We start from the raw sequence: 230,686 nt of genomic DNA, 5'->3' as shown, positions 1-230,686 counted from the left end.
GCGCGTCACCTGCGCGGCGAACGCCCGCAACCCTGAGGCCGCGCCGCCGGCCGTGGCGCGCCGCCGGCAAGGCGGGCGCCCGAGATTTATTGTCAAGTTAAAAACATCATTAATTTGACATATCGCAAATAAATTCACCCCTCCCACTGAAATTAATCAATACGCATGCTTTGCGCTGTCTGCGAAATATATTGACTAATATTTTCAGGTAAATTATATTTAATACAAATATTTCTATTTGATAATCTCGGCGTGAAGCTGAAAAGCGTCGATGTCCATCTTCTTGTTTTTGTAATGCAATACTAATTGCCTTAATGAAGTTCTTGTATCAAGGTATTTGAATTTTATTTTTCATATTGCTTTAATGAATGCATGGGGCGGGCTTGATTCGCTTTATGCGCTTATTCAATCTTTGAGAGGTAGAAGAATGCATAAGTACAATAGAATAGGAATCATCTCCATTTTTCTGGCGACGGGATTGGCCGGCGTGGCCCCGCAAGCCAGCGCGCTGGGAGTCGTCAGCCGCTCTTGCCTGGCGGCGGGTGCGCAGGAAAGCATCTCGGTGGACTGGGGATATAATAAATTTAATTTGTGGACGGCATCGCTGCATTATAAGGATGGCGCCTTATTGCATGTTACTAATACCGTCAAGCCCGGAGGCAATGGCTGGGACTACACCTGGCGCTCTTACGCGGGGCACTTCGCGTCGGAGTTCTGGTATGGCTCAGTTGTCGGCAACCATTATAGAAACGATCAGGGATTCATCACTTTCCTGGGCAATAGCACGGCGACGGACTGCAATTTATCAAACTGGGGTGGTTCCTGATTTTTCACTATTCGAGAGGCTTCCGATGTTGAAAAAAATGATGGTTTTAAGCTGTATTGCATCCGCCATGTCCTTCGCCCAGGCGCAAAGCCGGGAGCCGGCGGGCGTCGATATGGCCCCGATTTCCGGCATTGTCGTTGGGAAGGTTAAGTATATTCCTCTGGCGGAACTGTCTGGCGGGGCGAAAAAGATGGTCGAGGCGGACCTGGCCACGAATGCCCTGGGCAAGAACAAGGCGTATGCCCAGATACCGGAAGAGGCGGTAGTCTACCGAAAAAATTACCTCGGCAACGTGCGCGACGTGCATGAAGTAAAGCGCAATCTGACGTTCACGCTGGCCGATTTGTCGGGCAGCGCTTTCGATGCATTCAAGTTTGAAGGCGTGGTGCCCGAGGGGCCGACCAGGACGGGGCCGTGGAGCAGCGTCAGCCGCTATTTCAAGACGCCGGATGGCTTGCTGCTGATCCTGCATGAGTGGGATTTCGTCGGCGACGGCGGCGGGGTGGTGATCGTGAAGGATTTGATGAACACGCGCGTGGCGGACACGCCGGCGCGCTTCGTCGTCAAAAAATCGCCGTCCGGGGCCGTCGTGTCGGAATTGATCTGGGTGACCGAGAGCAAATACTACACGTTCACGGTGATGGGCGAGGTCGCCAGCGGCGAGGATGGAAAATACAACCTCGCCTGGATGAATGCGCTGGCGGCAACGCTTAAATAGGGCAGGCGCTGGGCTGCGCCGCGTAGGCTTCGAAGGCTTCCAGCGGCAGCGGCCGGCTGAAATAATAGCCCTGGTAGGCGTGGCAGCCGAAGCCGGCCAGGAAGTCGCGCTGGGTGCGGGTTTCGACGCCTTCGGCGATGACGCCCAGCCCCAGGCTTTGCGCCAGCGCGACAATGGTGCGGGCGATGGCCGCGTCGTTCGGGTCGACCAGCACGTCGCGCACGAAGGATTGGTCGATCTTCAGTTGGTCCAGCGGCAGCCGCTTCAGGTAGGAGAGCGAGGAATAGCCGGTGCCGAAGTCGTCCAGCGCGAAGCCGACACCCTTGGCTTTGAGGGCCTGCATTTTCTCGATGATGTCCTGCACATTGTCCACCAGCAGGCTCTCGGTCAGCTCCAGCTTCAGGCGGTGCGGGTTGGCCCCCGTCTCGGCCAGCACGGCCAGCACCGTCGCCACGAAGTCCGGTTCGCGGAATTGTTTGGCGCTGACGTTGACGGCGATCGACAGAGGCGCCATCTGCGGCCGTGCGGCCCAGGCGGCCAGCTGGGCGCAGGCGCCGCGCAGCACCCAGTTCCCCAGCGGCAGGATCAAGCCGGTTTCCTCGGCCAGCGGGATGAAGTCGCCCGGCGCCACCATGCCGCGCTGCGGATGGCGCCAGCGCAGCAGCGCCTCGGCGCCCGTGATGCGGCCTGCGCCGGCCACCTGCGCCTGGTAGTGCAGCACGAACTGGCCTTCGCGGATGGCCTCGCGCAAGCCCGCTTCCAGCGCCGCGCGCTCCATGACGGCGCGCTGCATGCCCGGATCGAAGAAGCGCAGCGCGTTGCGCCCCGTTTCCTTGGATTTGTACATCGCCAGGTCGGCCTGTTTGAGCAATTCGTCGATGCTCGTGTCGTGGCCGTGGAACAGTGTCGCGCCTATGCTGGCGGTGCTGCGGTACTCCAGGCCGCCCAGCTGGTAGGGCTTGTTCAGTGTCGCCAGTATCTTCTCGCCCAGCATTTCGGTTTGCCTGGCCGCCTCGCAGGGGGCGTGGCCCAGGCCCGCCAGCACGACGACGAATTCGTCGCCGCCCAGGCGCGCCACGGTGTCGCCGGCGCGCAGGCCGGCGCCCAGCCGCCGCGCCACCTGTTGCAGCAGCAGGTCGCCCTGGTCGTGGCCGAGCGTGTCGTTGAGCGTCTTGAAGTGGTCGAGGTCGATGAACAGCACGGCGCCGTAGCTGCGCTCGCGGCTGCCGGCTGTCATGGCCTGCTTGAGCCGGTCGATCAGCAGCGTGCGGTTGGGCAGGCCGGTCAGCGCGTCGAAGAAGGCCAGTTCCTCGATCTTCTTTTCCGCCTTCTTGCGCTCGGTGATGTCCTGGTGGGTGCTGATGTAGTTGGTCACGCGCCCGTCGGCGCCCTTGACGGCCGAGATGGTCAGCCATTTCGGATACAGTTCGCCGCTCTTGCGGCGGGCCAGGATTTCGCCCTGCCAGCCGCCTATGTTCTCGATCGTCAGCCACATGTCGCGGTAGAAGGCGGCGTCGTGCTGGGCCGACTGCAGCATGCGCGGCGTGCGGCCCACCATGTCGGCCGCCGTGTAGCCGGTGGTTTCCGTGAAGGCCGAGTTGACGCGCAGGACCACGCGCTCGGCGTCGGTGATCATCATGCCTTCGCGCGAGTCGAACGCGGCGGCGGCAATGCGCAGTTCCGAGGTCATCGCCGCGGCCAGGCGCACGGCGCGGCTGCGCCCCGTCGCCAGCAACCACGCCAGCAGGGCCAGCAGCAGGCTCAGGCCGGCGCCGGCGCCGGCGATCAGGGGCTCGGCGTTGCGGCCGAAGCGGGCCTGGTAGTCGTCCAGCGCGCTCAGCGACAGCGTCCAGGTGTGGCCGCCTATGACCAGGTATTCATTGGCCGACAGGATGGCGGCCGGCGCCGCCGCCGGCTCGGCGGCCGGGTACAGGCGCGTCTCGCCGGCCTGCTCGATGCCGTCGTGGATGGTCAGCGCCAGGCCGGGCGGCTGCTCGCCGTACAGGGTGGCCATCAGCTGGTTCATGCGGAAGGAGGCGTAGACCCAGCCGACCAGGTTGGCGCGGCGCGCCGCCACGCTGTCGACCGGCCGGCCGCGCGCGTACAGCGGCAGGTACATGATGAAACCGGGCCGGGCGGCCGGGCCGGCGTCGATGGCCAGTTGCACCTTGCCGGACAGGGCCGCCTTGCCGGAGTCGCGCGCCCGCTCCATCGCCTGGCGCCGCACCGGCTCGGACCAGACGTCGTAGCCGAGCGGGCGCGGCAGCACGCCGCTGCCCAGTTCGCGCTGCACCACCGGCGCGAACTGGGCGCGCCGGCCGGGCGGCGCGATGGCGTAGTCGGGCTGGCCGTGGCGGCGCATCGCCGCCACATGGCTGCCGATGCCGGCGGCCGGCACCCATTCGGCCACGCCGATGACCTGGACCCCGCTGAAGTTGGCGTCCAGGCCCAGCGAGGCGACGTAGTCGTGCAGGCCGCCGCGCCCCGGCGTGGCGCTGGCGTCGAACAGGGCACGCACGCCCAGCAGCATCTTTTCGTAGGCGGCCATGCGCTGCTCGATGCGGCTGACGGTTTCGCGCAGCGAGAAGTCGAAATGGGCGCGCAATTCCTTGCGCGAGACTTGCCGCTCGTGCTCCCAGACGGTCCAGGTCAGGCCGAGGCCGGCCGCCAGCACCAGCAGGGGCAGGGCGGACAGCAGCGAGAAGCGGTGCGGGCGGGACGGGCGACGCACGGTCACGGGCGGGCCTGGAAGTCGACCATGGCGGCGGCCAGGCGGGCGTCGAAGTATTTTTCGAAGATGCGCCGCACGGCGCCGTCGGCGCGCATGTCGTTGAGCAGCGCGCGCCACTTTTCCCGCTGCTCCGGCGTGAGCGCCTGGTTCGACATGATCAGGCCGTGCGGCACGGCCGGGTCCTTGAATTCGATGACGGCGCTGATGTCGCGGATGCTGCGCTCGCCGGTGACCGGGTAGTCGAAGGGCTCCATGATCATGCCCTGGATGCGGTTCAGGCGCAGCGCCTGGTACAGCGGTTCGAGGCCGCCGGCCTGGCTGACGCGGTTGGTGGCCGCCAGCTGGTCGACCAGGCGGTTGGCCGCCTCGCTGTAGCGGAAGCCGCGGATCACGCCGAGCCGGAAACGGGCGTTGCCGGCGGCGTCGGCGAGGTCGCGCACGGCGGCGTCGCGGCGCACCAGCAGATAGTATTTGTTGCTGAAATACCAGGCGAAGGAGGCGTAGCGGCGCCTTTCCTCGCTGGCTATGCCCGACAGGCTGAAGTCGAGCGCGCCGCTTTCGATCAATTGCCAGATGCGGGCGCGCGGCAGCAGGCTGAGGCTGACCTTGCAGCCGCTGCGGCGTATCAGCTCGTCGGCGATGTCCTTGTCGATGCCGCTGTCGGTGGCGGCCGAGTACAGCAGGCCATGCTCGTGCAGGGCCAGCGTGAACGGGCGGGCGCAGTCCGGGCCGGCCGCGCCGGCATGGGCGGCGGCGCTCAAGGCCAGGAGCACGGCGCCCAGGCGCCGCCGCATCATCGCGGCACCATCGCGGCGCGGCGGCGGCAGGTTATCGGGAGGGGATGGGCGGCTTCTTGCGATTTTGACATGTGAGTTATTTCGTCGGCACGACTTATCTTACTCGACACGTACTCAACAGGCAACCGCCGCCGGCCAAATGGCGCAGCCGGCGCCACAGGGCGGCGCGGCGCCGCGTCAGAAGAAGCGCAGCAGCTCGCCGTCGCGGTCGAAGGCCAGGTAATCCTTGATTTGGCCCTGCTGAATGGCGCCTATCATCTTGCGCAGCGGCGCCTCGGCGTCGGCGGCGGCCGGCGGCTGGCCATCCTTGCCGCCCAGGCTGGCGACGAAGACGACGTCCCAGTGCGCCTGCATCTGCCGCGATTCCGCCTCCAGCTCGGCAAAACCGCCCAGTTCCCCGGGCAGCTTGTCGACGCACATCACCGGCGTCAGCGTGCGCCCCTGGGCGCTGGCCGCCTCGGCCTGGGCGAAGGTGAACAGCAGGCGCTGCGGCTGCGCCTGGGCGCGGGCCGCCTCCAGCAGGCTGGCGTAGCTATTGATTTCCATATAAGACCTTTCGTGGGGTTGCTGCGGGCGCGCCATCCGCGCCGCGTCCATGCCGTAGGTATACCGCAAAGCCGCCGGCCGGCACATAGCTACAAGGGACTAGTGCGCCTAGTCATTCTCGGTCCGCGCAACCGACTTCTTGCCAATATCCAGCAGCGCCGCCCCTGCGTAGACTCCAAGCTATCGACGTTTCAATGCATTCGCTGCGCGGCTGTCTTGCAAACGTTTTTATTACCAAGCATCGTTTGCGGTGCGTGCGTGGAGGTAGCATGAGTCACTTTCTGGATCGTCTGAAATTTTTTAGCAAGCCCAAGGAAACCTTTTCCAACGGCCACGGCGCCGTCGTCGAGGAGGACCGCACCTGGGAGAACGCCTATCGCCAGCGTTGGCAACATGACAAAATCGTGCGCTCCACGCACGGCGTCAACTGTACCGGCTCGTGCAGCTGGAAGGTGTATGTCAAGAATGGCCTGATCACTTGGGAAACCCAGCAGACCGATTACCCCCGCACCCGTCCCGACCTGCCCAATCACGAGCCGCGCGGCTGCCCGCGCGGCGCCAGCTATTCCTGGTATGTGTATTCGGCGCAGCGCGTCAAGTACCCGATGGTGCGCGGCCGCCTGATGGAAATGTGGCGCGAGGCGCGCAAGACCATGGCGCCGGTGGCGGCCTGGGATTACATCAGCCAGAACCCGGAGCGGGCCAAGCGCTACAAGGAAGTGCGCGGCCTGGGCGGCTTCGTGCGCGCCAACTGGGACGAGGCCAATGAGATCATCGCCGCCGCGAACGCGCTGACGATCAAGAAATACGGCCCGGACCGCGTCGTCGGCTTCTCGCCGATCCCGGCGATGTCGATGATCAGCTACGCGGCCGGCACGCGCTACCTGAGCCTGATCGGCGGCGTGGCGCTGAGCTTCTACGACTGGTACTGCGATTTGCCGCCGGCCAGCCCGCAGGTGTGGGGCGAGCAGACCGACGTGCCGGAGTCGGCCGACTGGTATAACTCGACCTATCTGATGGTCTGGGGTTCCAACGTGCCGATGACGCGCACGCCGGACGCCCATTTCTACACCGAGGTGCGCTACAAAGGCACGAAAACCGTCGCCGTCTCGTCCGACTTCGGCGAGATGTGCAAATTCGGCGACATCTGGCTGGCGCCCAAACAGGGCACCGACGCCGCGCTGGCGCTGGCGATGGGCCATGTGATCCTCAAGGAATTCCACGCCAACGGCAAGTCCGAGTACTTCCGCAACTACGCCAAGCAGTACACCGACTTCCCGATGCTGGTGCGCCTCAAGGAAACCAACGGCACGCTGGTGCCCGAATACTTCCTGCGCGCCTCGCACCTGGCCAACAACCTCGACGAAAGCAACAATCCGGAATGGAAAACCCTGCTGGTCGACGACCTGACGGGCGACATCAGCGCGCCGGCCGGTTCGATCGGCTTCCGCTGGGGTGAAAAGGGCAAGTGGAACCTGGAGCAGAAGGCCGGCACCAGCGGCAAGCCGATCGACGCGCGCCTGTCGCTGATCGACTGCGCCGACGAAGTCGTGCCGGTGGGCTTCGCCTACTTCGGCGGCAAGGATGCCGACGACATGCTGATGCGTCACGTGCCGGTCAAGAAGATCATGCAGGCCGACGGCACGACGGCGCTGGTCGCCACCGTCTACGACCTGACGCTGGCCAACTACGGCATCGACCGCGGCCTGGGCGGCGGCAACGTCGCCGCCAACTACGCCGACGACGTGCCTTACACGCCGGCCTGGCAAGAGAAGCACACGGGCGTCAAGGCGGCCGACGTCATCACCGTGGCGCGCGAGTTCGCCGAGAACGCCGACAAGACCCACGGCAAGAGCATGGTCATCGTCGGCGCCGGCCTGAACCACTGGTATCACATGGACATGACCTACCGCTCCATCATCAATATGCTGATGATGTGCGGCTGCGTCGGCCAGTCCGGCGGCGGCTGGTCGCATTACGTGGGCCAGGAAAAGCTGCGCCCGCAAACGGGCTGGACCCCGCTGGCCTTCGCGCAGGACTGGAACCGCCCGATGCGCCAGATGAACGGCACCTCCTTCTTCTACGCCCACACCAGCCAGTGGCGCCACGAAAAGCTGCACACGGCGGAAATCACCTCGCCGTCGGCGAACGGCGCGGTGGCGCAGATGTCGCTGCTGGACTACAACGCCAAGGCCGAGCGCATGGGCTGGCTGCCGTCGGCGCCGCAGCTCGAAACGAACCCGCTGGAAGTGACGCGCGCCGCCGCGGCCGCCGGCATGGACGCGGCGCAGTACGCCGTCGCGCAGATCAAGTCCGGCCAGTTGAACCTGTCCTGCGACGACCCGGACAATCCGGCCAACTTCCCGCGCAATATGTTTGTCTGGCGCTCGAACATCCTGGGCAGCTCCGGCAAGGGCCATGAGTACTTCCTGAAGTACCTGCTGGGCACGCAGAACGGCCTGATGAGCAACGAGGACGATTGCATCAAGCCCATCGAGGTCAAGGTGCGCCCGGCCGTCGAGGGCAAGCTGGACCTGCTGGTGGTGCTGGACTTCCGCATGTCGACGACCTGCCTGTACGGCGACGTCGTGCTGCCGACGGCCACCTGGTATGAAAAGGACGACCTGAACACCTCCGACATGCACCCCTTCATCCATCCGCTGTCGGAAGCCGTGCAGCCGCTGTGGCAGTCGAAGACGGACTGGGAAATCTACAAGGGCATCGCCGCGAAATTCTCGGAAATCGGCGGCGAGCTGCTGGGCACGCAGAAGGATTTGATCCTCACGCCGCTGATGCACGACACCCCGGGCGAGCTGGGCCAGCCCTTCGATCCGAAAGACTGGCGCGCCGGCGAGTGCGAGCCCATCCCCGGCAAGACCATGCCGAGCATGACCGTGGTGGAGCGCGACTACACCCAGGTGTACAAGAAGTTCACCTCGATCGGCCCGCTGATGGAAAGCATCGGCAACGGCGGCAAGGGCATCAGCTGGAAGACCGGCCACGAGATCGACGTGCTGCGCGGCATCAACCGCACGGTGCTGGAAGAGGGCATCTCGAAGGGCCAGCCGCGCCTGGACACGGGCATCGACGCGGCGGAAATGATCCTGTCGCTGGCGCCGGAAACCAACGGCCACGTCGCCGTCAAGGCCTGGGCCGCGCTGTCGGAAATGACGGGGCGCGACCACACCCACCTGGCCAAGCCGCGCGAGCACGACAGCATCCGCTTCCGCGACGTGCAGGTGCAGCCGCGCAAGATCATCTCGTCGCCGACCTGGTCCGGCCTGGAAAGCGAAGAAGTCAGCTACAACGCCTGCTATACCAACGTGCATGAACTGATCCCATGGCGCACGCTGACGGGCCGCCAGCAGTTCTACCAGGATCACCTGTGGATGCGCGACTTCGGCGAGGGCCTGTGCGTCTACAAGCCGGCCATCGACACGAAGACCACGGCGGCGCTGCTGGGCGCCAAACCGAACGGCAACAAGGAGCTGGCGCTGAACTTCCTGACGCCGCACCAGAAATGGGGCATCCATTCGACCTATTCGGACAATCTGCGCATGCTGACGCTGTCGCGCGGCGGCCCGCACGTCTGGCTGTCGGAGATCGACGCGAAGGCGGCCGGCATCGTCGACAACGACTGGATCGAGGTCTTCAACGTCAACGGCACGCTGACGGCGCGGGCGGTGGTCAGCCAGCGCATTCCGGAAGGGATGACGATGATGTACCACGCCCAGGAGAAGATCATCAACGTGCCGGGCGCGGAGACGACGGAGAAGCGCGGCGGCATCCACAACTCGGTGACGCGCGCCGTGCCGAAGCCGACCCACATGATAGGCGGCTACGCGCAACTGGCGTATGGCTTCAATTACTACGGCACCGTCGGTTCGAACCGCGATGAGTTTGTGTTGGTGCGCAAGATGAACAAGGTCGAGTGGCTGGAAGGCCCGTTGCAAGAGCAAGGAGTACAAGCATGAAAATCAGAGCGCAAATCGGCATGGTGCTGAACCTGGACAAGTGTATCGGTTGCCACACCTGCTCGGTCACCTGCAAGAACGTGTGGACCAGCCGCGACGGCGTCGAATACGCGTGGTTCAACAACGTTGAAACCAAGCCCGGCATCGGCTATCCGAAGCAGTGGGAAAACCAGGACAAGTGGAATGGCGGCTGGAAGCGCACGGACGCGGGCAAGATCGAGCCGCGCCAGGGCAGCCGCCTGAAGATCCTGGCGAACATCTTCGCCAATCCGAACCTGCCGGCCATCGACGAGTACTACGAGCCCTTCACCTACGACTACGAGCGCCTGCAGAACGCGCCGCTGTCGGAGACGCCGCCGACGGCCCGTCCCATCTCCGTGCTGACCGGCAAGAAGATGGACAAGATCGAATGGGGTCCGAACTGGGAGGACGACCTGGGCGGCGAGTTTGCCGCCCGCAGCAAGGACAAGCTGTTCGACAATATGCAGAAGGAGATGTACGGCACCTTCGAGAACACCTTCATGATGTACCTGCCGCGCCTGTGCGAGCATTGCCTGAACCCGACCTGCGTGGCGTCCTGCCCGTCCGGCTCGGTGTACAAGCGCGAGGACGACGGCATCGTGCTGATCGACCAGGACAAGTGCCGCGGCTGGCGCATGTGCATCTCCGGCTGCCCGTACAAGAAGATTTACTACAACTGGTCCTCCGGCAAGGCCGAGAAGTGCACCTTCTGCTTCCCGCGCATCGAGGCGGGCCAGCCGACGGTGTGCTCGGAAACCTGCGTCGGCCGCATCCGCTACCTGGGCGTGCTGCTGTACGACGCCGACCAGATCGAGGCGGCGGCGTCCGTGCCGCACGAGGCCGACCTGTACGAGGCGCAGCTGGGCCTGTTCCTGAACCCGCACGACCCGGCCATCATCGCCGAGGCGCGCCGCCAGGGCATTCCCGACCTGTGGCTGGAGGCGGCCGCCAAGTCGCCCGTCTACAAGATGGCCGTCGAATGGAAGGTGGCGTTCCCGCTGCATCCCGAGTACCGCACGCTGCCGATGGTCTGGTACGTGCCGCCGCTGTCGCCTATCCAGGCGGCCGCCGAGTCGGGCAAGATGGGCTTGAACGGCATCCTGCCGGACACCAAGAGCCTGCGCATCCCCGTCAAGTACCTGGCCAATCTGCTCACGGCCGGCTACGAGGCGCCTATCGTCACGGCGCTGGACCGCATGCTGGCGATGCGCGCCTACATGCGCAGCAAGACGGTCGACAAGGTCGCCAACCTGACGGTGCTCAAGCAGGTCGGCCTGACCCAGGCCGAGGTCGAGGACATGTACCACATCATGGCCATCGCCAACTACGAGGACCGCTTCGTCATCCCGAGCAGCCACAAGGAGATGGCCGAGGACAGCTTCAACGAGAAGGGTTCCTGCGGCTTCAGCTTCGGCAACGGCTGCTCCGACGGCAGCAGCGACGCCTCGCTGTTCGGCAAGAAAAAGCACGGTTCGGCGATTTTCATGTCGATGCCGAAGTCGCGCAAAAACAAGGTGGAGCAGGGCGCCTGAGCCTTGAGGAGAAAGATATGAAACATTACAAGGCTTTATCCGCCCTGCTGCTGTACCCGGAGGCGGAGTTGCTCGACCATCTGCCCGGGCTGGAGTCGGTGCTGGCCGCCACGCCCGAGCGGCACGAGGTGCTGCGGCCGCTGCTCGACTACCTGGCCGGCAACGCCTTGATCGACCTGCAGCAGAACTATGTGACGACCTTCGACCGCAACCCCTCGCACTCGCTGCATTTGTTCGAGCACATCCACGGCGAATCGCGCGACCGCGGCCAGGCCATGGTCGACTTGATGGAGGAATACAAGAAGCACGGCCTGGAAATGACGGGCGACGACTTGCCCGACTTCGTGCCGCTGTTCCTGGAATTCCTGTCGCAGCAGGACGAGGCCGAGGCCGCGCGCCTGCTGGGCGACGCCGTGCACGTGCTGGCCCACATCGGCCGCAAGCTCGACGCCAACGGCAGCCCGTATGCCGTGGTGTTCGACGTGCTCGAACGTCTCAGCCCGGTCGCGGCCGAGGCCTTGACCGAGCCGCCGGTGCGCGACATGGACGAGGCGCTGGAAACCTTCGGCCCCAGCGCCGACGGCGTCGAGCCCTTGCTGAAAACGCTGGGCGCCGGCGTGCAACCCATCAATTTCCACCCGACGGCGAGGCGCGCCGCCCAGAAGACGGCTTAACAGGAGCACATCATGGACTATTTGCATCAATTCCTCTACGGGATCTACCCCTACATCGCGCTGGCGATCTTCCTGCTCGGCAGCCTGATCCGCTTCGACCGCGAGCAATACACGTGGAAGTCGGACTCCAGCCAGGTGCTGCACCGCGGCAGCCTGCGCGCCGGCAACATCCTGTTCCACGTCGGCATCATCGGCCTGCTGTTCGGCCACGCGGCCGGCCTGCTGACCCCGGTGTGGGTGTGGGACACGCTGGGCGTCTCCCACGGCCTGAAGCAACTGGTGGCGATGGTCGCCGGCGGCGTCATGGGCACGATGTGCCTGGCCGGCGTGCTGCTGTTGCTGGTGCGCCGCTTCACCAACGAGCGCCTGCGCGCCGTCACCACCTTCAAGGACAAGGTCGTGATGCTGTGGATCTTGCTGACCCTGCTGCTGGGCCTGTCCTCGATCGCCGTCTCGGCCTCGCACATGGACGGCCACATGATGGTCCTGTTGATGAACTGGGCGCAGCACATCGTCACCTTCCGCGGCGACGCGGCGCAATTCATCATCGAAGCGCCGCTGGTCTTCAAGCTGCACCTGTTCATGGGCATGTCGCTGTTCGTCATCTTCCCGTTCACCCGCCTGGTGCACGTGTGGAGCGGCTTTGGCGCCCTCAGCTACCTGGGCCGCGTTTACCAACTGGTGCGCAGCCGCTGATCGAGGAGAGACATCATGGGAATTTCCGTCAACGGCGTCGACATCAGCGACAGCGAAATCGAACGCGAACTGCCGCACCACCAGGCGGCCGGCAACCCGCTCAAGCAGAGCGTGCACGAACTGGTGCTGCGCACCGTGCTGCTGCAGGAGGCCGAGCGCCTGGGCATCGCCGGCGACGGCGACGATGCCCGCATCGAAGCGCTGTTCGCGCAAGAGGTGCGGGTGCCGGAGGCCGACGCGGCCGCCTGCGAAATCTACTACCGCAACCAGCCGCAGCGCTTCACCAACGGCGCCATGGTCGAGGCGCGCCACATCCTGTTCCAGGTGACGCCGAGCGTGCCGCTGGAACTGCTGCGCGAAACGGGCGAGGCGGTGCTGGCGGAACTGCGCGTCAAGCCGGAGCGCTTCGCCGAACTGGCGCGCGAATACTCGAACTGCCCGTCGGGCGCCGTCGGCGGCAGCCTGGGCCAGCTGTCGCTGGGCCAGACCGTGCCGGAGTTTGAAAAGCTGCTGTTCCGGCTGGAGCCGGGCGCCGTGGCCGAACACCTGCTGGAAACGCGTTTCGGCCTGCACATCGTCGAAGTGCTGCGGCGCATCGACGGCGTGCTGCTGCCGTTCGAGGCCGTGCAGGCGCAGATCGCCGACCGCCTGAAGCGGGCCGCGTGGCAGCGCGCGCTGCACCAATACCTGCAAATCCTCGTGGGCCGCGCCGACATCGAAGGCGTCACCCTGGAAGGCGCCGACAGCGCGCTGGTGCAGTAAAGCCAAGGCAGTAACGCCACCCCTGGCCTGCGGCGCAGGGGTCTGACCCCGGCCGCCAGGGGGCAGACCCCAGCTTTCAGGCGCAGTTGGCAGGCGCCGAAGCGGCCCAGGCAGCGCCTAGTTCAAACTAACTAGCTCCCCTAGCCCCTCTTGCCCACAGTAAAACGCCGCACGAGCCGCTACAATCCCCCCATCTGTTGTGAAGGAGTCTGCGATGTTACGCGACCGATTTGGTCGATCCATCGAGTATCTGCGGCTATCGGTCACCGACCGCTGCGATTTGCGTTGCAGCTATTGCATTCCAAAGGGTTTCCGCGGCTTCGAGGAACCCGAGCACTGGCTGACCTTCGATGAGATCGAACGCCTGCTGGCCGCCTTTGTGCGGCTGGGCACCACGCGCATCCGCATGACGGGCGGCGAACCGCTGCTGCGGCGCGACCTGCCGCTGCTGGCCGGGCGCCTGTCGGCGCTGCCGGGCCTGCGCGACCTGTCGCTGTCGACCAACGCCACGCAACTGGCGCGCCATGCGGTGGCGCTGAAAGCGGCCGGGGTCGGCCGCATCAACGTCAGCCTCGACTCGCTCGACCGCGCCTGCATGGAAAAGATCACGGGCCGCGACAGCCTGGCGCCCATCCTCGACGGCCTGCGGGCCGGCAAGGCGGCCGGTTTCGCGCCCATCAAGATCAATATGGTGGCGATGCGCGGCGTGAACGAAGACCAGATCGACGACATGGTCGCCTTCTGCATCGAGCAGCAATTCATCCTGCGCCTGATCGAGGCGATGCCGATGGGTTCGACCGGACGCGACACCGGCTTCCTCGACCTGGCGCCGATCCAGGCGCGGCTGCAGCGCAAGTTCGGCCTGGTGCCGCAGGCGCTGGAGCTGGGCGGCGGGCCGGCGCGCTACATGGCCACGCCGGACGGGCGCAGCAGCATCGGCTTCATCACGCCGATGTCGCAGCACTTCTGCGCCAGCTGCAACCGGGTGCGGCTGGCCGTCGACGGCACGCTGTACCTGTGCCTGGGCCAGGAAGAAAAGTATGAGTTCCGGCCGCTGCTGCGCGGCGGCGCCAGCGACGCCGAACTGGAGGCGGCGATCCGCGCCGCCATCGAACTCAAGCCGCAGCAGCACGATTTCCGCGAACAACCGGGAAAAATCATCCGTTTCATGGCGCAGACCGGCGGCTGAAGCCGGGCCGGCACGGCTGGCGTTCCCCTCAGACAACGATTCGCGCCTATACTATTGGAAATACATGGAGGCAGCGATGAAACAGCGGGATGCAGGCAGTGGACGGAGGGCGCATGGTGCGTGAAGTGATGCGTTCGTCCTGGGAAAAACTGTCGACCAAGATCGTCGGCGCGCTGCTGTGCTTCCTGACGCTGGCGCTGCTGGCGATCGGCATGACGCTGTTCCTGTCCTGGCAACTGGAGGGCAGTTCCGCCGCCATCAACGAGACGGGCAGCCTGCGCATGCAAAGCTACCGATTGACGATGCTGGTGACGCGCCTGGACGCCGAGCCGTTCGAGGCCAGCCTGCGCCCGGCCAGCGAGCGCCAGGTGCAACTGATCGACGCCACACTGCTGCGCCTGACCCGGGGCGACCCGCAGCGCCCCCTGTTCCTGCCGCCCGGCAGCGAAATCCAACACGAATTCGGCCGCATCCGCCAGGTCTGGCAGCGCACGCTGCGCCCCGGCGTCGTCAGCCTGCTGGAAGTGCCGGAGCGGCAACCGGCGCGCCTGCTGGCGCTGCAGCGCAACGCCGAGGACTTCGTCGCCCAGGTCGACGGCCTGGTGCGCCTGATCGAGCGCGACAGCGAGCAGCGCACCTTCTGGCTGCGCGGCTCGCAACTGGTGTTGCTGGGCATGGCGATCTGCGGCACGGTCAGCATGATCTACCTGATGTTCATGCTGATTATCGAACCGGTCACCCGCCTGCGCGAGGGCATGGAGCGGATGACCGACAAGGACTTCAGCGTGCGCCTGCCCGTCGAGAGCGAGGACGAATTCGGCCAGTTGGCCGACGGCTTCAACCAGATGGCCGACCATTTGCAGGCCCTGTACGGCAGCCTGGAAGACCGCGTCAGCATCAAGACGGCGGAGCTGGAAGACCAGAACCGCGAACTGGCGCTGTTGTACGGCATCGCCGCCTTCCTGCAGCGGCCCCTGCCGCTGGAGGCGCTGTGCGAGGGCTTCCTGCAGCGCATACGCGAATACTTCGTCGCCGACGGCGGCTCCGTGCGCGTGCTCGACGCCGTCCGCGGCAACCTGCACATGGTAGTGCACCACGGCCTGTCGGTGGAGCTGGTCGAGGCCGAGCACTGCCTGAAGGTGGGCGACTGCCTGTGTGGCGAGGCTGTCGAGAAGAAGATCACGATGGTGCACGACATGCGCACGGTGGACCGCGACTACAAGCTGCAATGCCACCGCGAGGGCTTCGCGACCGTGTCGGTGTTCCACATCCACGCCCACGAGCAGCACATGGGCTTCTTCAACCTGCATTTCCGCGAACCGAAGGTGTTCAGCAAGCGCGAGGAATCGCTGCTGGAGACGCTGGGCCAGGTGCTCGGCATTGCGCTGGAAAACCTGCGCCTGGCCGCGCGCGAGCGCGAGATGGCCATTTCCGAGGAGCGCAACCTGGTCGCCCAGGGTCTGCACGACAGCATCGCCCAGAGCCTGAACTACCTCAACTTGCAGGTGCAAATGCTGGACGACTCGGTCAAGCACGCGCGCTTCGAAGAAGTGGCCGGCATCGTGCCGGCGCTGCGCCTGGGCGTGCAGGAAAGCTACGAGGACGTGCGCGAACTGCTGCTGAACTTCCGCAGCCGCCTGATGGAGGACGACCTGATCGGCTCGCTGCAGATCACCATCGACAAATTCCGCCGCCAAACCGGTATCGCCGCCGAACTGGTGGCCGACGTCGACGGCGCGCCGTTCCCGCGCGAGCAGCAACTGCAACTGCTGTTCATCGTGCAGGAGGCGCTGTCGAACATCCGCAAGCACGCGCTGGCCAGCCGGGTCGAGGTGCGCTTGCAGGACAGCCAGGACTTCAAGCTGACGATACACGACAATGGCATCGGCTTCGACGCCGACACCCTGCTGCAGAAGGGCGAAAGCCACGTCGGCATCCACATCATGCGCGAGCGCGCCCAGCGCATCGACGCCAGTTTCGCGGTCAGCTCGGTGCCGGGACGCGGCACCACGGTCGAACTGCACCTGCGGCACGAACAGCGCCGCGCCGCCTGATTCAATTGAAAGAGAATGGAGTAAAGATGGAGACACCAGATAAACCGATCAGCGTCCTGCTGGTCGACGACCACGCGCTGTTCCGCAGCGGCATACGCTCGCTGCTGCAGCGCCACACCGAGTTCGTGGTGGTGGGCGAGGCCGGCGACGGCGTCGACGGCATCAAGCGCGCCCAGCAACTACAGCCCGACGTGGTGCTGCTCGACCTGAACATGCCCGGCATGTCCGGGGTCGAAACGCTGCAACTGATGCAGCAGGATTGCCCGGACGCGGCGATATTGATACTGACCGTGTCGGAGGACGCCGACGACCTGGCGGCGGCGCTGCGGGCCGGCGCCTGCGGCTACCTGATCAAGAACATCGACGCCGATTATCTGGTGCGGGCGCTGCGCCGCGCCGCCGGCGGCGAAACCGTGGTGGCGGAGGCGATGACGGGCAAGCTGGTGGCGCAACTGCAGGCCGGCACGCAGCGCGAAGAGCCGGTGTCGGAGCTGGACAAACTGACGCCGCGCGAAAAGGACATCATCGACTGCCTCGCGCGCGGCGAGAGCAACAAGGGCATCGCCCGTTCGCTCGACCTGGCGGAAAGCACCGTCAAGATCCACGTGCAGAACGTGCTGAAGAAGCTGAAGCTGACCAGCCGCGTGCAAGCGGCCGTCTACGCCGTCGAACACCGGCAGGGGAAGTAAGCGGGCCGGAAACGGCCAGTTCAGGGCAGGGGAGTCAAGCGGGGCCAAGCCCTTGCGGGGGCTGCCCCGGCTTTATGCCGCCGGAAACGGCAGGAACTCAAGAACCGCAGCAACCGCCGCAGCAGCCGCCGGTTTCCGGCAATTCCAGGCGGTAGCCGGCCCGATCCAGGGCCTGCTGCAATTGCGCCGGCGTCGCCAGCGTCTCATCCAGTTGCACGGTGGCGCGTTGGCCGGCCAGCGAGACGCTGACGGAGCCGACGCCGTCCAATGCCTCCAGCGCGCGCGTGACCGTGTCGGCGCAGCCTTCGTTGTTCATTCCCTGGATTTTCAAAATTTTAGTTTGCATGACAGCCTCATTGCGAAATCGGTTAATGGTGTGAAACGGCGCGCTACGGCGGCGAACCAGATCAGCGTATGCGAGGCGCCGGCGGCAGTCCAGAGGTGTGCCGGGATTATTTGAAATCCTTGATCCAAGTTAATTTTCACCGTCTCCACCTAGACCATCTGCCGCCGCGGCCTAGTTCTTTTTGCGGTTGTGTAAACCCGCCATTAAAAGTAGCATGTAACATGTATCTTTTAAAAAGCGAGTGCGTGATGAGCCTGATATCTATCGAAGAACCCGAAGCCGAGTCCGCCGCGCTGTGGCAGGGCAACCACGCCATCTGGCGTCTCGGCTTCCGCCCGTTTTACCTGCTGGCGGCGATTTTTGCGGCGCTCGCCGTGCCGCTGTGGCTGACCCAATACATGGGCTGGCTGCGCGGCTGGCCGCACGTCGGCCTCGGCTGGCACATGCATGAAATGGTGTTCGGCATGGCCATCGCCGTCATCGTCGGCTTCCTCTTCACGGCGGCGCGCAACTGGACCGGCTTGTGGACGCCACACGGCGGCCACCTGGCGGCGCTGGCCGGACTGTGGCTGGCCGGCCGCGTGGCGATGCTGGCCGCGCCGGCGCCGCTGGCGGCGGCCATCGACTTTGCCTTCCTGCCGCTGGCCGCCTGGCCGCTGTACCAGGTGCTGGCGAAGTCCGGCAACAAACGCAACCTGTTCCTGGCCGGCTTGCTCGGGCTGCTGACGATAGCCAACGGCCTCTACCACGCCGCCGCGCTGGGGCTGCTGGCACTGTCGCCGACCACGCCCATCCAGGCGGCTATCCTGCTGATCGTCGTCATCGAGGCCGTCATCGGCGGGCGCGTCATTCCCATGTTCACGCGCAACGGTGCACCCGGCACCGATGCCGTGCAGAATCCCAAACTGGACCGCGTTGCGATGGCCTTGATGGTGTTGGCCGCGCTGGCCTGGGTGTGCGGCGCACCGGCGCTGTTGAGCGCGCCGCTGGCCCTGGCCGCCGCCGTTGCGTCGGCCTTGCGGCTGGCCGGTTGGAAGCCGCACCGCACCCTGCAAGTGCCGCTGCTGTGGATCTTGCACCTGTCGTATGCGTGGATACCATTCGGTTTTGTGCTGCTGGCGGCGGCCGCGCTGCACTGGGTGTCGGCCAGCGCCGCATTCCACGCCCTGACGGTCGGCTCCATGGCCGGGCTGATCATCGGCATGATGACGCGCACCACGCTCGGCCATACCGGCCGTCCGCTGAAGGCGGGCCGGGCCGAGTCGGCGATGTTCTGGCTGATCCAGGGCGGCGCGCTGGCCCGCCTGCTGGCCGGCGTTGGGCCGCAGACCCTGCACGGCGCCTGGCTGGTCGGGGCAGGCGTGCTGTGGGCGCTGGCCTTCGCGCTGTACGCCGTCACCTACGCTCCCTACCTGTGGCGGCCGCGCATAGACGGGCGCGAAGGTTAAACGCCAGCCGCTCGGACTTGCGCGCGCGCCTTGCCTCAGTTGTCGAGTTGCGTTTGATCGTAGACGCGTTTAACGAATAGCTCCGTCTTGTCGCCGTCAAAAAAGACGGCGACACGGCTGGCGGCCGCGCAAGCCGGCGCCGCGTCAAACACGATTTACTTACTTCGCGGCCGATTCGCCAGCGTGCTTCTTAGTCCGGGAGAATTGCGCTATGCCCCGTTATGGCGTTTGGCCACGCACTATGCGCAATAAATAATCCCGTGCAGCAGCCCGGTCCATTCCTTTCTCCTGCAAGTGCGGCAGTAATTTATCAAACAGTTCGCGGTGGCGCTGGCGGGCCTCGGAAGTGCCGCGCCGATCCGAAAAGAAATCCATCAGCGTGGACCCGCACAGGCAATTCCGATAAGCCTCAACGATGGCGATGTTGTTTTCATCGAAACCCTGTTTCAGTCCGGTGACGTTCTTGCGTACCGATTGCGTTTGCTGCATGAACTCTTCCGCCGTGGCGAACACCCGCCCGCAGCAGTTGCAATGTTTGGGAAATGCGGCTGCGGCCAGGGCGCGCAAACCTTCAAAGAAAATCTGGGCTTGCATCATGGGGCCCCCTTTCTCCTGTTTCAGCGGGCTAGGCTGTACCGGCGGCAAGCGCGGCGTATGGTGCCTCGGCGGGCCAGGCTTTTGGCCTTTGTATCCCCACTTCAAAACGGCGGAACGACTCCTGTATATGCTCCTTCAGCAAGCCCTCATCCCAGGGCTTGGTGATGAATTTGTAGACGGCGCCTTCGTTGATGGCCGCAGTGACCGAATTCAGTTCAGTGTAGCCAGACAGCATGATGCGCACGACCTCCGGATACAATCCCTTGACGCGGCGTAACAGTTCGGTGCCGGGCATGTCCGGCATGCGCGCATCCGAAATGATCACGCCCACCGGATGGATGGCCAGCAGTTCCAGCGCTTCCTGCGGCTTGGTGGTGCTGAGTATCCGGTAGCCTTCCTTGCGCAGCGTGCGCTGCAATGCGGACAGAACATGTTCCTCGTCATCCACCAACAGCAGTACGCGTTGCCGCGATTCGGCATGACAGTTGTCGGGCGGCAGACGGGCACCGGCATGCAGCAGCGTGTCCATTTCTCCGCTGGGTAGAGGGCGGCTGAAATAATAGCCTTGTATGGCGTCGCAGAGGTTGGTATTGAGAAAGCCCAACTGCCCCTCCGTTTCCACGCCTTCGGCCACCGTGGTCATATGCAGCGACTTGGCCATGGCGATGATGGATTTGGTCAGCGAAGCCCCATCGACGTTGTCGGTAACGTCGCGGATGAAGGATTGATCGATCTTGACCACATCGATGGGGAATTGCTTGAGATAGGACAGGCTGGAATAGCCGGTGCCGAAGTCGTCCAGCGACAGTGTGACGCCGATCTCCTTCAGTTGCTCCAGCGACTGCACCACCAGGTCCCGGTTTTGCATCAACAGGCTCTCGGTCAGTTCCAGTTCCAGGCATTCGGCCGGTACGCCGCTGTCGGCCAGTACCTCGCGCACCAGATCCGGCATGTTGATCTGGAGGAACTGGCGTGCCGACACATTCACCGCCATCGTCAAGTGCGGGAAGCCGTTGGCGTGCCAGGCGCCCAGTTGCGCGCAGGCGGTGCGCAGCACCCATTCGCCGATAGGAATGATCAGACCCGTGTCCTCGGCCAGCGGGATGAAGCGGTCCGGCGGCACCAGGCCGATTTCCGGACGACGCCAGCGCAGCAGCGCTTCCATGCCATAGATCTTTCCACTGCCGAGGTCGACTTTGGGCTGGTAATGCAATTCCAGCTCGTGGTGCGCCAGCGCCTGGTGCAAGGCATGTTCGATTTCCGCCCTTTCCTCCACCAGCACGCCCATCTTGTGGTTATAGAACTGGTAGCCGTTGCGCCCCTTGTCCTTGGCGCTATAGAGCGCGGCATCGGCCGTCTTGAGCAGCAACTCGCCGCTGTCTCCGTCGGCGGGGAAGACGCTGACACCGATGCTGGTGCTGATGTGCAGCGTGTGTTCGCCCAGCAGGCAGGGATCGATGAACATCGACAGCACTTTCTTCACGATCTCCTCGGCCGTCTGGGCATCGGGCAGGTCGGTCAGCAAAATGACAAATTCGTCGCCGCCCTGGCGGGCCACGGTGTCACCTTCACGCACGGCCATCTTGAGGCGCCCGGCGACAGCCTGCAACAGTGCATCGCCTACCGGATGGCCGTAACTGTCGTTGACGAACTTGAAGCGGTCCAGGTCCAGCACTAGCGTGGCCAGGTGCAAGCCGGTGTGTCGCGCATGGGCGATGACCTGGTTGATGCGGTCGTTCAGCAGTTTGCGGTTGGGCAGATCGGTCAGCGCATCGTGGTTGGCCAGGTATTCGATGCGCAGCTCTTGCTGCTTGCGCTCGGTGATGTCTTGCACGGTGCCGCGTAACAGCAGCACCCGGCCGCCTTCCTGCGTCGCCTCGGCCTGGTGGAAGACGATGCGTTCGCTGCCGTCCGGCTGCAGAATCCGATGTTCCATGCAGTAGCTGGTGCCGCTGGCATACAGTCCCATGAAGGCTTCCAGCAGTTGCGGGCGTTGCTCCACTGGTAAGCACAGCAACAATCGATCGAAACTGGTCGGCCCGGTATCGCTTGCCAATCCCAGGATGCGCAACATCTCCGGCGACCAATAGCCGCTGCTGTTGCCGACGCGGTATTCCCAGTTGCCGAGCCGTGCCAGCGCCTGCGCGTGGCTGAGGCTCTCTTGGATGCGGCTCAGTTCTGTCAACGCGCTACTGGCCTGCAGCAAATAGCGTATGCGGTGCGCCAGCAAGCGCCACTGCATGGGCTTGGCGATGAAATCGCTGGCCCCTGCCTCCAGCGCTTGCTTGATGGAGTCGTCGTCGTCGTTGCCGGTCAGGACCACGATGGGCACGTGCGCGCCGCCCGGCAGCCGGCGCAGTTGTTCGCAGCACTCGAAGCCGCTCATGCCGGGCATGGTGACATCCAGCAATATAAGGTCGGGCGCGCCGCGCTGGAAGGCGCCGATCGCTTCCAGGCCGCTGGCCGTTTCCTCGATCCGGAAACCTTCCGGTTCCAGTGCTTCGATCACGAGGAAGCGGGTCATGGCATCGTCATCGACCACCAGGATCAGCGGTTGCGGGGAGGGTTCCGGATTCATATGGCTTCCTTCTCAATTGCCAGGGCGGCGAGGACACGGCTCAGCTCTTCCTGGATGCCGCAAATGTGGGGCAGCGCGCTGCCAACGTCATTGCCGCGCGCGTACTGTTCGATTTCGCGGCAGGTGCTCGACAGGTTCAGCGCCCCCACGTTGGCGCAGCTCGATTTCAGCGTGTGCGCCGCCAGCCGCAAGGCTTCGGTGTCGCTGGCTGCGGCGGCCACCCGCAGCTCGCCCAGAAGGCGCGGGGCGTCGCTGTAAAACAAGTCGATGATGCGGGCCAGCACATCGGGGCGGCCGGGGCGCCGCATCGCCCGCAAGTTTTGCAGCGCGGCGGGGTCGAGGATGGCGGCAGCTTCCGGTTTCGCCGCTTCGACCGCGAGGGCGGCGTCGAGCGGCGCCGCCGTATCGGCCTCAAGTAATGCCGCTTGCCTCGGCTCGGCCACTGCGGGGGACGCCAGACGCCAGCGCGCCAGCACTGCTAGCAGCCCGGCGCGGGTGTAGGGCTTGGCAATGTAATCGTCCATGCCCGCATCCAGGCAAAGTTCGCGGTCGCCGAGAATCGCGTTGGCGGTGAGGGCGATGATGGGCGTGCGGCGCCGGCCAAGCTCCAGTTCCATGCGGCGCAAACGGCTGGTGGCCTCGAAGCCATCCATTTCCGGCATCTGGCAATCCATCAGGATCACGTCGAACTCTTGCCGCTGCCAGAGCGCCAGCGCGCGCCGCCCGTCGTCGGCCGGGGTGATCTGGTAGGCGCCATCTTCCAACATGGCCAGGGCGATCTCCAGGTTGATCGCATTGTCTTCGACCAGCAGCACGCGCGTGGCGGCCAGATTGGCGCCGTCCGGCGGCGCAGCGGCCGTGCCGGGGGCGGCCGGCGCCAGCGGTGGGGGCGGCACGCCGAAGCCGCTGACAGCCTCTATGCAGTGGCGCAATTCCGCCGCCCGCACCGGCTTGGTCAGGCAGTATTCCACGCCCAGCCCCAGTACCTGGTGCAGCTCGGCCGAGGCGTCGAGCGAACTGAGCATAATGATGCTCAGGGCCGCCAGCCCGGCATCCGTCTTGATCGCCCGCACCAGGTCGATGCCGTCCATCACCGGCATCCGCATGTCGACGATGGCCAGGTCGAACGGCCGCCCCTTGCGCTGCGCGCTTTGCAGCAGGGCCAGGGCCTCGGCCCCATCTGCGGCATAGGCGGCGGCCATCTGCCACTCGATGGCATGCTGCAGCAGGATGTTACGGTTGGTGGCGTTGTCGTCCACGATCATCACGCTCAAGCCGCCGAGCGATACGCGCGCCGCCGGCGCCGGCGGCGCCTCGGCCTGGGTTAAGGTTTCCAGGACGACGGTCACCGCAAAGCAGGAACCCCGGCCCGGTTCCGACTTGAGCGTAATGGTGCCGCCCATCATTTCCGCCAGTTGCTTGATGATCGCCAGGCCCAGGCCTGTGCCGCCGTATTTGCGCGAAGTGGCGCTGTCCGCCTGGCGGAACGGCTGGAACACCACCGCCGCCGCTTCCGGCGCCATGCCGATGCCGGTGTCGGATACCGTCAGGCGGATCTGGTCCTGGCCGGCGCAACTGATATCCACGGCGATTTCGCCGCGTTCGGTGAATTTGGTGGCGTTGTTGAGCAGGTTGGTCAGGATTTGGCGCAGGCGCACCGGGTCGCCGCGCACATGCTGCGGGACATCGCCAGCGATGCGGCAGGTGAATTCGATCGCCTTGCGCTGTATGCCATTGGCAAACAAGGCCACGACATCGTCGATCACCTGGCGCAGGTCGAAGGGGATATGTTCCAGCACCAGCTTGCCGGCCTCGATTTTCGAGAAGTCCAGAATGTCGTCGATGATGCTCAACAGGCTCTCGCCCGAGCGGTGCACGGTGCTGACGAAGCGCCGCTGCTTGGGACTGAGTTCGGTGCCCTGCAACAGTTCCGTCATGCCCAGCACGCCATTCATCGGGGTGCGGATCTCGTGGCTCATCTTGGCCAGGAACTCGGACTTGGCGCGGTTGGCCGCATCGGCCTCGGCCTTGGCTTGCTTGAGGGCGAGGTCGCGCTGCTCGACGTGTTCCAGCATGCCATTGAAGCCGTCGATGAGCATCCCCAGTTCGTCGCCCCCATGCTGGTGCACCCGTACCGACAGATCCTTGCCGCGACGGATATGGGCAATGGCTTCCGACAGGCGCGCCAGCGGCCTGGCAATCGATGCACTGATCAGCCCGGTGACCGCCACGCAGGCCAGCAACAGTACCAGCACGATCCCCAAGATCAGCACAAACGAGCGCTGCACGCCATCGCGCACCATGGCCACGGCGTCCTGCTGCTGCCGGTCGATGTGCGCCACCTGCTGTTCGGAGTAGGCCACTTGCTGTCGCTCAAAGGCGCGCACGTGATTGATGGCGTCGTCCAGCGCGGTGTGGCTCGCCAGCACGCTGCTCTTGGCCGTCACCAGGCGCTCTCCCAAACGCTGCACCGCGCCCAGGAAGATATTGATCGCCGCCGTTTCTGCCATCAGACCATGCTGGCCTATGCTCTGCAACAATGCCTGCATGGTCGCCACGTCGCGATGCAGAGAGGCGGTTAGCCGCGTCATGTCGCGGCCCAGGTCCGCGACCTCATCGACGGAGTCGCTGAGCATGATTCCGCCAATGTCGAGGCTGATGGCATCGACTGCAAGGCTGATTTCACCGCTGGCGTCTTCGATGCGGGCCGAGGTATGCATGTAGCGGTTGGTTTCCGCCAGCTTGCCGCGTCCCATCGCCAGCTGCAATTCGATGGGATCCAGTTCCTCGGCCAGGCGCAAATGGGCCGCGGCCAGGGTGCCGACGATCTGCGCCTTGAGGCTCAGGTACGCCGCCTCCTCGCTGGCATCGGCCAGCAGTCTGGCCCGCAAGGTCATCAGGCCGGCGGCGGGGTCCAGCAGCAGGTGGGCGGTATCGAGCAGTTTCCCCCGCAAGGCTTGCTGGGCGGCACTGGCATTGCGCTCGCCGCTCTCGGACAGGCGCGCGACCACCGCCGCCAGACGCTCGCGCAAGGGGGCGATCCGATAGCGGCCTTTGACGGCGTCCGTTTCGGCCATGGATATCTGCATCTCCTGGATGCCCTTGCGCATATCGGTCAGGTGGCGTGCATTCTGGTTCAAGCGCTGGCTGTCCTGCTGCACCTCGGCGGCGGCGACCTGGGCCTGGCTATCGACCTCGCGTATCCTGCTCCGCGTCGATTTTGCCGCACCCTTGATCTGCTCCAGCACGCGGCGAATTTCCGTTGCCTGGGCCTTGTAATAGGCCACGTTCACCAGCCGTTCCCGGACCGCCTGCCGCATGCTGCGGTACTCCCGCTCGAAGGCGGTGTGATAGCGGGGTATATTGCGCTCGCCATGCTGCCGCAAACCATTGCTGACGTCCTCGGCAACTTTGATATTGGCAACGATTTTTCCTGAAACCTGCTCCATCTGTTCAACGTTTTCGGCCTTGCCGAGCTCGAAGAAATCCGACGCCATATCCTGCACGGTATAGCGCAGGCGCAACACGTCAACATACAGGGGGACGGTCTGGTCGGTCAGTCCGTGCACGTGAGTCTCGATTCCTTTCACCACTAGCAGGCTGGCTGCCGCCATCGCCGCCACACACAGCAGCAGGACGGCGGTACTGCTGACCAGCTTGGTCTTGATCTTCACGCTAAGCTCCAACGGAAAACAGCGTGCGCCAGGCCAATACGGCTACGGCGCGCGGGAATTACTGGCCGCCAGGCGGCGCCGCGACGGGGACGATCTTGCCGTCCACGATGCGGGTCAGGAAGACGGCCGTTGACGCCTGGTGGTCGCCAGGTCGCAGCGTCAGGTGCAGGCCGCCGATGTCAAGCCGGTCGAACGTTTCGAAGCTCTGGATTAAACGCTCGCGCGTCAGATTGATGCCAGCTTGACGCATTGCCGCCACCATCGCCTTGGCCGAGATGCAACCCTCGAAATTAACGAAGGACAGCTGGGCTCCCGGCACATGCCTGGCCAGCAAGGCGGCGCACTCAGCGGCGACGGGAAGCGTACGGTCATCCGGCAGCGGCACCACCTGCGAGATCAGAATGCCGTTGCCCTCGGTGCCCAGCAATTGCAACAGGCTGTCGGTGCCGACAAAGGAAACCGTCGCCAGGTTGGCTTTCAGCCCGGCCTTGGCCGCCTCCCGCACGAACGCCGCCACCGGCGTGTACGGCCCGACCATGATGACCGCCTCCAGGTCCTGTCCTATTAGCGCCGCCAGTCCGGCCTTGACTGCCGTGGTGCCGCGCTGAAAAGATCCCCTGGCGATCAGCTCCAGGCCGCGCCGTTTCAGGGCGCGCACGGTGCCGCCCAATACGGCATAGCCGAAACCGTCGTCCTGGTACATGATGCCAAAGCGTTTGATGCCACGGTGGATGAAAGACTGGACCAGAGCGTCCGATTCATCGTCATAGCTGGAGCGGAAATTAATGATTTCACGCACCACGGGCTGGCGCAGGGTCATGGCCCCCGTAAATGCGCCGACCAGCGGCACGTTCATTTCCTGCACGATGGGAATGACGGCATTGGTGGTGGGCGTGCCCACATAGCCGAACAAGGCAAAGACTTGTTTTTCCTCGATCAGTTTCAGGGTTTCGTTGATGGCCCGGTCGGGATCGTAGCCATCGTCCGCAACCAGCAGTTCGATATTCCGGCCGTGAATGCCGCCACGGCTATTCACGTCCTGGAAGACGGCCATGGCGCCGTCGAGCATGGCACGCCCCAGGCCGGAGGCCGCGCCGGTCTGCGCATTCACCATGCCTAGCCGAATCTGGGTGTTGCTGATGCCAGGTTCGCCCGCACGGCTGGCGCCAATCCCAAAGATAATGATCAGCAAGCAATATTTCAAAATTGATCGCATGAGCTGTCTTTGTTGTGATTGACACAAACATAATAAGAACTAAAACGAGTATGGCGGAAAATTGCCTGCTCAAAACTCTCGAATGATCACGCAGTGGAACTAAATCCCGGGTCAGATAACAAGGTGGTGGTTCGAATGGATTAGTCCAGGAAAAACCTGCCTAGGAATGCGAGTTTACGCGTGACTGCGGGGAAAATTCGGACGCATAACCCGGAGCGATAATGCGTCCTGGTGAAAAATATTGGGGAAGTATATTATGGCCTTATTGGCAATGAAATGCGCGGTAATGCATCCTGGAATACGCGACCGTGCATTTTCATAATTAATAAAGTAAGGTTAACAGCTGGCTGTATATCCGCCGACGGCGCGGTTTGGGCCGCATACCCGCGCGCTGCATCAAGCATCTGGCAAGCGCCGCCACATGTGGGCGCGGGAGCGTGCTGGTCCGGCGACGGACAACCCGCAATAGAGGCAGGCATCATGATAGCTATCCGCATGCTATTGGCCGTATGCCGTCCTTGTCGCGGACCCAGGCTTACGTTTCGCGATGGCCGCTATTTTTTTGTATCACTATCAATCAGGTTCTTCATTTTTTGGGAAATCGCCTCCATCTTATCGACTCGGTCATTTATCTCTGCGCAGTTTTTTTGTAACGCTCTCTCAGAGGACTTTGCCGGATAGACGGCCAGCAAATTAGAGCAATCGCAGCGAAGACTGGCCTTCAGTCGCTTGGACTGACGCTCGCGTAGTTCTGCAATCCAGCATCCGTCCGCACAACCGCAAGAGCGATAAGTAAGCTGCTCTTTTTTTTCCGCCCAAGGCAGGGTATAGGTTCCGGGGTAGCTGCTTGAATAAGCGTTCTTTCCAAGCAATGTAAAAAGCATGAAGGCAAGGACTCGTAGTGGCATATTAACCGTCATATTCATCATTCAATCCCCAATACTACCCGGCAAGGCCAGCTTTTGGCCTAGTTTACTTATTTCTTGAAGAGCCAGGGACGGACCATGATTGCCGGGAAATGGTTGCTTGACCGCCCCAGACTTGACCGGCATGCCGTTCTTGGACCCTTGCAGTCTTTCGCAAATCTTTTTTTTGCGGCCCGCGCATGGGCGCTTTGTAGTAGCAATTGCGCGCCTTCGCGCCGTGCCTCCCTCCTTGTCTCAAATCAAACCGTGCCTCCCCCGCGCCGCCGATAATCGCTCAGTCGGCGCAGGGCGTGGCCGCACGGAACATGCAGACCGACTCACCCTGAGTCGCAAGTCGATAGTTGTCTCTTTTGCGAAATTTTTAAAAACGCAAACTTGACATTGTTTACTCGTCTGCTAGCCTTTCTGTTGAGTTCGCTAGGCAACTCGCATCGTGAAAGCAGATACCCAGTACAGGAGCAGCATGCCGAATTTCGACTGAAGCAAACTTTTGAAGGAGGGCGACATGCCTTCGACTCTGAGTTACCCAGGCGTTTATATTGAAGAAATTCCCAGCGGCGTGCGCACCATCACCAGCGTCGCCACCTCGGTATGTGCCTTTCCCGGCCGGGCCTTGCGCGGCCCGACCGACGAGGCGGTCGTCATCAACAGCTATGGCGATTTCGAGCGCATCTTCGGTGGCTTGTGGGTGGAAAGCAGCCTCGGTTTCGCGGTGCGCGACTTTTATCTGAACGGCGGCAGCCAGGCCATTATCGTGCGCCTGTTCCACGCCAACCCGGCCGACGCCGCCGCCGTGCCGCCGGTGCCGAACAAGACCCCTCTGAGCGTCGGCAACTTCACTTTCGAGGCGGCCTATGAGGGCAGTTGGGGTGGTAATCTGCGCTTCACGCTCGACGCTGTCGTGTCCGACCAGGTGGCGCTGCAGATGGGCGTGCCCAAGAACGCCTTGTTCAATCTGACCGTGCGCGAGGTGGACGCCAACGGCATGCCGGTGCAGATCGAGCAGTTCCGCAATCTGACCATCGTGCCCAGCTCGCGCCAGGTGCACAAGGTGCTCAGCATCGAGTCGCGGCTGCTGCGCTGGAAGGGCGTGTGGCCGCCCGGTTCGGCGCCCGACGTGGCCGCCATCCATACTGCCGAGCTGGAATTGGCCGATGCGCTGAAGGTGCTGGCCGCCGCGAAGAGCGCGCAGCCGCCCTCCCAGCCCGCCATCGACGCCGCGCAGGCGGTGGTGAACACGAAGACGAAGGCGCTGGCGGATGCCAGCACCGACAATATTACCCGCGCCGAGCAGAAGCTGGCGGCGGCGTTGAAAGCGAATCCTCCGGTGCCGAACGACATCACCGTCGCCCGCGATGAACTGGCCGCCGCCAAGAAGACCTCGAACGGCTCCGCCCTGGTGCTGGACGACTTCACCGGCCCCGGCAAGCAGAACGCGAAGAAGGGCCTGTATGCCTTGCGCAAGGCCGATTTGTTCAACATCCTGTGCCTGCCGCCGTATCTGGCCGACGGCAATGTCGACGTCGCCCTGGTCAGCGAGGCGGCCAGCTACTGCGAGCAGAGGCGCGCGATGCTGCTGGTCGACCCGCCCGCCGCGTGGAACGACAAGGACGCGGCCAAGGCCGGCGTGTCCGGCGTCGGCACCAACAGCAAGAACGCGGCACTGTTCTTCCCGCGCCTGAAGCAGCCCAATCCGCTGCACGACAACCAGCCCGAGGATTTCGTGCCCTGCGGCGCCGTCGCCGGCGTGTTCGCCCGCACCGACACCACGCGCGGCGTGTGGAAGGCGCCGGCCGGCCTCGACGCGACGCTGGTCGGCGTGCCGCAACTGAGCGTGCCGCTGACCGACGCCGAGAATGGCGAGCTCAATCCGCTGGGCATCAACTGCCTTCGCGCGATGCCGGCCGCCGGCCGCATCGTCTGGGGCGCGCGCACCCTGCAGGGCGACGACCGCCTGGCGTCGGAGTGGAAATATATCCCCGTGCGGCGCACCGCGCTGTTCATCGAGGAGAGCCTATATCGCGGCACGCAATGGGTGGTGTTCGAGCCGAACGACGAGCCGCTGTGGGCGCAGATCCGCCTGAACCTGGGCGCCTTCATGCAAAACCTGTTCCGCCAGGGCGCCTTCCAGGGCAAGACGCCGCAGGAGGCGTACTTCGTCAAGTGCGACAAGGAAACCACGACCCAGACCGACATCAATTCCGGCATCGTCAACATCGTCGTCGGTTTTGCGCCCTTGAAGCCGGCCGAGTTCGTGGTGATCAAACTCCAGCAGATCGCTGGGCAAATCCAGACCTAAGGAGGAAGTCATGGCCCAGTTCAGCGTGAATGTGCAGCGATTCGATCCTTATAAAAACTTCAAGTTCCGCGTCAAATGGGACGGTCGCTACGTCGCCGGCGTCAGCAAGGTCGGCGGCCTGAAGCGCACCACCGAGGTGGTCAAGCACCGCGAGGGCGGCGACCCCTCGTCGAGCCGCAAGTCGCCGGGCCGCACCGAGTTCGAGGCCATTTCCATCGAGCGCGGCGTGACCCACGACAGCGAGTTCGAGCAATGGGCCAGCAAGGTGTGGAACTACGGTTCGGGCCTGGGTGCGGAAACGTCGCTGAAGGATTTCCGCAAGGAGATCATCATCGAGGTCTACAACGAGGCCGGGCAATTGGCGCTGGCGTACAAGGTGTTCCGCTGCTGGGTGTCGGAGTACCAGGCGCTGCCCGACCTGGACGCGAACGCCAACGCGGTGGCGATCCAGCACATCAAACTGGAAAACGAGGGCTGGGAGCGCGACCGCGAGGTGGTCGAGCCGGCTGAGCCGACCCTGAACGACGTGGGTTAAGCGTCATGCAGATGCCGACGGCCAAGGACTTGTTGCTGGCGTGGGAGGGCGGTCTGGAGCAGTCGCCGACCCGGCGCGCGGTGGCCATGCTGGCGGCGGCGATGCCGCGCGCGGCCGCCGGCCATCTGGCGGCGCTGCCCGTCGGCGCGCGCGACGCCCGGCTGTTCCGCCTGCGCCGGGCGCTGTTCGGCGAGACGATGGCGGCGCTGGCGCAATGCCCGGTTTGCGGCGAGCGGCTCGACGTCACGTTCAGCATCGACGATGTGTGCGGCCCAGCCGGCATGCACGACGATGACGACGATGAACGGGACGCCACCGTGCACCAGTTGCACAGCGGCGGATATGACATCCATTTCCGCGTGCCGAACAGCGCCGACCTGCTCAGTTTGTCGTTCGCGGACGACGGCGCCGTGCCGCAGCTGGCTTTGCTGCGGCGTTGCGTCAGCGCCGTGCTGCGCGGCGGCGCCGCCGTGCCCTTGGAGGCGCTGCCGGCGCCCGCGCTGGCGGCCATCGCCGAGGCGATGGCCGTGGCCGATCCGCAGGCGCGCATCGAACTGGCGCTGGATTGTCCCGCCTGCGGCCACGCCTGGCGCAATCTGCTCGATATCGCGGAATTCCTGTGGCGCGAACTGGACGCCTGGGCCCAGCGCATGCTGCACGATGTGCACACGCTGGCGCGCGCCTACGGCTGGAGCGAGGCGGATATCCTGGCCTTGCCGGCGCGGCGCCGCGATATGTATCTGGATATGGTTCGCTTATGAGCGACTTCCTGGCAGCGCTGGTGGCCCGGGAGATGGGCGCGGCGCAGGCCGTCGTGCCGCGTCTGCCGTCGCGTTACGAGCCGGTGGGGCGCGCCGGCGCCAACGGCGTGGTGGAGGATGTCGAAACGGCCGCTCCGCCGCGCTTCGACGCCGCCGCCCGCCACATGCAGGCGCCGCGTCCGCCAGAGCCGGCGCCGGCCGATCCGGCGCCGCTCGTAACGCGGCCGCAAGCTGCACCGCCGGCGCCGCAAACTGCGCCGTCCCAGCCCGTCATGCTTGCACCGCCGCCCGCGGAAACGCGCCGCCGTCGCCGCGCCGCCATGCCCTCGCCCGAGGCGGACGAGGGCGCCCAGCTTGCGCCGCCACCGCCGCGGCAGCCCGGCAAGCGCGCCGCCCGCACCCTGCGCGATGCCGCGCCGGCCGCGCCGGAGCCGCCGCCGCTGTCGGCCGACCGTAAGCCCGCCGTGCCGGACACGGTCAGGATGCGCCGCCTTGCCGCACCCGTCGAACCGGCGCCCGGTTTGCCGGAGCGGGCGCCGCAGCGGCGCCAGCCGGCCACGCAGGTCGCGCCGCCTTTGCGCGCGCGCGCCGCCGACATGCCCGCGCGCCGCGTCGACATGGCGGCGCCGCATCCCGTCGCGCCGTTGCCGGAACCTGCGCGCCGGGCGGCGGCGCCGGAGCCTGCGGCCCCGTTCAGCAAAGGCCGGGAGGTGCCTGTGCCCGTCCAGCCCGCCATGGCGCGCGACCGGGCGCCGGCTGCGGCGCGCGACGCCGGCCCGCCGCCACGGCCGCAGCAGAGCGCGCGGGCGCTGGAGCCGGCGCCGCGCGCCATCGCCGTGACCGTCGCGGCGGCGGCCAATCCACCGCGCGAAGCGGCTGTCCCGGCCATGCCGACGATCCGCGTCACCATCGGCCGCATCGAGGTGCGCGCCGTCGCCGCGCCGGCGCCGGCAACCCGGCAGGCGGCGCGGCCCGCCTCGCTGAGCCTGGAGCAATTTCTTGCCCAGCAAGGGCAGCGGGGCGGGCGATGAGCGACGCCCGCGCGCTTTCCGCCGTCACGGCCACGCTGCGCCACCTGCTGACGGCGCCCGTGCAGGCGCTCATCAGCGGACTGAACGACCTGTCCGTGACGACCCAGCCGCTCGATCTGGCGCGCAAGGGCGAGTTGAAACCGGCGCAGATCAATATTTTCCTGTACCAGACCGTCATCAGCGCCGCGTGGCGCAGTATGGACATGCCGCGCCAGGTCAGGCCCGGCGAGTCGGCGCAGCCGCCGCTGGCGCTGAACCTGCATTATCTGGTCACCGCTTACGGCCGCAGCGACAACGACAACGAAGACTCGGCGGCCGGCCACCTGATCATCGGCGGCGCCATGAGCGTGCTGCACGACCATCCCTTGCTGGGCCGCCAGGAAATCCGCGACGCGCTCGGCGGCAGCAACCTGGCCGACCAGTTCGAGCGCATCCGCATCACCCCCCTTCCGCTGTCGCTCGACGAGTTGTCCAAGCTGTGGTCCTCGTTCCAGACGCCTTACCGCTTTTCGGCGGCGTATGAGTGCGCGGTCGTGCTCATCGACAGCAACCGCGGCGGCAGCGCGGCGTTGCCGGTGCTGCGGCGCGGCGAGCAGGACCGCGGCGTCAGCGCCGTCACGGGCGCCGGCCCGTCGCTGCGCGAAGTCGTGCCGCCGTTGCACCAGCCCGCCGCGCGGCTGGGCGAGCAGTTGCTGCTGCTCGGCGAAGGCTTGCAGGCGCAGGACACGATGCTGCGCTTCAGCAGCTTGATTCCGCCGCTGCCCGAGCCGCCGCCGCCTTTACCCAAACCGCTGCCGCCGCCGCTGGTGGAGCTGGCGCCATTGCCGCCCGAGGCTGGCGCCCAGGACCAGGTGCGGCTGCTCTTGCCGGACCTGGCGGACGACGCCGACGCCCTGGAGCGCTGGGCGCCGGGCTCCTACACGGTCACGGCGATCTCGCGTCCGCTCGGCTCGCCCGCGCTGCAAAGCAAGACGGCGGTGGCGTTCGCGCTGGCGCCGACGGTGACGCTGTCGCCCAACAGCACCACGGTCGCCACCGTCAATCCCGGCGACGTGCTGACGCTGACCTGCCGCCCGCGCGTGCGCGCCAACCAGCGCGTGCTGGTCATCTTCGGCGACCGGCAACTGGAATATGCCAGCCTGGTCAACCCCGATCCGCTGTCGCCGACCTACCAGCAAACCCCGACCACCATCACCGTCAAGGTGCCGGTCGTGAAAAAGGGTTTGTATCTGGTGCGCCTGCGCGTTGACGGCATCGACAGCGTGCCGGCGATCCTCGCCGGCACGCCGGCGCTGCCGGTGTTCGACCCCGAGCAGCAGGTGGCCGTATGACGCGCGAATTCGACCTGTGGCTGGCCGCCAACGACAACTATCTGGCCGCCGCCCTGGATTGGTTGCGCGCGCGGCTGGTGCAACTGGCCGAGGACGAGGAGGCCGCCGCCGCTGCGGCCGCGAAGCAGTCCAGGAACGGCGCGCTCGTGAGCGCCGATGCGGGCGACTCCCCGGTGCGGGTGGCGGGCTTGCGCGCGCGGCCGATGCTGGGCCGGCTGTTCCACACCGAGTCCGGCGCGCCGCCGGCCGCGCCCGCCGCGCCGGAGCCGGCCGCACCGCCGCCGCAGCGCGCCCGCATCGCCGTACCGGCGGCGATGGCCGAGGCCGAGGCGTCCGAGACGCCGCCGCCGTTGCTCGTGCTGGCGAAACGCATGGGCCTGTCCGCGTTCGAGCGCCAGACCCTGCTGTTGTGCCTGGCGATGGAGCTGGACCCGCACATCGCCGGCCTGTACGCTCGCGCCCAGCAGGACGCCGCGCGGCCGTTTCCCACCTTCGCGCTGGCGCTGCGGCTGTTCGACGAGCCGGCCTGGGAGGTGATGTCGCCCGAGCGCCCGCTGCGCTACTGGCGCCTGCTGGAAATCAACCAGCCGGGCGCGCAGGCGCTGATCGGCAGCGCCCTGAAAGCCGACGAGCGCATCGTCAACTACCTGAAGGGCCTGAATTATCTGGACGACCGCCTGACGCCCTTGCTGGCCGCCGTGGAATTGGCGGCCGCGCCCTTGCCGCCGTCGCAGCAGAGCGTGGCCGACAGCGTGGTCCGGCACGTCGAGCAGGCCGGCGCGAACGCGCGCGTGCCGGTGTTCCAGTTGCTGGGCGCCGACAGCCAGAGCAAATTGCTGATCGCCCATGCCGGCGCCGAGCGGCTCGGCCTGAGCTTGTACCGCCTGCCGGCCGAACAATTGCCGGGCCAGACGGGCGACCTGGAAACCTTTGTCCGGCTGTGGCGGCGCGAAAGCGCCTTGCTGCCGATTGCGCTGTACGTCGAGGCGGCCGATCTGGAGCGCGGCGGCGGGGCGCACATGATGCCGCTGCGCCGCCTGATCGAGCGCGACGCCGGCCTGCTGTTCCTCGACGTGCGCGAGCCGTGGCAGGAGCTCGGGCGCGACGCCGTGTCCTTCGACGCGGCCCGGCCGGCGCCGGCGGAGCAACTGGCGGCCTGGGCCGAGGCGCTGGGCGAGGCCGGCGCCGGCCAGCCGGAGCGGCTGTCGGCCCATTTCAATTTCAATGTGCCGACCATCCGCCAGATCGCGGCGACGGCGGCGGCCGACAGCGCGGCCGGCGGCGGCAGCCTGGAACAGAGCTTGTGGCGCGACAGCCTGCGGCGCGCCCGCCCGGCGCTGGAGCAACTGGCGCAGATCGTCCAGGCCAAGGCCGGCTGGCAAGACCTGGAATTGCCGGAAACGGAGAAAAGCCTGCTGCGCCAGATCGTCGACCAGGTCAAGGGCCGCAGCGCCGTCTACGACGCCTGGGGCTTTCGCGAGCGGATGAACCGGGGGCTGGGCATCAGCGTGCTGTTCGCCGGCGAAAGCGGCACCGGCAAGACGATGGCGGCCGAAGTCATCGCCAACGAGCTGGGCTTGCTGATCTTCCGCATCGATCTGTCGGCCGTCGTCAGCAAATACATAGGCGAGACGGAAAAAAACCTGCGCAAGCTGTTCGACGCGGCCGAGGACGGCGGCGCCATCCTGTTCTTCGATGAAGCCGACGCGCTGTTCGGCAAGCGCAGCGAGGTCAAGGACAGCCACGACCGCTACGCCAACATCGAGGTCAACTACCTGCTGCAACGCATCGAAGCCTTCCGCGGCCTGGCCATCCTCGCCTCGAACATGAAGGCGGCGCTCGACGGCGCTTTCCTGCGGCGCCTGCGCTTCATCGTCAACTTCCCGTTTCCCGGGCCGGCCGAGCGGGCGGCGATCTGGCAGAACATCTTCCCGGCCAGGTTGCCGACCGGCGCGCTCGACTACCCGCGGCTGGCGCGCCTGAACCTGACCGGCGGCAGCATCCACAATATCGCGCTGAACGCCGCCTTCCTGGCGGCGGAAAAGGGCACGCCGGTGACGATGCCCTTGCTGCTGGACGCGGCGCGCACGGAATTCCGCAAGCTGGAAAAGCCCGTCAGCGAGGCCGATTTGCGCTGGCTGGAGGCCACGGCCACGGGCGGGGGCGCGCCATGAACATCGAGCTGCGCATGGAGCGCTTGATCCTCGACGGCATCGACGTGCCGGCCGGCCAGCGCCACCTGCTGCAGGCGGCCGTCGAGGCGGAGCTGTCGCGCCTGCTGACCGAGCGCGGCGTCGCGCCCGGCCTGACGCAGGGGGCGTTGGTGGCGGAACTGGCCGCCGAGCCCATCGCGCTGGCGGGCGGCGGCGACCCATTGCGGCTGGGCCAACAGATCGCCCAGTCGGTTTTCGGCAGCATCGCGCCATGAGCGGCCTGGCGCGCCAGAGGCAGGTGGCGCCGGCCGGCGCGGCGACGGCCTCGGCCTTGGCCCCGGCCTCGGCGCTGTTGCAGCGCAAATGCGCCTGCGGCGGCCAGACCATAGGCGGCGCCAGCTGCGACGCCTGCGCCGCGCGCAAGCGCCAGTTGCAGCGCCATGCCACGGGCGGCGCGGCCGGACCGGCCGCGATTCCGCCGATAGTCGACGAGGTGCTGCGCGCGCCGGGCCGGCCGCTCGACCGGGCCACGCTGGCCTATATGGAGCCGCGCCTGGGCAGCGCGTTTTCCCATGTGCGCGTGCATACCGACGCCGGTGCGGCCCGCTCGGCCCAGGCCATCGACGCGCACGCCTACACGGTGGGGCGCGACGTGGTGTTTGGCGCCGGAAAATATGCGCCGGAGACGGCCGACGGCAAGCGCTTGCTGGCGCATGAGCTGACGCACGTGGTGCAGCAGGGCCGGGGCACCGGCATGCCGGCCGGGATGAATGGCGGCGCCCGGGCCGACAGCTTCGAGCGCGAGGCCGATGCGGCCGGCGCCGGCATCGCCGACGCCCGCCCGCTGGCCGGCGCGGCGCCGCGCGCGCCGGGTGGCTCGATCTATTCGCGGCACATACAGCGGGCGGCCATCCACGACGGCAACATCCTGTTTGAAGGCAGTTGCGCGTTTCTCGCCTGCCTGGGCGGCTCCTGCCCCGACGAGGAAAACGGCGTCGCCTGCGCCGGCCAAAAGACCCGCAAGGCCGGCGACGGCAAGAAGTACCGGCCCCTGTTCACCTGCGACAAGGAGTGCGACAAGGGCAAGACTTGCGACGACAACGACGACTGGATGGCGATACCGAACGGCCGCTTCGCCTACCGCAAGTGCGCGCAGAGCCTGGTGGTCTGCGCCAATGGCGGGCACACCTCCGGCACGGTGCGCGACAAATCGGAAATCGAGGCCTGGGAGGTCAGCCCCGGCATCCAGAGCAAGCTTGGCGTGTCGGGCAAGTTCAAGGGCGTCATCTATCCCAGCACCGACGACAAGCAATTCAAGAAAGACAGCCGCTGCCATCCGAAGAAAAGCGCGCTGGACAGCGAGATGGCGCCGGCTGAAGGGCCGGAAATGGCGACGGAGGACGAGACGGCGAGCGGTGAAGAGCTTGTCTAGTCGCAGCCTGGCAATCAGGGAGGTTGACGTGAAAAACATGGGATACGCGGATTTACATCCGAACAGCGGGGCGGCGAACCCCGCCGCCGGCGCGATGCTGCGCCGTTCGATGCCGGCCGAGGAAAGGGCGGCGGCCGGCGTGCGCGACATGCTGCAATCGGCCGGCAGGCCGCTCGACGGCGCCACCCGCGGCGCGATGCAGGGGCATTTCAAGCGCGACCTGAGCCGGGTGCGCGTGCACACTGACGCCGCGGCGGCCGATTCGGCGGCGGCGCTGCACGCCTCGGCCTATACCGTCGGCCCGCATATCGCCTTCGGCCGCGGTCGTTTTGCGCCGGACACGCCGCAAGGCAAGCACCTGATCGCCCACGAACTGGCCCACACCGTCCAGCAGGGCTTTGCCGCGCCGCCGGCCGCCATCGTCGCGTCCCGGCGTGCGGGCGCGGCCCATGAGGGCGAGGCGAACCGCGCGGCCAGCCGCATCGTGGCCGGCCGCGACGCCGGCGCCATCGCCGAGACGACGGGCGGCAACGCCGTCGTGCAAAAGCAGGACCTGGACGAGGCGCCGCAAACGATGCAGGTGCCGGCCGGCCCGGGGTCGGGTTCCGGGGCGACGCCGACGGCGGCGCCGGCGCTGCCGCGCCCGTTCACCTTCACGGTGGCCACCGGCACGGCCAGGTTTCCGAACGTGTTCCGCATCCCCAGCAGCGGCGGCTTCTCGATCAGCGCCAGTGCCGTGATGTCGGCGCGGCCGGCGACGCGGCTGGCGTACTGGATACAGCCGATCACCAGCGGCTGGCACTTCAACGGCGACACCGAGGAATACGAAACCGGCGCCGGCAGCCAGACCAAGACCTGGAGCGGCCTGGCCGGCGATGTCGACTGTTCGCTGGAGATCACTACGAATAACACCAATCCGGGCAACGCGCTGACCGGCAGCGGCACCATCAGCCCCTGAAGCGCGCCGCAACCCAGACAAGGAAGCAAGGCCATGAGTAGTTTCCCCGGTTCCCCCCGCCTGATCAAGGGCGCCATCATCGGACTCGATCCGGTCAACCCGCTGGCCAGCGTGGTCGTGTTCCAGTACAACCCGGACACGATGACGCGGCGGCTGGAGGCGCGTTCGAGCGGCGGGGGCGACGGCGGCGACCGCGCCGAGGCTTTCCGCCTGACGGGGCCGCCGAAGGAAACCATCACCCTCAACGTCGAGGTCGACGCCGCCGACCAGCTTGAACAGGGCAATCCGCTGGCGATGGCCGTCGGCGTGTCGCCGATGCTGGCCGCGCTGGAAATGCTGCTCTACCCGAAAAGCCTGAGCGTCATCGCCAACCTGGCGCTGGCCCAGGCCGGCAATATCGAAATCATCCCGCCGGAAGCGCCGCTGACGCTGTTCGTCTGGGGGCCGACGCGGGTCTTGCCGGTGCGCGTGACCGGCTTCGGCATCACCGAGGAAGCCTACGACACGCTGTTGAACCCGATCCGCGCCAAGGTCGACCTGACGCTGCACGTGCTCAGTTATGTCGACCTGAAGCTGAGCAACCCCGGCCACACGCTATTCATGGCCTACCAGATTGCCAAGGAAGTCATGGCGACCACGAACGTCGTCAACAGCGCGCTGAACGTGGGCGCTTCGTTCAAACTCTAGCGAGGTAAAGCATGTTTGCAGTGACCAGCCGTTACTACGGCATCGAGACGGCCCGCCATGTCACGCCCGACGGCCGTGAGATCGCCTTTCTGCGCCGGCGCTTCGTGCCGCCGCCGGGCGAGGGCGCGCTGATCGCCGAGCATGCGGTGGTGCAGGGCGACCGCCTCGACAACATCACCGCGCGCTACATGGGCGACCCGGAACAATTCTGGCGCGTCTGCGACGGCAACAACGCGATGCAGCCGCAGGAACTGAGCGACACGATAGGCCGCCTGCTGCGCATCCAGTTCCCCCAGAGCGGAGCGATCTGACGATGCCCAGCCTGGGAGTGCGTTTACAACTGCTGATCGGCCCGACGCTGCCGCTGCCGGCGCCGTATCCGCTGATGGATGCGCTGGTGAGCCTGGAAGTGACCAACCGCGACCAGGATTTCGACGGTTTCAAGATCAGCTTCAGCCTCGGCAAGGATGCGCTGCTCGACTACGGCCTGCTGCTCAGCGGCCTGCTCGATCCGCCCAGCCGCGTCATCATCATGGTCTTCATCGGCGTGATGCCGCAGATTCTCATCGACGGCATCATCACCAACCACCAGGTCGCGCCCAGCAACCGGCCCGGCGAATCGACGCTGCACGTGTTTGGCAAGGACATCAGCGTCAAGCTCAGCCTGGAGGAAAAGAATGAAACCTATCCGAACCAGCCCGACTCCATCATCGTCACCCGGCTGATCGCCGGCTATGCGACGCTGGGCCTGGTGCCGCAGGTGACGCCGACCACCGACGTGCCGATACAGATCGACCGCATACCCTCGCAGCAGGGCAGCGACCTGGACTACATCAAGGAACTGGCGCGGCGCAACGGCTTCGTCTTCTATATCGAGCCGACCCCCATCCCCGGCGTTAACACGGCCTACTGGGGCATCGACAACCGCATCGGCATGCCGCAGCCGGCGCTGACGATGAATATGGGCGCCGACAGCAACGTCGACAATCCGATCAACTTCAGCTACGACGCGCTGGGACCGGCCCAGCCGCGCGTGACCATCGTCGAGCCCTTCAGCAAAATGGCCATCGCCATTCCGCTGCCGTCCAGCCTGCATCCGCCGCTGGCGCTGCGGCCGGCCGGCTCGCTGCGCACCACTTTGCCGCGCGACAGCGCCAACCTGAACCCGGTGCAGGCCGGCCTGCGCGCGATGGCCAGCGCGACGCAGTCGGGCGACGCCGTCACCGGCAGCGGCGAGGTCGACGCCGTGCGCTACGGCCAGGCGTTGCGGGCGCGCCGCCTGGTCGGCGTACGCGGCGTCGGCTTCAGCTACGACGGCAATTACTACGTGCGCGAGGTGACGCACCGCATCAAGCGCGGCGAATACAAGCAGGCGTTCTCGCTGACGCGCGAGGGCCGTGGCGCCATGCTGCCGCTGGTGCTGCCATGAGCGCGCCGGCCGGCCCCCTGTTCGGCAAGTTCCGCGGCGTCGTCAGCGACAATCGCGACCCGCTGATGCTGGGGCGGGTGCGCGCCAAGGTGCAGGACGTCTTTGGCGACAATGAGAGCGGCTGGGCGCTGCCGGCGCTGCCCTACGCCGGCAAAAGCGTCGGCCTGTTCCTGGTGCCGCCGACCGACGCCTGGGTGTGGATCGAGTTCGAGCACGGCGACCCCGACTATCCGATCTGGACCGGCTGCTTCTGGGCCCAGGGCGAAGTGCCGGCCTCGCCCGGCGTGGCCGAGATGAAGGTGCTGAAGACGGACGCCGTCACCGTGACCTTGAACGACATGCCGGGAGCCGGCGGCGTGAAGATAGAGACGACGCTGGGCATGAAGGTGGTGATCAGCGCCACCGGCATCGAGATCGACAACGGCATGGGCGCCAGCATTAAGCTGAGCGGCCCGCAAGTGTCGATCAACGGCAGCGCGCTGGAGGTGATGTGATGGCCGGATTCCTGTTGCATGTGGGCGCCACGGTCCTGTGCGCGCATGGCGGCCAGGCGCAGGCGACGGCGCCGAACCCGCGCGTGCGCGTCGGCGGCCAGCCTATCGTCACGCAGGCGGCGCCGCACGTGGTGGCCGGCTGCGCGCTGCCGCCGCCGACGGCCGGCAACGGGCCTTGCGTCAGCGCCCAGTGGCTCAGCGCGGCGACGCGGGTGCGCGCCGGCGGCGTGCCGGTGCTGCTGCAGGACAGCCAGGCCACCTGCGTGCCGACGGGCACGCCGCTGAATATCGTCGTGACACAGCTCAGGGTCAAGGGGACGTGATGAATATCGATTTCCCGTTTCATTTCGACAGCCGGGGCCGCACCGCGGGCACCGACGACGCCGACCATATCCGCGACATGATCGAGCAGTTCTTGTTCACCAACGCCGGCGAGCGCGTCAACCGGCCCGATTTCGGCAGCGGCCTGCTGGCCAAGGTGTTCGAGCCGAACAGCCCGGAGCTGGCGACGGCACTGCAATTCACCATACAGGCCGGCTTGCAGCGCTGGCTGGGCGATTTGATCGAGGTGCGCCAGCTGGAGGTGCTCAGCCGCGACGGCACGCTGAGCATCGACGTCGTCTACGCGCTGCGCCGTGGCGGCGAAACGCGCCGCGCCAGTTTTGTGAGGGAGGTGGGCAATGCGATCTAGCGACCTGGCCTGCCGCCAGTCATGGCGCCGCCGCCACCTGTTCCAGCATCCGCGCTGGAATGGCGTCGACTTTCTCGAAGTGTCGGACGAGCAGCGCTACCTGTGCGTGCACTTCTTCGGTAGCATCCCCGAGGGTATCGGCGTCGCCAACGTGCGCATCGAAGGCGGCCGGCGCATCCGCGACCTCCGCGTGCTGAGGGTGGAGATCGACCGTTCCGGCGACCCGGACCAGGACGACTGCCTGCGCATCACGCTGGACAGGATCGGCGACTACTCGACTTACCGGCTGTGCTTCGTCGAGCGGGTGACGGCGCAGGAAGGGGCGGCTTACCGGCCGTTTCCCGGCCTCGACCCGCGTTACGCCTGCCTCGACTTCCGTTTCCGCCTCGACTGCGCCGCCGACCAGGATTGCCGCGTGCAGCCGGACTGCCCGCCGGCGTTCGCGCCGGCGCCCGAAATCGACTACCTTGCCAAGGACTACGCCAGCCTGCGCCAGATGATGTTGGACCGCATGGCGCTGACGATGCCGGGTTGGCAGGAGCGCCACGTCCCCGACCTTGGCGTGACGCTGGTGGAACTGCTGGCCTACACGGCCGACTACCTCAGCTATTATCAGGACGCCGTCGCCACCGAAGCCTATCTGGACACGGCGCGCCAGCGCATCTCGGTGCGCCGCCACGTGCGCCTGATCGACTACCGCATGCACGAGGGTTGCAACGCGCGCGCCTTCGTGACGCTGGACACGGACAGCGATATCGGCCCCTTGCTGCTGGTGGATTGCTACTTCATCACCGGCTTCGCCGCGCTGGAAGCCGAGCAGGGAAGGGTGCTGCCGCACGAACTGCTGGCGAAATACCCGCCGCAGGCTTACGACGTCTTCGAGCCCGTCGCCGCCGGCGGGGCGGAAGGCATACGCGCCCGCGCCGCCCACAGCACGATGCACTTCTATACCTGGGGTGACACCGAATGCTGTCTGTCCAGGGGGGCCACCCGCGCCAGCCTGATCGACGGGCCGCAGTGGAGCGACGACGAGGCGGCGCCGGACGCCGGGCGGGTGCTGGACTTGCACGCCGGCGACGTGCTGATCTTCGAGGAAGTCAAGGGCGCGACGACGGGCGCCCCGGCCGACGCCGATCCGGCGCGCCGCCACGCCGTGCTGCTGACCAGCGTGACGCCGGCGCTGGACCAGTTGTTCCGCCAGCCGGTGCTGGAAATCGAGTGGGCGGCCGGCGACGCCTTGCCGTTCTCGCTGTGCCTGTCGGCGCGGCTTCCGGCGCAGTACGACTGCGCGCGGATCGCCGACATCACGGTCGCGCGCGGCAATGTCGTGCTGGTCGACCACGGCCGCCGCGCGCCGCCCGATCCGCTCGGGCCGGTGCTGGTGCGCACGGAGCTGGGCGAGTGCGCCTGCGAGGGCAGCGTCATCGAAACCAGCAGCGTGCCGCAGCCCTTCCGTCCGCGCCTGAAACACCGTGCACTCACTTACCGCGTGCCGTTCCAGCCGTCGGCCTCGGCACAGGCCATGCTGGCGCAAGACCCGCGCCAGGCGCTGCCGGATCTGGCACTGGCGCAGCGGCAGGCCGGCGCCGCCGATGCGGGCTGGCAGGCGCGCTACGATTTGCTCGCCAGCGGCGTCGGCGAGCGCCACTTCGTCGTCGAAATGGACGACGAGCGCAATGCCCACCTGCGCTTTGGCGACGGTGAGCTGGGGCGCCAGCCGGCCGCCGGCGCCGTCTTCGACACGCGCTACCGGGTCGGCGGCGGCGCCGCCGGCAATGTCGGGCGCGACGCCATCACTTATATGGTGTACCGGCCCGGCCTGATCGACGGCGCCGCGCTGATGGTGCGCAACCCGCTGCCGGCGCAGGGCGGCGTCGAGCCCGAGCCGCTGGCCGAAGTCAAGCTGTTCGCACCGGGCGCCTTCCGCAAGCAGCGCCTGCGCGCCGTCACGGCCGCCGACTACGCCGAGCTGGCCCAGCAGAACGCCAGCATCCAGCGCGCCGCCGCCGACCTGAGCTGGACCGGCAGCTGGTACGAGGCCAGGGTGGCGGTCGATCCGCTGGGCGTCGAAACGCTGGTCCAGCCGCTGCGCGAGGAGATCGAGGCGGCCTTGCAGCCTTACCGGCGCATCGGCCACGACCTCGCCGTGGTGCAGGCGCGCTATGTGCCGATTTCCCTGACGCTGCACATTTGTGTGCTGGCCCATTACACGCGCGGCGAGGTGCGCGCCAGATTGCAGCAGGTGCTGGGCAACCGCCAGTTGCCGAACGGCGAACGGGGCCTGTTCCACCCGGACCGCCTGAGCTTCGGCGACGGCCTGCACCTGTCGCGCATCGTCGCCGCCGCAGCCGGCGTCGAAGGCGTCGAGCGCGTCAAGGTGCTGCGCCTGCAGCGCCTGGACGTGCCGGACGATCCGCTGGCGGCCACGCCGCAGCTGGACCCGGCCATCGCCGAGGGCACGCTGGCGCTGGGGCCGACGGAAATCGCGCAACTCGACAACGACCCGGATTTCCCGGAAAACGGCGCCCTGACCTTGATACTCGGAGGTGGACGATGAGCGATGTACCCTGCGATTGCTGCCTGGGGCCGCAAGTGCTGACGCCGCTGGACCGTAGCAACCGCGCCGGCCTGGGCGCGCTGCGCTATCGCGTCGGCACCTATGCCACCTTCTTCGACAGCATGCGCGCGCAATTGTCCAGTGCGGCCTTTTTCCAGGAGGCCGGCCGGCAAATGGGCCATGAAGGCCGGCTCGACCTGGCCGGCCTGAAAACCCGCGAGCCGTCCGACTTCTCGATCGCGCTGCTCGACGCCTGGGCCGTCGGCGCCGACGTGCTGAGCTTTTACCAGGAGCGCATCGCCAACGAGGGCTATCTGCGCTGCGCCACGGAACGCCGCTCCGTGCTGGAGCTGGCGCGGCTGGTCGGCTACGCGCTGCGGCCCGGCGTCGCCGCCAGCGTCTACCTCGCCTACGCGCTGGAAAAGGACGCGGTGCCCGTCGAGATACCGAAGGGCGCGCGCGTCAACAGCGTGCCGGCGCCTGGCGAGCAGATGCAGGCTTTCGAGACGGCCGAGCCGCTGAGCGCGCGCGTCGAATGGAACGAGCTGGGGCCGCGCATGCAGCGGCCGCTGCGGCTGCTGGCGTCGAACGCCAGCTATCTGGAGCAGATGCGTTTCAAGGGGGCCGCCATCGGCCTGGCCAGGAACGATGTGCTGCTGCTGACCTTCGGCCGGCAGCCGGGCCAGCAAGTCATGCGCAAGGTCGCCGCGGTGGCGCCCGACAGCGCCGCCAACGAAACGCTGGTGAGCTTGCAACTGCCGACCAAGCTGAAACCTATATTGACGGCCTGGAGCGACATCAGCGCCGCCTACGCCGACGTCGAGTGGCGCTGCCTGCCGAAGAATGACCCGCTGCAGATTGCCGTCGTCGACAGCCTGTTCGATTTGCACCTGGCGCTGGAAACGTTGCTGCCGGAGCTGGACGATTACATCGAGTCCAGCGACGAACTCGAAGGGCAGCAGGCCGACGACTACAAGAGCGTGCTAGTGAAATACATGGCCTTCAAGCTGGCCGGCACCGCGTTGCTGAAGCTGGGCGACAAGGAGGTGCGGGCCTGGCTGAGCGCCTACTTCCTGGAAGCGTTCCGCTATCTGGGCATCGGCCTGCTCAATGAAAACGCGTTACTGGATTTGTTCGAGAAGGAGTTCGGCTTGAGCGCCGGCGCCAATATGGCGGTGTTGAGCCAGGCCGCCGTGGGGCCGCTGATTCCCGCGCTGCTGCGGCCGCGCTCGCTGCAGCCCGCCAACAGCAAACGCCTGGCGCGGCAGGTCGGCGCCACCTACGCGCCCCGTTCGGACATCAAGACGCGCCTGCTGGCGAGCCTGCGGCCGGCGCTCTCGCGCAGCCTGTACCAGGCGTGGCGCCACGCCCCGGCCGGCAAGCCGGAGCCGGTCGAGGTGTTCGCCATGCGCATCCAGGCGCCGCTGTTCGGCCACAACGCGCAAAAGCGCACGCGTGTGTCGCAAAGTGGCGAGGTGACGGTCATCGGCGACTGGCCCGTCGTCGAGGAGGTGTTGGGCGGCACCACCGTGCCGACCAGCACCCTGATCTACCATGAGGAACGCAGTGCGGTGTACCTGGACGCCGCCTATGAGAAGATTTTGCCGAACAGTTGGCTGATCGTCAGCACGCCGTATGTGAGCATGCTGACGACCCAGCAAACCCAATTTTTCTGGGCCGGCAAGCCGGACACCACGCGCACGCGGGCCGAGTACGGCATGACCGGCAAGACCACCCGCGTCCCGCTGCTGCAGGCCAGCAACATGTCCGACGGCGTCTGGATCGAGCAGCCGAACCGCAAGTCGCCCGACAAGGGCGACGACTTCAGCGCGATCCGCGCCACCGTCGTGTATGCGCACAGCGACAAGCTGGAACTGGCCGAGATGCCGATCGGCGACGACGTGTGCGGCGACCACGTCGAGCTGGCCGGCCTGTACGAGGGGCTGGAGGCGGGGCGCTGGGTGATCGTGTCGGGCGAACGCAGCGACGTCAAGGACGACCGCGGGCGCGCCGTCGCCGGGGTCATGGCCAGCGAGCTGCTGATGCTGAGCGGCGTCACCCAGGACGTCGTGCGGGTGGCGGCGGCCGCGCCGCCCAATCCCAACCCCGGCCTGGCGGCCGCCGGCGCCGGCCCGGGGGGCTTGCTGACGGAGATCGTCGCGGCGGCGGGCGCGGCGGCGCCGCCCGTGGCGCTGGTCCAGGGCGACAATCTGATCGCGCTGCCGGGCGAGAGCGTGCACACCTATCTGGAGTTCGCCAACGCGCTGGCGTACAAATTCAAGCGCGCGACGGTGAAAATCCGCGCCAACGTCGTCAAGGCGACGCACGGCGAGACGCGCCAGGAGATACTCGGCAGCGGCGATGCCGCCAAGGCGCTGCAGAGTTTCACGCTGAAGCAGGCGCCGCTGACGTATGTGTCGGCGCCCACGGCGGCCGGGGTCGCGTCCAGCCTGACGCTGCGCGTCAACGACATCGAGTGGCACGAGGCCGACACGCTGGCCGGACTGGGACCGCGGGAGCGCAAATTCGTCACGCGCACCGGCGACGACGGCAAGACGGCCGTCGTCTTCGGCAACGGCCGGGCCGGCGCGCGCCTGCCCGGCGGCCAGGAAAACGTCCGCGCCGTCTACCGCAATGGCATCGGCAAGCCGGGCAACGTCAAGGCCGAGCAAATCAGCCTGCTGGCCACCCGTCCGCTGGGGGCCAAGAGCGTCATCAATCCGCTGCGCGCGTCCGGCGGCGCCGACCCGGAAAGCCGCGACCAGGCGCGCGCCAACGCGCCGCTGGCCGTGATGGCGCTGGACCGGCTGGTGTCGGTGCAGGACCACGCCGATTTCGCCCGCACCTTCGGCGGCGTCGGCAAGGCCAGCGCCACGGCCCGCTCGGACGGGCGGCGCGAGGTGGTACACCTGAGCATAGCCGGCGCCGACGATATTCCCATCGACGCCAGCTCGGACTTGCTGCGCAACCTGCGCGCCGCGCTGCACCGCCTCGGCGACCCGAGCCTGCCGATCCGCCTGCAGGTGCGCGAACGGCTGGCGCTGGTGGTGGCGGCGCGCGTGCGGCTGGAGCCGGACTACCTGTGGGAGGCCGTCGAAGCGCAGTTACGCCGGGCGATGCTGGCCGCATTCGGCTTCGACGCGCTGGAACTGGGGCGCGACCTGTTCGCCTCGGCCGCCATCGCCGTGCTGCAGGGCGTGCGCGGCGTCGCCTGGGTCGACCTGGACGTCTTCGACGCCATTTCGGAAGCGGCGCTGCTGGAGGGCTTCAAGTCGGTCCAGGCGGCCCAGCTGGAGCTGCGCCAGCGCATCGCTATCTCGCTGGGCGGCGTCGAGGACGGCGCCTTGCAGCCGGCGCAGATCGCCTACCTGGCGCCGGACGTGGCCGACACGCTGATTTTGCAGGAGATCGCAGCATGAACCGCAATCCCGACCGCCTGTACGAACTGCTGCCGCTGGTGCAGCGCATGCGCGACGCCGAGCAGGGGTATCCGCTGAAGGCGCTGCTGGCCGTCATCGCCGGCCAGGCCACGGTGCTGGAGAGCGATATCGCGCGGCTCTACGACAACTGGTTCATCGAAACCTGCGACGACTGGGTGGCGCCGTATATCGGCGACCTGATCGGCTACCGCACCGTCAACGCGGCGCGCGCCAGCGGCCCGGCCGGCGGCGCCCAGGCGCGCGGCTTGAACAAGGCTGTGTTTCCGCGCCGGGAAATCGCCAACACGCTGGCGGCGCGGCGCCGCAAGGGCACGCTGGCGCTGCTGGAACTGCTGGCCGGCGACGGCGCCGGCTGGCCGGCCCGCGCCGTCGAGTTCTTCAGCCTGCTGGGCTGGACCCAGCACCTGAACCACCGGCGCCTGGAGCGGGGCGGCACCGTCAATCTGCGCCGCGGCGCGGCGCTGGACCTGATCGGCGGCCCCTTCGACGTCCAGGCCCACAACGTCGACGTGCGCCGCATCGCCTCGACGCGCACGCCGGGGCGCCACAACATCCCCAGCGTCGGCCTGTTCGTCTGGCGCCTGAAAACCTATCCGCTGACGCAGGCGCGGGCGAACTGCCTGGAGGACGTTGGCGCGCATTGCTTCACCTTCAATGTGCTGGGCCACGACACGCCGCTCTACAACCGCCCCCTGCCGGAAGCGTCGGCCAGCCAGATTGCAGGCGAATTGAATCTGCCGGTGCCGCTGCGCCGCCGCGCGCTGGAATTCCGTCCGCCGTCGTCCGGCTTGCCGCCGCAGGCGTCGCCCGACATCTACGGAGCGCAGCGCAGCCTGCTGATTATGGTCGCCTGGCAGAAAAAGGCCGAGATGGTGGCCGTGCCCGCCGAACAGGTCGTCGCGGCCGATTTGTCGAGCTGGCGCTACAAGGTCGCCGCCGGACAGGTGGCGCTCGACCCGCAACTGGGGCGCATCATGTTCCCGCAGCGGCGGGTGCCGAAACGCGTCTGGGTCAGCTACCGCTACGCCTTCAGCGCCGACATGGGCGGCGGCGAGTACCCGCGGCCGCTGTCGCAGCCGAAGGGCGCGGCGCTGTTCCGCGTCGGCCACGGCGAAAAGCTCGACAGCATCAACGCCGCGCTGCAAGCCTGGCACGACTTGCGCGAGGCGGACCCGCTGGCGCGCGCGGCCGTCATCGAAATCGTCGACAGCGGCGTCTACAGCGAGCAACTGGCCGTCACGCTGGGCGCCGGCGAAAGCCTGCAAATCCGCGCCGGCCAGCGCCCGCTGCGGCCGGACGGCGACACCACCGGCTGGACCCGGCCGGTGCTGCGCCTGCTCGACTACCTGCCGGACCAGGCCGACGCCTTCAGCGTGCGCGGCAAGGCCGGCAGCCGGCTGGTGCTGGACGGCCTGCTCATCAGCGGACGCGGCATCCAGGTTTATGGCGGCCGCGACTACGGCGCCGAGGGCGCCGCCGAAGCCGACCCGGCCGAAGCGGCCGACGACCTGTGCGACGTGACGATACGCCACTGCACGCTGGTGCCGGGCTGGGGCCTGGAATGCGACTGCGAGCCGCAGCGCCCCAATGAGCCCAGCCTGGAAATCATCGACAGCCGCGCCGCGTTCAAGATCGAACACAGCATCGTCGGCACGATACGCGTCAGCGCCAGCGAGGTGCTGGGCGACCCGGCGCGCATCGCCATCAGCGACAGCATCGTCGACGCCACCGGCCTGGCGCTGGCCGCCATCGAGGGCGACGAGGGCGGCATCGCCTTCGCCAGCCTGTCGCTGAGCCGCAGCACGGTGCTGGGCAGCGTCGCCGCGCACGCGCTGGAACTGGCCGAAAACAGCATCTTCATGGGGCCGCTGCAATTGGCGCGGCGCCAAACCGGCTGCCTGCGCTTCTGCTACGTCAGCCCGGCTTCGCGCACGCCGCGCCGCTTCCACTGCGAACCGGACTTGCGCGCCGCCGCCGTCGACGAGGCGATGCCGGGCGCCCCCGCCGCCGAGCGCGACGCCGAAAAGCGCCGCGAGGCGGCGCGGGTGCGCCCGCTCTTCACCAGCATGCGCTACGGCACGCCGGCGTATTGCCAGTTGGCGCGGGACTGCGCCGCCGAGATACGCCAGGGCGCCGACGACGAGTCGGAAATGGGCGCCTTCCACGACCTGTTCCAGCCGCAGCGCGAGGCGAATCTGCGCGCCCGCCTGGACGAATACACGCCCGCGAGCATGGATGTCGGCATCATTTTTGCAAATTAGCGCCGGCCGGCGCGCACGACATAGAGGCATATACCGAGGAGATAGGCATGAAAGGCGATTTCACCCGCAACACCTTCGACCCTCTCCAGCATTTCAGCCGCGTGCTGATGCAGCAGGGCAGGGTGCAACTGGACGCCGACTGGAACGAGCAGGCCGACATTGCGCTGCATTACCTGAGATCGCTCGCCGCCGACCTGATCGGGCCGCACGGCGGCCTGGACCCGGCGTTTCTGGTGCAGCAGCACAAGAATCCCGATGGCCAGGGCGTGCCTTTCGACTTCCTCGTCGGCGCCGGCAACTACTACGTCAACGGCATCCTGTGCGAAAGCGAGGGCGTCGCCTATGCCGCGCAGTCCGGGCACGGCGTCAACCCGACGCTGCCGGCGATCGAGCAGGGCGCCTACCTGATCTATCTCGACGTCTGGGAGCGCCACATCAGTTGCAACGAGGCGCCGGGCATACGCGAAACGGCGCTGCTCGGGCCGGACACGGCCACGCGCGCGCGCGTCGAATGGCAGGCGAAACTGGCGCCGCTGTCCAGCGAGCGGGGCGACGACATACAATTCAAAAACGATTACAGCGTTTTCCGCAGTTTTTTAGAGAATCAGGGCCTGTACCAGGCCAACAAGGGCAGGCTGATGGCGGCCGTGCCGCGGAGCAAGGACGTTTCCGACGCCTGCGTCGTGCCGGCCGACAACCGCTACCGTGGTATTGAAAACCAGTTGTACCGCGTGGAAATCCACCGCGGCGGCGTCGCCTGGGACGCCAACGGCGAGAACGGCCGGAACCAGGCGGCGACTTTCAAATGGTCGCGCGAAAACGGCTCCGTCACCTTCGCCGTCAGCGACGTCCACGTCAACGGCGCCAGCAATGTGACCACCGTGACGCTGGACGATTTCGGCCGCGACAGAAAGCTGGGGCTGGCCAAGGACGACTGGGTGGAACTGGTCGACGACGATTATGTGCTGCGCAACGACGCCCAGCCGCTGCTGCGCGTGCTGGAAACGGACAGCGAAACGCTGACCGTGACGCTGGAAGGGCAGGCCGGCGCCGGCGTCGGCAACAACCGCGCCCGCCATCCGCTGCTGCGGCGCTGGGACCAGCGCCTCGACGCCGCCGCCGCCAAACTGGCCGAGGGCGGCGCGCCGCTGGTGCAGGTCGACGCCACACCGGCCGGCCTGTGGCTGAAGCTGGAAGACGGCATCCAGGTCAGGTTCCAGGCGGGCGAGCAATATCATACCGGCGACTATTGGCTGATCCCGGCGCGCAGCGGCAGCGGCGACATCGAATGGCCGCGCCAGCCCGATCCGGCCCATCCCGACACCACGCTGCCGGCCTGGGTCGGGGCGCGCGGCGTCGCGCACGGCTACGCGCCGCTGGCCGCGCTGGTGTTCGACAAGGACGGCGGGCTCGTGCCGGGCACCTTCGTGGACTTGCGCCGCAAGCTTATTGCGTTGTGGACGTGAGCGTCAGAACGAATACACCAAGGTCACCGAGGTCTGCGTGTCGGTGTTCTTCTTGTCTTCCGGCACAACGGTGTCGTTGCGGGCGATAAAGGCGGCCTTCATCTGCATGGTGCCGTTGATCTTGGTGCTGATCGCCGCTTCCGCGCTCGAATGGATGTTCGAGGTGCCGCGCTCGACGCTCAAGGTCTGCGAAAACACGGCCGAGGGGCTGATTTTCCACTTCAGCGCGGCCGCGCCGCGCACCGTAAAGCCGCGCTCGGTTTCGCCATCGGGACGTATGCCGGTGAAATAACCGGGACCGATCTCGACGTCGACGCTCTTGTTGTCCGAGGCGTACCAGCGCGAGCCGTGACCGATGCCCAGCGTCGTGTAGCGCGTATAGGCGCCGAACTTGTCGTTGACGTGCGAGGCCAGCACGAACAGCTTCTCGCGGTCCTCCAGCAGCTTGAAGGCGGCCTTGGCCGACAGCGAAAAGCGCTGGGCCGAGCGTTCCTTGACCTTGCTGCCGTCGTCCTGGGTATTTTCATCTTCCTTGAAATAGCCGGAGAAAACGTAGTCGTTGCTCCAGTTGTTCAATTCCTGTCTGGCGTCGATTTTGCCGGTGACGGAAGTGCCGACCGTGTTGCCCGAGGTGGTGATGGCGCCCAGTTCGGCCGAGGTGCTCCAGCCCAGTTCGGCGGTTTCCTTGGCGACGGCGCTGGCGCCTGCGTGCGCGCTGACAAGGGCCAGCGCGAGAATCGAGAATAATTTCATGTACATGCGTGCGGCCGTCTCCCGCCCGCGTAGACATCTGATGCAAGCTTTTGCCGGGCCGCTTTATTGGTCAAAATTGATTGACGCATTGTAACCTAGGCAGCATTTCCCCATCAGTTCGCTTGACGCGGCGCAGCAAAATCGCCCATCTACAGGTTCAAACGCGGCAGATAGCCGCCGGGAATGATGCCGAACACCGACAGGATCACCAGGATCAGCAGAATAATGAACAGCACCCGGACGATCTGGGCCACCGGCGCGGGCAGCGGCAGCATGCTGACCAGCCACCAAATGAGCCCCAGCACGACGAGGTAGATGATCAGGCTGATAATGACGTGCATTTTCCCCTCCCTGGGTCCGCGTGATGGCGCCGACAAGAAGCCCACGATAGCGCGAAAAGGATGAGTTCACCGTGCGCCAGGGCACATAGCGCCGCCGGCTCGCGGCCCTGAAAATATTCCCAGAAAATCGTGGTCTGTCCCCGGCTGTTGGGATTTGTCGGAATCATTACGGAAGTCAATTGCTTTTACGTAAAATAAGTAGTAAATTTACATAGTCGCTGTTGGGGCAGCGCTCGCGCTTGTCGTTGTTGCTGCCAATGAGTTGTTAAACCGGGCTCCGGCTTCGCTCCGGTCCCTTCTGAGTGGTAGACATGCAATCTATAGATGAAGTGAAAGACAAGCTGCTCAGCGGCGATATCCGGCAACTGGGCCGCCTGCTCGGCGATGCGATCCGCAGCCATCTCGGCGATGTTGCCTTCGAACGCATCGAGAATGTGCGCCAGTTGGCGATCCGTTTCCGCCGCGACCATGACGAGCAGGCGCGCCGCCAGCTGGCCGATTCGCTGCAGGCGCTGTCGCAGGAAGAAACCACGCAGCTGATACGCGCCTTCAGTTATTTTTCGCTGCTGGCCAATATCGCCGAAGACCAGCACCATATCCGCCGCACCCGCGCCCATTTGATCGCCGGCTCGAAGCCGCGCCAGGGCAGCCTGGCGAACGCCGTCAGCAATGTGTTCGCCGCCGACCAGGCCGACGCGCTGCACGGCTTTTTCGACGAGGCCTATGTCGGCGCCGTCTTCACGGCCCATCCGACCGAGGTGCAGCGCAAGAGCATCCTGAATTGCCAGATGGCCATCGCGCGCCTGCTGAACGAACGCGACCGTTACCAGATGACGCCGGAGGAGGCCGAGCACAACGAGGAGGCCCTGAGCCGCGGCATCATGACCTTGTGGCAAACGCGGCTGCTGCGCACGACCAAGCTGTCGGTGATGGACGAGGTGGAAAACGGCCTGTCCTTCTTCGACCATACGATTCTGACGGAATTGCCGCAGATGTATTCGTCGCTGGAAACCTTGCTGGCGCAGCAGGACGAACGCTGGGCCGACGCCGAGTTGCCGACGTTTATGAAGGTCGGCAGCTGGATAGGCGGCGACCGCGACGGCAATCCCTTCGTCACCGCGACGGTGCTGCGCAGCACCTTGCGGCGCCAGGCCGACAAGGCGCTCGACTTCTACCTGGGCGAATTGCACAAGCTGGCCTCGCAATTGTCGCTGGCGCAAACGCTGAGCGCCTGCACGGAGACGCTGCGCCAGTTGGCCGAGCGCTCGGCCGACCAGTCGCCGCACCGCCTCGACGAACCTTACCGCCGCGCCATCTACGGCATCCACGCCCGCCTGGAGGCGACTCGCGCCGGCATGGCGGCCGGCGCCGACGCGCCGCGCCAGCCGGGCGCGCCCGGCGAGGCGGCGTATGCCTCGGCCGCCGACCTGCTCGACGAGCTCGACATCGTGCACCATTCGCTGGTGCAAAATGGCTTGCGCACGCTGGCGCGCGGCCGCCTGCGCCAGTTGCGCCGCGCCGTCAAGGTGTTCGGCTTCAGCCTGGCGCCGCTGGACCTGCGGCAGAATTCGGACGTGCACGAGCGCGTCGTCGGCGAATTGTTCGCCAGCGTGCGCCCGGGCCTGGTCTATGCCGGCTTGTCGGAAGACCAGCGCGTCGACTTGTTGCTGGCCGAGTTGAACTCGCCGCGGCTGCTGGCCTCGCCCTATCTGAAATATTCCGAGGAAACCGTGTCCGAGCTGGACATTTTCAGCGCGATCAAGGAGGCGCACGCCAAGTACGGCCCGGAATCCGTGCCGAACTGCATCATTTCCAAGGCCGCCAGCGTGTCCGATTTGCTGGAGGTGGCGCTACTGCTGAAGGAAGTGGGCTTGCTGAACCAGCAACATGGCACGCTGGCCGTCAACATCATCCCCTTGTTTGAAACCATCGACGACTTGCGCGCCGGCCCGGCGATCATGGCCCGCGCCTTCAGCCTGCCTTTGTACCGGCGCCTCTTGGAGTCGCGCGGCAAGCAGCAGGAAGTGATGCTCGGTTATTCGGATAGCAACAAGGATGGCGGTTTCCTGACTTCCGGCTGGGAACTCTACAAGGCGGAAATCGATCTGGTGACGGCGTTCAAGCAGCACGGCATCAAGCTGCGCCTGTTCCACGGCCGCGGCGGCTCGGTCGGCCGTGGCGGCGGCCCCAGCTACGAGGCGATCCTGGCGCAGCCGGCCGGCGCCGTGCAGGGGCAGATCCGTCTGACGGAGCAGGGCGAGGTCATCACCGCCAAGTACGCCAATCCGGAAGTGGGCAGGCGCAACCTCGAAGTGCTGGCCGCCGCGACCATCGAATCGAGCCTGCTGCAACGGCAGCGGGCCGAGCCGAGCGGCGCCTATCTGGCGGCGATGGAGGAATTGTCGGCCGAGGCCCTGCGCTCCTACCGTTCGCTGGTGTATGAAACGGAGGGTTTCGAGCGTTATTTCTGGGAATCGACGGTGATTGCGGAAATCGCCGCCTTGAATATCGGCAGCCGCCCCGCCTCGCGCAAGAAATCGACGTCGATCGAGGATTTGCGCGCCATTCCGTGGGTCTTGAGCTGGGCGCAGTGCCGCCTGATGTTGCCGGGCTGGTACGGTTTCGGCTCGGCCGTGCAGCAATTCCTGGCGGCCCATCCGGCCGACGGCCCGGCCCTGCTGCGCGAAATGTATTGCGACTGGCCATTCTTTACGTCCTTGCTGTCGAATATGGACATGGTGCTGGCCAAGAGCGACATCGCCATCGCCGGCAAGTACGCGGCGCTGGTCAAGGACGTGGCCTTGCGCGAAACCATCTTCGGGCGCATCCGCGCCGAGTATCAGCGCACGCTGGACGCGCTCAAGCTGATTACCGGCCAGGAGGAATTACAGCAGGCCAATCCGCTGCTGCAACGCTCGATCCGCCACCGCTTCCCGTATATCGACCCGCTGAACCATTTGCAGGTCGAGCTGCTGCAGCGTTTCCGCGAAGGGAAGCAGGACGACAAGACCCGCACCGGCATCCATCTGTCGATCAACGGCATCGCGGCCGGTTTGCGCAACAGCGGTTAAGAGAGTGATAAAACGTATCTGCACCTTAGCGTACAACAACCCCAAGGAGACAGTATGACGATTAAAGTTGCAATCAACGGTTATGGCCGCATCGGCCGCAATGTCTTGCGCGCTTTCTACGAAGGCGGCAAGCAGCAGGACATCCAGATCGTCGCCATCAACGACCTGGGCGACGCCAAGTCGAACGCCCACCTGACGCGCTACGACACGGTGCACGGCAAGTTCCCCGGCACCGTCACGGTCGACGGCGAGAATATGATCGTCAACGGCGACCTGATCCGCGTGTTCGCGCAGCGCAATCCGGCGGAACTCCCTTGGGGCGAGCTGGGCGTGGACGTCGTGCTGGAATGCACGGGCTTCTTCACGACCAAGGAAAAAGCCTCGGCCCACTTAAAGGGCGGCGCCAAGAAAGTCATCATCTCCGCGCCGGGCGGCAAGGACGTCGACGCCACCGTCGTGTTCGGCGTCAACCACGGCGTGCTGAAGGCCAGCGACACGGTCATCTCGAACGCCTCGTGCACGACCAACTGCCTGGCGCCGCTGGTCAAACCGCTCAACGACGCCATCGGCATCGAAACCGGCCTGATGACCACGGTGCACGCCTACACCAACGACCAGGTGCTGTCGGACGTCATGCATGAAGACCTGCGCCGCGCCCGTTCGGCGACGATGAGCATGATCCCGACCAAGACCGGCGCCGCCGCCGCGGTCGGCCTGGTGCTGCCGGAGTTGAACGGCAAGCTGGACGGTTTCGCCATCCGCGTGCCGACCATCAACGTCTCGCTGGTCGACCTGTCCTTCATCGCCAAGCGCGACACGACGGTCGAGGAAGTCAACGCGCTGATGAAGGCGGCCTCGCAAGGCGCGCTGGACGGCATCCTGACGTACCAGACCGAACCGCTGGTGTCGATCGACTTCAACCACAACCCGGCCTCGTCGAACTTCGACGCGACGCTGACGAAGGTGTCCGGCCGCCTGGTCAAAGTGTCTTCGTGGTACGACAACGAGTGGGGTTTCTCGAACCGCATGCTCGACACCACCGTGGCCTTGATGGCCGCGCAATAAACCCGCCATTTCACCCAATATAGAAAGGACGGCACGCCCGCCCGGGTCCGTGCCGCTACACCCCATGCTCAGAGCGACAAAGATTGTAGCCACCGTTGGCCCCGCATCCAGCGACCTGGACACCCTCATCAAGATGATACGGGCCGGCGTGAACGTGGTGCGCCTGAATTTCTCGCACGGCAAGGCGCAGGACCACATCGACCGCGCCGCGCTGGTGCGCGAGGCGGCGGCGCGCTGCGGCCGCGAAGTGGCCATCATGGCCGATTTGCAGGGACCGAAAATCCGCGTCGGCAAATTTGAAAACGGCAAGATCCAGCTGGAAAACGGCGACAAGTTCATCCTCGACGCCGCCTGCGAGCTGGGCAACCAGGAACGCGTCGGCCTCGACTACAAGGAATTGCCGCGCGACTTGAAACCGGCCGACGTGCTCTTGCTCAACGACGGCCTGATCGTCCTGGTCGTCGACAAGATTGTCGGCAGCGCCATCCACACCACCGTGCGCATAGGCGGCGAGTTGTCCAACAACAAGGGCATCAACCGCCAGGGCGGCGGCTTGACGGCGCCGGCGCTGACGGCCAAGGACATGGAGGACGTCAAGACGGCGATGAGTTTCCAGGCCGACTATGTCGCCGTGTCCTTCCCGAAGAACGCCACCGACATGGAAATGGCGCGGCAACTGGCCAATATCGCCGGCGAGCAATACCACCACAAGGCGCTGATGATCGCCAAGATCGAGCGCGCCGAGGCCATTCCCGTGCTGCAGGAAATCCTCGACGCCTCGGACGGCATCATGGTCGCCCGCGGCGACCTGGCCGTCGAAGTGGGCAACGCCGCCGTGCCGGCCCTGCAAAAGCGCATGATCAAGATGGCGCGCGCCTCCAACAAGCTGGCCATCACGGCCACGCAGATGATGGAATCGATGATCGTCAACGCCGTGCCGACCCGGGCCGAAGTGTCCGACGTGGCCAACGCCGTGCTCGACGGCACCGACGCCGTGATGACCTCGGCCGAGACGGCCTCGGGCAAGTATCCGGTCGAGACGGTGGAGGCGATGGCCGCCATCTGCCTCGACGCCGAGAAATGGGATAGCTGCAAGCTCGACGCCGACTTCCTCAACATGACTTTCACCCGCATCGACCAGTCGATCGCCTACGGCGCCCTGTTCACGGCCCACCATTTGCGCGTGAAGGCCATCGCCACGCTGACCGAATCGGGCTCGACGGCGCTGTGGATGAGCCGCCACCACATCGACGTGCCCATCGTCGCATTGACCCCGAGCATCTCGACACAGCGTAAACTGGCGCTTTACCGCAACGTCAGCACGCTGGAATTGCCGCATTCGCAAGACCGCGACGCCGTGCTGCAGGCGGCGGAAGACTTGCTGCTGGAACACCGCGTGGTCGGGCGCGGCGACACCGTCGTGCTGACCTGGGGCGAGCCGATGGGCGAGGTGGGCGGCACCAACTCGCTGAAAATCATGAAGATCGGCCAGCGCTGAGCGGCGCCTCTTTCTTACAAACCAACTGGAGTATGGAACAATGAGCGTTATTGTAGAACTGATCGGCCGTGAAATCATCGACTCGCGCGGCAATCCGACCGTCGAATGCGACGTCCTGCTGGAATCGGGCGCCACCGGCCGCGCGGCCGTGCCGTCGGGCGCGTCGACGGGCTCGCGCGAAGCCATCGAGCTGCGCGACGGCGACCCGAAACGCTATTTCGGCAAAGGCGTGCTGAAGGCGGTGGAAAACATCAACACCGTCATCGCCGACGTCGTCACCGGGCTGGAGGCGCACGAGCAGGCTTTCCTGGACCGCATGCTGATCGAACTGGACGGCACCGACAACAAGAGCAACCTGGGCGCCAACGCCATGCTGGCCGTCTCGATGGCCGTCGCCAAGGCCGCCGCGCAGGAAGCCAACTTGCCGCTGTACCGTTATTTCGGCGGCTCGGCGGCGATGCGGATGCCGGTGCCGATGATGAACGTCATCAACGGCGGCGCCCACGCCGACAACAACCTCGATATTCAGGAATTCATGATTATCCCGGTCGGCGCGCCCAGCTTCAAGGAAGCCGTCCGCTACGGCGCGGAAGTGTTCCACACGCTGAAAAAGATCCTGCACAAGAAGGGCTTGACGACGGCCGTCGGCGACGAGGGCGGTTTCGCCCCGTCGGTGACGAACCACGAAGAGGCGATCAAGCTGATCATCCAGGCCATCGAAGAGGCCGGTTACGAGCCGGGCACGCAAATCGCGCTGGGCCTGGACTGCGCCGCCAGCGAGTTCTACAAGAACGGCAAGTACGAGCTGGAAGGCGAGGGCCTGAGCCTGACGGCGACCGACTTCAGCAATCTGCTGGCGACCTGGTGCGACAAGTATCCGATCATCTCGATCGAAGACGCGATGGCCGAGGGTGACTGGGAAGGCTGGGCGATCCTGACGGACATGCTGGGCAAGAAGGTGCAACTGGTCGGCGACGACCTGTACGTGACCAACACGAAGATCCTGAAGGAAGGCATCCAGAAGGGCATCGCCAACTCGATCCTGATCAAGATCAACCAGATCGGCACGCTGACGGAAACCTTCGCCGCCATCGAAATGGCCAAGCGCGCCGGCTACACGGCCGTCATTTCGCACCGCTCCGGCGAGACGGAAGACTCGACCATCGCCGACATCGCTGTCGGCACCAATGCGCTGCAGATCAAGACGGGCTCGATGTCGCGTTCGGACCGCATGGCCAAGTACAACCAGCTGCTGCGCATCGAGGAAGAGCTTGGCGTTGCGACTTCTTACGCAGGGCGGGACGCCTTCAACATCAAGTAAGATCAGCTTTTTCCTTTGAAATGCACGGAAACCTGCAATTCTGGGGACAGACTAAGTGACAACCGGCCCCTTTTTTGGGGCCGTTTTTTATGCTTACATTGCGTGATATTTGTCATGCGGCGAGTAATCTTGCGCTGTATAAATGGAGCGTCGGGATGCATTGAGCATACGTGAAACGCAAGGGTGCCTGGTTTGTAGACTTCTCATGCTCGACTGCCAGCACACCAGCGGGAGCTGCCGGGAACGGGGCGGCAGGCGCAGCAAATAGTGTTTTTGGAGACTATGCAAGCAAGCCGCGTACAGGCATAGCCGGAGGCGGGAAAACTGGATCGCGAACATCTATTTATAGCCAGGTAGTTAGTGAGGCGTATCAGAGCGGTGCAATTAACGTCGGCATGAAGCGAGTGCTCCGGGATGCGGGTAGGTTAATATCTGGAAAATTGCCATATGCGTCGGCGGCCTTAGCTGTATATGAGATTTATGATGCCTTCAATTGCGACTGATATGACAACAACTAAGCCGGTTGGCGAGCTGACCTTGATGTACTTGAAAAGGTGCGGCTATTCCCTCTCTGAGATTGAGTCCTGGTCAAGTGAGACAAGGCTTTTGCACGATATTGGCTTGTGTGGGGATGATATACTAGACGAGTTCAAAATTCTGCAAGATGAGTTTGGTGTGGACTTGTCTGGATTCGAGTTTGCAAAATACTTTCCGAACGAGCTTTCCCGAGATGCTTATTTGATCAGCGTGCGCCGTATATTGAGCTCGATTGGGTTGCCCACGGTTGCAAATTACATCTACAAGAGAGGAGTAGAGCGTACTTGCAGTAAATATCAGGAGGTATCTCTTGGGATGATCGAATCAACGATCAAGCAGCGGAAATGGATTGTTTAAAGGCCCACGATCCAGATTTCGCCGACCAGGTCGCTACATTGCCTTCACCGTCTGGCGATTTGCAATCATCGGAATATCGACAGTGTTTTCGTAGATGTTCAGGAAGTCTAAAATGATTGAAAAAGAATGCGCCATCGAAATTCAACGCCATGCACTCCAGGCGATAACGGAACTAACGAAGCTGTTAAATCAGAGCCAAGGACGGTGTTCGGCCGCAAGGTTTGAAGAGCTCAAAGAGGGGCTCGGGCGTTCAATTGGGGCAATACAGATGGGAATATTGGAGATCGTTAATGCTGAGTTTCCAGAATTGGACGACCTCCAATAGAAACAGGAGCGGGGCGGGGGCGGGTCCGGCGCTGGCGACGGCAATGGAGGTCGTCTACATGTTTAGGTAGAAGACTTAGGAGAAATTCGCAGAGGTCGATAGATGAATAATCAAGAACCGAAAAACATGTTTGCTTCCAGTTGCGGTAATTTTATACCTGTTGCTTGTATTTCATTTGTGGGTATTGTCCTTGCGTTGATTCTCAATGTGGCAGTTGATGATAAATACATGGCTCGGAGAATTTCCATGTATTACCCCATATACTCCGGAATATTTTACTTTACATTGTTCATCGCATTTGTTATTCATGAACGTTTGTCAATTGAATTTATTGGCAAAGTTTGGAAGTGTGTTGGCTATGGTTTGGTTTATGGTTTTTTTGCCGGATATATCGCCTATTTCTTTGGTATTGCTTTGGACGTGTATGGTGTTAAGCCAAAAATTGGCCAACCTTCTTTAAATTTTACTCATAGACTGTTCGAGCACTTCATTCTTAGCGTAAGCTATCCAGTTTTTTTCTTGAGAAGCTGGTTAAATGGTGCGCTGGTAGGTCTAATTATATTTTTCTTGTTAAAATTTATACGCATCGCATAGGTGTTTAGATTTAGGGGAGCGCTGATTTATTCTGATGGTTGGGATTGGTCAGCGAAAAAGGTGGCCTGCAAGGCGCGAAATCACAGCAATAGCGAGCTATTGCAAGATTTTGCAACGCCGCAGGACGCCTATTTTCGCGGTCAAGTCCGCCCTCATGAATAAATCAGCGCTTCCCTAGCAAGAAAGGATGCGTTGCTCAATATGAGCGCGCCGCAACAGCATGCGAAGTTGCTTCCATTGGATATGGGAAATCTAGATTTTCTGTTTGTATGGCGCGAGCCGGCGATTATCTTGCACAATGTATGAAATCTTGTGATAGGAAATAGCGAAATGATAATCCCACGTTTAGAAATTTACTTGAATGAACAGCAAAATCTGTGCATCGCAAAAAATGAGCGCGAAGGTGAAGAATCGCGGCTTATTTGGGACATTGAACTCGACAAGCTAAAGTCTTCAAAATTGGATGTGGCGTCTGCCAAATTTGGCGGGACTATTTTTAACCTTCTAAATATGTGGCACAAAGGTGCATTTGAGGACTGGGGCATTCCTTCCACTGAAGAGATATCGGAAAGCGATGACTATGAAATGGCGCAACGGTTGATTGGAAAGTCCGTGTCGGGCAAGACAGCGATTCATATTCCATCGATCAATCTATTGCTAAGTCAAGAGGCTAGTAAGAACGACGATGCCAAGCAATTTTTTGTAGACACGTGGCCAATTATCCGTGAGCGTCTAGAAAGCTATAGCGCTTAAAGACCGCGGTTTCAAATTTCAAGCGCAACATTGGTTTGATTAACAGTATTCGTCGGACGTTGTAGCTGAACGAGAATGAAGTTGTAGGGCATGTCCTGCTGTCATAGCAGGCGCGGTGGGGGGGGGCAAGTCCAGCAACCTGACATCCCCCCGGCCACTTCAAATGGCAGCGTCAATACAAGGCAGGCACATTACTGGAACGCCACCTCGGCGAAGCTGCGCAGCTTGCGGCTGTGTAGCTGGTCTATCCCTTGCTGGCGCAGCAAGGACAGCGCGCGGATGCCGATGCGCAGGTGCTGGTCCACCCGTTCGCGATAGAAATGGTTGGCCATGCCCGGCAGCTTGATTTCGCCATGCAGCGGCTTGTCGCTGACGCATAGCAGCGTGCCGTAGGGAACGCGGAAGCGGAAGCCGTTGGCCGCGATGGTCGCGCTTTCCATGTCCAGCGCTATCGCCCGGCTCTGGCTGAAGCGCCGCTCCGGCGTGCGCTGCGGCAGCAATTCCCAGTTGCGGTTGTCGGTGCTGGCCACGGTGCCGGTGCGCATGACGCGTTTCAAGTCGTAGCCGGTCAGCTGCGTCACCTCGGCCACCGCCGCCTCCAGTGCCTGCTGCACCTCGGCCAGCGGCGGAATCGGCACCCACAGCGGCAAATCCTCGTCGAGCACGTGGTCTTCGCGCACGTAGGCGTGCGCCAGCACGTAGTCGCCCAGGTTCTGCGTGTTGCGCAGGCCGGCGCAGTGGCCCAGCATCAGCCAGGCGTGCGGGCGCAGTACGGCGATGTGGTCGGTGATGGTCTTGGCGTTGGCCGGGCCGACGCCGATGTTGACCATGGTGATGCCGCTGCCGTCGGCGCGCACCAGGTGGTAGGCCGGCATTTGCGGCAGCCGCGGCGGCGGTGCGCCCAGCGCGTCTTCCGCCGTGGCGCTGTGGCCGGCGCGGCGCATGACGACGTTGCCCGGCTCGATGAAGGCGATGTAGCCGTCGTCCTCGCTGGGCGCGTGCGGGTCGACGGCGCGGGCCATCATGGCGTGCCCGAGGCGCACGAATTCGTCGATGTAGAACTGGTAATTGGTAAACAGGATGTAGTTCTGGAAGTGCTGCGCCGCCGTGCCGCTGTAGTGGCGCAGCCGTTGCAGCGAGTAGTCGACGCGCGGCGCCGTGAACAGCGACAGCGGCTGCGCCTCGCCCGGCGCCACTTCCATGGTGCCGTTGGCGATGCCGTCGTCCATCGCGGCCAGGTCGGGCAGGTCGAACATGTCGCGCATCGCCAGGCGGCGCTCCGGCGTCATATTGCCTTCGATGTGGTCGTGCTCGGCAAACGAGAAGTGCACGGGGATCGCTTGTGCGCTGACGCCCACTTCCAGCTGGACGTTCTGGTCGCGGCTGTGGTTCTTCAGCAGCAGGGTGAATTGCTGCAAATAGTAGTCGGCGAACAGGTCGGGGCGGGTCACCGTGGTTTCAAACACGCCGGGGCCGGCAACGAAGCCGTAGGCCAGGCGGGAGTCGGCGCGGGCGACGGTGTCGGTCTGGATGCGCACGAAGGGGTAGCAGGCGCGCGTGCGGCCGTTCAGGTCTTCGCCCGAAACGAAGCGCTGCAGCGCGTCGCGCAGGTGTTCGATGCTGCTGTGGTAGATGGCTTGTACCCGTTCCAGCGCGAGGTGCGGGTCGTTGAAGCGGGCAGATGCAATGAAGGCTGGGGTATGCAATGGGGGAACTCCTGTCGGTTACGGCGATCTGTTCTCCCTATTGTAAGGCAGCCGGCGAGGCGGCGTGTGGCGTGGCGGCCTCAGCCATTTTCTGCGGCCGCCCACGACGCGCTCATGCCGGCGCAGCCGGCCGCATTCAGCTGATTGCCGGCACCGGCTGGCCGGCCGCTTCCAGCGCGGCGGCCAGCGCCAGGTCCATCGTCGCCTGGTGGATCAGGAACCATTGCGGCAGCAGCGCCATCGCCTTGCGCCCCAGGGCGACGTCGCCCTGGCGTACATACGGGTCGGCATGGTGCAGGCCGCTCAGCACGCGGGTGTGCTGCTCGCGGTGGGCGCGCAGGCCGGGAAAGCCGATGCGCTCCATGACTTCTTCCTCGTCGGCGAAATCGCGCTCGATGGCGCTGGTGGCCCGCGTGAACGCCTCGCCGAACTGGGCGTCGGGCGTGTCGGCCAGCATGGCCAGCGCGTCGAACAGCGCTTTGTGCGATTCGTCCATCCCCAGGATGCCCAATTCCATTTCAGATGACCATTTGATTTTTTGCATGACCTTTCCCCTGTATTGACATTGTGCAGCCGGTCCAGTGTGGTCGCCTGCGCTGGAAATTTCCTTGACGCGGATCAAGGGGCGCAACAACGCGCATCAAACTTGGATGCGATGCCGGCGCCGCGGCCTGACGCGCAGGCGCGGCTCTTCCCGTTGCATTTGATGTAAATCAAGGAAATTTACCCCTGCGTCGCCGACACTGAACGATGTCGATATGGAGGGTTCTATGCATGCAATCAGATGGTCGGAGGACATGGCTTTGGGCGTGCCCACGATGGACCAGGCCCATCAGGCTTTGCTGGCGCAGCTGGAACGCTTGATCGCCGCGCCCGACGAGCACTTCGCGGCCGCCTATTGCGAGCTGATAGCGACGCTGGAAGCGGATTTCCGCGAAGAAGAGCAGTTAATGGAGAAAATCAACTTTCCGGCGCGGCGCCGCCACAGCGAGCAGCACGCGCGCGTGCTGAACGGCTTGCGCCACGCCGACGCCGACGTGCGGCAAGGCGATATGGCGGCCGGCCGCGACGTCGTGCGCATGCTGCCGCGCTGGTTCCTCGGCCATCTGTCGAGCATGGACCTGGAACTGGCCGTGGCGCTGGAACTGGCCGGCGAGCACCACCAGCGGCCGCCGGACGTGTTGCTGCGTGCGCAGTTGTCGCGCATGCTCAAGCAAAACATGATGGAATCGACGCGCGACTAGCACGGCGCAGAAAGTCGTTGCTGCGGCGCAGCATTCTGCTAGAATCGTGTAAATTCATCATCTTCCTGGAATGCCATGAAACGTGTGATTTTCAATCAAAAGGGCGGGGTCGGGAAATCGACCATCGCAGTGAACCTTGCGGCCATCGCCGCGCACCAGGGGAAAAGGACGCTTTTGATCGATATTGATCCGCAGTGCAATTCCAGCCGCTATCTGCTGGGCGCGGCGGCCACGGAAACGGCGCCGACCATGGCGGCGTATTTCGAGCAGATGCTGGCGTTCACGATGTTTCCGAAACCGGCCGCCAGCTTCGTCCACCCGACGCCGTTCGAGAATCTGTCCATCATGGTGGGGCATCCGGAAATCGGCGAGTTGCAGTCGAAACTGGAGTCGCGCCACAAGATCTACAAGCTGCGCGACACGCTAGACGAGCTGGCCAGGGATTACGATGAGATTTACGTCGACACGCCGCCGGCCTACAATTTCTTCACGCAGTCGGCGCTGATCGCGGCGGACCGCTGCCTGATTCCCTTCGACTGCGACGATTTTTCGCGCCAGGCGCTCTACACGCTGGTCAATAATGTGGCCGAGATCAAGGCCGACCACAATCCGGGGCTGGCAATCGAGGGCATCGTCGTCAACCAGTTCCAGGCCCGCGCGCGCCTGCCGCAGCGCCTCGTCGACGAGTTGCTGGCCGAGGGTTTGCCGGTGTTTGGCAGCAAGCTGTCGAGTTCGGTGCGCATCCGCGAGTCGCACGACCGCAACCTGCCCATGATCCACCTCGACGCCCGCCACAAGATGAGCCAGGAATTCCTGGCGCTGTACGACGAGTTGCAGGCGGCTTGAGCGCCGTTCGCTTCAAGCCGCCTGGGCGCGCCGCGCCTGCCGGCGCAGCCGCGGCGGCGCGGACTTGCGGCGGCGCTCATTGTGGGCCGCGTCATAGGATAGAAACATGGTGCCGATGGTGAACCATTGCTCGCTGGAGACGACGCGCTGCGCCAGCGGCAGCAATTCCTGCTCTTCCTTGGCCAGCCGTTCCAGCAAATTCTGGCAATAGCGGTCCAGCGTAAAACACAGCATTTTGATGTGCGTCGCGCCTTCGTCGAAGGCCATGCGCAGGCGCCGGCGCGCGGCACCCAGCACGTGGCGGCCGATGCGGTTCAGGGTTTCCAGGTCGGCCAGCAGGGCGCCGGCGTCGGCCGTGGCCGCGCGCACGGCCGGCATCAGGCAGCCTTCGACTTTGCGCTGGTGGCGCGTCTCGGCGAAGCGGGTCAATTCATCGAGCTGCAGGGCCAGCCGGTCCGGGTCGATGCCTTGCGGCGCGCCGGCGTGGGTGTGCAGGTATTGGCGAAAGCGTGCGATGGCGTTGCGTTCCTTCTTTTGCTCCTCGGACAAGGTCATCAGCGCATACGTGGCAGTCAACATAGTTGCTCCTTGCAAGCATTGCCCCGGACAAGTGTTCAGTCTGAGTATGCGCATCGCGGCGAGGCGTCCAGCGTGCGCAGCTTGGTGCTAAGGCATACAACGCGTCTTACCTTACGCCTGCTGCCGCCCGGCATCCGCCGTCGTTACAATTGCTTACATGTGTCAAAAACATAACTTTTCCAGTAGTAACTTTACATGGTACGCGAGGCGCTACGCGAGGCGCATATTCCACGCCTTCGGTGCTACATTGCTATACTGAAGCTGCTTCCTCAATCGTCCACCTAGCCGGCAATTATTTGAGGTAATACTCCGACCGCCATGAGCCCTCTGGACCTGCCCCCCTTGCAACGCATCGCCAGTCGTATTGCCCGTCTGGGGGGATGGACGCTGGAATTGCCGGAGCGCCGGCTGTTGTGGTCGGACGATATCTACGCCTTGTTCGAATGGCCGCCTGGGCCGGCGCCCAGCGTCGAGCAGGCCATCGAACTGTTCGCGCCCGAGTGGCGGGCGCAGATCCGCGCCGATTTCGACGCCTGTGTGCGCGACGGCACACCCTACGATGCGGAGATGGAGGTCATCACCGTCTCCGGCGCGCGCATCTGGGTGCGCAACATCGGCCAGGCGGTGCGCGGCGCGGACGGCGCGATCAGTGCGATACAGGGCGCTTTGCTCGACATCAGCGGACAAAAACGGGCGGAAGAGCGGGCCGGCCGCCTGGCCGACCGCCTCGTGACCACGCTGGAGAGCATCACCGACGGTTTCTTCACGCTGGACCGCGACTGGCGTTTCACCTATCTGAACCGGCAGACCGAGCAGTTGTTGCAGCGCGCGCGCGCCGAGCTGCTGGGCAAGAACGTCTGGGAAGAGTTCAAGGAGGCCGTCGGCGGGGTGTCTTATTGTGCTTACCAGCGCGCCGTGCGCGACAACTGCGCCGTCGAGTTCGTCGAATACTATCCGCCACTGCAGCGCTGGCTGGAAGGCCGCGCCTATCCATCCGACGAAGGGCTGGCCGTATACTTCCGCGACATCACGGCGCGCAAGCAGGCGGAGCTGGCCCTGGTGCGCTCGAACCGCGCGCTGCAATTGCTGAGCCGCTGCAACGACGCGCTGATACGCGTCGGCCATGAACACGAGTTGACCGAGCGCATCTGCCGCATCGCCGTCGAGCTGGGCGGCTACCGCATGGCCTGGGTCGGCTATGCCCAACAGGACGCGGCGCGCAGCATCAGCGTGGAAGCCCACGCAGGCGAAGGCGATCTTGAATATCTGCACAGCATGAACCTGAGCTGGGGCGACGCGCCCGCCGGCGGCGACTGCCCGGCCGCCCAGGTGCTGCGCGGCGGCGCGCCGGTGCTGCTGGACGATTTGGCGCTGCTCGACCGGGGCCTGGCGTGGGTGGCGGCGGCGCTCGGCTCCGGCTACCGCGCCGCCGCGTATTTGCCGCTGCGCGGCGAGGACGGCTGTTTCGGCCTGCTGGCCCTGTACACCGGCGGGCTGTTCCAGGACGCGGCCGGCGAAACCGCCTTGCTCGGCGAACTGGCCGACAACCTGGCCTTCGGCATCGGCAACATCCGCGTGCGCGACGAGCAGCGCCGCATCCAGGCGCATATCCGCGACCAGGCTTCGCTGCTCGACAAGGCGCGCGACGCCATCGTCGTGCGCAGCATCGACCAGCGCGTGCTGTACTGGAACAAGAGCGCGCAGCGCCTGTACGGCTGGGCCCAGGAAGAGGTGCTGGGGCGGTCCGTCGACGCCTTGCTCGACGACGACCCGCACGCGATCGAGGCCGCCACCGGCATCGTGCTGCAGTGCGGCGACTGGAGCGGCGAGGTGACGCGCCGAGGCAAGGACGGCAGCGCGCTGACGGTCGAGGTGCGCTGGACCCTGGTCAGCGAGGACGACGGCCGCCCCAAGGCCATCATGTCGATCGACACCGACATCACGCAGCGCAAGCAGGCCGAGCAGGAAATCAAGTACCTGGCGTTCTACGACGCGCTGACGGGCCTGCCGAACCGGCGCCTGATGCTGGACCGCCTGCAGCACGCGATGGCCGTCAGCGGCCGCGGCCAGCACGCCGGCGCGCTGCTGTTCATCGACCTGGACAATTTCAAGACGCTCAACGACACGCTGGGCCACGACCAGGGCGACCTGTTGTTGCAGCAGGTGGCGTTCCGCCTGCAGTCGGCCGTCTACGAAAGCGACACGGTGGCGCGCCTGGGCGGCGACGAGTTCGTCGTCATGGTGGAGAACCTGAGCCGCAATCCGCAGGCCGCCGCGGCCCAGACGACCACCATCGGCGAGCGTATCCTGCTGGCGATCAACCAGCCCTTCATCCTCAAGGGCTGCGAGCACTACAGCAGTTGCAGCATAGGCGCCACGCTATTCGAGCACGAGGGCAATGTCGGCGAGCTGCTCAAGCGCGCCGACCTGGCGATGTACCAGGCCAAGGCGGCCGGCCGCAACGCGCTGCGGTTTTTCGACCCGCAAATGCAAACGGCCGTCAATGCGCGCATGGCGCTGGAGGGCGATTTGCGCCAGGCCCTGCAATTGGGCGAGTTTTGCCTGCACTACCAGCCGCAGGTCGGCGACGGCGGCCGCATCACGGGCGCCGAGGCGCTGCTGCGCTGGCGGCATCCGCAGCGCGGCATGGTCGCGCCGGCCGCCTTCATCCCGCTGGCCGAGGAGAGCGGCCTGATCCTCGCGCTGGGCCGCTGGGTGCTGGAGACGGCCTGCGCGCAACTGCTGGCCTGGGCCGCCAAGCCGGCGACGGCCAGGCTGAGCCTGGCGGTCAACGTCAGCGCCCGGCAAATGCGCCACCCCGGCTTCGTCGACGAGGTGCTGGCGACGCTGGCGCGCAGCGGCGCCAACCCGGCCCGCCTGAAGCTGGAGCTGACCGAAAGCCTGCTGGTCGACGACGTCGAGGTGACGATCGCCAAGATGACGGCGCTGAAGGCGAGCGGGCTGGGTTTTTCGCTGGACGACTTCGGCACCGGCTATTCCTCGCTGAGCTATCTGAAGCGCCTGCCGCTCGAGCAACTGAAGATCGACCAGTCTTTCGTCGCCGACGTGCTGACGGACCCGAACGACGCCGCCATCGTGCGCACCATCGTCGCGCTGGGCCAGAGCCTGGGCCTGTCGGTGATGGCGGAGGGGGTCGAGACGCAGGCCCAGCGCGAATTCCTGTTCCACCACGGCTGCCGCGCCTACCAGGGCTATCTGTTCAGCCGGCCCTTGTCGGCCGAGCAGTTCGACGCCTTCATTGCCGCCCGATGAGGCCGGGGCCGGACCGTTTTGAAGGGCGTTCAAGGCGGCGCTTTTTATGCCGGCAACGGTATCCGCGGCGCGGCGTAGCAGATACTATATGCTTCACCACCGCGACAACGCCCCCGACATGATCGAGTCCCAACTGCCCGAATTGCTGGTTCTGGAACGCCTGATCGAGGAGGGCGGCGCGCACCTTGAGGTGAACATGAGTTGCGCGGTGCGCGTCGGCGCCCGCGAATTGCCGGTGTATACGCTTGCGCTGGGCAACCCCAGCCTGGACGTGCCGGCCGTCGGTTTTTTCGGCGGCATCCACGGCCTGGAGCGGATCGGCACCCAGGTGCTGCTATCCTTCCTGCAAAGCATGCTGGCGCGGCTGCGCTGGGACCATGTGCTGCATCAGCAATTGCAGGCCGTGCGCCTGGTGTTCATGCCGCTGGTGAACCCCGGCGGCATGTGGCGCTCGACCCGCTGCAACCCGCACGGCGTCGACCTGATGCGCAACGCCCCCGTCGATTCGCTGGAGAAAGTTCCCTTCCTGCTGGGTGGGCAGCGCTTCAGCCCGCGCCTGCCCTGGTATCGCGGGCCGCTGGGCGAACCGATGGAGGCGGAAAGCCGGGCCGTTTGCCGCGTCGTCGAACAGCAGTTGCTGCCGCGCAGCTTCAGCCTGGCGCTGGACTGCCATTCCGGTTTCGGCTTGCGCGACCGTATCTGGTTCCCGCACGCCCACACGACGACGCCGATCGCCCATCTGGCCGACATCGGTGCGCTGGAGCAGTTGTTTACCCAGAGCCATCCGAACCACAATTATGTGTTCGAGCCGCAAAGCCTGCAGTACCGCACCCACGGCGACCTGTGGGACTATCTGTATCTGAACGCCGTCAGCGCCAGCGAGCGGGTGTTTTTGCCGCTGACGCTGGAAATGGGTTCCTGGCTGTGGGTGAAGAAAAATCCGCTGCAGCTGTTCAGCCGCCTCGGCATGTTCAACCCCAAGCCGGAGCACCGCCTGCAGCGGGTCTTGCGCAGCCACACGGTCTGGCTCGATTTTCTCGCCCGCGCCGCCTGCGGCCACCAGCGCTGGTTGCCGGAGGGGTCGGCGCGCGGCGCCCGCCAGGCCGACGCGCTGGCGCGCTGGTACACGCCGCGCCGGCCATGAGCAACTGGGTGTTCCTGCGCGGGCTGATGCGCGAGCAGCGCCACTGGGATGCCTTTCCCGGCGTCTTCCGCGCGGCCGTGCCGGACGCGCACATCGTCACGCCCGACTTGCCCGGCAACGGCCAGCGCCACGCCATGGCCAGCGCGCAGCGGGTGGCCGACATGGTCGAATTTTGCCGCCGCGACTTGGCGGAGCGGGGCTGCGCCGCACCGTATCACCTGCTGGCGCTGTCGCTGGGCGGCATGTTGGCCGTCGAATGGGCGGCGCGCTATCCGCAGGAAATCGCCGCGCTGGTGCTGATCAACACCAGCATGCGGCCGTTCAGCCCGTTTTACCGGCGCCTGCGCTGGCAAAACTACGCCGCCCTCGTCGCGCTGGCGGCGCTGGGCGGGCTGGCCCGCCAGGAGGCGCTCATCTTGCGCTTGACCAGCAGCGCGGACGACGGGCGCGCGCCCTTGCTGCCGCGCTGGATCGCCTACCAGCGCGAATATCCGGTCACGCGCGCCAATGCCTTGCGCCAATTGCTGTCGGCCGCCCGCTACCGCGCGCCCGCGCGGCGGCCCGCCGCGCCCGTGCTGGTGCTAGCCAGCCGCGCCGACCGCCTGGTCGACGCCAGTTGTTCGCTGCGCCTGGCGGCGCACTGGCGGGCCGCCTGCGCGCTGCATCCCGACGCCGGGCACGACCTGCCGCTCGACGATGGCGCCTGGGTGGCGGCGCAGGTCGCCCAATGGTTGCATCCGGGAAATATGTAAAACCTTGAAACAGCGCCGGTCAGCATGGTAGACTTAATTTAGCGGCATATCCGTATCTGGTGCTCGGAGCGAAGCCGGCGCTATATATCGCCCGGTTTTTTTATTTTCCGTTTCATGTCAATAAATCACGTTCGCTAATGAAGAATCCAATGAAGTTCCTGATATTCCCGCTGGCTGCCATTGCCAATTCCGCTTGCAGCGTCATTTACGACATCAATCAAGACCGCGTCGCCGAATACTGTAACAGCCTCGTCGACACGGCACAGCGCAACGCCTGCCTGCAGCGCAACCGCACCAGTTACGAGGAGTACGAGCGCGAACGGCAGAAACTGCTGGGGGGCGCCGCCTCGAAGTAAGCGCGGCGTTTCGCGGCGCGAAAAAAAAGCCCATCTGTGTCAGATGGGCTTTTTACTTTCCGGCTCGCTTACCACTTCGCTTTCAGCGTGTATTTGCCGTTCGCCGTACCCGTGCCGCCACTGTAATAGAACACTTTGGCGTACACGGCCAGCGGCGCCGCGCCGGAGTTCGCGTAGCTGATGTTGTCCGCCACGCCGGTGCCGTTGGTGCTGGAACCGATTTTCGTGCCGGCGGCGTTATACAGCTCCAGATCGTAGTCCGAGGTGCCGTTTGGCGCCAGCGTCAGCGTCAGCGAGCGGCCAGCCGGGATGCTGACCTTGAAGTAGTCGACGTCGGCCGCCGCGCTGATCGTGCCGTTCACCGTGGTGTTGCTGACGGCGACGACGTTGGCGGTGGCGGTGGTGTTGTTGCTTTCCACCTCAGCCTGGGTCGGGCCGGGCGGCACCACGGCGCCAAGGATGTTCTGCGCCTCGAACTTGGCGCGGAAGGTGTTTTCGTAAGTGGCGTCGTCCGGGTACAGCGTGTGCGCGGCGTTGACGATGGCCGTTGCCATCGCCGGCATCTTGATGTTCGAGCCCAGGCCGAAATGCGCCTCCAGAATGATCTTGTCGATGTTGCCGCGCGGCTTGCCGGCGGCAATCAGCGCCACCATCGACTGGTACAGCGGCGCCGACCACAGCTCGTCGGACTGGAACGTCACGCCGCCCTCGGTGATGTTGACGTGCGCCGGGTAGCTCTTGCTGCTGTTGTATTTGGCGTCGGTGCGGTTCAGCATGCGTCCGGCCCAGCAGGCGCCGTGGCCGTCCCAGCTAAACGCCCATTCCGGATGGTAGACCTTGCCGTTCGCCGTGCTGTAGGAGTAGGAGGCGGCCCAGTAGTCACCGAAACCTTCGCCCATCCCGCCCGTATCGCCGCCGTTCCAGTTCGAGTTGATGTTGTGGTGAATGCCGTGGCCGTATTCGTGCAGGATCACGTCGGCGTCTTCGGTGTCGTTGACGCAGCCGTGGCCGAAGGCCAGGTAGTCGCTGCCGGGGCTGCCGGGGCTGTAATGGGAATTGTCGGCGCCGTCCAGGCCGTCGGTGTCGACGTTGATCGGCCGGTTGATGATGCTCTTCGTGCCGGTGAAGCCGAGCGACTGGATATAGCGCTGGTTCTGGTCGATGTGGAAGTAGACGTTGCTGTCGTCGAAGGCGTTGTTGCCGCGCTTCGCGGTCCAGACCCCGTTCGTCGTCGTGCTCGGCGGCGTGTTCGGCGCCTCGATGTTGGTGATGTTGATATGCGGGCCGGTCAGCGTGTACACGCCGGACGTGACGGTCAGGTCGGCCAGCGTCTTGTTCGCGTAGGCGGCGTCGAAGGCGGAGGCCGGCGAGGAGTCGGTCAGGGTGTCGTTGTTGAGGGCCGTGCGCGGATCGGGGTCGAAGACCAGGCCCATGCCGTTGATGCCGGAAGGGGCGGTTGTCGCGGCGGCCGCCTTGCGGGCCAATGGCAGCACCTTGGCGGCCTGCGTCGCGCTCTGGCGGTCCAGCAGCGGGCCGGTGATGGCGGCGCGCGCCGCGATGCTGCGTTCGGCGCCCTTGCGCGGCAGCGAAGTCGAGTAGGAGTCGATCAAGGCGCCGTTATGGGCATTCAGGTATTGCACGAAGCCCCCCGTGGGCATCTGCGCCTGGATGTGCACCTTGTGGGCCAGCGTGACGCCATCCTTGCCGGCCACCCACACCAGCTCGGTGGTTGGCTGCGCCACCAGCGGATTTTGCACCTTCATATTGTTCCAGCCCTGGTCGAGCGCCTTTTCGGCGCTGATCTGCGCCTGCACATACAACTGGTTGGCGGCGTTCGCGTCGACCTTGTCGGAGATATGCCTGGTTTCGTTGAAGATTTTTTGCAGTTCGCCATTGCGTCCGATCGAGACGATGATCTCGGCCCGGTCCACCAGCAAGCCACGGAGCATCTGCTGGTAGTGGTAGTGCTTGCCGGTGAGCGATTCCTGCACCTTGGTCAGTACCAGGTTGCTCAAGTCGGCGGGCAGGCCGTACTGGTCGGCGTGGCGTTGCAGCACGGCTTGCGCGGAACCGGCGCGGGTGTTGGAAAAGACCGTGACGTTTTCCGTCGTGCTGCTGCCGGCCTGGGCCAGGCCGGCGTAGCCGAGGACAATCAAAGATGCCAGGATGGAACGTGGATGATGCCGCATGTGTATTCTCTCCGCGAAAGTTGAGGATGTGCGTCTGATGACGCCTCATGTGGAAGCCCCGTCGGGCCTTGCAAATCAAACAACGTGAATAAAGTATATAGCTAGTTTTTTTGACATAAAGCAAATATTTCAATATTGTGACAAATGCGCAACATTGCTCGACGAGGGGGCTAGGCCCGCCTATGATGGGGCAATTATTCAGCCCAAACGAGGAGGCTTACGATGCGCCTTAGCTACGCCGCCATCTTGATGGCAACGCTCTATGCCGGCTGCGCCGGCGCCGGCGATCCGCCGGCCGCCGCCCAGGCCGGCGCCGCGGCGGCGCGGCCGCCGAAACCGATTCCCGACATCGAGCCGGAAACCACGGAACAGTTGCGCGCGGTGCTGCTGCATATTGCCGCCGGCAAGGCGACGATGGAGGGATACACGGAAAGGGCGGCCGCCGCGGCGCAGGGCCAGGAGATGGGGGCGCGCCTGCGGGCCTACGGGGCGCTGCAGGCGCTGCAACTGCTTGAGCGCAAGGTTGACGGCGAGAACCGCGTCTACCGCTACCGCGCCGTCTACGCGCAGGGGCCGGTGCTGGTCGACGTCACCTTCGGCAAGGGCGCGCGCATCGACCGTCTGCAGTTGGCGCCGGAGTAAGTTGCCGTCGGGGTCATGCCTTGCCATGACCCCGACTGGCGGGGCGCGGGCTAGTCGGCCGCGTAGATGTCGTTATCCTTGGTTTCGCTGACGAACAGGGTGCCGATGACCACGGTTGCCAGCGCGACGATGATCGGATACCACAGCCCGTAGTAGATGTCGCCCTTGAAGGCCACCAGCGCGAACGCCGTCGTCGGCAGCAAGCCGCCGAACCAGCCGTTGCCGATGTGGTAGGGCAGGGACATCGAGCTGTAGCGTATGCGCGTCGGGAACATTTCCACGAGCATCGCGGCGATCGGCCCGTACACCATCGTCACATACAGCACCAGGATGAACAGCAGCAGCACGACCATCGGCTTGTTGATCTGCTCGGGGTCGGCCTTGGCCGGATAGCCGGCGGCCTTGATGGCGGCGCCGGCCTCCTTCTTGAAGTCGGCTTCTTTTTTCTTGCTGTCGGCCGTGAAGTTCAGGTTGTCAGGCGTCATGTCGGCGTTGAAGGAGGCGATTTCCTTGTCGCCGATCTTGATCTTCGCCAGACTGCCGGCCGGCGCGTCGACCTTGGTGTAGTTGACCGAGCTGGCCGACAGCACCTGGGTGGCGATGTCGCAGGAGGAGGGGAACTTTTTCGTGCCGGTCAGGTTGAACTGGAAGTGGCAGGAGGCCGGATCGGCGACGACGACGACGGGCGAGTCCTTCAGGGCCGCTTCCAGCGCCGGGTTGGCATAGTGGGTCAGGCCGCCGAAGATGGGGAAATAGGTCAGCGCGGCGACCAGGCAGCCGCCCAGGATGATGTATTTGCGCCCCAGCTTGTCCGACAGGGTGCCGAAGAAGATGAAGAACGGCGTGCCCAGCAGCAGGGCGATGGCGATCAGCACATTGGCCGTCGCCAGGTCCACCTTCAGCGTCTGGATCATGAAGAACAGGGCGTAGAACTGGCCCGTGTACCAGACCACGGCCTGGCCCGCCGTCAGGCCGACCAGGGCGAGGATGACGATCTTCAGGTTTTTCCATTTGCCGAAGGCTTCCGTCAGCGGCGCTTTCGAGGTCTTGCCCTCGGCTTTCATCTTGGCGAAGGCCGGCGATTCGTTCATCGACAGGCGGATCCACACGGAAATGGCGAGCAGCAGCACGGAAACCAGGAAGGGCACGCGCCAGCCCCAGGCGGAGAATTGCTCTTCGCCGACGGCCAGGCGGGTGCCCAGGATCACCATCAGCGACAGGAAGAAGCCCAGCGTCGCCGTCGTCTGTATCCAGGCGGTGAAGGCGCCGCGCTTGCCCTCGGGCGCATGTTCGGCGACGTAGGTGGCCGCGCCGCCGTATTCGCCGCCCAGGGCCAGCCCCTGCAGGATGCGCAGCGTGACGAGGATGATGGGGGCGGCGATGCCGATCGAGGCGTAGCCGGGCAGCAGGCCGACGATGAAGGTCGATGCGCCCATGATGAGGATGGTGATGAGGAAGGTGTATTTGCGGCCTATCATGTCGCCCAGGCGGCCGAACACCAGCGCGCCGAAGGGCCGGACGATGAAGCCGGCGGCGAAGGCCAGCAGCGCGAAGATGAAGGTGGTGGTGGGGTCGCCGACGAAGAATTGCTTGGCGATGATGGACGCCAGCGAACCGTATAGGTAAAAGTCGTACCACTCGAAAACGGTGCCCAGCGAGGAGGCGAAGATCACCTTGCGTTCCTCCGCCGTGATGGGCGCGCCTTTCTGGCTGGGTTTCCGCGCGTCGGCGGTGTTGCCGGTTGAGATAGCCATGTTTGTCTCCTGTATATTTTTTTAAATTGTTTTTGACAGATTTGTAAATACGTCATCTGCCGCTTCGAGTGTGGGCGTGAAAACTTACACCATGCTTGCTTCAAACTGACGCGAGGCTGACAAAATGCCACTGTATTGAGCTCCCGCAGGCCGCGACAAATTTACGAACGACCGTACTAATATGTGCTATTCTGATTTGAGCGATTCCCGGCGCAACCGGAAATAATCAACGCATTCTGACAAGGAGACTTAACATGATTGATGCCGTCATCGTATCCACCGCCCGCACCGGCCTGGCCAAGTCCTGGAAGGGGGCGTTCAACATGACGCACGGCGCCACGCTGGGCGGCCACGTGTTGCAGGCGGCGATACAGCGCGCCAACATCGAGGCGGCCGAGGTCGAGGACGTGCTGGTCGGTTGCGCCAATCCGGAAGGGGCGACAGGCGGCAATATTGCGCGCCAGATCGCCCTGCGCGGCGGCGCCCCCGTCACCACGGCCGGCATGACCGTCAACCGTTTTTGCTCGTCCGGGCTGCAGGCGATCGCGCTGGCGGCCCAGCGCATCATCGCCGGCGAAGGCGACATCTATGCCGCCGGCGGCGTCGAGTCGATTTCCTGCGTGCAGCAGGAGATGAATCTGCATATGTATAAGGAGCTCTGGCTGGAGCAGCACAAGCCGGAGCTGTACTGGCCGATGCTGCAGACGGCCGAAACGGTGGCCAAGCGCTACCGCATCAGCCGCGAGCGCCAGGACGAGTACGGCGTGCGTAGCCAGCAGCGCGCCGCCGCCGCCCAGGCCGCCGGCCTGTTCGACGCCGAAATCGTGGCGATGACGACGACCATGGGCGTGGCCGACAAGGAGTCGGGCATGTTGCTGACGCGCCAGGTGACGCTGGCCGCCGACGAGGGCATACGCGCCGACACGACGCTGGAAAGCGTGGCGAAGATCCGCCCGGCCCTGCCCGGCGGCGTCATCAGCGCGGGCAACGCCAGCCAGTTTTCCGACGGCGCGGCGATGGCCATCGTCATGAACGCCAAGGTGGCCGAGGCGAAGGGCTTGCAGCCGCTGGGCATCTTCCGCGGTTTTGCCGTGGCCGGCTGCGAACCGGACGAGATGGGCATCGGCCCCGTCTACGCGATTCCCAAGCTGCTGAAGAAGGCCGGCCTGAGCGTGGCCGACATCGGCTTGTGGGAGTTGAACGAGGCGTTCGCCGTGCAAGTGCTGTATTGCGCCGACACGCTGGGCATCCCGATGGAGCGGCTCAACGTGAACGGCGGCGCCATCGCCGTCGGCCACCCCTACGGCGTGTCGGGCGCGCGCCTGACGGGCCACGCGCTGATCGAAGGCAAGCGGCGCGGCGTCAAGTACGTGGTCGTGACGATGTGCATAGGCGGCGGCCAGGGCGCGGCCGGCCTGTTTGAAGTCGTGTGAGTTCCCGGAGGGGCGGCGGTGCCGGCGCGCGAATATAATGGCGGGCCGGTCGCGCGCCCCTTGATATGCAAGACGCGTGTTTTTAATTCAACCGATATAAAAATCATATGATCAAGCACATCGTTTTCTGGAAATTGAAAGAGCATGCGGAAGGCGGCGACCGCGCCGCGAATGCCTTGAAGATGAAGCAATTACTCGATTCCTGCGCCAAGCTGCTGCCCGGCATGCTGACATTTGAAGTGGCGCTGGCCCAGCCGGGCCTGGAGGCGAGCTACGACGTCGTGCTGTACTCCGAATTCGCCGACAAGGCCACCTTGGACGCGTATCAGGATCATCCTGACCATATCGCGATCAAACCATTCATCGTCGCCGTGCGCGAAGCCCGCCAGTGCATGGATTACGCAGCCTGATCAGCGAAGGAAAGAGCATGCGCACATCACAAGAGTTGTTCAGCCTGGCCGGCAAGACGGCGCTCGTCACGGGCGGCTCGCGCGGCCTGGGCCTGCAAATGGCGCTGGCGCTGGGCGAGCAGGGCGCCAGGCTCGTGATTGCCTCGCGCAAGCAGACCGAGCTGGACGAAGCCGTCGCCTTCCTGGCCGGACACGGGGTCAACGCCCACGCCGTCGCCGTCGACCTGTCGCGCGACGAGGCCGTCACGGAGCTGGTCGACGCCGCGCTGGCCCACCTGGGCCACATCGACATCCTCATCAACAACGCCGGCGCCAGCTGGGGCGCGCCGGCCGAGGACTACCCGGTCGAGGCATGGGACAAGGTGATGAACCTGAACATACGCAGCATCTTCCTGGTGTCGCAAGCCGTCGGCAAGCGCTCCATGATACCGCGGCGCTCCGGCCGCATCATCAACATCGCCTCGATCGCCGGCCTGGCGGGCAACCCGCCGGGGCCGATGAAAACCATCGCCTACAACACCTCGAAGGCGGCCGTCGTTAACTTCACCCGCGCGCTGGCCGGCGAATGGGGTGCCTACGGCATCAACGTCAACGCCATCGCGCCCGGTTTTTTCCCCTCGAAAATGACCAAGGGGCTGCTCGACAAGATCAGCGCCGCCGCGCTGGCCAAGGACGCGCCCCTGGGCCGCCTCGGCGACGACGAGGATTTGAAAGGCGCCACGCTGCTGTTCGCGTCCGACGCCGGCAAGCACATCACCGGCCAGACCCTGGCCGTCGACGGCGGCGTCTCGGCCGTTTAAAAGGAAACACCATGACAAGTTATCAACGCATCGTACTGGCCGCGCGACCGCGCGGCGAAGTCAAACCCAGCGACTTCCGCCTCGAAACGCAGGACGTGCCGGCCATCGCCGACGGCCAGGTGCTGGTGCGCAACCACTACCTGTCGCTGGACCCGTATATGCGCGGGCGCATGAGCGAGGCGAAAAGCTACGCGGCGCCGCAGGCCCTCAATGAAACGATGATAGGCGGCACGGCCGGCCAGGTTGTCGCCTCGCGCCACCCGAAATTTGCCGTCGGCGACTTCGTCGTCGGCGTGCTGGGCTGGACCGAGGTGGCCGTCACCGACGGCTGCATGCTGCGCAAGGTCGACACCAGCCACATTCCGCTGTCGGCCTACCTGGGCACGGTCGGCATGCCCGGCATGGCCGCATGGTACGGGCTGAACCAGATCATGCAGCCGAAGGCCGGCGAAACCATCGTCGTCACGGCCGCCAGCGGCGCCGTCGGCAGCGTCGTCGGCCAACTGGGCAAACTGCGCGGCTGCCGCGTCGTCGGCGTCGCCGGCGGGCCGGAGAAATGCGCCTACGTCGTCGACGAGCTGGGCTTCGACGCCTGCGTCGACTACAAGGCCGGCCAACTGCTGGCCGACCTGGCCGCGGCCACGCCGAACGGCATCGACGCGATCTTCGAAAACGTCGGCGGCCCCATCCTCGACGCGGCGCTGCCGCGCACCAACGCCTTCGGCCGCATCGCCCTGTGCGGCCTGATCGCCGGCTACAACGGCAGCGACATGTCGATCAAGAACTTCCGCTTCCTGCTGACGAGCCGCCTGACGCTGCGCGGCTTCATCGTCACCGAACACATGGAATACTGGCCGCAGGGCCTGTCCGAACTGGGCCTGCTGGTGGCCGGCGGCAAACTGCGCTACCGCGAAAGCATCGCGGCGGGGCTGGCGGCGGCGCCGCAAGCCTTCATCGGCCTGCTGCACGGCAAAAACTTCGGCAAACAACTTGTGAAACTCATCTAAATGGACAATTTCCACGGCAAAGTCGTCGTCATCACGGGCGGCGCGGGCGGCCTGGGCCTGGAATTCGCCAAGCTTGCCGCCGGCCTGGGCATGAAACTGGTGCTGGCCGACGTGCAGCGGGACGCCCTCGACACGGCCAAGGCCGCGCTCGAAGCGGCCGGCGCCGACGTGCTGGCGCTGCCCTGCGACGTGCGCAAAAGCGAACAAGTGCAGGCGCTGGCCGACGCCGCCATGGCGCGGCACGGCGCCGTCCACCTGCTGTTCAACAACGCCGGCGTCGGCTCGGGCGGACTGATCTGGGAAAACAGCGAGGCCGACTGGGAATGGGTGCTGGGCGTCAACCTCTGGGGCGTCATCCACGGCGTGCGCATCTTCACCAAGCTCATGCTCGACTGCGCCAAAGCGGACCCCGCCTACCGAGGCCACATCGTCAACACCGCCTCGATGGCGGGGCTGCAGAACGCCCCGGCGATGGGCGTCTACAACGTCTCCAAGCACGCCGTCGTCTCCCTGGCCGAAACCCTCTATCACGACCTGCAACTGGTGGGCGCGCCGATCGGCACCTCCGTGCTGTGCCCGTACTTCGTACCGACCGGCATCCACCAATCGCAGCGCAACCGGCCCGACGACGTCCGCGCGAGCGCCCGGCCGACGGCCAGCCAAAGGGCATCGCAAGCCATGACGGACAAAGCCGTCGCAGCGGGCAAAATCTCGGCGGCCCAAGTGGCCGCCATCACCTTCGACGCCATCCGCGCCGGCCAGTTCTACATCTACTCCCACCCGCAGGCCCTGGGCGGCGTCCAGGAACAAATGCAAGCCATCATCACGCAAAACAATCCGCCCGACCCCTATCGGGCGGCGCCGCACATCCGCGACATGCTGCGCGCCGGCCTGAAGGACGGCCAAGGCTGAGGCCGGGCGTGCGACAATAAACAATACCTAGCCAAATTCCTGCCCATGACCGACACCAAGCAAACCACCATCCGCCTCGGCGACTGGGACGCCATGCGCGCCGACGCCAGCCGGATCCGCTTCGAAGTCTTCGTCGACGAACAAAACGTCCCGGCCGACATCGAACTCGACGACATGGACGCACTGAGCCTGCACGCCGTCGCCTACGACGGCGCGGGCGTCGCCCTTGGTACGGGCCGCCTGCTACCGGACGGCCACATCGGCCGCATGGCCGTGCGCAAAATCGCCCGCGGCCTTGGCCTCGGTGGCGCCCTGCTGCAAACGCTCATGAACAAAGCGCGCGAGCGCGGCGACACCCGCGTCGTCCTAAATGCCCAAACGGTGGCGGCGCCGTTCTACCAAGCGCACGGCTTCACCGCCAGCGGCACCGAATTCCAGGAAGCGGGCATCGCCCACATCGAAATGAGCCGCACCTTCCCCTAACCCAACAATGGGGTCAGGTCTAGACATGACGGTTTTTTAAACGCAACAATGGGGTCAGGTCTAGACATGGCGGTTTTTTGCGCTCAAAACCGCCATGTCTAGACCTGACCCCAAAGTTGTTTTGGGTAAAACCGTCATGTCTAGACCTGACCCCAATGTTTATTGGATGAATAGTTCGTGGAGTTCGCCGGGCGCCTCGGCGTAGAGTTTGACGACGGTGGAGGTGCGGGTGCCGTAGCCGGGCGTTTCGATGCGCACGGCGGAGAGGATGCGTTCGAGGTCAAGCGGTACGCCCGTTTCCGGCAGCCGCAGGTCGGGCGCGCGGGTGGTGTCGGCCAGCATTTCGAAGTAGGCTTCGTCCGGCGCGCCCTGGCATAGCAGGCTGGCGAATTGGGCTTTGGTTTTGAGGACTTTCGGCCACGGGGCGTCGAGCAGGGCGTTCGATAGGCCGTAGATGCCCGGTTCGAGCGGCCGGCCGTTGCGGGCGTCGTCTTGCCCGCGGTTGGAGTACCAGTATAGGGTGTCGCGGTCGCCCAGGATGAGGTTGTAGCCGTTGTAGTGTTGTTCGCCCGCTTCGAGTTGGGCGATGTATTCTGGCGCCGTCATGCCGCCGGCCAGGTAGTCGGCCACCAGGGTGCCGCGCGAGGGGGCGTCGCTGCGCCGGTCTCGCGGGCTGCGGATGTTGGTGATGGCGGCGAAGCGTGAGCCGGCCGCGCCTTCGCGGGTGATGCCCATCCAGCTGCCGCCCGCTTGCAGGTCGCGCCCGGCGTAGACTTGGGGGTGTTCGGGCCAGGCGGCCGCCGGCGCGCTGGCGCGCTCGTAGTATTCGTCGCGGTTGGCCGCGGCGATGAGCGGTACGCCGGGGATGACTTTCCAGGCAAATACGATCAGGCACATGGGGTGAGGTCCGTAAATACTTCGCTGTGGCGCGCGCCGGCGGTCAGTTCGGCGACGCCCGCCGCGCGCACGGCGGCGTCGAGGCTGGCGCCGAAGCCGGCCGTCGTGGCCGTGTAGATTTCCATCCAGGTTTGCAGCCCGTCCTTGCTTTCCGGGCGGCGTTTGAGTTGCGCGGCGACGCCGTGTTGCGCGCCGAGGCGCGTTTGCAGCGCCGTGATGATGTCGCGCAGCGCCGCCGCGTTTTCTTCGCGCACCTGGTAGTAGATGTAGAGGTCGGTCATGGTCGCGGGTTTACAGGTCGAGCGCGTCCAGTATGTAGGGCATGGCGAGGAAGCGCAGCGGCGCGCCTTGCGCCGAGCCGAGCCGGACGCCGCCTGTTTCGGCCGTGCCTTGTTCGATGGCCGACAGTTTCATTTCGACGAGGGCGTCAACGCCTCCCATGCCGTTCGGCGCCGCGTTGACGATCATGCCGCACGGTTGCGCCGGGTCGGCCACGGCAAATACTTCGTCCCCCGCCTTGGCGCCCGCCTGGGCGTCCGTGCCGGCGATGGTGACGAGGGTGGTGCGGCGTTTGAGTTTGCCCAGGTATTGGCTGCGCGCGACGATTTCCTGGCCGGGGTAGCAGCCTTTTTTGAAGTTGACGCCGCCCAGCAGTTCGAAGTTGACCATTTGCGGCACGAATTGTTCTTGTGTGCCGCTGCCGATTTGCGGCACGCCGGCGTGCACTTCGGCCAGGCGCCAGGCGTCGTTGCCGCCTTTGGCCAGGCTGGCCGCCAGCGTCGGCCAGACCGCTTGCGCCGTCTCGGCCGACATCAGCCATTGGTAGCGCGGCGCGCCGAAGGCGTCGGCGACGCGGATCAGGGTGCCGTGCGCCGCCTGCTCCAGTTTGGCGTAGGGCGCGCCGGGCAGGGCGCCGAAGCAGTTTGCCAGGATGGCCTCGGCCTTGGCGCCGCCCAGTCCGAGGATGACGGCGTTGGCGCTGTCGCCGGTGGCGTCGTGCAGTTTGGCCTTGGCGCGCAGGATGAACATTTGCAGGCGCTTTTGCAGCGGCGGTTGTATATCGCGCGGCAGTTGCAGGAAAATCGACGTATCATTGCGCCAGATCAAGAAGCTGGCCATGAGCCGGCCTTTCGGCGAGCAGTAGCCGGCCAGGCGCGCTTCGGCGCCGCCCAGGTGCTCGACGTCGTTGGTCAATTGGCTGTGCAGGAAACTGGCGGCGTCGTCGCCGCTGGCGGCGATCAGGCCAAGGTCGGTGATCGGGGCGACAAAGCCGGCCGCCAGATCGTCCGCACTGAGCGCGGCGCCGAAGTCGTGGACGCGGCCATCGCTGGCGCGCGCGCCCTGCAGCAATAAAAATTGATTCCAGTTATTCATAATTTCCAATGGTTTGACGATTAAGGCATTATCATTACGGGCTCATTATAGTGATGTCGCGAACATCGCGCCGAGTATCACGCAAAACAGGCCCCAGGTCTGCCGGCAGGAATAACAACTTGAATCTTACAGATGGCTTTTATTAAAACAGTTTTTCTTAGTTCGATGGTGGCCGCGGTGGCGGCCGGCGCCGGTTTTGCCTATTGGGCGCAGCAGCCGATTACGGAAGGCGACGAGGCGGCGATCGAGTTTACGATAGTCCCCGGCAGCGGCGCCCACGCCGCCGGCCAGCAAATCGCCGAGGCGGGCGTGCCAATCGAGCCGCTGCTGTTCAATTTATTGGCGCGGGTGACGGCCAAGAGCGGCAAGTTGAAGGCCGGCTCGTATGAGCTGAAGCCGGGCACGACGCCGATGCGCCTGATTACGCAGTTGGCGCGCGGCGAGTTCGTCCAGGAGTCCTTGACCATCATCGAGGGCTGGACCTTCAAGCAGATGCGTCTGGCGATGGCGGCCCACAAGGGCCTCAAGCACGACACGGCGGAGCTGAGCGACCTGGCCCTGATGGCCAAGATCACGCCCGCCTACCAGCGGCCCGAGGGCTTGTTCTTCCCGGATACCTATCTGTTCGCCAAGGGCGCCAGCGATTTGCAGATTTTCCGCCAGGCGCACACGATGCTGATACAGCGCCTGAACGAGGCCTGGGAAAAGCGCGATCCGGCCTTGCCATATAAGAATCCCTACGAGGCGCTGACGATGGCCTCTATCGTCGAAAAGGAAACCGGGCAGAAGTCCGAGCGCTCGATGATTGCCGGCGTCTTCGTCAACCGCCTGAAGATCGGCATGCTGCTGCAGACCGACCCGACCGTCATTTACGGCATGGGCGACAGGTACGAGGGCAAGATCCGCAAGCGCGACCTGGAAACGGACACCCCGTACAATACCTACACGCGCGGCGGCCTGCCGCCGACGCCGATCGCCTTGCCGGGCGTGCAGTCGCTGACGGCGGCCCTGGCGCCGGCCCGCACGGACGCGCTGTATTTCGTCGCGCGCGGCGACGGCACCAGCCAGTTTTCCGCCAACCTGCCCGACCACAACCGGGCAGTGAATCAATATCAACGATAGGCAACAGGTTTCATGACACAAGTTTTCACCTCCCCGGCCCGCTTCATCACCTTTGAAGGCATAGACGGCGCGGGCAAATCCACGCACATCGGCTTCGTCGCCGATTTCCTGCGCGCGCGCGGCGTCGCGCTGGTGACGACGCGCGAGCCGGGCGGCACGGCGCTGGGCGAAAAGCTGCGCGATGTGCTGTTGCATGAAAAAATGCATCTGGAAACGGAGGCCCTGCTGATGTTCGCCAGCCGGCGCGAGCACATCGCCCAGGTGATCGCACCGGCGCTGGCCCGCGGCGACTGGGTCATTTCCGACCGCTTCACGGACGCCAGCTTCGCCTACCAGGGCGGCGGCCGCGGCCTCGACCTGGACAAGTTGGCGGCGCTGGAGCAGTGGGTGCATCCGGCCCTGCAGCCCGACCTGACCTTGCTGTTCGACGTGCCGCTGGAGGTGGCCCGGGCGCGGCTCGACGCCACCCGTTCGCTCGACAAGTTCGAGCAGGAGCAGGCCGATTTCTTCGGCGCCACGCGCCAGGAATATCTGCGCCGCGCCGCCCAGTTCCCCGGGCGCACCCGCGTGATCGATTCGACGCAGCCGATCGCGGCCATCGAGCGGCAGTTGGCGGCCCTGTTGACGGCCTTGCTGGAAACGGGTGTCGCCGGGGCCGTCCCCGACGTTTCGCATTAAAAATCCACTCTAAGTAATTGTTTTAAAAAGAATCCAGATGATGAGCAGTCCACTTTATCCTTGGCAAGAGGGCGCCTGGCAACAGTTGCAGCATCTGCGCGCGCGCATGCCGCACGCGATCCTCTTCCATGGCGCGGCCGGGATAGGCAAATCCGACTTTATCGAGCGCTTCGCCCAGTCCCTGCTGTGCGAGGATGTGCGCGCCGACCAGCACGCCTGCGGCCAGTGCGCGTCCTGCGGCTGGTTTTCCCAGCACAACCACCCCGATTACCGGCGCGTGCGCCCGGAGGCGCTGGAGGACGAGGTCGAAGGCGACGACGCCGAGGCCGAGGGCGGCAAGAAGTCCAAATCGAGCAAGGCGCCGTCCAAGGACATCAAGATCGAGCAGATCCGCGGGCTGGCCGACTTCATGAACATTTCCACGCACCGCCAGGGGCTGCGCGTGGTCGTGCTGTACCCGGCCGAGGCGCTCAACACGCCGGCCTCGAACGCCTTGCTGAAGACGCTGGAAGAGCCGCCGCCGGGCACCGTGTTCCTGCTGGCCTCGAACAGCCTGGACCGGCTGCTGCCGACCATCCTGTCGCGCTGCCGCAAGTTTGCCCTGCCGATGCCGACCCACGAGCAGGCGCTGGCCTGGCTGAAGGCCCAGGGCCTGGCCGACGCCGACAGCTGGCTGCGCGAGCAGGGCGGGGCGCCGCTGGCGGCGCTGGCCCAGGCGGAGACGGGCGGCGGACGCGAGGAGACGGAGGCGCTGCTGCAGTTGTTGGCGCAGCCGAGCATTGAAGGCGCGCTGAAAACGGCCGATAAATTGCAGAAGGCGCCGCCCGCTTTGCTGGTGTCTTGCTTGCAACGCTGGCTTTATGACGTCTTTTCGTACAAACTGGCGGGAAACATTCGTTACTATCCGCGTTACAAGAGGGAATTGGCGGCGCTGGCCGGAAAAATCCACCTGGCCCGGCTGATGGCGGCGCTCAAGAGCGCCAATGACAGGCGGGCGATTGCCGAGCATCCGCTGTCGCCCAAGCTGTTTCTGGAGGATATGTTGCTGGACTATGCGGCCTGCTGTGCTTGAAAGGAAATGAATGACGGGCAGTCCAACCGACGTGACCGCCGTGCCGATCGCACGGCCCACCGTGCTGTCGCTGGCGATCAAGGAGAAGGCTGCCTTGTATGCCGCCTATATGCCATTCATCAAGCATGGCGGCATGTTCGTGCCGACGCAAAAGCCCTATAAGATCGGCGACGAGATCTACCTGATCCTGGCGCTGATGGACGACCCCAACAAATACCCGATCGCCGGCAAGGTCGCGTGGATCACCCCGGCCGGCGCCAACAATAACAAGGCGCAAGGCATCGGCGTCCAATTCCCCGACGACGAAAGCGGCCAGCGCGCCCGCCTGCGCATCGAGGAAATCCTCGGCGCTGCGCTGCGCTCCTCGCGCGCCACCCACACCCTGTAGCGCGGCGCCGGCGCTGGCGAGCGCCGCGCCGCTCGCGTACAATCGCGCCATGTATATCGATTCCCATTGCCACATCAACTTCCCCGAGCTGGCCGCTCGCATGCCCGAGATCCTCGCCAAAATGGCCGAGAACAAGGTCAGCCATGCGCTGTGCGTGTCGGTCGACCTGCCTGACTTTCCGCAAGTGTTGGCGCTGGCCGAGCAATATCCGCACATTTTCGCCTCCGTCGGCGTGCATCCGGACTATGAAGACACGCCCGAGCCGTCCGTGGACACGCTGGTGCGCCTGTCCGAGCATCCGAAAATCATCGCCATCGGCGAAACGGGACTCGACTATTTCCGCCTGACGGGCGACCTGGAGTGGCAGCGCGAGCGCTTTCGCACCCACATCAAAGCATCAAGAATCACGCGTAAGCCCTTGATTATCCACACCCGCGCCGCCAGCGAAGACACGCTGCGCATCATGCGCGAAGAGGGCGCCGGCAGCGGCGACGGCGGCGTCGCCGGCGTCATGCATTGCTTCACCGAGTCGCTCGACGTGGCCAGGGCCGCCATCGACATGGGCTTTTACATTTCCTTTTCCGGCATCGTGACCTTCAAAAGCGCCAAGGAATTGCAGGCGGTGGCGCTGGAAGTGCCGCTGGAGCGCATCCTGATCGAAACCGATGCGCCGTATCTGGCGCCGGTGCCGTTCCGCGGCCGGATGAACGAGCCGGGCTACGTGGCCCATGTGGCCGAGTACCTGTCGGCGCTGAAAGGCATCCCGCTGGCCCAGGTGGCGCGCCAGACGACCGACAATTTCTTCAATCTATTCAAGCTGGCACGGTGATTTCCTCATGTTCAAGATGACCTTCGCGCGGCGCGCCGCGGCTTTGCTGGCACTGGCCGCCGCCGTGGGGGCGTGCGCCGCCGATTTCAGCAATTTCTCCCGCTCGGCGCAGATCGACGACGTGAGCACGATGCGCGAGCTGCTGGCCGCCGGCATGAGCCCGAACCAGACCGAGCCGCAGCGCGGCGACCCCGGCATGGTGCTGGCCCTGCGCGAGGATGCCAAGCGCGTCTTCATGCTGCTGCTGGAGCAGCCCGGCATCAACCTGGAGGCGCGCTCGGGCAACGGCGACACGGCGCTGATGATGGCTGCGTACAAACACAATATGCCGGCCGTCATGGCCCTGCTGGCCAAGGGCGCGCAGGTGAACCAGACCGGCTGGACGGCGCTGCATTACGCCGCCTCCGCCGGCGACAATGACATTGTCCGCGTGCTGCTGGAGCGCCACGCCTACATCGACGCGGAATCGCCGACCAAGATCACGCCGCTGATGCTCGCCGCGCGCGAGGGCCAGGACCGCACGGTCCGGCTGCTGCTCGACGAGGGCGCCGACGCCACGCTGAAAAGCGCGCACGGCTGGACGGCCGCGCAATTCTCGCTGGCCACCGACAAGGGCTATGTCGCCGAGATGATCGCCGCCCACCTGAAGGCCAAGTCCGGCCGCTGACACGGGCGGCCCGGCGGGCCGCCGTTCCACCTCTTCCCCGCAAGCGCCGAATTGGCGTGTGATTGCCGCCCACCTCACAGCTTTGCTCCTGGTCACTATTTACGATAATGGTGGTGTCGAATTAAGCGGAGGAAAGTACATGGGCCGGAACGATCAACGCAAGCGCAGGCTGTTTTGCCGCCGTCCTTCGCGCAGCCCCTGTGATTTCGCCGCTTTCTGGAACGACAAGACCGAGCGGCCTGACGCGCCGGACGTGGGCCGACCATCCAAAGGAATGACTATGTTGAATGAACGAGAAATCGAGAGCTGTTATCTGGGGCAATTTATCCCCGTCCATTACCACCACAATATGTTGATGGACCAGAACCGCATGCACGGGTTCAAGTCGGCGATCGATTACGCTGTCAAGCCCGGCATGAAAGTGCTGGAACTGGGCGGCGGCACGGGCGTGCTGTCCTGGTTCGCGGCGGCCAAGGCGGACAAGGTCTGGTGCGTCGAGTTCAACCCGGACATGGTCAAGGAAGCGCGCAAGATGCTGGCCATCAACCCGAACGGCCACAAGGTCGAGGTCGTCCACGCCGACGCCTTCGAGTACCTGCCGCCCGAGCCCGTCGATGTTGTCATTTGCGAAATGATCCATGTCGGCATGCTGCGCGAAAAGCAGGTCGAGGTCATCGAATCGTTCAAGCGCCGCTATCTGCAGCGCTTCGGCGGCCCGCTGCCCGTGTTCCTGCCCGAGGCGGTCATCATGGCGGTCCAGCCTATGCAGCAGGAATACGATTTTGAGGGTTTTTACGCGCCTATCGTGCAATTTCAGGAAACCACGGCCATCCATCCCGGCGTGCAGGAGCTGGCGCCGCCGGCCGTCTACAGCATCATCGACTTCAACCAGCCGACCGATTCCTGCTTCAGCTTCAACGGCAAATTCGTCATCGAGCGCAGCGGCACCCTCAATTCCCTGCGTTTCGTGACAAAAAACATCCTGGCCGTCGTGGCCGAGCGCTCGACGACGATAGACTGGCTGAACCACTACATGAGCTTGCCGCTGGCCTCGCCCCTCAAGGTCAACGCCGGCGACGTCTTGCAAGTCAGCTTCCAGTACCGGGCCGGCGGCTCGATCCCCTCGCTGGAAGCGTCCATCCAGGCCAGCGTCGTCTACGACGCCGCACTGCAGGCGCCGCAAAGCGTGCCGGCCTACGCCTAAAACGGCCGCTCCGGCCCGGCGGCGGGCGCCCGGCCCGCCGCATTGTTCGCCTTCCATGTAAAAAAACCCCACGCAGCGGGCCTGCGGCGGGGTATATTTCGTCTTTTCCCATCTCAGACAGATCGCTTTATATGGAACAGAAAGACCAACGCTACCTCGTGCAGCAAAACAAAATCAGCGACGCGGAAACCAAGCCGCCCGTGTTCGCCAAGGTGATGCGCAGCAAAGAGGGCGTCTTCGAGGGCGTCTCCTTCATCAAGTCGAAGGACAAGGCCACCGTGATGACCATCGCCGAGGCGAAGCAGGCCATCGACTGGGCCGGCAAGAAAAAATCCAACGCCCACGAGTACATCACGAAGATCATTTGCCTGGGTCAGTGAGTCCGGGACGGGGTTTCCGTTTATTTTCCGAAATGCCGTTCATACCCGTTTTTCGCCAACTGGTCGCCCGATATTGCAGTTCGTCGCACTGCACTTGTCCGCAAAGGCCCGCTTTTATATAGTGTTTGCAGTAGCGGGGCAAGCAAGGCTTGCTCCGCACATTATCTGCCCCGCGCAGTCTTCCCCCCGGAGTTGGCCATGGTTGGATTCATCCTGTGGTTGCTGCTTCTGCTAGTCTGCTGGCCGCTCGCCTTGCTGGCCCTCATCCTCTATCCCGTATTCTGGCTTATTCTGCTGCCGTTCCGTCTGCTTGGCATAGGCGTCGACGCCGTCTTTGAATTATTGCGCGCCATCGTCATGCTGCCGGCCCGCGTCCTGGGCGGCAATCCGGGACGTTGAGCCGCCCGGCGCCCGCGCCCGGATAAGCATTCGCCTCAAAAATCGATGAGGAAGCCGCCGCCCAGCGACTTTTGCGCGTAGTTATAGTCGATCAGGCTTTGCCCGTAGCCGGAAAACAATTGCACATAGCCTTTCAGGTTGGTCGACAGCGGGAAGGCCCAGCCGGCCTGGAGCGCGCCATGGCGCTTCTTGAAATTGCGCCGCGCCGTCAGCGAGAACTCGTGGCCGTGGTTGCGGTAGGTGGCGCGGACGTCGCCGTGGCCCAGGTAGTCGGTGATGTCGATGTTGTCGTTGTTCGACTTGGCATTGTCGAGGCGCTGCCAGAGCCGCGCCGCCAGCGCAAAGTTGCCGTGGTCCACGCCCAGCTCCGCGTACAGGCGGTTCCAGCTGCGCGACAGCGTCGAGGTTTGCCCATTCGACTGGTGCACCAGGCCGAAATTCAGGTATTGGATGTCCAGGCCGGCGAATTTCTTTCCGATGGGCAGCACCGCCATCACTTCCGGCTGGTAATTGGTTTCGCGGAAAGGACTGGACGCGGCCCGGTTGTAGGCTTGCCAGAAGCTTTGCTGGGTATAGCCGAACCAGATGTCGACGGGCGTGCTGAGGGCGCGCTCGGCCATTTTCATCTTGAAACTGAGCTGGTAGGTCAGTTCGACGTGCTGCGACTTGATGCCGGCCGGCGTGAAGCCGCGGAAGGGATTGTCGTTCGAGGCCGTGCTGTAGTTGGCCAGCAGCATATAGTTGTCGCGGTGGGGGCGGAAGGAAAACAAGCCGCGCTTGGCATTGTCGTCCAGCTCCCAGCGCTGCACGGTGCGGGAAATGGGCGATTCCGGCGGCGCCGCCTCGGCCGAGGCCACGGCGGGCACGCTCAGCGCCACCTCGGCCGCCGACTCGGCGACGCCCTTGCCGGTGGCGATGATGATCGCCTCGGCGGTCTTGGTCAACGCGTCGAAACAGCCGAGGCGGGCGCTGGCGTCGCCGATGACGGCGCAGCGCAACATCTGCTGTTCCAGTTCGCCGGCCAGCGCCAGCGCGGGGGAAATGAGCAAGGACGACAGTAATATTTTTCTTGCGTGCGTATTCATGTGTGCTTTTCAATGCGTGGAAGACGAAGCCGCCGCAGTATATCCCAGCTGGGGACAGACCACGATTTCCGGGAAATGTTTCCCGGAAATCGTGGTCTGTCCCCAGCTTGTCGGCGCAAGCGTCACACGATAAAACATAGTCTGTTACACTTTAAACACCACTCCACTCGTCCGTGCCGTGGCCTAAGGAGATTGTGATGACTCGCAAAACACCTATTGAGCGTTACCGCAACATCGGCATCAGCGCCCACATCGACGCCGGCAAGACCACCACCACGGAACGCATCCTGTTCTACACTGGCGTCAGCCACAAGATTGGCGAGGTGCACAACGGCGCGGCGACGATGGACTGGATGGAGCAGGAGCAGGAGCGCGGCATCACGATCACGTCGGCCGCCACGACGGCGTTCTGGAAGGGCATGGCCGGCGACCTCGGCGAGCACCGCATCAATATTATCGACACGCCCGGCCACGTCGACTTCACGATCGAGGTCGAGCGCTCGATGCGCGTGCTCGACGGCGCCGTCATGGTCTACGACGCCGTCGGCGGCGTGCAGCCGCAGTCGGAAACCGTGTGGCGCCAGGCGAACAAGTATGGCGTGCCGCGCATCGCCTTCATCAATAAAATGGACCGGGTCGGCGCCGATTTCTTCCGCGTGCGCCAGCAGATCCGCGACCGCCTGAAGGGGACGGCCGTGCCCATCCAGATTCCGCTCGGCGCCGAGGAGCATTTCCAGGGCGTCATCGACCTCGTCAGGATGCGCGCCATCGTCTGGGACGAGGCCAGCCAGGGCGTGCAGTTCAGCTACGCCGACGTCGCGCCGGACCTGCTGCCGCTGGCCCGCCAGTGGCGCGAGAATATGGTCGAGCAGGCCGCCGAGGCGACGCCGGAGTTGACCGAGAAATACCTGAACGGCGAGGCGCTCAGCGAGGCCGAGATCAAGCTGGGCCTGCGCCTGCGCACGATACGCAATGAGATCGTGCCGATGTTGTGCGGCAGCGCCTTCAAGAACAAGGGCGTGCAGGCGATGCTCGACGCCGTCGTCGAGTACCTGCCGTCGCCGCTGGAAGTGCCGCCCATCGTCGGCCACGGCGAACATGACGAGGAAATCGAGCGGCACCCGGCCGACGACGAGCACTTCGCGGCGCTGGCGTTCAAGATCATGAGCGATCCTTTCGTCGGCCAGCTGACCTTTTTCCGCGTTTATTCCGGCTCGGTGCATTCGGGCGACATGGTCTATAACCCGACCAAGCAGCAGAAGGAGCGGCTGGGGCGGATTTTGCAGATGCACGCCAACGAGCGCAAGGAGATCAAGGACGTCTACGCCGGCGACATCGCGGCCGCCGTCGGCCTGAAGGGCGTGACGACGGGCGACACGCTGTGCGCGCCCGAGCACATCATCATCCTGGAGAAGATGGTGTTCCCGGAAGCCGTCATTTCCCAGGCCGTCGAGCCGAAAACCAAGGCCGACCAGGAGAAGATGGGCATGGCGCTGAACCGGCTGGCGCAGGAAGACCCGTCCTTCCACGTGCGCACGGACGAGGAGTCGGGGCAGACCATCATTTCCGGCATGGGCGAGCTGCATCTGGAAATTCTGGTGGACCGGATGCGGCGCGAGTTCGGCGTCGACGCCAACGTCGGCAAGCCGCAGGTGGCGTACCGGGAGACGCTGACCCGCGTCGTCGACGAGGTCGAGGGCAAGTTCATCAAGCAGTCGGGCGGGCGCGGCCAGTACGGCCACGTCGTGCTGACGCTGGAGCCGCGCGAGCCGGGCAGCGGCTATGCCTTCGTCGATGCCGTCAAGGGCGGCGTCGTGCCGCGCGAGTTCATCCCGGCCGTCGACAAGGGCGTGCAGGAAACGCTGAAGTCGGGCGTGCTGGCCGGTTATCCGGTGGTCGACGTCCAGGTGACGCTGACCTTCGGCTCTTACCATGACGTCGATTCCAACGAAAACGCCTTCCGCATGGCCGGTTCGATCGCCTTCAAGGAAGGCATGCGCCGCGCCGGCCCGGTGCTGCTGGAGCCCATGATGCAAGTCGAGGTCGAGACGCCGGAAGACTTCATGGGCAATGTGATGGGCGACTTGACGGCGCGGCGCGGCATGGTGCAGGGCGTCGACGACATCCCCGGCGGGGCGGGGCGCATCGTGCGCGCGCTGGTGCCGCTGGCGGAAATGTTCGGCTATTCGACGACGCTGCGCTCGCTGACCCAGGGCCGCGCCACCTACACGATGGAGTTCAAGCACTACGCCGCCGTGCCCAAGCACGTGCTGGACCAGGTGGCCGCGCCGAGCCGCGCGGGCCACTGAGGCCCGGATGGAAGACCGGACTCCGCTGGGGTCCGGTCTTTTCGCGGCGGCTCGCGCTAGCGCCCCTGCGCCGCCATCCCCAGGGCCTTGCGCACCTCCGGCAAGATCAACTGCCACGCCGCCGAACTGGCCGCGATCTCGTCATAATGCCCCGCGCCGGGCAAAATCAGCACGTCGGCACGGTCGCCCGCGAGATGCGCGCGGCGGGCGTAGTCGTGCGCCGCGCGCGGCGGCGACACCGTGTCAAGCTCGCCAGTAATCAGCATGGTCACGCTACCGTTTGGCATGAGCTCGGCGGCATTGGTGTCGGCAAAGACGTCCGGCCGCGCCGCGCACGCGACACCCGTCAACTGCAGCATGTCGCGGTCGCAGCTCGACTTGATCAAATCCTGCTCGTTGCGCAGGTCGGCCAGTCCGCCCAGGCTGATGATGTGGCGGATCGGCAGGAAGTCGCCGCGATACAGGGGGCTGCCGGCCGGCAGCCTGGCGCGGCCGGCGATCCACTGCACCAGTTGCCCGCCGGCCGAGTGGCCCATCGCCACGATGCGGCTGGTGTCGAGCTGGTAGGTGGCGGCCTCGGCCTCAAGCAGGGCGATGGCCGCGTGCATGTCCTGATAGGTGCCGGGATAGCCGCCACCTTCCTCGTCGACGCGGCGGTACTCGACGCTCCAGACGGCGATGCCTTCGGCGGCCAGCGCGCCGGCGACATTGTGCATTTGCCGCATGCCGCCGAAGGCCACGGTCCAGCAGCCGCCGTGCACCAGCAGCGCGACGGGGAAGGGGCCGGCACCGTCCGGGCGGAACAGCTCGACGAATTGCGAGGCCGCGCTGCCATAGGGAATGCGCGCCGTCGGCGCCGGGCCGCTCAGCGCCAGGTAGTCGTCCAGCGTCATCGGCGCGGCAACGACGCCCGGGGAATGCGTGCTTGTGTTCATCGATACGGCTCCGTGGAAGGGCTAGGTGCGGGGAACTTTACCCGCAAGCTGGAGCGTTGCGCAAGCGCCATGCGCCGGCATCGCTGGTTTTGATGAAAAATTGCGACAAGGCAACTAGTAACACCCTATAATCAGGCCCATCGGATAGCATGGATTTGATTGATCCTGCGGAAAATCATCTTCCGGCCGCATCATGTAATATCCGCCAGTTCAACCCACCTTTCTTTACTGTGCACGCAAACAAAATCATCAGTCTGCTCGACGCCGAACACGCCGCCGGGGCCAGCATTGCCGCCGGCGCCACGCTGGCGCACGCTCTGGCCCAGATCATCCAGGCCGTCGAAGCGCAGTCCGATGACGTCGTGCACGCCTGCATCCTGTCGCTGGACGCGGCCGACCGTTTCACGGCCCTGGTCGCGCCCAGCCTCGCCGCCGACTACGCCCCGGCGCTGCTGCGCAGCAGCATCGGCCCGCGCACCAGCCCCTTCGGCGCGGCCGCGTTTTCCGGCGCGCCGGTGTTTTCCAGCGATATCGCGCAGGACCAGACCTGGACCGACGGCCGCAAGGATGCCTTGCTGCATGGCTTGCGCGCCTGCTGGGCGGCGCCCGTGTTCGGTGCCAAGGGCCACATCCTCGGCGTGCTGGGCCTGATGTTCGCCACGCCGAAGCATCCGACCCAGGTTGAGACGGCATTGCTCAACGTGGCCGCGCGCGCCTGCGCCCACACGATAGAGCGGCGCCAGGCGGCCGAGGCCATCGCCGAGAGCGAGGCGGAATTCCGCGCGCTGGCCGAGGCGATGCCGAACCAGGCTTGGCTGGCGCGCCAGGATGGCACTGTGTACTGGGCCAACCAGCGCGGCTATGAATACACGGGGGCCGTGCCGGGGCGGCACGTCGCCGACGACTGGCGCAAGATCGTGCACGCCGACGATCTGCCCGGCGCCGTCGACGCCTGGCGGGCCGCGATCGCCGGCGGAATAGTCTACGAACAGGAATTTCGCCTGCGCTGCGGCGCCGACGGCAGTTACCGCCGCTTCCTCGTGCGCGCCGTGCCCGTGCGCGACCGCAACGGCGCCGTGCTGCGCTGGGTCGGCATCAACACCGATATCCAGGAGCAAAAGAACGCGGCCGAGAAGCTGGCCTATCTGAATTTTTCGCTGGAAATCGAAGTGGCCAACCGCACGGCCGACCGCGACCGCATGTGGCAGTTGTCGACCGATATCATGCTGGTCGCCGATTTCAGCGGCATGATTATCGCCGTCAATCCGGCCTGGTCGTCGATTCTTGCCCGCAAAGAAGGCGAATCGCTGGGCATGGACTTCCTTGAGCTGGTGCACGCCGACGACCGCGCCGACACGCTGCGCGAGTTCGGCAAGCTGGAGGAGGGCGTGCCGACATTGCGCTTCGAAAACCGCTACCTGCACTGCGACGGCTCCTACCGCTGGATTTCCTGGACGGCGGCCGGTTCGCAGGAATTGATCCACGCCATAGGACGCGACATCACCGACGAGAAAGAGGCGCGCCTGGCGCTGGCCCGCAGCGAGCAAGCCCTGCTGCAGTCGCAGAAGCTCGAATCCATCGGCAAGCTGACGGGCGGCGTCGCACACGACTTTAACAATGTGCTGCAAATTATTTCCGGCAATCTGCAACTGCTGCAACTGGCCGTCGGCGACAACGCCGTCGCCATGCGCCGCGTGGAAACGTCGATCTCGGCCGTCGAACGGGGCGCCAAGCTGTCCTCGCAACTGCTGGCCTTTGCCCGCCGCCAGCCGCTCAAGCCCCTCGTGACCGACCTGGGCCGGCTGGTGCGCAGCACGGCGGAGCTGTTCCGCCGCGCCATCGGCGACATGATAGAGACGGAGATCATCGTCGGCGCGGCCCTCTGGCATGCGCTGATCGACCCGAACCAGCTGGAAAATGTGCTGCTGAACATGGCGATCAACGCCCGCGACGCGATGCAGCGCCAGGGCAAGCTGACGCTGGAGCTGGGCAACGTGACGCTGGCGGCCGACGCGCGCCAGCCCGAGGTGCTGCCGGGCCAGTATGTGCGGCTGGCCGTCACGGACACGGGCCACGGCATGGAACAAGACATCCTCGACAAGATTTTCGAGCCCTTCTTCAGCACCAAGAAAGAGGGCGAAGGCACGGGGCTGGGCCTGAGCATGGCGTATGGCTTCATCAAACAGAGTGGCGGCCACATCAAGGTGCACAGCCGGGCCGGCCAAGGCTCGACCTTCGAAATCTACCTGCCTCGCACGCTTGAGCCGCTGGCCGACATGCGCGTCGCGCTGAGCGGCCCGGTGCTGGGCGGCAGCGAAACCATCCTCGTCGTCGAAGACGATGTGCACGTGCAGACGGCCGTCGTCGACATGTTGCGCGGCCTCGGCTACACGGTGCTCAAGGCGAACACGGCGATGAGCGCGCTAACGGTCGTCAAGAGCGGCGTGCCGATCGACCTGCTGTTTACCGACGTGGTGATGCCGGGCGAACTGCGCAGCCCCGAAATGGTGCGCCAGGCCAAACTGCTGCTGCCGCAGCTACAAGTATTGTTCACCTCCGGCTACACGCAAAATGCCATCATGCACGGCGGCCGGCTGGAGCCGGGCGTTGAATTGCTCAGCAAGCCATACCGGCGCGAAGATTTGGCGCGCAAAGTGCATGAACTGCTGTTGCGGCGCCACGCCGGCCAGCAAACCTGACGCTGGACGGCGGGGACAGACCACGATTTTCGGGAAAGTATTTCCCGAAAATCGTGGTCTGTCCCCAGCTGTTCGGCCCTTCAATGTTCGTGGACGTAGGCGCCGGGCGCCGGCGTCATGGGCGCATAGCCTTGCGCCGGCGCGCCCATCGGCGGCGGCGCCACTAATTGCGCGTTGGAGTTGTGGCGCAACCATTCTGCCCAGACCGGCCACCACGAGCCTTCCACCGTCGGCGTTTCCATATACCAGCGGTCCGGGTCGACATAGCGCTCGTCGGCCCGCCAGCTGGAGATGCGGAAGCGGCGGTTGTGGTGCCCCGGTTCGCTGACGATGCCGGCATTGTGGCCTCCGCTGGTGAGGACGAAGGTGACGTCGGTGTCGGCCACGAGGTTGAGTTTGTAGACGGAGTGCCACGGCGCGACGTGGTCCGTTTCCGTGGCGACGGCGAAGATCGGTATCTGGATGTCGCTGAGGGCGACGGATTTGCCGTTGACCTTGTAGCGGCCGGCGAACAGGTCATTGTTGAGGAAGAGGCGGCGCAGGTATTCGCTGTGCATGCGGTAGGGCATGCGCGTCGTGTCGGCGTTCCAGGCCATCAGGTCGCTCATCGGGGCGCGCTGGCCCAGCAGGTAGTCGTGCACCATGCGCGACCAGATCAGGTCGTTGGAGCGCAGCAGCTGGAAGGCGCCCGCCATTTGCCGGGTGTCCAGATAGCCTTGCTGCCACATCAGGTTTTCCAGGTAGACGATCTGGCTTTCGTCTATGAACAGCGACAGCTCGCCGGCCTCGCTGAAGTCGGTCTGGGCCGCCAGCAGCGTCATCGAGTTGAACGGCGTGTCGCCGTGTTCGGTCAGGTAGGCGGCTGCGACGGCGAGCATGGTGCCGCCCAGGCAATAGCCGACGGCGTTGATTTTCCGGTTAGGCACAATCGCCTGCACGGCCTTGCAGGCGCCGAACACGCCCGTCCATAAATACTCGTCCATGCCCAGGTCGCGGTCGTCCGCGCTGGGGTTGTGCCAGGAAATCATGAACACCGTGTGGCCCCGCTCGACCAGGTAGTTGACCAGCGAATTGTGGGGCGACAGGTCGAGGATGTAGTATTTCATGATCCACGCCGGCACGATCAGCACCGGCTCGGCGCGCACCTGCGCCGTCTTGGGACTGTACTGGATGACTTCGATCAGGTGGTTGCGGTACACCACCTGGCCGGGCGTGACGGCCACCTGTTTGCCGGGCAGGAAAGCGTCCGCGCCGGGCGGCAAGCCCTTGCTGTCTTCGCGCTCCAAATCCTCCAGGAAATTGACGGCGCCGCGGACAAAGTTTTGTCCGCCTTCCTTGGCGGTGGCGGCCAGTACTTCCGGGTTGGTGGCGATAAAGTTGACGGGTGAAACCATGTCGAGCAACTGGCGCGTGACAAACGACACCACGTGCTCATGGTGGGCGGAGACGCCGCTGATGCCGGTCATGGCGTTATGCCACCATTGCTGGTTGAGCAAAAATCCCTGGTAGATCAAATTGAACGGCCAGCGCTGCCACGAGGGGTCGCGGAAACGGCGGTCTTGCGGCAGGGGCGCGATACATGGCGGACAGGACTGGGGCGATATCAGCTGCGCGGCAGAGCACTGCAAGGCGTAACTGGCCAGGCGAAATTCCTTGCGGGCCGCCTTTTGCGTCAATTTCTGCCATTTTCCGGGGGACATCATCAGATGCATCGCCCAATCGGTATAGGCCAGGGCGACGCTGATCGGCGACACGCCGTGGGTGCTGCGCGCGACCGTCGCGTGGATCACCCTGTCGATATCGCTGGGCGCCTCTTCGTCGTTCCAGCCTGGCACCAGCGTTTCCAGATGCGCGTCGCCGCGCACCGGCCGCCTGCCCGGACGCAGGTGAACGGGCAGGCCAGTTTGCCTGAAATGCGTAATCTGCATAGTGCGCTCCACAAAAAACAAGGAGGGCGTCGCCGGTCCTTTACAGTATTGGAGGGTGCGGCCTGGTCCAATGTTTCGACGTCGCCGCCGCGCAAGCAGACCTAGATCAAACACGGGCCGATGATTTCCCCGCAGCGGGGAACGTGGCCAGACGTTTGAGCTATGTCAAAGAGGGCGCGTTGCGGAATCCTAGGATGAAGGATAGGCGCCGCAGCCACGATATTTGCGGTGCCGCTATGCCAATGTCTTCAAAACATCCATTTCTTTAAGGAGGTTCAATATGGCAAGCAATTTGATACAACGCGATCCCTTCGGCGGACTCGCGCGTTTTGACCCGTTCATCACCGATATCGACGACATTTTCCGTGATTTTTTCAGTATGCCGGCCCTGCGCGGGCGTGAATCGACGCAACGCATGCGGGTGGACATTGCCGAAACCGAGCGATCCTACCTGGTCAAGGCGGAAATTCCAGGCGTCAACAAGGACGATATCAAGGTGTCCGTCGACGGCAACCGGGTGTCGATCAATGCCGAGGTGAAGGAGGAAAATGTCGCCGACGACGGCGGCAAGCTGGTGCGCAGCGAACGCATTTACGGCCAGCAATACCGCAGCTTCACGCTGCCCCAGGAAGTCGACGATGCCGCGGCCCAGGCCAGGTATCAGGACGGCGTGCTGGAATTGACGCTGCCGAAAAAGGCCGGCACCGGCGGCAAGCAACTGGCCGTGCAATAAACGCCAACGCGGGCGGCGCCCGGCCAGCCTCGGTTTACAGCATCGGCAGACGCAGCAAATCGACCGTTTTACGGACAAGATAGCTGCGCTGCCGGCTGTAAGGAGGGAAAAACAATTTAATCAGCATCAGCGGCGACGAGCGCATCACGGCGCGCTCGTGCGAGAACGCCTTGAAGCCATAGGCGCCGTGGGCGGAGCCGATGCCGGAATTGTTCACGCCGCCGAAAGGCAGGTTGCCGTGGGCGAATTGGGCGACGCAGTGGTTGACGCAGGCGCCGCCCGAGCTGGTGCGGCCGAGCAGGGCGTCGATATGCGCCTGTTTGCGGCTCCACACGTACAGCGCCAGCGGTTTGGGGCCGGCGTTGATGGCGCTTATGACTTCGTTCAAGTCCGAATAGCCGAGGATGGGCAGCAGCGGGCCGAAAATCTCTTCGTCGAGAATCGCGGCGCCGGCCGGCACCTCGTCGAGCAGCGTGGGCGCGATATAGCATTGCGCCTCGTCATGCACGCCGCCGGCGCGCACCACGGCGCCGCGCGCCAGCGCGTCCCTGAGCAGCGCGGCAACCCGCTGCGTGTGGTGCCGGTTGACCATGCGCGTCAAATCGGGGTTGTGGCGTTGCTCGGCGGGGCTGGCGCCATAGCGCGCGGCCAGCACCTTGTTGCACTCGGCAATGAACGCTTCCTTGACGCTGTCGTGCACATACACATAATCGGGTGCGACGCAGGTCTGGCCATTGTTGAGGAATTTCCCCCACATCAGCGTTTCCGCGGCCAGCACCAGGTTCGCGCTCTCATCGACGATGGTCGGCGACTTGCCGCCCAGCTCCAGCGTGACGCTGCTCAGGTGCCTGGCGGCGGCGCTCATGACGACCTTGCCGACGGCGGGTGAGCCGGTGAAGAAAATATGGTCGAAAGGCAGCGCAAGCAGGGCCTGGGACGTTGCCAGGCCGCCCTCGAACATGGCCACCTCGTTTTCCGGGAAGACCTCGCCGAGGATGCGCGTCATCAGCGCCGACACGGCCGGCGTCATTTCGGACGGTTTGACGATGGCGGTGTTGCCGGCGGCCAGGGCCGACACCAGCGGGCCGAAGCACAGCCCCAGCGGGTAGTTCCACGGCGCGATGATCAACACCCGGCCGCGCGGCTGGTATTGCACCCAGGCCGAGGTGCCCAGCATGGTCGTCGTGGGCCAGACTTTGAGCGGCTTCATCCAGCGGCGCAACTGGCCGATCGCATGGCGCATCTCATCCATCACGGGCAGCAGTTCGGACGCCTCGACTTCGGTCGGCGACTTGCGGTAATCCTGCAGGAAGGCCGCATAGAAGGCTTCGCGCTGCGCCAGCATCGCCTCGCGCAGTTTCTTGATGCGGGCGATGCGCTCCCTGGCCGTTGAAACGCGCCAGCGCAGCGCCGTCTCGAACTGGGCGTCGAACACCGCCGCCATGCGCGCGGGATCGCTTTCGTCCGGGGCGGCCGGCGCCGGCTGGCTGGAATGGGCAGATAAATGCATGCAAGCTCACTTTCAATTTGGAACGGCGACGATGCAGCGTCCATAATTGAATACAATACCATGGCTGATGATACGGTTTTGACAGGATTACTCTAATTTCTGCGTGATTCTTAGCCCCCCTCAATCGCTGGACGCGCTCTTTTCATATCCGAGGAAACTGGGCATGTCGAGCACATTGGCGCCGATGACGAAGGGTTGCCCGGGCTGCAAGCGCGTCGTCAAGGTCAGGTGGCCATGCCCGTCGAAACTGACCGTGTTGCTCGTCGATGGGCCGGATGGCAGATAAAACGGCCAGAGGCCGCGCGCCGCGTTGTCGCGGATGCGGGCCTGGTCCTGGCGGTTGAACATGCCGTTGCACAGCACGACGATGTCGGCCCCGTCGGCGACCAGCAGGCTGGCGATGGCGCGGCGCAGGGCGCCGAACGGACCGAACATATCGCCCCAGCCTGGCGAGCCGCCGCTGGTCCACGGTGGCGCCGCGTCATTGGCGTAGGCATTGTGCAGCAGCGCCGAGTCGTACCAGGGGCCGGCCGTCGCCACCCAGGGCGCATAGGCGCCAAGGTCGACGTCGACGCGCACCTGCGCCAGGGCGAAGCGCTGGTTGATGCGCGAGCGCGGATCGCTGCCGCTCCACAGGCCGAACAAATAGTCGTCATTGTCGCGCGCCCACGCGGGAATGGGCGGGGGGCTGGCGGCGCTGTCGAAACTCAGTTGCGCCGGGGGGGAGCTTGCCAGCATGCGTTGCAGATCGGCCAGGCTGCCGGCATAGTCGACGGGGCGGGGATGGTTGCCCTGGTAGGGTTCGAGCGCCTGTTTTGCGGCCGCGATCAAGGCCATTTGCGTCAGGTCGGCGATGCCCTGGGCCGCAACGGCGGTGGCGCCGTTGCGCATGGCCCACATGCGGAACAGGGCCGGCAAGTTCGCCAGCGGCGGCGTTGGCGACAAACTGTCGACGTAGGCGCTCCACGCCACATAGTGGGCCTGGCCGATGTCGCTGGAAAATTGTGACGCCGGGAAAGTGATCTGGCCGGCGACGGCGGCATATTCGTCGAAGAACCGTTCCGTCCGGCGCAGTACGGAGTTGAAGGTCAGCGCGCGCGGCGGCACAATATTCGGGCTGGACCACAATTGCTCGTCCGAGGCCAGCGGCCGGCCCGGCTGGGCCAATTGGAACATCGCCGGGCTCTGCAGCAGAGACGCGGCGAGGCTGTGATACCAGCGCTCCTGCAACAAGCACATCGGCGACTGCGGAATGGGGATGTTCGGGGTATCCATACGGCGGCTTTCTGTGAGGGGAGGGGCGCCCCGTCCTGCGGCGCGACTGTGCTGGCGGTAGCGGCCGCCGCCGCGCCGCCTGTCCTAGGCGCGGCGGCGGCCGTGGCATCACGCGCCGCGGATGCTGGCCAGATGTTTCATATAAGCCTGGGCCGCGTCCTGGCCGACGAACACGCTGACGGGTTCGACAATGGCGCCGACGACGATGGGCACATTCGGCTGGCTAGTGAAGGTCACCGTCATATTGCCCTGGTTGTTGAACTGGACGTCGGTGCTTGAGCCGGACGAGGAATTGGCGCTGTAGAAGGGCCACATGCCGGCGCCGGAATTGTTGTGGATGGCGTTCTGGTCTTCCTTGCTGAAAACGGCGCTGGAGGTGACGACGACATTCATTCCGGAAACGACGACCAGCGTGGAAGCGAAGCGCTGCATATTGCCCCGGCTGCCGAAGGTGTTGTTCCAGTTGATGGGGGAGGAGGCGACCCACGGCGCGCCATCCTTGTTCGCATAGGCCAGGCTCATGGCCGAGGAGTTGTACCAGTCGCCGGGCGTGGCGCCGAACTGCAAGGCGTGCTGGAAGGTGGCGGCGACGGTGACGTTGCTCGCCGCAAAAGTGCTGCTTTGCGACGAAGAACTGCTGCTGCCGCCCCACAGCCCGAAAAAGCCTTCGTTCGCGCTCTTCGTCCACGAATTGCTGACGCTTGAATTCATCGTCGAGCTATTCAGCGAGAATGCGCGGTTCGGCGCCACGTTGAGCAGGTTCACCAGGTCGAGATACCCCTCGCCCCAATTGGGCGGCGTCGCGCCGGCCGGTTTGTACAGCATCAGCGACAGTTGCGCGCTGCTGATAGGGTCGAGCAACAACTGCGCCAGATCGGAGGCGCCGACGTTGGCGACGCTGATAAAGCCGTTGCGCACGGCCCAGTTACGGAAAATCATGGGAAATTGCGACAGCGACGTGGTGTAGGGCAGGGTGGCGACGAAAGCGTCCCAGGCGGTGTTGCATTTGGGGCCCACGTCCGCGCTAAAATTGTTCGGGGCGCCTTGCAGGGCCGAAAACAAGCCGCTGTAATCGGATGTGAATTGATTGCCGCCGCTGGCGATGTAGTTCTGTGTCAGCGAAAACGGTGGGATGTTATTGAAATAGTTCCACAGTTGCTGATCCTGGTTGGCGCCGGCGATCAAGGGCGGCGAAGGCTGTATCATTTGAAACGGGATGTCGGGCGCGAAGCCCAGGCCCTGGCTGAATCCATTGTAAAAGCCATTTTGCAAGTCGAGGTATGTAGCCATTTTAAAATCTCCCAAAGAGTTGTTATTAAAATACCTGCGCCTACCGTTTCCTTGTTGGCTCGCATGGACTGCGCCGACATGGCCAGCCATCCGGCGAGCACGGACGTCTTCCCATCGCTATGCGCTTCCTTTCATTGTGGACAGCCGAATACGATCGCCGCACGGGTAGACGTCCGTTCGGAAATGGTTTTCGCTTGAGGGTTGGGGGAGCGTTTGCTGCGCAATCCTGATCGCGATCAAGACGGCAAGCTGTTGTCATCGTTCAGCTTGCTTGCAGATCAATATAGCAGCTGAAAAATAGCATATACACACGCTTTGTCACGCGGAGCAGTTTTGTATTCCGACAAAAAAAGCGCCGCAGCGAGGACGTGGACGCGATGGTCGAAGCCGCCTGGCGGCGCCCGCTCGCTGCCGGGCGCCGCCAAGTATGCCGTGCTACCAGATATATCCGACGCGCAGCACCACGTTACGCTTTTCGCCGTAGCTGCAGGCATTGGACGAGAAGCACGATGCGACGTGGTATTTGTCCAGCAGGTTTTTCGCCGTCACGCTCACACTCAGGCCGCGCCATGCGCTGCGGACCGCGCCCAGGTCATAGCGCAGCGCGGCGTCGAGCAGGGTGAACGCCGGCACGCTGAAGCTGTTCTCGGCGTCGCCCCAGCTCGGCCCGACATAGCGCACGCCGGCGTCCAGGGACAAACCACGCAGCTCGCCGTCGAAGCCATAGTCGACCCAGGCCGAGGCCAGCTTTTTCGGGACTTCAAAAGGCGATTTCCCCTGGTAGTTGCCGCCCCAGGGATCGGTATTGTCCTTGGTGATCAGCAGCGGATTGTAGGTCAGCGACGCCACCAGCCTCAGTTGTTTCGTGGCCTGTGTCACCGCCTCCAGTTCGATGCCGCGCGAGCGCACCTCGCCCTGCTGGATGGAGTAGCGCTTGTCCGTGGGGTCGGTCGTGACGACGTTCTGGCGGTGCAGCTCGAAAGCGGCCAGGGTGATGGCGCTTTGCTCGTTCGGCGCGTATTTCACGCCGACCTCGACCTGCCTGCCCGTTTCGGGCTCGAAGGGGCGGCCGGCACGGTCGGCGCCCGACACGGGCAGGAACGATTCCGTGTAACTGGCATAGGGCGCCAAGCCGTTATCGGCAAGATAGGTCAGGCCGGCGCGCCTGGTGAAGGCCCTGGGGTTGCGGCTCGTGGTGCGCGGTGACGGCTGCATCAGGCTGGTTTGCTCCAGCCGGTTCCAGTCGCGGCGTCCGCCCAGCGTGAGCACCCAACGGTCATACTGGATGCGGTCCTGGACATACAGGCCGAGTTGCTGGTTGCGCTCGTTTCGCAGGGCGTCGGGCTTCAGCAGGCTGGTGTCGATGACGCTGCCGTACCGGGGTTTGTAGATGTCCAGCATCGGCCCATCCGCGATGTACGAGTAAAAGGAGGTGTTGCTGCGGTTGTAGTCGAGGCCGGCGATGAATTCGTGCCGCAGGCCCGCCGTCGTGAAGCGGCCCGACAGGCTGGTGTCCAGCGTGTACGCGCGGCCCTTGCCATCGCGCGAATCGATCTCGCGGTTGCTGCTGGCGTTGTCGATCAACGGCCCATAACGGAACATATACTGCTCGTGGTTGTTCACGCGCAGGTAGCGGAAGCTCTGCTTGAGCGTCCAGCCGCTGTCGAGTTCATGGCGGGCTTCGTAGCCCAGCGTGGCGACTTCGGTTGTTTCATAGTCGAAACCGGGCTCGCCGAGGAAGCGCGTGAGCGGCAGGCGGCCGTTGGGGTTGCTGCCGTTGAGCGCGTTCCACGGCGCTTTCGTCGATTGCATGGCGCGGTTCTTCTGGTAGTACGCGCGCAGCGTGACGTTGGTGCGCGCGCTGGGCGCCCAGGTGAGGCTGGGCGCCAGGTAGGTGCGCGAGTCATTCATGTAGTCGATCTGGTGATCGGCCTCGCGCACCAGGCCCACCAGCCGGTACTGCAGCGTGCCGTCCGCGCGCAGCGGGCCGGCGAAGTCGAAGGCCCCCTGTTTGCGCCCGTAGCTGCCGAGCGACAGCTCGACCTGCTTCACGGCCTCGGCCGTGGGGCTCTTGGAAACCAGGTTAATGATGCCACCCGGCGAGTTCTGGCCATACAGCACCGAGGCGGGGCCTTTGAGCACCTCCACCCGTTCGGCCCCGTAGGGCTCCACGCCGTAAAAGCCGAACATACCCAGCGGCATGAGACGCAGGCCGTCGAGGTAGAAGGCGGACGAAAACTGGCTGAAGCCGCGCATCGACATGCTATCGTCGGCGGGGTTGGCGCCGGCCGTGTTGCTGCGCACGCCGGCCGTGTATTGGATGGCGTCGTTCAGCGTGCGCACGCCCTGGTCGTCCATGCGGTCGCGCGTGATGACGGAAATCGACTGCGACACTTCGTGGACATTCGCGTCCGTCTTGGTGGCCGTGCTGCCGCGTTTGGCCAGATAGCCCGACGTTGGCCCCCAGGCGCTTTCGCGGTCCGCCTGCGCCGTGACGCGCACTTCCGGCAGGGCGGTGGCAGGTCGGGTTGCCGCGACGCCCGCGGGGGCGACGGCCGGCAAGGTCCGCAAGGCGTAGCCGCCGCCCGCGGCGGGGATGGCGCCCAGGCCGGTCCTGGCCAGCGCCCGCGTCAGCGCCTCGTCGACCGAATAACTGCCGGTCACGCCGGCGCTGCGCCGCCCTTCGGTCGCCGCGGAGGCGAAGGTGATGAGCACCCCGGCATCGCGCCCGAGACGGTTCAGCGTGGCCTCCAGCGGCCCGGCCGGAATATCGAAGCGGCGCAGCTCCTGTCCCGGCTGGCGCGCGGCGTTGGCGCTCTGGGCCCAGGCTTGCTGCGGCGCCAGGGAACTGCCCGCCACCAGGCTGGCCAGCGTGCCAAAACACAGCGTTTGCAGGGCGCGCGCCATCGGACGGGGGCGCAGCCCAAAAGCCAGCGAGCGAGGGGAGTGTGGCGCGGCGCGATGGGCGGCGGGGTTGGTGCGGTGCTTCATGAATTTACTTTCGGTCGAATGGCTACTTGGTTGGCGAAGTCCGGGACGCATAAACATGCATCCTTACCTTGCTTGACAAGGAGCGCTCCCAAAACAGCTCATTTTTTTCATCGGACTGGAGGGCGGCCGGCGCCACCCTTGCCACGTCGCTCAGCGCTGGCGCTGGCGGGGCCGCACGCGGACCCAGTAACGGGTGAAGAATTGCAGCTCGACGGGTAGCGACGACGTGAGTCCGGCCAGGATGGCGTCGGTGTCGTCCAGCGGATAGGCGCCCGACACCTGCAGATGCGCAATGGCCGGCGCGCAGGCGACATGCCCGGGGCGGTGGCGGCCCAGCTCAGCAAGGAAGTGGTCCAGCCGCATGTGCGAAACGACCAGCATGCCGTCCGCCCAGGCGCCCGCGCCTTCGTCGAGCCGGCTCGCCGGCTGCGCTAGCGCGCGGGTAAAACTCCCTTCTTCCTTGGCCCGTAACAAACGGAGAGCGGATGGCGCATCGGCGGGCCGCAGCTCCACAGCGCCTTGCAACACGCCAACGTTGACGGCATCATCCTGCTGGCGCACGGTGAAGCGCGTCCCCAAGGCGCGCACCGTGCCGCTGCTGGTGTGCACGATGAACGGGCGCTGCCGGGTGTCCGGCGCTGTCTGCACCAACACCTCGCCGCGCAGCAGTTGCACCACGCGCCGCTCGGCGTCGAAACACACATTGATGGCGCTGCGCGTGTTGAGCACGATGCTGCCGCCGTCGGGCAATTGCAACGTGCGCCGCTCGCCCGTCGCCGTGCTTTCATCGGCAAGCCATGATTGCCAAGGCGAGGACTGGCGCACCGTGGCCGCCGCGCCACCCACGACGACCAGCGCCGTCAGCAAGCGCACGGCGCGGCGCCTGCTGACGGACGCGGGCGCGGCCAGGGCGGCTTTGGCCAGCGGCAGCGGGATGTCGGCCAGTTGGCCGGTGACCGCCTCGATGCGTTGCCAGGCAATTTCATGTTCGGGGTCGGCGGCGCGCCAGCGCTGCCACGCGGCCAGGTGCGCGGGGCTGTCTGCGCCGTCCTGCAGCGCAATCCACCACTGCACGGCCTGCTCGGCGACCGCCTGCGCCACGCGCGGGGTGTCCGCGCCGCCCGCCAGCGGCGGCGCGCTGGCGTCCATCAGGCCCTGAAAACCGCCCACGCCGCGCTACGCCGGGAAAAAGCAGCGCATGGCCGCCTTTGCCAGATGGCGCTTCACCGTGGAGAGCGAAATGCCCAGCTCCGCCGCAATCTCGACCTGGCCCATACCTTCGAGCTGGGCCAGGAAAAAGGCTTGCTTGGCCAGTCCGGGCAGGCCGTCGAGGCGGCGGTCGACTTCAAGCAGCGTTTCCAGAAACATCAGGCGGACTTCGGGCGGCGGCGCCACCGGCTCCGGCAGCAAAGCCAGCGCGTCAAGATAGGCCTGTTCGATGGCGCGCCTGCGCACATGGTTAATCAACAGGTTACGGGCGATGGCGGTCAGGTAGGCGCGGGGTTCCTGCACCCGCTCCAGACCTTGCGCGGTGAGCAAGCGCAGGAAAGTGCTTTGCGCCAAGTCGGCCGCATCAAAGGCGTTGCCCATTTTCTTGTGCAGCCAACCGCGCAACCAGCCGTGGTGCTCGCTATAAAGAACTTGGATTGCCTGGAGAGATGTGTCGGCTGCTGACATGAGGGCGAATGGAGCGTGCTACATTTAAACGATAATGAGAACTATTCTCAAGTATATTGTATACGCAATATTATTGCAACATTAGCCTGCGTTGCGCAGCAAGGGAATTTTTCCGCTGCTGTTGACGCGGCGGTGGCGTGGGGGCTGTTTACCTGTGGCCATGATGTTGTAAGCGAGTTATGATTGGCTGAATATTTTTTTCATGAGTTGCTTTTAAGGCAGCGCAAAACATGCAAATCATAGGACCCTTACTCGCTGCATACTGGTGGGCTATCCCGGTTTTCATCGTTGCGCTTTATTTTAAGAGTCCCTCGTAAGAGTTCCTCGTAAGAGTCCCGCGGGCAAAGGGCTCCTGGGTGAAATGGTCGTCAATTTCTCAGCACGGCTGATGCTGGACAAATCACAGTACCATCTGATCAAAAATGTCACACTGCCCACTGCGGGACGGCACGACGCAGATCGACCACATCATCGTGTCGGCGTTCGCTTGCAATGGTTTCCCGTCCTGTAGATTCATTCTGAAAGCTCAGCCCGCCGAACCGGATAAAACGGAGTAATCCATGAAAACACCAGCCCCACTGACGGCAGAACAAACGCATCGGCAAGCAGCGACGCTTGCCCGGCCAGTCTCCCAACGTTTCGGCGATCCTTTAGCCGCCTTCGACAACGGGCGCCCGGAAGCGCTCGCGCAGCTGCGCTTGCAGGAAGCGGCCGGCAAGAGCGCGCAAACGGCGCAGTTAAAGAGGATGCAGGCGAAGATGTACGACAGTTCGCGAGTCGCGCAGATGATGGCGATGGCGGGATGCATGGACAAGGATGCCCGTCAGGCCGCGCAGCGCCAGGCGGAGGAGGAAGAGGAACCGCTGCAGGCGCGGCAAGACGGCGCGCTGCAATTGAAAGAAGGCGCACCAGAAAAGCCCAATAATACTGGTTTGCCGAATCAGCTGAAAACCGGCATCGAATCGCTTTCCGGCATGAGCATGGATCATGTACAGGTGCATTACAACTCATCCCAACCGGCCCAGCTCAATGCCCTGGCGTATGCGCAAGGCAGCGATATCCACGTAGCTCCGGGGCAGGAACAACATTTGCCGCATGAAGCCTGGCATGTGGTGCAACAGGCACAGGGGCGGGTGCAGCCGACAACGCAAATGAAGACGGGTGTGCCGGTCAACGACGATGTGGGGCTGGAAACGGAAGCGGACGTGATGGGCGCGCGGGCCGCGGCGCACGTCGGCGATTCGGCGGCACCGCTTAGATGAACGAATACATCATCTTCATGCTTGACGACACGACGAACCGTTCTGCGTCAACGAACAGCACGCTCTGGGCTGAATACATAAGCGCCCTGCGCAAAAGCGGCCAGTTCGATGGCGGAAGCTCAATCGGGAATGGCGAACGGCATCGGAAAGGGGAGCCGGCCAAGGCCGCCGGCATCGATGTCACCGGTTTCATCCGTGTACGGGCCGCGAGCATGGAGGATGCCAGGCGTTTTTTGATCGGCAATCCAGACTACGAAGCGGGCGGTAGCGTGGAAATACGCGAGCTGCCAAAGGACTAAAGGAGGTTCTATGCCGCAAGCTACGCACATCCCGATTGCCAAGAAGCACGATGGAGCGGTTGGCGCCGCCAGAAGCGTCATCAAACCGGAACACGCCTTTGTCGATAGGCGCCAGGCTACGGTAGCGCAGCGGCAACTCGGCGACCTTATCGCACAAAGCCAGCGTATGGTGACGCAGCGCGCGCAAATGGCAATGATCCGCGGCGAAACTGTGCAGCGGCAGGAAGCGGAAAAAGAGATTTCGTCGCAAGCGAAGTGTGACGCAGCAGCCTGCGAAATACCTGTACAAGCGAGGGCCGAACCTGCACCCAATCGTATTGGTGTTCAAGCCAATTCGTCCGTTATACAAAAGGTAAAGACTGATCATACGGCAGGAGATCTCCATTACGGCATACACGCGGCTCGAATGGCAGGCTATGGCGCTATGCCAAGCGTGGGTGTTCATCCTCTGGCTACCAACCCCATAACGGTGGATAATCTAAATGCTTTGTCCGGCATAACTGCGGCTTTCAAAAGGGGCGATGGCGATTATATGAGAGGCTATTTTGATGTGCTCGCGATGCTCAACGCGCATGTGAATGGCGCCGTGGCTGATAAACCAGGGCGCTGGCTGGATTTCTTAAAAACAAGAATTTCCTATTTGTCAATTGACAAGCACATTGCGCAGATCCAAATGGCGGGAGCGACGGCGGTAGATCCCACAAAAGACCGCCTCAACAAGAACGGAAAGGCGCCAGATGCAACGATAGGGGAGACGAATAAGGGGAAACAAAATGCCATCGTAGCGGCGCATACAAATGGGAAATTGGCAGCGGCTCATGTGAAATACAAGGAGCATGTATCTGCTTGGGTATGGGATGTGTTTTTCAGGCGAACGTCTAAACTCGGAATTGACTTTACAATAAGTGAGGCAAGAGTTATTCACATGAATACCTATGGGCCAGCATGGTCGGGAGGCGCAGCGACTCTGTTGACCGATGCCGCTGGAACTTCAGGGCATTCAAGGCAACCAATTACGCATAGTGAAATGAGGCATATTAACCGGACATATGGAGCAAATCATGCGCAGATAGACGCATATAATATGCCTATTGGCGGTGGAATAGGCCGTGCCGCAGGCGAGGGGGAAATGCTCTCTTATCTGAATACGAGAACACAAAACACCTTCCTTTCTGCCGTCTTAGAAAAAACCAACCTTGACGGGTGGAGGACCAGAGCTGACTCCATGTTCCTAAGCCGTCCAAGCGGGGTTTCGACGATAAGAAAGGAAATTAACTCAGGCCATCCTGGCAACACGAAATTGGAAAATATCAGAGCAACGGCGCATGCCAAGACTGGCCCAGCAAAAGGAAGGCATGCCGACACAATAACATTTTATTCCCTATTAGATAATATCCCGATCAACGTCAGCGTGTACAACCAAGCGGGAACCGCGCAGGCGGTGAATGATGTAATCACAAATTCACTCCAACCGCTCACACATCAAATTATAGGATTTACCCTTCCATAGGGAATTTTTAAAGCGGCAGCCAATACGGCGGGTAAGTCTTTGACCTACACGCCGTCAATGGCAGCCCCGCTCATTGCTCCGGACCGCTAGGGAGTCGCTTCAGCGGGTACGTTGATCACGGCTTCTATGCGGTAACCGTCAGGATCGAAGACGAACGCCGCATAGTAATGATCGCCGTAATCGGGGCGAGGTCCCGGCAGGCCGTTACAACGTCCTCCGTGCCGCAGCGCGGCCGCGTGAAACTGGTCAACCTGTGCCGGGGTAGCTGCCGCGAAAGCCAGATGGAAGCCGTCTCCGGGAATACTGACCTCTGCGGCCAGCTTCAGGCATAGCTTGTCACCACCACCCGGGTAACCGTAACCAACGGCCTCGTCATCAGCAAAAACACGCTTATAGCCCAGCGGCTCCAGCGCTGCATCGTAGAACGTGGCGGCTCGGTCCAGGTCGGCGACCGCTATTGAAATATGGTGCAGCATGAAATGCTTTCTGTAATAAGGTGGTGCGTGGAACGATAAGGCCCGCTGCGGGGGATGGCAATTGCTTGAGCACACCAGGGACGGCCGCGGCCAGCACGGCAGAGGAGAGTCTTTTCGTTGCATCTTCAGGTAGGCCGGCATAAAGCGCAAGCCTGCCGTCGGCCGCCTGCGCGCAAGGATGCCAACATTTCCAAATGAATGATAGTGCATATTAATACATTATATTAACTCAATACTCTCCATAACGCAGGCTCAGGGGCAGGGGGCTTGCGCCAACAGGTTGGCCAGCCGCAGAAGTTCGGTGGGGTTCACCTTGCGCGTGGTGCGCGCCTGGGCCGGCTCGACCGCCCGCTGATCACCACAGCAGGCGATAATCGAGCTGGCGCCGCGCAGTGGATGGCGGGTACACAACTATTTTCCTTAAAAAACCAACAAAAATTACTTAATTTATACTTGGCTCAATGTGCAACACGTCAGGCGGGCAGGGCCGATGCTACTATGAATCTTCCACTTCTACACGGGGAGAGACGATCGTGAAACACATGTTGAAGGTGTCTGCTTGTACCGGCATGCCGCTGTCCACGACAAGTTCGCGTTGTACGCAAAGAACGGTTTCAACAAGTCCCGGAAATTTCATCGCAGCTCGTCAACACAGCGCGCTCAGGCTGGCCATGCGGGCCGGCATCTTGGTTGGCGCGCTAGCACTGCCTGCCATGGCGCAAGCGGTCGTGATCGAATTTGGCGTGAGCGGCATCGTCACCGAAGGCGAGGACAAACTGCGGCTGTTCTCCGACTCAGGGGAAGCGATCATCGGCAAGCCGTACACGATGAAGTTTCAGTTGGATATCGCGACGCTGAGCGATTTCGGCAGCCAGACCGGGATCGGGCATGGCGCCAGTAATGTGGGTACTCTTGCCCCGGTGAGTTTTCTAGGCGAGGTCACGATTGGGGGCCGCAGCTTCAACTGGGTTCTGGACCCGGACAGTCATGCCTACCTGTATCTCGGACATAAAGAAACTGCAATAATGGAGAGTTCCGGTCAATACGGCTGGAGAAAAACTTATGATGTCTGGTCCACGATCGGCTTGTATGCCGATCCGTCGGTGGGACCTTACTTTAACAGCCTGGATTTCGAACAGCGCATCGAATTCAAGGATTTCGTCGGCCGCTGGGGTAACAGCGCCTTCTTCGGACTGACCTCTACCGTGCCGCGTTTTCCGGACGACGAGGGCCCTTATGTAGGAACTACCACTTTCGCCGGCACCGGCACCTACGCCCTCTGGCAGGTGCGGCCAGTGCCGGAACCCGGGCAAGTCGGCATGCTTCTGGCCGGCCTGGCCCTAGTGGCGGGTGTAGCCCGCCGCGCGCGCCGCCGCGCCTGATCGTCCGGCAGCCGCTGTTCAAGACGATAGCGAACTTCCGAAAGGACAACGGCAAGGCCATCTGCAATGGCGTTGAGGTCTGCCGTTCAGACGTCCCCTAGGTCCGCTTCGGGGCGAAAGCTGCCTGTCACCGGACATGATGTGTCTGGTCAAGTCAGAGCTATTACAAGCGGCTTAAGCATAGTCATGTTTGCTGTACCTAGGCTAGCGGCGTCTCGTTTAGAGACAATCGTTGGCCGGCGCCTGAGCAAGGTCGATCATCCTGTTATCATTTTTTCTTTGTCGTTTTTCTCGGGCCGAAATTCTCTGCTTCGATTTCGCAGCTACATGATCGGAAAAGCCAGGCTGGCTCCACGGAACGACCCGATCCGTCGGTTCCAAAGCTTGATATCCCAGGCTTCTTCCATTTGAAAGTGACTGTTCAAGGCATAGAACCATTGCTTGTCCGGATGCAGAGGGTTGTCATCGCCATGTGTCGCGCTCCATGCCATAAGCGCACTCGACAAGCGATTTGGATCGTCGAGCGCCAGACCGCGCAGATCGGGCGCCATCACCGTCGCGCTTTCTTTAGTAAAAACGGTGATTTGGCCACGTACGAGATTACGGAATGTGTTCCACTCATAAAACGCAATGCCATCCTTGACTGCGAAATCGAGGTTCTCGATCGTATGGATCACGATAAATCCGGTACTCCGCTCGAGAAATGCCGTATCAACCTTGGCGATGAAGGCCGGCGATGCACCTGCCTTTTGCAGGGATTTGCGGAGCTTGTCGACGAAGATCTGTTTACCGAATTGCGCTTTTGTGCCCATCAACTGGTCAACCGCATGGTCGAGCTGTTTGTTCCTTGTATATTCGTCAAACTCGTCACGAAAATGGGGCAGCAACGTTGCCACCCGATGCTTGATCTGGCAGAAGTACAGGCGCCCGAGCTGTTCGTCGGCGACCAGAAGGTCTATATCGTATTTACCCTCCTTGTCGGAACTTGGTTTGACTTCGGGCCCGAAGCGGAACCGACGATCCTCCACGCGTTGTTTCAAGTAGGCGGGAATGTATTTTTTATCGAACCAGTCGCCACGCGTTTTCATGGCCACCAGCATCGGCTTCAGGTAGGAGCTTATCGCATACTTCAGACCGAGCAGTCCCATGCGAATGTTATCTGGTCCGGATCGCACGATGAGTGCCTCGCCTTCTCCCTTGTTCTCGGATTCCTCTAGCAACGCGCCCAATTCGTCTTGAGAAAACCCAGCCGCGTGGACGGCCGCTATAGCGTAATCGTGGGGCAATGCGGCGTTATAGGCGAACATGGTGTCGCGAATGGACAGCGTCTTCGAGTTTTCGTAACTCTTGAGATAGAAGTAGCAGATCAGTTCCGTCTTGCGATAAATCGCTTCGTAATGTTTCTTGTCTTTTGCATAGATCAGGGAAGAAAAATCTTCGTGGAATGAAACGTATTTATCCAGAGTGTTTGTGACGAACCACTGAAACGCAGGCGCGTGCGCCTTGGCTGCGCGTTCGAGCCATGCGCCGGATGACTGTAGTTGGCTGACCACCGCCTCGCGCAGGCTGAGGTCAGCAATATTGCTCTGAAAACTCCAGTGATGTCCGAACCAGTACAAGCGCAACGCCTCTTTGAGATCCTCGTCGCAGGCAAGCTGGTAGTGTGATTTGGGGCAGAAGGGCACGAAGATGCCGGCCATGCAGCAGACGCAGCACCAGGCCAACGCGTACAACGAAACAAAGGCTGCCTGATCTTGCGCCGGCAAGGCCCGAAAAGAAATGCCTGCACTGGCGAGATCTTCGATTGCCTGGCCGACGAAGGCCTCCTGCATTTCGAACATGCGGGCGTCTGCAGGGATGACCTCGCGCCGACCGGCAACCACGTAGGCACACAGTGTTAGGTGGCGCAGACACAGCCTGAAGAATCGGCGCGGAGCCTTTTCAGGCGTGATGATCGCGGCACAATAGCGCCGTGTTTTTGCAAAGCGCGCAGGTAACTTACCTGGCACATGCTTCGCGAGCAGATCTGGGTCACAGGCCCAAGGCCTGTACATCAATTTTCGTGCGAGGAGTAGCTTGTCGCCGTCCAGCCGGTTGTAAATGAACTCAAGAAGATACATATATTGAACGAAACAGGTTTGTTGCGATGTTACGCCATATAAACGTGCCACAGAGCAATTTTCCGTTGATGCCAAATTGGTGATGTCACTCAACCACGTTCTGATGGGGTATCCGAAATGAAGAACAAGTTTTCAATGTAGCGTAGTTTCTTTACATGGGGCGAGTTCACCAAGGCACCAGTGACTGCGACTGACCATGCGACTGCCCAATAGCGCGGCAGCCCGTGTTGATCGACAAGAACTGGCCCTGAAAGGCTCGGTGAAATATAGGAACCGGAAAGTTGAACAAGCATGAGCGTCCTTTTCAGTGTACGCAACGGTTATACATACCATCCGCCATATCCGTGTTGCGTTGAGCGAGCTCAACGCAACACTACGTTAACTACAGAAACTTCGCAATCTTGGCACTTAGGGGCGCTGTTGCGTCGAATCAGCATAGGAGCAGTCTTGAAAACACATGACTTAAACAAATTGCAAGCAAAGGGCTTCTTCCTAGTCGATGAGCGTATACAGGGCAAGTTTGACGACGTGAGCGCAATCCTGCCGTTGGATGAATTGGAAGATGGCTTAGATATCCAGATCCATCAAGACTTTCAAAATGTATACGAATTGAAGGGCCAAGGGCGAGGGCACGCCAAGGTAAATGAACTTGTCGAACTTCAATGGTTCACCCCGAAATGGAGTATCCGAAAGTGCCGCCGTGGCCCCAATGGTCGGGTGTGGAATACGGTCGCCAGTGGTGAAGCTGAGAACGTGGATACCGCTGTAGCGGCGGCGTTCGACCAGCTAATCCAACTGTTTTCATCTTTCCGGCCAATGAAAAAAGTAGAGTTCACTTTGCTGTTGGATCACGATGGGTACTGGCTGGTGGATGCCGCACAGGCGGCACAGATCATAGAACAGCCAGAACAATTCCGAAACGGCTCAATCAAGCATCCAACGAAGATTGCAGCGTGCCGCCTGGCGATTGAAAAAGCGGCAGCTTTGGGCGCAACAGAATTGCACATTTACGGCCAAGGTACGACCGCAGCGGCAAAAGAAATTCGCAAACGAGGCATGAAACCATTCATCTATATCCGTGATACCTTATCCGACCTGACCAGTGCATATTCGATTGCGCGGCAAAAACCTGTTGCGCGTTAAAAAATGCCGCCATGTTGCGCAAAACGCTAACGAAAGCACTATGACAATCCAGCCTTAAAACGTCGAAAAACGCAACATTTCGCAACTACCGCCACTTCGCATAATTTATATTATGTAAAATTTAGGATTCAACCGAGCACTACGTTTTTATTACGATACTCGTCCGTCCGTTGAAGTAAAAGTGCCCGATTGGCGGAAGCAAATCTGCCAAAGCCGTCGCTCGAGCATCAATCTGTCCCTAGCTATCGGCCCAGCTTTCGCGGTCGTGGCCGTATTCATCGACATTCCACACATGCAGGATGTCGTGCTGCTTCAGGTAGCGATGCAGTGTCTGTGACACCGCGATCAATCCGTCCTTGCTTCCGCACGAAAGATACAGCAGCTGCAACTGGCGGCGCGCCTGCGCAGGTTCGTGCAGCAGCACCTCCCCCGGCCGGGTGTTGGGCGCGGACGAGAAGCCGGCGATCCAGGCAAAGGTATCCAGATGGCCGAGGCCGATGTTCAGCGCCTGTCCCCCGCCTATCGACAGTCCGGCGACAGCGCGCTGGCGGCGCTCAGCGCGGGTCGGATAGCTGCGGTCGATGGCCGGGATCAGGGATGCCAGCAGCTCCGGTTCGAATCGGGTGAAACCGTCCACGTGCGTGAGCGTGAAGATGCGGTCGGCCGACGACGGGCTATCGTCCGCCAGCACGAGGCCGTTGGGCATCACGACGATCATCGGCACCGCCTTGCCGGAGGCGATCAGATTGTCGAGGATTTCGACGCTATGGCCACTCCGACGCGTTCACCGGGAGTTGGCAATTTTACTTCACGACTTTCGAGGGTTGTCAGATTTACTTCACGCACAATTGAAGTAAATCTGACAGTGGGAGGAAGCGCAACACTATCAAATCAAAGACTTACGCATTTGGCGGGGCGCCAGTTTTACCTCACTGGACGGGTCGTGCCATGTCGCAATCTCACACCCGCACCAACCAGGATTTGGCGACAGGCTCCTGCGTCGCATGGACGCGTCGACGCAGTCCGGAAAAGAAAAAGTCTACCGCCGACTTCACGCCATACACTGCATCACCAACGCCATCGACGTAATCATGCCCGCACATCAGCCCACCCGGCCGCACTTTCGAATACCAGTTCGCAAGGTCCGCCATCACAGACTGGTACGCGTGGTTTCCGTCAAGGTAGACGCAATCAATCGACGCATTCGGGAAGCCCTGGCTGGCTTGTACGGAACACGCCCTTAAGATGCTGCTGCGCGGCCCGTAGGAACCCAACAACGCGCTTGCGTATCTGAACCGGGTTTCCTGCTCCTGCGCTGGGACGTTGCAGAGATCATTGTACAAGTGCAAAGGTTGCGTACTCCAGGGATCCACCGAATACAGCAATCGACCGTGCCAGTACCTGAGAATGTGGTCGCTGAACTGGCCCCATTCCACCCCCACCTCGACGGCGATGCCACAGAGGCCGAGGTGGTTAAGCAGAAACGGAAGCTGCTCGCGACAACTGATGCTTGCAACAGAGGTGTCATTCCACCTGGTATCCATCATGCCCGCTCCCCGGCAGGTGGAAGGAATAACCGCAATAGGCCAAGATGGCGGCGGCGCAATCGTCCCAGTTGCCGCCGCTGTTGTCGAGGTGCAGATACGGCAGCTCACTCATCAGCAGCGCCCGGCGGCGCTTGGCCTGCGACTGTCTGACCGCTGCGATCGCCAGCAGCCGACCACCGTAATACTCGTCCATTTCATCCGCCCAGCCGGACCGGTCAGGGCACAGCACCGAGCGCTGTTCGGTCAACGCCGGGCGGTAGTCGAGTAGCACCTGTGCCGCACCTAGCGCATTCAGCGCCCGATCATACTGCCGTACCAGATGCCAGTGGCTGAACAAGGCATACACGGTCAGATGAAACCGCTCCAGCACCACCAGCGCGCGCTCGTCGTCCCGCCGCAGCCGTTCCACTGCTGCGAATCCGGCGTCGAGTCCCGGAAAAGCCGGCCGCTCGCGCCACGACGGTACGCGCACGTCCTCCAGAAAACTGCCCATGGTCAAGTCCTCGTCGATCACGTGTACCGGATGGCCGACCCGCCGGCCCCAGTCGGCCAGCATGGCGATGGTCCGACTCTTGCCGGTGCCGGTGACGCCTTCGATGATCAGCAAGCGACGCATCAGACCGTAGCCGGCCGCACGCCGCGCATGACGGCATCGGCGCGCGGCATGATGTCACTGAGAAAGCGCACCTCGAGCGGCGTCAGGTCCGGGTGCCAGACGTCAACGATGAGGATCACGCGCCATTGGTCGCTTTTATTGAACGATTCGTGCAGAAAGGTGCTGTCTGCGGCAAAGCACGTGCCGGCGCGCAGCTCGCGCGTGCTTCGATCAAACGTGATCGTCGCCCCCGGCAGCGACACCAGCGGCAGATACAGCGTGGTGACGAAATTGAGTTCGTCGCTGTGCAAAGTGATGGCGGTGCCCGGCCCGACCACCGAGAATAGCGCCTCGCGCGACACCTGGCACTCATCCAGGCTGCGCAGCGCGACGGGCGTGTGAACGGCGGCCAGCGACTGGCGCTTGAAGTAGCGCTGCAGATACCAGGCGTTCCAGGCGCCGTTCAGGTGGCCGCGATCAATGCGGCTGTCGCCCCAATGCGCCTCCCCGGGCCGCGTGTCGAACACGCCTGCGGTGACAAGCAGGCGCTCGGCCTCGGCCCGCAGCAAGGGATAGCGCCGTTGCAGCAGCTCGGCCACCGGAAAGCGGCCGGCTTCCCAATACGGTTGCGCGCTCAGGCCCGGCATGTACATGCGCCGATGCAGCCGCCGGCTGGCGGCGACCGGGTCCGGCGCGCGCTCGCCGCGCAGCACTTGCAGAAACACTTCAATGCGCTCTCCCCCGCTGCCGTCCAGCGCCTCGGGGTAGTCGTCGGCGGCTTGCGCGGCGATCTCGGCCAGCGCCCGTTCGCGTCGTGGGTCTTTCATGATGCGATCAATCCTTCGATGGCGTTCGGGTCGATAAGCTGCGCCTGGAAGCGGCCGTCTAGCACCTGGACCGGCCGCGCCGGCGGCAGATACAAGGTCGAGTTGTAGTTGGCCAGGTGGCCGGTGCCGGCTAGTTCGGTCAGCGTCAGCCGGTGCCGCGTTTCCGCATGCGGGAAGCCCATGTCGCATTCGATCAGTTCCACTCCGTGCTCCGGGGGATAAAAGCCCACCAGATAGCGCGCCAGCAGCGCCAGCCGACGCGGATGGTTGCTTTGCGAACGCGTGATGAATCCGGAGCCGAAGCAGCCAATCTGGAAGATCAGGACCGGCACGCGGTTGTCGGGAATGAGCTGGTACGACACGAGGCGGTTGGCGTCGAGTATCTGCAATCCGGTGCTGCCGATATCGGCCGGCATCGACAGCAGCAGCACGTCGATCGCCGACACCCCGGCCAGCACATTGACGCGCACGCCCCAGCGCGGCCCATGTTCGCGCAGCAGATGGGTGGCGGCGACGTAGATCGACGGATGCCCCATCACCACGAACACCACCCGCTGCGAGGCCAGGCTTTGCGCCAGCAGGAAGGAGACGATCTGCCCGTACACTTCCAGGTCGAGCGCACCCTCGCGGTACATGTGGAACAGCCCGTGGGTGTTGGGGTTGATGCGCTTGATTTCATTGACTGCCTCGACCCCGGTCACCAGATGGTAGACCACATCGGCCACCGCGATCACCTCGACGGTTTCGAGCGTCATGTGGCGGGCGCCCCGGATACCCACGCCGACGATGTTGATCTCAGTCACGGGTCACCTGTAGCGGAATGATTTTCTTCGCGCGCTCGCGTGCCCCCTGGACGGCCAGCATGGCGTCCTCGCCCCCGGTCTCCTCCAGCACCGGATACAAACTGCGCCGGGCCGACACCGGACCCCAGGGGATGGCCAGGCCCAGCACCTTGCCGCCTTCGGCGAAGGCGATGCGGGCGTCGCACCATTTGGCGATCCAGCCATCGATCACCGCGGCGCTCAAGGTCGGGAAGCGCGCGTGTAAATGGCGCACCGACACGGTGGCCGCGCATCCCAGGTAGACGTCGCGCTCGGCGCCCTCCAACCAGTGGAAGCGCGCCGCCGCCCAGCGGAAGTCGCGCACTTTGAGATAGGTGCCGCCGTCCTGCAGCGACAGCAACAGGCGCCCCTCGACCTTGCCGACCATGCGGTGGTAATGCTCGCGCCACTCGTCGGCGGCGTCCTGCACGCGCTTCCACAGCGGGCGCAGGCGCTCCAGCGCGGGGCTGTCGAACGATTGCTCGGTCAAGAACACCGTCTCGTACAGCTGCGGCGGCAGCAGCATCCGATACATCTCGTAGCTGCGGATGTTCTCGATGCCGAAACTGTGCGGCTGCTTGTACGCCGGCGATTGATACACCAGCGAGAAGCTGGTGGTCGAGAGCGGATAGAACGAGCGCGCGAAACTCATGTTCTCCAGCTCGTCGAGGATGTCGGCCGCCTCCATGCCGGGGAAGTCGAGGATCAGGTTGGCCGAGTTCTGGATGCCGTGCTGCTCGCACAACTTCATCGCTTGCAGGTTCTGGATGGTGGTGGTGCCCTTGACCATCTTCTTCAGCATGCCGCTCGAGAGCGCCTCGATGCCGAATTGAATGACCCTGGCGCCGACCTTGCTCAACTTGCCGATCTGCTCCGGCGTCACCGACGCGCGCGCCTCCATCCACAGGTCGAGGCCCAGGTCGAGTTTGCCGAGTCCTTCGATGAACACGTCGGCTTGCTTATGCCGCAGGATATTGTCGACCACCGTGAAATCGGGGCACTGGTGGCGCCGGTTCAGCTCCGCGAACAGCGCGGTCGATTGTTCCACCGGCCGCTCGCGATAGCCGTGCCATTGCAGATTGAGATTGCAGAAGCTGCAGCTGAGCATTGGGTTCTTCAGGCTCTGATCCCACCAGCAGCCCCGATTGGTTTCCACCGGGATGCGCACCCTGCCCTTGGCCTCGGTTCCGCCCGGCATGCCGGCGAGCCGTTCGAAATAGCTGCCGTAGTCCGGCACCGGCAGCTCGCCCATGTCCGGCAGCTGATCGACGTCGTGGTGGATATCGGCCGGCGAGTTTCTATGGAACACGCCCTTGACGTCGACCATTCGGCCCGGCGCGACGGCGGCCAGCGCATCGATCAGGCCGACCAGCGGACGTTCGCCCTCGCCGTTAGCGATGTAATCGATGAAGTCGAAGCTGTTCAGCAGGCTGGCGCCGATCTTGCCGGTCACACCAGGCCCGCCCAGCACCACCGGCACGTTCGGCGCGCGCCGTTTGATCTCGCGCGCGGTCAGCAGGGTGGACATCGATTGCGAGAACACCACCGACATGCCGATCAGACTGTAGCACGACCAGTCGACCGCGTCGAGCCGGCGCACCAGCCCGGTCCGCAGGGTTTCGATGACGCGGCCGTAGTCGAGGTTGGCGAACAGCGGATCGTCGCCGCGCGATTTTTCCAGGAACACCTCGATGGCCGGGCGCTGCTGCGGAAACATCAGATAGGCGAACAGCGCTTCGCCGATCCAGCTGACCGAGATGCGCTTGCTCAGGTGCATTCCCAGGTCGCCGGACAGCTCAAGAAACAGATCGAAACAGTCGACCTGCACCCTGGGCCGCTCGCGCCTGACCCAGGCGCTCAGGGTGCCCAGCTGAATCGATGGACTGAACGGGTCCTGCCACGGCAGGGATAACAACGCGATGCGGGAGGTGCTGTCGGGGGCTGGCATGGCGTCTGGCCTCTTCCATCAAAATACGAACAAGGTGGTCTCGGCATCGACCCGCGCCAGCCAGGCTGTGGCCTGTTCCAGTGCGAACTGTTCGATCCGGGGCTGGTCGCCCACCATACGGAATAAGTTGAGCGGGTGCCCGGCAACGAAGCGCCGGTGCAGGCGCTCGATCAGCAGCGGGCGCTGGCCATCGGGCAGATAGGCGACGCTCCAGATCGCCAATGCCCATCCGGCGCGGTCGTCGTCCCCCGCCAGCCATAGGCGCGCGTCGACCAGGCTGATTTGATGGGCCAGCAGATCGATGCCGGTGGCGGCCATGAAATGGTCCAGCGCGCTGGGCGCGCCATGGATACCGACCGCGATGCCCTGGCTTTCCAGATGGGGGCGCAGCCAGACGGTGGCCGGATTGGCCGCCACCGGATGCCCGGCCACCGCCAGCCCGACGCGGCCATGCCGCAGCGCCGCATTGCGCAAGGCCTCGCCCAGCCGCGCCACGAAGCCGTGGCCGTTGCCGGTGTCGAGGCGCGCATCGAGATCGACCGCGTTCGGCCACTGCTGGAGGAAATCGGCCCGCACCTCCAGCGGCAGGCCGTAGTGGCCCAGCCAGCAGCAGCGTTCCAGCGCGCGCCGGCCGGCCAGCGTCACCTGTCCGCTACCGAGTCCCATGCCCACGATCTCGACCCCCGCTTCCACCGCTCACGTCCAGCGCACGCCGGTGAGCTTGGCGCCGGTGAAATTAGCGCCGTCCAGCAGCGCGCCGCGCAAGTCCGCGTCCTCCAGATTGGCCTCGCTCAAGTCGGCGCCGCTCAAGTCCGCGCCGCGCAGGTCCTGTTTGGAAAAATCGGCGCCTTTGAGGATGGTGCCGCGCAAACGCACGTTGGCCGGCTGCGCCTGCATCGCCGCCGTCACCGCCGCGTACATCGCCGGATCGATGGCCGGCGCGCAGCGCACCGCCGCCGGGTTGTACATCGATAGATCGATGGCCGGGGCGCAACGCACCGCCGCCGGGTGATACATCGACGGATCGATGGCCGGGGCGCAGCGCACGGCGGCCGGGTTGTACATCGACGGATCGATCGCCGGCGCGCAGCGCACGGCCGCCGGATTATAAATCGACGGATCGATATGCTGGCCGGGCTGCGGCTGCTGGGGATAATACACCGGCCGATTTAAATCGCCATGTGGGTCGTTGGGGTTGGTCATTTTATCGATCTCCATAACTGGGTTAAGAAAGGGATACGCGATGTCCGACAATTGTCCTGTATTGGGATCGCGCCGGTAGCGTGCTTGCGCACGGATTGCTTCAATCGATCGGTGAACGTCGATTCCCAGCGCCGCATGGTCCCAGTTCACCTGCCCCAGGCGCTGCAATTCGCCAGAGCTCAGGTCATAGCCGCGCCGGTGCGCATCCTCGGGACCGTCAAAAGCGGCGATCTCGCCCGGCTTGATGACATCGTTCGTCAGATCGAGGTATAGCTGCTGGAGGTCTTTCAGGCCCATACCCGGCCTCGCTCGGCAAAGTTATTCCGCGCCTCCACGTGCGGCCAGAAGAGTGTATTCAGGATCTCGAGGTTGTGGAACACCACCCACGGCTCGGCGCCGATGGTTTCGGTGTACATCGCTTCCAGCCCGGTGCAGCGCGGCAGCAGGGCGCGTAGGCAGTCGACCGTGATCGGATTGATCGGCCCGGCGTAGTCGTCGATCCAGGTCAAGCCTTGCGCGTCGCCGACCATGCCGCCGGCTGTGTTGATCTCGCCGACCGCTTCCAGCGGAAACTCGTCGATCCGGTCGAGCATGGGCGCCTGGCGCAGCAGGTTGTAGCTGACGTAATGGCCGATATCGAAATTCAGTTTGGCGCCGGTCCGTTCGACGAAGCGGCGGAAGAAGGTCGCCAGATGCATCTCGTCCGGTCCGGGTGCATAGAAATGCGGTACTTCCGGGAAGAACGGAATCGGACTGGCGCGCGTGATCTCGTTCATGCGCCGCACACAAACGTCCAGGCATTCCTCGGTCAGCAGCAATTGCACGTAGTTCGGATGGCCGGCTTCCTTGGTGCGGCCAAAATTGGTCACGATCACATCCTCGGTGGCCCAGGCGGGCGACCACATGGAAGCCACCTCGGCGACGCGCGGCAACTGATCGGCGAAGCGGCCGTCGGCATAGGGCAGCTCGAACTCGCCGCCCGCGTGCCACACGTAGCGCAGACCCGGCGGCAGTGCCGCGCGGATCGTTCGCAGAAATTCAGGGGTATAGTTTGCGTAGAGGTAGATCGTCAGATAGCTGCACAGGCCGCGGCGATAGGCCTCGTGGATGACTGCAAGCGCCTCTGGTTCGCATAGATCGTTGGCAAGTCCAATTCCAAGAACATTGCTTGACATCGTATTCTCCCTATCAACCAGCCACGGAGTTCACAATTTCATTTCAGTACCCAAGACAGCGCGAAAGCAAACGATATTTTATCTTTAAAATTGGCATAAGCGACAACGGAAATTTTTTACTGTTGTTTTTCATTTTGTCTGATTATGTTCGTTCGTCAGAACTTTGCTACCCCTGTTGAGTCAACCCTATCAGGATGGCAGAGCCACCGAAAGGAGCGATGATGGCGATCAATGGGATTCAGTTTCAGAAGGGACTGTCGTTGCCTGCGTTCTTGCGCGATTACGGCACTGAGGAGCAATGCGAGGCGCTGTTCATCAAGGCGCGGCTGCCAGACGGATTCATTTGCCCTTGCTGCGGCCATGGTGCCGCCTACGAATTCAAGCGGCGGGAACTACGCTACTGGCAGTGCGGGGCCTGTCGGCATCAAACCAGCTAGAACCGTCGCGCCAGAGCTTCCGCCCCACGTTGACCGGTCGAATGTCTACATTCCTCAACCAAGGGACTTCGACAACTTGAAGGAAATGACGACAACAACACTGCTCGATGCAGCGGTGAAGCTGATCCTTCCAACACTGCTTGGGATGCACAAGACTGAATCACCACGAGTCTGCTAGACACCCGCGAGCCGTTCAAAATGCCTTCGTGATCCGATTGGATTTCATGGGCACTTCGGGTCCGAGAATTCGGTCGGTCAATGGCCTATTTCAAGCGCTCCAGAAACCGCACTCCGAGCGAAGGCCGTGGGGGGCTTTGAGAGCCATGTGAGGCCGAATCTCATTGTAATCTAAAGCCATGCATCCAACGAAGGGCGCAACTGCTGCGATGGCTGCATGCACCGCTAGACCTGCTCAATCGCCTATCGGTGCCCTTCTCCCGCTGGTGCCGTCCCATATTCGATTAGTTGGCCCGGCGTCGCAGACCCGGCACACAACTGGTCGCGGAGCTGGAACAGACGCTGGCAGCCAACCCGGTCGCGTTTCCAACGCTCATAGTGATTTGGATTGTGTCACTGGCCGGTGATGCGCAATCGAGCTTGGTCGTCTTGATGGGCGCGCTCGGGTGTGGGGGGATTGGTCTGCAACATCAGCACGCGAGACCGGCAGGCTGGCTGGGCCGCCCTCGGCGCAAGTTTTCCTGGAGGATCCGAGCGGCGTTTCCTACGGCAGCTGGCGGGCAGCGGCATACTCGGGCTGCTGTTTTGCGGAGGCATCGTACTGCACTGGCTGCTCGAATGCCCGCTGGGCGCGGTAGCCCTGTGCAGCGGTCTGGTGTTGTTTAGTGCGCTCGCCACCGGGCTCAGCCACCTGTCCGGCCGGCCCCAGCCTTTTTTATTCCTCCTGATGCTCAGCATGTTGACCTCCATCCTGTTAAACGAAGTGCCAACCTTCGATACCTTTGGGATGCACAGATTAATCGTTGCCTCGACGGCGCTCTGGCAAGCCGAAGCTGGCATGGCGCTGGCGGCTGGCGCCTTCCACTGGATGCGCGGCCGTGCGCGATGATGCAAAAGGGCGGAAAAACCAATATTGGGCACCTCGAATAACTGCTGATGTTGGCGCAGATTGCGCGGGCGGCGATCGAACTGGACGAGGAACGCCATCGGCCCCACCACCATCGCGGCCTTTTTCGGCGCCGCTGTTGCCAATTTCGGTGGTCCCGACGGACCACGGGCGTCAGAACGCCTCGACCTTGGCCTCCTTCATAACCGCCGGCACTGCGTCTTCGTAGCCCAGCGCCCTCTCCTCCTTGTTCAGCGAGCCTGCACGATACTCGCGTCTATCATCTCTCCGCCGCGCACGATGTAGCCGTCCTTGGCCGGTAGGTCTTGATCACGAACATTGGCTCAGAACCGGAGTGCCGTCATCATGCCAAGTTCGGCTTGGGTTTTTGAGGTAGATCCTAAAGATATGAATTTTAAGAGTAGTCCTACATACAGAGCAATTACAAGATGCTATTGTCATTAAAGCATCATTACGAATTAATTTCGGGTAAGATTTTTGTAGTCAGATTAAATTTTCGGGGGCGCAATGCGAGAAATTACCTTGGAAGAATTAGATGCAATTAGTGGAGGCGAAACGACTCCGAGGGATGTGGGAATTGCGGTTGGGAAAGCTATTCGATCAGCGGTTGAATGGTGGAAAACCATGCCAAAAATTCGTCCAAATCCTGAAATTTTAGCCTAACAAGGAAATATCATGAAAGAATTGTTACTTGTAGAAATTGAAAATGTATCTGGTGGATTCGCACCACTCGCGGCATTGGCGGCTATTGCTGCAACATCAACAATTATAGCAAATAGCGGAAAAGTGGTTGATTTCGCCAAGGGTGTCTGTGAAGGATACATGAGGAATCCCCAATAATTTCATTTCAATATTTTAACATAGGTAGATATTTCATCTACCCATTCATAATTTCAGGTTGGTTGCAAAATGTTTCCAAAAAAAATATTTCTATCGTTTTTGGCGCTAATGATATCTATATTTGGAACGTTGGAATTTTCATTGATTCTTGATGTTTTTTTAATTAAAAATAAAGCCACCTCAATACTTATTCCAGCCTTCCTTTTTTCATTGATTGGCAACATGTTATTTTTTGTTTGGAAAAAAACAAAAGATAATACACCTAGCATATGGAAGCGTGTATGCATGCCTTTCCTTTTGCCATTATTGTTAACTGGGATAGTTAGCATGATATATGTTCCTGCAAACCGCGAATCGTCTATTGCAGAGGTTAGCGTGGCGGCAATTTTTATAATTATTTACTTTATCGAAAGCAAGAAAACAAAAAGAATGAGTTGAAAAACCATCGAATTAATGAATAATTCGAGAGTCATTCCTCTTCTGAAGAATCAGAAACTGAATTAATGTCCGCCCCCAACCTCAGTGAATGCATGCCTGCCCGACGCGTTCTATCTCCTCAAACTAAACTGCGCGAATTCCCTGCTCCCGACTTGTTGCCAGCCACTCCATTTTCTGGACGCTGATCTCCGGGTGACTGGCCAGCGCCTCCCATTCCGGCAAGTAAGCGAAACCCTGCCGGCGATAGAAACTGGCCGCCCGCAGGTTGTCCGGAGAGACGCTTAAAATCACGCGGACGTGTCCGGCGGCGATGGCGCGGGCTTTCACCGCGTCGACCAAGCGGCCAGCGGCTTCCGAACCCCGGTAATCGGGGTGAACCCACATGGCAATCAGATTATATTGCCCGCTTGAATCGACGCCGCCGCCGATTAAGCCGACCGCCTCCCCTTCCCTTATGGCGAAAAAGAACTCCGGTTGCGTTCGGGCCGATGCGCGCTGCCGCCATTGCGCTTCGTCGTTGTCGACAAGCGCCGCGTAACTGACGCCGAATGCGCTTGGCGTATCGAGAAGCGAGGCAAGTCGAATGGTTTTTAGGATTTCCCAGTCGTCCTCATTGCTTGGGCGAATATTCATGGCTGCTTGGAATCACTTCTTAGGGGGGAAATATGTATCTTCCCATGGAAATATTTCCCATGCAACAACAGCCTCACCGGATACGCCAAGGCCCGCGGTCAGTGTTATCGGACTAGCGTTTCGCGTAAGTGCTGTATTGTCCGTTCGGCTTGATTAACAGCACCTCGTAGTCGACCTTGTGCGGCCCCTCCATGCCCGGTGAACCTGCCGGCATGGACGGCACCGCCAGGCCGCGCGCTTTCGGACGTTCCTTGAGCAGCTTGCGCACCAGGTCGGCCGGCACATGTCCTTCGATCACGTAGCCGCCGACATGGGCGGTGTGGCAACTGCCCAGTTCCATCGGCACGCCCAGTTTTTTCTTGATCGGGTCGAGATCGTCCATTTCATGCACCTTCGGCGCGAAGCCGTTGGCGCGCATGTGGTCGACCCACTTCGTGCAGCAACCGCAGCTGGAACGTTTGTAGACTTCGATGTTCTGCGCCGCCGCGACGGTTGCAGTGCTCAACAGGGCTGCCGTGACGAGCAGGCGGGCGGAAATGCGGTGATGAAATTTCATGTTGTTTCTCCAAAGGTGAAGCGGGCGAGCCGCAGCTGCCCACGCCAGGTTTTACTGAATACGTGATGGTGATGACCGGCCGCGGTGGGCGGAGCGGCAAGGGCTTACGCTGTCAGGAGGTCAGATTCGGAAACAACAATGGCGCACGGCCAACGACGGGGCGCCGCGGCGGGCCAGGGGGGAATGTCCGCTGCGATGCGGGGCCGGCAGCACGGCGCTGGCCGCTTCGGCCATGCGGTGCACCAGCAATACCGGGAAGAATGCCGCGACGTCCGGCGCCGCAGTGCGGTCCAGCGATTGGCTGGGCGGGCTGCAATGTTCGTCGCACAGGCCGGGGCTGGCATCCGCCTGCCCCATGCACCCGGCCATTTCGTGGTCGGCCATCGTCGCCACGGCCGCCATCGGTACGGGCGCCAGGCCCTCGCAGGCATGGGCGGCCACGGCCAGTTGCATAAACAGCAGGCTGATCAGCACTAGCAGCGCTGCGATGGTACGGCTCCGGCGAGTAAGGTGCATAAGTGCCTGGTGTCGCTTGCGATGAAGGCTGGCCGCGCTATTCGCGGTGCCGGTTCATGGTGACGTCGAGTCTAATCAAAATTTTCTATACCGCAAAATTGTACAGCATTCCCCCGGGCAAGCGCTAATCTTGCTGCGCGGCCGCGCGGACATGCATACAAATCAAGTAAATATCATTTTTGATAATTCGATAGATTTGGGTGAAACAATATCGGTTAGGATGCCCTAAACGATATTGTTTCAGGCGGATTTCACTGGACAATTCATGTTTCTGTCACACTCGGGCTCCGACGGATAGCCGTGCTTTCGCACTGTCCGCTCAGGCCGTGGTGCGCCCTCTGGTTTTGCAACCCATCTTGCCAACCCTTGCCAAGAAAATGCAGACACTTCTCCTCGCCGTCACTCTCCCGCACTCCGCTTGCCGGATTCCGGAGCGACCGCCTTCGCCTGGCGCATTCACTTGCGCCGGCAACACCTTGCCAGTCTCATAGTCGCATTGCGTAGCAAGCCATCCGGGGCGGCTTCGCTTCGGGCGGCATTTCTTTCCATCCACCGACGGGGGCGACACTTCACGGGCTGACCGCGCACGCGCGGACCAGCCGGCCGCCACATTCATCTGGCCCGGTGACGACCGGGACTGGGAGAGCACGATGTCGATTCAGAAGAATGTTTCAGCCAGTATTGAGCAGCAACGCCTCGCACGGGTGAGCAAGCATCGCCGCACCTTGTTCGGCGCGATGGACCAGCATTTGCGCAAGTTGGAGAAGGCACGCGCCGCCAAACAGGGGCCGTCGACCTTCATGGCGGCGTCAGGCGCGGCCAGGAAAGGCAAGACGGCCGCGCAGGTGCGCGTGGGCATCGTCGGCGGCGGCATGGCCGGCCTGTATTCGGCCATGCTGTTCGACCAGTTGGGCATCGCCTACCAGATTTTCGAGGCGTCCGGCGAGCGCCTCGGCGGCCGCGTGCTGACCCATTATTTCAACAATAACTCCCACCAGTACGCCGAGCTGGGCGCGATGCGTTTTCCGGAAAACTGGATGCAGAGCCGGCTGTTCAATTTCTGGACCCACCTCAACGACACCGCCGAAACCACGCCGGGCGCGCGCGAGATCGTGCGCATCCCTTATGTGCTGTTCGACGAGAGCACGGACGCGGACGCCGGCAATCTGCTGTGTTTCAACGGCATGCCGCCGGCCACGCGCAACGCCGTCAAGGCGGACAACACGCTGCTGGGCTTCGACCAGTTTTTCACCGACCCCAGCTTCGACTATTTCAAGGATGCCAATGGCAAGCTGAAACCGGCGCAGACCCTGCTCAATAATGCCATCGAGCCATTCATGCGCCTGCTCGACAGCGAGGACATCGAGGACATCAACGCCGCCTGGGCCGAGATCCTCACCTACGACTCGTATTCCGGGCGCAGCTATCTGCAGGAAATCGGCGACCGCGAACGGGCTTATCCTTCGCGCATCGTCGATTACATGGAGTCGGTGCTCAGTTACACCGGCGTGTACGACCTGGCCTTCGTCGAGATGCTGCTCGATAATTTCTCCTTCGACGACACGCCGGCCTGGTCGGCGATGGATGGCGGCACCGACCGCATCACGCAGGAGATGGTCAAGCGCGTTCCGCAGGCCAACGTGACGATGGGCGCGCGGGTGTTCCGCGTCGACGAGGACAGCGGCCGCCCGGCCATCCACTACCGGCGCGGCGACGGCACGCTGGAGCAGCGCGACGAGTTCGACCGCGTCATCATCACGCTGCCGTTCAGCGCGCTGCGCTTCATCGACACGCCGGCCACCTGGTCGGCGGCGAAATACGAGGCGATCCGCACGCTGAAGATGACCAATGCCGTCAAGGTCGCGCTCGGTTTCCAGAGCCGCTTCTGGGAAAGCGCCGGCCCCTACAGCGCCCGCATGGCCGGCGGCCAGAGCAATACCGACTTGCCGGTGCGCAGCGTCGTCTATCCCTCGTTCGGCATCGGCGAGGCCGGCCCCGCGTACATCCTCGGCAGTTACTGCTGGCAGGACGACGCCGACAAGTTCTCCCACCTGGACCAACGGCAGATGTTCGACACCTGCCTGCGCCACGTCGTCACGCTGCACGGCGAAGTCGCCCGCGAGCAATATCTCGGCGACGGCGCCTCGGTCGTGTGGAACCAGCAACCGTTCGCCGGCGGCGGCTTCGAGTTCTTCGCGCCCGGCCAGTTCTTCGAGAAATTCCTCGACGCCCGCGAGCCCCAGGGCAGTTTCCACTTTGCCGGCGAGCACCTCGACATGGTCCATTACTGGATCGCCGGCGCCTACGACTCGGGCTTCCGCGCCGTCTGGGAAGTGCTCATCAAGGAGGGTTTGATGACCGAGGAAATGATGGTGCGGCTGCGCGACGCCCTTGGCGGCGGCCTGATCCTGCCAAGCATGATCCCGTATTTCGGCGACGAGGGCATCGAGGCGATGGCCCGCAAGGTGTTTGCCGAGTCCTTGTGAGTGTTCGAGCAGTCCTTTCCCACATTAAAGGAGCCTTTCATGACAAGCAACAAGGTAGTACCACTGACCGCCGTTCCCGCATCGGTGCTCGCCTACACGGCCGGCGTCACCAACCCCTGCCGCAGCCGCCACGCGACGGCGGGCGCCCTGCCCGTTTTCATCAAGAGCGACAAGGCGATGGCGTCGGACATGCAGGTGCAGGCGGAGTTCGTCTTCAGCGGCTTGACCGCCACCGACTTGAGCTACGACAGCAGCCAGTACCCGGTGACGGGCAGCTTCGCCGCCACGCTGCCGCCGTGGCTCAACGACCTGGCCGCCGTGCCGGCGGACTGGCAGGTGACGGCCGTGGACACGGCCAATTCGGCGGCCCGCACCGTGCAGGTGGACAAAGCGATGGCCTATATCGCCAAGAACGTGCCGGGCCAGCAATACAATGGCACGAGCACGGCGCAAATCATTTCCCAGTGGTATACACAAGGCATGTGGAGTTCGGACAGCACCGTGTTCAGCCCCGTGCAAATCGCCACGCTGACGAGCAACTGGATCGCCGACGACGCGGAACTGGCGCGCCAGCGCCTGGGCGGCGCCAATCCGAACGTGATCAAGCAGGCCCCGGCGGCCTCCTACAACATCGCCAGCTGGATCGGCAAGGCCGCCAACGGCGCCAGCCTGTCGGCCTTGCAGTCCAAGCTGGGCGCCGCGCAAAGCGCCGGCGCGCTGTTCGTCTGCGACTACACGGGCGTGCTCGGCGCCGCCGTCACCAAGCAGTACGTGCGCAACGGCCGCTTCCTGGCCGCGCCGCTGTGCTTCTTCACGATAGACGGCGCCAGCAACGCCCTGATGCCGCAGGCTATACAGATCAACGCCACGGATGGCAGCAGCTATATCTTCACGCCCGGCGACAGCAATGACGCGCAGGGCGACGCCTGGCTGCTGGCCAAGTTGTGGGTGGCCTCGGCCGACCAGCAGTGGTGGTTCAGCGGCTCGCACCTGTTCAACACCCATACCGTCGACATGCTGTTCGGCACGGCGGCGCTGAACCAGATCCAGGCCGGCACGCTGCCGGCCAGCCACGCGCTGGTGGTGCTCGCCAAGCCCTTCTTGAACAAGTCGTTCAACATCAACAGCGGCGTCATCGGCATGCCGGGCAGTAACCAGGCGGGCATCTACCAGAAAAACTCCTTCTGCGACGAGGTGCTGCCAACCGGGCGCATCGGCCTGTATCAGGTCATCAACAGCCTGTATCAGAACTACCGCTTCGACGACAACGCCTTCCCGGCGCAGATGGCCCAGCGCGGCCTGAGCGGCGGCGCCATCGGCAAGGTCAGCTTCCCCTACCGCGACGATGGCCAGGTCTGGTGGGACGCGATCGCCACCTTCGTCGGCCAGATCGTCGACGCCAGCTATCCGAACGATGCCGCCGTCGCCGCCGACGCCGGCCTGAACGGCTGGATGGGCGCAGCGCAGGCCGCTTTCAACCACGACGGGACGACGCGTTTCACCTGGACGCCCAGCGTCAGCTATCTGAAAAGCGCCTTCAGCAATCTGCTGTATACCTGCTCGGTGCAGCACACCAGCGTTAACAACTCCATGTTCAACGGCTGGGCCTTCACGCCGAACGGCGCGTTTGCGATGCAGGCGGCGCCGCCGGCCAATGCCGCCGCGGTGACGCGGCAGACGGTGCTGGCCTCACTGCCGAATCCGCAGAACACGGCCGCGCTGGCGAACGTCATCCAGAGCCAGATCTCGTTCGTGATGAACGGCACTGCGGAAGTGGCGCAAACGCTGGGCGTCAGTTCCAGCGGCGTCGAAACGATGTATGCGCTCTACCCCTATGCCCAGGGTTCGGCGCGGCGGGCGGCGGTGGGTGCCTTCTGGAATGCGGTGTGGAGCTCGTCGACGTCGGTGTCGGCGCGCATCGCCGCCAACCAGAACGCGCGCATCAAGTCCTGGACCGGCAACACGCCGGTGCCGAACAGCGTCTCCTACCAGTACCTGAGCGCCGAGCTGAATGCCTGGACCGCGCCGCAGTACCTGAACGCGGCGGCGACCAACGCGATCCAGATCTAGCACGGCCAACTTCCTGGGCCGGACCCGGCGGGTCGGGCCCAGGTTTTTGAATTTGCTTCACTCATGAGCGTTTACGGCGCTTTCATTTTGAAGGAATTGACATGTCGCAAAGTTACCTCCTCTCTCCGAAGCAGTACCAGCGGCAGTTCCGCTCGCCGCAAGCGTTGTACGACGCGCGCAGCAAGCACGGCGCGGATCAGAACGCCTTGTCCGCCTTCGCCGTGCGCGCCGACGCGGACGGCGAAACCGTCGCCACTTACCTGAACAAGCGCCTCGCCGAGATCGGCGTCGGGCATGTGATGGCCATTCCGGGCGACTACATCAGCGAGTGGGTCGAGACGCTGGACACGGAGCACAACGCCGGCCTGGTGCGCGTGCACCCGAACAATGAGATGTGCGCCACCTACGCCGCCGACGGCTACGGCCGCGCCACCGGCGGCGCCGCCGTCGGCTGCGTCGCCACGACCTACGGCGTGGGTGCGCTGAACGCCGTGCAGGCCGTGGCCGGCGCCTTCGTCGAGAGCGTGCCGCTGGTGCTGGTCAACGGTTCGCCGTCGCCGGCCCAGTTCAACTCGCAGCGCGACCAGGGAGTGCTGTGGCACCATATGTTCGACGGTTCCTACACGGACTTGCGGGTGTTCCAGGAAGTGACGCAGATGGCCGTGCGCATCGACAACCCGGCCTACGCGCCGGACTTGATCGACGCCGCGCTGAGCGCCTGCATCACCACCTCGAAGCCCGTGTACATCGAAATCGCCAACACCATGGAAGCCTTCCCGGTCGCTTCCGTCGCCTCGCGCCCGCCGCTGCTGAAGGCGGCGGTGCCGCAAAACCAGACCTCGCTCGACGAAGCCGTCGCCTCGGTGCTGCCGGTGCTGGTGGGCGCCCGCAAGCTGGTGGTGCTGGGCGGCATGGAGGTGGCCCGCTTCGGCCTGCAGGAAAGCTTCAAAAAGCTGTTGACCACGCTGAAGGCGCCCTATTTGTCTAGTTTGCTCGGCAAGAGCATCCTCAGCGAGTACAACGCGCCGTATTTTTCGGGCACCTACAACGGCAAGAATTCGCAGCAAAACGTGCAGGATCTGGTGCGCGCCGCCGACGTCATCCTCAGTATCGGCGTGCACGAGACGGACTTCAATTTCTCCGGCCTGGCCAGCGTCGATTCCAACCCCGACGCCCTGCCCGGCCTGCCCATCGCCGCCACCATCGAGGTGCGCAAGGGCGCCGCGCGCATCAACAGCGCGTTGACCGACCCGGCGCTGGGCTCGATGTATTGGGGCGACATTGCGCTGGCGCCCTTCGTCGCCTCGCTCGCCGAGGTGATCGGCGCGCCGACCGGCGCCGCGATGAATGCCCTGGTGGCCGCCTATCCGAGCCTGGCCACCGTCCAGCAGGCGCTGGTCGCCGCCGACAGCCGCCTGCCGGGGGTGCCCTTCCCCGCCCTCGTCGGCCCGGTCTGGGACATTCCGCCGGTGGCCAGCTTCCCCGCCGGCGCCCAGATCACCTGGGACAGCTTCAAGTCGCTGCTGCACCACGAGTATCTGACTACCTTCGGCAACGACGAGAACGGCGACGCGCCCGTCGTGCTGGCCGACACGGGGCTGAGCTTTTACAACCTGAACAACATCAAGTCGCCGCAAAACGGCTTCATCGCACAACTGGCCTGGGGCGCGATCGGCTACTCGCCGGCGGCCAGTTACGGCGTCAAGCTGGCGCTGGCGCGGGCCGGCAGCAAGCGGCGCGTCATTTCCGTGTCCGGCGACGGCGCCTTTGCCCAGAGCTGCAACGCCATCGGCACCATCGGCGAGCTCGGCCTGGACAACGTCGTGTTCGTCATGGCCAACGGGGTGTTCGCCATCGAGCAATTCCTGATCAACGCCAACGCCTTCTGCGCCAGCGACGGCGGCGGACAAGGCACGGCGCCGCCGTTCGCCGCGCTCTGCCGCGTGCCGCAGACGGCGCTGTGGGACTGGAAGGCGCTGGCCCAGGGTTTCGGCGGCGTCGGCTACGAGGTGACGACGAACGAGGAGTTGACGGCGGTGCTGCAAATTATCAAGGAGGGCTCGCCGCCGCCGCGCGTGCCGACGGGGCCGTGCGCGGACGGCAGCGGCACCGGCTGCGCCGAATTCGACGGCGGCCCGCCGCCGCCGCGCCGCTCGACCTTCACCCTGGTGGCGGTGCGCAACGTCAGCACCGACCTGCCCAGCAATACGCGCTGGAAGCTCGATTGCGGCGGCACGCCTGCCAAGGCGGGGGCCTAGCCATGAGCAAAACTTTCCACGACTTGCTCGACGAGCAGCACGACCCCGTCGTCGCCGAGTACCTCGCCATCATCAAGAACGGCTTGCCGAAGACCGCGAAGCCGCAGAAGATCGCCATCGTCGGCGCCGGCGTGGCCGGCCTGGTGTCGGCCCAGTTGCTGGCCGAGGCCGGCCACGAGGTCACTATCTTCGAGGGCAACACCCGCATCGGCGGACGCATCCTGACGCTGCGCGGCGAACAGTATTTCGGCCGCCCCGAGCTGTATGGCGAGGCCGGGGCGATGCGTTTGCCGCTGCAGATCCACCACATGCTGCGCACCTATATTTGCAAGTACGCGGTGCCGGTGAATTTCTTTTACCAGGTGGACGTGAAGAAGGACAGCATCAAGCCGCAGGACCAGAACCGGGTCATCTGCGACGACGCGGCGCCGGAACCGCCCGCCAAGGCTTACCACGCGTGGACCTATGTGAACGGCGTCAAGATGCGCACTGGCGACTATCTGGGCCAGGAGTATCCGGCCAAGGCGCTCGGTTACGACTTGTCGGACCTGCCCGAGCAGCAACAGCGGATGAACGGGCCGGCCATGCTGGCCAGCATCACCGACTTCGTCAAGGACTATGTCAACGCGGCGCCGCGGGCCAACTGGCCGGAGGCCATCGCCCGCTACGACCAGTATTCGATCAATGGCTTCTTCCAGCAATTCTCGCTGCTGTCGGAAAACGGCATTGAGTTTGTCGAGGTGCTGCAAAACCTGGAAAGCCGGCGTTCGCTGTCCTTCGTGCAAAACCTCATCGAGATGTCGCTGATTAACTCGGACAATATGTACTGGGAAATCAGCAACGGCAGCGACAACCTCGTCAAAGCCTGGATTGCCGCGCTGCAGGCGGCCGGCGTGCAGGTCTGCTTCAACGAATGGATAGACAGCGTGGCCTGGTCCGCCAGCGGCGCCCGCGCCACGCTGTCGTTCAGCCCCTTCGACAAGCACTGGAACGGCGCGCCCGGCCTGGGCGCGGAACTGTCGTCCGGGCAGTTCGTCGGCAGCTTCAGCGCCGACCATGTGATCCTGACCGTGCCCGTGCCCTGTTTGCGCACGGTCGACTTCAGCCCGCTGCTGCCGCAGCAGAAGCGCAAGATGATACGCGAGCTGTACTACGACTCGGCGGCCAAGGTCTTGCTCAGCTTCGACGAGCGCTTCTGGGAAACCCGCGACAACATCTGGGGCGGCGGTTCCGTGACGGACCTGGCCAACCGCATGATCTACTACCCCAGCCACGGTTTCGGCGAACAGGCCGGCGTGATACTGGCCAGTTACACCTGGGAGACGGAGGCGCGCGGCTGGGGTTCGCTGAACAACGAACAGCGCGTGCAGTTCGCCCTGGACGGCGTGGCCCAGGTGCACGGCGACTATGTGCGCAAGCATTTCATCTCCGGTTTTTCCGTCAACTGGGACGAAAGCCCATTCGCGATGGGCGAGGCGGCCATGTTCGCGCCCGGCCAGCTCAGCGAGTTGCAGGAGCATGTCGCGCCGCCGGTCGGCAATCTGCACTTCGCCGGCGACTGGACCACGCTGCGGCACGCCTGGATAGAGGGAGCGATCGAGTCGGGGATACGGGCGGCGCTGGAAATCGAGCCGACCGCGGCGGCCAAGGGCAACAGCGCGATGTTCGCGCCGATCCCGCCCATCGTCACCTGATGCGGCAAGCGCGGGGCGGGCCGGCTGGGCCGTCCCGCGCTTGACGGCGCCGGTACTTTTTTGCTTTCCCACCACAGGAGCGAGCCATGAGCATGACAACAGATTCATCCGACGTCCATTATGACGTCACCGTCCACCCCGAGCGCCACGAACTGGCGGTGCGCATGCGCCTGACCGGCGCCGTCGCCACCGGCCAGATCCGCCTGGAGATTCCCACCTGGGTGCCTGGCGACTACAGCTTCGCCCCGCTGGCCCGCGACCTGTTCGACGTGCGGGCCAGCGACACGGCCAGCGGCGCGCCGCTGGCGTTGAGCCGCGACGGCTGGCAGGCTTTCCATATCGAAGGCGGCAGCGGCGACGTCACCGTCAGCTACCGCGCCTGGGCCTATGCGCCCGAACTGGGCGAGCCCTCCGGCATCGTCGACAACGAGTATGCGGTGCTGATGGGCGCGCGCTACCTGCACAGCCCGGCCTATCTGGGGCCTTGCACGGTCGGCTACGCCCTGCCCGCCGACTGGCAAGGCCGCGTGCACCATCCGTCCGGAGCGGTGGAAACGGGGCTCAACACGTGGCGCTACCCGAGTTACGAGGTGCTGCTGGACACGCCGGTCGTCATGGGCCGCTACGAGCTGCTGGAGCGCACGGTCCACGGCACGCCCTTCTATTTCACCTTCGTCGACGGCGGCGTCGGCTTCGCCGAGGGGGCGCCGGCCTTCGTCGACAGCGTGGCCGCCGTCGCGGCCGGCTTCCACCAGGTCTTCGGCGGCTTCCCCTTCCAGGACTACACTTTCGTGCTCAGCCTCAATCCCAGCAATGAATGGGGGTTGGAGCATTTGACGAGCACCATGTGCGGCCTCGATCCCGACGTCTTCGTCGACGCCGACAAGAATGCCGTCGGCGTGCGCGTCTGCGCCCATGAGCTGTTCCACGCCTGGAACGTGCGGCGCCTGCGGCCGGCGCCGCTGATGCACCTGGACCGCGAACTGAGTAGCGGCAGCTTCAGCGACGGCTTGTGGATGGCCGAGGGCTTCACCCGCTATTACGAGTTCCTGTCCTGTACCCGCGCCGGCGTCTACGGCGCCGGGCAATTCTTCAGCGCCGTCGTCGGCTACCTGGAGCACCTACGCGCCGTGCCCGCCTACGAGCGCGTCAGCGGCGCCGACTCCTCGCTGGCGACCTATCTGAACCACAGCCCGAAATACCCGGGCCGGCCGGCCAACTGCATCGATTATTACGACAAGGGCATGTTGATCGCCTTCGGCGCCGACGCCACGCTAAGGCTGGGCTCGGCCACGCAGTCGCTCGACAGCGCCTTCCGCGGCTTCTACGAGGAATACGTCAGCGGCGGACCCGGTTACGCCGGTTATACGGTCGCCGACACCGTCGCCTATTTCAACGGACAGCGCGCCGGCCTGGGCACGCTGATCGAGGCGGCCGTGCGCCACCCGGCCGGCTTGACGACCGAGGCGCTGCTCGAACAACTGGGATTTGTCGTGCTGCACGAAACGGTGAACCAGTTGGGCGTCATGTTCCTCAACGACGGGGCGCCGACGATTTATAACGTGCTCGACGACACGCCGGCCGGGCGCAGCGGCCTGGCGCCGCAGGACGTCATCACCGGCGTCAACGGCTTCAATTTCACGCCGGCCGCGCTGGCCTGGGCCGCGGCCCAGCCGGAAGCGCTGACGCTGGACGTGAAGCGGGGCCACCGCCGGCTGGCGTTTACGGTCACGCCCGCGCCCAAGCGCAAGATCGGCAAGCTGCTGTGGAACGGCAGCACGGCGCAGGCCGAACGGTTGCAGGCGTGGCTGGGCGTGCCCTTCACCTTCGCCCCGGGGCAAAGCATCGACCTCGATTTCTATGAAAATTTCCATGGCATCGAAACGGTGATGTAGCGGTTTATTCCCGCCCGGCCCGCTCCATCGCCGCGGCGAGCCGGTCGACGGCCTCGCTCGCCTGCGGAATTTCCCGGATGACGGCGGCAATCTGCTCCCAGCAGGCGGCAGATTGCGCAGCTTCTTTCAGCGACTGCTCCGCCTGGGCCGCCAGGCTGGCCAGGTGCTCCGCGCCGACGGTGCCGGCATTCCCCTTTAAAGTGTGCAGCAAAGGCAGGGCCGCGTCGCGCTCTTGCCCGGCCAGCGCCGCCAGCAATTGCGCGCTGGCTTTGGCCGATTCGGCGCCGAAGTTGCGTAGCGCGATCAGGTAGACGGCCTTGTTGCCGCCCAGCCTGGCCAGCGCCGCGGCGCCGTTCAGGCCATCCGCCGCCGCGCCGGCCTGGTCCGCCGCCGCCGGTGCGGGCGTCGCATGCCCTTCCGGCCGGCCGTGGCGCAGGATGACCTCGATCAATTGCTCCAGATCGAAGGGTTTGCCGACATGGTCGACCATGCCGGCGGCCAGCGCCGCTTCGCGGTCGGCCGCCATGACGTTGGCGGTCATGGCGACAATGGGCGGCGCGCGCCAGCCAAGTTCGGCGCGGATCGCCCGGGTGGCCGCGTAGCCGTCCATGTCCGGCATTTGTATGTCCATCAAGATCAGGTCGGGCGCCGGGCCATCGCCACGCAAGGCGTCGATGGCCGCCTGGCCGCAGCTGGCCACGTCGACGTCGGCGCCGTCGTGGCTCAGCAGCTCGTAGGCCACTTGCTGGTTGGTCGGGTTGTCCTCGACCAGCAGCAGGCGTAGCCCCTGCAGGCGGCGCTGCGTCGCCGGCTGGAGCGTGGCGGCCGGGCGCCGGCCCAGCCGGGCATCGGCGACGGCGTCGAACAACATCGAGGCGGTCACCGGTTTGACCAGGACGCCGTCGAGCACGGACGCCAGATGGGCCTGCTTTTGCGCCAGCATTTCACGGTCGTGGCCGGTGACCATGACGATCAGCGGGGTGGTGTCGGCCGGCGTCAATTTGCGGATCTGCCGGCTGGTTTCCCAGCCGTCCAGCGTCGGCATGCGCCAGTCGATGAAGACGACGTCGTAGGGACGGCCGGCGCCGCCCTGGGCCACGGCGGCCAGCGCGGCGAAGCCGTCCTCGACGGCGTCGATGCGCCAGCCGAAGGAGCTGGCCATTTCCGTCAGCACCATGCGCGCGGTCGGGTTGTCGTCGACCACCAGGCAGTTCAGGCGCTGCAGCCTGGCGTGGCGGGCCAGCGCCGACTCCTCGGCCGGCGGGGCGTCGGCGCGTTGCAGTTCGATGTTGAAGGTGAAGGCGCTGCCCTGCCCCAGTTCGCTGTCGACGCGCAGCGTGCCGCCCATCAGATGCACCAGGCGTTGGCTGATGGCCAGGCCCAGCCCGGTGCCGCCGTAGCGCCGCGCCGTCGACGCCTCGGCCTGGGAAAAGCCGTCGAAGATGCGCTGGCAGTGGGCCGCAGAGATGCCGATGCCGGTGTCGCGCAGCGTGAACGCGATGTTCAGGCTGGTGTCGCTGTGCGCCAGCAGTTGCACTTGCAGCAGGACTTCGCCGTGCTCGGTGAATTTGATGGCGTTGCCCGCCAGGTTCAGCAAGATCTGCTGCAGGCGCAGCCCGTCGCCCACCATCCAGTCGGGCAGCGCGGGGTCGATGTGGAAGAGGATTTCGATGTCCTTGGCGCCGACATTGGCCGACAGCACCACCGCCAGGTCGCGCAGCAGCTTGTCGAGGCTGAACGGGTGCGGATCGAGCGCCAGTTTGCCCGCCTCGACCTTGGAAAAGTCGAGGATGTCGTTGAGCAGTCCCAGCAGCGAGCGCGCCGCCGATTCGGCCTTGGCGGCGTAGTCGCGCTGGCGGCCGTCCATGCGGGTTTGCTGCAACAGTTGCAACATGCCCAGCACGGCGTTCATCGGCGAGCGGATTTCGTGGCTCATATTGGCGACGAATTCCGATTTCGCCCGGCCCGCGTTGAGCGCCTGCTCCTTAGCGACGAGCAAGGCGTCGTGGGCCTCGCGCGCCTCGGTGATGTCGGTGCTGCCGCCGACCCAGCAGATGACGTTGCCGTCGATGTCCTTCTGCGGCAAGCCGTGGTTGTCGAACATGCGCCAGGCGCCGTCGTGGCGGCGCAGGCGGCAGTCGCAGCGGAACGGCAGGCCGCCGGCATAGGCGACTTTCCAGGCGGCGTCGATCTTTTCGCGGTCGTCCGGGTGGATCACGCCGCTCCAGTCGCCGCCGGCCAGCGCGCCGTCGGGCGGATGGCCGGTGTAGTCGAACCAGTGGTGGCTGAGGAAGTCGAAGCGCAGCGACGGCGTGCGCGTCCACACCATTTGCGGCAAGCCCTCGGTGAGCGAGCGCCAGCGCGACTCGGACTCGGTGAGCGCCGCCAACGAACCTTGCAGCGCGTGGTCCTTTTCCACCAGTTGTTCGAGCGCCTGGTATTGCTTTTGCAGCGAGAGGCGCACGCCCAGCAGCAGCGCGGCCGCCAGCGCGACCAGGCTGGCGAGGAAGATGCCGGCGTTGCGCGCCTCGCCCCACCACGGCGCCAGCACGTCCTGGTCGGACAGGCCGACCAGGACATACACGGGATAGGCACCGATTTTTTCGATGCTGTAGATGCGCCGTTCTCCGTCGAGCCCGCTTTCGGCCGAATACGTGGCGCGCCGCGTCGCCTTGGCGATGATGGCCATGGTTTCCGGCGACAGGCGCACGGCGCTGCCGGCCGGCACGCCCTTGGCATCGGGGAAGCGGTGCAGCACGCGGCGGCGGTCGTCTAACAGGGTGATGACGCCGTGCGCGCCGATGTTTAATGAGGCAAACAATTCGGCGACGCGGGAATTGTTCATGTTCACGTAGACGGTGCCGCCGAAGCTGCTGTCGGGCATGGTCAGCGCGTACACGAGCGGCCAGACCCATTCGCCGGAAATGCGCGATTTGACGGGCACGCCGAAGATGAGCTCGCGCTCGGTCTGGGCGCGCTGGAAAAACTCGCGGATGGCCAGGCTTTGCAGCTTGTTCGGGTCGATTTCCTCGCCGTAGATCACCAGGCCGTCGCGGTTCGAGCCGCGTATCGAGCGGGCCTGGGGAACGCGCTCCTTGAGCGTGCGCAGGTAGGCGCTGAAGTCGGCGTCGTTGAACTGCCCGTTCTTGTGCAGCGTGCGGAATTCCTCGGCGGCCCGGTGCACGGTCAATTCGACTTCCTGGAAGTGCGAATGCAGGAAGTTTTCCAACGAAATGGCCAGATTGCGCGAGGTTTCCTCGGCGTTCGCATAGTAACGCAGCTTGCTTTGGTGCAGGGTGTGGAACACAAAGGCGGATACGACCAGCAGCACGGTGAGCACGGCCGCGACCAGCACGGCGAAGAGTTTCCGCAACTTGAGCAAGGTGTCGACTCTCATGACACGGGCGGCCGAAGCATCTCAAACATGTGTATCTTTGCTGTATTGTGGACTAATGGAATAACAAATTTCTCTCGGGCGCGCGGCCGTTCCGCCGCGTTCGCGGCTGAGACTGATACCTTACCATCCGCGGGCCGCTTTGTAACGTTTGAAATAGCCGTCAGGCATGTCGCATTCCGTAATTGCAACTCTGAAACCGCCAAATTAATTCCATATTATTTGAAATATCGTAGCTTATGGGGTAGTATAGTTCAATACTTATTGGATTGTGAAAGTGACGACCATGGAAACCAAGGAAGTTCTCGCCGCGCTGGCGGCCATCGCCCAGGAAAGCCGCTTGGCCGTGTTCCGGCTGCTGGTCCAGATCGGCCCCGGCGGCATGGCCGCGACCAAGATCGCCGAACAACTCGACATCACGCCGTCCTCGCTGTCGTTTCATCTGAAGGAGCTGACGCACGCCAAGCTGATCAATTCGCGCAGCGAGGGGCGCTTCGTCATTTATTCGGCGGACCTGGCGGCGATGAACGCGCTGATCGGCTATCTGACCGAGAACTGCTGCGCCGGCATCCCTTGCGGACCGGTGGGCTGCGGCGCCGCTGCATAGCAAGATCGGCGCCATTTGGCCTGGGCCGGACGCCCGCTATCGCCACTGCTCATCGGAGCGCTCGATTCTCCTTTTCAACGTTGACGCCACTTTTAAGGACACGCCGTGCTCACAGCGTTTCTGATCTTTGCAAGCACATTGATTTTCGTCATCTGGCAGCCCCGCGGGCTCGGCATCGGCTGGAGCGCCGCCGCCGGCGCTGTCGTCGCGCTGCTGGCAGGCGTCATTCATACCGCCGACATCCCCGTGGTCTGGCACATCGTCTGGAATGCGACAAGCACCTTTGTCGCCGTCATCATCATCAGCCTGCTGTTGGACAAGGCCGGTTTCTTCGAATGGGCGGCGCTGCATGTCGCCCGTTGGGGGCGCGGCAACGGCAAGCGCCTGTTCGTGCTGCTGGTCCTGCTGGGCGCCGCGGTGGCCGCGCTGTTCGCCAACGATGGCGCGGCGCTGATCTTGACGCCTATCGTCATTGCCATGCTGCGCGCGCTGCGTTTCCCGCCCAAGGCGACGCTGGCCTTTGTGATGGCGGCGGGTTTCATCGCCGACACGTCGAGCCTGCCGCTGGTGGTGTCGAATCTGGTCAACATCGTGTCGGCCGACTATTTCAACATCGGCTTCGCGCGCTACGCCGCCGTCATGGTGCCGGTCAACCTGGTGGCAGTGGCGGCCACGCTGGGGGTCTTGCTGTGTTTTTTCCACAAGGATATCCCCGCCAACTACGAGCTGGCCCAGCTCAAGGCACCTGAAGAGGCCATTCACGACCGCGCCACCTTCCTCACCGGCTGGTGGGTGCTGGGCCTGCTGCTGGTCGGCTTCTTCTGGCTGGAACGCCTCGGCGTGCCGATCAGCGCCGTGGCGGCGGTTGGCGCGATCCTGTTGCTGATCGTGGCCGCGCGCGGCCACAAGATTTCCACCCGCGAGGTCGTGCGCAACGCCCCCTGGCAAATTGTGGTGTTCTCGCTGGGCATGTACCTGGTGGTCTACGGCTTGCGCAACGCCGGCCTGACCGGCTACCTGACCGGCATGCTCAACGCGTGCGCGGGGTATGGCGTGTGGGGAGCCGCGCTCGGCACCGGCTTCATCACGGCGATCCTGTCGTCGATCATGAACAATATGCCGACCGTGCTGATCGGTGCCCTGTCGATCGACGCCACGACGTCGCAAGGCGCGGTGCGCGAGGCGATGGTGTATGCCAACGTTATCGGCAGCGACCTCGGGCCGAAAATCACGCCCATAGGCAGCCTGGCGACGCTGCTATGGCTGCATGTCCTGTCCAGCAAGGACATACAGATTTCGTGGGCTTACTATTTCCGCGTCGGCATCGTGTTGACCTTGCCGGTGCTGCTGATCACCCTGGCCGCGCTCGCCGTGCGGCTGACTTAATGGAGAAGCAATCATGACTGTGACGATCTACCACAACCCCGACTGCGGCACGTCCCGCAACACGCTGGGCCTCATCCGCAATGCCGGCATCGAGCCGGTCATTATTGAATACCTGAAGCATCCGCCCGATGAGGCAACGCTGGTCGACCTGATTGCCAAGGCCGGCCTGACGATCCCTGCGGCGGTCCGCGAAAAAGGCAGCCCATATCGGGAACTGGGACTGGACTCGCCGTCCATCGGCAATCAGGAATTGCTCGAAGCGATGCTCGCCCACCCTATTTTAATCAACCGGCCTTTCGTGGTGACTCCGCTTGGCGTGCGGCTGTGCCGGCCATCGGAGCTGGTGCTCGACATTCTGCCCCAGCCGCAGCAAGCTGCGTTCACCAAGGAAGACGGCGAGCGCGTGATCGACGAACAAGGGCGGCGCATACAGCATGGATAAGATCGAGAACTTGCCCAACATCTCGCCGGCGCAGATGGACACGCCCTCGCTGGACAAGCTTGCCCAGGTGGGCGACATGAGCCACCGGCCGCGCATTCTGATGCTGTACGGATCGCTGCGCGAGCGATCTTTCAGCCGCTTCCTGACCTATGAAGCGGCGCGCATTCTGGAACACTTCGGCGCCGAGGTGAAAATCTACGACCCGATGGAGTTGCCGATGGCCGGCAGCGTGCCGGACGACCATCCCAAGGTCGCCGAATTGCGCGAGCTGTGCCTGTGGTCCGAGGGCCAGGTCTGGTGCAGCCCGGAGCGCCACGGCGCGATCACCGCCGTGATGAAAAACCAGATCGACTGGATACCGCTGGAGATGGGCGCGATTCGCCCAAGCCAGGGCCGCACGCTGGCCGTGATGCAGGTGTGCGGCGGCTCGCAATCCTTCAACGTGGTCAATACCTTGCGCCTGCTGGGCCGCTGGATGCGCATGCTCACCATTCCGAACCAGTCGTCCGTGCCGATGGCCTACAAGGAATTTGACGACGAGGGGCGCATGCGGCCTTCGGCTTATTACGATCGCGTGGTCGACGTGATGGAGGAATTATTCAAAATGACGCTGCTGCTGCGTGGCCGCACCGGCTATCTCACCGACCGCTACAGCGAGCGCAATCAGCGCGCGGTGAACGCGATCAACAAACAGATCGAGAAGATTTAGGCAGGGACTTGGAATCAGGGACGTTGGCGCAGACGAGGCCCAGTATTGCTTCGCATTATCGGCATCTATATGTTGATCGCGTCCGTACTCGGCTTGTGCGCATTTCCCAAGTCGCCGTTTTGGGGAATCCTGATTATTGCTCCGGTGTTGATTGCAGGCGGTTATGGCTATATAGCCTGATGGGCTTGATTAACTTAATTGTCCTTATTCCGCCCCCCTCCTCCCGCCATTGCAGTGACACGGGCGTGAGCGGCCCAGCCCCGGCAGCCCCGCGCTGCCGGCACCGTCAGTCGCAAACTGTGCAACGATGATTAGCGCTGATTCGCCCTGAATTCACTCTCGATACATGTAGCGGCTCGCGTTTCAAACCTACCGTGCTCGCATTCGACGCCAATTCCGGCTCGAATTAACTGCAAATGATAGTAGGCTCGTGCTCACGCTATCTGCAAATGAGCTTGCAATCGACGGCGCCGGCTCGCATTCCATGCCCACCGGCTCACGCTAACTGCGAATGACGGCTCATATCGGCAAGCCCGCCGCCAGCATGCGCTCACGTATCTCGGCAGTGCGCTTCGGTTCGAGCTGGTTGCTGAACATCGCGCGGATCTCAGCCGCTTTGGCGTCGAACTGTTCGGTCATGTCCTTGAGCCGGTAGCCGTGACGCGCCAGTGTTGGCTCCAGGTCGTCGAGTTGGCGCGACAGCACCGTCTCCACCAATTCCGCCGTGACCGGCTTCTCGCCCGTCTGGTAGCCCGCCTCGAGCGCCAGCGTCAGGTGCAGCTGGACCTGCAGCGGCGTGCGCAGCTTGGTGGCCAGCATGTCGATCGCCTCGGGCGTCAGGATATCCCCTGGCTCGGTCTTGTTGCCGGTGCTGACGCCGAGCAGCCAATGGATGTAGTCGCGCTGGCTGCCGGCGATGCCGTCCAGATTGAAGATATCGGTGCGGTAGCCGATTTCCTCCATCGTCGGCCGGCGCAGGTCGTTGCGCAGTTTGGGATGGCCGGCCAGGATCACCGACAGCCGGCCGCCGACGTCCTCCACGACTTCCATCAGGCGCTTGAGGCCGATGAGCGTGTGGCCGTTCAGGTCGTGCGCCTCGTCGATGAACAGCGCCACGGGGCGCTTGCCCTTTTTCACCAGTTCCTGCAGCTCGCGGTCGCGCCGCTCACCCTGCTTGGGGATTTGCACCTGCTTGTCCTGCGACAGGTCGTAGTAGAGCGCCGAAATCAAGGTGGCCAGCTTGATGCTGTGCTTCTCCACCGAAATCGACTTGGCGACGGACACGCGGTTTTCCTCTTTCAGGATTTGCTGCAGGCGGCGCAGCGTGACGGTCTTGCCGCTGCCCACTACGCCGCAGACGGCGATCAGGCGCCCCTGCATGACCGCGCCCTTGATGTCCTTGATGAGCTGCTGGTGGTGCTCGGTCTCGTAGTAGCCGGCCTGGCTGAGCGCTTGCGTGAGCCCGTAGTACTGCATAACCTCAACCCGCATGGTCCCCTCCTGATTGTTTGTTTCGGAAATAGTCCCGCACGCGCGCCAGCACGACGCTGCGGTTGAGCGTCTCGGCCAGCACCTGGTCGATGAAAGCGCGGTCCGCCGGCGCCAGCTTCGCCAGCGGCCGCGCCAGGTCGTCGGCGATGGCCAGCTTGGCGGCGATGGCGCCGGCGAAGTGGTATTCGTGCGCCGCAGCGTCGAACGGCTGGTGCGGCAGCGGCATGGCGGCGGCCGGCGGCGCAAGATGCACATCGCTTCCGGCCAAAGCGCTGATCGGCAGATCGAGCTGGTCGGCGAGCGCGCGGATGCGGTCGGCGCGCTCGTCCGCCTTGCCGCGCTTGAACGCGCGGTAGCGGTGCAGCGGGATCGGGCCGGACACCGGGCGGTAGGGCCCGAATTTCTCGGCGTCGAACTCGACGTACATTTCATCGTCGAACAAGCCCCACAGCAGGACGACGGTCTCGCCGGCCATGTCCGGCTCCACCTGGTAGGCGGTGCCGCCGATGGTGATGCGCGCGTCGACGCCGACCTTGCGGCGCTCCGGTTCGCGCGCGAAGCGGCAGAACTGCTCCCACGCGCACATGTCCCGCACGCCGTCGGCCGGCAAGTTGGCCAGCCAATCGTCCAGCCGGGAATGCTTCTCCGAACGATGCCCCTGGTCGTTGTAACGCAGCAGGTAGCGCATCAGCCATTCGTTGGCCTGGCGCTCCGTTTCCGGCTTGTGGAAGTGGTAAAGCGTTTCGTGAGCTTCCTTCACCGTCCTGAACGGGCGCTCGACCTTTCCCTTCGACCTGGCCGTCGTGCGCGTGCCGTCCTTGCCGGCCGGGATATGCGTGAGCCACGCGATATCGAGGGCCAGCATGACGTTCTGGAAAACCCTGCTCTTGGCCACCGGCCCATTGTCCAGATAGATCATCTTTGGCCGGCCCTGGAACGGAAACGCGGAATCGGCCTTGGCGGCCATGGCGTTGAACAGGAATCGCAGCGCGGACTCGGCGTCCTCGCCGTACACGCACTGGTACTCCTGGTAGCCAACGCCGCTGCGGTCGTCCACCACGCTGAACAGCATCAAGGTCGGCACGCCCTTCGAAGGATCGATCCAATCGGGTTTGTCGATGTGCTTGAGGTCGGACGGCGACATGTCGAATTGCCAGCAGTCGTTGCTGTGCTCTGCCTGGAAACGCACCGCCGGCGGTTCGCGCAACAAGTGGGGCTGGTCCAGTCGCAACAGGGAAAGGTGGCGATTGACGGTCGGGCGCCGCAGCAGGCCCTTGGGCGCCTTGACCAAGCCCTGCGCCGTTTCCACGCCGTAGTCCTCCATTAGCTCGATGGCCCGCCCCGTGGAAAGGTGGCGCCCAGCCTTGTTGGTGGTGCGCAGTTTCAGCGCCGCGATCAGCTCGCAATAGCGCTCCAGCTCCATCTGCGGCAACAGTCGTGGCTTGCCGTAGTCGGCGCGGTGCACAGCGTTCGGCTTCTGAACCGCTTGCAGCGCCCGATAGACGGTCGTCGCGGAGACGCCGTACAAGCCGGCGGCCGCAGCGATCTGGGCCGCCCGCTCCGGGCTCTTGGGCGGCAGGCGATCCAGCCGCTGCCGTAGTTACAGCAGCGAATCGACGGGAATCGCCTTACGCCGGCCGCTCATAGCGGGCCAGCGCGCGGTACACCGAGGCGCGGCCGACGCCGAGCCGCCGCGCGATCTCTGTCGCGCCCAGTTTCTCCTCGACGCTCAGGCGGTGAACTTCGGCAGAATTAACCGACGGCTTGCGCCCATGGTAGGCGCCGCGCGCCTTGGCTGCGGCGATGCCCTCGAGCTGGCGCTCGCGCCGGAGGTTGGTTTCGAATTCGGCGAACACGCCCAGCATGTCCAGGAATGCCTTGCCCGCCGCGCTGCGGGTGTCGATGGGTTGCTCGGTCGCCTTGATGGTGACGCCGCGCTCCTTCAGCGTGTGCACAATGTCTTGCAGATCCTTGATGCTGCGCGCGAGGCGATCAATCCTGGTCACGACCAGCGTATCGCCCCGCCGCAGGAAATCGAGCAGCGTCGCCAGTTCGGTTCGGCCGGCGCGGCTGGTGCCGCTCGCCGTCTCGGCCCGGACCACGTCGCAACCGGCGGCGCGCAGCGCCTGCTCCTGCAGGGCGAAATCCTGGTCGCTGCTGGAAACGCGGGCATATCCGTAGAGCGCCATGGGTCGGGGTCGTCTCGTTAGGTTTTAGACCTGTTGAAATTACCATGTCGAAAACGGAAAAACAACCCTAATGAGACGAAAAAATCGTCCCGCTCAACTGGCCCATTTGGGTGTACCTGTACGGTACAATCGTCTACAGGCAACGTTCGCTTTCGGCCAGAAGCGGACGTAACATCTCACCAACATTTGTTACAGCTATTTTTTAACAGCTCCTTAGGGATGTGCCGCGCCGATCTCGATTGCCTGCTGCCACGAGTTAAGAAAATCATCAGCACCGTGAAATAGTGGTTGGAGCTGCTCCCACTGAACGCCGACGTTGCGCATGTCCTGGAACATGTCCGGCACCAATCCCACGTGCTTCATCCCGTCTAGGTTGAAATCCCAGCCGTCGCGTTGCATCTGCCACCGCTTCATCGGAAACAATTGCGCGCCCGGCAGGTTTGCATCTTGGTCCTTCCAATTGCGCGGGTAGTCGGGCCCGTGATTGTTGTAGAAGACCATGTCGCGCAGCGGTGAGCCGTCCTTGTAGGATTGAAAGCGCGGCTTGCGATCCTCTCGGACGTCGTTATCATTTCGAGCGATGACGCGCTTCCAGCGCTTTGTGAGCCCGCCGTCGGGGTCGGTCCACTGCGAAGCGAACGGCGAGACGATCGGACTTCTGTTCGCATAGTCCGCATACCAGATGCCGCTGTGTTCGTGCTGTTGATGCTCGGCCATGATCTTCGGCCAATCGCGGGAGGTGGTGATCGGGTAATCGGGGGCATCTCGCAATGAAGTGCCGCGATCCCCTTTTCCGCACGCCGCGGCGCCGGGAATGCTGTTTCCGAAGCGAGGAAACATCGTGCTCGCGAAGCCATTGAAGTCGGTGGCGAAAGTCATGCCCCGACCCTCGGTCTCCTTGAGCAGGATCAAGTACTTCACCGCAAACGTCTTGGAAGATCCGTCGCAGTCATTCGCCACCTCATTCGGCAGCACGTTGCTCCGAACCGCAAGATCTGTCGCTCGCTGGGCACCGCAGAACTTCGGCCCGCCAACCGGAGAAAGACAGGCGTAGTTGCTCTCGCCATTCCACGCAGCACAATCGCTGTCCCGGCGGCAGAATTGGCCGGTGGTATTTGGCGGAATCATGGTCGGCCGCGGAAATACTCCAACAGTACCGCCATTCTTCGCGACGTGACGAATCTCCTTCGGTGTCCGCGTCGACTCGTTGTCGGACCCGAAACCCGCGACGAGATGAGCGAGCCCCGAGCCCTCCTTCTCTATTCCCCGGATCGTCGTGTGTACGCCCATCAATGGGTAATCGCCGCAGTGCTTATTGGTCGGGCATTGCTCGACGGAGAACCACCCGGACTCACCGGCATACGTATTCGTCAGCTGATAAACCTCATGGCGCATGTTCTGCGACATGTGATCAACATCGAGCAGCATGCCCTTCTTCATCAGCGCTCTGAGGAAGGCCACACCGTCCTCCCCGGAACCATCTTTGAACAGGCCTAGTCCGTTACGATGACCGCTTACCCCTATGTACTGCCCCTCCTCCAGCGCGCTGAAGGAAACGGCATGGTCAGGAAACACCGTGTTATGAAGATCACATCGTCCGATTGGGTAGATGAAGCTCGTGAAGTCATTCAAGACGCGAATCTTCAGGAACGTGTTTGGTCGGACGGCCTTGTCCGAAGTGAGCCAGCCGGACGAATCCCGCATGCCCCCCTTTGCGGCCGCGCCTTCGCCGATCCGATACGTCACCGGTAAGTCGTCGCCGATGTACTTGTCCGGTCCGGCGACCATCGGCTCGAGCGAGAACCAGCCGTTCGGATTCCACGCGGTCTTGCCGTCCGTGCCGATTTCCTTGAAAGGACTGACCTCGCCCAGCACCGATTTGACCAGGAGTCCTTCTACCCAGCGGTCCAAGGTGAATTGCAGCGCCGGTGACTCGAAGAACGACGGCTCGCCATCGATCGGCGTGCCGTTGAGGTAGCGATTCGCCGCGATGTACTTGTCGTCGAAGATCGCTGCCCCGCCAATCGGGTTGTTTACGGCGTGCACCGGACTCACCTTGCGGATCCCCATTGCCCACAGATCGTTGATCTGCTTTTGCATCGAGTCGCCGGGCGTGGCGGGTGAGCGCGGCCAAGGCAGGCCCTCTGGCCGCATGCGTCCGAGCTCGTCAACCTCCGTGCCCAATATCACGGCCATCTTGCCGCTCTTGATGATTGCGCGTGCCTCATCGGGCGTGTAAGCGAGAGTCGCGAAACTGGAAAGCGGGCCCATCACGATCCGTCGCGCGGCATCTGTCTGGTCCTTTAATGCCTGCCAGTCCGAGTAGTAGGGGCTGCCATCGGCGATATACTTCAACGCGCGGCTGTTGATGACATCCCAGACTGCAAGCCGCATACCACCTTCGTAAGCGCGCCGAATCATCAGGGCCTGGTATTGGTTGTGCAATTTGCTGACGCCCCAATGGCTGTGCCAATCCTCTTTATCGTTGTACCAGTCGAGCTCCGGAGTCGCGGATGAAGTTGGATCGGTCTCCGGCACCAAGCCTTTGGCGAAGAGGTCATCAACGGGACCCAGTGCCTGCCGCCACACGTCCGCAAACAAGCCGCCGAGTAGAACCGCACCACTCGAGTACTTCTCGGCACCGTGATAGGAAAGCCCGTAAGCAATCGGTTGCGTGGCGAGCAGTGTTGCCAGTGAGCCTTCGAGCGTCGATTGGCAGAGCACGGCTGCACCGAAGCCGAGCACGGGCGCAATGAACAGCGGCGCACAGGTCGCCGACGCTGCCGCAACGCTCACATATAGCGCGATGTCGCCAGCGAGATAGCACGCTCCAGCGACCGACGGATTCTCGATCTTCGAGCGGCCGCCTGGGCCCGGAATCTCCGGCAAGTTGCGGCTGCAGTTGTAGACCGCATCGAGGTCGTCGGTGACGTCACCCCAGAACACGTGTCCGCCAAAGGCCAGGTTGGCCATCGGGTGAGCGTGGATGTCCGTGTATCCCCACAACGGAGGCACGGATTTCCGGATGCCGATGGGGCTGCAGCCGTCTTCCGATGGACCCCAACCGCGATCGCATTGATTCTCGCTGTGTCTGAGCCATTCGGTCCCCGCAGGGACCTCGTCAGTGAATTTGAAATCGTCCGCGTTGATGTGTTCCGGCTTGTTGCGCTGGCAGTAGCCGTTGAGGTATTCGGCACAGTCCATGCGCGTGTCGTCAACGATGCGGATCCTGACTCCCTGGCCGATGTACGGCTTCAGGTCGAACGTGTACTCCTGCATCCAGTCCGATTCGTCGGTGTCCAGAGTCGTGACGCTACGCACGAGCGTCCAAGGATTCCCGGTCGGCGGCGGAAACTGTGGCGCCGCGGTGGGTGAAAAAATCGCCTGCGTGATCTTGCCCATCGTTCCCGCGAATGCGGGGTCGCCGTAGCTTCCCCAGAAGCTGATGCCGTAGTAGCCAGCAGGATTAGCCTGGAAGACCTGAACCTCAATACGCTGGGCTGCACTTCGTGTGCCACTCATTCGGAACGTGAGATATCGCGCCTTCAGTCGACACGCCGGCGAAGTGAGCGTGCCATATGCCTCTTCGCCCCACTCATCACCCGGATGCTGGCCCCAGGAGTAGCGGCGATACTTCGAGCTGATCCAGAAGCTGCCATGGTGATTCGGCGATTGGCTGAACAGCCAATAGTCGCCGCCGATGTTCGAACGAATCGAGACGTCCCAGCCGGGCGGGCGGATGTTGTCGATGGGTGCGGCGTGACCGTAGACAGGAGCAGGGACGAAATCCTGATCCGCATTTTGAATCCCGATGAAAGGCGATCCGGCTGGGCCCTCACCCTTCCAGTGGTCCAACGATGCTCTGCCATCCTCGAATCGCTCGAAGTCCCACCGAGACCCGGCCCAGCAATCGTCATCGGGCGTCAAAGGAACCGAACCCGGCGCACCGATTTCGAAAGGCCGTTCGATCGGATCATGCGGTGCCTTGGCTGGACCACGAATGAGTGTATGGGACGGTGGATCTGGCCTCTTCTCAGGTTTGATAGCCGCGGCGCGCTCGCCCGACAACACCTGACTGACATCGACAGCCTTCAAGCATGCGCTCGCCGGCATCACATAGCAGTTTTCACCATCTGCCGATTCACACGGTACTTGCGTGGCGTTCGACGGAATTCCTTGGTCGTGCGGGTAGCGCCAGACAACTTCAGGCTGTCCGTCCGGACAGTGGCGCGTTCCGGGCACTGGATTTGTCGCCTGAGCATCTGTGGTGTGCGACAGCGCGACTACAGCGCCGACGACCCATATCTGTGATCGAAGCCTATGTGTACACAACTCAATCAAATCAGCGAGCGAGACAGGAAAGCAGGTCCGTGGCACCGCGTTACATAACGGGACGGACTTCGTGTTGTGTTTGCGGGTCCTCCCAACGCAGCGGACGGCCATATTTACACCTCTCAATGTCGCTGGAACTGGTGAATGCCCCGAGGACTGCCCGAAATCCTCGATTCTTACTCTACCTTGCGCCCAAACGTAGGTACTTTCGTGCTGCTGCTCGGCACAGTTTACTAGATCTACTCGGGTTCGCGGGCAACCTTGACCTTCAGGCGGTATTCTCCCGTGCCGGGCTCGAGCATGATTTGGAAGGATGATGAGCCGACCGCATCCGGTAGGGGCGGGAAAAAGCTTGTCTCCATGTCGTCGTCAGCAAACTCGTCCTCCCGGATGGTGATCTCAAGTTGCGATACATAGCCGGTGTCTAAGCTTGCCCATTCATTGTGACCGGGGCCCGGGAGAGTGACTTCTTCACCGCGGTCGACATCTTCGCGAAGAGCCAGCAACACCACCTCGCCGCCGAAGGCGTCGGGTCGCATGCTAAGCTCAATCTCGTCGCCTCCGGCAATGTCGAGCCCGCTCTCATCGACGCAGACGAGCGTCGGCGGTTCGCCATAGTCATAGACGAGGAAATTGAGGGTGGTGAACCAGCGGGCCGAAAAGCCTTCCTGAGTGGGCTGGTTACGCGTGACCTGAATATAGGCAAATTGATCGCCCGGCTGATCCGCCCCGACCTCGAGGAGCACATCGCTGCCGGAGGTCCGGCCCCATTCCACTTCGCCAACCGCCGAACCCGGATCGGAGCGGTGGACGATCCGAAGCTTGAGGTCATGTTTGGCCGGATTGATCAGCTCGAAACGGGAATGGTGCGCCACACCGCTTGCTGCCGCACGAACGCGGGCGTTGAACCAGAATTCCATCGGCGGGTTGACGGAAATCGTCGCAAGAGCCACCCAGTCAAGACCGACGGCATCGGTCTGCGGATTAAGGCCGATCGAGTCATAGGGGCTCGTGCCTAGATGACGATAATAGCCGAAGCTCACCGGTCCCGGCCTGTCGTCGCGTCGGAAGGCACGGACGAAGAAACTGTCGACCGGCAGCACGAATGTGCTCGCGCGCGGGCTGAGTCTGGGCTCGTCGCCGTGCTTCCAGGCGCCAGCGGCGTGATCGATATTGCGCAAGTCCGTCATATATTGCGAGCCGAGGACCTGGCTCAGATTCTCGGGCAGGTACACCTCGAAGAATGTGGCGGCGTCCGACGTCAAGCTCCAACTGCCGCGGCCCGAAAGATGGAGCCATACCATCCCGCCATTGTCTAACGATTGGTTGAACTGGCCAATGCGATCCGTGATGTCGAGAGCGCCGGCGGGCGAACAATGTTCGTTGAAGAGGTTGATCTCCGCCGCCAGCCCGATGTGATCGCTCAGGCCAGGATTGACCAGGAACATGCGGTGCACGGCAAAGCGAGGTCGTTCGACAGGCTCCAGCATTGGGTCAGCCGGATCCTTGAGCAGCACATAGTCGAGCCGCGATGCTCGACCCTTCTGGATCTCCCGGTTGGTGATGCAGGGATCATTGAGCCCCCATTTGCCGGGCGCCATGAACAGCGGCCAGGCATCGCGGGTGGTCGTCGTGAAGAAGGGAACGCTCGATCCATTCGCGAAGACATCGTCCCATTCCTGCCGGCTCGGCAAGGCGCCCTGAATGTTGAGATCACCACAGACGATCGTCGCAGCCCGGGCATCGGTTACGAAATCCTTCGTCGCCTTGTCGTCGATGAGTTGCTTGATCTGGCGCAGCTGCACGCGGCGCACATCGGCATGGTCATCCATGTGCTCATAGGCGGCCTGCATATGGGTCGCGAGAATATTGTAGATGCACTTGTCGGCGCGGGCGATCTTGACGAGGGCAACGCCCTTGTCGGCCAGACGATCATCTTCAGCATAATCGGCATAGGACACGAAGATCGCATCCTTGATGGGATAGCGGCTGAGCACCATCAGGCCGGAATTGACGGGTAGTTCCAGTTTCGCCGCAATCTTGGTGACGGCGATGTCGAAGGGAAGTGCAAGCAGCGGATTGCCGGCCTTGAGACCCGCGATGATCGATCCGATCACTGTATATTTGTCGGTGAAGTCGAGCGATCTGGTCGGCCCGAACTTTTCATGGATATGCGGCCATATCGCGCTTAGCTTGTCCTTGATCCGGCCACGCGCCTCATCGTCGAACATCTCGTTGAGGCAGATTACGTCTGGCCAGGGACGATTGAGAAAGGCGTCGGCAATGATGTCGGCCCGCTTGTTCACGGCATCCTGATTGAAGATGGCATCCTGCGTCATCAGCTGGACGTTCATCGTCACGAGCCGAAGGCGGTGGTCGGTCTCGGCCATGTCTCACTCCCTTCCAATGTGCCACCGAGGCGGCGAACGACGATGCTTGCGACCGCAAGCCAGAACCGACTGGAGGGTGAACCGTTCGATCAGGCGATCAGCCTTGCAGTTCGTCCAGATTCACGCCGATGTCCTGCAGGTGCTGCGAGATATTTGTGACCTTCTGTCGGCTCAGCAGATCGCTCGGTGTGATCGTGCGGAAGGCAGGATCGGGAAAAGGCCCGATATCCTGCTCTTCGACAAGGCGCCGCTTGTAAAAGCGGGCAATGGCCTGTGCACCTTGCGCGACTGCTTCAGCTTCGCGTCGGAAAAAGTCTTCAGGAACATAGGTAAGGCTTCCGTTCACCGGAATGGGGATGGCCGTATGGAGCTTCTTTCCTGTGGATGGCAGCAATTCCTCAATCACCAGGAACAGCGTGAAATTGCGGTCCTCAGGCCGGGTTTCGATCTGAACATGCAGGGCATCGCCTTGCCATGTGAGCTCATATTTGATCTTCGCCGTGAGACGCTTGGGATCGCGCCTCTCCCCGTCCCAGGTCTTGTTCCCCGATTTCCATCCGACAAAGGCGAAGCTGCCGAAATTGAGACCCTGTTCGACGACAAGGCCGGTCATGTCCATCTGTGTTGCCGGGATTCCGGTCGGCGCACTTGTCCTGTCCCCGGAGCTTCCAGGCCCCGATGTGCCGCCGTTGGTCGAACCGGCACCGCCTCCTACCGTGGGGAACCAGTTCACTTCGCTGAGCGCGCCCGCCAGATTTGCTGGATGGTCGAGCAGACCAAGACGGGATGCCACTGGAATCCACCAGTCGAAACTATCCACCCTGAGCTCGATTTCCTGCCGGACATCATCATGATTGAAGGAGCTTGAGCCATGCGCGATCAGATGCTCGTCGAGCATGACGCCATCCACCGTCTGGATCTCCAGGACATTGTCGGTCCATTCGCCCCCGCTCCCGCTGGGCCGTTTCTCTGGCACATAATAAGGACGGCAATAGTCGGAATAACCCAGGTCGCTGGAGGTTTCCTCGCCGCCACCCTGATTCAGGGTTCGCAGATAGATCTCATATTGGACAGGGAATGGGCGTTTGAGCGGCTGCGTGGACACCTGCGCGCGCGCCGCGAACCTCTGGGGCTCGTGGCGTGCCGGACTCTTCGTCACCTGCACCCATCCCGAGCCCCCGCTACTGACCTCGATCTCTTCCGATGCTTGCGGATCGCGATAGGTGGAAAGCCTTCGCAAGCTGACGGTCTGACTCACCAGTGGCTCGGTCGCTTCGTTGCGCACTAGTGCCGCGATCCTGAGCAGTTGCAGATACCCGCTGGTGACGAGCAGGTCTGCATAGTCTTTCTCGGACTGGGCGTTGGCGGCTGCCGCACAATCAGCGGGATTGAGGATTGTGAAGGTGGATGGCGGAAGGCCGGGCTGCCCGTCAAATTCCTGGGCGGGCGCCAGCTGCGCGGGTGGTATCCAGCGGAATTCCACGCCGGCTTTCTTCGTTTCGTGCGGCCAGCCCCGAACCTCAGCCACGGAAAGTTCGCTCAGAAAGGCGTAGAAGAAGGCGTTGTCATGGTAGCGTAGGTCCAGGGCGCCGATCGGCCAAGCCGCGCAGCTGGGCTTGATGCCGAGCGGGATCCACTGGTCGAAGAGCTTGACGTAATTCACATCGCCCGCAGAGATCGTCTGGAAATCCTCGGGCCGATAGATGAGTCGGCCCAGGCCGAAATTTCGCATGGATTCGGCCAGTTCATCGATTTGGTCGGCAAGCGCGATTAACTTGGTCCGATAATTTCCGATCGTGCGAAATTCGGGATGTGTCCCGCGCAGGCAGGCCAGATAGGTGTTCGCCGCAAAGAGGACGATCGGCAACATCATGCGATGGTCGAAGGCGGGCGTCTCGTCCGGAGGAAAATAAGCTTGTACAAAGTCACTATGGTCAGAGCGCGGCATCGTCTTCATCTGGACTTGGTGATAGGCCCACAGGCCGTAGCTCTCCCGATCGAACATCGTCTTCCAGACATTCTGGCTGCACAGGAATTCGACGTCGCCGAGGATATTCAGGACGATATCCTTCATGTCCTGGAACATTTGCTGTGCCTGCTCGAGCGACAGGTTGCCATTCCGGAGCGGACCATAATAGCCGTCGACCGACGTCCAAGCAGAGTGAAGTCTGGATTTGGCTTTGGTGATATCTAGCTCGCTGACCTCACTGAAGATGAAGCGATTCCCAGATTTGAGGGTTGCGAGGCTTTGTTCCACTGAGGCCTCGAACGGCGATGGACCGGCCTTGAAGAAGCCCAACATCTTGAGAACGCTGGCCGCAAAGGCTAGCACGGACACCACCGGTGCAATAACGCTCGCAATGGCGGCGACGCCGCACAGAACGTCCAGTATCTTGTCGGCATATCCGAACCGCTCGAACTTCGCGCGGACGTCCGGATCGGTGGTGAAGCCCTTGAGTGCCTTCTCGATCGACGACACGGAGTCCTTGAGCTTGCCGGGATCGATCGGCAGCTCAAACGGAGGAGAGTAAACCGGCACGGTCGAGGGCGGCTGGGCACCGACCCTCAGATTGCCGGCACTGTCGATGTAAACCCCGCCACCAAGGTGAATCTCAAAATCAGGCAGAACCATGGCCCACACCCGTTCAAGGAAGGTTACTTTTGTTTACTACCCTAGGATTCAAAAAAATCGAGACGCGGCATCTGCTTCCGTCGCCACAGTTTAATCAAATTAATTAGAGAAATCTATCCGCGATAAGTTAAATCGCTCGACATCTGACAAATATCAAGACCCCAAAAGCTCGCATTTCACGCAAGCGTCGATCCGGTAACCTTCCAGGCCCAGCAAGCCGCTTCTAACACCTGGCCGCTTTCGTAGACAGCATTGAAGCCGGCATACGCATCGGCCTGCAGGATGCCGCTGAAGTTGGCCAGGTGAGCCTGTGGGTGTTCGTCCTTGCGATCGGGCGCGTAATCAAACACACGGCGAGAGGCGTGCTGTCGCCGCTGGCGCGATCGTCGCGCACGTAAGCCCAAAGACGCGCCGTGTGCCTCTCGCCGTTGCAGGGCAACAGCACCGGCAACGACGCGTCGTCAGCATGCAGTTTGGTGGCCGCAAACACGTGGTGACGCAGGGCATCGACCAGGGGGCACTGAGCCATTGCGATTGACCGCTTTGGGGCGAAGCAGCCGGTCAACGCGTGCGTTTCATTTGCAATTAGCGCGAGCATGCGGCCGTCGAATGCAAGCTGGTGTGGTCGATTGCAAGCACATTTGCAGATAGCGTGAGCACGGCCATACCGTCGTTTGCAGTTAATTCGAGCCGGAAAACCCGACGAATGCGAGCATGGCCGTTTTCGAACGCGAGCCGCTACAGATACACAACTCAAACCGAACAATTCAACATCCACTGCACGCCAAACTGGTCTGTCAACTTGCCATAATAGTCCCCCCAGGGCTGTATGCCGAGTGGCGTCGTGACGTTACCATTTTTTGCCAATCGCTCGAAAAGCTGCTCCGTGCGATGTCGGTCGTTCATCTGCAAAATGTGCGCGGAACCGCGCATTGGCTCCGCGTCATCGTTATCCGAGGCAAAGAACAAAATTCCCGGCCCCTCGAACTTGGCATGCATGATTCGGCCGCGCATGGCTTCGTTGCGGACCGGCATTCCGTTCATGCCGTATCGTAGGACTTCGGTCATTTGGCCGAGCCCGCACCAGGTGTAGAAATCCAGCGCTTGTTCGCATGTCGTCGTAAAGAAAAGATAGTTAGAGAGATGCATCGGCTTGTCCTAGTTCAGAGGATGCTCATGGGTAGATTGGAGCGACGAGCGCCTTGAATTGGCGCGGCTAACTTCCGACGGAAATCCATGCGCCTCGCGAACGCGCTCCTGCGCGGCCAGAAGCGGTTCGAAATACTCGGCCCGTTCGGGGTCACCGCCAGCGACTTGGTTGATGTCGCGGATTCCGATGGTTTGGCCGCTCGCGCCCCAGCTTCCATTCGGCACCTCATGCACGAATACCCAGTCACCGGCGCGATTTGGGAAACTGCCGTCCACGTCCAAGGTCTTCGCCACTATCCGGTTGATCGCGGCATGAAGCTCGGTCTTGTCGGCCTGCATGCTGGCACCCACAGGATAGACGATATCAAATAGGAAACGCCCTCCCTTGGGTGGACTCGTATCAGGTTTCCCACCGACGTACCACGAGTTTTTTGGATCCACCTCGTCGAACAGCACGTAAGCCAGTGCGCGACCGGCAGGCGTGTCCGCTCCAACCTCAGCTATCAGAATGGCAGAGGTCAATTCCTCGGCTAACTGCGCTTTCTGCGCGTCCGTCAGAGCTCCGCGCTGGTGTGTGACTCGTAGTAGTGGCATAGCAAATATCCTTAGAGTTTGTTGGACAGCACTTCGACATTACATTACGATGGTAATGCTGTCAATTATTATATTACGTTCGTCATATTAAGGAAATTCAAGATGGTGCGGTATACGCAAGGACACAAGGAAGAGACGCGGGCGCGGATCGTGGACGCCGCCGGGCGGGGCTTCAGAAAGCAAGGCTACGCGGGAATTGGGGTCGATGGTTTGGCGCGTGAAGCCGGCGTCACGCACGGGGGATTCTACGGACACTTCGGCTCCAAGGCAGAGGCGTTCGTGGCGGCGGTCGCGGCTGGATTGCAAGAGCTCCGGGCCGGGGTCGAGGCTGTGCGCGCGGAACATGGCGCGGGCTGGGTTGGCGCGTTCGCTGCTTTCTATATGGGACGCAAGCGAACATGCAACTTGGCCGATGCATGTACTTTGCCTAGCTTATCCGTCGAGATTGAGCGCTCAGATCCTGCCGCTCGTGCCGCCTATCAAACCGAACTGCTGCGCGTGATGGAAGCGGTAGCTGCAGGATTGCCGGGAGAAACAGACGCCGAGCGCACGGCCCGCGCGTGGGTCTTGCTATCCCTGCTGGCCGGAGGCGTCACGTTGGCCCGCGCAGTCCCGGATCAGGCGGTCGCCGAGCAGATTGCAGCGGCGATCCAAAAAGCCGCATCAGTATTCGCAGAAAGCGGTTCATTTGATGCGGCGGCGGCGAGCACCGAGGCTTTAGATCCCGGCCAGCCGATTTCAAAAGCCTAGCTGTAGCAACCTGCGTTTGAAAACGCGACGACCTGTATTCAGCGGCTTTTTTTGGCCGGGAATAACTGTATCTATCGCCCCCCCCCTCAAACCAGCATTAGTTGCAAATGAACCTTCTTTTGACTAGGCCAACCTGTGCGTGAACCGACAATACTTGCAACTGACCGTCAGTCGCCGTCTGGCTACTCGGCGCAGGCGCGGCCACGACTAGGCCCATCGAACGATAACGACGTGCAGGACTTCAGCCCAGGGTGGTAGGTGCCACACATAACTATCTAATGACACTTGACACTAGATTGCACTATACTGGATAATAGTTGCACCATAACCACCTCAAAGGTACAACATGCCGCAATTTAACGTCGATGAAGATCTGGCTGCTGTGGTCGAGCGCCTAGCCGAGCCCAAGCCATTCGAGCACCTCTCGTTCAACAACGCCCTGCGACGTGTTTTGACTAAGTTCGGTCAGGTTGCCGCCGAGAAGCCAAGTATCGATCTGGACGAGCTTTTGGCTGAGTCCATGGCCCTCATGAAGGCCCGAAAAGAACCCAAAAAACTGCCGTCACCCAGCGCCAAGGAATGGGCGGCCAGTGTCCCCGACTTGAAGAGCAAACCTGGCCTGAACAACTGGCAGGCAATCTGCGATCTATTGAAGATAGAGACGGGCGGCGACTCTGCCAGGAGGCGATTGCGGAATTGGGTCAAAGAGAGCCGCCCAAGCTGGCCACCTGTTCCGGAAATCAAGGGGGATTGAGACATTGCCCTAATAGCCATTAGCGCCCGATTTTCCCCGTTTTCCCTGGTGACCCGAGAACCCATCGGGCGCTGCCATTTCTGGAACAAATTTGGTGGACTGCGTTTGTGGACTTCGAGGACTGGGCACTCGGCCAGCGTAGGCCGCCACCAGCACCTTTTCTGAAAACGGAGGTTTGTTGCACTGCCTGGCCGCGCCAGCTTTATTTGCAGTTATCACCGGTTTTGACTCCTGTCAGTTGCAGTTAATTCTGGCCGAGAATGGCGCCCAATGCAGGTCGGGTCAGTTTGAAATACAGGTCGCTACACTTAGCGTACTTTAATTTTCCTATCGTCAAACATCTTCAACACTGCGCGCGCCGATGGCTTTGAGGTGCGGGATGAGAACGTGGCCGGACTGTCGCCGCTGTACGGTGCCGTCGTGGCACCAGCCACCCTAGCGTTTGATATTGCGGAAACTGGGCCGGCGCGGTGCGCGCTGGCGGTCATACCGCAGCGCAAGCTGGAGCTGGACAGTTGCGGCACATAGTTGAGCCGAGCCAGCGTGGCGCGACTGGCCAAAATGGTATTAATGCTGCCCCTCCCAGCGTGCCAGCACCCAGCTTGAGAAGCGGGGCGGCCGGATTACGGTTTTTTTTGCAAAAACATAGATAAATTCATGATTTAAATGAGAAAAAAGCTATCAAAGACTTTGCCCTATGCTCCAACGCCTCTATCCGAATCAGCCGAGCCGGCAATTCCTTGATAGGACCTCGCCAAGGTGCAAAGTCGAGAGATCGGCGCCCATCTCTGCCGGGATACGGAGTGATGTCCAGCAACACCAAGCCGGTGCCGACCTAAAGCAGCACCTTGCCGTCAAATGAAATCGTTTCTAATGCAAACGCATCGACGCCTTCTATGCAGCCGAGGTTTACGATATGGCACCCCGGCCGTCTCGTCGTTTCGCCAAACCTGTGAACGCCACAGTTCCGGCAAAAATAATGCTTGGCTTTTTTTGGGGGGGGGGGGGGGGCGAATTGGTACAAGCCGAGCGCACCTTCCTCTGCCGCCCACTGAAATTGCGAGCCCGGCGACGCGACATGGAGCAGCGTTCCCCTTTTGGAGCAAAACGAACAGTTGCACCGGACTCCTTTCGTAACAGGCTCGCTTACAAACGAAAAGTGTATTGCCCCGCAATGGCAACTGCCTTTACTTAGCTGCATGGTCATTTTCTTGATCTCCCTATTTACGACGGACCATCCGCTAGCCCACCACCATCTGAAGCACCCCACTCATAAGGTGGATGCCGACGAAATTGGCCAAAACTGGCCTTTTAACCTCTCTTGGAGAGGGCATGTGATGATGCGTGTCAGGATGTGCGTTTCACACGATTTCGACTATGTCTCGACTATGAACATCCGCGCTTGCTGGGCTTCCCGACGTTCGGCCTTGATCGGTGCATAGTTCTCGGAATTGTAGAACGCTAGCGCTTGGGCGAGAGTTGGAAACTCGAACACGCCGGCCATCGGCAGCGGCACCTCATCCCCCTCCAGAACCTGTGCAACAGGGCCGAAATGTAGAATCTGCCCGCCCGCCTCTTTTAGCGCCGCCTGAAAACGTGGAGCGAGCGCGGCCTGCTTGGCGGAGTCGATGACGCGTAGATTGACGTGTACATATGCTGGCATTGTGCCTCCCATTAATAATGCATATACAGTATTATGCGAGGATGGGGTTGTCAAGGGGGTAAATGTGAACGGTTTTGATCCAGAATCTTTGAAGGGCGTCGCGGCGGAGTGTCCGGGCTACCAGGCTCGTGCAACGGCGCGTGCACTCACGCGATATTACAATGCCTGCTTCAAGCCACTCGGGCTGACGGCCGAGCAATTCAGCCTCCTGGTTGGGATCGGTGCGGCCGAGGGAGCGACGCTCGTCGAGCTTGCGGATAGGGCCGGGGTCGATCCGACCACCCTCAGCCGAAATGTTCAGAATCTGGAGAGCCGCGATTTGGTCTGCGCTAAAGGCGGACGTGGCCGCGCTGGAAAGCGGCTAGCCCTGACGACATCTGGACGCCAACTCGTAGTCGATGCATTCCCGGTGTGGAATTGGGCCAAGACGGAACTCGCCCGTCGCATGGGCGATGAAAAGCTTAGTTCGGTAAGACAGGCAATGGCCGAGTTGGCCAAGGCCGTAGAATCCTCATGAACTTTTTATCTTCTCTCGAAGCAAGCTGCCAGCGGCGTTTTCCTCAAAACGGCTCGCCTCCTCGATGTAGCCTTGGACGGTGCCGTCGTGGCGCCAGCCGCCTTGCCGCTTGATGTCGCGGAAGTCTGCGCCTGCCCGGTACGCGCTGGTGGCCATGCCGCGCCGCAGGCTGTGGCTTGACAACTGGGGCACGTAGCCCAGCCCGGCATCTTTCGCGCGACCTTCCAGGATCGCGTTGACGCTGGCCGGGTTGAGTGCATGGGCGCCGACCTTATCCCAGCGCGTCACCGAGCGGAACAGCGGCCCCGTAGTGATATTCGCCGCATTTAACCACGCACGCAACGCCGTGGCGGGACAGCAAATGCCATCGCCAAAGGGGATCGCCTTGACGATGCCTTGGCCATTCTGATCGGTCTTTGAGCGCGCCAGCGTCACCACCACACCCTCCGGCTCCCAAGCCAGATCGCCTACCTTCAGGCCGGCAAGTTCGCTGCGCCGGAAACCGCCGAAGTAGCCGATTTGGAGCAGCGCGTTGTCACGCTTGGCGGCGAGCGCGTCCAGGCCGGCCAGATGCGCGACGATCAATGTCAGGTCCTCCACCGGCAGCGCCTTGGCCTTCCTTTTCGGCGTGCCGTGCGTGCGCTCGATACCCGCCAGCGTCTTGCGCACGTTGGGCGTCGACGTCGGATCGCTAAAACCCTGGTGCAGATGCCACTGCGACAAGGCGGTCAGGCGCAGCGCCAGCGTGCGCGGATTGAGCGTCGGTGCGTAGATCAGCAGGTAGCGGACGATGACGTCCTGGTCGCAGGGTAGCAAACCGCCCCACGCCAGAAAATGCCGGATGGCTGAGCGATAGGTGCGGCGTGTGTTGTCGGAGGTGGCGGCCGCCAGGAAGGCGCGGTGCCGGGCCGACAGTTCCATATCGGTCACGGGGGCGATGGCGGCGCCTTCGACTGAGGCGATGGCCTGTACCGGGAGTGTAATTGGAAATTCGCTTGGATCGGGCATGGCGCTGTCGTTCAATTCAAGGTTTGTACCGCTGATATCGCAGAATACCATGGCGGCCCGCCGCATCACATGCGATAAGCAACTTTATCGAAGTTAATAGCAAATAAGAAAAACTTAATTTCACATCGTACTATTATGTATAATTACGTATCACGTAATACGTTATCTTATTTCATGGAGGCCCTGATGGCCCGAACCGGCATTCTGTATTCCCATGTTGTCCATGCCGCCGCCAAGGTGGTCGCGGATGGAAAAAATCCCACCGTCGACAGCGTCCGCGAGGCTTTGGGCGGCACCGGCAGCAAGAGCACTATCGCCCCGTTGCTCAAGCGCTGGAAGGCGGAGCATCAGGAAACGGTGATCGAGGCGGAAACGGGCGTCCCGGCGCCGCTGCTGCTGGCGGTGAAGGCCGTGTACGAGCAATTACAGGAAGACGCCGGCCGGCAAGTGACGCAGGCCCGCGAGGCTCAGCGCATCGCCTTACAGGCCGCCGCCGAGCGCCTTGAGCAAAGCGAGACGGACAACCGCAACCTGTCGCAAACGAAACTGGCGCTGGCTGCCGATCTGGCCCAGACCAAGGATGAGCTGGCGCAGTTGCGCGCCAAGCACCATGCCCAGGCGCTGGCACTGGCCACGCTTGAGAGCGACAACGGCGGCCTGCGCGAACGTCTGGCCGACCGGGCCGCCGAGGTCGCCGCGCTGAATCAGCAGTTGACGCAGACCCGGCAGCAGTTCGAGCACTATCAGGAGGCGGCCGCCGAGCAGCGCACCCGGGACAGGCAGGCCGCCGACCAGCGCGCGGCCCGCCTGGAGCAGGACATGGCGGGCGCCCGCCAACACTTGCAACGCCAGCAAACGGACCTCGCCCGCCAGGAAGCGCAGATCGCGCAGTTGGCCGGCGAGCAGCAGCAATGGCAGGCCGCGGCCGAGGCCGCCCGGACGCAGTTGGCCGGCCTGCAAGCCGAGCGGGATCAGCAGTCCTATCAATTCCAGCAAGCGTCATTGGACAACGCCGCCCTCGCCGATACGCTCGACGCGTCGCAGGCGGCGCTCGACGATGTGCGCATCGCTCTGGCTGTCCAGCAAAAACAGGCCGATTTTTTCAAGGAACAGCTCAGCTACGCCGAAGAGCGGGAAGCGGCGCGGCAAAGCGCCCTGCTTGCCCTGATCGGCGAGAAAGCCACCTTGCAGGCGCAATTGGGGGGCGTCTCAGAGAACGGAATTTAAAGTACGTTAAGCGTGTGCCGTTGCTGGCGGACGGACACGCCGAGGTTCTTGGCCACGTCCTTGGGCGGCACACCGCTGGCCAGCAGCTTCTTGGCCGATTCGATCTTGCTCTCGGTCATCTTGGGCTTGCGACCGCTTTTGCGACCAAGCTGTCGGGCGACATCCAACCCGGCGCGGGTACGCTCGACGATTAGCTCACGCTCCATTTCGGCGAGGCTGGCCATGACGTGGAAGAAGAACCGGCCAGAGGGCGTGCCGGTGTCGATGGCGTCAATCAGGCTCTTGAACTGGACGCCCTGCTTGTGCAGCTTGCCGACCAGCTCGTCAAGCACAGCCTTGGCGCGAAACAGGGCCATGCTGCGACGGGCACATGATCGCACGAAACTAAACAATTAAAGACACAAACTCAATGTGTTGCAGAGCATATTGATGATGTCGCCTCCCAGCATAGGAAGCTGGAATAGCTTGTGTTCGCCCGGCAAGATTGTTTTTGTGATTGGTTCTGCCAATTTCAGTCCATTTTCGCTATTTGTCAGCATCACAAAGCCGCCTCCTGTGCGGACAGACGCTATGACGAAGGCGCGATAGCCAGGGTTATTGCCCCAATGCCAAATATAAAGATCGTCTTGTGTGCGCTCAAGTCCCCAGCCCAAGCCCCAACTAGCACTCAGGCTTAAATCAACCGTTACGGGCGATGTAGTTATCTGTTCGAGTACCTGTGCATCGTTAAGCACTGCGACGAGAAACTTCCCATAGTCTGATGCGGTGGTGGTAAGAGTAAAAGCCGCGATAGGATTTGGGAAATACATTTCCGCTCTTGGTGCTCCATTCGCTTTATTCCCAGGCAACAGGTTTTGTGCGGTTCGTTCGTTTCGTACAAAATTACTGTTTTCCATGGCAAGTGGCTTGAAGACCTGTGAGGCCATGAATCTATCCAGCGGCTCACCAGTAACGGCCTCCACAGCCCGCTGCAGCAGCACGTAGCCTTCCCCTGAATAACTCCATTTTGTTCCGGGGGCCGAATCAAAACTTAATGGCCCTGACGCCCAATTTGGCAATCCAGATGTGTGGTTCAGAGCCATCCGGACGGTAACTGCCTGGATTCGAGGGTCAGTCACCAAATCGGAAGGCTCAACCTTCAAAGGATTGAATTGGTGTCGATAGCCTTGCGGCAAATATTTCACTATCGGCGCGTCTAGCTCCAATTTTCCTTGTGCAACCAACTTCAGCACAGCATAGGCAAAGACAGGTTTGCTAAGAGAAGCTGCCTGATAAATGCTGTCTGATTTCAGATTTAAGGTTAGCTGGCAGCCACTGGCGGAATCCATCGAATCGAGCTTTCGGTTCTTGATGACAGCAATCGCCACAGCGCAAACATGGTGCTTTGACGCAAGAACCTTCAATTTTTCGTTTAAGGTCATGGATGTCAGATCAATCTGACTGGAAGAGGCGCAGCCGGACAAGAATACTGATACGACCGGCATCAGCAGCATGAATCTGAATTGCCGAGCAAAAACGGAAAATCGCTTGAGCTCAAGTACCAGTGAAGATTGCATGTGTAAATTTTCTTTATTGAAACTCATTAAAATGGTAAGGGATCGAGAATAGTATTTCAAGAACTATTTCAAGAATCGCAACCCCTTGATTTCGCGTGCCGCGCCAGGTGGCTGGGCAGGCTTGTCGCAAACCTACGTTTTCAAGAGGAAGGAGACTGCATGCCCAGCCGTTCGATCCTGTCCGCCACTGAGCGCGAAAGCCTGCTGGCACTGCCCGACGCCAACGACGAGTTGATCCGGCTCTGCACCTTCAACGACGCCGACCTGTCCCGCATTCGGCAGCATCGGGGCGCGGCAAATCGGCTGGGCTTTGCAGTGCAACTTTACTACATGCGCTATCCAGGCATCGTGTTCGCTGCTGACGCAGAGCCGGACGCACCTCTGTTGCGTATGGTCGCAGACCAACTCAAGCTACCGGGCGATATCTGGAACGACTACGGCCAACGCGCCGAAACGCGGCGCGAACATCTGTTGGAGCATGGCACGTCCGCGACGAAACCTACTCGACGGCGCTGGCCGAGCTGGTGAATGCTCAGTTTCGGCAACCCTTTGCCGGAAACTGGGGCGACGGCACCACGTCATCGTCGGACGGTCAGAACTTCAGAGCCGGCAGCAAGGCAGAGAGCACAGGGCATATCAACCCGAAGTATGGAAGTAGCCCTAGGCGGACGTTCTATACCCATATCTCCGACCAATACGCGCCCTTCAGCACCAAGGTGGTCAACGTCGGCGTGCGCGACTCGACCTGCTGTACCACGAGTCGGATTTGCGCATTGAGGAACACTACACCGGCACGGCGGGCTTCACCGATCATGTCTTCGCCTTGATACACATGCTAGGCTTCCGCTTCGCACCGCGCATCCGCGACCTGGACGACACCAAGCTGTTCATCCCCAAGGGCGATACTGCCTACGATGCACTCAAGCCGATGATTAGCAGCGACAGGTTGAACATCAATGCTATTCGCGCCCATTGGGATGAAATCCTACGGCTGGCCACTTCGATCAAGCAGGGCACGGTGACGGCCTCGCTGATGCTGCGCAAGCTCGGCAGCTATCCGCGCCAAAACGACTTGGCCATCGCCCTGCGCGAGCTGGGGCGCATCGAATGCACTCTGTTCATCCTGGACTGGCTGCAAAGTGTGGAGCTGCGCCGCCGTGTACAGGCTGGACTCAACAAGGGAGAGGCACGCAACGCGCTGGCCAGGGCGGTGTTCTTCAATCGACTGGGCGAAATACGCGACCGCAGCTTTGAACAGCAACGCTACCGGGCCAGCGGCCTCAGCCCATAGGCTCAAGTTGCCCACGATTTTTTGCCGGCAGATCGAGTGCGGCGGCCGCCAGGAATCATTTCTATTTTGGCAATGGCTGTGATATTATTTTTATCGCATAGTGACATCACAGGCCGCCATCCTTGCGGGGAAGCGGCAATTCCCACAGGAGTGAAGCACGCATGGGTGCCGACGATAATTCCTTGCTACGTTATTCCGAATCCTGCACATCCGTCGCCGCCGAGTACATCGAGCGCTCGACCCGCTTTAACGTCAAGGACGTGCGTGTGCTCGACGCGCGCTCCGCGATGCGGCAAGTCCTGATCACCATTCGGCATGAACTGGAGGTCACGTCCGCAATCCAGGAACATCATGGGCTCCACCAGCCCGACCATGGCGATCTGGGCAGCGACAGTTGGGCCCGCTACCAGGAGCAAGTCGCCGCGCAAGCCGAATCCGAATTCACGCGTGCGGAAACGATGGACAGCCTGGTCAACGCCGTCACCAGCCAGGCCTACGCGGTCATCTCCGGCAAAACCTGCATTCGCACCCACCCCAGCCGCCTCTTTCACACCTATGCCTGCGGCGAATGCAATGGCGCCGGCAACGTCGCTTGCCGCGACTGCTCGGGTTCAGGCGAAGTTCCATGCAGCGATTGCGACGCTAGCGGCAATGTCAACTGCCCCAACTGCCACGGCAGCAAAACCGTCACGCAAGTCCGTCGCGTCTTCAGTGCCGAAGGACGCGAGAGTATCGTCAAGATCGATTGCGAATGCACTTCTTGCGTATTCGGTCAAGTCAAGTGCTACAGCTGCGGCGGCTCGGGCTGCGAGCGATGCGCCACTTGCCGCGGCTCAGGGCACCTCAGCTGCGCGGCGTGTTCCAGCCACGGTTGCCTGACAAGAATCACCACGACACATACCTACACCAACCCCAGTTTCAGCGGGCGCTATCTGCAAGGCACGCCAGACTATGTACATTCCGCCCTGTCCAAGGTCGGCTTTGCGCATCTGGAAAACTACGCCAGCATTGCGCTTCAGAACACGCATGTGACACGGGATACCGCATCCGTGGAGTTCCTCTACGAGTGCAGCATGCCATTTTGCGAGCTGTCGATCGATGTGATGGGACTCAAGTCAAATTGGATACTCTTCGGCGCCGCGCCACAGATATTCGACGCCGGCGGCGCCCTGGAAGCATTGTTGAAGAGTGATTTTGAGCACCTCTCGACCGTGGCGGGCAGCCGTTCGCGCTGGCGGCCCTGGTTTCACCGCCCGGCAACACATGCCGTCGCGCCATTCATGGAATCCGAGTTGAACCAGCAGCTCATTGAGGCCAGTTCCGCTGGGGTGGCGGCAAAAGAGATCGCCGAATGCGTCAATTGGTCGGTATCCGAAAGCTATATTCAAGAGTCCTTGTTAAACTTGAAGAGGACGGTGCGGGTCGCCGCGAACTGGTCGCGCTTGAAGTGGCTACTCGCGCTCACCCTGCTCTCCTTGCCATTTGCCATTGCGGCCGTGGCGTATCTGAAGCATGAAAAACGCCTGGAGTTCCTCCCTGGCGCGCAACTGCCGATTTACCCACCGCATTCATCCGGTTTCATGTTGGAAATGGCGCTGATGACGGTTCCCTTCACCGCGCTGGGATGGTTCCTTGCTCGGTGGATCAGTACGCGCTGGCTAAAGAAGGCTGGCGACAAGAGGATCGTCGTGTGGGCCGAGCAAAACGGCCTGCTGATGGGAAAATGGACCGCCATCACGATCATCGTCATGGCGGCTGGCACCGCCGGCGCGTTCTTCAACCGCTGGCCGCTGTGGATAGACCCGGCAGGCAAGGCGTATGGACAGTTCGCCTTATTCCAGCCGCCGCAAATAATCCACACGGTACAGCCAACGATGAAGGTCGTCGAAAAGAAGCGCGGCCTGAATAAGAAGGCCGCACAGCAGAAAGCGGACAATACGACACGCTAAGGCGGGACTACCTCGCAAGCACCTTGACCGCTCCTCCGTGTTGTCCCCACCATACGCCCGCCAATGCGAGCAACCCGCCAACGAGATGGTAGGCATGTAATTGTTCGCCCAACAGCGTGGCGGCGGCCAGTGCAACGAAGATCGGCAGCAAGTTCATAAACAAGCTGGCGCGCGCGGGTCCCAGCCGTTTGATGCCATTCATCCAGCAAAACGGCGCCCCGATCGAGGCCGGGATGCCAGCATACAGAATCAACGGGATATTCTGCGCCGTGATGGGCGAGCTTGGCGCCAGCCACCAGAACGGCATCAGCAACAGGATGCCGAAGCCAATCTGCACATACAGTTGCTGCCATGTCGATAAAGGCAAGGCCCAACGTTTCAGCAAGACGCCGTAGAGCGCGTTGGAGGCGACCGCGACCAACATGAGGGCATCGCCCGGATGGACCGAGCCGTGCAGCAATGCGCCGGGCTGCCCATGCGTGCTGAGCACCAGCAGGCCCAGCAAGGACACGCCGGCGCCGCCCAGGCGCGCGGCGCTCAGCCTTTCACCGGCAAAACAACTGGCCAGCATCGCGGACAGCAAGGGCATCAATGCCACCACCACGCCCATGTTAATGGCTGAGGTGGTTTTCGCGGCCTCATAGGCAAGGCCCTGATACATCCCCATTCCCAGACATCCCAGAAAAGCCAGTTTTGGCCAGTGCGCCGCCACGATGGCACGTTGCCGCCATACGGAATGCAATAGAAACGGCGTCAGGACCAGCCCGGCCAATAACCACCGATAAAAGGCAATGGCGGCAGGTTCGATGAGCACGGCGGCGGCCTTGGTCACCAGGGTGTTGCCGGTCCAGATCAGCACTGCCAGCAAAGGAAAGAAAGAGAAACTGGCGGGCGCCCCGTTTTCGGCCATTGATGTGTGTTGTCGCATGATGTGCTGTGGATGCCCCGTTGATCAAGATAGCCTATCCTCCTCTGCCGGCACCATTGTGTAAAGTGATAGTATTGCAATCAATTGCTGCACCGTATGCAGCTATCTGGATGACCGGAATGAAAACCTCAGCCTTGAATCGTCTCGATTTCAATTTATTGCTGGACCTGGATGCCCTGCTGCGCGAAGGTAGCGTGGTGGGAGCGGCGCGTGCCCTGCATCTGAGCGCGCCGGCGATGAGCCGCCGTTTGACGCGCCTGCGCGAAGCCATCGGCGATCCCTTGTTTGTCCCGGCTGGACGCGGCCTGGTGCCGACCCAGCGAGCCTTGGCCTTGCGCGAGCGCGTGCAAGCGGCGATTGAGGAAGTGCGCGGCGTTTTCACGTCCGAGGAGGTGGATTTTGCCGGACTGCGGCGCACGCTTACGTTACGCGCGAACGATGGCTTCGCGGGCGCGTGGGCGACTCGCCTGGCTACTGCCATGGGGGCGGAAGCGCCTGGCATCACCTTGAATTTCATTGCCCGCAGCGACAAGAATATTGAGGGTTTGCGTAACGGTGTCATCGACCTGGATATCGGCGCGCAAGGACAGCTTGAAGCCGAAATTTACAGCGAGCCGTTGTTTCGGGCCGGGTTTGTCGGCGTGGTGCGGGAAAACCACCCCCTATTCCAAAATAGAGCCGAGGCGCAAGTCAATGCGGCAGACTTCGTATCCTGGCCGCACATTTCGGCATCGCTGCGAGGTTCGGGCATCGGGCGCGTCGATACGGCGTTGAAAGAACTGGGTCTGCACCGGCGTGTCGCCATCATGGCGCCAGGCTTTCAAGCCGCGCTGGTCATGGCCGCCACGTCCGACTATATTGCCGTCCTGCCAGAGCCGTATGCCCGTTGGGCAAGCTCGCACCACCGCCTGCGCCTCTTCACATTGCCGATAGCGCTGGCAGATGTTGAGGTATCCCAAAGCTGGCACAAACGCCACCACGCCGACCCCGTGCATCGTTGGCTGCGCGGTCATGTCCGTGCAATTTGCGATACCGGCACGCAGTGATGGCCGCCCTCGGCCGCTCCCTCAAGCCAGCAGGCGCTGGCGCCGGAATGCGTCGCGGATATGTTCGCGCAGCGCCTCGTCGCTCCATGGCTTGCTGAGAAATTGGAAGATAGCGCCCTGCTTGAGGCCCTCGTCGACGGCGTCGGCGTCGGGCTGGCCCGACAGCATGATGCGCACCGTGGCCGGATACAACTCCTTGGCGATGTCGAGGAACGCCGCTCCGCTCATGTCCTGCATGCGATGGTCCGCCAGAATCACCTGTACCGGATGGGCGGCCAGCAGCTCCAGCGCTTCCGCGCCGCCGGACGCGGTCAGCACGCGGTAGCCGTCCTGGCTGAACAGGCGCCGTAGCGCCGACAAGCTGCCCGCCTCGTCGTCGACGATCAGCAAGGTGTCGGCGCGCCGGTCCGGCAACGGCGCCAGCGTCAGGCGCTTGTTCGCCCGCAGCATCGCCTCGAAGTCGGCGCCCGCCACGGGCCGGCTGAAATAATAGCCCTGCAGTTCGTCGCAGCGCTGGCGCCGCAGAAATTCCAGCTGCTCGGCCGTCTCGACGCCCTCGGCGACGACGCGTAGGCCCAGACTGTGCGCCATCGCGATCACCGCCGTGACGATGGCGGCGTCCTCCGCCTTGTTGGTGATGTCGGTGATGAAGGCGCGGTCTATCTTGACGAAGTCGAAGGGGAAACGCTTCAGATAGGCCAGCGAGGAGTAGCCGGTGCCGAAATCGTCGAGCGACAACTGCACACCCAGGCTTTTCAGCGCCTGCAGGTGGCCGATGGCCTGCTCCGGGTCGCCCATGACGACCGACTCGGTCAGCTCGAACTCGATGTGCCGTGGCTGCAGGCCGTGGCGCTGCATCGCCGCGCGGATGGACTCCTGCACCTTGCCGCGCTTGAACTGCACGGCCGACAGATTGATCGCCACCGGCACGATGCGCACCTTGGCCGCCTGCCACGCGGCCTGCTGCGCGCACACGGCCTCGATGGCCCAGTCGCCGAGCGGCACGATCAAGCCGCTCTCCTCGGCCGCCGGAATGAATTCCAGCGGCGACACCATGCCGCGCTCCGGGTGCTGCCAGCGCATCAGCGCCTCGGCGCTGACGACGCGCCCGCTCATCAGGTCGACGCGGGGCTGGAAATGCATCCTGAACTGGTTTTTCTCCAGGCCCTCGCGCAAGGCTTGCTCCAGGGCGATGCGGGCGGCGATGGCCGCGTTCATCTGCGGCGCATAAAACAGATAGCGCTCGCCCGAGGATTTGGCCTTTTTCAAGGCCACCTCGGCGTGCTTGAACAGGCTTTCCGCATCGGCGCCGTCGGCCGGATACACGGCCACGCCGGCGCGCACGGCCAGGCGCACCTCCTGCTGCGCCACCGTGAACGGCTGGCCCAGCGGCAGCAACACCTGCTGCTCCAGCAAGGTCGCGGCGGCGCTGTCGTGGGCCAGGCCGCCGAAGGCGATGGCAAAGGTGTCGCCGCCTATGCGCGCCAGGCTGAACGGTTCCTGCAAGGTGCCCTGCAGGCGCTGCGCCAGCAGTTTCAGGACCTGGTCGCCGGCGTGCCGGCCCAGCGCCTCGTTGAGCTGGACGAAGTGGTCGACGTTGACGACGGCGGCCGCGACCACCTCGCCGCAGCCGCCGGCCGCGTGCAGGAACTGCTCCAGCCTGTCGTGGAACAGCACGCCGTTCGGCAGCCCCGTCAACACGTCGTAGTAGGCCAGGTAGTTCAGGCGCTCCTCTTTTTCGATGAACTGCAGGCCGAACGACAGGTCGCCGGCCAGCTCGTCGAGCAGCTTGATGCGGTCCGGCTGGGCGAAAAAGCCCGCTTCGTCGGCGAACAGGGCGATCACCGCGACCACCCGGCCCTCCACCTCCAGCGGCAGCGCGGCGACGGCGCGGTGGCCGCGCGCGCGCAACTCGCCGCGCAGCGCCAGCATGCTCGGCTCGGTGTCGACGTCGTTGCAAATGACTTGCCGGCCGTCGCGCACGGCGACGCTGGCGGGGCGGTCGCTGCCGGGGCCGCCGGCGCGGGCGCAAAAATGGATCTGCGCGGCATAGGCGGCATCATCGCCGCCCGCGCTGGCGCTGGCGACGACGCGGCCGTCGCCCGTCTCGGCGTCCAGCACCCCGGCCCAGGCCATGCCGAACGCGCCATGACTGACGGCCACCCGGCAAGCCTCGCGCAGCAGTTCGTCGCGGTCGCGGATGCGCACGATCGCCGAATTGATGCCGCTGAGCATGGCGTAGATCTGCCCCATGCGGACGATACGCTGCTGCTGCTCCTTCTGCTCGGTGACGTCCTGTATCGTGTTGAACCAGCGCGCGCCGTGCCCGCCGCCGCCCTTGCTGTCGAGCGGTTCGAACACCTGCTGCAGGTGAATCACGCTGCCGTCGCCGCGGCGGATGCGGTATTCGACGTCATGGCGCTGGCCGCTGCGGCCGGCGGCGATGCAGGTGTCGCGAAAACGCGGGCGGTCGGCCGGCTCGACCAGGGCGAGCCAGTCGCGGTTGCTCGGCGGCAGCGCGCCGCCGTCCAGGCCCAGCAATTGCGGCAGCGTCGCCGACCAGTTCTCGAACACGCCGTCCGGCCCCGTCACCACATGGGCCATGCGGGCCACCAGCTGGGCCCGCTGCAAGCCAGCCTCGCGCTCGGCCAGGGCTTCCTGCAACTGCATCTGCTGGGTGATGTCGGCGGCGATGCCGGCCACCCGGTAAGCCTTGCCGCCGGCGTCGAGGATGGGGAAGCCGCGCGCGTGTATCCAGCGCACCTTGCCGTCGGGGCGCACGATGCGGTAGCGGTAGTCGAAGGCGGCGTCGGTGCCGCCGCGCCGCCTCGACTCGGCCGCGCCCAGGCGCGCCGCGTCGTCCCGGTGGAGCGCGTCGTACCACGAGCGCGGCCGTTCATACAGGCTGGCGCAACTGCGCCCCCACACCTGCTCGTAGGCCGGGCTGACGTAGAGCATCTGGCTGTTGGCCGGGTCGGTGAGGAAGAACACTTCGTCGATGGCGTCGGCCAGTTGGCGGAAGCGCTCCTCGCTGTCATGCAGGCGGTCGGTGATGCGCCGCCGCTCCAGCAAATCCGTTTCCAGCTGCTCGACGTTGTCGCGGATTTTTTCGTACAGGGCCAGGTTTTCGTAGGCCACCGCCAACTGCGTGGCGACGGTGGCCACGGCGCGCTCATCGACCTCGCTGAACTGCGGCGCGCCGAGCCTGTCGAGCAGATACAACCAGCCGTAGCTGCGCCCGGCCGTGGCCACCGGCACGCCGAGGAAGGCCTGCGCCGGCGGGTGCCAGGCGGGCAAGCCCAACGCCAGCGGGTGTCCGTCCAACTGGCACAGGCGGCACGGCTGGCGGCCGTCCAGCAGGCCCGCCAGCACGCCGATGGCCGCCGGCATGCCGGCCAGCCGGTCGCGGAAGTCGCCGTTGATGCCGCGCACGGCGTGGTAGCGCAGGGCGCCATCGCCGTCGCCATCGCCGACGATGCCGATGACGGCGACGCGCGCCACGCTGATGTGCTGGGCCACCCGGCAGGCCGTTTCCAGCAGGCGCTGCGGATCGCGCTCGACGCTCATCTCGATGCCCATGTCGATCAGGGCGCTCAGGCGCAGGCCGACGTTCTGCAAGTCCGTCAGCGACTGCGACAGCCGCCCCGTCACCTGCTGCAACTGGCCCGGCCCGGCGCCGCCGTCGGCGCCGGCAGCCAGCCGCGACATCAGCTCGCGGCTCTGTTCGAGCTCCTGCAGGTATTCGCCCAGCTTGATGTCGATGGGCGTGCGCGTGCCGTCCGCCGGCGCCGCCACGGCGCCGCCGGCCTCCTTCGCCGGCAGGCCCAGGGCCTCGCGCACGGTGCCCAGGATCACGTCCGGCGCCGCCGGTTTTTTCAGCACCCAGCGCACGTCGCAGCTGCGCGCCATCACGGCCGCCTCCTGCATGCTATAGGTCGCCGTGTAGAAAATTACCGGGATGTCGGCCAGCGCGGGCTCGGCGCGCAAGCGGGTGACGAATTCATGGCCGTTCATGTTCGGCATCAGCAGGTCGGTGATGATCAGCGCCGGCCGCTGTTCGCGGGCCATGGCCAGGCCCTCCAGACCGTCCGAGGCCACCAGCAGCGTGTGCTGATCGAAGCCGAGCAGCGCGACCAGGAACTGCCGGTTCAGAATGTGATCGTCGACGATCAGTATGCTCGCCACCCTATCTCCCTCGCATGAAAATGCCGCGACTGCCGCGCTACGGCCGCGGCGCGGCCGCGCTGAAGGCCAGCGCGCTGTCGATCGCCTCGGTGAACTCCTCGATGTTGATGGGTTTGGTGATATAGCGGAAAAAGCCCGCCTCGATGCCGGCCCGCACGTCGTGCGGCATGGCATTGGCAGTCAGCGCGATGACGGGAATGGCCGCCGTCAGCGGATCGAGGCGCAGCACTTTCTGCGCCTCGCCGCCGCTCATGCCGGGCAGGTTCATGTCCATCAGGATCAGGCGCGGCAGGTGCACGCGCGCCAGCGCGATGCCCTGCGTCGCGTCGGGCGCCGACAGCAGCCGGATGTCGCTGCGAAAATGCAGGATTTCCTGCACCAGGCGCAGATTGGCCGGGTTGTCCTCGACATACAGCAGCGTCGGCACGCCTTCATCGAGCGGCGCCGGCGGCCGCGGCGGCGGCGCCGCCGGCGCACCGTCGTCGCCGGGCGCCGCCAGTTGCGCCGGCGGCGCCGCCGCCAGCTCGATCCAGAAGACGCTGCCGATGCCGGCCGAACTGGTCACGCCGATCTCGCCGCCCATCAGCTCGACGAGGCGCTTGGTCAGCACCAGGCCGATGCCGCTGCCCTCCTCGGCGCCGCCCTCCTGCCCCAGGCGGTTGAAGGGCTGGAACAGCGAATCGAGCTGGTCGGGGCGCAGCCCGATGCCGGTGTCCTGCACGGTCAGCCGCACCCGCCCCGGCGTGACGGCGACGCAGTCGATCACCATCGCCCCCATCTGGCGGTTGTACTTGATGGCGTTCGAAAACAGGTTGAGGATGATCTGCTTGAGCCGGGTGCGATCGGCCAGCACATGGGTGTCGATGTGGCGGGGGAAAATCATGCGGATGCCGCGCTGGTTGCCCAGCGGCTCGATCATGGTCCGCGTTTCCTGTATCACCTCGTCCAGCGCCACCGGCTCCACCGACAGCGTCACCGTGCCCGATTCCACCTTGGCCAGGTCGAGGATCTCGTTGATCAGCGCCAGCAGGTGCTGGCCGGCGCGCAGCACGCAGTTGGTGAAGTCCTTGCGCTGCACGGGCGTCACCGGCAGCGACTCGTTCGTCAGCAACTGGGCGAAGCCGAGGATGGCGTTCAGCGGCGTGCGCAATTCGTGCGACATGCTGGCCAGGAAGCGGTCCTTGGCCAGGTTGGCGCGCTCCAGCTCCAGGGTTTTTTCGTGCAGGGTGCGCTCGATGGCCTTGCGCTCGCTGATGTCGCGGATCGCGCTGGAAACGAGGATCTCGCCCTCCGTTTCCAGCGGGCTCAGGCTGATTTCGACGGGAAACTCGCTGCCGTCGCGGCGCAGGCCGTACAGCTCCAGCCCGGCGCCCATAGAGCGCGTGCGCGGCTCGTTGAAAAAACCGACGCGCACGGCCGGGTGCTTCTCGCCGAAGCGGGGCGGTATCAAGACTTCGATCTTCTCGCCGAGCAGTTCGTGGCGCGGATAACCGAACAGCTTTTCCGTCTGGGTATTGATCAGCACGATCTCGCCGGCCTGATTGACGATGACGATGGCGTCCGGCGCCGACTCCAGCAGGCCGCGGAACTTCTGCTCGGCCTTGCGGCGCTCGCTGATGTCGCGGATCGCGCTCATCACCAGCGGCCCCTCCTCGGTCTGGATCGGGCTCAGGCTGATCTCGACGGGGAATTCCAGCTCGTCCTTGCGCAAGCCGTACAGTTCCAGGCCGGCGCCCATCGTGCGCGTGCGCGGCGCGCCGAAATAGTTCGAGCGGTGGCCGACGTGGCCGCCGCGAAAACGCATCGGCAGCAGCACTTCGATCAACTGGCCGAGCAACTCGCCGGCCGGGTAAGCGAACAGGTGCTCCGCCTGGCTGTTGGCGAACACGATGCGGCCGGTGGAATTGGCCAGGATGATGCCGTCGGGCGTGGATTCGAGCAAGTCGCCGAACTTCGCCGCGACCAGCTTGGCTTCGCGCAGCGCCTTGAGCTGCGTGACGTCGCGCTTGCTGCACAGGACGAATTCGATGGCGCCGCTGGCGTCGCAGACGGCTTTGCTGGCGGTGTCGACATAAATCAGCGAATGATCCTTGCGCCGGTGCAGGCATTCATAACTGAACACACCCTTGTCTTCGATCTCCCGAATCAGGTGAGCCCAGTCGTCGAGCCGGCCGGGCAGCGTGATCAACTCGCGCAAATCGCGCCCCAGCGCCTCCGCGCTGCTATAGCCGAACATCTCCTCGGCCCCCGCCGTCCAGTGCGCCACGACCCCGCTCGGTGTCGTTACAATGACACCACCCGGTGTCTGATGCAAAACCAGCTGGTCAAAATCGGTCGACATCCGTTTCCCTTCACGGCGGGCGAGCTGCGCTGGCATATTGCCGCGCTTGAAAGAGTATAGAGCGCGAGCGCCGCGTTTAACAAGCGTTGAAATACTTTCCCGACGGGACGCCCCAACGGCGTTGCGCCGGGGCCGCAGCGTCCCGCCGGGCGGGCCACACCACTATCGCCCTGCTAGTGTCCCCACAGTATCGGCATCGTCTATTCGAGCACAAGCGAGGCCCGCGCGCGCTTCGGCCGGGCGTCAATTGCTGTGGAAAATCAACATCGACGGCATGTTTACCCGAATGCCCCGAAAGTTCCCGCCATTCCGCGCAATGTTCCGGGCATTTGACGCCAGCCACATCCCCTCGCCGCGGCCGTGGACGCCGTCCCGCGCCTGTGTTCTGATCATCTGTCGCCGTCGGCCGGGGGCGGATATCTTCCACCTGATTAATAACTGGGCGTTCAAGAAGCAAGCGGCCGGCGCGGCGGCGCCCGTCGTGCTACCATACGGCAATTGAGTTGCATTAACTCAGGCTGAAACATTATGTCGACATCCACTACCCTGCACGCTGAATCACTGATTCGCAACACCGGCGCCCGCGTCACCACCACCCGCGTCAAAGTACTCGACTTCCTGTTGGGGCAAAGCGCCTCGCTGACCCACCACGAGATCCAGCACAGCCTGTCCGGCGATGGCGAAATCGACTCCGTCACCCTGTACCGTGTGCTGGAATGGCTGAGCGAAAACGAACTGGTGCACCGCATCGCCGGCGCCGACCAGGTGTGGCGTTTCGGCGCAGGCGGCGGCCACCATTCGCACGAGCACGCCCACTTCCAATGCACGAAATGCGCGACGCTGACCTGTTTCACCGAAGTGAAGTTGCCGGCCGCGCCGGCGCTGCCGGACGGCTTTCGCGGCCAGGAAATGGATTTCCTGATCAAGGGCCTATGTCCGCGCTGCGGCTAAGACCGCCGCGTCGTCGCCCTGCACGCAACGGTCCAGGCCGGCGCGCAACATCGCTTGCGGCAAATCCCTGCCGATAAACACCATCCGCGTCTCGCGGTATTCCAATTCGCCCCACGGCGCGCCGAGTTCGCAGCCCATCAGCATGTGCACGCCCTGGAACACGGCACGGCACGGCGAGCCGGCGACATGCAAAATGCCCTTGTAACGCAGCATCTGCGCACTGAATACTTGCACCACGGAGTCGAGGAATGCTTCGATCAGCGCGACATTCATCGGCCGCGCATTCTGATAGACGAACGAGGCGACGCCGTCGCCATGCCTGCGCGCGTCACCAACTGGCGCGTCGGCCGTCCACTCCAGCACGGCGTTCAGATTGAAGCCGCGGATATCCATGATGTCGCCGATAGGCACATTGCCGAAACGCGCCTTCAATATGGGGGCGCGGCAATTGATCTCCGCCAAGCGGCGGCGCAGCGCGGCCAGCTCGGTCTTTCCGACCAGATCCGTCTTCGACAACAGGATACGGTCGGCGAAGCCGATTTGCTCCTGCGCCTCGGGATGCCGGTCCAACTGGGCATCGGCGTGGCGGGCGTCGACGACGGTCAGCACGGCATCCAGTAAATAGTGCCGGGCCACGTCGGCGTCGAGAAAAAACGTTTGCGCCACCGGACCGGGCGCCGCCATGCCCGTCGTCTCGATCAGCACATGGTCGAAAGCCAGCGCACCGCTGGCGCGCTGCTCGGCCAGTGCCACGAGGGCGCGCACCAGGTCGCCATGCACGCTGCAGCAGATGCAGCCATTGTTTAATTCGACGATACGCTCGGCGCCCTGGCGCATCAACACAGCCTGGTCGATGCCCTCGGCGGCAAATTCGTTCTCGATGACGGCGATCCGATACCCGTGGCCGCCCTGCAAAATCCGCTTGAGCAAGGTGGTCTTCCCACTGCCGAGAAAACCGGTAATGACGGTGACAGGCAACAGATCGGCCATGCGAACTCCCTTTGGTAAAGGCGGCAGGCGAGGCATCACCCGCGGCGGCGCCACCAAATGCAATTAAGTTGCGCTTATGGATTGTAATGCAATTTAACTGCATTTTTACGCTTCGACGGGAACAGCAACGCTGCCGTGCAAATGATTGATCTATTACAAGGTATGATGTGGCGTATCGCCATGCTGACCCCGCCCGTTCATGCCGTCCGCATCGCCCGGGCCTAGAAAAGGAGTGTGCCATGCCCGTTTCGCCTGCCTGCCCGGAGGGGCTAACGGTGTTCACCGTCGACGTCCTCGTCCAATACCTGGGCAATGACCAGAAGGCGCTGGCGGTGGTGACGAAAATCGTCCGCGATGCCGTGTCGTCGGCCAGGGAGCCGTTCGCGCGCGCCGTCGCCGCGCTGCACGACGGCCGCCCCGCCGATACGGCGCGCATCCTGCACGGTTTGCGCGGCTCCATCGGCACGCTGGGGGCGAAGCGCTTCGTCGGCGCCGCGCTGGCCATGGAACTGGCCATCGCGGAGCAGCGCACCGAGCAGTTGCCGCTCCTGCTCGCCGGCGTGGCGAGCGAATTTGCGCTGGCGCTCGACAGTGCCGACGCCTGGCTGTCCGCGCACGCCACGCCAGCTGCCTGACTGGCGATGCCGCCGCATTGACATTTCCGCAATAACAAGTTGCGCTGTCTCAAACTTATTGAGTATTCGGAAATGCCCTGATATGATTTTCCGCTACAGCGCCAGGGCCGCCCCCCTTGTTGACGCGGTACTTATTAACGGAAGAGCGTATGCCGAACCACGCCATGGGCGACTTGCAGGACAGGATGGATGCACCGCTTGCAAGGCGCGCGACCGCCCCACGCCGCGCCGTACCGTCCGTCCGCGCCCACGGCCGCAACCCGTCAATCTAGCCGTGCGCCATGACTGTCGCCACCATCCTGATTGTCGATGACGAAGCGCTCAACCGCAAATTGCTTGAGGCCCAGCTTCAGGCCGACCAGTATGTGACGCGCAGCGCGGCCAGCGGCGAGGAGGCGCTGGCCGCCGTGGCGCTGGCGCCGCCGGACCTGATCCTGCTCGACGTCATGATGCCGGGCATGGACGGCTACCAGGTGGCCAGGGCGCTGAAGGCCGACCCGGCCAGCTCGCACATCCCCATCATCATGGTGACGGCGCTGACCGACCATGACGCCCGCCTCGCCGGGCTGAACGCGGGCGTCGAGGAGTTCGTCAGCAAGCCGGTGGACCGGATCGAGCTGTGCCTGCGGGTGCGCAATCTGTTGCGCCTGAAAGCGCTGGCGGACTTTCAAAAGAACCACAGCCTGATCCTGGAGCGCGAGGTGGCAAGCCGCACGGCCGACCTGCGCACCTTCCGCCTGGCGATGGATGCGACGGCGGACGCCATCATGCTGGTGCGGCGCGCGACGATGTTGTTTATCGAAGTCAACGCCACCGCCTGCGCCATGCTCGATTATTCGCGCGAGGAATTGTTGCGCATGGGCCCGACGGATCTGCGCGGCATCGACGCCGCCGAGCTGGCCGACGTCTACGATGCGCTCATCGGCGGCGCCAGCGCGCCCGCCTTCCTCGAAACCCATTTGTGGCGGCGCGACGGGTCGCCGATCCAGGTGGAAATCCAGCGCCACGCCCAATGGGTGGACGGCGACTGTATCATTGTTTGCGGCGTGCGCGACATCGGCGCGCGCAAGGAGGCCGAGCAGCGTTTGCACCGCCTGGCCCATTACGACACCTTGACGGGTTTGCCCAACCGCAGCCAGTTCTACGCAACGCTGGGCAAGATGCTGGCGCAGGCCGGCGGCGCCCGCATCGCCGTGCTGCTGATCGACCTCGACCACTTCAAGAACGTCAACGAAACCCTGGGCCACGGCGCCGGCGACGTCTTGCTGGGGCAGTTCAGCTCGCGCCTGGTCGAGTCCGTGCGCCTGCGCGAGAGCGTCGGCCGCCTGGGCGGCGACGAATTCGGCATCATCCTGGTGCTGCACGAACAGCAACCGGGCGCCGCCGCCCACGCCGACGCGATCCGCGACATGCTGCGCCTGCCCTTCGACCTGGGCGGCCAGGAGGTGGCGCTCAGCGTCAGCATCGGCATCGCCGTCAGCCCGGACGACAGCGGCGACCCCGACGTGCTGATGAAGTACGCGGACACGGCCATGCACCGGGCCAAGCGGGCCGGACGCGACACCTATCGATTCTTTACGCCGCAGATGGACGAGGAAGTGCGCAAGAGACGGGAATTGGAGGGGGCCTTGCGCAAGGCCATCGACAACGAAGAGTTCGTGCTGTTCTACCAGCCCAAGGTCCAGCTCGACACTGGCCGCACGGTCGGCGCCGAGGCGCTGCTGCGCTGGCGGCGGCCCGGCGTGGGCATGGTGTCGCCGCTGGAATTCATTCCCTTGCTGGAGGAAACCGGCCTGATCGGCCGGGTCGGCAGCTGGGTCATCATGGCCGCCTGCCGCCAGATCGGCAAATGGCTGCGCTCGTCCGTCGGGCCGATGCAGGTGTCCGTCAACGTCTCGGGCCACCAGTTCGGCGAGGGCGGCCTGGACCGCGACGTGCTGCGCGCCCTCAACGACAATGGCGTGCCGGCCGACTTGCTGGAGTTGGAGTTGACCGAAAGCACCTTGATGGCGAACACCGAGCACACCATCGCCACCTTGCGGCATGTGAAGCGGCACGGCGTGCAGATTTCCATCGACGATTTCGGCACCGGCTATTCCAGCCTCGCCTATTTGCGCCGTTTTCCGATCGACAAGCTGAAGATCGACATCGCCTTCGTCCGCGACATCACCAGCAATCCGGACGACGCCGCCATTGCGCTGGCCATCATCAGCATGGCCCACAGCCTGAAACTGGGCGTCATCGCCGAGGGCGTGGAGACGGCGGAGCAACTGTCCTGCCTGCGGCGCCAGGGCTGCGACCAGGTGCAGGGCTATTATTTCTCCGCGCCGCTGCCGGCCGACCAGTTCGAGCAATTTCTGCGCAAGGAGGCGGCCCGGCCGGCGCCGGCCGCCGCGCTGGCCGGACCGCGCCGCACGCTGCTGCTGGTCGACGACGAAGCCCATGTGCTGACGGCCCTGCGGCGCCTGCTGCGCCAGGACGGCTATCAAATCCTGGCGGCGCGCTCGGCCGCCGAGGGCTTCGCACTGCTGGCCCTGCACCCGGTGCACGTGATCCTGTGCGACCAGCGCATGCCGGGCATGCGCGGCACCGTCTTCCTCGACCGCGTCAAGGATATGTATCCGGACACGTTTCGCATCGTCCTGTCCGGCTACACGGACCTGGAATCGATCATGGAGGCGATCAACCGCGGCGCCATCTACCGTTTCTACACCAAGCCCTGGGACAACAAGGTCTTGCGCGAGAACATACGCGAAGCCTTCCGCCACTATGCGCTGCTGCACGGCCTGCCGCCCGGGCAGGATGATGCGCCGCAGCCGGACGCCCTGCCCGCTCCCTGATTCCTCTTTGTTGAAGAAGGTCGATGTCATCGCCTTGTCATACCCGGCGGTTACAGTCGCCACCTTGATTTTTCAACAAAGAGGAAAGAATGAAAACAAATATGGCGGCACTGGCGGCACTGGCGGCACTGGCGGCGCTGGGCCTGGCGGGATGCAACGGCAGCAGCGATGCCGGCGGCGCCGATCCCGTCCAGGATGCGATTCCGGAAGGCACAACCGTTACCCTGGCGCTCATGGAAACGACCGACCTCCATTCCAATGTGCTCAGCTATAACTACTATGCGCTGGCCGAAGACAGCTCGCTGGGGCTGGAGCGCACCGCCACGCTGATTCAGGCGGCGCGCGCGGAAAACCCGAACAATGTGCTGCTCGACGACGGCGACGTCATCCAGGGCACCCTGCTGGCCGACCTGCAGGCGGTGACCGCCCCCGTTCCCTGCACCACGACACTGGCCGTCCACAAGGCGATGAATGCCTTGAAGTACGACGCCGGCGGCATGGGCAACCACGAATTCAACTACGGCCTGCCCTACCTGAGCCAGATCACCAACACCGACTTCGGCATCCCCGGCGTGGCCAAGCCCGCCGGCAAGTGCGGCTCGCCGGAATTTGCCTCGGTGCTGACCAACGTCACCGGCGTGGCCAGCCAAAAACCGATTTTCCAGCCTTACGCGCTGCTGCCCCGCGCATTCACGGCGGTTCTGCCTGATGGCAACAAGCGCAGCGTCAAGCTGAACATCGGCGTGCTCAGCTTCGTGCCGCCGCAAATCCTCGAATGGGACCAGAAGAATCTGGAGGGCAAGGTCGCCGTCACCGGCGTCCAGGAAGCGGCCAAGCAATATGTGCCCGAGCTGCGCGGCAAGGGCGCCGACCTGATCGTCGCGCTGTCGCACGGCGGCCTGGACGTCAGCCCCTACAGCCCGAAAATGGAGAATGGCAGTTACCACCTGACCAGCACCGGCATCGACGCGCTGATGATAGGCCATTCCCACTTGATTTTCCCGAAAGGCAAGGAAACCGGCGCGCCGGCACTGGACGCCTCCTTCGCCGCCTTCCCCGCCAGCGCCAAGATCGACGCCGTCAACGGCTTCGTCAACGACGTGCCGACCGTGATGGCGCAAAGCTGGGGCCGGCGCCTGGGCATCATCAAGATGACGCTGGCCTACAAGGCCGGCAAATGGGTGGTGCAGCCGGCCAAGACCAGCGTCGAATCGCGCGGCTTCAAATATACCGACGGCAGCACGGTGGTCAAGGCCGATCCCAGCATCGCGCCGCTGGTCGCCGCCGAACACGCCGCCACCATTGCCTACGCCAAGCAGCCGCTGGGCATGACGACGGACTTTGCCATGTCGGCCTATTTTGCGCTGGCCGGCGACGTCAGCGCCATCCAGCTGGTGAACCAGGCGCAGCTCGCCTACGTGAAAAACTTCATCGCCACCAGCAAGGACGCGACGCTGGCGAGCTATAAAGATATTCCCGTGATCTCCTGCAGCGCGCCGTTCAAGGCGGGCCGCAACGGTCCTTCCGATTTCACCGACGTGGCCGCCGGTGCCAGCCCCGCCGCGCCGATCGGCTTGCAAGTGCGCAATCCGGGCGATTTGTACCTGTATAGCAATAACAACTTGCAGGCGGTGAAGATCAAGGGCAGCGACTTGAAAGCCTGGCTGGAGACGGCCGCCAAGCAATTCGGCCTGATCGACCCGGCCAAGACAACGGAGCAGGACCTGGTGCCCTCGTATGGCACGATCTATAACTACGACGTGTTCTACGCCGAAAACAATGCGCTGACCTATCAGATCGACGTGACCAAACCTGTCGGCTCGCGCATCGCCAACCTGACTTACCTGGGCAAGCCCGTTGCCGATGGCGACAGCTTCATCGTCGCCACCAACGATTACCGTGCCGGCGGCGGCGGTGCGGTCCCCGGCATTGACGGCAGCAAGACCATCATCAAGTCGCCGGACGCCAACCAGGCCGTCGTCAGCAACTACCTGCAAACCCTGGGCAGCAAAAACGGCAAGGTGACGCTGGCCGCCAATGGCAGCGCGCAGAGCTGGAGTTTCGTCAAGGTTGCCACGGCCGGTCCCGTCATCCTGCGTTCGGCGCCCGGCCATCTGGCGCTGGCGCAGAAAAGCGGCATCAAGAACGTCACGGCCGAAGGCGGCCTGGACGCGAGCGGCTTCGCCAAGTACACGATAGACCTGAGCAAGTAAGCAGGCGCAACATGCGGGCGGGGAAGCCTCCCTGCCCGCCTTCCCTACAGGTTTTAATATGAGCAATTCGATTCTCAAGGGCGCCGGCGCGCTGCTGGCGCTCGCCGCGCTGTGCGCCTGCGACGCGGCGGCCCCGCCGCTGCCGACGTCGGCGCTGATCGAGGCGGACGCCATGCACGCCAGCCACAACCAGGATGCGGCGGCCGAACGGCGCGTGCACAACTGGGCCATGCGCGGCATGCCGGTGGCCGAGCGCGAGCTGGCTCTGTTGTATCAAGCCCGCCCCGCCAGTCGCGGCGCGGCAATGGCCCTGTTCGAGCGCGCCGCGCGCGCCGGCGACGTGCAGGCCGCGTTTGAACTGGGTGAAATGTATCGCGACGGGCCGGCCGGCCAGGTGTCACGGGCCAGCCAGGCTTGGGCCTGGTATGTCCGGGCGGCGGCGGGCCGGCATCCGAAAGCGGCCTTGATGCTGGGCTTGATGGCCAAAAATGGCGAGGGCGTGGCGCGCGATCCGGCGCTGGCGGCAAGCTGGCTGGCCTTGGCCAGCGAGCGCGGCAATCCACATGCGATGTTTTTGCTCTACAACGCCTACCAGCATGGTCTGGGCCTGCCGCGCGATGTCGCCAAGGGCAGGCATTGGCTGGAAGAAGCGGCCGAGCACGAGTATCCGCCCGCCATCCAGGAGTTGGCGATGACGGTGCAGCACGGCGACGCCATCACGCCGAAGGACGAATTGCGCGCCGGCCATCTGCTCAAGGAGGCCACCGAGCACCGCCACAATAACTGGAATCGCTTCTGATATCAGCCCTGGCCTTTGTGCGGGCGCGCCGCAGCCCTGTCCCGCTCCATCAGCAAGGTCTTGATATCGTTGAACATCACGTCCGGCTGCAGGAAGGCCGTCGAGTAAATCTCGCGCACCCGGCCCTGTTCGTCAAGCAGAAACACTTTCAGCATATGGCTGATGAAGCGTCCGGGCCGCCCCTGGCTGTCCGGAAGCACCCGCACGCTTTGCCCAAAACCGTCGGCCAGCGGCGCCAACTGGCGCACCGAGGCCGTCGTCAAAAAATACCATTGCAACACATTGTCGGCCTTGGCCAGCGGGCCGGCGTAGCGCCGCATCGCTTCCGGCGTGTCATTCGACGGATCGAAGGACAGGCTGACAAAGCGCACGCGCCGGGCCAGTTGCGGCGCCGACTGCAAACGCTGGCGCAGCGTGTGCATGGTCGAAAACGCCAACGGACAGCCTACCGGGTCGCTGCAATAGGTGTACATAAAACTGAGCAGCGTCACGCGGCCCGTGCAGAAGCGGCCGAAGTCGTAGACCTGCCCGTCGCTGTCGAACACCCGGCCGGCCGGCGCCCGCTGAATGGCCGGCAAGGCATACGTGCCAGCCGGCGTGGCGGTAAACAATTGCCGCGGGCCAGCGCCAAGCTCGCCGGCGCCGGCCCCCGCAAGCAGGCAGGATAGCGCCAGCCCGGCGTTAATGCGCCGCAGCAAGCTTGGGCGCGCCGACACGATGCGCCTCCGCGGTGAATTTCATATGGTGGGGGCGGCCCAGCTTTTCGCGGTAAAAATCAATCTTCCACTGCTCCTTGAGCTCCTTGCCGTCCCAGCTATACAGCTTGAGGAACTGGTCGTCATTGTCCAGATCCCATTTGCTCAGCAGGCTGGTGGTGATATACACGCGCTTGCCGTCCCAGCTCTGGCTGACCATATTCACATGCTTGCCCGTGGTCTTTTCATAAATCTGCGCCGGCGCGCGCGGATTGCTCAGGTCGAACAAACGGGTCTTGCCGTCCATGAAGGTATTCACCCACAGGCGCCGGCCATCGGCGCTCAGGGAAATGTCGACCGGCAAGGGTGTTTTGGCGGGATCGCCGATATTGCCCACGTCGCGGGCTTGCCATTCGCCGCCGCCATCCTGTTGCACCAGCCACAGCTTGGAGCTGAGGGCCGAGGCGCTGATGGCCCAGTTGTCGCCTTCGCGCAGCGACCAGCGGATTTCCAGCGGCGCGCCGGGCGTATTGAAGACCTTCTTCGGCTTCATCGCCTTCAAGTCCCACAACACCATCGTGTTGCCGAAGCGTTTCATGGCCTCGGGATTCTTGATCAACTGACCCAGCTCGCTCATATAGTTGTTCAAGCCGGTAAAACTGGACGTCAGCAAGGCGTTCTTTTGCGGATTGACGGCCAGGTCGTAGTTGTAGCCGTCGCCGTCGCCGGCCGCCGACTTGCCAACCGGCATGGGATAGCGCGCCACGAAATCGCCCCGGTTGTTGTAGACGGCCATGCCGGTCACGCCGCCGGCGTCGGCGGCGTTCGACAGGAAGCCCAGCAGCATGCGGCCGGGCAAGGCATAAAAGGTGTGCGGGCCGGCAAAGCCGGTTTTTTGCGCCACATCGCCGATGGTCTTGACCAGGCGCGGCTTGGCCGGATCGGTGCCGACGTCGAACACGAAAATCTTGTTGTCTTCCAGCCGCCCCGCCCACAGGTATTTCCTGTCGTCGGTAAAGCCCATGTGGTGGGCTTCGCCCCGGCCGGGGACGGCGACCGAGCCGATGACCTTGCCATACTGTCCGGATCGGGGGTTGACGTCGACCGTGACCAGCTTGTCGTTACCATCGCCCATGCCCGCCACGCCCAGCGTCCAGACGTGGACATAGTCCTCCTGCCCAGTGATCAGGTTGGCCATATACGGCGAGTTGCAGGTTTCGTCGGCTGGCGCGGCCAGCGGAGCCAGCAAGGCCAGCGCGCTGCACCAGCAAGCAATGCGGCGTAAGAACAGATTTCTTTTCATGGCGTCCCTCCGGATGCGGGCCGGGCGGACCCGCCAGTCGGATCGCCGCAACGCATCGTTTCATCCGGCCAAGACTAGCGATTTGCGCAAGTTCGGCCTTGAGAAACATCAATCGTCGCGTTCGACGCGCCGGCTTCAGCGCCGGCGCCCGGCGTTGATCGGCCCGGTAACGGTGGTTTGCACGGGAAAGCCCTCGATCTGGCTCGGCACCCGGCTTTGCACCGTGGCGTCGCGCAAGTACAGGATGATCGCATCGTTGCCCAACGCCGTGCGGCCGGTGGCGACGCCTTCCACGCCGTCGATGGCCAGCAGCGCGCGCTCGTGGCGCCGCCTTGCCGCGTCGACCGGCGCCGTCGCGGCAAAGCCGGCGTCGTCGGGTTCGTAGGGCATGGCGGCGTCCTCGCCGCCCGCCACCGCTTCCGGCGCTCTCGCCCGCCTGTCGATATCGTTTGCCATATGCCGCCTCCGCTACGTTGGGCCGGCACACCGGCCGCGCCCCCCCGGGCTTGCCCCCATTGCCGCTTATTTTACGTGAAAAGGTTGATGTCGAGCGCCGCCATCACGCGGGTGATCCGGTTGGCGAAGGTAATATTGCCGCCGCCGGCGAACAGCAGGCCGACCGGATTGCGCTGCGGATTCCAGGTCCAGATGGAGGAACCGGAATCGCCGCCGGCGCTGAACGGGCCGCCTATGCCCGTGATGGCGATCTGGTCCTGGAACTGGGCAAGCTTGCCGCCGCCATAATTGACATTGATGGTGGCGCCTATGCCGGCAACCATGCCCTGGGTCAGTTGCGTGGTGCGGCCGGATTTTCCCACCATCATGCCCAGCGCCGGCGCCACCGGCGCATTGCTGATGCGGAAGAAGGCCGGCGCGCCGCCGCTGAGGAACACCAGTTCGCGCCGCACCCGGTCCGGCCAGGCCCAGCCGGTGGCGCAATCGACGAAGTTGACGCCGCCGGCGAAATTGATCGGCACAAAGCGCTCCAGCACGGCAATCTGATCTTGCGGGCAACGGCCGCCGTCGAAGGGGCCGGGCTGGACGATGCAATCGCCGAAGGCCGAGCTGTTGGAATTGGCCAGCACGTGGTTATTACTTAAAATCATCAGACGGGCGTTGCGCGGCGCGCTGCGGCCGACGGCCAGGCAGGCGATGGTGCCGGCCGTGATGCGGAAGTGCCCGACCGACACGCCGCCGGGGGCCGGACGCAGACGGAAGCGGTGCGGCTGGGCGTCGATGACGCCGGTGACGACGATGTTCACGGGCACGCTGTCGCTGGCGGCCGCGCGCACGCCCATCGTATCGACGATGGCCGCCTTGACCTGGTCCACGGAACTCGGCTCGGCGACATACAGCGTCAGCGCCGGCATGCCGGGCGCGCCCGCGCTGCCGCCCCCGCCCAGGCCGATGGCCACGCCCTGGATGTTGCCGGCGCCGCTGAAGGCGTCCAGCGCGCGCGCCGCGGCCGAAGCGGCAATCTGCGCGCGCATGCCCGCCTCGATGCCGCGCTTCATCTCCAGCAACTCCATGCTGATGCCGCCGAAGGCATCCTGGACGTCGGCGACGGCGGCGACCTCGGCTTCGCCGGCGCCCGGCTCCGGCGCGGCGAACCGGTCGATGGCATCCTCGCCGGCGTCGCCGCGGCCCGGACCGGCCGGCGGTTCATTAAAGCCCGCGCCGTTCTCATCACTATGCTGCATATCGCCTCCTGCTTGACTGCGCCGATCGCTGTCTTCCCGGCACGGGCCGGGCCTTGCGCGCGGGCCGCCAAGCGATCTCGGGCGCCCTCGGCCACTGTGCCTTTTCCCGTCAAATCCGCATTGATGTGGGTTGAACCGGCATGCCGGAAATTCCCCCGCAATAGCCCCTGCGCCAGTGTGGTTCCGCCTGTCTCATTGAGCGACATCATGCCCGTGCCGGCATCGAGCGCCATATACTTTAAGTGCGCCGGGCGACCGGCCACCACCTTGAACGCATTCATGTCGGGAGTAAATGTGACGACCAATCGTGAAGAAATTTCAGCCGGCGACGTCGACCGGCGCGCGCATTTTCTGGACCGTCTTGTCGCGTTCACCCAGGAACACCGGGTGGGCCATTGGTCCGGCACGTTTTCTCAATTCATCGAGCAAGTCTTGCCGGCGGCGCCCTGCCAGCTGGCGCGCAGCTCGCATCAATACATCTGGGACATGATCCGCTGGAGCGGCTATGAGGATGAGGACGGGCATTTTCGTTGCCGCCTGTTTGCCGACGAGCTGTTCGGCGTCGAGGACGCCATCGACCGCGTCGCCGCCTATTTCAAGGCGGCGGCGGCCGGCTCCGAGGTCGGGCGCCGCCTGCTGTTGCTGCTCGGCCCGCCGTCGGGCGGCAAGTCGACGCTGGTGATACTGCTCAAGCGGGGCCTGGAGGAATACAGTTACACGGAGGCGGGCGCGCTGTACGGCATCGCCGGCTGCCCGGTGCACGAATCGCCGCTGCACCTGGTGCCGCACACCATGCGCGCCGGCTTCCGCGACACCTATGGCGTCGAGGTCAGCGGCGAGGCTTGTCCGCACTGCCGCGCCCGCCTGGAACAGCAGTACGGCGGCGACTTCCTGCGCATGCCGGTCGAGCGCATCTACATTTCCGAAGCGGGCCGCAGCGGCATCGGCACCTACGCGCCGCACGACCCGACGACGGCCGACCTGGCCGACCTGGTCGGTTCGGTCGACCTGTCCAAGGTCGCCGAATACGGCGACGAGGGCGACCCGCGCGCATGGTCGTGGTCGGGCGCCGTTTACGCGGCCAGCCGCGGCATGCTGGAAATGATAGAAATCCTCAAGGTCAAGCGTGAATTCCTCTACCTGCTGCTGACGCTGACGCAAGAGAAAAACGTCAAGGTGTCGCGCTTCCCCCTGATCTTCCTCGACGAAACCATCCTGGCGCACACGAATCTGGCCGAATTCCGCAAGTTTTTGCAGGAAAGCGAGAACGAGGCGCTGCTGGACCGCATGGTCATCGTGCAAGTGCCCTACACGCTGAACTACCGCGAAGAGGCGCGCATCTACCACAAGCTGATCCTGTCGGCGGCGCCGGCCTTCCGCGACGTCCACCTCGACCCGCACGTCTTGCACGCGGCGGCCGTGTTCGCCATCCTGAGCCGCATGCAGGAGGGCGAGGAAAAAGAGGCGGAACTTGTGAAAAAAGTCAGGATCTACGCGGATGAGGAGGTCGAGGGCGTGAACCGGGCCGAAGCGAAGCGGGTCAAGGACAGGGAAAAGGCGCCCGACGAGGGACTGGCCGGCGTGTCGCCGCGGTTTGTCATCAACGCCCTGTCGAACGCCATCATCGCCTCGAACCAGCGGAGCTTGAGCACGATGGATGTCTTGCTCGCGCTCAAGGACGGCATCGAAAACGATGCCCGCATCGAAGCCAAGCGCAAGCGCAAATGGGTCGATTACCTGGTACTCACGCGCAAGGACTTTTACAACCGCTGGGTCAAGGAAGACGTGCACAAGGCGCTGTTCGTCTCGTTCGAACAAGAGGCGCAGGACTTGCTGAACAAATATCTCGACGAAGTGGAGGCCATGCTCGACAACCGGCAAATCAAGGACCCGATCACCAGCGAGGAAAGGCGGCCCGACGAACGTTTCCTGCGCGCCGTCGAGGAAAAAATCCACATTTCCGATTCCGGCAAGCAGTCGTTCCGCCAGGAGGTGGTGCGCAAGGCCATGGGCGCCTACAAGCGCGGCGAGAAATTCGGCCTGGGCAGCCATATCCAGCTCAACGACGCCGTACAGCAATACCTGTTTGAACAAAGGCGCGACGTGCTGCGGCTGGTCAGCTCGGCCAAGCGCCCGGACGAGGAGGTCAAGGCCAAGATTTCAGCCGTCGAACAACGGCTGGTCGACGAATACGGCTACGACAGCCACAGCGCCCGCGAGGCGCTCAACTACGTCACCACTTTGTTGGCGCAGGAATGAATACAGCAAAAGAGGCGCACAGTGAGCCAGACCGGGCAGAGCACGCAACACACATGGTATGACTTGTTTTCCCGCGGCGCGCGCGATTGGCTGCGGCACAACCAGAAGGTCCGCGACGCGGTCCAGGCCCACCTGCCCGACCTGATCGCCGGCCCCGACCTGATCACGGGGCCCCAGGAACGCACCGTGCAAGTGCCGGTGCGGCTGCTCGAGCACGCCCGCTTCCGCCTGGCCGACACGCGCAGCGCGACCGGCGCCGGCCAGGGCGAAGGCCGGCCCGGCGACGTGCTGCGGCCGGCGCACGGGGCCGCCGGCGCCGAACCGGGCGCCGACCAGGAGGGCGGCGGCAACCAGGACGGCGAGGTGCGCCTGCTGCTGGAATTCTCCGTCGACGACATCATGGACTGGCTGTGGGACGAACTGAAACTGCCGCGCCTCAAGCCGAAACACAACGCCGTCATCGACGAACACGAATTGGTGCGCGAAGGCTGGGACAAGCGCGGCGCCCGCTCGCGCCTGGACCGCCGGCGCACCGTCAAGGAAGCCATCAAGCGCCGCGCGATGCAAGACAATCCGGTTGCGTTCACCAACGAGGACCTGCGCTACCGCCAGTTGGTGATGCGCCCCAAACCCAGCTCCAACGCCGTCGTCTTCTTCGTCGTCGACGTTTCGGCCAGCATGACGCAGGCCGAGCGCAAACTGGCGAAAGCCTTCTTTTTCTTCGCCCTGCAAGGCATACGCCGCAGTTATGCGAAGGTGGAGACGCGCTTCATCGCCCACACGACGCGGGCCTGGGAATTTTCCGAAAATGAATTTTTCCAGGTCACGGGCATAGGCGGCACGATCGCCTCCAGCGCCTTCCGCCTGACGCGCGAGCTGGTGCGCGGCAAATACGACGGCGGCCAGTACAACGCCTATATGTTCTACGCCTCGGACGGCGAAAACTTCACCGAGGACCGGGCCGCCGCCGCGCAAACGCTGTCCGAACTGGGCGGTCTGCTCAACTACATAGGTTATGTCGAGACGGTGCCGGGCATGCCGCGCTCGCTGGAAACGGAGATGCGGCGCCTGTGCAACGAGCTGGAGCGGCGCGGCCTGCCCATCTACAGCAGCGTGCTGGCCAGCACGGACGACGTCTGGCGCGCCATCCGCAAATTCTTCGTCCACCAGATCGCGCCCGAGGAAGCCTAGCCATGAACCCCGACCCCGGCAAGCTGGCCGAATACGGCGCCCGCATCGAGGCGCTGGCGCTGGAACTGGGCCTGGACTTCTATCCGGTCGCCTTCGAGATGGTGCCGAACAGCTTCATGATGGAAATCGCCGTCTATGGCTTGCCGGTACGCATGCGCCACTGGTCCTTCGGCGTGCGCTACATCCACCAACTGGTGCACCAGCAAATGGGCAATTCGCGCATCTTCGAGGTGATGTTTCCCGGCGACCCCTGCCACGCCTATATGGTCGACAGCAATTCCCTGGCCGAAAACACCCTCGTCACCGCGCACGTGCTGGGCCACGCCGACTTCGCCAAGAACAACCAGCTGTTCACCCGCTTCATGGCGATGGCGGGCAGCCAGATCCTGGAGCAAAGCGCGGCGCGCGCCCACCGCATCGAAGCGGCGCTGAGCCGCTACGGCCAGGAACGGGTCGAGGCCGTGCTCGACGCCGCGCTGGCGCTGGAGCCGCACATCGACGTCAACTCCACGCTGCACCGCCCACGTTATCCCGTCAGCGTGGCGCCGCCGCCGGACATCGCGCCCGGCCCGTTCCGCCAGCGCTTCCAGAACCTGCCCGGCGAAACGGCCCCGCCCGCGCCGCCGGCGTCGGCCCTGCGGGCCGCCATCCCGCCGCAGCCGGAATACGATTTGCTCTGGTTCATCGCCAACTACGCGCCCGAACTGGACGACTGGGAGCGCGACATCTTCCTCGCCGTGCGCGAAGAGGCTTTCTACTTCTATCCGGTATACGCCTGCCAGATCATGAACGAGGGCTGGGCCTCGTACTGGCACGCGCGGCTGTTGCGCGAAGCGAGCTTCCTGCCCCACGACCTGTACGTGTCGGCCATCAAATCCCACTCCGACGTGGTCCGCCCCTACGCCGGCGAACGGCAACTGGCGCTGTCCGTGAATCCCTACCACCTGGGTTTTTCGCTGTGGGAGCGCATCATCGAGCGGGACGGCGTGGCGGCGGCGCGGGCCATTTGCCGCGAGGAAGACGATTTCGGCTTCATCCGCAACTACCTCGACGAGGAAATGGTCGAACAACTCGACCTGTTCGTCTACGAAAGCCGCAAGGACGGCGAAACGCGCATCGTCAACCGCGACATCCACGCGATCCGCGAAGCTATCCTGGCCGGCAAATACAATTACGGCGCGCCCTGCATCGCCGTCACGCAACTGCACGACGACGCCAGCGTCGTATTAAGGCACGACCACCAGCGCGACGGCCGCGGCCTGGAACTGAGCCAGGCCGAGCGCGTGATGGAATATGTGGGGCGCATCTGGCACCGCCCGGTGACGCTGCACACGGTCGACTTCCGCGGGCTGGCGCGCACCGTGTCGCATAAGGGCCGGCCCGACAGCCTCGTCTGATCAGCCGCCGGCCGCCGGCAGTTGCCCGACATACCAGTCGATCGCTTCCTGCAGCCCCCGTTCCAGATCGTGCGTGGGGGCAAAGCCCAGCAGGCGCACGGCTTTGCCGATGTCGGCCTGGGAATGGCGCACGTCGCCGCTGCGGAAGCCGACGTGATGCGGTTTGTGCTGCTGCAGATGGGGAAAGCGGGCCAGCAGCAGCGCGCGCATCATCCGGTACAACTGGTTCAGGCTGGTGCGGGCGTTCAGCGCCACGTTATACACCTGGTTGACGGCGGCCGGATCGCTGCTCAGCGCGGCCAGCAGATTCGCCTGCACGGCATTGGCGACGAAGCAGAAGTCCCGGCTGGTTTCACCGTCGCCGTTGATGTCCAGGCGGCGATTGCCGATCAGCGCGGCGGCCCATTGCGGTATCACGGCGGCATAGGCGCCCTGCGGGTCTTGGCGCGGCCCGAACACATTGAAGTAACGCAAACCGATCGCCTCCGTGCCGTAACAGCGTGCAAACACTTCCGCGTACAACTCGTTGGCGAATTTGCTCAGCGCATATGGCGACAGCGGCCGGCCTATGCGCTCCTCCACCTTCGGCAAGTCCGGGTGGTCGCCGTAGGTGGCGCTGGAAGCGGCGTAGACAAAGCGCCTGACGCCGGCGTCGCGGGCGGCCGCGAGCATCGTCACGAAGCCACCGACGTTGATGTCGTGGCTCAGCCGCGGGTCATCGATCGAGCGCGCCACCGAGCCGAGCGCGGCCTGGTGCAGCACGTAATCGACGCCCTGGCAGGCGCGCAGGCAGCTGGCGTGGTCGCGGATGTCGGCTTCGATAAAGTGAAAGCGCGTCCACGCCTGATCGCCGACGGCCTCGCGCACCTGGTCGAGATTGTGCTGGTGGCCGGTGATGAAGTTGTCCATGCCGGTGACGCGCTGGCCCAGCGCCAGCAGGTGCTCCAGCAGGTGCGAGCCGATGAAGCCGGCAACGCCGGTGACCAGCCAGTGGCGCGGCGTCTGCCGCAAATACCGGCGCGCCGTCTGGTAGGGCGTCTGCGCCGCGCCGCCGGGCTGCTGTTCGGCGGACATTACAGGCGCCAGACGTTCAGGCCGGCTGCGCGCAGCGCGGCTAAATCGTACTGCGACTTGACGTCGATGAAGCAGCCGGCGTCGAGCACTTTGGATTGAACCTCGGCCAACGGCCGCGCCATCAACTGGCGGTGCGCGACGGCGCTGATGAGCGATTCGGCGCGCGGCAACTGATCCCAGCTTTTCAGCGTAATGCCGTATTCTTCGAGCGCTTCCTGCGGATCGGCCACCGGGTCGTGCACATTCACGTCCAGGCCGTAGGACTGCAGTTCCTGGATCATGCCGACCACTTTGGAATTGCGCAGGTCCGGGCAATTTTCCTTGAACGTCAGACCCAGCACGTTGACGCAGGAACCTTTCAGCTTGAAGCCGGCGCGCACCATTTCCTTGACGGTCTTTTCGGCGACGAATTTCGCCATGCCGTCATTGATGCGGCGCCCCGCCAAGATCACTTGCGGGGTGTAGCCCAGCATTTCCGCCTTATGCGTCAGATAATACGGATCGACGCCTATGCAGTGGCCGCCCACCAGGCCGGGCCGGAACGGCAGGAAATTCCATTTCGTGCCGGCCGCCTCCAGCACCTCCAGCGTGTCGATGCCGATGCGGTCGAAAATCAGGGCCAGCTCGTTCATCAGCGCGATGTTCAGGTCGCGCTGGGTGTTTTCGATCACTTTCGCCGCCTCGGCGACGCGGATGCTGGTGGCGCGGTGCACGCCGGCGCCGACCACGCCCTGGTACAGCCTGGCCACGCGCTCCAGCGTCGCGGCGTCGTCGCCGGAGACGATCTTCGGTATCGTCGCCAGCGTGTGTTCCTTGTCGCCGGGGTTGATGCGCTCGGGCGAAAAGCCGACGTGGAAGTCGTCCTTCCAGCGCAGGCCGGAATACTGTTCGATGAGCGGTATGCAGACGTCCTCGGTGGCGCCGGGATACACGGTCGATTCGAACACGACGATGGCGCCGCGCTTCATGTGGCGGCCCACCGTTTCGCTGGCCCCGATCAGCGCCGAGAAGTCCGGCTGGTGCGCGTCGTCGACGGGCGTGGGCACGGCGACGATGATGAAGTCGGCAAGCGCCAGCTCGCCCGGGTCGCAACCGACGCTGAGCTTGGTGGCGGCGCGCATTTGCGCGTCGCTCAGTTCGCCGGTCGGGTCGATGCAGCGCCGGTAACTGGCGACTTTCCTTTCCGACAAGTCGAAGCCGATGGTGCGCTGGCGCGTCCCGAACGCCACCGCCAGCGACAGGCCGACGTAACCGAGCCCTACTACAGCGACCACATCCATAGTATCCACCCCACAGCGGTTTGATCGGGAAAAGCGCCGGCGCCACGGGCGCGGCCTGGCGGCACGGACGGTAGCGGCCGTCTGAGCCGATTTTACGAGGCGTGCAAAAGCGCCCTATTGAGAAGCGACAAAGCGGCGTCGATTGCGCGGGCAAAGCGGCAAGTCTTGAGCGCTGTCAACGAGCGCCCGCCGCATTCTTCCTACCCTTGCCTGTACGCGCGTTGCCGTCCAACCGACCTGGAGAACATCATGCCCCGTCACCTCCCCGCCCTGGCGACGCTGTCGCGCAGCGTCCTTTGCGCGGCGCTGCTGCTGGGCGCGCAGGCCGGCTGCCACCGGCGGCCGAGCACGGTCGAACTGATCGCCGAAGCGCAGCAATACCGCCACAGCGGCCAGTTCAAGGCCGCCATCATCGAATTGAAAAACGCGCTGCAGGCGGCGCCGGACGACCGGGCGGCCCGCCAGTTGCTGGGCGAGCTGTATATCGACGCCGGCGATCCGCTGTCGGCCGAAAAAGAGTTGCGCCGCGCGCTGGCGCTGGGCGCCACGCCGGTGCAGATCATGCCCGCGCTGGGCAAGGCCATGCTCATGATGGGCCAGACCGACAAGGTGCTGGCCGAAATCCGCCTCGCCCCGTCCAGTCCGGAGCAAAGCGAGGTGATCGCGCTGCGCGCCAATGCCTATCTGGCCGGCGGCGACCTCGAACAGGCGCAAGTGCTGTTCGAGCTGCTGCTGCGCAAGCGGGCCGACGCCGCCGAGGCGCTACTCGGCCTGGCCCGCATCGCCATTGCCGGCGGCGAGCCCGACAAGGCGGCCGGCTTGATCGAACGGGCGCTGGCCAGCCACCCCGAGGACCTCGACAGCCTGCGCCTGAAGGGCGATCTGCTGCGCCTGCAAGGCAAGAGCGACGCCGCCGCCGGCGTGTATCAACAGATATTGCGGCTGCGGCCGGACAATGCCATCGCCCATGTCGACCTGGCCAATCTGCACATCCAGGCCGGCAAATTCGCCGAAGCCAAGCGGGAAATCGAGGCGGCGCGCAAGAGTGCGCCAAATAGCGTGATCGTGCTGCACGTGCAAGCCTTGCTCGACTTCCGCGAAGGCCGCAACAAGGCCGCCCTCGAAGGGCTGCAACAAGTGTTGCGGGCTGCGCCGGAACACATGCCCAGCGTGCTGCTGATCGGCGCCGTCCAGCTGGCCCTGGGCGCGCCGCAGCAGGCCGAGCGGCATCTGCTGCGTTTTTTGGAGGCGAACCCGAAACACATCTATGCGTCGAAAATGCTGGCCAGCATAGCCTTGAAATCCGGCGACCTGGACAAGGTCCTCGGCATCATCGAGCCCCTGCTGCAAGCCAGCCCGGACGACATCGAATTGCTGTCGCTGGCCGGCGAAACGCAGATGCGCGCGCGCCGCTTCGCCCAGGCCGCCGCCTATTACGAGCGCGCCAGCACATTGTCGCCCGACGCCGCCCCGCTGCATGCGGCGCTGGCGGTGAGCCGCCTGGGCATGGGCGAGAGCGTGCGCGCCATCGCCGAACTGGAGCGCGCGACGGCGCTGGACGGCAAGCAGACGGAAACGGGCATCATGCTGGCCATGACCTTGCTGCGCAATAAGGAATACGACAAGGCGCTGGCGACGCTGCAGGCGATGGAGCAGCAGCAGGCCGCCAATCCGCTGATCTACAATCTGAAGGGCGGCGTCCACCTGGCCAGGAACCAGTTGGGCGAGGCCCGCGCCGCCTTCGAGCAGGCGCTCGGCCTCGACCCGCTCTACCTGCCGGCGCTGGAAAACCTGGCCCAGCTCGACCTGTCCGAAAAAAAACCGGAGCAAGCCCGCAAGCGCTTCGAGGCGGCGCTGGCGAAAGAGCCGAAAAGCGCGCCGCTGATGACGGCGCTGGCCAAGCTGGCGTCGTCGCAAAAGAATCCGGCGGAGGCGCTGCGCTGGCTGGAGCGCGGCAGCAGGGACAATCCCGAGGCGCTGGCGCCGGCCGTCCTGCTGAGCAGCTACTACCTGCAGGCGGGCGAGATCAACAAGGCGCTGACGCTGGCGCAGAAACTGCAGGCCAGCCACCCCGACAATGCCGATCCGCTGGCGCTGCGGGCGCAGATCGAATACAGCAGCGGCGACCTGGCGGCGGCGCTCAACAGCTACGGCAAACTGGCGCGCCTGCAAACGGCCTCGCCCATGCTGCACATGCGTATCGCGGCGATCCAGATGGCGCTCAACGACTTGGCCGGGGCGCTGCAGTCGGTGCGGCGCGCGCTGACGCTGCAACCGGACTTGCTGGACGCCGAAGTGACCGAGGTGGCCTTGCTGCTGGCCAAGGGCAGCCACGCCGAGGCGCTGGCGGTGGCGCGGGGCCTGCAGAAGCGCCACGCCGAACTGCCGGCCGGCTTCAAGCTGGAAGGCGACGTGCTGATGGCGCAGAACAAGCCGCTGGCCGCCTTGAAGCTCTACGAACAGGCTTACGGCATCAGCAAGATCGGCCCGCTGCTGGTCCAGGTGCACCGCGCCCTGGTCCAGGCCGGCAAAAACCAGGAGGCAAGCGCCCGCATCGGCGCCTGGCTGCGCGACAATCCGCAGGACTTGTCGACCCGCTTCTATCTGGCGGGAAGCAAGCTGGTGGACAAACAATACAAGGCGGCCATCGACGAATACGAGAAACTGTTGCAGCAAGACCCGAACAACATCGTTGCCTTGAACGACCTGGCCTGGGCCTACCAGCAAGCCAAGGACAAGCGCGCGCTGCCCACGGCCGAGCGCGCCTATGCGCAGCAGGCGGCCAATCCGGCCGTCCTCGACACGCTGGCCTGGATACTGCTGGAACAGGGCGGCACGGCGCGCGCCCTGCCCCTGCTGCAAAAAGCCAGCACGCTGGCGCCGCACTCCCCCGAAATCGCCTACCATCTCGGGGCGGCGCTGTGGAAGTCCGGCGACAGGAAGGCGGCCCGCAGCCAGCTCGAAAAACTGCTGGCGGCCAATAAGGAATTCCCCAGCCGCGCCGATGCCCAGGCGCTGCTGGCGCAACTGTAGAGCGCCCCACCACGCGCGCGCCGTGAGCGGCCCACTCGTCCTCGCCGGCAAGCCGCTGGCCATCGCCTGCGGCGCCGCCTTCATGTATGCGCTGTGCTTCTACCCGCTGGAGCGCACCTGGCTGGCGCCGATCCTGGCTTTGTACATTGCCCTGCTGTGCTGGCGCCCCCAGCTCTGGCTGTTCGCCCTGCCGGCGCTGCTGCCGGCCCTTGACCTGGCGCCGTGGACCGGCTGGTTCTTTCTGGAAGAAATCGACTTGCTGTTGCTGGCCACGGTGGCGATCGGCTACTGGCGCCTGGCCGACCAGCCGCCGCTGGCGCGCCTGCCCGCCCTCGCCGCCGCCTGCATCGCCGCCCTGACACTGGTCTGGCTCTTCGGCATGCTCAAGGCCATGCTGCCGCCGCCCGCCATCGACGTCAACGCGTTCAGTAATTACCTGAGCCCCTACAACAGCCTGCGCGTCGGCAAGTCCTGGTGCTGGGCCGTGCTGCTGCTCCCCTTGCTGACGCGCACGGCCGGATGCGGCCTCGTCAATCTGCGCCGCCTCTTCCTGCCCGGCATGCTGACCGGGCTGGCCCTGGTCGGCCTGGCCGCGCTGCGGGAACGCGCACTGTTTCCCGGCCTGCTGAATTTTTCCAGCGATTACCGCACCACGGCGCCGTTTTCCGCCATGCACACGGGCGGCGCGGCGCTGGATGGCTATCTGGCGCTGAGCCTGCCTTTCGTCGCCGCATGGCTGCTGACGCCGCAGCCACGGCCCAGGACGGCGGCCGCGCTGGCGCTGCTGGCGCTGGGCGCCTACGCCGCCCTGACGACATTTTCGCGCGGCCTCTTTGCCGCCCTCGCCTGCTCCCTGCTCTTGCTGGTGCTGTTTCCGCTGCGGCTGGCGCTGCGCAGCCCCGCAGCCGAGCGGCGCAGCGTGCTGGCCGGCGCGCTGCTGGCCCTGCTCGGCGCCGCCGCGCTGGCGCGCATGTTCGCCGGCAGCGGCTACCGCGGCATGGCGGCGGCCGCCGTGCTGCTGGCCGCCGCCGCCATGCTGGCCACGCTGCCCTTGCCGCGCCGCCTGCTGCCGGCCTCCTTCGTCTGCGCCAGCGCCGCCGCCGCGCTGCTGGGCGCGGCACTGACGGCGGCCGGCCTGCCGGAGCGCGGCATGCTGGCGCCGCCCTATCTATTATTTCTACTTGCCGCGCTGACGTTCGGCGCCGCCTTCCTGCGCCTGCGCCTGGCGCCGACGCAAGAGCAAGATGTCGCCAGCGTCGCGCTGATCGCCTTCACCTGCCTGCTCTACGCCACCGTATGGATCGCCTGGCACTGGGCCGGCCGCGCGGCGCTGGCGCCGGCCGCCCTGGTCGCCGCGCTGGCCGTGCTGCCGATCGCCATCAACGCCCGGCTGCGCCGCCCGCTATGGCGGTTGCAGGGCGGCGGGGCCATCGCCGCCGCCGGTGCCGCCGTGTTGCTGCTGCTGGCCATACCGGTGAGCGCCAGCTATTACGCCGGCGAACGCTTCGCCACCACGGCCGGCGACCTGCGCCACCGCCTGCGCCATTGGCAACAGGCGCTGGCGATGATGGACGACGACGGCGCGACCCGCGCCTTCGGCATGGGCCTGGGCACCTTCCCCGTCAACTACTTCTGGCGCCATCCGCAGGGCGAACTGCCCGCCACCCTCGAATATGCCGACGAACCGGGCAACCGCTTCGTGCGCCTCGGCACGGGGCAATATACGCTCGGCTACGGCGAGGTGCTGCGCCTGTTGCAGCGCGTCGAACCGCGCCCGCGCACCCGCTATGTATTCGCGCTCGACGTGCGCCGGCGCGGCCCGATGCCGGTGCTGCAGGCGGCGCTGTGCGAACGCCTGTTGCTGTATCAGCAAAACTGCGTCAGCGCGCCGCTGCGGCTGCCGCCGGGCGGCGCCGGCTGGCGCCACTACCGGATGGTGCTCGATTCGGCCACGCTGGGCCGGGGCGCCTGGGCCCTGCGCGCGCCCGTGCAGCTAGAAATCGCCGCGGCCGGCCCGCACGGCAGCGTCGACATCGACAACCTGAGCCTGCGCGACGAGGCGGACAACGGCGAACTGCTGCGCAACGGCGGCTTCTCCGACGCCAACAACTACTGGTTCTTCAGCAGCGACCGCCAGCATCTGCCCTGGCACATCAAGAATTTCGCGCTGAACCTGTATTTCGAGCTCGGCTGGGCCGGCCTGCTGGCGATGCTGTCGCTGCTCGCCTGCGCGCTCGGACAACTGGCGCGGCCGGCGTGGCGCGGCGACGCGGCGGCGCCCGTGTACATGGCGGCGCTGGCCGGCTTTCTCGTCGTCGGCCTGTTCGACAGCCTGCTCGACGTGCCGCGCGTGAGCCTGCTGTTTTTCCTCGTCCTGTATTGCTCCATCGCGCAGCCCGCCGGCGGCGCGCCACCGCCCAAGGGAGTCGCGCCATGAAAACCGCCGCCGCATTGCTTTTCCTGGCCGCCGCCGCGCCGGCCGGCGCCGACCAGCTGGCGCGCGTCATCGAAAGCGTCAAACCGTCCATCGTCGGCATCGGCAGCTTCCAGAAAACCCGCAGCCCGGCGCTCATTTTCGTCGGTACCGGCTTCGTCGTCGGCGACGGCCTGACGGTGCTGACGGCCGCCCACGTGGTGCAAAAAACCCTCGACATCGAAAACCGCGAAACCCTCGGCATCCTCGTCGGCCAAGGCGACACGGCGCAATTTCGCTCCGGCGTCGTCACCGCCGTCGACAAGGAACACGACCTGGCCCAGTTGCGCGTGGTCGGCGCTGCCTTGCCGGCGCTGCAACTGGGCGACTCGGCCAAGGTCCAGGAAGGCCAGGCGATGGCCTTCACCGGCTTTCCCCTCGGCGTCATCCTCGGCCTGCACCATGTGACGCACCGCGCCACCGTGTCGGCCATCACGCCCGTCATCATGCCGCCGCAGAGCGCGCAAAAGCTCGACGCCAAGCTGCTCAAGCCGCTGCAAAAACCCGTCTACTCGGTGTTCCAGCTCGACGGCACGGCCTACCCCGGCAGCAGCGGCAGCCCTTTGTACGACCCCGATACGGGGCTGGTCTACGGTGTCATCAACATGGTCTACGTCAAGGGGCTGAAGGAAGCGGCCATCAGCGCGCCCAGCGGCATCACGTATGCGATCCCTGGCAATTTCATCCGCGAACTGCTGCCGCGGCGCTAGGTTCGCCCCTGTTTCAGCCTTCCCGTGATACCGGGCTCGTCCCAAGTGGGGAAGAAATACGGGTAGAACGAGCGTTCACTGCCATGCAACTCCATCAAGCCGCCGTATTTACGGATCTGCTCGCCCATATAACTGAGGTCCAGGTGCAGCAGCACGGCCGGCGCGCCCACGCGCGTGCACGGCCGTTCGCCGCCGAAGTCCTGGAAGCCCAGCATGCGCTTGTAGAACACCACGTGGCGGGGATTGACCTCGATCACATAGTCGGTGTAACCGTGGATATTGTGGGCGTAAATATAGGAAATGTGGATCAGCGCGGCGAACACGCGCTTGGTGACGCCCTTGTCGATGGCCAGGCGCGACGGCTCGCACAGCAGCCGGCCGCGCTCGCGCAGCTCGTCGAGCTTGTCGCGGAAGTTTTCATCGGCCGGCAGGCCGCTCTCCGCGTCGTCCAGGCACAGCGTCATCGTGCCGACGGTGGCGCCCTCGGTTTCGGCGAACAGCGTGATTTTGTTGAGCGCGTGGCTGGCGTCCGGATCGACGGAATAACCGCGCCAGCCGTACATCTTCTTGATCAGCAGGCTGGCCGCCTCGCGCTTGCCGCGCGAATTGGCCATACGGATGTTGAAGCGTTGCTGGTCCAGATTGTGGTCGAAGGCGGGATCGACTTTACCTTCGCCGACGACCAGATCGCTCATGCCGGCCGTTGTCTCGAAAGAAATGATAGGTTGATCATCTTGGCTCATCTTTTTCCTCCCATTGTGTTTGGTGGCAACCCGCCGTAACCGAAGGCGAGCTGAACCCAATGCCGTGTGACAATGGAAAAAATGAAGAAGTTCCCGACTATCTAAAAAATATTCACCGGCGCCGGCTCAAAAAAAGCTTTCCGGTATCAACAACACATCGCCCGGACGCATGTTGACATTGGCCGAAATGTCGCCGTTCTTGAGCAAATCGTTCAAGCGCACCGGCAATTTGTATTGCTTGCCATCGCGTACACGGATGATGCTGGCCTTGTTGCCGGCGGCAAATTCGGTGACGCCGCCGACGGCGATCAGCACGTCCATCAGCGACATGCCGAGACGGTAAGCCAGGGCCTGCGGCTTGGCCGCCTCGCCGATGACGCGGATTTGCTCCGAATACGGTCCGACGAAGCCGGTGACGATGACCGTGACCACCGGTTGCTGGATGAATTTCGCCAGCGCCTTCTCGATGTCGCGGGCCAGCTCGGTCGACGTCTTGCCGCTGGCCTGCAAGTCCTCGACCAGCGGCGTGCTGATCTTGCCGTCCGGCCGCACCGACACCGACAGCGACACCTCGGGGTTGCGCCAGACGATGATGTTGACGGAATCGCCGGGGCCGATCAGGTAGTCGCCGCTGGGCGGCGGCTCCTCCGGCGGCGGCGCCAGCGAGCGCCCGGCGCAGCCGGCCAGCAGTCCGAGCGCAAGCGCAGCGCCGCACAGTTTTTTTGCGAATTCACGCCGGTGGCGGTTCATGGGAGCGCCCTTTTCTCGAATGGATGGAAGTTCAGGAGCAGAATCGCTGAAAACCCGACAGCGCACCCCTTATCCATATGATTGATAAGAAGATACCCGGCGCTCTTGACATGCCTCAACAAGCGCACAGGTTAAAGGCGTTTTGCCGATGGCCGGCCATATAATTTGTCCGGTAGTGTAGCGATGCGCCGGACGCAATCGAATACGATAATGGCGGCACCTAGGGGAGACTGGAAATGGAGGAATTGATTGAACAATTACTTTCCAGTCTAAAAGGGATTTGGAAATACCGATGGCACGGCGTCGTCGCCGCGTGGCTGGTGGCGCTGGTCGGCTGGGCCAGGGTTGCCAGCATGCCGGACGACTACCAAACGACGGCACGCATCTTCGTCGACACCCAGAGCATCCTCAAACCGCTGCTGTCCGGCATGACCAGCATCCCCAACATCGAACAGCAAGTGTCCATCATGAGCCGCACCCTGCTCAGCCGCCCCAACGTCGAGCGCGTGATGCGCATGGTCGACCTGGACCTCGACGGCAAGACCACGCGCGACCACGAGCAGCAGCTCGACGAGTTAATGAGCAAAATCAAAATCACCGGCACCAATACCTACGATATTTACAGTATCGCGTATAACAACAAGAATCCGAAACTGGTGCGTGACGTCGTGCAGTCCTTATTGACGATATTCGTCGAAAGCAGTTTCAAGGGGAAACAAGGCGATTCAAAAAAAGCCATCGACTTTATCGAAGAACAGATCAAAAATTATGAAGACAAATTGTCGGCCGCTGAAAATCTGGTCAAGGATTTCAAAATAAAGAATAACTTACTGCTGCCGCGCCAGGGCATTGATTACGGCAGCCAGTTATTAATGGCCTCGGACAGTTTAAATAATGCCAAACTGGAATTGACGGAGGCGGAACAGAGCCGCAATGCCATCAAAAACCAGGTGTCCGGCGACGAGCCCCTGCTCGACATGGAGTCGAGCGTGTCGGCGATCGACAATCCGGAAATCGACGGCCGCATCGCCGCGCTGAACAAGAACCTCGATACGCTGAGGATGCAGTACACCGAATTGCATCCCGATATCATCGCGGCCAAACGCCTGGTCGCCCAGCTGGAGGCGCGCAAGCTGGAGGAAGCCCAGACCCGTTCCGCCAACCCCGATCCCGGCAAAAATTACAGCCCGATGCTGCAACAGTTGAAAGTCGCGCTGACCGAAGCCGACGCCAGGGTGGCGGCAATCACGGCCCGCGTGCGCGAATATGGCCTGCGCTACGAGCGGCTGCTGGCGCAAAGCAACGCCGTGCCCGAGGTGGAATCGCAACTGGCCCAGTTGAACCGCGACTACCTGATCAACAAGGACAACTACGACAAGCTGCTGGCGCGGCGCGAGGTGGCGAAACTGTCGGGCGAGCTCAGCTCGGCGACCGAAATGATGACCTTCAAGATCATCGATCCGCCGACGGTGCCGTTCCGCCCCATCGGCCCGAACCGCCCGCTGCTGTTCAGCGCCGTGCTGGCCGGCGCGCTGCTGGCCGGCGCCGCCGCCGCGCTGCTGATCAGCCAGATCCGCCCAACCTTCCTCAGCCCCAGCCAGTTGCGCGAGGCGAGCGGCTTGCCGGTGCTGGGCACCGTGTCGATGAACTGGACGGCCGCCGAGAAAGTCAAGCGTAAACGCGGCCAGTACGGCTTTGCCGCCTGCGCGGCCAGCCTGTTTGTGTTGTATGGCGGCGTGATGGCAGCGGTTTTGCTTAGAGTCTAGCCTCCATAGTTGTCCGCTCCTCAAGTAATGAATATGCAGCCCAGGTCAGCAGGCGCACTTGCCGCCGTTGCCTCGGTGCGACAGCGCTTCCCCGCAGCTTTGCGAAAGGTGACACGGTGAACATCCCAGAACAATCGGCAGACGCCGCCGCGCCGCCGCCCGGCCCGCACCTCGGCGTAGCGCCCGATCCTTACGACAACGCGGCCGCGGCCGGCGCCGCGGCGCGCCAGCCGTCCCCGCATGCCGGCCCGGCACCGGCCAAATACTGCAATATCAACCTGGGGCGCCTGCAGCAACTGGGCATGGTGACCCATGACGGCGGCCGCACCTCGGTGGCCGAGGACTTCCGCATCATCAAGCGCCCGCTGCTGCGCAATGCGCGCGGCGGCGCCGGCGCTATCCGCCACGGCAACCTGATCGTCGTCACCAGCGCGCTGCCCGGCGAGGGCAAAACCTATTGCGCCGTCAATCTGGCGATGAGCATCGCCATGGAAATGGACATCACCGTGCTGCTGGTCGACGCCGACGTGGCGCGCCCGTCGGTGCTGAAGGTGCTGGGACTGGAGCCGGAACCGGGCTTGATGGATATTCTGCTCAGCGACAAGCTGGAATTGGCCGACGTGATCCTGAGAACCAATGTGGCGACGCTGAGCATCCTGCCGGCCGGGCGCAGCAACCGCCACGCCACGGAATTGCTGGCCAGCCGCGCCATGAGCGTCCTGCTGGCCGACATCGCCAACCGCTACGCCGACCGCATCGTCATCTTCGACTCGCCGCCGCTGCTGATGACCAGCGAGGCCAGTGTGCTGGCCGCCCAGATGGGCCAGGTGGTCATGGTGGTCGAGGCGGAAACGACCACCCAGCACGCCGTCAAGGAGGCGCTGCGGCAAATCGAGGGCTGCGCCAACGTCAACCTGATCTACAACAAAACCAGGGCGTTTCCCGGCGCCGACTATTATGGCTATTACGAGTAGCCAGCGGACGGCGCCGCCGCGCGCCGGTGCGTGGGGGCTGCTCATTATTGTCGTGCTCGCCGTACCGGCGCGCGCCGCCGACTGGAGCGTGGCGCCAGCGCTGCGCCTGCGCGAAAGCTATTCCGACAACGCCCTGCTGGCGCCGCCGGAACAGGCCAGGGGCGATTTCATCAGCGAGATTTCACCATCCCTCGTCGTCCACGGCAAAGGCCCGCGGCTACGGCTGGACCTGGCCTACAGCCTGCAACAAATACTCTACCAGCGGCGCCCCGACCGCAGCAACCACCAATTGCAGGCCGACGCCAACGGCGAGCTGCTGCAAGACTGGCTCTACGTCGACGCCCGCGCCAGCGTCAGCCAGCAAAACGTCTCGGGCTTCGGCCCGCAGGCCCTCGACAACCTGGCCGTGCCCGGCAGCCAAAGCACGGTCCAGGCGACGCAGATCAGCCCCTATCTGCGACGCCACCTGCGCGGCCTGGGCAGCGCCGAGCTGCGCTACACCCATGCCGAAGTCAGCAACGGCGACGCGCTGTTGACGGTGAAAACCGACGAGTTGCTGCTCGACCTGGTCGGCGACACCGGCGCCGGCGGCCTGGGCTGGGACGCCCACCTGGACCGCCGCCAGACCCGCAACCGGCGCCAGGGCACGCGGCAGGCGAGCAAGGCGGCGCTGTCGCTGCGCTACATGCTGAGCAGCCATTTCAATGTCTTCGCCAGCGCAGGCTATGAGCGCGAGGCTTACGCGGCGGCCGACGGCGCGGCGCCGGGCGGGCGCCACTGGTCGCTGGGCCTGGGCTGGTATCCTTCGAACCGCAGCAACATCGTCGTCAGCGCCGGCAAGCGCTTCTTCGGCAACACCTATGCCGTCGACGCCAACTACCGCAGCCGCCGCATCAACTGGTCGCTCGGCTACCACGAAGACATCAGCAACACGCCGGCGCAGCTGCTGCGCCTGTCGGCGGGCGAAACGGCCAATCTGCTGGACCAGTTGTGGAGCGGCGCGATGCCCGATCCCCAGCTGCGCAGGCGCCGCGTCGACACCTTCATGCGTTTTTCCCAGTTGCTCGGCCCGGACGTGGGCGCCGTCAACTATTTCAGCGAACATTACTACCTGCAGAAGCAACTGAGCCTGTCGATGGCCGCGGCGACGCCGAAAAGCACGCTGGTGCTGGGCCTCACGGCGACGCGCCGCACGGCGCAGAGCAAGATCGGCATCGACAGCCTGCTGCTGCCCGACCTCAGCGCCGCGCTGGAGGAGCGCACCCGCCAGCTTGGCGCCAGCGCCGGCTGGAACTGGCGCCTGTCTTCACGCAGCAGCGTCAACGCCAGCGCCGCCTACGGCGCCATCGAGTCGCTCGGCCTCGGCCGCAAAGACCGCAACCTGGCCCTCAGCGTCGGCATCACGCGCACCCTGCAGCCGAAACTGACGGCCGCGCTCGACCTGCGCCGGGTGCAGCACAGCAGCAACCGCGGCGGCAACTACCGCGAAAACGCCATCAGCGCCAGCCTGATTTTTCAGCTATAGGAAGCAGCGCCATGTCCGCCCATGCCCACACCCGCCCGCCGCCCCACCTCGTCTGTTTTATCGCCGACCGCGGCGCGCTGCTGCAACTGGCGCCGCTGGTGGCCGCGCTGCGCCGTCTGGCGTCGCCGCCCAGGCTGACGCTGCTCGACGCCGGACTGCGCGGCGGCGCCGCCGACCACGGCGCCTTGTACGCGGCCCTTGGCGTGGCGCCGGATCTGCACCTGGACGTCGGCGGCGGCAGCCCGGCGGCGCAGGCGGCGCAAGTGCAACGCCACGCCGCGCCGCTGTTCCAGCATGAGTGCCCCGGCGCCGTGCTGGTCGCCGGCGGCGCTGCGGCCAGCCTCGGCTGCGCACTGGTGGCGGCCCAGCAGGGCTTGCCCGTGATCGTCGTTGACGCCGGGCTGCGCAGCGCCGGGCGCGGCCAGCCCGAGGCCATCAACCGCGCGCTGACCGACCAGCTTGGGCAACTGCTGTTTACCAGCGACGCCGACGGCGCCGCGAACCTGCTGCGCGAAGGCGTCGCGGCGGCGCGCATCCACTGCGCCGGCAATGTGCGCTGCGACGCGCTGCGGGCATTGCTGCCGCAGGCGGCGGCGCCGGCGCAAACGCTGCGGCGCCACCGCTGCCAGCCGCCGCTGGGCGGCCACGCGCTGCTGGCCTTGCAGCGGCCGGCCAACATCGATAGCCGCAGCCGCCTCAGCGGCCTGCTGCACACCGCCGCCTTGCTCGGCAGCCGCGTCCCCGTGCTGTTGCCGCTGTCGCCGCGCCTGCGCGCCCGGCTCGACCAGTTCGGCCTGAAACAGATGCTGGAACCGTCGCGCGTCATGCTGTTGCCGCCGCTGGACTACCTGGAAACGCTGGGCTTGCTGCGCGACGCCCGCCTCGTCCTCAGCGACTGCGCCGAGCTTGAGGAGGACGGCACGGCGCTGGGCCTGCCCTGCCTGACGCTGCGCGGCGCCGCCACCCGCGCCGTCAGCGTCGCCGAGGGCAGCAACAGCGTCGCCAGCCACGAACCGGCCGTGGTGCTGGCGCTGTGCGACGACATCCTGAACGGCGGCGGCAAGGCCGGCCGTCTGCCGCCCCGCTGGGACGGCCACGCGGCCGCGCGCATCGCCGCCGTCGTCGGCGCCTGGCTGGACGCGCCGGCCGGCGGCGCCGCCCGCGGCGAAGCGGCGGCCGTGGCCGCGCAGGAGTGAGCGATGAACCGGCCGCCGCTGCGCAACGCGCTGACCATCGACGTCGAAGACTACTTCCAGGTGTCGGCCTTCGCCGCCCACATCGGCCGCGACGAATGGCCGGCCATCGCCGGCCGGGTCGAAGCCAACGTCGACCGCATCCTCGCCCTGCTGGCGCCGGCCGGCATCCACGCCACCTTTTTCACGCTGGGCTGGATCGCCGAACGCTATCCGGCGATGGTGCGGCGCATCGTCGCCGGCGGCCACGAATTGGCCAGCCACGGCTATGCCCACCAGCGCGCCAGCGCGCAAACGCCGGCCGCCTTCGCCGCCGACGTCGGCAGCAGCAAGGCCATCCTCGAACAGACCGGCGGCCAGGCCGTCAGCGGCTACCGCGCCCCCAGCTTTTCGATCGGCGCCGCCAACCTGTGGGCGCTCGACACGCTGCAGCGGGCCGGCTACCGCTACAGCTCCAGCATCTACCCGATCCGCCACGACCACTACGGCATGCCGGACGCGCCACGCTTCGCCTGGTATCCGAACGGCGCCGGCAGCCTGCTGGAACTGCCCATCAGCACGGTGCGGCTGTGGCGGCGCAATCTGCCGGCCGGCGGCGGCGGCTACTTCCGCCTGCTGCCCTATGCCGTGTCGCGCTGGTTCTTGCGGCGCATCAACTCGCACGACGGGCAAGCTGGCATATTCTATTTTCACCCTTGGGAACTCGATCCCGGCCAGCCTCGCCCCGCCGGGATCGGCCTGAAGACGCGCCTGCGCCACTATCTCAATCTGCGGCGCATGGAAGCGCGCCTGGGCGCCCTGACCCGCGATTTCCAATGGGACCGCGTCGACCGCATTTTTTTGGGGAAGCCATGATATCCGAGTGCCCAACCGCGCCGGCGGCCGTCGCCACGGTCGGCGTGCTGAAGCCGGCGGACGTGGCGCGCTGGGACGACTTTGTGCTGCGCTGCCCCGCCGCGACCTTCTTCCACCGCGCCGGCTGGCAAAGCGTCATCGAGGCGGCCTTCGGCCACCGCTGCTGGTTCCTCTACGCCGAGGTGGACGGCCAGATCCGGGGCGTGCTGCCGCTGGCCCAGGTCAACAGCCGCCTGTTCGGCAACTCCCTGTGTTCGCTGCCGTTCTGCGTCTACGGCGGCATCGCCGCCCTCGACGAGGGCGCCGCCGCCGCGCTCGACCAGGCCGCCCAGCAACTGGCGGCCCGCCTGGGCGTCGACTACCTCGAATACCGCAACCTGGGGGCGGCCCGCCACGCCGACTGGATCGGCAAGGAGCTGTATTGCACCTTCCGCAAGCGCCTGCACGCGCAGACGGAGCAGAACATGCTCGACATTCCCCGCAAACAACGCGCGATGGTGCGCAAAGGCATAGCCGCCGGCCTGCACAGCGCCATCGACTACGACGTCGAGCATTTTTTCGCCGCCTATTCGGCCAGCGTGCACCGGCTCGGCACGCCGGTGTTCGCCAAACGCTACTTCGCGCTGCTGCGGGAAGTCTTCGGCGCCAGTTGCGAAGTCATCACCGTCTACCGCAAGCACGACACCATCGCCAGCGTCATGGTGTTCTATTTCCGCGACGAAGTGCTGCCCTATTACGGCGGCGGCACCGAGGCGGCCCGCAGCGTCGCCGGCAACGACTTCATGTACTGGGAAGTGATGCGCCGCGCCTGCCAGCGCAACTACACGCTGTTCGACTTCGGCCGCAGCAAGCTCGGCACGGGCGCCTGGGATTTCAAGAAAAACTGGGGCTTCGCGCCCCAGCCCCTGCATTACGAATACCAGTTGCTGCGCGGCCGGGCCGTGCCCGACAACAATCCGCTGAATCCCCGCTATCAACGCTTCATCCAACTGTGGCGCCGGCTGCCGCTGCCGCTGGCCAATATGCTCGGCCCGCACATTGTGCGCTACCTGGGGTAGACGATGGACCAGCTGCTTTTCCTGACGCACCGTATCCCCTATCCGCCCAACAAGGGCGACAAGATACGCTCCTTTCACATCCTGCAATACCTGTGCCGGCATTTCCACGTCCACCTGGCTTGCTTCATCGATGACCCCGCCGACCGCCAGCACACGGCGCTGCTGGAAACCCTGTGCGCCAGCAGCTGTTTCATCGAACACAGCCCGGCCACGGCCCGCCTGCGCGGCTTGCGCGGCTTGCTGTACGGCCAGCCGATGAGCTTGCACTACTACCGCAACGCCTCCTTGCGGCGCTGGGTCGAACAGTTGCTGGCCGGCGGAGCCGTCAGGCGCGCGCTGGCGTTCTCCGGGCCGATGGCGCAGTACCTGCAGCCCTACGCGGGCGCCGGGCTGCGCCGCGTCATCGATTTCGTCGACGTCGACTCGGAGAAGTGGCGCCAGTACGCGGCCGCCAAGGACTGGCCGCTGTCGCAGTTGTACCGGCGCGAGGCGCAGCGCCTGCTCGACTACGAGCGCGACGTCGCCGGCCAGTTCGACGCCGCCACCTTCGTCTCCGCGGCCGAGGCGGCGCTGTTCCGCCTGCGCGCGCCGCAGGCCGGGGCCAGGGTCAGCGCCTTCGGCAACGGCGTCGACACCGACTACTTCTCGCCCCGCCGCGACTATGCCTGCCCCTACCCGGACGGCGCCGCCGCGCTGGTGTTCACCGGCGCGATGGACTACTGGCCCAACGTCGAGGCGGTGCAATGGTTTGTCTGGCGCGTCTGGCCGGCGCTGCGCGCCCGCCTTCCCGAGCTGCGCTTTTACATCGTCGGCGCCCGCCCCGACGCCGCCGTGCGGGCGCTGGCGCGCGCGCCCGGCGTCAGCGTCACCGGCACCGTCCCCGACATCCGGCCCTATCTGGCGCACGCCCGGCTGGCCGTGGCGCCGCTGCGCATCGCCCGCGGCGTGCAAAACAAGGTGCTCGAAGCGATGGCGATGGGCAAAACCGTGCTGGCCTCGCCGCAGGCCCTCGAAGGCATCGCCGCCAGCCCCGGCGTCGAGCTGGAGGTGGCGGACGAGGCGGCCGCCTTCATCGTCCAGTGCGAGCGCCTGCTGGCCGCGCCGGACAACGCCGGCAGCGGCCCGTTCGGCCAGGCCGCGCGCCGCCGCATCCTGCGCGACTACAACTGGGACGCCTGCCTGGCGCCGCTGGGCGCCCTGCTCGGCGTGGCGGCGCAGGCGCCGGCCGAGGCGCTGCCATGAGCGCCGGACAGGCCGCGCTGGCCGCCGCGCGCGCCTGCGCCGTCATGCCGATCCGCAACGCGCCGCGCCTCGGCCCGCCGTTGCTGCTGGCCGCGCTGGGCGCCATCGCCGTGCTGTACCACGCCACCTTCTGGTCGATGCTGCAATTGTGGTCGCGCTCGCAGACCTTCGCGCACGGCTACGCCATCGTGCCCATCTGCGCCTGGCTGGTGTGGCGTCAGCGCGGCGCGCTGGCCGCCGCCGAGCAGCGCCCCAGCATCGCCGGCCTGGTCCTGATCGGACTGCTGGGCGCGGCCTGGCTGCTGGCCGACGCCGCCAACGTCCAGGTGGTCGGCCAGTACGCGGCGACGGCGCTGCTGCCGGCCGCCGTGCTGGCCATCTGCGGCTGGCGCTACGCCCGCGCCATCGCCTTCCCGCTAGGCTACCTGATGCTGGCCGTGCCCTTCGGCGAAGTCTTCGTGCCGCCGCTGATCGAATTCACGGCCCGCTTCACCGTCGGCGCGCTGCAGTGGACGGGCGTGCCGGTGTTCCGGGAAAATAATAATTTCAGCATCCCCAGCGGTAACTGGTCGGTCGTCGAGGCGTGCAGCGGGCTGCGCTACGTCATCGCCTCGCTGGCGCTGGGCGCCCTGTACGCCCACCTGAACTACCGCAGCGCGCGCCGGCGCCTGCTGTTCATCGCCGTCGCGCTGCTGCTGCCCATCCTCGCCAACGGCGTGCGCGCCTACCTGATCGTCATGCTGGGGCACTGGAGCGGCATGCGCCTGGCGGCCGGCGTCGACCACCTGCTCTACGGCTGGTTCTTTTTCGGCCTCGTGTCGCTGCTGCTGTACTGGGTAGGCGGCTTCTGGCGCGACGGGCCGGCGCCGCCGGACGCGCCGGCCGTGGCGGCGCCGCGCTGGCCCGACATGCGCGCCGCCAGCGCCGCCGCGGCGGCCGCCTGTGTCGCGCTGGCGGCGCTGTGGCCGTGGCTGGCCGTCGCGCTGCCGGCCGCGCCGACCCGGCCGGCGCCCGGCGCGGCGCTGGCGGTCGCGGCGGCGCCGGGCTGGCGCGCCGTCGACACCACTGCGGCGGAATGGCGCGCCCCCCACGCCGGCGCGCCGCTGCAACTGATCCAGCGCTACCAGGGCGCGCCCGGCTTCGTCGGGCTGCAACTGGCCTGGTATCGCAGGCAGGGCAAGGATGCCGAGCTGCTGGCCCATGTGGCGCCGGCCCGGTTCGACGGCTGGAGCCCCGTCGCCGACGGCGCGCGCAGCGTGCGGGTGGGCGCGCGCGCGCTGGCGCTGCGCCAGAGCGTGTGGCAAAACGGCGCCGCCCGCCTGCTGGTGTGGCGCTGGTACCGCCAGGGCGGCGTCGACACCGCCAGCGCCTTCGCCGTCAAGCTGCGGCTGGCAGGCGCCCGCCTGACGCGCGGCGCCGAGGACGGCGCCGACATCATCGTCAGCGCGCCCTACGGCGAGCACGAGCCGGAACCGCAGGCGGCGCTCGGCGCCTTCCTCGCCGACATGCTGCCGGCCATCGACAAGGCCCTCGACGATGTTAGAGGACACTGACGGGGATTTGTTTGAAACCATACCGGACGAGGTCGCGCCGGCGCCGCTGATCGTCCACCTGATCCACCAGCTCGGCGTCGGCGGCCTGGAAAACGGCCTCGTCAACCTGATCAACCACATGCCGCCCGAGCGCTACCGCCACGCCATCGTCTGCCTGAAGGAATCGACCAGCTTCCACCGCCGCATCACCCGGCCCGGCGTGGAAATCATCAGCCTGAACAAGCGCGAGGGCAAGGACTGGGGCCACTACCTGCGCCTGTACCAGACGCTGCGCCGGCTGCGTCCGCAACTGATCCACACGCGCAACCTCGGCAGCATCGAGGGCCAGTTGCTGGCGGCCGTGGCCGGCGTCAAATGCCGCGTGCACGGCGAGCACGGCCGCGACATGGCCGATTTGCACGGCCGTAGCCTCAAATACAATCTGCTGCGCCAGATGCTGCGCCCGCTGGTCGGCCATTTCATCGCCGTCAGCGGCGACCTGCAGCGCTGGCTGGTCGAACGCATCGGCGCCCAGCCGGCCCGCGTCACCCACATCGGCAACGGCGTCGACAGCCTGCTGTTCCACCCGCGCCTGGGGCCGCCGGCGGCCGTCGGGCCGCCTGGCTTCCTGTGCGAAAACGCCTTCGTCGTCGGCAGCGTCGGGCGCATGGTCGACGTCAAGGACTTCGCCACGCTGGTGCGGGCCTTCCTGCTGTTGCTGCGGGCCGAGCCGGGGCCGCGCACGCGGCTGCGCCTGCTCATCGTCGGCGCCGGGCCCTGCCGCGCCGACTGCATCGCCATGCTGCAGCAGGCCGGCGCCGGCGCGCTGGCCTGGTTGCCCGGCGAGCGCGACGACATCGCCCAGCTGATGCGGGCCATGGACCTGTTCGTGCTGCCCTCGCTGGCCGAGGGCAGTTCCAACACCATCCTCGAAGCGATGGCCAGCGCGCTGCCAGTGGTGGCCACGGCCGTCGGCGGCAACGTCGACCTGGTCCAGGCCGGCTGGACCGGCGCGCTGGTGCCGCCCCGTTCGCCCGAGCTGCTAGCCGAGGCCATCGCCCGCTACTACCGCACGCCGGACCTGGGGCCGCGCCACGGCGCGCGGGCGCGCCGCCAGATCCTCGCCGAACACGGCCTGCCGGCGATGGCGCACGCCTACCTCGCCGTCTACGACGCCATGACGGCGCCGCGGCGCTAACCAGAAAGGAGTCCCCAATGTGCGGCATCGTTGGCATTTTCGACCTGCAGGGCCGGCGCGACATCGACCGCGCCGTGCTGGCGCGCATGAACCACAGCCAGTTCCACCGCGGCCCCGACCAAGGCGGCCTGCACCTGGAGGCCGGCGTCGGCCTGGGCCACCGGCGCCTCTCCATCATCGACCTGGGCGGCGGCCAGCAGCCGCTGTTCAACGAGGAGCGCGACGTCGTCGTCGTGTACAACGGCGAAATCTATAACTTCGCCGCCCTGACGCGCGAACTGTGCCTGTTCGGCCACCGCTTCCGCAGCCACTGCGACACCGAGGTCATCGTCCACGCCTGGGAACAATGGGGCGAGCGCTGCGTCGAGCACTTCCGCGGCATGTTCGCCTTCGGCCTGTGGGACCGCAAGCGCCGCAGCCTGTTCCTGGCGCGCGACCGCCTCGGCGTCAAGCCGCTCTACTACGCCGTGGCGGACGACGGCTGCCTGGTGTTCGGCTCCGAGCTGAAGGCGCTGCTGGCCCACCCCGGCATGGCGCGCGAGCTGGACCCGGCCGCCGTCGAGGACTATTTCGCCTACGGCTACGTGCCCGAGCCGCGCAGCATCTTCCGCGCCGCCCGCAAGCTGGCGCCCGGCCACACCCTATGCCTGCGCAGCGGCGCCGCCATGGCCGAGCCGGCGCCCTATTGGGACGTGCAGTTCGCGCCGCGGCGCCCGGCCAGCGAGGCCCAGGCCGGCGACGAGCTGATCGAGCGCCTGCGCGAAGCCGTCAAGATCCGCCTCGTCGCCGACGTGCCGCTGGGCGCCTTCCTGTCCGGCGGCGTCGACTCCAGCGCCGTCGTGGCGATGATGGCCGGCGCCACGGGCGAAGCGGTCAACACCTGCTCGATCTCCTTCGGCGACCCGCAGTTCAACGAGGCTGGCTACGCCGACCAGGTGGCGCGGCGCTACCACACCCACCACCACGCGCTGCAGGTCGAGCAGGACGACTTCGCGCTGATCGACGCGCTGGCCGACATCTACGACGAACCCTTCGCCGACAGCTCGGCGCTGCCGACCTACCGCGTCTGCGAGCTGGCGCGGCGCCGCGTGACGGTGGCGCTGTCGGGCGACGGCGGCGACGAAAACCTGGCCGGCTACCGCCGCTACCGCTGGCACCTGCACGAGGAAAAGCTGCGCGCGCTGCTGCCGCTGGGCCTGCGCCGCGCGCTGTTCGGCCCGCTGGGCTGGGCCTACCCGAAGGCCGACTGGGCGCCGCGCGCGCTGCGCGCCAAGACCACCTTCGAGGCGCTGGCGCGCGATTCCGTGGCTGCCTACTTCCACAGCGTCTCGCTGATGGACGACGCCCTGCGCGCCCGCCTGTTCAGCGGCGACTTCCTGCGCGGCCTGGACGGTTACCGCGCCGTCGAGGTGCTGCGCCGCCACGCCAAGGCCGGCCCGGCCGGCGACGCGCTGTCGCAGGTGCAGTACCTCGACCTGAAAACCTATTTGCCGGGCGACATCCTCACCAAGGTCGACCGCGCCAGCATGGCCCACGCGCTGGAAGTGCGCGTGCCGCTGCTCGACCACCAGCTGGTCGAATGGATCGCCGGCCTGCCGTCCGACCTCAAGCTGCGCGGCGGCGAAGGCAAATACCTGTTCAAGAAAGCCTTGCGGCCCTACCTGCCCGACGCCCTGCTATACCGCGGCAAGATGGGTTTCTCGGTGCCGCTGGCGGCCTGGCTGCGCGGACCGCTGCGGGCGCGCCTGCGCGCGCGCCTGCTGGCGCCGACGCTGGCCGCCACCGGCATGTTCAATATGGATTGCGTGCGCGCGCTCATCGAGCAGCACGACAGCGGCCGGCGCGACCACAGCGCCGCCCTGTGGTCGCTGCTGATGTTCGAATCCTTCCTGCGGCGCCTGCCGGCGCGGCCGGCGGCCGGCCCTAGTCCGGCCAACATTGATCTGCATCAACAGGCCCATCCGCAAACCTATCAATCATAGAAGCGCCCCTGACGATACTGGAACCGCATGCGCATCCTGCACATACTCGACCACTCGGCGCCGCTGCACAGCGGCTACGCCTTCCGCACCCTGGCCATACTGCGCCAGCAGCGCGCGTTCGGCTGGAGCACCACGCAGCTGACCAGCGCCAAGCACGGCCCGGTCGACGCCGCCGAGCAGCACGTCGACGGCTGGCACTTCTACCGCACGGCGCCGGCCACCGGCTGGTGGAGCCGCCTGCCGCTGCTGGGCCAGATCGGCGTCGTGCGCGGCCTGACGCGGCGCCTGCACCAGATCGCCACCCTGATCCGCCCCGACATCCTGCACGCCCATTCGCCGTCGCTGAACGCCATCGCCGCCCTCAGCGTCGGGCGCGCGCTGGGCATCCCGGTCGTCTACGAAATCCGCGCGTTCTGGGAGGACGCCGCCGTCGACCACGGCACCAGCCGCGCCGGCGGCCTGCGCTACCGCCTGACGCGGGCGCTGGAAAACTACGCGCTGCGCCGCGCCGACGCCGTCACGACCATCTGCGAAGGGCTGCGCGACGCGCTGCGCGCGCGCGGCGTCGCCGACGACAAAATCACCGTGATCCCCAACGCCGTCGAGCCGGACGACGCCGCGCCGCGCGGCGCCGCGCCGCAGCTGGCCGGCGCGCTGGGGCTGGAAGGCGCCACCGTGCTCGCCTTCATCGGCTCCTTCTACGCCTACGAAGGGCTGGCGCTGCTGCTGGCGGCGCTGCCGCAGCTGCTCTCGGCACGCCCGGCGCTGCGCCTGCTGCTGGTCGGCGGCGGCCCGCAGGAGGCCGAGCTGCGCGCGCTGGCGGCGCGCCTGGGCGTGGCCGCGCAGGTGGTCTTCGCCGGGCGCATCCCGCACACCGAGGTCGGCCACTACTACCAGCTGGCCGACGTGCTGGTCTACCCGCGCCTGGCGATGCCGCTGACCGAGCTGGTGACGCCGCTCAAGCCGCTCGAAGCGCTGGCCCACGGCCGCCTGGTGGTGGCCTCCGACGTCGGCGGCCACCGCGAGCTGATCGAAAACGGCAAGACCGGCATCCTGTTCGCCGCCGGCGACGCCCGGGCGCTGGCGGCCGCCGTCGGCGCCCTGCTGGCCGACAGCGGCAGCTGGCCGGCGCTGCGCCAGGCCGGCCGCGCCTACGTCGAGCGCGAGCGCAACTGGAGCGCCAGCGTGGCCCGCTACGGCCCCGTCTACGCGCGCCTGCTGACGCCGCCGCTGCCATGAAGCTGGCCGGCCTGCGCGTGGCCCTGGTCGGTCCGCTGCCGCCGCCGTCCGGCGGCATGGCCAACCAGACGGCGCAACTGGCGGCGCTGCTGCGCGCCGACGGCGCCACCGTGCAACTGATCGCGCTGAACCCGCCGCACCGGCCTGCCTGGCTGGCGCGCATCCGCGGCCTGCGCGCCGCCGTGCGCCTGCTCGCCTACCTGTGGCGGCTGCGGCGCGTCGCCGACAGCGTCGACCTGTTCCACGTGATGGCCAATTCCGGCTGGTCCTGGCATTTGTACGCGGCGCCGGCGATCTGGCTGGCCCGCCTGAAAGGCAAGCCGGTGCTGCTCAACTACCGCGGCGGCCAGGCCGACGCCTTCCTGGCCCGCCAGCGCAGGCTGGTCGCGCCCAGCCTGCGCCGCGCCGACGCCATCGTCGTGCCCTCGGCCTACCTGGCCGGCGTGTTCGAAAAATACGGCTTCGGCGCGCAAATCGTCCCCAACATCATCGACCTGGAGCACTTCGCGCCCGGCCGCGCGGCGCACGCCGGCCCGTCGGTGCTGGTGGCGCGCAACCTCGAAGCCATCTACGACAACGCCAGCGCCCTGCGCGCCTTCGCCATCGTGCGCGAAGCCTGCCACGACGCCACCCTGGTCGTGGCCGGCTCCGGCCCGCAGCGGCCGGCGCTGGAACAACTGGCGCGCCAGCTCGGCGTGGCCGACGCCGTGCGCTTCGCCGGCCGCCAGGACAACGCCGCCATGCTCCAGCTCTACCACGGCGCCGACATCGTGCTCAACCCCAGCCTGGCCGACAACATGCCCGTCTCGGTGCTGGAAACGCTGGCCTGCGGCCTGCCGCTGGTCAGCACCAACGTGGGCGGCATCCCCGCCCTGCTGCAGCACGACGTCACGGCGCTGCTGGTGGCGCCGGGCGACGTGGCCGCGATGGCGCAGGCGCTGCTGACGCTGATACGCAGCCCGTCCACCGCCAGGCGCATCGGCGCCGCCGGCCGCGCCCACGTCCAGCAGTTCGGCTGGCGCCAGGTCGGGCCGCAACTGCACAGCCAGTACCGGCGCCTGCGCGCGCTGCGCCGGCCCGGCTGGCGCACCACGCTGGTGGCCGACCTGCTGTTCCCCCTGCACGAGCGGATCAAGCGGCACACCAGCGCGGCCATGCTGCGGCAATTGGAAACGTCGCAATGGTGGAGCGCGGCTCGCATCGAGCAGTGCCGGCTGGAGCGCCTGCGCGCGCTGCTGGCGCACGCGCAGGCGCACGTGCCCTACTACCGCGAACGCTTCGCCGCCGCCGGCTTCGACGCCGCCGCCGTGCGCAGCCTGGCCGACCTGCGCCGCCTGCCCTTGCTGGCCAAGTCCGACATCAGCGCGCGCCGCGCCGACTTCCAGTCGGAGCGGGCCGGCCCGCTGCGCCGCTTCAACACCGGCGGCTCCAGCGGCGAACCGCTGGTGTTCTACATCGGCCGCGAGCGCATCAGCCACGACGTCGCCGCCAAATGGCGCGCCACGCGCTGGTGGGGCGTCGACATCGGCGACCCGGAGGTGGTGGTGTGGGGCTCGCCGATCGAGCTGAAAGCGCAGGACCGCCTGCGCGCCCTGCGCGACCGCGTGCTGCGCAGCACGCTGCTGCCGGCCTTCGACATGTCGACGGCGCGGCTGGACGGCTGCATCGCGCAAATCAGCCGCATCCGCCCGAAAATGCTGTTCGGCTACCCGTCGGCGCTCAGCCGCATCGCCCGCCACGCCCACAAGCGCGGCGTCGCCCTCAACGGCCTGGGCATCCGCGTCGCCTTCGTCACCTCCGAACGGCTCTACGACGAGCAACGCGAGCTGATCGGCGACACCTTCGGCTGCCCCGTCGCCAACGGCTACGGCGGGCGCGACGCCGGCTTCATCGCCCACGCCTGCCCCGAGGGCGGCATGCACATCAGCGCCGAAGACATCATCGTCGAAATCGTCGGCGCCGACGGCGCGCCGCTGCCGCCCGGCGCCAGCGGCGAAATCGTCGTCACCCACCTGGCCACGCGCGAATTCCCCTTCATCCGCTACCGCACCGGCGACGTCGGCGCGCTCGACCCGGCGCCCTGCCCCTGCGGCCGCGGCCTGCCGCTGCTGCAGCGCATCGAAGGGCGCAGCACCGATTTCGTCGTCGCCCAGGACGGCACGGTGATGCATGGCCTGGCGCTGGTCTACATCCTGCGCGACCTGCCCCAGGTGCGCGCCTTCAAGATCATCCAGGAAAGCCTGGAACTGACGCGCGTGCTGCTGGTGGCCCTGCCGGCCCTGGGCGCGGCCGGGCGCGACGCCGTCGAGCGCGGCTTCAAGGCCAGGCTGGGCGCGGCCGTGCGGGTGGTCATCGACGAAGTCGCCGACATCCCCGCCGAAGCGTCCGGCAAATTCCGTTATGTCGTCAGCAAAGTCATGCCAACCTGAAGAAAGCCATCCCCATGTTCCCCATCACCACCGTCGCCCTGATCTTCGCCCTCGCCCTGCTGTGCCTCTACACGCTGCACAAAGTGCGCCTGATCCACCTGCTGGCGCACGAGTTGAAAGACCAGGCGCAGCAGTCGCCGGCGAATCTGTTCCGCCAACTGGAGGCGCTGCAGGGCCTGTACGTCGACTTGCGGCTGGAGCGCAGCCTGCCCGGCACGCGCGGCTGGGCCGCGTCGCCGGACTTCCTCGAAGAACTGGTGCGCCACGCCTTCGCCGCCCGGCCGCGCGTCGTCGTCGAATGCAGCAGCGGCACCTCGACGCTGGTGCTGGCGCGCTGCATGCAATTGAACGGCCGCGGCAAGGTCTACAGCCTGGAGCACGACGCCCAGTACGCCGAACAGACCCGCCAGCAGTTGCAGCTTCACGGGCTGGCCGAATGGGCCGTGGTGCTGGAGGCGCCCCTGCGCGAGCACGCGCTGGGCAACGACAACTGGCCCTGGTACGTGGCCGACTTCCTGCCCGAGGAAGCGGCCATCGACATGCTGGTCATCGACGGGCCGCCGCTGGCGACGCGGGTGCTGGCGCGCTATCCGGCCGGGCCGCTGCTGTTCCGCCGCATGGCGGCCGACGGCACCGTCTTCCTGGACGACGCCGGCCGGCCCGACGAACAAGCGATCCTGCGGCGCTGGAAAAGCGAATTCCCCATGTTCGAGCAAACCAGCCGCCCCTGCGAAAAAGGCTGCGCCGTGCTGACGCGGCGCGCCGACTCGTCGGGCGCGCGTTAAAGGCGCGGCGCCGGCGCCGCCAGCACGGCTTTGAGAAAGGCGGTTTCCTCGGCATGCTCGCGGTGGTAGCGCTCGCGCTGGGCGCGCAACTGCGCCAGGTGCGCCGGCAGCATGGCGCTGCCCAGTTCCACGCCGAAGTCCGCCGGCGCGTCCGCGTTGGCGCCCTCGTAGATGCGGCCAAGCACCATGCGGCCGACGTGGGCGCGGTAATGCGACGCTTCCCAGTAATGCTGCATCTCGCGCAGTCCGCTCACTTGCGGGATGGGCTCCGTGGTGATGCTGTTGAAGCCGGAAAAATCGTACAGCCTGAGGTCGCAGCCGTCGCGGCGGCGGCGCTCCACCAGGGCCGCCAAGCCGTGCTGCCACGCCTCCATGGCCGGCCATTTGCCGGCCCAGTACAGCGCGTCCAGGGTCAGCGCGTGGGTCGGATTGATGTACAGGCGCAGGCGCGTGCCGGCCTGGCACAGTTCGCCGATACTGACGTCGAAGGCGAACATCGCGGCGCCGGTGGGGCCGTCGCCGGCGCGGAACTCGCGCAGCCGCGGCGCCATCGCGGCGGTCGTGCCGCCCCAGCCGGCCATGCCGGTGGCGATGCAGCCGTCGTCGCGCTGGCCGTAGAACGCCAGGCTGGAGCGGCAAACGGCGCCGAAGGAACCGTTCAGCAGGCGCAGTGAATCGCGCGTCATGTCGACCGTCAAGCCGCGCTTGATGTTCAGCAATGCGCGGCGAAAGAAGAAAAACGGGCCGCCGGCCGTCAATTCCGGTTCCAGGCCGGCCGAGCCGGTCACCAGCGAGAAGGACGGCGCATCGATGCCCCATATCACGGTGTCGAGCCGGCTCACCGCCGCCGCGTGGCGCACCATCGCGATCGCCTCGCCCAGCGAGGCGCCCGACAAGGCGCTGTTGAACACGCTCCTGCCGGCGAAGCTGGCCGTGGCGGTCGGCAAGCCCAGTTCCGTGCGCGAGTTGCCGATGTAGACCACGGCCGGCTTGAGCCGCGCCACCGCATAGGTTTTGCTCCAGGCGGCCAGTTTTTCCCGCGTCGGCCGCAATTTCTGCACTTGCGGCGTGTCCCACTGGTGGGTCAGATAGGGGTCGACGGTGTAGTTCAGGCAGGCGACAGCGGCGACGGCCACGGCCGACACGCCGCAAAACAGGCCGACGTAGCCGCGCCAGTCGGCTTGCTGCGGCGCTGGGGTGTCCGGTGTGCGCATCATGTCTAGAATTGGAAGTAGAGAAATTCGGTGACGCGGTTCATGCCGAACACGCAGGCGATGAACAGCGTCGCGCAAGCCAGGCTCCAGCGTTTGCTGGGCGACCAGACGACGGCCAAGCCCCCCCGTGCCTGAACAATTCTTTCAATACAGGGCTCGTAACGAAAGAATATTTCTTGGGTATTCGGCGCGAAAAATGCCAATAGCATCGCCACCATCAGCACCGGGATGGCGGGCGTGCTGAAGTCGATCCAGCGGATGCCGTCGAACTGCGGCGCCAGGCCGACGGCGGCGAAGTAATGCGCCTGCGCCTGCAATCCCCGTGGCAGGCTGATACCGTTGCCGCCGGCCAGCGCGCCGAGCACGTCGACGGCGCTGGCCAGGTCCGCCGCGCGGAAGCACACCCAGCCCAGCATGACGGCGACGAAGGTGATGGCGCCGGCCGCCGCCGGCCACCAGCGGGCCCGCCGCAGCGCCGAGCCGGCCATCAGATACGCCCAGGCGTGGTGGATCACCAGATAGATGCCGTGCAAGCCGCCCCAGACGACAAAGGTCCAGCCGGCGCCGTGCCACAATCCGCCCAGCAGCATCGTCAGCAGCAGGTTGCGGTAGCGCCGCAGCCGCCCCGCCCGGCTGCCGCCCAGCGCGATGTACAGGTAGTCGCGCAGGAAGCGCGACAAGCTCATATGCCAGCGCCGCCAGAAGGCGCTGATGTCGGTGGCTTTGTACGGCGAATTGAAATTCAGCGGCAGTTTGACGCCGAACAGCCGCGACAGCCCGATCGCCATGTCCGAGTAAGCGGAGAAATCGAAATACAACTGGAAGGTGTAGGCCAGCGTGCCCAGCCACGCCTCCAGCAGTTGCGGCTGGGCGCCGGCCGCGAAGACGGGGCCGACCATGGGCGCAATATTGTCGGCGATCAGCACTTTTTTTGCCAGGCCGATGACGAAGATCGACAGGCCGACGGCGAAATTGGCGGCCAGCGGGCGGCAATTGGCGGGGTCGGCGAATTGCGGCATCATGTCCTTGTGGTGCAGCACGGGGCCGGCGATCAGGTGCGGGAAATAGCTGACGAAGAGCGCGTAGTGGATGAAACGGTATTCCCTGACCTCGCCGCGGTAGCAGTCGACGAGGAAGGCGATCTGCGTAAAGGTAAAAAAAGATATGCCGACCGGCAGCACGATGTTCGGCACCGCCCAATGGGCCGCGCCTAGGCTGTTCACCGTGTCGACGAAAAAATTCGCGTATTTATAGTAGGCCAGCAAGCCCAGGTTGGCGCACAGCGCGCCGGCCAGCCAGGGTTTGCGCAGCGCCGGGGCGGCCGCCACCAGCGCCCTGCCGCAGCCATAATTGACGCAGATGGAAGCCGTCAGCAGCGGCAGGTAGCGGCTGTCCCAGTAGGCGTAGAAGAACAGCGAGGCCAGCGCCAGCCACGCGGCGGCCCAGCGCGCCTGGCGCTGGCCCAGCCAGAAATAGCCGGCCAACACCACCGGCAGATAAAAGAACAGGAAGGCGAAGGAGTTAAACAACACGGCGCAAGCCCTCTCGCCCGCCGAGGCGGAAATAGCAGCCGGCGATTTGCCCGGCAACGCGCTCCCAGGTGAAGTGGCTGACCAGCGCGCGCACGGCTTGGCGGTCCGGCCGGACGCCGAGCAGCGCCGCGATGGCCCGGCGCTGCGCGGCCGCATCGTCCCAGCGCACCTTCTTCAGCGCGAAATCGGCGCCGGGCAGCTCCAGCGCGCTGTGCGTCGTCATCACCACCGGCGTGCCGGACGCCAGCGCTTCCAGCACCGCCAGCGGGAACACCTCGCCCTGGCTGGGCAGCGCCACCACGGCGGCCGCGCTGTAGGCGCTGGCCAGCAAGGGGTCGGCGTGCGCCAGCGCGCCCAGCCAGGTCACCCGCGGCAGCCGCAGCACTTTCTGCAAATAGGACTGGTCCTGGCGCTTCGCCGCGCCGATCATGACGATGGGCAGCGCCAGCGAGGCCAGCGCCTGCGCCAGCCCCAGCTGGTTTTTATACGGCGAGATGGCGCCCACCATCAGCACGAAAGGCGCGTGGATGCCGGTCGTGTTGCGAAACAAGTCCCCGCTGGCGCAGAAAAATTGCGGATTGATACCGTTCGGGAACACCTCGATCTTGCGCGGGTCGATCTGGAAGCCGGCCATGATGGCGCGCCGCTCGGCGTCGCCCAGCGCGATCACCAGATCCGCCAGTTGCAGCGCGCGCTTGCTCTGGGCGTAACTGGTTTGCACATTCCACGCCGTCAATTTGCCGGCCAGGCGCTCGGCCAGCCGCGCCAGTATCCCCGACGAACGCCCCCAGCCGGGCGAGAGCAGCGGCGACAGCACCACCGGCAAACCCAGCTCGCTGGCCAGTTCGACGATGCGGTAATTGCCGTTAATGGCGGAAAACACGTGGATCAGGTCGTAGTTGTCGAGCCGGTCGCGGGTCGGATCGACCAGTTCGACCTGCAGATGGCAGGGCGGCGCCGGTTCCAGCCGGTTCAGCGCGGCCACCGTCTCGCGTACCTGGATTTGCAGGCCGCCGTCGCGTTGGAACAGCATCGGGTACGACAATATGCCTACGCGCATGGCGGCTCCCCCTCTATTTGACGGCGACGCCGGCGATGGCGCACACCTTGCGCCGCAGCAGCGCGAATTCGGCGGCGATTTCATGCTTGAGCAGCAGCACGCCGCCCAGCCAGCCCAACAGCGCCCCCGCCCCGGCCAGCCCCAGCGGCAACAGCAATTGCCCGGGCCCTGGCGGCAGCGCCAGCAGCACCAGGCTGGGCGCCAGCCCGCTCAGCACACTCAGCCCCAGGCTCTTGCGCACGGCCCGCAAAGTCGCGGCGGCGCCGACGTCGGCCAGCACGCGCAGGTAGCGGCCGGTGATCCAGCAGCGCGCCAGCGCGCCCAGCACGACGGCGCCGGCCACCCAGGCCAGCCCGAACGGCGCCGCCAGCACGACGGCGCCGACGCGCAGCGGCACGGCGACGGCGTCGATCTGCGCCTGCGCCTTGACGTGGCCGGTGGCGACAAACAAGTAGCGCGCCATGCTGAACATGCTATACAAGGCCGAGGAGAAACACATGATGCGGATCAAGGGCACGGCCGCGTGCCACTGCGCGCCGTACAGCAGGTCCACCATCGGCAGCGCCATCAGGCCGACGAACAGGAAGAAGGGCCAGGCCAGCGCCGTCATATAGCTGACGGTGCTCAGATAGGCCAGCCGGACGTCGCCGCCGCCGCGGGCCTGGGCGGCGAACAGCGGAAAGAGCACCGGCGAGATGGCGCTGGTGACGGCCTGGTTGAACACGGCCAGCATGCCCTGGGCCTTGCTGAAGATGGCGACGGCGGCGACGTCAATCATCTTGCCGACGATGAGCTCGGGGGCGGCCACGCCGGCCTCGTCGACGACGCCGCCGCCGGTCGACAACGCGCCGAAGGCCAGCACGGCGCGCACGCCCTTCAGGCCCGGCAACCAGGGCAGCTCGCGCGGGCGCACCCACAGGCTGACCAGCAGCGCGGCGACGGTGCCGGCGACGGCGGCCCAGGCCAGGCTCAGGTAGCTCCAGCCCAGCAGCGCCAGGCTCACCGCGACCAGCAGATTGACGACGCTGTTGCTGGTGTTGATCGCGTACAGCGCGGAAAAGCGCATCTGCCGGCGCAGGAAAGGCAGGGTCAGGGCGCTGAACGGAATCAGCAAAAAGTTCAGCGACAGCAGTTGCAGCACGGTTTCCAGGCGCGGCTCGCGGTAGAAATGCGCCAGCAGCGGCGCGCCCAGCCAGGCCAGCGCCGCCAGCAGCC

At 64.4% G+C, this 230,686-nt stretch carries 187 protein-coding genes and 2 pseudogenes (2 of these 189 running past the window's edge); 115 read left to right on the top strand and 74 right to left on the bottom strand.

Annotated elements, in window-relative coordinates:
• From OIK44_RS05480 to OIK44_RS05470, 3 genes are all read left to right on the top strand, one after another.
• Positions 1–36: the end of a carbonic anhydrase gene (locus OIK44_RS05480; protein ID WP_273669689.1), read on the top strand. The gene continues 642 nt to the left of window position 1, outside the view; the window shows 36 of its 678 coding nt (coding positions 643–678); the start codon falls outside the window, past its left edge; its stop codon occupies positions 34–36.
• A 301-nt stretch (positions 37–337) separates the two neighbouring features.
• Complete coding sequence (locus OIK44_RS05475; protein WP_273669688.1) at positions 338–826, top strand: hypothetical protein; 489 nt, start codon at positions 338–340, stop codon at positions 824–826.
• A gap of 25 nt (positions 827–851) precedes the next feature.
• Entirely contained in the window at positions 852–1,544 is a 693-nt protein-coding gene (locus OIK44_RS05470; RefSeq protein WP_273669687.1) for a hypothetical protein, read from the top strand.
• Here the strand turns inward: OIK44_RS05470 and OIK44_RS05465 are convergent.
• The 3 genes from OIK44_RS05465 to OIK44_RS05455 form a co-directional block, all read right to left on the bottom strand.
• Positions 1,537–4,281 (bottom strand): bifunctional diguanylate cyclase/phosphodiesterase, encoded by a 2,745-nt coding sequence (locus OIK44_RS05465; RefSeq protein WP_273669686.1) that lies wholly within the window; start codon positions 4,279–4,281, stop codon positions 1,537–1,539. The two genes, OIK44_RS05470 and OIK44_RS05465, sit on opposite strands and share 8 nt — an antisense overlap.
• Positions 4,278–5,072, bottom strand: a complete 795-nt coding sequence (locus tag OIK44_RS05460) for a substrate-binding periplasmic protein (protein ID WP_273669685.1) — start codon at positions 5,070–5,072, stop codon at positions 4,278–4,280. Before OIK44_RS05460 ends, OIK44_RS05465 begins: the two co-directional genes overlap by 4 nt.
• 177 nt (positions 5,073–5,249) lie before the next feature.
• Positions 5,250–5,618, bottom strand: a complete 369-nt coding sequence (locus OIK44_RS05455) for a ribonucleotide reductase subunit alpha (protein ID WP_273669684.1) — start codon at positions 5,616–5,618, stop codon at positions 5,250–5,252.
• Between the two features lie 269 nt (positions 5,619–5,887).
• Between OIK44_RS05455 and OIK44_RS05450 the strand changes: the two genes are divergently transcribed.
• The 8 genes from OIK44_RS05450 to OIK44_RS05415 all read left to right on the top strand — a co-directional run bounded on the left by OIK44_RS05450 (position 5,888) and on the right by OIK44_RS05415 (position 17,209).
• Positions 5,888–9,592 carry a nitrate reductase subunit alpha gene (locus OIK44_RS05450; protein WP_273669683.1) on the top strand — a complete coding sequence of 1,235 codons (3,705 nt, stop codon included), beginning with the start codon at positions 5,888–5,890 and terminating at the stop codon, positions 9,590–9,592.
• On the top strand, positions 9,589–11,145 hold the full coding sequence (gene narH, locus OIK44_RS05445) for a nitrate reductase subunit beta (RefSeq protein ID WP_273669682.1): 1,557 nt from the start codon (positions 9,589–9,591) through the stop codon (positions 11,143–11,145). The genes OIK44_RS05450 and narH overlap by 4 nt, the downstream gene beginning before the upstream one ends.
• Positions 11,146–11,162: 17 nt before the next feature.
• A complete protein-coding gene (gene narJ / locus OIK44_RS05440; RefSeq protein ID WP_273669681.1) occupies positions 11,163–11,819 on the top strand; it encodes a nitrate reductase molybdenum cofactor assembly chaperone in 657 nt (218 codons plus the stop codon).
• Positions 11,820–11,831: 12 nt separating this feature from the next.
• Positions 11,832–12,515, top strand: a complete 684-nt coding sequence (narI, locus tag OIK44_RS05435; protein ID WP_273669680.1) for a respiratory nitrate reductase subunit gamma — start codon at positions 11,832–11,834, stop codon at positions 12,513–12,515.
• Between the two features lie 15 nt (positions 12,516–12,530).
• A complete protein-coding gene (locus OIK44_RS05430) occupies positions 12,531–13,277 on the top strand; it encodes a peptidylprolyl isomerase (protein WP_273669679.1) in 747 nt (248 codons plus the stop codon).
• 214 nt (positions 13,278–13,491) lie between these two features.
• A complete protein-coding gene (gene moaA / locus OIK44_RS05425) occupies positions 13,492–14,466 on the top strand; it encodes a GTP 3',8-cyclase MoaA (RefSeq protein ID WP_273669678.1) in 975 nt (324 codons plus the stop codon).
• Positions 14,467–14,579: 113 nt separating this feature from the next.
• Positions 14,580–16,520, top strand: a complete 1,941-nt coding sequence (locus OIK44_RS05420; protein ID WP_273669677.1) for a type IV pili methyl-accepting chemotaxis transducer N-terminal domain-containing protein — start codon at positions 14,580–14,582, stop codon at positions 16,518–16,520.
• A 26-nt stretch (positions 16,521–16,546) separates the two neighbouring features.
• The gene (locus OIK44_RS05415) at positions 16,547–17,209 is read left to right on the top strand and encodes a response regulator (protein ID WP_273669676.1); all 663 of its coding nucleotides are present in this window, start codon (positions 16,547–16,549) and stop codon (positions 17,207–17,209) included.
• Positions 17,210–17,306: 97 nt separating this feature from the next.
• Here the strand turns inward: OIK44_RS05415 and OIK44_RS05410 are convergent, their stop codons facing one another.
• The gene (locus OIK44_RS05410; protein ID WP_273669675.1) at positions 17,307–17,555 is read right to left on the bottom strand and encodes a heavy-metal-associated domain-containing protein; all 249 of its coding nucleotides are present in this window, start codon (positions 17,553–17,555) and stop codon (positions 17,307–17,309) included.
• A gap of 248 nt (positions 17,556–17,803) precedes the next feature.
• Here OIK44_RS05410 and OIK44_RS05405 point away from each other — a divergent pair, with 248 nt between their 5' ends.
• Positions 17,804–19,003 carry an NnrS family protein gene (locus OIK44_RS05405; RefSeq protein ID WP_273669674.1) on the top strand — a complete coding sequence of 400 codons (1,200 nt, stop codon included), beginning with the start codon at positions 17,804–17,806 and terminating at the stop codon, positions 19,001–19,003.
• Positions 19,004–19,222: 219 nt separating this feature from the next.
• Here the strand turns inward: OIK44_RS05405 and OIK44_RS05400 are convergent, their stop codons facing one another.
• The 5 genes from OIK44_RS05400 to OIK44_RS05380 all read right to left on the bottom strand — a co-directional run bounded on the left by OIK44_RS05400 (position 19,223) and on the right by OIK44_RS05380 (position 27,997).
• Positions 19,223–19,600 carry a hypothetical protein gene (locus OIK44_RS05400; protein ID WP_273669673.1) on the bottom strand — a complete coding sequence of 126 codons (378 nt, stop codon included), beginning with the start codon at positions 19,598–19,600 and terminating at the stop codon, positions 19,223–19,225.
• A 28-nt stretch (positions 19,601–19,628) separates the two neighbouring features.
• The gene (locus OIK44_RS05395) at positions 19,629–22,178 is read right to left on the bottom strand and encodes an EAL domain-containing protein (protein WP_273669672.1); all 2,550 of its coding nucleotides are present in this window, start codon (positions 22,176–22,178) and stop codon (positions 19,629–19,631) included.
• A complete protein-coding gene (locus OIK44_RS05390) occupies positions 22,175–25,852 on the bottom strand; it encodes a response regulator (protein ID WP_273669671.1) in 3,678 nt (1,225 codons plus the stop codon). Before OIK44_RS05390 ends, OIK44_RS05395 begins: the two co-directional genes overlap by 4 nt.
• 58 nt (positions 25,853–25,910) lie before the next feature.
• Positions 25,911–27,044, bottom strand: a complete 1,134-nt coding sequence (locus OIK44_RS05385) for an ABC transporter substrate-binding protein (protein WP_273669670.1) — start codon at positions 27,042–27,044, stop codon at positions 25,911–25,913.
• A 578-nt stretch (positions 27,045–27,622) separates the two neighbouring features.
• On the bottom strand, positions 27,623–27,997 hold the full coding sequence (locus tag OIK44_RS05380) for a hypothetical protein (RefSeq protein ID WP_273669669.1): 375 nt from the start codon (positions 27,995–27,997) through the stop codon (positions 27,623–27,625).
• Positions 27,998–28,499: 502 nt separating this feature from the next.
• Here OIK44_RS05380 and OIK44_RS05375 point away from each other — a divergent pair.
• From OIK44_RS05375 to OIK44_RS05285, 19 genes are read left to right on the top strand one after another with little or no spacing between them, the layout of a single operon-like run.
• The gene (locus OIK44_RS05375; protein ID WP_273669668.1) at positions 28,500–30,293 is read left to right on the top strand and encodes a phage tail sheath subtilisin-like domain-containing protein; all 1,794 of its coding nucleotides are present in this window, start codon (positions 28,500–28,502) and stop codon (positions 30,291–30,293) included.
• Between the two features lie 10 nt (positions 30,294–30,303).
• Positions 30,304–30,828: a phage tail protein gene (locus OIK44_RS05370; protein ID WP_273669667.1), complete on the top strand. Its 525-nt coding sequence runs from the start codon at positions 30,304–30,306 to the stop codon at positions 30,826–30,828.
• A 5-nt stretch (positions 30,829–30,833) separates the two neighbouring features.
• Complete coding sequence (locus OIK44_RS05365; RefSeq protein WP_273669666.1) at positions 30,834–31,589, top strand: T4 family baseplate hub assembly chaperone; 756 nt, start codon at positions 30,834–30,836, stop codon at positions 31,587–31,589.
• Positions 31,586–32,620: a hypothetical protein gene (locus OIK44_RS05360; RefSeq protein ID WP_273669665.1), complete on the top strand. Its 1,035-nt coding sequence runs from the start codon at positions 31,586–31,588 to the stop codon at positions 32,618–32,620. The genes OIK44_RS05365 and OIK44_RS05360 overlap by 4 nt, the downstream gene beginning before the upstream one ends.
• Entirely contained in the window at positions 32,617–33,951 is a 1,335-nt protein-coding gene (locus OIK44_RS05355; protein ID WP_273669664.1) for a Pvc16 family protein, read from the top strand. Before OIK44_RS05360 ends, OIK44_RS05355 begins: the two co-directional genes overlap by 4 nt.
• A complete protein-coding gene (locus tag OIK44_RS05350) occupies positions 33,948–36,125 on the top strand; it encodes an ATP-binding protein (protein ID WP_273669663.1) in 2,178 nt (725 codons plus the stop codon). The genes OIK44_RS05355 and OIK44_RS05350 overlap by 4 nt, the downstream gene beginning before the upstream one ends.
• On the top strand, positions 36,122–36,379 hold the full coding sequence (locus OIK44_RS05345) for a hypothetical protein (protein ID WP_273669662.1): 258 nt from the start codon (positions 36,122–36,124) through the stop codon (positions 36,377–36,379). Before OIK44_RS05350 ends, OIK44_RS05345 begins: the two co-directional genes overlap by 4 nt.
• Positions 36,376–37,536, top strand: coding sequence for an eCIS core domain-containing protein (locus tag OIK44_RS05340; protein WP_273669661.1), 1,161 nt, complete (start codon positions 36,376–36,378; stop codon positions 37,534–37,536). The genes OIK44_RS05345 and OIK44_RS05340 overlap by 4 nt, the downstream gene beginning before the upstream one ends.
• Positions 37,537–37,573: 37 nt before the next feature.
• Positions 37,574–38,494, top strand: coding sequence for an eCIS core domain-containing protein (locus OIK44_RS05335; protein WP_273669798.1), 921 nt, complete (start codon positions 37,574–37,576; stop codon positions 38,492–38,494).
• A gap of 33 nt (positions 38,495–38,527) precedes the next feature.
• Positions 38,528–39,181, top strand: coding sequence for a hypothetical protein (locus tag OIK44_RS05330; RefSeq protein WP_273669660.1), 654 nt, complete (start codon positions 38,528–38,530; stop codon positions 39,179–39,181).
• 11 nt (positions 39,182–39,192) lie between these two features.
• The gene (locus OIK44_RS05325) at positions 39,193–39,492 is read left to right on the top strand and encodes a LysM domain-containing protein (RefSeq protein ID WP_273669659.1); all 300 of its coding nucleotides are present in this window, start codon (positions 39,193–39,195) and stop codon (positions 39,490–39,492) included.
• A 2-nt stretch (positions 39,493–39,494) separates the two neighbouring features.
• On the top strand, positions 39,495–40,610 hold the full coding sequence (locus OIK44_RS05320; RefSeq protein WP_273669658.1) for a phage late control D family protein: 1,116 nt from the start codon (positions 39,495–39,497) through the stop codon (positions 40,608–40,610).
• On the top strand, positions 40,607–41,104 hold the full coding sequence (locus OIK44_RS05315; protein ID WP_273669657.1) for a phage baseplate assembly protein V: 498 nt from the start codon (positions 40,607–40,609) through the stop codon (positions 41,102–41,104). Before OIK44_RS05320 ends, OIK44_RS05315 begins: the two co-directional genes overlap by 4 nt.
• Positions 41,104–41,427, top strand: coding sequence for a hypothetical protein (locus OIK44_RS05310; protein ID WP_273669797.1), 324 nt, complete (start codon positions 41,104–41,106; stop codon positions 41,425–41,427). The genes OIK44_RS05315 and OIK44_RS05310 overlap by 1 nt, the downstream gene beginning before the upstream one ends.
• Entirely contained in the window at positions 41,427–41,795 is a 369-nt protein-coding gene (locus tag OIK44_RS05305; protein WP_273669656.1) for a GPW/gp25 family protein, read from the top strand. The genes OIK44_RS05310 and OIK44_RS05305 overlap by 1 nt, the downstream gene beginning before the upstream one ends.
• Positions 41,785–44,352, top strand: a complete 2,568-nt coding sequence (locus tag OIK44_RS05300; RefSeq protein WP_273669655.1) for a putative baseplate assembly protein — start codon at positions 41,785–41,787, stop codon at positions 44,350–44,352. Before OIK44_RS05305 ends, OIK44_RS05300 begins: the two co-directional genes overlap by 11 nt.
• The gene (locus OIK44_RS05295; RefSeq protein WP_273669654.1) at positions 44,349–47,771 is read left to right on the top strand and encodes a putative baseplate assembly protein; all 3,423 of its coding nucleotides are present in this window, start codon (positions 44,349–44,351) and stop codon (positions 47,769–47,771) included. Before OIK44_RS05300 ends, OIK44_RS05295 begins: the two co-directional genes overlap by 4 nt.
• Positions 47,768–50,053, top strand: a complete 2,286-nt coding sequence (locus OIK44_RS05290) for a hypothetical protein (protein WP_273669653.1) — start codon at positions 47,768–47,770, stop codon at positions 50,051–50,053. The genes OIK44_RS05295 and OIK44_RS05290 overlap by 4 nt, the downstream gene beginning before the upstream one ends.
• A 47-nt stretch (positions 50,054–50,100) precedes the next feature.
• Positions 50,101–51,519, top strand: a complete 1,419-nt coding sequence (locus OIK44_RS05285) for a DUF6519 domain-containing protein (RefSeq protein WP_273669652.1) — start codon at positions 50,101–50,103, stop codon at positions 51,517–51,519.
• A 3-nt stretch (positions 51,520–51,522) separates the two neighbouring features.
• Here the strand turns inward: OIK44_RS05285 and OIK44_RS05280 are convergent, their stop codons facing one another.
• Both OIK44_RS05280 and OIK44_RS05275 read right to left on the bottom strand, forming a co-directional pair.
• Positions 51,523–52,278, bottom strand: a complete 756-nt coding sequence (locus OIK44_RS05280) for a DUF481 domain-containing protein (protein WP_420213817.1) — start codon at positions 52,276–52,278, stop codon at positions 51,523–51,525.
• A 143-nt stretch (positions 52,279–52,421) separates the two neighbouring features.
• Entirely contained in the window at positions 52,422–52,613 is a 192-nt protein-coding gene (locus OIK44_RS05275) for a Thivi_2564 family membrane protein (RefSeq protein ID WP_273669651.1), read from the bottom strand.
• Positions 52,614–52,924: 311 nt separating this feature from the next.
• Between OIK44_RS05275 and ppc the strand changes: the two genes are divergently transcribed.
• The 8 genes from ppc (at position 52,925) to OIK44_RS05235 (ending at position 62,134) form a co-directional block, all read left to right on the top strand.
• Positions 52,925–55,684, top strand: a complete 2,760-nt coding sequence (gene ppc, locus OIK44_RS05270; RefSeq protein WP_273669650.1) for a phosphoenolpyruvate carboxylase — start codon at positions 52,925–52,927, stop codon at positions 55,682–55,684.
• A 54-nt stretch (positions 55,685–55,738) separates the two neighbouring features.
• Positions 55,739–56,749 (top strand): type I glyceraldehyde-3-phosphate dehydrogenase, encoded by a 1,011-nt coding sequence (gap, locus tag OIK44_RS05265; RefSeq protein WP_273669649.1) that lies wholly within the window; start codon positions 55,739–55,741, stop codon positions 56,747–56,749.
• 64 nt (positions 56,750–56,813) lie between these two features.
• Entirely contained in the window at positions 56,814–58,247 is a 1,434-nt protein-coding gene (pyk, locus tag OIK44_RS05260) for a pyruvate kinase (RefSeq protein ID WP_273669648.1), read from the top strand.
• Positions 58,248–58,287: 40 nt separating this feature from the next.
• Complete coding sequence (gene eno, locus OIK44_RS05255) at positions 58,288–59,568, top strand: phosphopyruvate hydratase (protein ID WP_273669647.1); 1,281 nt, start codon at positions 58,288–58,290, stop codon at positions 59,566–59,568.
• Between the two features lie 480 nt (positions 59,569–60,048).
• Complete coding sequence (locus OIK44_RS05250) at positions 60,049–60,462, top strand: hypothetical protein (protein WP_273669646.1); 414 nt, start codon at positions 60,049–60,051, stop codon at positions 60,460–60,462.
• 112 nt (positions 60,463–60,574) lie between these two features.
• Positions 60,575–60,787 (top strand): hypothetical protein, encoded by a 213-nt coding sequence (locus OIK44_RS05245; protein ID WP_273669645.1) that lies wholly within the window; start codon positions 60,575–60,577, stop codon positions 60,785–60,787.
• 102 nt (positions 60,788–60,889) lie between these two features.
• On the top strand, positions 60,890–61,381 hold the full coding sequence (locus tag OIK44_RS05240; RefSeq protein ID WP_273669644.1) for a hypothetical protein: 492 nt from the start codon (positions 60,890–60,892) through the stop codon (positions 61,379–61,381).
• Between the two features lie 357 nt (positions 61,382–61,738).
• A complete protein-coding gene (locus OIK44_RS05235; RefSeq protein ID WP_273669643.1) occupies positions 61,739–62,134 on the top strand; it encodes a hypothetical protein in 396 nt (131 codons plus the stop codon).
• A 191-nt stretch (positions 62,135–62,325) separates the two neighbouring features.
• On the opposite strand, the gene OIK44_RS05230 is transcribed toward OIK44_RS05235, so the two are convergent.
• Both OIK44_RS05230 and OIK44_RS05225 read right to left on the bottom strand, forming a co-directional pair.
• On the bottom strand, positions 62,326–63,840 hold the full coding sequence (locus tag OIK44_RS05230) for an AMP nucleosidase (protein ID WP_273669642.1): 1,515 nt from the start codon (positions 63,838–63,840) through the stop codon (positions 62,326–62,328).
• A gap of 136 nt (positions 63,841–63,976) precedes the next feature.
• The gene (locus tag OIK44_RS05225) at positions 63,977–64,384 is read right to left on the bottom strand and encodes a bacteriohemerythrin (protein WP_273669641.1); all 408 of its coding nucleotides are present in this window, start codon (positions 64,382–64,384) and stop codon (positions 63,977–63,979) included.
• Between the two features lie 226 nt (positions 64,385–64,610).
• Between OIK44_RS05225 and OIK44_RS05220 the strand changes: the two genes are divergently transcribed.
• Together OIK44_RS05220 and OIK44_RS05215 are read left to right on the top strand one after the other, a co-directional pair.
• Positions 64,611–65,084, top strand: a complete 474-nt coding sequence (locus OIK44_RS05220) for a bacteriohemerythrin (protein ID WP_273669640.1) — start codon at positions 64,611–64,613, stop codon at positions 65,082–65,084.
• Positions 65,085–65,159: 75 nt separating this feature from the next.
• Positions 65,160–65,930, top strand: coding sequence for a ParA family protein (locus tag OIK44_RS05215; RefSeq protein ID WP_273669639.1), 771 nt, complete (start codon positions 65,160–65,162; stop codon positions 65,928–65,930).
• Between the two features lie 12 nt (positions 65,931–65,942).
• Here the strand turns inward: OIK44_RS05215 and OIK44_RS05210 are convergent, their stop codons facing one another.
• On the bottom strand, positions 65,943–66,509 hold the full coding sequence (locus tag OIK44_RS05210; RefSeq protein ID WP_273669638.1) for a hemerythrin domain-containing protein: 567 nt from the start codon (positions 66,507–66,509) through the stop codon (positions 65,943–65,945).
• 318 nt (positions 66,510–66,827) lie between these two features.
• Between OIK44_RS05210 and OIK44_RS05205 the strand changes: the two genes are divergently transcribed.
• From OIK44_RS05205 to OIK44_RS05190, 4 genes are all read left to right on the top strand, one after another.
• On the top strand, positions 66,828–69,782 hold the full coding sequence (locus tag OIK44_RS05205; RefSeq protein ID WP_273669637.1) for a sensor domain-containing protein: 2,955 nt from the start codon (positions 66,828–66,830) through the stop codon (positions 69,780–69,782).
• Positions 69,783–69,900: 118 nt separating this feature from the next.
• Complete coding sequence (locus OIK44_RS05200) at positions 69,901–70,926, top strand: M14 family zinc carboxypeptidase (protein WP_273669795.1); 1,026 nt, start codon at positions 69,901–69,903, stop codon at positions 70,924–70,926.
• Positions 70,923–71,678 (top strand): alpha/beta fold hydrolase, encoded by a 756-nt coding sequence (locus tag OIK44_RS05195; RefSeq protein ID WP_273669636.1) that lies wholly within the window; start codon positions 70,923–70,925, stop codon positions 71,676–71,678. The genes OIK44_RS05200 and OIK44_RS05195 overlap by 4 nt, the downstream gene beginning before the upstream one ends.
• Before the next feature lie 149 nt (positions 71,679–71,827).
• Positions 71,828–72,034 (top strand): hypothetical protein, encoded by a 207-nt coding sequence (locus tag OIK44_RS05190; RefSeq protein WP_273669635.1) that lies wholly within the window; start codon positions 71,828–71,830, stop codon positions 72,032–72,034.
• A 68-nt stretch (positions 72,035–72,102) separates the two neighbouring features.
• On the opposite strand, the gene OIK44_RS05185 is transcribed toward OIK44_RS05190, so the two are convergent.
• Positions 72,103–74,223 (bottom strand): M36 family metallopeptidase, encoded by a 2,121-nt coding sequence (locus tag OIK44_RS05185; RefSeq protein WP_273669634.1) that lies wholly within the window; start codon positions 74,221–74,223, stop codon positions 72,103–72,105.
• A gap of 222 nt (positions 74,224–74,445) precedes the next feature.
• On the opposite strand from OIK44_RS05185, the gene OIK44_RS05180 reads away from it, so the two are divergent.
• Entirely contained in the window at positions 74,446–74,865 is a 420-nt protein-coding gene (locus tag OIK44_RS05180; RefSeq protein ID WP_273669633.1) for a hypothetical protein, read from the top strand.
• A 50-nt stretch (positions 74,866–74,915) separates the two neighbouring features.
• On the opposite strand, the gene OIK44_RS05175 is transcribed toward OIK44_RS05180, so the two are convergent.
• The gene (locus tag OIK44_RS05175) at positions 74,916–76,619 is read right to left on the bottom strand and encodes an MFS transporter (protein WP_273669632.1); all 1,704 of its coding nucleotides are present in this window, start codon (positions 76,617–76,619) and stop codon (positions 74,916–74,918) included.
• A 254-nt stretch (positions 76,620–76,873) separates the two neighbouring features.
• Between OIK44_RS05175 and OIK44_RS05170 the strand changes: the two genes are divergently transcribed.
• From OIK44_RS05170 to OIK44_RS05145, 6 genes are all read left to right on the top strand, one after another.
• Positions 76,874–78,052: an acetyl-CoA C-acyltransferase gene (locus tag OIK44_RS05170; RefSeq protein ID WP_273669631.1), complete on the top strand. Its 1,179-nt coding sequence runs from the start codon at positions 76,874–76,876 to the stop codon at positions 78,050–78,052.
• A 107-nt stretch (positions 78,053–78,159) separates the two neighbouring features.
• Positions 78,160–78,462, top strand: a complete 303-nt coding sequence (locus tag OIK44_RS05165; protein ID WP_273669630.1) for a Dabb family protein — start codon at positions 78,160–78,162, stop codon at positions 78,460–78,462.
• 17 nt (positions 78,463–78,479) lie between these two features.
• Positions 78,480–79,262, top strand: a complete 783-nt coding sequence (locus OIK44_RS05160) for an SDR family oxidoreductase (RefSeq protein ID WP_273669629.1) — start codon at positions 78,480–78,482, stop codon at positions 79,260–79,262.
• 11 nt (positions 79,263–79,273) lie between these two features.
• On the top strand, positions 79,274–80,269 hold the full coding sequence (locus OIK44_RS05155; protein WP_273669628.1) for an NADP-dependent oxidoreductase: 996 nt from the start codon (positions 79,274–79,276) through the stop codon (positions 80,267–80,269).
• The gene (locus OIK44_RS05150) at positions 80,270–81,181 is read left to right on the top strand and encodes an SDR family oxidoreductase (protein WP_273669627.1); all 912 of its coding nucleotides are present in this window, start codon (positions 80,270–80,272) and stop codon (positions 81,179–81,181) included.
• A 45-nt stretch (positions 81,182–81,226) separates the two neighbouring features.
• On the top strand, positions 81,227–81,664 hold the full coding sequence (locus tag OIK44_RS05145; RefSeq protein ID WP_273669626.1) for a GNAT family N-acetyltransferase: 438 nt from the start codon (positions 81,227–81,229) through the stop codon (positions 81,662–81,664).
• 159 nt (positions 81,665–81,823) lie between these two features.
• On the opposite strand, the gene OIK44_RS05140 is transcribed toward OIK44_RS05145, so the two are convergent.
• From OIK44_RS05140 to ygfZ, 3 genes are read right to left on the bottom strand one after another with little or no spacing between them, the layout of a single operon-like run.
• Positions 81,824–82,561 carry an NRDE family protein gene (locus OIK44_RS05140; RefSeq protein WP_273669625.1) on the bottom strand — a complete coding sequence of 246 codons (738 nt, stop codon included), beginning with the start codon at positions 82,559–82,561 and terminating at the stop codon, positions 81,824–81,826.
• Positions 82,552–82,842, bottom strand: a complete 291-nt coding sequence (locus tag OIK44_RS05135) for a DUF4936 family protein (protein WP_273669624.1) — start codon at positions 82,840–82,842, stop codon at positions 82,552–82,554. Before OIK44_RS05135 ends, OIK44_RS05140 begins: the two co-directional genes overlap by 10 nt.
• 10 nt (positions 82,843–82,852) lie before the next feature.
• A complete protein-coding gene (gene ygfZ / locus OIK44_RS05130) occupies positions 82,853–83,935 on the bottom strand; it encodes a CAF17-like 4Fe-4S cluster assembly/insertion protein YgfZ (protein ID WP_273669623.1) in 1,083 nt (360 codons plus the stop codon).
• A gap of 132 nt (positions 83,936–84,067) precedes the next feature.
• Here ygfZ and mltG point away from each other — a divergent pair, with 132 nt between their 5' ends.
• The 9 genes from mltG (at position 84,068) to OIK44_RS05085 (ending at position 90,674) form a co-directional block, all read left to right on the top strand.
• Positions 84,068–85,057, top strand: coding sequence for an endolytic transglycosylase MltG (gene mltG, locus OIK44_RS05125; protein ID WP_273669622.1), 990 nt, complete (start codon positions 84,068–84,070; stop codon positions 85,055–85,057).
• Between the two features lie 12 nt (positions 85,058–85,069).
• A complete protein-coding gene (gene tmk / locus OIK44_RS05120; RefSeq protein WP_273669621.1) occupies positions 85,070–85,735 on the top strand; it encodes a dTMP kinase in 666 nt (221 codons plus the stop codon).
• A gap of 40 nt (positions 85,736–85,775) precedes the next feature.
• A complete protein-coding gene (locus OIK44_RS05115; protein ID WP_273669620.1) occupies positions 85,776–86,807 on the top strand; it encodes a DNA polymerase III subunit delta' in 1,032 nt (343 codons plus the stop codon).
• Positions 86,808–86,817: 10 nt separating this feature from the next.
• Entirely contained in the window at positions 86,818–87,195 is a 378-nt protein-coding gene (locus OIK44_RS05110) for a PilZ domain-containing protein (protein WP_273669619.1), read from the top strand.
• A gap of 49 nt (positions 87,196–87,244) precedes the next feature.
• Positions 87,245–88,024: a TatD family hydrolase gene (locus OIK44_RS05105; protein WP_273669618.1), complete on the top strand. Its 780-nt coding sequence runs from the start codon at positions 87,245–87,247 to the stop codon at positions 88,022–88,024.
• A gap of 7 nt (positions 88,025–88,031) precedes the next feature.
• Positions 88,032–88,691: an ankyrin repeat domain-containing protein gene (locus tag OIK44_RS05100; RefSeq protein ID WP_273669617.1), complete on the top strand. Its 660-nt coding sequence runs from the start codon at positions 88,032–88,034 to the stop codon at positions 88,689–88,691.
• 280 nt (positions 88,692–88,971) lie between these two features.
• The gene (locus OIK44_RS05095; RefSeq protein WP_273669616.1) at positions 88,972–89,895 is read left to right on the top strand and encodes a class I SAM-dependent methyltransferase; all 924 of its coding nucleotides are present in this window, start codon (positions 88,972–88,974) and stop codon (positions 89,893–89,895) included.
• A 131-nt stretch (positions 89,896–90,026) separates the two neighbouring features.
• Positions 90,027–90,275: a hypothetical protein gene (locus OIK44_RS05090; RefSeq protein ID WP_273669615.1), complete on the top strand. Its 249-nt coding sequence runs from the start codon at positions 90,027–90,029 to the stop codon at positions 90,273–90,275.
• 198 nt (positions 90,276–90,473) lie between these two features.
• A complete protein-coding gene (locus tag OIK44_RS05085; protein ID WP_273669614.1) occupies positions 90,474–90,674 on the top strand; it encodes a hypothetical protein in 201 nt (66 codons plus the stop codon).
• A gap of 35 nt (positions 90,675–90,709) precedes the next feature.
• Here OIK44_RS05085 and OIK44_RS05080 read toward each other — a convergent pair whose 3' ends face one another.
• Entirely contained in the window at positions 90,710–91,759 is a 1,050-nt protein-coding gene (locus tag OIK44_RS05080; protein WP_273669613.1) for a phospholipase A, read from the bottom strand.
• Positions 91,760–91,956: 197 nt separating this feature from the next.
• Here OIK44_RS05080 and fusA point away from each other — a divergent pair, with 197 nt between their 5' ends.
• The gene (gene fusA / locus OIK44_RS05075; RefSeq protein ID WP_273669612.1) at positions 91,957–94,068 is read left to right on the top strand and encodes an elongation factor G; all 2,112 of its coding nucleotides are present in this window, start codon (positions 91,957–91,959) and stop codon (positions 94,066–94,068) included.
• A gap of 56 nt (positions 94,069–94,124) precedes the next feature.
• On the opposite strand, the gene OIK44_RS05070 is transcribed toward fusA, so the two are convergent.
• The gene (locus OIK44_RS05070; protein ID WP_273669611.1) at positions 94,125–95,003 is read right to left on the bottom strand and encodes an alpha/beta hydrolase; all 879 of its coding nucleotides are present in this window, start codon (positions 95,001–95,003) and stop codon (positions 94,125–94,127) included.
• Between the two features lie 230 nt (positions 95,004–95,233).
• On the opposite strand from OIK44_RS05070, the gene OIK44_RS05065 reads away from it, so the two are divergent.
• Positions 95,234–97,702, top strand: coding sequence for a PAS domain-containing protein (locus OIK44_RS05065; protein ID WP_273669610.1), 2,469 nt, complete (start codon positions 95,234–95,236; stop codon positions 97,700–97,702).
• Positions 97,703–97,782: 80 nt separating this feature from the next.
• On the opposite strand, the gene OIK44_RS05060 is transcribed toward OIK44_RS05065, so the two are convergent.
• Positions 97,783–99,630, bottom strand: coding sequence for a PHA/PHB synthase family protein (locus OIK44_RS05060; protein WP_273669609.1), 1,848 nt, complete (start codon positions 99,628–99,630; stop codon positions 97,783–97,785).
• A gap of 280 nt (positions 99,631–99,910) precedes the next feature.
• Between OIK44_RS05060 and OIK44_RS05055 the strand changes: the two genes are divergently transcribed.
• Positions 99,911–100,363, top strand: coding sequence for an Hsp20/alpha crystallin family protein (locus tag OIK44_RS05055; protein ID WP_273669608.1), 453 nt, complete (start codon positions 99,911–99,913; stop codon positions 100,361–100,363).
• A 34-nt stretch (positions 100,364–100,397) separates the two neighbouring features.
• On the opposite strand, the gene OIK44_RS05050 is transcribed toward OIK44_RS05055, so the two are convergent.
• The 6 genes from OIK44_RS05050 to OIK44_RS05025 all read right to left on the bottom strand — a co-directional run bounded on the left by OIK44_RS05050 (position 100,398) and on the right by OIK44_RS05025 (position 109,106).
• Positions 100,398–101,873 (bottom strand): aldehyde dehydrogenase family protein, encoded by a 1,476-nt coding sequence (locus OIK44_RS05050; RefSeq protein WP_273669607.1) that lies wholly within the window; start codon positions 101,871–101,873, stop codon positions 100,398–100,400.
• Positions 101,874–101,993: 120 nt separating this feature from the next.
• Positions 101,994–103,148 (bottom strand): hypothetical protein, encoded by a 1,155-nt coding sequence (locus OIK44_RS05045; RefSeq protein WP_273669606.1) that lies wholly within the window; start codon positions 103,146–103,148, stop codon positions 101,994–101,996.
• A 108-nt stretch (positions 103,149–103,256) separates the two neighbouring features.
• Complete coding sequence (locus OIK44_RS05040; RefSeq protein WP_273669605.1) at positions 103,257–104,438, bottom strand: hypothetical protein; 1,182 nt, start codon at positions 104,436–104,438, stop codon at positions 103,257–103,259.
• 435 nt (positions 104,439–104,873) lie between these two features.
• A complete protein-coding gene (locus OIK44_RS05035; RefSeq protein WP_273669604.1) occupies positions 104,874–107,429 on the bottom strand; it encodes a TonB-dependent siderophore receptor in 2,556 nt (851 codons plus the stop codon).
• Between the two features lie 150 nt (positions 107,430–107,579).
• Entirely contained in the window at positions 107,580–108,599 is a 1,020-nt protein-coding gene (locus OIK44_RS05030) for a FecR domain-containing protein (RefSeq protein ID WP_273669603.1), read from the bottom strand.
• Positions 108,600–108,605: 6 nt separating this feature from the next.
• On the bottom strand, positions 108,606–109,106 hold the full coding sequence (locus OIK44_RS05025) for a sigma-70 family RNA polymerase sigma factor (protein WP_273669602.1): 501 nt from the start codon (positions 109,104–109,106) through the stop codon (positions 108,606–108,608).
• Positions 109,107–109,666: 560 nt separating this feature from the next.
• Here OIK44_RS05025 and OIK44_RS05020 point away from each other — a divergent pair.
• Genes OIK44_RS05020 through OIK44_RS05010 form a run of 3 tightly spaced genes read left to right on the top strand, consistent with a single transcriptional unit; the run spans position 109,667 to position 112,177 of the window.
• Complete coding sequence (locus OIK44_RS05020; protein WP_273669601.1) at positions 109,667–110,368, top strand: eCIS core domain-containing protein; 702 nt, start codon at positions 109,667–109,669, stop codon at positions 110,366–110,368.
• Complete coding sequence (locus OIK44_RS05015; RefSeq protein ID WP_273669600.1) at positions 110,365–110,667, top strand: YciI family protein; 303 nt, start codon at positions 110,365–110,367, stop codon at positions 110,665–110,667. Before OIK44_RS05020 ends, OIK44_RS05015 begins: the two co-directional genes overlap by 4 nt.
• Positions 110,668–110,677: 10 nt before the next feature.
• Positions 110,678–112,177 (top strand): hypothetical protein, encoded by a 1,500-nt coding sequence (locus OIK44_RS05010; protein WP_273669599.1) that lies wholly within the window; start codon positions 110,678–110,680, stop codon positions 112,175–112,177.
• 86 nt (positions 112,178–112,263) lie between these two features.
• Here the strand turns inward: OIK44_RS05010 and OIK44_RS05005 are convergent, their stop codons facing one another.
• Complete coding sequence (locus OIK44_RS05005) at positions 112,264–112,653, bottom strand: VOC family protein (RefSeq protein ID WP_273669598.1); 390 nt, start codon at positions 112,651–112,653, stop codon at positions 112,264–112,266.
• A 542-nt stretch (positions 112,654–113,195) separates the two neighbouring features.
• Between OIK44_RS05005 and OIK44_RS05000 the strand changes: the two genes are divergently transcribed.
• Positions 113,196–114,035, top strand: a complete 840-nt coding sequence (locus OIK44_RS05000; protein ID WP_273669794.1) for a PEP-CTERM sorting domain-containing protein — start codon at positions 113,196–113,198, stop codon at positions 114,033–114,035.
• A 323-nt stretch (positions 114,036–114,358) separates the two neighbouring features.
• On the opposite strand, the gene OIK44_RS04995 is transcribed toward OIK44_RS05000, so the two are convergent.
• Positions 114,359–116,248 (bottom strand): hypothetical protein, encoded by a 1,890-nt coding sequence (locus OIK44_RS04995; protein WP_273669597.1) that lies wholly within the window; start codon positions 116,246–116,248, stop codon positions 114,359–114,361.
• Between the two features lie 354 nt (positions 116,249–116,602).
• Here OIK44_RS04995 and OIK44_RS04990 point away from each other — a divergent pair, with 354 nt between their 5' ends.
• A complete protein-coding gene (locus OIK44_RS04990; protein WP_273669596.1) occupies positions 116,603–117,298 on the top strand; it encodes a hypothetical protein in 696 nt (231 codons plus the stop codon).
• Between the two features lie 238 nt (positions 117,299–117,536).
• Here OIK44_RS04990 and OIK44_RS04985 read toward each other — a convergent pair whose 3' ends face one another.
• The 9 genes from OIK44_RS04985 to OIK44_RS04945 form a co-directional block, all read right to left on the bottom strand.
• Complete coding sequence (locus OIK44_RS04985; protein WP_273669793.1) at positions 117,537–118,055, bottom strand: alpha/beta hydrolase; 519 nt, start codon at positions 118,053–118,055, stop codon at positions 117,537–117,539.
• A 202-nt stretch (positions 118,056–118,257) separates the two neighbouring features.
• Positions 118,258–118,845: a class I SAM-dependent methyltransferase gene (locus OIK44_RS04980; RefSeq protein ID WP_273669595.1), complete on the bottom strand. Its 588-nt coding sequence runs from the start codon at positions 118,843–118,845 to the stop codon at positions 118,258–118,260.
• On the bottom strand, positions 118,823–119,452 hold the full coding sequence (locus tag OIK44_RS04975) for a hypothetical protein (RefSeq protein WP_273669594.1): 630 nt from the start codon (positions 119,450–119,452) through the stop codon (positions 118,823–118,825). Before OIK44_RS04975 ends, OIK44_RS04980 begins: the two co-directional genes overlap by 23 nt.
• A gap of 8 nt (positions 119,453–119,460) precedes the next feature.
• On the bottom strand, positions 119,461–120,267 hold the full coding sequence (locus tag OIK44_RS04970) for an aspartyl/asparaginyl beta-hydroxylase domain-containing protein (protein ID WP_273669593.1): 807 nt from the start codon (positions 120,265–120,267) through the stop codon (positions 119,461–119,463).
• On the bottom strand, positions 120,264–121,070 hold the full coding sequence (locus tag OIK44_RS04965; RefSeq protein ID WP_273669592.1) for an SAM-dependent methyltransferase: 807 nt from the start codon (positions 121,068–121,070) through the stop codon (positions 120,264–120,266). Before OIK44_RS04965 ends, OIK44_RS04970 begins: the two co-directional genes overlap by 4 nt.
• Complete coding sequence (locus tag OIK44_RS04960) at positions 121,063–123,036, bottom strand: RiPP maturation radical SAM C-methyltransferase (RefSeq protein WP_273669591.1); 1,974 nt, start codon at positions 123,034–123,036, stop codon at positions 121,063–121,065. Before OIK44_RS04960 ends, OIK44_RS04965 begins: the two co-directional genes overlap by 8 nt.
• 18 nt (positions 123,037–123,054) lie before the next feature.
• A complete protein-coding gene (locus OIK44_RS04955; protein ID WP_273669590.1) occupies positions 123,055–123,702 on the bottom strand; it encodes an SAM-dependent methyltransferase in 648 nt (215 codons plus the stop codon).
• A gap of 30 nt (positions 123,703–123,732) precedes the next feature.
• Positions 123,733–124,536, bottom strand: coding sequence for a pentapeptide repeat-containing protein (locus tag OIK44_RS04950; protein ID WP_273669589.1), 804 nt, complete (start codon positions 124,534–124,536; stop codon positions 123,733–123,735).
• Complete coding sequence (locus OIK44_RS04945) at positions 124,527–125,414, bottom strand: multinuclear nonheme iron-dependent oxidase (protein ID WP_273669588.1); 888 nt, start codon at positions 125,412–125,414, stop codon at positions 124,527–124,529. Before OIK44_RS04945 ends, OIK44_RS04950 begins: the two co-directional genes overlap by 10 nt.
• Before the next feature lie 218 nt (positions 125,415–125,632).
• Between OIK44_RS04945 and OIK44_RS04940 the strand changes: the two genes are divergently transcribed.
• From OIK44_RS04940 to OIK44_RS04925, 4 genes are all read left to right on the top strand, one after another.
• The gene (locus OIK44_RS04940; RefSeq protein ID WP_420213816.1) at positions 125,633–125,851 is read left to right on the top strand and encodes a transposase; all 219 of its coding nucleotides are present in this window, start codon (positions 125,633–125,635) and stop codon (positions 125,849–125,851) included.
• Between the two features lie 634 nt (positions 125,852–126,485).
• Positions 126,486–126,917: a hypothetical protein gene (locus OIK44_RS04935; protein WP_273669587.1), complete on the top strand. Its 432-nt coding sequence runs from the start codon at positions 126,486–126,488 to the stop codon at positions 126,915–126,917.
• 525 nt (positions 126,918–127,442) lie between these two features.
• Positions 127,443–127,598, top strand: coding sequence for a hypothetical protein (locus tag OIK44_RS04930; RefSeq protein WP_273669586.1), 156 nt, complete (start codon positions 127,443–127,445; stop codon positions 127,596–127,598).
• Positions 127,599–127,610: 12 nt separating this feature from the next.
• A complete protein-coding gene (locus tag OIK44_RS04925) occupies positions 127,611–127,775 on the top strand; it encodes a hypothetical protein (RefSeq protein ID WP_273669585.1) in 165 nt (54 codons plus the stop codon).
• Positions 127,776–127,828: 53 nt separating this feature from the next.
• Here OIK44_RS04925 and OIK44_RS04920 read toward each other — a convergent pair whose 3' ends face one another.
• The 4 genes from OIK44_RS04920 to OIK44_RS04905 form a co-directional block, all read right to left on the bottom strand.
• The gene (locus OIK44_RS04920) at positions 127,829–128,062 is read right to left on the bottom strand and encodes a hypothetical protein (protein WP_273669584.1); all 234 of its coding nucleotides are present in this window, start codon (positions 128,060–128,062) and stop codon (positions 127,829–127,831) included.
• A 274-nt stretch (positions 128,063–128,336) separates the two neighbouring features.
• Positions 128,337–128,846: a GNAT family N-acetyltransferase gene (locus OIK44_RS04915; RefSeq protein WP_273669583.1), complete on the bottom strand. Its 510-nt coding sequence runs from the start codon at positions 128,844–128,846 to the stop codon at positions 128,337–128,339.
• 112 nt (positions 128,847–128,958) lie between these two features.
• Positions 128,959–129,402, bottom strand: a complete 444-nt coding sequence (locus OIK44_RS04910; protein ID WP_273669582.1) for a DUF411 domain-containing protein — start codon at positions 129,400–129,402, stop codon at positions 128,959–128,961.
• Positions 129,403–129,522: 120 nt separating this feature from the next.
• Positions 129,523–129,876: a hypothetical protein gene (locus OIK44_RS04905; RefSeq protein WP_273669581.1), complete on the bottom strand. Its 354-nt coding sequence runs from the start codon at positions 129,874–129,876 to the stop codon at positions 129,523–129,525.
• A 746-nt stretch (positions 129,877–130,622) separates the two neighbouring features.
• Here OIK44_RS04905 and OIK44_RS04900 point away from each other — a divergent pair.
• From OIK44_RS04900 to OIK44_RS04880, 5 genes are all read left to right on the top strand, one after another.
• On the top strand, positions 130,623–132,404 hold the full coding sequence (locus OIK44_RS04900) for a flavin monoamine oxidase family protein (protein WP_273669580.1): 1,782 nt from the start codon (positions 130,623–130,625) through the stop codon (positions 132,402–132,404).
• A 39-nt stretch (positions 132,405–132,443) separates the two neighbouring features.
• Positions 132,444–134,474, top strand: coding sequence for a lipoxygenase family protein (locus tag OIK44_RS04895; protein WP_273669579.1), 2,031 nt, complete (start codon positions 132,444–132,446; stop codon positions 134,472–134,474).
• 101 nt (positions 134,475–134,575) lie between these two features.
• Complete coding sequence (locus OIK44_RS04890; protein ID WP_273669578.1) at positions 134,576–136,732, top strand: thiamine pyrophosphate-binding protein; 2,157 nt, start codon at positions 134,576–134,578, stop codon at positions 136,730–136,732.
• 2 nt (positions 136,733–136,734) lie between these two features.
• On the top strand, positions 136,735–138,426 hold the full coding sequence (locus OIK44_RS04885; protein WP_273669577.1) for a flavin monoamine oxidase family protein: 1,692 nt from the start codon (positions 136,735–136,737) through the stop codon (positions 138,424–138,426).
• Positions 138,427–138,512: 86 nt separating this feature from the next.
• Positions 138,513–140,321: a M61 family metallopeptidase gene (locus OIK44_RS04880; protein ID WP_273669576.1), complete on the top strand. Its 1,809-nt coding sequence runs from the start codon at positions 138,513–138,515 to the stop codon at positions 140,319–140,321.
• 4 nt (positions 140,322–140,325) lie between these two features.
• On the opposite strand, the gene OIK44_RS04875 is transcribed toward OIK44_RS04880, so the two are convergent.
• Positions 140,326–143,718 (bottom strand): response regulator, encoded by a 3,393-nt coding sequence (locus OIK44_RS04875; protein ID WP_273669575.1) that lies wholly within the window; start codon positions 143,716–143,718, stop codon positions 140,326–140,328.
• A 283-nt stretch (positions 143,719–144,001) separates the two neighbouring features.
• Between OIK44_RS04875 and OIK44_RS04870 the strand changes: the two genes are divergently transcribed.
• The 4 genes from OIK44_RS04870 to arsH all read left to right on the top strand — a co-directional run bounded on the left by OIK44_RS04870 (position 144,002) and on the right by arsH (position 146,859).
• Positions 144,002–144,322 (top strand): ArsR/SmtB family transcription factor, encoded by a 321-nt coding sequence (locus OIK44_RS04870; RefSeq protein ID WP_273669791.1) that lies wholly within the window; start codon positions 144,002–144,004, stop codon positions 144,320–144,322.
• A gap of 105 nt (positions 144,323–144,427) precedes the next feature.
• Entirely contained in the window at positions 144,428–145,708 is a 1,281-nt protein-coding gene (locus OIK44_RS04865; RefSeq protein ID WP_273669574.1) for an arsenic transporter, read from the top strand.
• Positions 145,709–145,721: 13 nt separating this feature from the next.
• A complete protein-coding gene (gene arsC, locus OIK44_RS04860) occupies positions 145,722–146,150 on the top strand; it encodes an arsenate reductase (glutaredoxin) (RefSeq protein ID WP_273669573.1) in 429 nt (142 codons plus the stop codon).
• Positions 146,143–146,859, top strand: coding sequence for an arsenical resistance protein ArsH (gene arsH, locus OIK44_RS04855; RefSeq protein ID WP_273669572.1), 717 nt, complete (start codon positions 146,143–146,145; stop codon positions 146,857–146,859). Before arsC ends, arsH begins: the two co-directional genes overlap by 8 nt.
• Before the next feature lie 519 nt (positions 146,860–147,378).
• On the opposite strand, the gene OIK44_RS04850 is transcribed toward arsH, so the two are convergent.
• From OIK44_RS04850 to OIK44_RS04810, 9 genes and pseudogenes are all read right to left on the bottom strand, one after another.
• Entirely contained in the window at positions 147,379–148,350 is a 972-nt protein-coding gene (locus OIK44_RS04850; protein ID WP_273669571.1) for an ExeA family protein, read from the bottom strand.
• A complete protein-coding gene (locus OIK44_RS04845) occupies positions 148,340–149,938 on the bottom strand; it encodes an IS481 family transposase (protein ID WP_273669790.1) in 1,599 nt (532 codons plus the stop codon). Before OIK44_RS04845 ends, OIK44_RS04850 begins: the two co-directional genes overlap by 11 nt.
• Before the next feature lie 40 nt (positions 149,939–149,978).
• Complete coding sequence (locus OIK44_RS04840) at positions 149,979–150,539, bottom strand: recombinase family protein (protein WP_273669570.1); 561 nt, start codon at positions 150,537–150,539, stop codon at positions 149,979–149,981.
• Positions 150,540–150,752: 213 nt separating this feature from the next.
• The gene (locus OIK44_RS04835; protein WP_273669569.1) at positions 150,753–154,634 is read right to left on the bottom strand and encodes an amidohydrolase family protein; all 3,882 of its coding nucleotides are present in this window, start codon (positions 154,632–154,634) and stop codon (positions 150,753–150,755) included.
• Between the two features lie 476 nt (positions 154,635–155,110).
• A complete protein-coding gene (locus OIK44_RS04830) occupies positions 155,111–157,261 on the bottom strand; it encodes a sphingomyelin phosphodiesterase (protein WP_273669568.1) in 2,151 nt (716 codons plus the stop codon).
• Positions 157,262–157,358: 97 nt separating this feature from the next.
• On the bottom strand, positions 157,359–159,893 hold the full coding sequence (locus OIK44_RS04825) for a hypothetical protein (RefSeq protein WP_273669567.1): 2,535 nt from the start codon (positions 159,891–159,893) through the stop codon (positions 157,359–157,361).
• Positions 159,894–160,069: 176 nt separating this feature from the next.
• Positions 160,070–160,422 (bottom strand): annotated as a pseudogene (locus OIK44_RS04820) (IS66 family transposase).
• A 224-nt stretch (positions 160,423–160,646) separates the two neighbouring features.
• Positions 160,647–161,042 carry a VOC family protein gene (locus OIK44_RS04815; RefSeq protein ID WP_273669566.1) on the bottom strand — a complete coding sequence of 132 codons (396 nt, stop codon included), beginning with the start codon at positions 161,040–161,042 and terminating at the stop codon, positions 160,647–160,649.
• A 9-nt stretch (positions 161,043–161,051) separates the two neighbouring features.
• Positions 161,052–161,636 (bottom strand): hypothetical protein, encoded by a 585-nt coding sequence (locus OIK44_RS04810; RefSeq protein WP_273669565.1) that lies wholly within the window; start codon positions 161,634–161,636, stop codon positions 161,052–161,054.
• 21 nt (positions 161,637–161,657) lie between these two features.
• On the opposite strand from OIK44_RS04810, the gene OIK44_RS04805 reads away from it, so the two are divergent.
• Together OIK44_RS04805 and OIK44_RS04800 are read left to right on the top strand one after the other, a co-directional pair.
• Positions 161,658–162,386, top strand: coding sequence for a TetR/AcrR family transcriptional regulator (locus OIK44_RS04805; RefSeq protein ID WP_273669564.1), 729 nt, complete (start codon positions 161,658–161,660; stop codon positions 162,384–162,386).
• 346 nt (positions 162,387–162,732) lie between these two features.
• Entirely contained in the window at positions 162,733–163,140 is a 408-nt protein-coding gene (locus OIK44_RS04800; protein ID WP_273669563.1) for a hypothetical protein, read from the top strand.
• Positions 163,141–163,975: 835 nt separating this feature from the next.
• On the opposite strand, the gene OIK44_RS25680 is transcribed toward OIK44_RS04800, so the two are convergent.
• Both OIK44_RS25680 and OIK44_RS04795 read right to left on the bottom strand, forming a co-directional pair.
• Entirely contained in the window at positions 163,976–164,341 is a 366-nt protein-coding gene (locus tag OIK44_RS25680) for a GFA family protein (protein WP_420213825.1), read from the bottom strand.
• Between the two features lie 174 nt (positions 164,342–164,515).
• Positions 164,516–164,803, bottom strand: a complete 288-nt coding sequence (locus tag OIK44_RS04795) for a DUF1330 domain-containing protein (protein ID WP_273669562.1) — start codon at positions 164,801–164,803, stop codon at positions 164,516–164,518.
• A 64-nt stretch (positions 164,804–164,867) separates the two neighbouring features.
• Between OIK44_RS04795 and OIK44_RS04790 the strand changes: the two genes are divergently transcribed.
• Complete coding sequence (locus OIK44_RS04790) at positions 164,868–165,320, top strand: MarR family winged helix-turn-helix transcriptional regulator (protein ID WP_273669561.1); 453 nt, start codon at positions 164,868–164,870, stop codon at positions 165,318–165,320.
• Here OIK44_RS04790 and OIK44_RS04785 read toward each other — a convergent pair.
• On the bottom strand, positions 165,315–166,379 hold the full coding sequence (locus tag OIK44_RS04785) for a site-specific integrase (RefSeq protein WP_273669560.1): 1,065 nt from the start codon (positions 166,377–166,379) through the stop codon (positions 165,315–165,317). The two genes, OIK44_RS04790 and OIK44_RS04785, sit on opposite strands and share 6 nt — an antisense overlap.
• 123 nt (positions 166,380–166,502) lie before the next feature.
• Here OIK44_RS04785 and OIK44_RS04780 point away from each other — a divergent pair, with 123 nt between their 5' ends.
• Entirely contained in the window at positions 166,503–167,555 is a 1,053-nt protein-coding gene (locus OIK44_RS04780) for a DNA-binding protein (protein ID WP_273669559.1), read from the top strand.
• Here the strand turns inward: OIK44_RS04780 and OIK44_RS04775 are convergent.
• Positions 167,552–167,911 carry a recombinase family protein gene (locus tag OIK44_RS04775; protein ID WP_273669558.1) on the bottom strand — a complete coding sequence of 120 codons (360 nt, stop codon included), beginning with the start codon at positions 167,909–167,911 and terminating at the stop codon, positions 167,552–167,554. The two genes, OIK44_RS04780 and OIK44_RS04775, sit on opposite strands and share 4 nt — an antisense overlap.
• A 36-nt stretch (positions 167,912–167,947) precedes the next feature.
• Entirely contained in the window at positions 167,948–169,111 is a 1,164-nt protein-coding gene (locus OIK44_RS04770; protein ID WP_273669557.1) for a serine hydrolase domain-containing protein, read from the bottom strand.
• A 159-nt stretch (positions 169,112–169,270) separates the two neighbouring features.
• Between OIK44_RS04770 and OIK44_RS04765 the strand changes: the two genes are divergently transcribed.
• From OIK44_RS04765 to OIK44_RS04755, 3 genes and pseudogenes are all read left to right on the top strand, one after another.
• Positions 169,271–169,639, top strand: coding sequence for a DUF4158 domain-containing protein (locus OIK44_RS04765; protein ID WP_273669556.1), 369 nt, complete (start codon positions 169,271–169,273; stop codon positions 169,637–169,639).
• Positions 169,588–170,396: pseudogene (locus tag OIK44_RS04760) on the top strand (Tn3 family transposase); the annotation flags it as partial. The gene OIK44_RS04765 and the pseudogene OIK44_RS04760, both read left to right, overlap by 52 nt.
• Before the next feature lie 167 nt (positions 170,397–170,563).
• Entirely contained in the window at positions 170,564–172,351 is a 1,788-nt protein-coding gene (locus OIK44_RS04755; protein WP_273669555.1) for a hypothetical protein, read from the top strand.
• 7 nt (positions 172,352–172,358) lie between these two features.
• Here OIK44_RS04755 and OIK44_RS04750 read toward each other — a convergent pair whose 3' ends face one another.
• The gene (locus OIK44_RS04750; protein WP_273669554.1) at positions 172,359–173,279 is read right to left on the bottom strand and encodes a DMT family transporter; all 921 of its coding nucleotides are present in this window, start codon (positions 173,277–173,279) and stop codon (positions 172,359–172,361) included.
• Positions 173,280–173,398: 119 nt separating this feature from the next.
• Between OIK44_RS04750 and OIK44_RS04745 the strand changes: the two genes are divergently transcribed.
• On the top strand, positions 173,399–174,325 hold the full coding sequence (locus OIK44_RS04745; RefSeq protein WP_273669553.1) for a LysR family transcriptional regulator: 927 nt from the start codon (positions 173,399–173,401) through the stop codon (positions 174,323–174,325).
• Between the two features lie 21 nt (positions 174,326–174,346).
• Here OIK44_RS04745 and OIK44_RS04740 read toward each other — a convergent pair whose 3' ends face one another.
• On the bottom strand, positions 174,347–178,510 hold the full coding sequence (locus OIK44_RS04740; protein WP_273669552.1) for an EAL domain-containing protein: 4,164 nt from the start codon (positions 178,508–178,510) through the stop codon (positions 174,347–174,349).
• A gap of 37 nt (positions 178,511–178,547) precedes the next feature.
• Positions 178,548–180,851: a PAS domain S-box protein gene (locus OIK44_RS04735; RefSeq protein ID WP_273669551.1), complete on the bottom strand. Its 2,304-nt coding sequence runs from the start codon at positions 180,849–180,851 to the stop codon at positions 178,548–178,550.
• A 247-nt stretch (positions 180,852–181,098) separates the two neighbouring features.
• Between OIK44_RS04735 and OIK44_RS04730 the strand changes: the two genes are divergently transcribed.
• Together OIK44_RS04730 and OIK44_RS04725 are read left to right on the top strand one after the other, a co-directional pair.
• Positions 181,099–181,353, top strand: a complete 255-nt coding sequence (locus tag OIK44_RS04730) for a hypothetical protein (RefSeq protein ID WP_273669550.1) — start codon at positions 181,099–181,101, stop codon at positions 181,351–181,353.
• 26 nt (positions 181,354–181,379) lie between these two features.
• Positions 181,380–181,802, top strand: a complete 423-nt coding sequence (locus OIK44_RS04725; protein WP_273669549.1) for a Fur family transcriptional regulator — start codon at positions 181,380–181,382, stop codon at positions 181,800–181,802.
• Here the strand turns inward: OIK44_RS04725 and OIK44_RS04720 are convergent.
• Positions 181,782–182,792 carry a CobW family GTP-binding protein gene (locus OIK44_RS04720; protein WP_273669548.1) on the bottom strand — a complete coding sequence of 337 codons (1,011 nt, stop codon included), beginning with the start codon at positions 182,790–182,792 and terminating at the stop codon, positions 181,782–181,784. The genes OIK44_RS04725 and OIK44_RS04720 overlap by 21 nt on opposite strands.
• 239 nt (positions 182,793–183,031) lie before the next feature.
• Here OIK44_RS04720 and OIK44_RS04715 point away from each other — a divergent pair, with 239 nt between their 5' ends.
• The 4 genes from OIK44_RS04715 to OIK44_RS04700 all read left to right on the top strand — a co-directional run bounded on the left by OIK44_RS04715 (position 183,032) and on the right by OIK44_RS04700 (position 189,279).
• Positions 183,032–183,427, top strand: a complete 396-nt coding sequence (locus tag OIK44_RS04715) for an Hpt domain-containing protein (protein WP_273669547.1) — start codon at positions 183,032–183,034, stop codon at positions 183,425–183,427.
• Positions 183,428–183,708: 281 nt separating this feature from the next.
• Positions 183,709–186,267 (top strand): EAL domain-containing protein, encoded by a 2,559-nt coding sequence (locus tag OIK44_RS04710; protein WP_273669546.1) that lies wholly within the window; start codon positions 183,709–183,711, stop codon positions 186,265–186,267.
• 89 nt (positions 186,268–186,356) lie between these two features.
• On the top strand, positions 186,357–188,480 hold the full coding sequence (locus OIK44_RS04705) for a bifunctional 2',3'-cyclic-nucleotide 2'-phosphodiesterase/3'-nucleotidase (RefSeq protein WP_273669545.1): 2,124 nt from the start codon (positions 186,357–186,359) through the stop codon (positions 188,478–188,480).
• A gap of 58 nt (positions 188,481–188,538) precedes the next feature.
• Positions 188,539–189,279 carry a tetratricopeptide repeat protein gene (locus OIK44_RS04700; protein WP_273669544.1) on the top strand — a complete coding sequence of 247 codons (741 nt, stop codon included), beginning with the start codon at positions 188,539–188,541 and terminating at the stop codon, positions 189,277–189,279.
• A gap of 2 nt (positions 189,280–189,281) precedes the next feature.
• On the opposite strand, the gene OIK44_RS04695 is transcribed toward OIK44_RS04700, so the two are convergent.
• The 4 genes from OIK44_RS04695 to OIK44_RS04680 all read right to left on the bottom strand — a co-directional run bounded on the left by OIK44_RS04695 (position 189,282) and on the right by OIK44_RS04680 (position 192,977).
• Positions 189,282–189,995, bottom strand: coding sequence for an SCO family protein (locus tag OIK44_RS04695; RefSeq protein ID WP_273669543.1), 714 nt, complete (start codon positions 189,993–189,995; stop codon positions 189,282–189,284).
• Positions 189,961–191,277 carry a methanethiol oxidase gene (mtoX, locus tag OIK44_RS04690; protein ID WP_273669542.1) on the bottom strand — a complete coding sequence of 439 codons (1,317 nt, stop codon included), beginning with the start codon at positions 191,275–191,277 and terminating at the stop codon, positions 189,961–189,963. Before mtoX ends, OIK44_RS04695 begins: the two co-directional genes overlap by 35 nt.
• A 135-nt stretch (positions 191,278–191,412) precedes the next feature.
• Positions 191,413–191,733, bottom strand: coding sequence for a hypothetical protein (locus OIK44_RS04685; RefSeq protein ID WP_273669541.1), 321 nt, complete (start codon positions 191,731–191,733; stop codon positions 191,413–191,415).
• Between the two features lie 71 nt (positions 191,734–191,804).
• Entirely contained in the window at positions 191,805–192,977 is a 1,173-nt protein-coding gene (locus OIK44_RS04680; RefSeq protein WP_273669540.1) for a chymotrypsin family serine protease, read from the bottom strand.
• Between the two features lie 294 nt (positions 192,978–193,271).
• On the opposite strand from OIK44_RS04680, the gene OIK44_RS04675 reads away from it, so the two are divergent.
• The 3 genes from OIK44_RS04675 to OIK44_RS04665 are packed head-to-tail and all read left to right on the top strand — an operon-like array spanning position 193,272 to position 197,824.
• Complete coding sequence (locus OIK44_RS04675; RefSeq protein ID WP_273669539.1) at positions 193,272–195,236, top strand: serine protein kinase; 1,965 nt, start codon at positions 193,272–193,274, stop codon at positions 195,234–195,236.
• Positions 195,237–195,257: 21 nt separating this feature from the next.
• Positions 195,258–196,427, top strand: coding sequence for a DUF444 family protein (locus OIK44_RS04670; protein ID WP_273669538.1), 1,170 nt, complete (start codon positions 195,258–195,260; stop codon positions 196,425–196,427).
• Between the two features lie 2 nt (positions 196,428–196,429).
• Positions 196,430–197,824, top strand: a complete 1,395-nt coding sequence (locus OIK44_RS04665; protein ID WP_273669537.1) for a SpoVR family protein — start codon at positions 196,430–196,432, stop codon at positions 197,822–197,824.
• Here the strand turns inward: OIK44_RS04665 and OIK44_RS04660 are convergent, their stop codons facing one another.
• Together OIK44_RS04660 and OIK44_RS04655 are read right to left on the bottom strand one after the other, a co-directional pair.
• Positions 197,825–198,898, bottom strand: coding sequence for an SDR family oxidoreductase (locus OIK44_RS04660; protein WP_273669536.1), 1,074 nt, complete (start codon positions 198,896–198,898; stop codon positions 197,825–197,827).
• On the bottom strand, positions 198,898–200,178 hold the full coding sequence (locus tag OIK44_RS04655) for a nucleotide sugar dehydrogenase (RefSeq protein ID WP_273669535.1): 1,281 nt from the start codon (positions 200,176–200,178) through the stop codon (positions 198,898–198,900). The genes OIK44_RS04660 and OIK44_RS04655 overlap by 1 nt, the downstream gene beginning before the upstream one ends.
• A 249-nt stretch (positions 200,179–200,427) precedes the next feature.
• Between OIK44_RS04655 and prsT the strand changes: the two genes are divergently transcribed.
• Genes prsT through OIK44_RS04640 form a run of 3 tightly spaced genes read left to right on the top strand, consistent with a single transcriptional unit; the run spans position 200,428 to position 206,394 of the window.
• Complete coding sequence (gene prsT, locus OIK44_RS04650) at positions 200,428–203,211, top strand: XrtA/PEP-CTERM system TPR-repeat protein PrsT (protein WP_273669534.1); 2,784 nt, start codon at positions 200,428–200,430, stop codon at positions 203,209–203,211.
• 22 nt (positions 203,212–203,233) lie between these two features.
• On the top strand, positions 203,234–205,648 hold the full coding sequence (locus tag OIK44_RS04645; protein WP_273669533.1) for a hypothetical protein: 2,415 nt from the start codon (positions 203,234–203,236) through the stop codon (positions 205,646–205,648).
• A complete protein-coding gene (locus OIK44_RS04640; protein WP_273669532.1) occupies positions 205,645–206,394 on the top strand; it encodes a S1 family peptidase in 750 nt (249 codons plus the stop codon). The genes OIK44_RS04645 and OIK44_RS04640 overlap by 4 nt, the downstream gene beginning before the upstream one ends.
• Here the strand turns inward: OIK44_RS04640 and OIK44_RS04635 are convergent.
• Both OIK44_RS04635 and OIK44_RS04630 read right to left on the bottom strand, forming a co-directional pair.
• Entirely contained in the window at positions 206,391–207,137 is a 747-nt protein-coding gene (locus tag OIK44_RS04635) for an N-acyl amino acid synthase FeeM domain-containing protein (protein ID WP_273669531.1), read from the bottom strand. The genes OIK44_RS04640 and OIK44_RS04635 overlap by 4 nt on opposite strands.
• A gap of 126 nt (positions 207,138–207,263) precedes the next feature.
• Complete coding sequence (locus OIK44_RS04630; RefSeq protein ID WP_273669530.1) at positions 207,264–207,887, bottom strand: XrtA/PEP-CTERM system exopolysaccharide export protein; 624 nt, start codon at positions 207,885–207,887, stop codon at positions 207,264–207,266.
• Between the two features lie 236 nt (positions 207,888–208,123).
• Between OIK44_RS04630 and OIK44_RS04625 the strand changes: the two genes are divergently transcribed.
• The 13 genes from OIK44_RS04625 (at position 208,124) to OIK44_RS04565 (ending at position 225,665) form a co-directional block, all read left to right on the top strand.
• Positions 208,124–209,653 carry an XrtA system polysaccharide chain length determinant gene (locus tag OIK44_RS04625; protein WP_273669529.1) on the top strand — a complete coding sequence of 510 codons (1,530 nt, stop codon included), beginning with the start codon at positions 208,124–208,126 and terminating at the stop codon, positions 209,651–209,653.
• A gap of 116 nt (positions 209,654–209,769) precedes the next feature.
• Entirely contained in the window at positions 209,770–210,627 is an 858-nt protein-coding gene (locus OIK44_RS04620) for an XrtA-associated tyrosine autokinase (RefSeq protein ID WP_420213815.1), read from the top strand.
• Positions 210,611–212,152, top strand: a complete 1,542-nt coding sequence (locus tag OIK44_RS04615; RefSeq protein WP_273669528.1) for a TIGR03016 family PEP-CTERM system-associated outer membrane protein — start codon at positions 210,611–210,613, stop codon at positions 212,150–212,152. Before OIK44_RS04620 ends, OIK44_RS04615 begins: the two co-directional genes overlap by 17 nt.
• Before the next feature lie 11 nt (positions 212,153–212,163).
• Positions 212,164–213,348 (top strand): UDP-N-acetylglucosamine 2-epimerase, encoded by a 1,185-nt coding sequence (locus OIK44_RS04610; protein ID WP_273669527.1) that lies wholly within the window; start codon positions 212,164–212,166, stop codon positions 213,346–213,348.
• Positions 213,349–213,351: 3 nt separating this feature from the next.
• Positions 213,352–214,200 carry an XrtA system polysaccharide deacetylase gene (locus OIK44_RS04605; protein ID WP_273669526.1) on the top strand — a complete coding sequence of 283 codons (849 nt, stop codon included), beginning with the start codon at positions 213,352–213,354 and terminating at the stop codon, positions 214,198–214,200.
• Positions 214,197–215,258 carry a FemAB family XrtA/PEP-CTERM system-associated protein gene (locus tag OIK44_RS04600; protein ID WP_273669525.1) on the top strand — a complete coding sequence of 354 codons (1,062 nt, stop codon included), beginning with the start codon at positions 214,197–214,199 and terminating at the stop codon, positions 215,256–215,258. The genes OIK44_RS04605 and OIK44_RS04600 overlap by 4 nt, the downstream gene beginning before the upstream one ends.
• A gap of 3 nt (positions 215,259–215,261) precedes the next feature.
• Positions 215,262–216,500, top strand: a complete 1,239-nt coding sequence (locus OIK44_RS04595) for a TIGR03087 family PEP-CTERM/XrtA system glycosyltransferase (RefSeq protein WP_273669524.1) — start codon at positions 215,262–215,264, stop codon at positions 216,498–216,500.
• Positions 216,497–218,053, top strand: a complete 1,557-nt coding sequence (gene xrtA, locus OIK44_RS04590; protein WP_273669523.1) for an exosortase A — start codon at positions 216,497–216,499, stop codon at positions 218,051–218,053. Before OIK44_RS04595 ends, xrtA begins: the two co-directional genes overlap by 4 nt.
• The gene (locus OIK44_RS04585) at positions 218,037–219,230 is read left to right on the top strand and encodes a TIGR03088 family PEP-CTERM/XrtA system glycosyltransferase (RefSeq protein ID WP_273669522.1); all 1,194 of its coding nucleotides are present in this window, start codon (positions 218,037–218,039) and stop codon (positions 219,228–219,230) included. Before xrtA ends, OIK44_RS04585 begins: the two co-directional genes overlap by 17 nt.
• Before the next feature lie 17 nt (positions 219,231–219,247).
• On the top strand, positions 219,248–221,212 hold the full coding sequence (locus OIK44_RS04580) for an XrtA/PEP-CTERM system amidotransferase (RefSeq protein WP_273669520.1): 1,965 nt from the start codon (positions 219,248–219,250) through the stop codon (positions 221,210–221,212).
• A gap of 27 nt (positions 221,213–221,239) precedes the next feature.
• Complete coding sequence (locus OIK44_RS04575) at positions 221,240–222,451, top strand: TIGR04063 family PEP-CTERM/XrtA system glycosyltransferase (RefSeq protein WP_273669519.1); 1,212 nt, start codon at positions 221,240–221,242, stop codon at positions 222,449–222,451.
• On the top strand, positions 222,448–224,880 hold the full coding sequence (locus OIK44_RS04570; RefSeq protein WP_273669517.1) for a glycosyltransferase: 2,433 nt from the start codon (positions 222,448–222,450) through the stop codon (positions 224,878–224,880). The genes OIK44_RS04575 and OIK44_RS04570 overlap by 4 nt, the downstream gene beginning before the upstream one ends.
• Before the next feature lie 14 nt (positions 224,881–224,894).
• Complete coding sequence (locus OIK44_RS04565; protein ID WP_273669515.1) at positions 224,895–225,665, top strand: class I SAM-dependent methyltransferase; 771 nt, start codon at positions 224,895–224,897, stop codon at positions 225,663–225,665.
• Here OIK44_RS04565 and OIK44_RS04560 read toward each other — a convergent pair.
• The 4 genes in view from OIK44_RS04560 to OIK44_RS04545 are tightly spaced (at most 13 nt apart) and all read right to left on the bottom strand, a layout consistent with a single transcriptional unit that may run on beyond the window.
• Complete coding sequence (locus OIK44_RS04560) at positions 225,662–226,882, bottom strand: hypothetical protein (protein WP_273669514.1); 1,221 nt, start codon at positions 226,880–226,882, stop codon at positions 225,662–225,664. The two genes, OIK44_RS04565 and OIK44_RS04560, sit on opposite strands and share 4 nt — an antisense overlap.
• 2 nt (positions 226,883–226,884) lie before the next feature.
• Positions 226,885–228,411, bottom strand: a complete 1,527-nt coding sequence (locus OIK44_RS04555; RefSeq protein WP_273669513.1) for an MBOAT family O-acyltransferase — start codon at positions 228,409–228,411, stop codon at positions 226,885–226,887.
• A complete protein-coding gene (locus OIK44_RS04550; RefSeq protein ID WP_273669512.1) occupies positions 228,401–229,471 on the bottom strand; it encodes a glycosyltransferase in 1,071 nt (356 codons plus the stop codon). The genes OIK44_RS04555 and OIK44_RS04550 overlap by 11 nt, the downstream gene beginning before the upstream one ends.
• Before the next feature lie 13 nt (positions 229,472–229,484).
• Positions 229,485–230,686: the 3' portion of an oligosaccharide flippase family protein gene (locus OIK44_RS04545; RefSeq protein WP_273669511.1), read on the bottom strand. 256 nt of this gene lie beyond the right edge of the window; the window shows 1,202 of its 1,458 coding nt (coding positions 257–1,458); the start codon falls outside the window, past its right edge; its stop codon occupies positions 229,485–229,487.

Source organism: Janthinobacterium fluminis (assembly GCF_028595325.1).
Taxonomy (GTDB): Bacteria; Pseudomonadota; Gammaproteobacteria; order Burkholderiales; family Burkholderiaceae_D; genus Janthinobacterium; species Janthinobacterium fluminis.
This window is presented reverse-complemented; position numbering and strand designations above follow the sequence as displayed.

Coding starts and splice junctions, on each gene's coding strand:
- OIK44_RS05055 (WP_273669608.1), top strand. CDS start 99,911: ATGGCAAGCAATTTGATACAACGCGATCCCTTCGGCGGACTCGCGCGT.
- OIK44_RS05050 (WP_273669607.1), bottom strand. CDS start 101,873: ATGCATTTATCTGCCCATTCCAGCCAGCCGGCGCCGGCCGCCCCGGAC.
- OIK44_RS05110 (WP_273669619.1), top strand. CDS start 86,818: ATGACGGGCAGTCCAACCGACGTGACCGCCGTGCCGATCGCACGGCCC.
- OIK44_RS05455 (WP_273669684.1), bottom strand. CDS start 5,618: ATGGAAATCAATAGCTACGCCAGCCTGCTGGAGGCGGCCCGCGCCCAG.
- OIK44_RS25680 (WP_420213825.1), bottom strand. CDS start 164,341: ATGCAGCTAAGTAAAGGCAGTTGCCATTGCGGGGCAATACACTTTTCG.
- OIK44_RS05015 (WP_273669600.1), top strand. CDS start 110,365: ATGAACGAATACATCATCTTCATGCTTGACGACACGACGAACCGTTCT.
- OIK44_RS04600 (WP_273669525.1), top strand. CDS start 214,197: ATGATATCCGAGTGCCCAACCGCGCCGGCGGCCGTCGCCACGGTCGGC.
- OIK44_RS04710 (WP_273669546.1), top strand. CDS start 183,709: ATGACTGTCGCCACCATCCTGATTGTCGATGACGAAGCGCTCAACCGC.
- OIK44_RS04560 (WP_273669514.1), bottom strand. CDS start 226,882: ATGATGCGCACACCGGACACCCCAGCGCCGCAGCAAGCCGACTGGCGC.
- OIK44_RS05060 (WP_273669609.1), bottom strand. CDS start 99,630: ATGCAGATTACGCATTTCAGGCAAACTGGCCTGCCCGTTCACCTGCGT.
- ppc (WP_273669650.1), top strand. CDS start 52,925: ATGCAATCTATAGATGAAGTGAAAGACAAGCTGCTCAGCGGCGATATC.
- fusA (WP_273669612.1), top strand. CDS start 91,957: ATGACTCGCAAAACACCTATTGAGCGTTACCGCAACATCGGCATCAGC.
- OIK44_RS05190 (WP_273669635.1), top strand. CDS start 71,828: ATGAAGTTCCTGATATTCCCGCTGGCTGCCATTGCCAATTCCGCTTGC.
- OIK44_RS04680 (WP_273669540.1), bottom strand. CDS start 192,977: ATGCAGCATAGTGATGAGAACGGCGCGGGCTTTAATGAACCGCCGGCC.
- OIK44_RS04870 (WP_273669791.1), top strand. CDS start 144,002: ATGGAAACCAAGGAAGTTCTCGCCGCGCTGGCGGCCATCGCCCAGGAA.
- mltG (WP_273669622.1), top strand. CDS start 84,068: ATGGCTTTTATTAAAACAGTTTTTCTTAGTTCGATGGTGGCCGCGGTG.
- pyk (WP_273669648.1), top strand. CDS start 56,814: ATGCTCAGAGCGACAAAGATTGTAGCCACCGTTGGCCCCGCATCCAGC.
- OIK44_RS04575 (WP_273669519.1), top strand. CDS start 221,240: ATGCGCATCCTGCACATACTCGACCACTCGGCGCCGCTGCACAGCGGC.
- OIK44_RS05310 (WP_273669797.1), top strand. CDS start 41,104: ATGGCCGGATTCCTGTTGCATGTGGGCGCCACGGTCCTGTGCGCGCAT.
- OIK44_RS05355 (WP_273669664.1), top strand. CDS start 32,617: ATGAGCGACGCCCGCGCGCTTTCCGCCGTCACGGCCACGCTGCGCCAC.
- OIK44_RS04705 (WP_273669545.1), top strand. CDS start 186,357: ATGAAAACAAATATGGCGGCACTGGCGGCACTGGCGGCACTGGCGGCG.
- OIK44_RS04605 (WP_273669526.1), top strand. CDS start 213,352: ATGAACCGGCCGCCGCTGCGCAACGCGCTGACCATCGACGTCGAAGAC.
- OIK44_RS05045 (WP_273669606.1), bottom strand. CDS start 103,148: ATGGATACCCCGAACATCCCCATTCCGCAGTCGCCGATGTGCTTGTTG.
- OIK44_RS04840 (WP_273669570.1), bottom strand. CDS start 150,539: ATGGCGCTCTACGGATATGCCCGCGTTTCCAGCAGCGACCAGGATTTC.
- OIK44_RS04915 (WP_273669583.1), bottom strand. CDS start 128,846: ATGAATATTCGCCCAAGCAATGAGGACGACTGGGAAATCCTAAAAACC.
- OIK44_RS05100 (WP_273669617.1), top strand. CDS start 88,032: ATGTTCAAGATGACCTTCGCGCGGCGCGCCGCGGCTTTGCTGGCACTG.
- OIK44_RS05365 (WP_273669666.1), top strand. CDS start 30,834: ATGCAGATGCCGACGGCCAAGGACTTGTTGCTGGCGTGGGAGGGCGGT.
- OIK44_RS04550 (WP_273669512.1), bottom strand. CDS start 229,471: ATGCGCGTAGGCATATTGTCGTACCCGATGCTGTTCCAACGCGACGGC.
- OIK44_RS05150 (WP_273669627.1), top strand. CDS start 80,270: ATGGACAATTTCCACGGCAAAGTCGTCGTCATCACGGGCGGCGCGGGC.
- OIK44_RS05405 (WP_273669674.1), top strand. CDS start 17,804: ATGAGCCTGATATCTATCGAAGAACCCGAAGCCGAGTCCGCCGCGCTG.
- OIK44_RS05000 (WP_273669794.1), top strand. CDS start 113,196: ATGTTGAAGGTGTCTGCTTGTACCGGCATGCCGCTGTCCACGACAAGT.
- OIK44_RS04765 (WP_273669556.1), top strand. CDS start 169,271: ATGCCCAGCCGTTCGATCCTGTCCGCCACTGAGCGCGAAAGCCTGCTG.
- OIK44_RS04850 (WP_273669571.1), bottom strand. CDS start 148,350: ATGCGGGTTGAGGTTATGCAGTACTACGGGCTCACGCAAGCGCTCAGC.
- OIK44_RS04775 (WP_273669558.1), bottom strand. CDS start 167,911: ATGGCCCTGTTTCGCGCCAAGGCTGTGCTTGACGAGCTGGTCGGCAAG.
- moaA (WP_273669678.1), top strand. CDS start 13,492: ATGTTACGCGACCGATTTGGTCGATCCATCGAGTATCTGCGGCTATCG.
- OIK44_RS05155 (WP_273669628.1), top strand. CDS start 79,274: ATGACAAGTTATCAACGCATCGTACTGGCCGCGCGACCGCGCGGCGAA.
- OIK44_RS05250 (WP_273669646.1), top strand. CDS start 60,049: ATGATGCCTTCAATTGCGACTGATATGACAACAACTAAGCCGGTTGGC.
- OIK44_RS05005 (WP_273669598.1), bottom strand. CDS start 112,653: ATGCTGCACCATATTTCAATAGCGGTCGCCGACCTGGACCGAGCCGCC.
- OIK44_RS05470 (WP_273669687.1), top strand. CDS start 852: ATGTTGAAAAAAATGATGGTTTTAAGCTGTATTGCATCCGCCATGTCC.
- OIK44_RS05070 (WP_273669611.1), bottom strand. CDS start 95,003: ATGAACACAAGCACGCATTCCCCGGGCGTCGTTGCCGCGCCGATGACG.
- OIK44_RS05210 (WP_273669638.1), bottom strand. CDS start 66,509: ATGTTGACTGCCACGTATGCGCTGATGACCTTGTCCGAGGAGCAAAAG.
- OIK44_RS05185 (WP_273669634.1), bottom strand. CDS start 74,223: ATGCGGCATCATCCACGTTCCATCCTGGCATCTTTGATTGTCCTCGGC.
- OIK44_RS05350 (WP_273669663.1), top strand. CDS start 33,948: ATGACGCGCGAATTCGACCTGTGGCTGGCCGCCAACGACAACTATCTG.
- OIK44_RS04720 (WP_273669548.1), bottom strand. CDS start 182,792: ATGGCCGATCTGTTGCCTGTCACCGTCATTACCGGTTTTCTCGGCAGT.
- narI (WP_273669680.1), top strand. CDS start 11,832: ATGGACTATTTGCATCAATTCCTCTACGGGATCTACCCCTACATCGCG.
- OIK44_RS05195 (WP_273669636.1), top strand. CDS start 70,923: ATGAGCAACTGGGTGTTCCTGCGCGGGCTGATGCGCGAGCAGCGCCAC.
- OIK44_RS05245 (WP_273669645.1), top strand. CDS start 60,575: ATGATTGAAAAAGAATGCGCCATCGAAATTCAACGCCATGCACTCCAG.
- OIK44_RS05010 (WP_273669599.1), top strand. CDS start 110,678: ATGCCGCAAGCTACGCACATCCCGATTGCCAAGAAGCACGATGGAGCG.
- OIK44_RS04770 (WP_273669557.1), bottom strand. CDS start 169,111: ATGCAATCTTCACTGGTACTTGAGCTCAAGCGATTTTCCGTTTTTGCT.
- OIK44_RS04800 (WP_273669563.1), top strand. CDS start 162,733: ATGCCGCAATTTAACGTCGATGAAGATCTGGCTGCTGTGGTCGAGCGC.
- OIK44_RS05335 (WP_273669798.1), top strand. CDS start 37,574: ATGGGATACGCGGATTTACATCCGAACAGCGGGGCGGCGAACCCCGCC.
- OIK44_RS05105 (WP_273669618.1), top strand. CDS start 87,245: ATGTATATCGATTCCCATTGCCACATCAACTTCCCCGAGCTGGCCGCT.
- OIK44_RS05035 (WP_273669604.1), bottom strand. CDS start 107,429: ATGAAGCACCGCACCAACCCCGCCGCCCATCGCGCCGCGCCACACTCC.
- OIK44_RS05115 (WP_273669620.1), top strand. CDS start 85,776: ATGAGCAGTCCACTTTATCCTTGGCAAGAGGGCGCCTGGCAACAGTTG.
- OIK44_RS05240 (WP_273669644.1), top strand. CDS start 60,890: ATGAATAATCAAGAACCGAAAAACATGTTTGCTTCCAGTTGCGGTAAT.
- mtoX (WP_273669542.1), bottom strand. CDS start 191,277: ATGAAAAGAAATCTGTTCTTACGCCGCATTGCTTGCTGGTGCAGCGCG.
- OIK44_RS04955 (WP_273669590.1), bottom strand. CDS start 123,702: ATGGGACTCGGTAGCGGACAGGTGACGCTGGCCGGCCGGCGCGCGCTG.
- OIK44_RS04570 (WP_273669517.1), top strand. CDS start 222,448: ATGAAGCTGGCCGGCCTGCGCGTGGCCCTGGTCGGTCCGCTGCCGCCG.
- OIK44_RS04610 (WP_273669527.1), top strand. CDS start 212,164: ATGTCCGCCCATGCCCACACCCGCCCGCCGCCCCACCTCGTCTGTTTT.
- OIK44_RS05380 (WP_273669669.1), bottom strand. CDS start 27,997: ATGATGAATATGACGGTTAATATGCCACTACGAGTCCTTGCCTTCATG.
- OIK44_RS04715 (WP_273669547.1), top strand. CDS start 183,032: ATGCCCGTTTCGCCTGCCTGCCCGGAGGGGCTAACGGTGTTCACCGTC.
- OIK44_RS05135 (WP_273669624.1), bottom strand. CDS start 82,842: ATGACCGACCTCTACATCTACTACCAGGTGCGCGAAGAAAACGCGGCG.
- OIK44_RS05430 (WP_273669679.1), top strand. CDS start 12,531: ATGGGAATTTCCGTCAACGGCGTCGACATCAGCGACAGCGAAATCGAA.
- OIK44_RS05340 (WP_273669661.1), top strand. CDS start 36,376: ATGAGCGGCCTGGCGCGCCAGAGGCAGGTGGCGCCGGCCGGCGCGGCG.
- OIK44_RS04940 (WP_420213816.1), top strand. CDS start 125,633: ATGATGGCGATCAATGGGATTCAGTTTCAGAAGGGACTGTCGTTGCCT.
- OIK44_RS04920 (WP_273669584.1), bottom strand. CDS start 128,062: ATGCATACACGCTTCCATATGCTAGGTGTATTATCTTTTGTTTTTTTC.
- OIK44_RS04735 (WP_273669551.1), bottom strand. CDS start 180,851: ATGTCGACCGATTTTGACCAGCTGGTTTTGCATCAGACACCGGGTGGT.
- OIK44_RS04930 (WP_273669586.1), top strand. CDS start 127,443: ATGCGAGAAATTACCTTGGAAGAATTAGATGCAATTAGTGGAGGCGAA.
- OIK44_RS05315 (WP_273669657.1), top strand. CDS start 40,607: ATGAGCGCGCCGGCCGGCCCCCTGTTCGGCAAGTTCCGCGGCGTCGTC.
- prsT (WP_273669534.1), top strand. CDS start 200,428: ATGCCCCGTCACCTCCCCGCCCTGGCGACGCTGTCGCGCAGCGTCCTT.
- OIK44_RS04685 (WP_273669541.1), bottom strand. CDS start 191,733: ATGGCAAACGATATCGACAGGCGGGCGAGAGCGCCGGAAGCGGTGGCG.
- OIK44_RS04950 (WP_273669589.1), bottom strand. CDS start 124,536: ATGGGCCTGAAAGACCTCCAGCAGCTATACCTCGATCTGACGAACGAT.
- OIK44_RS04700 (WP_273669544.1), top strand. CDS start 188,539: ATGAGCAATTCGATTCTCAAGGGCGCCGGCGCGCTGCTGGCGCTCGCC.
- xrtA (WP_273669523.1), top strand. CDS start 216,497: ATGAGCGCCGGACAGGCCGCGCTGGCCGCCGCGCGCGCCTGCGCCGTC.
- OIK44_RS05460 (WP_273669685.1), bottom strand. CDS start 5,072: ATGATGCGGCGGCGCCTGGGCGCCGTGCTCCTGGCCTTGAGCGCCGCC.
- OIK44_RS05305 (WP_273669656.1), top strand. CDS start 41,427: ATGAATATCGATTTCCCGTTTCATTTCGACAGCCGGGGCCGCACCGCG.
- ygfZ (WP_273669623.1), bottom strand. CDS start 83,935: ATGAATAACTGGAATCAATTTTTATTGCTGCAGGGCGCGCGCGCCAGC.
- OIK44_RS05375 (WP_273669668.1), top strand. CDS start 28,500: ATGCCTTCGACTCTGAGTTACCCAGGCGTTTATATTGAAGAAATTCCC.
- OIK44_RS05095 (WP_273669616.1), top strand. CDS start 88,972: ATGTTGAATGAACGAGAAATCGAGAGCTGTTATCTGGGGCAATTTATC.
- OIK44_RS05415 (WP_273669676.1), top strand. CDS start 16,547: ATGGAGACACCAGATAAACCGATCAGCGTCCTGCTGGTCGACGACCAC.
- OIK44_RS05370 (WP_273669667.1), top strand. CDS start 30,304: ATGGCCCAGTTCAGCGTGAATGTGCAGCGATTCGATCCTTATAAAAAC.
- OIK44_RS05140 (WP_273669625.1), bottom strand. CDS start 82,561: ATGTGCCTGATCGTATTTGCCTGGAAAGTCATCCCCGGCGTACCGCTC.
- OIK44_RS04780 (WP_273669559.1), top strand. CDS start 166,503: ATGGAGGCCCTGATGGCCCGAACCGGCATTCTGTATTCCCATGTTGTC.
- OIK44_RS05450 (WP_273669683.1), top strand. CDS start 5,888: ATGAGTCACTTTCTGGATCGTCTGAAATTTTTTAGCAAGCCCAAGGAA.
- OIK44_RS04595 (WP_273669524.1), top strand. CDS start 215,262: ATGGACCAGCTGCTTTTCCTGACGCACCGTATCCCCTATCCGCCCAAC.
- narH (WP_273669682.1), top strand. CDS start 9,589: ATGAAAATCAGAGCGCAAATCGGCATGGTGCTGAACCTGGACAAGTGT.
- OIK44_RS04660 (WP_273669536.1), bottom strand. CDS start 198,898: ATGTCCGCCGAACAGCAGCCCGGCGGCGCGGCGCAGACGCCCTACCAG.
- OIK44_RS05170 (WP_273669631.1), top strand. CDS start 76,874: ATGATTGATGCCGTCATCGTATCCACCGCCCGCACCGGCCTGGCCAAG.
- OIK44_RS05330 (WP_273669660.1), top strand. CDS start 38,528: ATGAGTAGTTTCCCCGGTTCCCCCCGCCTGATCAAGGGCGCCATCATC.
- OIK44_RS05200 (WP_273669795.1), top strand. CDS start 69,901: ATGATCGAGTCCCAACTGCCCGAATTGCTGGTTCTGGAACGCCTGATC.
- OIK44_RS04755 (WP_273669555.1), top strand. CDS start 170,564: ATGGGTGCCGACGATAATTCCTTGCTACGTTATTCCGAATCCTGCACA.
- arsH (WP_273669572.1), top strand. CDS start 146,143: ATGGATAAGATCGAGAACTTGCCCAACATCTCGCCGGCGCAGATGGAC.
- OIK44_RS05165 (WP_273669630.1), top strand. CDS start 78,160: ATGATCAAGCACATCGTTTTCTGGAAATTGAAAGAGCATGCGGAAGGC.
- OIK44_RS04945 (WP_273669588.1), bottom strand. CDS start 125,414: ATGTCAAGCAATGTTCTTGGAATTGGACTTGCCAACGATCTATGCGAA.
- OIK44_RS05220 (WP_273669640.1), top strand. CDS start 64,611: ATGCATGCAATCAGATGGTCGGAGGACATGGCTTTGGGCGTGCCCACG.
- OIK44_RS04655 (WP_273669535.1), bottom strand. CDS start 200,178: ATGGATGTGGTCGCTGTAGTAGGGCTCGGTTACGTCGGCCTGTCGCTG.
- OIK44_RS04815 (WP_273669566.1), bottom strand. CDS start 161,042: ATGCATCTCTCTAACTATCTTTTCTTTACGACGACATGCGAACAAGCG.
- OIK44_RS05275 (WP_273669651.1), bottom strand. CDS start 52,613: ATGCACGTCATTATCAGCCTGATCATCTACCTCGTCGTGCTGGGGCTC.
- OIK44_RS04640 (WP_273669532.1), top strand. CDS start 205,645: ATGAAAACCGCCGCCGCATTGCTTTTCCTGGCCGCCGCCGCGCCGGCC.
- OIK44_RS04565 (WP_273669515.1), top strand. CDS start 224,895: ATGTTCCCCATCACCACCGTCGCCCTGATCTTCGCCCTCGCCCTGCTG.
- OIK44_RS04825 (WP_273669567.1), bottom strand. CDS start 159,893: ATGGTTCTGCCTGATTTTGAGATTCACCTTGGTGGCGGGGTTTACATC.
- OIK44_RS04810 (WP_273669565.1), bottom strand. CDS start 161,636: ATGCCACTACTACGAGTCACACACCAGCGCGGAGCTCTGACGGACGCG.
- gap (WP_273669649.1), top strand. CDS start 55,739: ATGACGATTAAAGTTGCAATCAACGGTTATGGCCGCATCGGCCGCAAT.
- OIK44_RS05145 (WP_273669626.1), top strand. CDS start 81,227: ATGACCGACACCAAGCAAACCACCATCCGCCTCGGCGACTGGGACGCC.
- OIK44_RS04875 (WP_273669575.1), bottom strand. CDS start 143,718: ATGAGAGTCGACACCTTGCTCAAGTTGCGGAAACTCTTCGCCGTGCTG.
- OIK44_RS05395 (WP_273669672.1), bottom strand. CDS start 22,178: ATGAATCCGGAACCCTCCCCGCAACCGCTGATCCTGGTGGTCGATGAC.
- OIK44_RS05410 (WP_273669675.1), bottom strand. CDS start 17,555: ATGCAAACTAAAATTTTGAAAATCCAGGGAATGAACAACGAAGGCTGC.
- tmk (WP_273669621.1), top strand. CDS start 85,070: ATGACACAAGTTTTCACCTCCCCGGCCCGCTTCATCACCTTTGAAGGC.
- OIK44_RS05020 (WP_273669601.1), top strand. CDS start 109,667: ATGAAAACACCAGCCCCACTGACGGCAGAACAAACGCATCGGCAAGCA.
- OIK44_RS04885 (WP_273669577.1), top strand. CDS start 136,735: ATGAGCAAAACTTTCCACGACTTGCTCGACGAGCAGCACGACCCCGTC.
- OIK44_RS05175 (WP_273669632.1), bottom strand. CDS start 76,619: ATGGCTATCTCAACCGGCAACACCGCCGACGCGCGGAAACCCAGCCAG.
- OIK44_RS05215 (WP_273669639.1), top strand. CDS start 65,160: ATGAAACGTGTGATTTTCAATCAAAAGGGCGGGGTCGGGAAATCGACC.
- OIK44_RS04895 (WP_273669579.1), top strand. CDS start 132,444: ATGACAAGCAACAAGGTAGTACCACTGACCGCCGTTCCCGCATCGGTG.
- OIK44_RS05090 (WP_273669615.1), top strand. CDS start 90,027: ATGGAACAGAAAGACCAACGCTACCTCGTGCAGCAAAACAAAATCAGC.
- OIK44_RS04960 (WP_273669591.1), bottom strand. CDS start 123,036: ATGCCAGCCCCCGACAGCACCTCCCGCATCGCGTTGTTATCCCTGCCG.
- OIK44_RS05300 (WP_273669655.1), top strand. CDS start 41,785: ATGCGATCTAGCGACCTGGCCTGCCGCCAGTCATGGCGCCGCCGCCAC.
- OIK44_RS04795 (WP_273669562.1), bottom strand. CDS start 164,803: ATGCCAGCATATGTACACGTCAATCTACGCGTCATCGACTCCGCCAAG.
- OIK44_RS04830 (WP_273669568.1), bottom strand. CDS start 157,261: ATGGCCGAGACCGACCACCGCCTTCGGCTCGTGACGATGAACGTCCAG.
- OIK44_RS05320 (WP_273669658.1), top strand. CDS start 39,495: ATGCCCAGCCTGGGAGTGCGTTTACAACTGCTGATCGGCCCGACGCTG.
- OIK44_RS05205 (WP_273669637.1), top strand. CDS start 66,828: ATGAGCCCTCTGGACCTGCCCCCCTTGCAACGCATCGCCAGTCGTATT.
- OIK44_RS05180 (WP_273669633.1), top strand. CDS start 74,446: ATGCGCCTTAGCTACGCCGCCATCTTGATGGCAACGCTCTATGCCGGC.
- arsC (WP_273669573.1), top strand. CDS start 145,722: ATGACTGTGACGATCTACCACAACCCCGACTGCGGCACGTCCCGCAAC.
- OIK44_RS05160 (WP_273669629.1), top strand. CDS start 78,480: ATGCGCACATCACAAGAGTTGTTCAGCCTGGCCGGCAAGACGGCGCTC.
- OIK44_RS05400 (WP_273669673.1), bottom strand. CDS start 19,600: ATGATGCAAGCCCAGATTTTCTTTGAAGGTTTGCGCGCCCTGGCCGCA.
- OIK44_RS05360 (WP_273669665.1), top strand. CDS start 31,586: ATGAGCGACTTCCTGGCAGCGCTGGTGGCCCGGGAGATGGGCGCGGCG.
- OIK44_RS04880 (WP_273669576.1), top strand. CDS start 138,513: ATGAGCATGACAACAGATTCATCCGACGTCCATTATGACGTCACCGTC.
- OIK44_RS04890 (WP_273669578.1), top strand. CDS start 134,576: ATGTCGCAAAGTTACCTCCTCTCTCCGAAGCAGTACCAGCGGCAGTTC.
- OIK44_RS04725 (WP_273669549.1), top strand. CDS start 181,380: ATGTCGACATCCACTACCCTGCACGCTGAATCACTGATTCGCAACACC.
- OIK44_RS05280 (WP_420213817.1), bottom strand. CDS start 52,278: ATGTACATGAAATTATTCTCGATTCTCGCGCTGGCCCTTGTCAGCGCG.
- OIK44_RS05345 (WP_273669662.1), top strand. CDS start 36,122: ATGAACATCGAGCTGCGCATGGAGCGCTTGATCCTCGACGGCATCGAC.
- OIK44_RS05290 (WP_273669653.1), top strand. CDS start 47,768: ATGAACCGCAATCCCGACCGCCTGTACGAACTGCTGCCGCTGGTGCAG.
- OIK44_RS04980 (WP_273669595.1), bottom strand. CDS start 118,845: ATGATGGATACCAGGTGGAATGACACCTCTGTTGCAAGCATCAGTTGT.
- OIK44_RS04665 (WP_273669537.1), top strand. CDS start 196,430: ATGAACCCCGACCCCGGCAAGCTGGCCGAATACGGCGCCCGCATCGAG.
- OIK44_RS05285 (WP_273669652.1), top strand. CDS start 50,101: ATGAAAGGCGATTTCACCCGCAACACCTTCGACCCTCTCCAGCATTTC.
- OIK44_RS04580 (WP_273669520.1), top strand. CDS start 219,248: ATGTGCGGCATCGTTGGCATTTTCGACCTGCAGGGCCGGCGCGACATC.
- OIK44_RS04615 (WP_273669528.1), top strand. CDS start 210,611: ATGGCTATTACGAGTAGCCAGCGGACGGCGCCGCCGCGCGCCGGTGCG.
- OIK44_RS04925 (WP_273669585.1), top strand. CDS start 127,611: ATGAAAGAATTGTTACTTGTAGAAATTGAAAATGTATCTGGTGGATTC.
- OIK44_RS04630 (WP_273669530.1), bottom strand. CDS start 207,887: ATGAACCGCCACCGGCGTGAATTCGCAAAAAAACTGTGCGGCGCTGCG.
- OIK44_RS05420 (WP_273669677.1), top strand. CDS start 14,580: ATGGTGCGTGAAGTGATGCGTTCGTCCTGGGAAAAACTGTCGACCAAG.
- narJ (WP_273669681.1), top strand. CDS start 11,163: ATGAAACATTACAAGGCTTTATCCGCCCTGCTGCTGTACCCGGAGGCG.
- OIK44_RS05040 (WP_273669605.1), bottom strand. CDS start 104,438: ATGGCTACATACCTCGACTTGCAAAATGGCTTTTACAATGGATTCAGC.
- OIK44_RS04785 (WP_273669560.1), bottom strand. CDS start 166,379: ATGGTATTCTGCGATATCAGCGGTACAAACCTTGAATTGAACGACAGC.
- OIK44_RS05025 (WP_273669602.1), bottom strand. CDS start 109,106: ATGTCAGCAGCCGACACATCTCTCCAGGCAATCCAAGTTCTTTATAGC.
- eno (WP_273669647.1), top strand. CDS start 58,288: ATGAGCGTTATTGTAGAACTGATCGGCCGTGAAATCATCGACTCGCGC.
- OIK44_RS04910 (WP_273669582.1), bottom strand. CDS start 129,402: ATGAAATTTCATCACCGCATTTCCGCCCGCCTGCTCGTCACGGCAGCC.
- OIK44_RS04635 (WP_273669531.1), bottom strand. CDS start 207,137: ATGAGCCAAGATGATCAACCTATCATTTCTTTCGAGACAACGGCCGGC.
- OIK44_RS05225 (WP_273669641.1), bottom strand. CDS start 64,384: ATGCAAAAAATCAAATGGTCATCTGAAATGGAATTGGGCATCCTGGGG.
- OIK44_RS04750 (WP_273669554.1), bottom strand. CDS start 173,279: ATGCGACAACACACATCAATGGCCGAAAACGGGGCGCCCGCCAGTTTC.
- OIK44_RS05325 (WP_273669659.1), top strand. CDS start 39,193: ATGTTTGCAGTGACCAGCCGTTACTACGGCATCGAGACGGCCCGCCAT.
- OIK44_RS04970 (WP_273669593.1), bottom strand. CDS start 120,267: ATGAAAGACCCACGACGCGAACGGGCGCTGGCCGAGATCGCCGCGCAA.
- OIK44_RS04585 (WP_273669522.1), top strand. CDS start 218,037: ATGTTAGAGGACACTGACGGGGATTTGTTTGAAACCATACCGGACGAG.
- OIK44_RS05085 (WP_273669614.1), top strand. CDS start 90,474: ATGGTTGGATTCATCCTGTGGTTGCTGCTTCTGCTAGTCTGCTGGCCG.
- OIK44_RS05080 (WP_273669613.1), bottom strand. CDS start 91,759: ATGAATACGCACGCAAGAAAAATATTACTGTCGTCCTTGCTCATTTCC.
- OIK44_RS05295 (WP_273669654.1), top strand. CDS start 44,349: ATGAGCGATGTACCCTGCGATTGCTGCCTGGGGCCGCAAGTGCTGACG.
- OIK44_RS04625 (WP_273669529.1), top strand. CDS start 208,124: ATGGAGGAATTGATTGAACAATTACTTTCCAGTCTAAAAGGGATTTGG.
- OIK44_RS04745 (WP_273669553.1), top strand. CDS start 173,399: ATGAAAACCTCAGCCTTGAATCGTCTCGATTTCAATTTATTGCTGGAC.